Below are 230,686 nucleotides of genomic sequence, written 5' to 3' on the forward strand. Positions count from 1 at the left end.
ATACGCCGAAATCTGTTCGCGCAGTCCATATTCGACCGTATGGGCGATTTCTAACGCGGGCGGATGATCACTTCGTGCACCTGCGCGTCCGGGGGAGTGGCGACCACATCGGCCACCACCTGGCCCACCGTTTCCGGGCGCAGGAACCTCGTCGCGTCATACTCACCGCCTTCATAGGCGACCAGTTCGCGCTGCATCTCGGTGTCGACCCGGCCGGGATGGATCGAGGTCACTGACAGTGTCGGTTCGTCGGTGCGCAACGAGTCGGCGAAGGCGCGCAGGGCGAACTTGCTGGCCGAGTAGGACGCCATGCCGGGCGACACGTTGCGGCCCGAGCCGGAGTTGATGAATACCACGTGGCCCCGTGCCTGCCGCAGCGCCGGCAACAACGTCAACGTAAGCGCGACCGCGCCAAAGACATTCACGCTGAAGGTGGCGCGCCACTCGTCGAGTTGCGACTCGGCGACCCGACCAGGGATACAGACACCGGCGTTGTGCACCAACACGTCGAGTTCGTCGATCACTTCGCAACTGGCGTCGATGGAGTCCGTGTCGGCCAGGTCCAGCGGGAAGGTGGTGGCGCCCAATCGGTTCGCCACGGTGTCCAGCCGCGCAGAGGGCCGGCCGGCCAGCAGCAGGGTGTGGGTGGGCGCCAACGCGGTGGCAATTGCGGTGCCGATACCACCGCTGGCGCCGGTGATCAAAGCGGTGGGCATAACTTCATCCGTTGCCGCTTATGTTGTGTATCACACGCTTTCACGCCTATGGAGGGTGGGACTACCCTCGGCGTTGCCCGCGGCCTCGCCGGCGGCCAGCCGGTCCAGCGGTGCCAGCGCCTGCTTCAAGACCTCGAGGTCGGCGTCCGGCAGTTGACTGAGCATCGCCGCGAGCGAGGCGCGCCGATTCGCCAGCGACTCGGCGTGCACAGCCCGCCCTTGCGGCGTGATGTCCACGAGCACCGCGCGCAGGTCCGAGGGGTCCCGTGAACGCTTCACTAGCCCGATTTTCTCCAGGCGGCGGATCGCCACCGTGGTGGTGGGGGTCCGCACCCGTTCGTGGGCGGCCAGATCCGTCATCCGGATCGGTCCCCGGTCGAGCAGGGTGATCAGGATCGACAGCTGTGCCAGCGTCAGTTCACCGGTTACCGCGCCGCCGGTGGGGTCCCCGCGGCGCAGGATCGTGAACAGCTTGGACAGCGACCGATGCAGACCCTCCGCGAGCTCCGTCAGCGGCGGAGCTGTGGGTTCGCTGTCCGACATAAACCGGGAGTCTAACCCCAGTCCGGTGCGCTTGATCACACTATGCAATCCGGCGTGCCTGCCCTGTTCACAGCACCTGGGAGAGGAATCGCTGCAGCCGCTCGGTTTCGGCAGCTTCGAAGATCTGTCCAGGCGGACCGAATTCCACTACTTTGCCGTGATCCATGAACACCACAGCGTCCGACGCCGAACGCGCGAAGCCCATTTCGTGAGTGACCACCACCATCGTCATGCCGTCAGCGCCGAGATCGGCGATCAGCGCCAAGATCCCTTTGACCAGCTCAGGATCAAGGGCCGAGGTCGCCTCGTCGAAGAACATCACCTGCGGGGCCATGGCCAAGGCGCGGGCAATCGCGACGCGTTGCTGCTGGCCACCCGACAGTGCGGTGGGCCGAGCGCCGGCCTTGCCTTTAAGGCCGACCCGGTCGAGGTGGTGCAGCGCCAGCTCTCGGGCCGCCTCGGTCGATATCCGGCGCAGCTTGCGCGGTGCTAGCGCCACGTTGTCCAGCACGGTGCGATGCGGGAAGAGGTTGAAATGCTGGAACACCATCCCGATGCGTTGGCGCAGCCGGTCGGGGTCGTCGCGCAGCACCGATTTGCCGTCCAGCAGGATGTCGCCGCTATTGGGTTCGTGCAGCCGGTTTAGTGTGCGAAGCAATGTCGACTTGCCCGAGCCGGACGGCCCGATGACCGCGGCCGTGGTGCCGGCCGGCACCTGGAATGTGACACCGCGCAATACCGGGTTGCCGCCAAGGACCTGGTGAATATCCTTGGCCCCCAGTGAAACCGGTGCGTTGACCGGTCCGGTTCGGTCGCCACATGCCATTACGTCATCTCCCGGCCAATGGTCGACGTGACGACTTCGGCCGGATCAGCCGGCTCGAGCTTGGCGCGGCCGCGCCGAAGCCGAGTGTCGATGAAGTTCACCAGATGGGTCAGCGGGACGGTCAGGGCCAGGTAGAAAATCCCGGCTGCCACCAGCGGGGACAGGTTGCCGGTCTGCGCGTTGAGGTCGCGGCCGACCTGGAACAGCTCGCGCTGGTTGGCGACCAGTCCCAGGAAGTAGACCAGGGCGGAGGCTTTCAACAACGCGATGAACTGGTTGACCAGTGCCGGCAACACCCGTCGTATCCCTTGCGGGACCACCACCAAGCGCATCGCGGTGGAGTAGCTGAAGCCCAGTGCGCGAGCGGCCTCCAGCTGGCCGCTGTCGACGCTTTGAATCCCCGATCGCAGGATCTCCCCGACGTATGCACCGGTCATCAACCCGAGCGCGGCGATACCCAACGGGTAGGGGTTGTTGTTGGTCAACCCGCCCACCACCGGTCCCACGCCCAGGCCGATGATCAGGATGATCACCACCTCGGGCAGGCCGCGGAAGATGTCGGTGTACACCCGCGCAGGCCAGCGCAGCCAGCGGCGCCCTGAGATCCCCGCGATCGCCAGCCCCATTCCGATCGCCAGTCCGATGACACTGGCGCTGCCGGTCAGGATCAGCGTGTTGGGCAGCCCGGTGCGGAACAGCGTCGGGATCACTTGCCGGTAGATGTCCCAGTCCAGGAAGGATTCGCGCAGCTGCGTCAGTGTCGACTTGGGGGCTGCCGGATTCACCGGTTTGCGATGATGTTGGGCCGCAATGGAGGCGAAGTCGGGCAGCTTCGGCGTCGCGGCGGCTTTCGATCCCGGTTTCCATCCCGGCGGCAGCGTGCGCGGCACCCACTTGCTGTACAGCTCGGCCCAGGTCCCGTCGGCGATAACGGCGTCCAGGCCCGAGTTCAGGGCGTCGACAAGTGGCTGATTATCCCGGGCGACGGCGTACGCGACGAAATCGTCGGTACCGAAGGTATCGGCGACGATCACAGCTGGATCGGTGGAGCGGATCGCGCTCGTCGCCTGATTGGCCGGCGCCACCCATGCGTCAAGCTGATGGGTTTTCAGGCTGGCGTAGACGGTGGCGAAGTCAGGGTATTTCACCGGCTGCAGGTGCAGCGTCTCGACGACGTAGTACTCCTCGACGGTGCCCTGAACGACACCGATCCGCTGGCCGGCGGCCAAGTCGCCGAAGTCCTTGATGGGCGAACCCGGGGGCACCACCAACGAATAGAAGCCGAAGTCGTAACCGTTGGTGAAGGCGACCGTATGCCGGCGGGCGTCGGTGGCCTTGACTGACGAGGAGCCGACGTCGAAGCGCCGCGAGGCTACTTGCGCGAGAAGGCCAGAAAAGTCTGTGCCGACGAATTGCACGTGCAGGCTCAGCTTGGCGGCGATTGCCCGCAGCAGCTCGTTGTCGAAGCCGGTGAAACGGCCGGTGGCATTGATGCAAGTGCTGGGCGGCGCATCCGATAGTGTGCCGACCACCAGGGTGCCCGGCGTGCCCAGGCCAAGTTCGGCGGGGTTGATTGCGTTGAGTGGCACCACGCCGGGGGTGGTCTCAGTGTCCGGGTCGGCGGCACCGCCGCGCGAAGAAACAAGATCGTCGGGCAGCACGGTCGCGCTTTCCAAGCCCGGTGGTGCGCATTGATTGCGGTCGGCTGCGGCCGGGGGTGCGCCCGCCAGGCCAGCCACGATCAGGATCGTCGCGACTATCCCGAACAGCTTTACGCCGCGGTGGACGGGAGCGTCGACGTTCGAACTCATTACCGCCACCGTAGCGAGCGGCTGCGGGCAGGGGTTCAGAGCGCCAGCGAAGTCCGTTCGGAGTCCAGTTCACCTTCTGCGGCGATCGGTTCGGCGGCGATGTAGTCGCGGTGAAGACTGAAGACGCCACGCCGGCGTAGCTCGGCGACCATCCGTTCGGCCGTCAGTGCGGATCGACCCACACATGCCGCCCGAGCGGCTTTGGGATCCCGGCGGTGCATCGCCGCGTTTTCTTCTTCATAGAACGGCAGCATGTCCTCGCGGGTATCTTGGTAGGTCGCGAAAAACACGCGGGGGATCAGGTTCTGCGAGGCGCGGATGGTGGCGTGCAGTCGGGGTCCCGCGTATTCGTCGTTGACCGTCCGGCGGTATTCCCAGGCGATCTCGGCGAAGTTGCGGGGTTCTCGGGCGGCCCGCAGCGAGCGCAGCAGCGCGTCGAGCTCGGTGAGGATGCGCGGAGTAGGGTTGGCCGCCGCCCGCGCGGAGGCGACGCCGTTGAGCAGGCCGTCGAGCTCGTGGTGCTCCAGCACGGTCGCTTCGTCGAACCGCTCGACGAAGGCGCCGCGGTGGTAGCGGGTGGAAACGATGCCGTCATGTTCGAGTTGGACCAGCGCCTCCTGGATGGGCACCCGGCTGACGCCCAATCCGTGCGCGATTTCGTTGCGGTCCACGCGATCACCGCTGCGAAGTCTCCCGGTCAATATCAGGCACAATATGTGCTTGACTACCTGGTCTTTTTCTTTGACTCCATACTTTTTCGGCATCAGGTTTCGAATATCTCTTTCGCCCCCCGGAGGGCCAGTTCCGCGGTCAGTTTCTCATGACTTTGGTCGTGAATCGAAATGTTTTGTCCGGTAAACGACAAGTTAATTGACGTTCGCGTCGCGCCACCTGCAGAGCGCTTGCGCGCCGGTCAAGTCGTAGTCGGGACCGCCGCAGCCGACGGTCAGCAGCGTGACGCCGAGACGGGTGAGGGCTTCGGCGTTTGAGACGACGTCCGGGCCGCCGCCGGCCGACGCGGAACGTTCGATGGTCCGCGGGTCTCGACCGACAGTCTCGCAGTGTCGGCTGAGCACTTCGGCCTTTGCGGGAAACTCGTCCACGGAAGCGAAGCTGTGCCATAAGTCCGCGTACTCGGCGACCAGGCGCAGGGTCTTGCGTTCGCCGCCGCCGCCGATCAGCACGGGGATGTCGCGGGTCGGCGCCGGGTTCAGCTTCGCCAACCGTGACTTGATTCGAGGCATCGCCATGGCGAGGTCGTCGAGCCGGCTGCCGGCAGTACCGAACTCGTAGCCGTACTCGTCGTAGTCCTTCTGCTTCCAGCCCGAGCCGATGCCCAGGATCAATCGCCCGTCCGAGATGTGATCGACGGTTCGGGCCATGTCGGCGAGCAGTTCAGGGTTGCGGTACGAATTGCAGGTCACCAGCGCGCCGATCTGGATACGCGATGTCTGCTCGGCCCAGGCACCGAGCATGGTCCAGCACTCGAAGTGCGCGCCGTCGGGGTCGCCATAAAGCGGGAAGAAATGATCCCAGTTGAAGGCGATGTCCACGCCCATGTCCTCGCAGCGCCGGACGGCGTCGCGGATCTGGCTGTACTGCGGGGCATGCTGAGGTTGCAGCTGTACGCCGATGCGGATCGGAAAGTCGGGAAGCACAGGGGAGGCCATAGTGACCACCGTAGGCGTCAGGCCCCGTCGATCACCTGGCGCACGAGGTCGATCAACGCGCGGGGTTGGTCGCTCTGCACCGAGTGGCCCGAGTTCTCGACGACGTGCGCACCGCGGAAACGTTGTGCGCGTCGTCCTAGTTCGGCAACATCGTCGTCGTTGACGAAGCCGGAGGTTCCGCCGCGCACCAGCGTCACCGGCGCAGACAGGGTGTCGACGTCTGCCCACAGGCTGTCGAAGTCGGGGAACTTGCGAATGGTGTCGTAACGCCAGGTCCAGTTGCCGTTGTCCAGGCGACGTGAGTTGTGGAATACGCCGCGACGCAACGCTTTTACCTCACGGTGCGGCGCCGCGGCGACCGTCAGGTCCAGCATCGCCTGGAAGCTGGGGAACTCTCGTTCACCTGCCATCAATTCCACCGTGCCGCGCTGCTCCTTGGTCATCTCGGAGTGGCGTGCCAGCGCTGACGGGGTGACGTCGATTAGCACCAGCTCATTGACCAGCTCGGGCGCCAGCGCGCCGAGCCGGATGGCGGTCAGCCCACCCAGCGACATCCCGACCACGAACTCGGCGTTGGGGGCCAGCTCTCGTAGTACCGGCACCAGGGTGTCGGCGTTGTTCTGTGGCGAGTAGTCGCCGTCCTTGCGCCACGCCGAATGACCGTGCCCGGGCAGGTCGACCGCCAGGGCGGGTTCGCTCAGCCCGACGATCACGGTGTCCCAGGTGTGCGCGTTCTGTCCGCCGCCGTGCAGGAAGATCACTCGCGGGTCTGAGCTGCCCCAACGCAGCGCGCTGATCGGCCCCGCGTCCACCCGCTCGACCGCGGGTAGCGGAGCAGACGTGCCGGCTTGCTCGGCGTTCTCGGCGAGTAGGTCGAACTCGTTCAGGCCGTCGAGTTCGTCGGGCGGGGCGTCGGTCACCCCTGTGACTCTACGAGCCGCGGAACTGTCGCCGAACGTCGCGCCGGGGCGACGTTGAGGGCGACGGGCGTCAGCCCTCGATGATGAACTCCTCGAGCTGCGTGCGCGCGACGTCGTCCGGCAGCTGCTCGGGTGGGCTCTTCATCAGGTACGCCGACGCCGGGAGAACCGGCCCGCCGATGCCACGGTCCTTGGCGATTTTGGCTGCCCGGACCGCGTCGATGATGATGCCGGCCGAGTTCGGTGAGTCCCACACCTCGAGCTTGTACTCCAGGTTCAGCGGCACGTCGCCGAAGGCGCGGCCCTCCAGTCGGACGTAGGCCCACTTGCGGTCGTCGAGCCAGGCGACGTGGTCGGACGGCCCGATGTGCACGTTCTTGTCCTCGACCTTCCCGGCGAGCGAGCCGGTGAGGTTGGAGGTCACGGCCTGGGTCTTGGAGACCTTCTTGGATTCCAGCCGCTCACGCTCGAGCATGTTCTTGAAATCCATATTGCCGCCGACGTTCAGCTGGTAGGTGCGGTCCAGCGTGACGCCGCGGTCCTCGAACAGCTTGGCCATCACCCGGTGGGTGATGGTCGCGCCGACCTGGCTCTTGATGTCATCACCGATGATCGGCACGCCGGCGTCGGAGAACTTCTTGGCCCACACCGGGTCGGAGGCGATGAACACCGGGAGCGCGTTGACGAATGCCACACCGGCGTCGATGGCGCACTGGGCGTAGAACTTGTCGGCTTCCTCGGAGCCCACCGGCAGGTAGGACACCAGCACGTCGACCTTGTTGTCCTTGAGCACCTTGACCACGTCGACGGGCTCTTCATCGGAGAGCTCGATGGTGTCGGCGTAGTACTTGCCGATACCGTCCAGCGTCGGGCCGCGCTGCACGACCACATTGGTCGGCGGCACGTCGGCGATCTTGATGGTGTTGTTCTCCGAGGCGTAAATCGCGTCGGACAGGTCGAAGCCCACCTTCTTGGCGTCCACGTCGAAGGCGGCCACGAACTTGACGTCGCGGACGTGGTACGGACCGAACCGGACGTGCATCAGGCCGGGGACCGAGGACTTGTCGTCGGCGTTGTAGTAGTACTCGACGCCCTGAACCAGCGAGGACGCGCAGTTGCCGACGCCGACGATGGCGACTCGTACCTCAGACGCCTGGGGCGCGTTCTGCTCACTCATTTGGGCGTTCTCCTAACCTTTCGAACTCTGGGTTCTTGGATATGCATTTTTCGTATAGCGGACGTGCATTTTTCGTGCAGTGGATGTGCATTGTGGTGCGGAAATTTATGTTTGTTCGACGGGATTGGGCGCTGCCCGTTCCGCAGCGATGAGCTCGTTGAGCCACTTGACCTCACGCTCGCTGGATTCGAGCCCGAGTTGATGCAGTTGGCGGGTGTAGCGGTCGAACGAGCTACTGGCCCGCGCCACAGCTTCGCGCAGGCCCTCCCGGCGTTCCTCGACCTGACGGCGCCGACCTTCCAGGATGCGCATCCGCGCCTCGGCCGGAGTGCGGTTGAAAAACGCCAGATGCACTCCGAAGCCGTCGTCTGTGTAGTTATGCGGGCCGGTGTCGGCGACCAGTTCGTTGAACCGGCGGCGGCCCTCATCGGTCAGCTGGTAGACCCGGCGGGCCCGCCGTACGGGCGTCCCGGCCGGGGCGGCGTTCTCGGCGATCAGGCCGTCTGCCTGCATGCGGCGCAGCGCCGGGTACAGCGAACCGTACGAGAATGCGCGGAAGGCGCCGAGTAGGCCGGTCAGCCGCTTGCGCAGCTCGTAGCCGTGCATCGGCGACTCGATCAGCAGACCCAGAATCGCGAGTTCCAGCATCGAGTCACCTCCCTTGATGTGGCTTGACGGTGTTGGCCGATACTTCGGTCGTTACGAAGCTCCGACGCCTCGCGTCATCGTATCGCCCCGATATATTAGCCACAACTCAACCGGGTGTTCGTGCGGTGTTAGGCACACCTGGACGTGCCAGGCGGGACCGCCTCAGCTCACGTAATTGACCTGCTTGACGGTGCCGTCACTGGCCAGGGCGATGTACCCGCTGCCGTAATCGCTGGAAACGTAGATCGTGAGGGTCAGGGTGCCCGGCGCAGTCGGATCCTTGGCCGGTTCGACGATCAGATACGTGCTCTTGATATCGGACTGTTTGATGCCGACGGTCTCGGGTGCCCCGCGCAGCACGCCAACCACCGTCTTGACGTCGAACTTGCCGAGGTCGACCAGCACCGTGTCGGTGCTGCTCTTGGCCGAGTTGCTCGGATCTCCCCACCCACCGCGGTAGGTGTAGTTCAGGATCCGGCGGTCGTCGTTCGGGTCTTTGCGATCGAGCGACGCGTAGGTGGGGTAGACCACCAGGCGGTAGCCAATGGTGTCGCCGAATCGCCTACGGGTCTGTTCCATCAGGCCGGTGAGGCCGCCGAGGGAATGCAGTTGCTTGGGTGGGGTGACCACCACCGGCGCGACGCCGTCGGACTTGGCGCCGGGATCGGAAGTGAAGTCCAGGGGCGAGGTGGTGTTGCCGTATAGACCCCAGCCGATGCCAATGCCCAGCAGCACCGTGACCCCGAGCGCGGCCGCGGCCAGCCCCAGTCCGGCGCGGGGCGTGCGCGGCCTGAGTACCGGCGGTTTCACCGGTGCGGCCTGGGACTGCAGATCCGCCAGTAGCGGCTGGAGGTCGCCCAGCGTCACGGCCTGGGTAGCGGCGCTGATCCGCTCGCGGTGTTCCTCCGACGAGATCTCACCGTCGTTGAAGGCCTCGTCGAGGATCCGGCAGGCCTCTTGACGGTCGCTGTCCTTTGCTCGCGTCGATGTTGTACCCGACCATTTCGCCACTCGTCGATGGTAGAAGTCGCGTGCTGGGCTGACCGCACGCGCACGGCAACAGACTGTGTTGCATATCGGCAGCGGGGCGGGCGACGTACTCTGGTCAGCGTGCGACTGCAGCGACAGGTGGTGGATTACGCGCTTCGGCGGCGCTCACTGCTGGCCGAGGTGTACTCAGGCCGCACCGGCGTATCCGAGGTATGCGATGCGAACCCGTACTTGCTGCGCGCTGCGAAGTTTCACGGGAAACAAAGCCAGGTGATGTGCCCTATCTGCCGCAAGGAGCAGCTGACGTTGGTTTCCTGGGTTTTCGGCGAGCACCTGGGTGCGGTGTCGGGGTCTGCGCGCACCGCCGAAGAGCTTGTGCTGCTGACCACCCGCTTCTCCGAGTTTGCCGTCCACGTGGTGGAGGTGTGTCGCACCTGCAGCTGGAACCATCTGGTGAAGTCCTACGTGCTCGGTGCGCCACGCCCCGCGCAACCGCCGAGGAAATCTCGCACTGCCAGTGAATAGCGAAGGGCGCCACCACCAGTCGTCTAGTGAGACCCCGGACGAGCCGACGACTGAAGAGGGCAAGCATTCCAGCGGCCACGGGACGGGTGCGCGGCCGTTACCGCGTCGTCCAGTACCGCCCGACGACCGGCTGACCACGGTTATTCCAGCGGTGCCCGACGCGCCGGCGTCGCGGCACGCCGACCCCATCGACGAGGTCAAGGCGGCGCTGGACAATCCGCCGCCGCAGCCCGACCACCTCGACCGGGTCAAGGCCGCGCTGGAGTCGCCTTCGCCGCGGGCCGGGAGACAACGGACGGCGGGAGACCGTCGCGCACCCGGCGGGCCCCCGCCGTCGGGTCCGCCAGGTTACGCGGGCGGGCCGACCGGCCGGCCGCGGCCAAACTGGAGTGAACAGATCAACTGGCGGTGGGTCAGGCGGTCGTTGTACCTGAGCGCGGCGGTGCTGATCCTGCTGCCCATCGTCACTTTCACCATGGCGTACTTCATCGTCGAGGTGCCCCGCCCTGGAGACATCCGCACCAACCAGGTGTCCACGATCCTGGCCAGCGACGGCAGCGAGATCGCCAAAATCGTTCCGCCCGAAGGCAACCGGGTCGATGTCAACCTCAATCAAGTTCCGGTGCACGTTCGCCAGGCGGTGATCGCTGCCGAGGATCGCGGCTTCTACTCCAACCCCGGGTTCTCCTTCAGCGGATTCGCCCGGGCGGCGCGCAACAACCTGTTCGGCGGCGACCTGCAGGGCGGTTCGACGATCACCCAGCAGTACGTCAAGAACGCTCTGGTCGGATCGGCGCAACACGGGCTGAGCGGGATGATGCGTAAGGCCAAGGAACTTGTCATCGCGACCAAGATGGCGGGGGAGTGGTCCAAAGACGATGTCCTGCAGGCCTACCTGAACATCATCTATTTCGGGCGCGGCGCTTACGGCATCTCCGCGGCGTCCAAGGCTTACTTCGACAAACCGGTCGAACAGCTCACGGTCTCCGAAGGCGCACTGCTGGCAGCCTTGATCCGGCGGCCGTCCACGCTCGACCCGGCCGTCGACCCCGAAGGCGCACTGGCGCGGTGGAACTGGGTGCTTGACGGCATGGTGGAAACCAAGGCGCTGTCGGCCGAGGACCGCGCCAAGCAGGTGTTCCCCAACACGGTCTCTCCGGAGCTGGCGCGTGCGGCCAACCAGCCGACCGGCCCCAACGGATTGATCGAACGGCAGGTCACCCGCGAATTGATGGACCTGTTCAACATCGACGAACAGACACTCAACACCCAGGGTCTGCAGGTCACCACCACGATCGAACCGCAGGCCCAACAGGCTGCGGAGAAGGCCGTCGCCAAGTACCTGGAAGGCCAGGACCCGGAGATGCGGGCGGCGGTGGTGTCGATCGACCCGCACAACGGGGCGGTCAAGGCGTACTACGGCGGGTCCAACGCCCAGGGTTTCGACTTCGCCCAGGCGGGTTTGCAGACCGGGTCGTCGTTCAAGGTGTTCGCCTTGGTCGCCGCGCTGGAGCAGGGCATCGGGCTGGGCTACCAGGTGGACAGCTCGCCGTTGACCGTCGACGGCATCAAGATCACCAACGTCGAGGGCGAGAGCTGCGGCACCTGCAATCTGGCGCAAGCGCTGAAGATGTCGCTGAACACGTCGTACTACCGGCTGATGCTCAAGCTCAAAGGTGGACCGCAGGCGGTGGCCGATGCCGCGCACCAGGCCGGCATCGCCAAGAGCTTCCCCGGTGTGTCGCACACCCTGTCCGAGGACGGCAACGGCGGTCCACCTAACAATGGAATCGTGTTGGGCCAGTACCAGACTCGGGTGATTGACATGGCCACGGCGTACGCGACGCTGGCCGCGTCGGGCACCTACCACCGGCCACACTTCGTGCAGAAGGTGGTCAATGCCGAGGGGCAGGTCCTCTTCGACGCCAGCACCTCCGACAACGGTGGCGAAGAACGTATCCCCAAAGCGGTGGCCGACAACGTGACCGCCGCGATGCAGCCGATCGCCGGGTATTCCCGGGGCCACAATCTGGCCGGTGGGCGGGCGTCGGCGGCCAAGACCGGGACCACGCAGTTAGGGGATACCACCTCGAACAAGGACGCGTGGATGGTCGGGTACACGCCGTCGCTGGCCACCGCAGTGTGGGTGGGCACCGTCAAAGGCGACCAGCCGCTGGTGACTGCGTCAGGTGGCGCGGTTTACGGCTCGGGTCTGCCGTCGGATATCTGGAAGTCGACGATGGACGGTGCGCTGAAGGGCACCCAGAACGAGACCTTCCCCAAGCCAACCGAGATCGGCGGCTATGCGGGTGTGCCCGCGCCTCCGCCGCCTCCGCCGGCCCCGCCGTCGGAGACCGTGATTCAACCCACCGTGGAGGTGGCGCCCGGGATCACCGTCCCCGTCGGGCCGCCCACCACCATCACGCTCGCGCCACCGGCGCCCGGAGGCCCGCCGGCGCCCGGCGGCCCGCCCGCACCAGGCGGGCCCGGTGGGCCAGGTGCGCCGGGCGTTGGTCCGCCCGCCGACGTGCCTAACCCCCCGTGACCCCACCCGAACCCCCCGTGACCTCGCCCGAGGCCACGGTAGCGACGCAGCGTGCCGAGATTTCGCCGCAGCCGCTGGCCGCCGACCGGCGCAGTGCCGACAGTCGCGATTGCCCGAGCCGCAATGACGTGCTGGGCGGCGCGCTGGCCGGCCTCATCGGTGGTCCGGTGGGTAGTCACGCGATGATCGGACGCACCCGGTTCATGACGCCACTGCGGGTGATGATCGCAATTGCCTTGGTGTTCCTGGCGTTGGGATGGTCGACGAAGGCGGCGTGCCTGCAGAGCACCGGCAAGGGGACCGGGGATCAGCGGGTAGCGAATTGGGATAATCAGCGTGCGTATTACGAGTTGTGCTACTCCGACACGGTTCCGTTGTACGGAGCTGAATTGTTGAGCCAGGGCAAGTTCCCGTACAAATCCAGTTGGACCGAAACTGACGGTAGCGGTGCCCCGCAGATTCGCTACGACGGCAAGGTCGCAGTGCGCTACATGGAGTACCCGGTCGTGACGGGGGTGTATCAGTACCTCTCGATGGCGTTGGCCAAGACCTACACGGCGTTGAGTAAGGTTGCGCCGCTGCCGGTTGTCGCCGAGGTCGTAATGTTCTTCAACTTTTCCGCACTCGGTCTGGCGCTGGCCTGGCTGGCCACGGTGTGGGCGACGTCGGGATTGGCGGGCCGCCGGATCTGGGACGCCGCACTGGTTTCCGCCTCGCCCCTGGTGATTTTCCAGATCTTCACGAATTTCGATGCGCTGGCAACGGCTTTCGCGATGGGAGGGTTGCTGGCCTGGGCGCGACGAAAGCCTTGGCTCGCCGGTGTGCTGATCGGGCTGGGTGCGGCAGCCAAGTTGTATCCACTGCTGTTCCTAGGGCCGCTGCTGTTGCTGGGGATCAGGTCCGGGCGCCTCGGCGGCGTGGCTCGCACCGCAGGTGCCGCCGCTGCGACCTGGTTGGCGGTGAACCTACCGGTGATGGTGCTCTACCCGCGTGGCTGGTCCGAGTTCTTCCGCCTCAACACCCGTCGCGGCGACGACATGGATTCGCTGTTCAATGTGGTGAAGTCGTTCACCGGTTGGCGGGGCTTCGATTCCTCGCTGGGTTTCTGGGAGCCGCCGACAGTGCTGAACGCCGTAGTCACGACGCTATTCTTCTTGTCTTGCGCGGCAATCGCTTACATCGCTTTCGCGGCGCCGCAGCGGCCGCGGTTGGCGCAGCTCGCCTTCCTGGTGGTGGCGGCGTTCTTATTGACCAACAAGGTGTGGAGTCCCCAGTTCTCGTTGTGGTTGGTGCCGCTGGCGGTTTTGGCGGTGCCGCACCGCCGAGTCCTATTGGCGTGGATGACGATTGATGCGGTGGTCTGGGTGCCTCGCATGTACTACTTGTACGGAAACGCCAGCCGGTCGCTGCCCGAGCAGTGGTTCACCGCAACCGTGCTGTTGCGTGACATCGCGGTGATGGCACTGTGCGCCTTGGTCATTCGGCAGATTTACCGGCCCAACGAAGATCTGGTGCGCTGGCACGGCCGAATCGACGACCCCGCGGGAGGGATCTATGATCGGGCGCCCGATGCGATGCCCTGGTGGCTGCGCAAAGATCCGGCGGCACCGGCCCCCACTGCTGTCGCGACGGGCAGCTGATGCGCGTCGCCATCCCGCTGTTCCCGCGCTTCACGGCGCTGGACGCGGTCGGGCCTTACGACGTGCTGCAACGTGTTCCGGGTGTGGAAGTGGTTTTTGTTGGACACGGGCGCGGGGAGGTCCGCACCGAGAACGGCATGTTCGGCGTCAGCTGCGACGCCACCTTCGACGAGGTCAGCGCACCGGACGTGGTGGTGGTTCCCGGTGGTATTGGTACCCGTGTGCTCGTCGGTGACGAAACCTTGTGTCGCTGGCTGCAATCGGTGTACCCGGGAACACGGTTCACCACCTCGGTGTGCACCGGGGCGCTGCTGCTGGCCAGTGCGGGGTTGCTCGATAGACTCACCGCGGCAACGCATTGGGGGGCGGCCGAGGAGCTGAACGCACTCGGCGCGCGATACGTGCCCGAGCGCGTTGTGGAGCATCTGCCGCAACGCATCATTACTTCGGCTGGGGTATCGAGCGGCATCGACATGGCGCTGCGGCTGGTGGAGCTGCTGTTCGACCGGCAGGCCGCCGAGGCCGTCCAGCTGCTGATCGAGTATGACCCGCAGCCCCCGTTCGATGCCGGCGCGTGGGGTAAAGCCGACGCGGCGACGAAGGCCAGGGCGGCAGAGTTCGCCCGCTCGCGACACTGAATTTCCAGCTCAGCCCGACGTCCGGTAGCCTAGGGCGGTTGCCGACGCAGGCGACCCTCCTGCCACGGAACGTCCGTGGCCGCCCAGACCAGAGGAGGTGATGAGGTCCCTATGCGTCCATACGAAATCATGGTCATCCTTGACCCCACGCTTGACGAGCGCACCGTTGCCCCGTCGCTGGAGACGTTCCTGAACGTCGTCCGCAAAGACGGTGGATCGGTCGACAAGGTCGATATCTGGGGCCGACGGCGGCTGGCGTACGAGATCGCCAAGCACGCCGAAGGTATCTACGTGGTGATCGACCTTAAGGCCGCTCCCGCGACGGTCTCCGAACTCGACCGCCAGCTGAGCCTGAACGAGTCGGTGTTGCGCACCAAGGTGATGCGCACCGACAAGCACTAGCCGGTCTGTCGGGGCTGTTGCCTACGCTCGTTCCCAAAACCACCCACCAGGCGGACCAAGGAGGCAATCATGGCTGGTGACACGACCATTACCGTCGTCGGAAACCTCACCGCCGACCCCGAACTGCGGTTCACCCCCTCGGGTGCGGCCGTCGCGAACTTCACCGTGGCGTCCACGCCGCGGATCTACGACCGGCAGAGCGGGGAGTGGAAGGACGGCGAGGCGCTGTTCTTACGGTGCAATATCTGGCGTGAGGCCGCCGAAAACGTGGCCGAAAGCCTGACCCGTGGGGCGCGTGTGATCGTCACCGGACGGCTCAAGCAGCGGTCCTTCGAAACCCGTGAAGGTGAAAAGCGCACCGTGGTCGAGGTCGAGGTCGACGAGATCGGACCTTCGCTGAAGTACGCAACGGCCAAGGTCAACAAGGCCAGCCGCAGCGGCGGTGGCGGCGGTGGCGGCTTCGGTGGCGGTGGCGGCGGGTCGCGGCAGTCCGCACCGGCGCAGTCCGGCGGATCCGGCGACGACCCGTGGGGCAGCGCCCCGGCATCGGGTTCGTTCGCCGGCGGCGACGACGAACCACCTTTCTGACTTAGAGAACTTCAGAGCACGAGAACGGAAGAAAAACACTCATGGCCAAGTCCACCAAGCGGCGCCCGGCTCCGGAGAAGCCGGTCAAGGCACGCAAATGCGTCTTCTGCGCCAAGAAGGACCAGAACATCGACTACAAGGACACCGCGCTGCTGCGGACCTACATCAGTGAGCGCGGGAAGATCCGGGCTCGCAGGGTTACCGGTAACTGCGTGCAGCATCAGCGTGACATCGCCATCGCGGTGAAGAACGCTCGTGAGGTCGCGCTGCTGCCCTTCACCTCCTCGACGCGGTAAACACCGCGCGCACAACGAAAGAACGCAAACGATGAAGCTGATTCTGACGGCTGACGTCGACCACCTCGGTTCCCTGGGCGACACGGTCGAAGTCAAGGACGGGTACGGCCGCAACTTCTTGCTACCGCGTGGTCTGGCGATCGTCGCCTCGCGCGGAGCGCAGCGGCAGGCCGATGACATTCGCCGGGCCCGCGAGACGAAGACGGTCCGCGACCGCGAGCACGCGAACGAGATCAAGACCGCCATCGAGGCGCTGGGCCCGGTGTCCTTGCCGGTGAAGACGGCGGCCGACAGTGGCAAGTTGTTCGGTTCGGTCACCGCTGGTGACATCGTCACCGCGATCAAGAAGGCAGGCGGTCCCAACCTGGACAAGCGCATCGTCCGGCTGCCGAAGGCACACATCAAGTCGGTCGGCACGCACCCGGTGGTCGTACACCTTCACCCGGAGATCGATGTTGAGGTCTCCGTTGAAGTGGTCGCGCATAGCTAACTCCAAAGCTAACCCGGACCACCTTCGCACTTGCCCGGCGTGACCAAGATCGGACACGCCGGGCTTCGTGCTGCTCTGAGTTGCCTATGAACGCGGCGGGAGCTGGCTCCACGCTGGCGGGACGCTGGCGAACAAATCTGGCTGTGTTTGCGCGCATCCGGCGTAACCCCCTCGTTACCCACCGAAAATCTGGCTGAAAACCAACACGCCCGGCGCGATAACCTGGCCCGACACGCCGGTGAGATTGTTGTCCACACCGACGGCACGGCGTGGTATGGCTGGTAGCAGCACTGATACCGTCGCAACCCGCAATGATCCACAAGTTCTCCACAGTCCGCTCAACACCGTCATCGACGGCTATGCACACACGGTGCACAGCGTCATCAACAGGCCCCCTTTGATGGGGCGTCAGCAACGTTTACTTTCGTGCAGGCGCATTGGCGACGAGGGTGACGGGGGTTGGTGTCGGTGCCTTGGCTTACGCTCTGAATAGTGCCTTTCGAATGTATGTTCGGTACTGATATCGGAGGAGGTGAGGCGCATGGCGGTGGTCGACGACCTGCCGCATTCGGGGATGGACTCAGCGCCGCCCAGTGAGGATTACGGGCGCCAGCCTCCCCAGGATCTCGCCGCGGAGCAGTCGGTGCTCGGCGGGATGCTGTTGAGCAAGGACGCCGTCGCCGACGTCCTAGAGCGGTTGCGGCCGGGCGACTTCTACCGTCCGGCCCATCAGAACGTCTACGACGCCATCCTGGACTTGTACGGGCGTGGGGAGCCGGCGGACCCGGTGACCGTGGCCGCCGAATTAGACCGCCGCGGTCTGCTGCGCCGTATCGGTGGGGCGCCTTATCTGCACACTCTGATTTCGACGGTGCCGACAGCCGCGAACGCTGGTTACTACGCGGGCATCGTCGCCGAGAAGGCGCTGTTGCGCCGGCTGGTCGAAGCGGGCACCCGGGTGGTGCAGTACGGCTACGCCGGCGCCGACGGCGCGGACGTGGCCGAGATCGTCGACCGAGCTCAGGCCGAGATCTACGAGGTCGCCGATCGGCGAACCTCGGAAGACTTTGTGCCGCTTGAGGATCTGCTGCAGCCGACCATGGACGAGATCGACGCCATCGCCTCCAACGGAGGCATTTCTCGCGGCGTGCCGACCGGCTTCACCGAACTCGATGAGGTGACCAATGGGCTGCACCCGGGGCAGATGATCATCGTCGCGGCGCGCCCGGGCGTGGGTAAGTCCACCCTCGGTCTGGATTTCATGCGATCGTGCTCGATCAAGCACCGCATGGCCAGTGTCATCTTCTCGCTGGAGATGAGCAAGTCCGAAATCGTGATGCGGCTGTTGTCGGCTGAGGCGAAAATCAAACTCGCCGACATGCGTTCGGGCCGGATGACCGACGACGACTGGACCCGACTGGCACGGCGGATGAGTGAAATCAGCGAGGCGCCACTGTATATCGACGACTCACCCAACTTGACGATGATGGAGATCCGCGCCAAGGCCCGCCGGCTCCGGCAGAAGGCCAACCTCAAACTCGTCGTCGTCGACTACTTGCAGCTGATGACCTCGGGCAAGAAGCACGAGTCGCGGCAGGTCGAAGTATCGGAATTCTCAAGGCATCTCAAGCTTTTGGCCAAGGAACTCGAAGTGCCGGTGGTTGCGATCAGCCAGCTCAACCGTGGCCCCGAGCAGCGCACCGATAAGAAGCCGATGCTCTCTGACCTTCGCGAGTCGGGGTCGCTGGAGCAAGACGCGGATATGGTGATCCTTTTGAACAGGCCGGATGCATTTGAAAGAGATGACCCCCGCGGTGGAGAAGCGGATTTCATTCTGGCCAAACATCGTAACGGCCCGACGAAGACGGTGACCGTCGCGCATCAGCTGCATTTGTCGCGGTTCGCCAACATGGCCAGATGATTGTAGGTCTCTTGTCAGAGTAGCTGCTCGAAATGAGAGTCGCGCGCCGCTGCCTCCGCTTCAGGTGCAACCACTTGAGGGTGAATCGATCGATTCATAGTTGGAGGCTAGTGCGCGGGCAATTGGTGGCACCGTCGGAGCTCTTGCGGCAGCTGCGAAGCTTCCGGCTACCGCGAGGTCGCCTTGGTTGACGTGGCTGCCGCCGGCGCACGCGCAGTTGCTCGCGGCGGCCACCGGTGTACCGGCGGAGTCGTTCGAAGCGATGACGCTGAGCCAGTACGACGGGATCGCCTTGCATATTGATTTGATGCGGACACTCAGCATCTCAATCCAAACGAGCTCTGTTAAGGGTTCTGCCTTGTATGCCTAGGCAAAGCGGGCGGCCGGTGGCACAGTTGCGCGCTGAGCGATACCCGACTCACACCGGATCACGCTGGTGTGGCTGTTGTTTCACCCACCGTGATGCTGCCGGGCTCTCAGTCAAGGTCGAAACCAGCCGCCCTGCGCGGTTTGCGATGCCGATCGATGAGACTCGGACTATCGGGCGCCCCCTGCTGTTGGGGGCCCACGGGGTTCAGGGCGTATCGCTCGGCTCGGGTGTCATTGGGAGGCCATGAGTCGTGCGATTTGGCGCATGACGGTGCGGGTGGCTTGGTGTTTGATGTTGCCGATCGGGGAGCGGGCTGGCGGTGTCGGCGGCGCGGCGCCCAGGCGTGGAAAGAGTGCGAGGGCGTTGGCGGATTCGATCTCGGCGCGGGTGGCGGTGTCGAGGGGGTAGTTGTCGAGGTCGGCGGCGAAAAGCTGCGATGCGGGTAGGGGAGCGAAGGGCCAGTCGGACCCGAAGGTGATGTGCCCGGGTGCAGCGAAGGCGAGCAGGGTGGGCAGCGCGGCCGGGCTTGAGGACAGGGCGGTGTCGAAGTAGAAGCTGCGGAAGTCGTCGAGGGTGTCGGTGGGGCTGGCGCCGGTGTCGCCGGTGATGGCCACGGCCATGCGATGGCTGGCGTAGGGGACGAAGCCGCCGGCGTGGCTGAGGATGAATTTGATGTTGGGATAGGTGCGGCGGATTCCGTTGCGCACCAGCAGGTATGCCGCGCGTGTGGTGTCGAGGAGGAAGTCGGCGGCGAACGGCGCGACGTCGGGGACGGTGGGTCCGGGGAGGTCGGCGGGGTGGATGAACACGACCGCCGAGCGGGCGTCGAGGGCGGCGAACAGTTCGTCTTGTCCGGTTTGGCCGAGGTAGATGCCGGCGTTGTTGGCCAGCAGCACGACTCCGTCAGCGTTCAGGGTGTCCAGAGCGCGGACGGTTTCGCTGACGGCGGCGTCGATGTGCGGCAGGGGGATGGTTGCGAAAAACCCGAAGCGCTGGGGGTTTTCGGCCACCAGTGCTGCAGTGTAGTCGTTAAGGTCGCGGGCCAGAGCGCTGGCGTCGGCGGCCTGAGGCAGAAATGTGGTGCCTGGGGTTGAAACGGACAGGATCGCGGTGCTGACATCGAGGGCGTCCATGGTCTTCAGGGATGCCTGCGGGCTCCATTGCGGCAGTGCGCGGCCACCGGCCTCATCAATACCGGCTTTTTCCAGCGCGGCGCGGTAGAAGTCGGGGATGGCGTGGTGGTGGGTGTCGATGCGGGCCATAGGTTTTGTCCTTTCTCAGTTGTCGGCGATGCCGGGTCCCGACAGTGCGGGCACGGTGTCTTCGCGGTGCAGCCGGGAGGTTGCGCCGAGCCGGAATTGGTGCAGTTCGTCGATGTTGGTCTGGCCTTCGGGGGTGTGTCCCCAGATGCTGATGCCTTGGTGTGTGCTGGGTTGCCAGGTGGTCTCGTCGATGACGGTTGGGTTCCACCCCAGTTCCCATTCGAATCTTGTGGGTGTCGTGGCGTAGAAGGACAGGTCGTTGTCGTTGGTGTGTTGCCCCACGCACAGGGTTATGTCGAAGCTGAGTCGTTTGGCCCGGCGGTAGGCGCTGCTCATGTCGTCGAGGTCAGCGACTTGGATGTTGAGGTGTTGGATGCGGCTGCGAATCAACTTGAGTGGCAAGCGTTTAACTGTCGTCGCGGCGATACTGGCGGTGTGTTCGGTCAGGGCGACGGTGGTCATGCAGATACTCCGTTTCGGTGTTCGTTTTTGCGTGCCGGTGGGCACGGCGTGCGAAGGCCAGCCGGCGGCGGGGGCAGCGTGGCGGTGAGATCGGCTGCGGCGTAGATGAATCCGTCGGGGCGGATGACGACGGCTGCGGCCTTCTTTGAGCGCAGCCAGCTGCTCAGCGTGCCGGTGTGGTCGGCGATGTCGCTGCCGATCCGCAAGATGGGTACACCCAAATCGGCCCAGGCTCGGCGGCCCGCGGGCGCGGTGCTCAGGTGGAGCAGCGCCCACTGACCGCCCAGGACGTCATCGAGGCGCGCGACGGCGCCGGTGGCGTCGGTGACCCAGGGCTGCGGGATCTGCCAGCCGACGGCCTGGCTTTTGCCGCGGCCGGGCAGGGTGCGGGCGCCGGCGGCGAAAAACCCTGCGGCGTAAAAGGCGTCGGGGATCCAGAACAGTCTCTGCGAACCGGAGATCACGCCGGGCACTTTGGTGATGGTGCGGATCAGCAGGTTGCGTGCGCCGGCGAGCAGTTTGTTGCGTTCGGTGATGATGCGGCCGACCCTCACCGCGCGGCAGGTGACCTCGGTGACGTGTGGTTTGCGTTCGGCCTCATAGGAATCCAGAATTTCCTGCGGGGCCTGCCCAGCCAGCACAGCGGCCAGTTTCCAGCACAGGTTGGCCGCGTCGCGCACGCCGGCCGACATGCCTTGCCCGATCCAGGGTGGCATCGCGTGGGCGGCATCGCCGGCCAGAAAGACCCGGCCAACTCGCCAGCGGTCGGCGACGCGGACGTGGTGGCTGTAGATGACCGCGCGCAGAATCTTGACGTGCTCTTCGGTGATGCCCTGGTCGTGCAGCACTTGCCAGACGGCGGCGTCGCTGGTCAAGATGGCGTCGTCTTCGTCGGCGCGGGCGGGAAATTCCCAGCGGTGATGGCCCAGCGGGGTGGGGCAGTCGACGGTGGGCCGGTCGGGATTGCAGTGAAACCTCAACCGGTCGTGGGCATCCCACTCTTTGAGGACCTTGGTGTCGATGACCACCCACCGCTCACTGTAGGTGCGTCCGCTGTAGCCTATGCCTAGCAGGCCACGCGTCGGTGAGGAGCCGCCGTCGGCGGCGATCACATAAGAGGCCCGCACCGTGCGCAGGGTCTCGGTGCGCGCATCGAGCACCAGGAGTTCGGCGTGGTCGGCGTGGTTGCGGGTGCGCAGCACTTCGTGCTCAAGCAGCACCTCGACGTTGAGGAACCGGGCCACGCCCTCGCGCAGGACCGCGTCGACGGCGGGTTGGTAGAGGAACTGCTGGGGCGGGTGCCCGCTGCCGCGGGCGGCGATGGTCGATTCGATGAACGGAACACCGTCGGCATCGACAAAGGCGGTGGGCCGGTCGGGCAGCATGTCGCGCTGCAGCCGTTCGGCCAGCCCGACCGACTGCCAGATCCGCATCACCTCTTCATCGGTCGAGATCGCACGTGCCCGGCTGTACACATCGGAGTCGCGTTCGATGACCACGACGTTCAATCCGGCCTGGCCCAAAATGTTGGCGGCGGTGGCCCCGGTGGGTCCGTAGCCGATGATCGCCACGTCGTAGGTCGTCTCGCTCACTGGTGGTGTCCGTTCGTTCGGCGCCGCTGCCGGCCGCACTTGTCCTGTAGTGATCACTACGCTAATGTGGCGAGTGCTACAGAGTCAAGATGTGGAAGGTGAATACGGTGATGACCAGCAACGACCAGTCCTCCACCGCCCTAGAGGATGGCGCCCGGAGTCCCCGAGAGGCCCGCGCGACCGTGTCCCAGGAGGCTATTGCCCAGGCCGCCGCCGATCTGTGGGCCGCCCGCCGTGAGTGCTCCCCGATCCCGCCACTGACCCAGAGTTTCCCCGGCCTGGACGTCGCCGGGGCCTACGCGGTGCAGGAAGTGAACATGCGCCGCCGGCTGGCCGCCGGCGCGACGTTGGTGGGCCGCAAGATCGGTTTGACTTCGGCGCCGATGCAGCAACTGCTGGGTGTCGACGAACCCGACTATGGCTTCATCGTCGACGACATGGTCATCACCGGCGAGGCCGTGGCTGCAGAACGGTTCTGCGCACCCCGGATCGAACCTGAGGTCGCCTTCTTGTTGGGCAGTACCCTGCGCGGACCCGGTGTCACCGTGGCCGAGGTGCGGGCCGCGACCACGGCGGTGGCGGTCGCGCTGGAAATCGTCGACAGCCGCATCGCGGACTGGAAGCTGACGCTGCCCGACACCGTGGCCGACAACGCCTGCTCCGCGGCGGTCGTGCTCGGCGACTGGATCCCGTTCACCGGCGACATCGACCTGCCCCGCTGCGAGGCCACCTTGCACCTCAACGGTGCCCACATCGACTCGGGGACCGGGGATGCGGTGATGGGCGACCCGGCTGCCGCAGTCGCCTGGCTGGCCAACGCGCTGGCCGAGTACGACGTGGAACTGCCCGCGGGGCAGTTCGTCATATCCGGTTCGTTCACCTCGGCTGCGTTCGTGCACCCCGGTGACACGGCCGCTGCCACGATCAGCGGCCTGGGCTCGGTGTCGCTGAGCTTCAGCTAGAAGTAAAACCATGACTGCACAACATGATTGCCCGACTGTCAGCTGCTTCTCGGGGACGGAGACACCCGAAAGCGGGAGAGTCACGTACGCATAGTGCAGTTCCTTTAGCGCAAGCTCGACGAGACCCGCCCGTTCGAAGTAAAGCGCTTGGCAGGCGACAATGAGCCCCTTGTCCAATGCCCGCTCGGATTCCTCAAGCCGTGTATCGCTGCGGACGAAATATCTTATGGGCTAAGGAATTGACGTGGCTATAGGTCATTCGCTGCCACTGCTGGCCGCCTGATTTTGAACTACCGCCGCACCGAAGCTCTCGTCATCCACGTCTATGAGTAGAGGCGGGTGCGGCGAAGGCGGCTGCGCTTGCAGCAACGCCTGGGTGGTCTCAGCGCGGATCCTTCGTCGTGACTCTTGAGAATGTCGTGCCAATGCGCATACCCCAGCGGCCGGTCGCGACTCCCTCTCGAACGAGAACGTCGCCTTCACGGAAAGCAATCTTGTCTTTCCCGTTGTCGTCGACGTAATGCCCGGTCGCGGTCTTTCGTCTTGGATAAGTCGACCGAGGATCTGAACTCGGGGTGGGTGCGCGGAGTGACTCACCTATCAGTACGAATGCTTGTCCCATAACGATCACTACACTAGTGTAGTGATCGTTACATTAAATGGGTCGACGTACGGAATGTCTCATGACCCTACCTGCGGTGTCGCCGCCTCACCGGCATCGCTCTGACTCCGACGGGAACACACCACCATGTCTAAACTCCTGCTAGACCGCCCCGACACCGAACTCCTCGACGCCGCGCTGCTCGAGGCTCTTGACGAGGACCTGCGTCTGCCCGATGGCGAGCCGCCCGCGGAGCCCGAGGCGGCGAACGCGGCTGGGATGGTGCTGCGCCGCGTGTGTATCGAGTTCGTCCGCCGCTACCACCGGCTCGAGGTGCAGGTTGAGCCCGGTGTGCTGGATCGTCCGGTGCTGTTTGTGGCCAACCACGGATTCGGGGGCCTGTTTGATCTCAACGTGTTCGCCGTCGGCGCGGCCATCGAGCAGATGGGTGTCACACGGCCGGTGACCGCACTGGCCCACCAGTTCTCCTGGACGGTGGGGCTGGGCGCGCTGGCCGAAGGGCTGGGTTGTCGACCGGCGAGCCGCGACAGTGCCCGTGAGGCGTTCGCCGCGGGTCACCACTTGCTGGTGCTGCCCGGCGGCGATCTGGACGCCTTCAAGTCGTACAAGGACCGCAACCGCATCGTGTTCGGCGGGCGCAGCGGCTTCGCGAGGCTGGCCATGGAGCACGACTTACAGATCGTGCCGATCGTCACCGCCGGAGCCGGCGAATCGCTGCTGGCCCTGTCCAGCGGCCAGCGCCTGGCGCGGGCCTTGAAGCTGGATAAGACGCTGCGCCTCAAGGCGTTACCGATCAGCGTCTCGGTGCCGTGGGGTTTGAACATCGGTGCGGTCGGACTGCTGCCCTACGTGCCGCTGCCGACCAAACTGAGCACCCGCGTGCTGGCGCCGATGGTGCCCGCCGAGGGCGAAACCTCCGATGCGTTCGCCGAGCGGGTCCAGTCGGCGATGCAGAAGTCGCTGACCGACATGACCAAAAACCGGCGCCCCTTCCTGGGGTGAGCCCCATTGACCGGACCAAACCCTTCAGTTAGTGTAATGATCACTACAGGCATCCTAGGTCGGGTTGCGGCCTTGTCACTCTGCGTACCCGTGGACCGGCTCGCCGCGCGCGCAGCCCGTGCCCAGGGCTGAGGTGCCGGCGTCCGCGACGCGCGCTCGATAAGTGAGGCGAAACCGTATGTCTTCCTTCCTGTATTGGCTCGGTAGTCTGTTGACCCGACGCCGGGGCTGGGTGTTGGCGGCGTGGCTGTTGGTGCTGGCGGTGGCCGGCGGCGGCGCGGCGTTCAACACCGGGACCAACGACACCTTCGCCGTGCCGGGCACCCAGTCCCAAGACACCCTGGACTACCTGGGCCGGGTGTTCCCGCAGGTGTCGGGCAGCTCAGCGCAACTGGTGATCGTCGTCCCGCCCGGCAGTAACGTCACTGCACTGGCCGCACCGGCGACCGCCGTGGCGGTCACCCGACTCGCTGCCCTTGATCAGGTCGCTGCGGTGATCAACCCCTTCGACCCCGCGGCGGGGACCCATACACCCGCTGGAAGTCCCACACCGCGGATCCAGGCCCCGATCTCCACCGATCACCGGGCCGCTATCATCACCGCCCAGCTGCGTGTCGCGCTGACCGACGTGCACCCTGCCACCCGTACCCAGCTCACCACGATCGGCCATGACCTGGCCGCCGCGATCGGTCACGGCGCCACCGTCCACGTCGGCGGGCCAGCGTTTTCCAACCCGGTACCTAAGCTGAGCCCCACCGAAGGCATTGGCCTGCTGATCGCATTCGGGGTACTGCTGGCCGTGTTTGGATCGCTGATCGCAGCCGGGATGCCGCTGATGACCGCGATCCTGGGAGTGGCGATCTCGGTGGCGCTGATCTACACCGCCACCGTGGTGACCCCGGTGTCGTCGACCGCGCCGATGCTCGCGGTGATGCTGGGACTCGCGGTCGGGATCGACTACGCCCTATTTCTGCTGTCACGGCACCGCGACCAACTCGCCGAAGGCCTCGAGGTCGACGAGTCCATCGCCCGAGCCACCGCCACCGCCGGCTCGGCGGTGGTCTTCGCAGGTCTGACCGTCATCATCGCCCTGGTCGGTCTGGTCGTCGGACGCATCCCGTTTTTGACCACCATGGGCCTGTCCGCGGCTACCGCGGTGGCGATCGCGGTCGCGGTCGCGGTGACCTTGATCCCGGCCCTGATGAGCTTCGCCGGCGAACGCCTGCGCCCGGCGCCGCGGCGCACCACGTCTGGCGGCGGCGGGTGGGCGCGACGCTGGGTGCGCGCCGTCACCAAAATTCCCGCGCTCACCGTGGCGATCGTGATCGCCGCACTCACGGTGTGCACACTACCGACGACCCAGCTGCGTCTTGCGTTGCCCGACAACGGATCCGAAGAAGCCGGGAGTGCCGCACGCGACACATACGACACCGTCAGCCAGTTTTTCGGCCCCGGCTACAACGGCCCGCTCGTGGTGACCGCCGACATCATCGCCAGCACCGACCCGATCGGGGTGGTCAACACGATCGCCGAGCAGATCGCCCGGATGCCCGGGGTGGCGGCCGTCCCGCTGGCCAGCCCGGACCCCAAGGCCGACACCGGCGTCATCCAGGTCGTGCCCGCCGCCGCCCCGGACTCTGCGGCCACCGAGGATCTGGTCAACTCGTTGCGCGCCCAGCGCATCCACTTCCGGCAGGCCTACGGCATCGACACCGCTGTCACCGGGATCACCGCGGTCGGCGTCGATGTGTCCGCGCGCCTGGGCGCGGCCCTGCTGCCCTTCGGTGTGCTGGTCGTCGGGCTCTCACTGGTGTTGCTGGCCATGGTGTTCCGATCGATTTGGGTGCCCGTCAAAGCCGCCGCCGGCTACCTGCTGTCGGTCGGGGCGGCGTTCGGGGCCACCTCGTTCGTGTTCGGCCAAGGCCACCTGGCGGCGGCGCTGGGTGTTGAGCACACCGGTGCGGTGGTCAGCTTCTTACCGATCATCTTGATGGGTGTGCTGTTCGGGCTGGCCATGGACTACGAAGTGTTCCTAGTCTCCCGGATCCGGGAAAGCTATGTCCGGCACGGTGATCCGGGACAGGCCATCCAGGACGGATTCATCTCGGCCTCCCGCGTCGTGGTGGCGGCCGCGGTGATCATGTTCGCGGTGTTCGCCGCATTCGTGCCCGAAGGCAGCGCGATCATCAAACCGATCGCGTTCAGCTTGGCCGTCGGAGTGTTCATCGACGCGTTCGTGGTCCGCATGACCCTGGTTCCGGCGGTACTGGCGCTGCTGGGCCGCCACGCCTGGTGGCTACCGGGGGCCATCGACCGCCGGCTGCCGATCTTCGACGCCGAAGGCGATGGACTGATGCACGAACTGCGCCTGGCCGACTGGCCGACCCCCGACAGCGACGACGCGATCAACGCTGCCGGCCTGACCCGCACCGACGACCGCGGCCACGACGTCTACCGCGACATCAACCTCACCCTGGCCCGCGGGCACATCCTGGTCATTACCGGCGCCGGCCCGGCCGGCAAAACGGCGTTGCTCTATACCCTGGCCGCCCGCGTCGGACGCATCGACGGCGACCTCAAAGTTTTGGGATATGTTGTGCCCCAACACCTGCGCACCGTGCGCCGCCACGTCGCAGTGATTGACTGCCGCACCACCACCGACCCCGACACCGACGTCAACGCCGCACTGGGCGCCGACATCGCGCTGATCCTGCTCGACGACGTCGACCTGATCCTGCGCCCAGCCACCCGCGAGCACCTGCGCGCCGCACTGGCCGCGCGCACCACCGCCTCAGGACAGCCCGCCACATTCGTGCTGACCTGTCAGGACCCCGCCCGCATCGCCGACCTGCTGCCGGCCGACACCGGCGTCACCGACACCCTCGACCTGACCCTCGCCACGGTGGGAGCGCCGTCATGAACAGCACCGACCTTCGCGTGCGGCCCACCCCGCCCGACGCGGCGACCTGGCGAACCTGGGCGAGTCTGATCGTGCTGCCCGTGCTGGTGCTCACGCTGTTCTTGTGGGCCTTCTGGTCACCGCAGACCAACCACGGCGCCGCCACCGCGGCCGTGGTCAACGACGATCACCCGGTCACCATCGACGGCCAAACCCTGCCGCTGGGCCGCCAACTTGCCGCCAACCTCATCACCGCCCACGCCGCCTACAGCTGGGTCCTCACCGACGCCGCCGACGCCCGCAACGGGCTGGCCCGCGGCCGCTACGGCGCGGTGGTGTACATCCCATCAGACTTCTCGGCCAAGGCGACGTCCTCGGCCAGCCCGAACCCGCTAGCTGCCGGTCAGGCCCAGATACGAGTGCAGACCTCCAACGCCACCGGTGTGGCCGACCCCCTGGTCAGCACCCAGATCGCCGAAGTCATCCTGCACACCCTCAACCAGCAGATCGTCAAGACTTACCTCGACAAGGTCTACCTGTCGTTCTCGACCATTCACGACCAGCTCGACCACGCCGCCAGCGGCGCAACACAATTGGCCGACGGCGCCGACCAACTCAGCACCGGAGCCACTCAGCTGTCGACGGGAACCGCGCAACTGGCCGGCGGACTCAACGACGCCGAGGCCAAGCTCAACGATGCCCGCGCCGCGGTCAACGGCCTGCAACACCAGCTGCAAGTCCCGCCGCCACCATCGGGCGGGCCCCTGTCCCAAATCGAGCGCCTCGCCGCCGGCCTGGACAGTGCCGCCGTCGGCGCCACCAAGGTCAACGACGGCGCACACCAACTCGACAGCGGACTGCGCCAGTTATCCAGCGGCGCGCACCAATTGGCCGAGCAACTCGCCCGCGGCCGCGACCAGGTGCCCTCCTACGATCAAGCCCAACGCGAGCGCCTCACCAACGTCGCCGCCACCCCGGCCGTCGCGCTCACCGACACCACCGATCTAGGCGCCGCCGTGGCCGCCGTCGGCGTCACGCTGGCGTTGTGGAGCGCCGCGCTGGCCACCTACATCATCACCCGCGCCCTGCCCGCCGCCGTGCTGACCTCAAGAGAATCCACCCGCGCCATCGTGGCCCGCGCTGCCGCCCCGGGGGTCGCGGTCGCGCTGACCGCCGCCGCCGTCGTCACCGCAATCCTGCTGTCGGTCCTGCACCTCAGCCCCACCCGCTGGTGTGCCCTGCTGGGAGTGACCGCCTTGGCCGCGCTCACCTTCACCGCCCTCAACCAAGCCGCCACTGCGATACTGCGACGCCCCGGCCGCTTCCTTTGCATCACCGTGCTGGTGCTGGCCATCGTCACCAATCTGACCTCCACGATCCCGGCCACCCTGCACACCCTCGGCAGCTACCTGCCCACCCACGCCGCCGTGCTGGCGTTGCGCGGCGTCATCACCGGCTCCGACAGCGTCGGCGGCGGTATCGGGCAACTGATGGCCTGGCTGATCGGCGCCGCCGCCGCGACACTGCTGATCACCGAACACCGCCGTGCCCTGAGTAGCGCACAACTCCAGCTCGGACGGAACACGCCGCCGCTCGCTTGACCCCCGGCAGCCAGCTGGTGGCGTACTGCAGGCCGATCCCGTCGATGGCGCCGTTGATCGCGATCGTCGACACCGGTTGTGTCACAGAAAATCTCGCAGCAGGTCGGCGAAACGGTCGGGGTGTTCGAACTGCAGCCAGTGCCCGGCGCTCTTGACGATCTCCAGTCGCGCGTTGGGCAGCATCGCGGCATACCAGCGGCTGGCCTGCGGGTCGATGATGCGGTCGCTGTCGCCGTGTACCAGCAACACCGGGTGGGTGATGGTGGCCATGGTCTCAGCGGTGATCGGCAAGGGCCCGCCGGTAGGTGCGAACGTGGCACGGTGGGAGCGTTCCACCTCCGGGCGCGTCGCGCGCAGCATCCGCTCGGCGGCGATGCCCATAAGTTGGTCCCCGAAAACCCCGGAGTCGCTGACGAACTGGGTCAACAGCCGGCTCATCGCCTCCACAGACGGGTCGTCGTAGAACAGGATCAGCGAGACCAACCCGCGGGTTGGGGGCAGCGGCGCTCCGCCGGCGCCCATCAGTACCAGACGGCGCACCCGCTGCGGGTGTGCCAGCGTCAAGCACATGCCAACGATGGCGCCCATCGAGTTGCCGACGATGTCGACCTGATCGATCCCCAACTGGTCGAGTAGCGCGATCAGGGTGGCGACCCGCAAATCGGTGAACGCGGCGATACCCTGCGGCGGCGGATCGGGGTGGGTGGAGTCGCCAAACCCGATCACATCGGGAGCCAGGTTGTAGAAGTCACCGGCCAGGGCGGCCAGCAGGTTCTCCCAGTTGGTCAGGGCCGTGACACCGGGTCCAGATCCATGCAGCCACAGCACCGGTCGGCTAGCGGGGTCTCCTGAGGTGGACAGATGGAACCGGACATCGCCGACGGCCACATCCTGAGTGGTGATCGTCGATGTCGTCACAAGGCCGCCCCTACCGCGGCGTGCACGATGCCCGGCACCGGCGCATCGTCGGGGCGATAATGACCTGAGCTGCTCATCGCGTCGTAGTGCCCGGGCGGCCACGGTGAGCTGGTGTCGATCGTTTTTCCGCCCGAGCCGTACTCGATCTCAAAACCCGACGGCCCCCGCACATAGAACGAGTACATCTCGTCATTGGTGTGGCGGCCCAGCGTCATCGCGACGGGTAATCCACAGTTCTGCACCAGCTTCCACGCGGACTCGACAGTCTGCGGGTCCGCTACTTCCAGCATCAGGTGGTGAAAGCCACGCAGACCGGGCACCGCGGTGAACGCCAGGCTGTGATGGCGGGCATTGCAGTGCAGGAACCGCACCGTGATGCCGTCCTCGATGTCATCGGATATCCGAAAACCCAGTACATCGACGAAAAACTCGGTGGCCGCCTCGAAGTCGGGCACGATCAACACGCCATGGCCCAGACCCTGATCGCCGGTGACGAACGACACCCCAGCCCGACCGGGCACGAAAGCCTCAGCAGCGGCGGGGATTCCGTGCACGAGTTCGTGGCGGAAGCCGAACGGGTCGATAAACCATGCAGCCCCGTCGACGCCTCGGGCTTGGGCCAATGCGTCGTCGACATGGACTACGACACCCCGCGCGGATAGCCGCGCGGCGATTGCGGCCAGGTTCTCGGGGCCAGCGACCGACCAGCCAAGGTAAGCGACGTCGTTGGTGTCACCGGGATGGATCGCGATGCGCCACGGGGCGTCATCGCTGCGCAACCGCAGCGCGCCGTCACCATCTGGCTCGGCAACTTGCAGACCGAGAACGTCGGGGCCGAAGGTGGCCCACTGCTGATAGTCCGGTGAGGTGAACCCGATGTAGGACAGTGCCTGGATCACAGCACCATCTCCGGGGTCTTGGTGCCCATCAGCGAGCCGCCGACGGATTTGGCCAGCGGGTCGGCAACTAGATAAGCATGCCCCATGGCGGCTTGGATGTCCTGGAATCGGCGCTGCAGTGGGTGATTGAGGAACACCGAGCGGCCCGACGCGGCGCGCATCAGATCTCCAATCGCCGCCGCCACGAGTTCACAGCTGCGGTTGAGGTTCCAGCGGAATCGGCCTCGCTGCTCCATTGTCGCGATAACGCCGTCGAGAGCCATCTGCCACAGCGTGTCGACGTCGGTGTGCAGCATCGCCAGCGCGGCATCCAGCGTCCAGGTCGCCTCGGCCAGCCGGCGCTGGGTCAACGGATCATCGGCCTGCGCCAGGCCTGGCGGGATAACCCGGGTGGACGACTCCTGGGTCCAGCGCTGCACGAAACCGGTGGCTGAACCCAGCACGCTGGCGGCCAGTGCGATGTTGAAAACCACCGACCACGGCAGCAGATATAGCGGTCCGGGATTGACCTGCTGGCCGGGCAGGGGCTTTCCGAACGCGTAATCTAAATGTGATTGCGAACGGTGTTCGGGGACAAAGGTTTCTGCGACCACGATGTCTTTGCTGCCGGTGCCGCGCAGTCCTGCGACATGCCAGTTGTCCTCGATGCGGTACTGGTCGGCGTGCAGCAGAAACGACCGGTACTCGGACCCCTCCGGTCCGCGCAGGATCGCCCCGACGTTGACCCCCTCGCAGTGGTCACACCCCGAGGAGAAGGACCAGCGGCCCGATACCTGATACCCGCCGTTGACGCGCTGGGCCGTCCCGGTCGGGTTGTAGGACGACGAATGCATCCGTGCTGGCTCGTCGCCCCACATCTCCTGCTGGGCCTGATCCGGGAACAACGCCAGCTGCCACGGGTGCACCCCGATGACACCGGTCACCCAGCCCGCCGACGGCGAGGCCTTCGATACCTCGATGACGCAGTCGACGAACTCCCGCAGGGAGACTTCGCCGCCGCCGAACCGCGCTGGCTGCAAGGCCCGCAGAAACCCGATGTCCTGCAACTGTTTCCACACATTGTCCGGTAACTGGCGTAATTCGGCGGCCTCGTCCTCGGCGGCGGCCAGTTCCGGAGCGATCCGCTGCGCCTCATCGATTAGCGACATAGCCCACTTCCTCCTGTAGTGAGCGATACAATAAGGAAGGTTTGACGGTAAAGTCAAGAGCAGGAAAAACAGGAGGCCACCATGACCACCACCCCGGATAAACCCCGCCAGCGCCGCGTCAACGGCGAAGCGTCGAGGTTGAAGATCCTGCAAGCAGCAACCGAGATCGCCGCCGAGCGGGGCTACGAGGGCACCTCAATCGGGCTGGTCAGTGAGCGCTCAGGCCTGCCCGCAAGTTCGATCTACTGGCACTTCAAGGACAAAGACGCGCTCATCGCCGCCGTCATCGACCACAGCTTTGAGACCTGGCTTTCCAACGCCGGCATCGGACCAGAGCTTCCCGAAGGACCAATCGATGACCAACTCAAAGCGATGATGCAGGGCACAGCTAAAGCACTGCGGGAATCCTCGGACTTCCTGCGCCTCGGTCTGATGCTTACCCTGGAGCGACGCCCCGAAGAACCCACTGCCCGGCGCCGATTCCTGGCTGTGCGTGACGCGACCCTGACACGCACCATCGCAACGTTCGCCCGGCTGTTCCCCGACCTCGACGAGTCCGCGCTACGGACCCTCGCCACTTTCACTATGGCCACCGCCGACGGACTGTTCATCGTCAGCGAAATCGACGGCGACGGCGCCGACATCACCGCAGAATTCGACATGCTCGCCTCCGCCATCCATGGCGCTGTCACCCACCTGCGCAATCGTTGAACCGAAGCCGTTCAACGCCACTCGCCGCATCTGCACGACCAGCAGTGGCAGCACCCGACTCTCCCCTGTGCCCGCTGCACCCACTCCGTCTGGAACCCCCCGCGAGCGTGAGTAATCGAGCAGCTAGAAATCGCTTGGAAGTAACTGCGCATGTGATGTCAAATTTGAAGTGGTAGTGAGACAAGCCGATGTGCGTGCTGGGAGATTGGGCCTAGTGTAGGTTCTCGCGGCGCGCTTCAAGATCTCACGTTTAACTGTCGATGAACTTCAAAACTGAAGCGCCAGTGAGACTCAGAGATGCGGGTGCGGCTGAGAGGTGTGGGTTGCCCACTCCGCCGCTCTCGTCTAAACACCTCTTGGCGACTCCAAAGGCATGCGGTGCATGGGAAGCTCACTCGACGGTCTGGTGTTGTGTCGCAACCGATTCCATATCCTCACGACCAGTTTCATCTCGGCACTAGAATCCCAAAGGCGACGCCCGCTACTGCAGCCAGACTTGAGAACCGACAGACGGCACCGGGTCGAATCGAGAAACTTCTACCGCAGAACCGCCCTGCCGAACCAATGGCACAGCAGCAGGGCCACTTCGACATCGAGACGATCGTCGGCAATCGGTCGGCCCCGACGTTCGACTGCGCGGTTCACGCGATACTTGACGGAATTCGAATGTAGGTGCAATTCCTCAGCGGCAGCCTTATGGCTGGATCCGGTGCGCAGGAAAGTCCGCAACGTGTCACGCAACCGCTCGTCGGACTCGGTGTCGGAAGCGAGCGGACCGAGTACCTCCGTGATCCATGCGGAAGCCGCTTCGATGTCGTCGCCTAGCAGCGCGGCCATTTCCAGCCCAGGATCGCGGGGGGTGATGATCCGGTCGGTGACGATACCCGAAATGAGCGCTACTGAGCGGCCATGTTCCGCCTGCTGATGTGAACGGCGAAATCCGGCGATGTCGGGCAGTGGGTTACCGGCAGAGATCGACGGTGCGCTCGGTGTTGATTTGACGAACCGCCGGATCCTTTCCAACACATCCGGTTTCGATGCGCTAGGCATCGGGATCCAAGCCCATGCGGTCACTCGGTCCACTGAGATGAACAGCGGAGCCTCCTGGGAGCCCAGCGCTTTCGAGAGCTTGTGCACACATGCTTCCATCGCATCTAGCTCGCCGCCGTCGTCGGACTCGGCGCACCACACGACAATCCCGACGTGGATTCGGCGAAGCGGGTAGCGGATCGCAATGGCCGCCGCGTCGACGTCGACATCGCCACCGGCGAGCAACTCACGAACATGTAACGTGCGCAGGGTATTTCGGTTTCCTAACCAACGTTCACGTTCTTCCTGATAGGTGGCGAGCATCAGCTGCGAGATCAGGTCGATATAAGCGAAGGACACCCCCTCCATTTGCTCGTAGACCGCCAGGCGCAACGTGGGGTCGCTGACGTAGCTCCTGATCTCGTCGAGTACGAAGGCCAGCGCCGCGCGGTGGCCGAGGCGGTAGGCACGCACCAACGCGTCGGCGGACACTTCGCGCTGAGCTAGTCGACGGGCGTACTCGAGCGCGGCGGTCGGCGGTTCGATGTGTTCGACGGGGATGCCGTTGCGAATTGCCGAGAAGAACGTGTCGACGTTGGACGCGACAGTGTCACGCATCAACTGAATCAGCTGCGCATCGCCGTCCAGGTCAGTGATCTCGCTGACCAGCAGCTGCTGTATTGCCTGCGTAGCAGCCTCCAACTGGCTGTCCAGTCGGGCGGCGACCTCCGCAGCGGTCTTCACGATGATCGTCCGGTCGGTTCGACTTCCGTCGGCCCCCATGCTTCGACGGTAGTTGGACTTGTCCCCGGAAGACAATGGTGCGCTGATCGTTGTCCCCAGACGACGTCGACGCAGCGACGTGAGGTGAGTAGCTTTTTGGACAAGCGCGGCTGCCGTCATCACATGACCAGCGGACCCGAATCCAGCACCGCGCGTTCGGAATTGATTCTTGACCCATTGGCCCGCGTGCACGGCGGAAGGAGACCACATGCCCACCACTCGGCACACTCCCTCAGCCGCGTGCGCACGATGAGGTCGGCCATGATCGCGCGACCGGCCAAATCCCACACAGATGACAGGGCGGGGAAGGCGCTCTTCGAGTCGATGATCGAGGAACACCAGGAGCTCGCCGAGCGCATCCGCATGGCCATCATGGCCGGACTTCCCGTGTACCGGGCGATTCCGCACGAGACGCTCACGGCCGAGGTGGCCCTGCAGGTTCACCGCATCTTGTTGTCCGCCAGAGACACCCATGCGGACGTGACTGGCGACGAGCTAGCCGAGCTTGAAGCCATCGGTGAAGCACGCGCGCGCCAGGGCATACCGGTCGAGGACATGTTGCGCGCGTGGCGGATCGGAATTGGAGTCGTTCTCGGTTACGCACACGAGGTCGTCCAACGATTCACCATCGCGGACGTTCACATCCTGGAGTTCGTTGAGTCGGTGCTGCAGTGGTGCGATGTCGCCATGGTCGCCACGGCCAGGGCTCACCGCCGGGCCGAGCTGACACAGGCGATCGCCGAGGACGCCCGACGCACGGCATTTGTCCGGTCCGTGCTGCTGGGTACGGTCGCGGTCACCGAACTCGCGGTTCACGCCGAGGTCTTCGGGATCGACCCGGTCGGCGAGTATGTCGCGGTCCGGGCCCGGCTGGAGGACACGGCAGACCAGCATCGACTCGAACGGGAGTTGGGGTTTGACGACCCCGCTCAGCGGCGCCGCGGCCTGTGTGCGGTACTCGATGGTGACATCGCGGGCTTTTTGAGTGAACCGCCGCCGCACTCCATTGATGGGGTGGTCGGTTACGGCCCACCTGAATCGTTGAAGGGCCTCGCCGAGTCGTATCGCCTCGCGGCGCGAGCGCTGGTCACAGTCCAGGCATGCAACTTGCGGGGTGCTTATGACGTCGCGTCTCTGGGGCTGCGCGCGGCGGTGGCCATGGATGCCGACGTCGGTGAGTCGCTACGCCGCCGATATCTGGAACCCCTGGACGCGGGCGCCTCGGGCACGGAATTGACGGCGACGTTACGGGCGTACCTGGCCTGCGGCATGCACGTGGAGCGAGCTGCCAAGCGCTTGTTCGTTCATCAAAACACCGTGCGCTATCGACTTACCCGGTTCGAGGAGTTGACCGGCGAGAGTCTGCACGAGCCAGAGGTTCTACTCGGGCTTTGGTGGGCACTCGAGCGGTCGGGGATGCGCTTGTAATGGCCGCCAAAGTGGGACATGAAATCTCGGAGTTGGCTCCGAAGACGTCCATCCATAACCGACGGACACTCGACCGTATGTCCCTGCTGGCCTGCGGCGTGTTGACCGAAACCATTGAATCAACGAGTGGGAAGCGATGACTAGGACAACCCGGCCGCGTACCGGCCACCTGACGAACACGAGCGATTTGGCGCGCGAGGGGCAAGCTCCGGCGCTACGCGGCCCCAACGAGCGTTTCATGCGTTACGTGCAAAATCCCATCTGGAACTTCTTGTGCGACCACTACTTTCGTCTCGAAATCGACGGCTGGCACCGGATCCCGGATGAGACTTCGCTGCTGATCGGCATCCATTCCGGTGGTGCGCTGACCATGGACGCCTGGACCCTGGTGCACTCTTGGTATCGGCGATTCGAAGGACGCCGCATTTTGCACGGCACCGCTCACGACGTGCTGATGGCCGCCCCCCTGCTGGGCGACTACTTCAGGGCGGTCGGTGTGATCCCGGCGTCGCGCAGGGGAGTCACCGACGCCCTGGCTGCCGGCCAAGACGTCATTGTGTGGCCCGGTGGTGAGCAGGATGCCATGCGCAGCTGGCGTCATCGAGACAAGGCGATGCTGTTCGGCCGCAAAGGCTTTGTCCGACAAGCCATTCGCTCAGGTGTTCCGATCGTTCCGGTAGCGACGATAGGAGGTCACGACACCGTCTTCGTGCTTTCCGAAGGTAGATTCATCGCCCGCTGGACCGGTCTTGGCAAGCGGCTGCGTGGTGCGACGGCTCCGATCATCGCGGGTGTGCCATTTCCGCTCGCCATCGAGATCATGCCGGCACACCTGCCGCTACCGGCGAAGATCCGCAGCGAGTTCCTCGACCCCATCCACGTCGACACCGACCCCGAGCGTGCCGACGACAGTGCATACGTCGACGCCGTCTACGACCAGGTCCAAGGTGCGATCCAGGACGGCGTGAACCGCCTTGCCAAACGCCGCAGCTTCCCGGTGCTGGGGTGACCGGCAATGCCTGGGCACAAAGCCACCGAGGAGGCAATGCCATGACCAGTCTGGCCCTGAACCTGACAACGGCCGCACAGCGGTACCCCGACAGGGTGGCGCTGCGCCTCGACGAAATCGAAATCCCCTATGCCGGACTCGACGCGGCCAGCGCCTGCCTGGCCGGCTTGCTGGTTGCGCGTGGTGTGCGACCGGGTGACCGCGTCGGCGTCATGTTGCCCAACGTGCCTTATTTCGCCGTCGCCTACTACGGTGTCCTGCGGGCTGGCGCGGTCGTGGTGCCGATGAATGTGCTCCTCAAGGAGCGCGAGACCACCTTCTACCTCTCCGATCCGTCGGCCAAGGCTGTCATCGCCTGGCATGAGTTCGCCGCTGCCGCTCAGGCGGGTGCCGACGCCGCAGGTGCCGAATGCATCGTGGTCACTCCCGGTGAATTCGAAGAACTGATCTGTGCGTTCGACCCGATCGCCGATCCGGTCCCGCGCGACGACACCGATACCGCGGTGATCCTTTACACGTCGGGCACCACCGGCAAGCCCAAGGGCGCCGAACTGACCCACGCCAACCTGCGACACAACGTCGCGACAGTGGCCCGGATGGTCAACCTCACGGCCGACGACATAATCCTTGGTGCCCTACCGCTGTTTCACGCGTTCGGACAGACTGCCGGGCTGAACGCGGCGGTGGCCGCCGGAAGTTGTCTCACGTTGATACCACGCTTCACTGCGGAGCGGGCACTCGAAATCATCGCGCGTGACCGGGTGACCGTATTCGAAGGCGTCCCAACGATGTTCGCCGCAATGCTGCATAGTGCCGCACGCCCGGACACTAGTTCGCTGCGGCTGTGCATATCCGGCGGGGCGGCGATGCCGGCTGAGGTGATGCGTAGCGTCGAAAGCGCTCTTGATGCCATGGTGCTCGAAGGTTACGGACTGAGCGAGACATCGCCGGTGGCTTCGTTCAACCATCCCGATCGCGAGCGCAAGCCGGGCTCCATTGGCACGCCAATCGCCGACGTCGAGATGAGGCTGGTTGATCCGAACGAAGACGGTGTCGGCGAAATCGCCGTCCGTGGACCCAATGTCATGAAGGGCTACTGGAACCGGCCCCAAGCCACGGCCGCGGCCATCGACGGTGACGGCTGGTTCCGCACCGGCGACCTGGCACGTGTCGATGAAGACGGCTACTTCTTCATCGTCGACCGCTTCAAAGACATGATCATCCGCGGCGGTTACAACGTTTACCCGCGCGAGATCGAAGAGGTCTTGCACGAGCATCCCGCGGTTCGTGAGGCGGCGGTGATCGGCTTGGCGGACGAACTACTCGGTGAAGAGGTAGGTGCGGCCGTCGTACTGCTGCCCGATGCCGAGGTCGACGCAGCGGCGATCCGTGACTTCGTCAAGGACCGTGTCGCAGCCTACAAGTACCCCCGGCGGGTCTGGTTTGTCGACGAACTGCCCAAGGGCCCGACCGGCAAGATTGTCAAACGCGCTATCGCTATCCCGGACGCACTGGCAAGCAAATGATCAAATCAATTGTGACACATATATTTTGGTTGCGATCACCCCCACGTCCACGTGACCCGACGCGGCCGCTGCCTTTTCCCCTGCTCGCGACAATCATTGCGCTCAAACCATTTACCGTCAAGGCGCATCGGCGCACACTGAAAATTATCAGCCCCTTCGACGGCCAGCCCGCCGCCGTAAACGAATTGCGACGCACGAATTGCCGAATCGCGGCGTAATTCAACGCAAGTAAAAGGAGTAACGATGACAACCCTGGACCAGCGGGACCTCGATACTGTGGACCTGGCCGACCCGTCCGTTTGGGACGACGGGCCGCCTTACGACCTCTTCGAGAGGATGCAGCGCGAGGCGCCGGTGCACTTCAGCCCGCAACGCAACATGCCGGACGAGGGCGGCTTCTGGTCCATCACCCGCTTCGACGATGTCCGCGCAGTGAGCCGGGATCACCGCACCTTTTCCTCCGAGCGGCGGGGCATCTTCCACATGGACGATATGGGCGTTTCGCTGGATATCCAGAGGTTGCAACTGATTTCGATGGACCCGCCCCGCCACGATCGGCTCAAGGCGCTGGTCATCAAGGAATTCACCCCGGAAGCAATCGGTGGACATGAGGGCGCGGTCAGCCAGATCATCAGCCGTGTGCTCGACAGTGTCGCTGACCGGGAGCGATTCGATCTGGTGGCGGACGTAGCGCGTCCGATCCCGTCCCGGGTGATCGGCTCGCTGCTGGGCACGCCGCCCGAGGACGACGCCAAACTGGTGCACTGGACCAACGTTTTCACCGCCTTCGAAGATCCGGCGATCCGGGAGCAATGGAAAGACACCATGGGGATCGTCAGCGAGATCATCGAATACACCCAAGCCAGGATCGCGCAGCGCGACGACTCCATTGGCGGCAACTTGCTCACCGCCATGGTCGATGCCGAGGTCGAGGGCGACAAGCTCAACGAGATGGAAATCGCAACCTTCTTCGTCCTGCTGATGTCTGCCGGCAACGACTCGACTCGGGCCACGTACAGCGCGACGATGCTCGAGCTGCTGCGTAATCCCGAGTTGCTCAAGCAAGTACGCGAGAACCACGAGCTAATCCCGGCTGTGGTGGAGGAGGGGCTGCGCTGCTACCCGGCCTTCTCGTTCATGGCGCGCGCGGCGACCAAGGACACCGAGCTGCACGGCCAGCAGATCAAGGAAGGTGACCGCCTGCTGCTGTGGTACATCGCGTCCAACCGTGACGAGAGTGCATTCCCCAACCCGCACAAGTTCGACATCACCCGCGAGGGGCTTGCTGACAAGCACCAGGCCTTCGGCGGACGCGGCAAGCACTTCTGTTTGGGTGCCAACCTCGCCCGCCTCGAGCTGAGGTTGTGGATCCAGCAGACTCTGGAACGCTTCCCCGACCTGGAACTCGACGGCGACCCGACCCGAGTGCGCGCACTGTTCCTCAACCAGTACAACTCGATCCCGGTGCGGAGAACATCGTGACCACTCGCGTCGACGACGATCCAGATCGAAGCGATGAGGAGGAGTGGCGCAGGTGACTATCGAACAGCAAACGCGAGCCAGGCCCGCTTACCGCGAAGTCGAGGTCGACGTCGAAGTGCGGCGCCGCGAGATCGTGTCCGAAGGCGTCGTCACGTTGACCCTTGCCGACCCGTCTGGCGCAGACTTGCCGGAGTGGGCACCGGGCGCGCACATCGACCTGCTGATGACGCCATCGCTCGTACGCCAGTATTCGTTGTGCGGTGACACCGCGGACCGGGCTCAGTGGCAGGTCGGCGTGCTGCGGGATCCCCATAGCCGCGGCGGTTCGCAATTCGTGCACGACAAACTCCACGAAGGCGCCACGGTACGGGTCCGCGGTCCGCGCAACCACTTCGCGCTGGTCGGTTCGCCGCGGTACCTGTTCGTTGCGGGCGGGATCGGCATTACTCCGATGATGCCGATGATCGCTGCGGCCGAGGCGGCGGGCGCGGACTGGCGGCTAATCTACGGCGGGAGGAGCCTCGCCTCGATGGCTTTCGCCGACGACTTGCGCCGCCACACTGACCGCGTCACCATCTGTGCACGAGATGCCGCGGACGACAACGACTTCCGTGGTTGCCTCGGATCCACGCTGGCCACCCCGTCGGAGAACACCCTGGTGTATTGCTGCGGACCGGAGGGCCTGCTGACCGCGGTGGAAGACGGGTGCAAGTCCTGGCCGGACGGCAGTTTGCACATCGAGAGGTTCTCGGCCAAAGCGCTCGATGAGCCGTCGCCGGACGCATTGGCGACCTTCGAGGTGGATTGCCAACGTTCTGGCATTACTTTGACTGTGCCACAGGATAAATCAATTTACGAAGCTTGTGAGGACGCCGGTGTCGACGTGCTCGGATCGTGCATGGAAGGGGTTTGCGGAACGTGCGAATGCGACATCATCGAGGGCGAGGGTGACCACCGCGACTCCGTGCTCAACGATGCCGAGAAGGCGCAAAACACCACGATCATGATCTGCGTTTCGCGCTCCAGGTCCGAAAGGTTGGTGCTCGACCTATGAGATCGAACTATCCGTTCAACTGCTGGTATGTCGCCGCTGCCGGTAACGAGATCGGCCAGGGTCTGCTCGGGCGCCGCCTGCTCGGCAAACATGTTCTGTTGTATCGGCGCAAATCCGGAGACATAGTGGCCATGGAGGACCGCTGCCTGCACCGGGCCTATCCGCTGTCCGCTGGCCGCCGCGAAGGCGACCGGGTGATCTGTGGAGCCGACGGTTTCGTCTACGAGCATGACGGTCGCCTCATCGACGTGCCGTCGCAGGAGAACGTGCCGCCCGGCGCACGGGTGCGCACCTATCCCGTAATCGAGAGGGGACCGTTCGTCTGGATCTGGCTGGGGGACCCCGGTGTCGCCGCACTGCGGCCGCCCCCACGCATTCCGTGGTACTGCGACGGCACCCGGTGGGCAAGCACCACCGAGGTGCTGCGTGTCGAGGCGAATTACCTACTGCTACATGAGCACTACCTCGACCTCACCGATGTTTTCGTATTGCATCCCGAGGCAGTGCCGCCCAACATCGAAGTGCTGCCCCAACTCGACGAGGTCGAGGTCTCCGAAAGATCGGTCTCCTACTCCCGGGAGATTCCGGCGAGCGGGCTCGCGCCGTGGGAAGCCGAAATCACCGGCCTTCCGGCCGACACACCAGGAAACCGGATCGAGGAAGGCACGTTCGTCTCACCGGCACTGCATGTGCAACGTTATGTGATCGCCACCGGAGATCGATCCGGGGACGGGAAAGGCCGCGCGCTGTTGCGGATTCAGGGATTCACTCCCGAAACCCCGGAAACGACCCACGTCTTCCTGCAAATGGCGCGGAATTTCGCCGCCGACAACGTCGACGTCAGCGAGTTCCTGCGCAACATGTTCCATGACTGGGCACTGCGCGATGCTGTTGTGCTGGAAACGATCCAGCGTCGTCTCGACGAGGAGACCGTGCCCCGGCGCGATCTCAACGTCAAGGCCGACCGGGCCGCGGTGCGGGCGCGCCGCATCGCCCTCGAGATGGTCGACGAGGAGACCGGGCGGCTCATGCTGAACCGGATACTGACCGTGCCCTAGGGACGCACGCAACGAAGTCACCAACAGCGGCGCGCACCAGTCCAATGATCGCCACGTCGTCAGGAGTTTAAATGAGCACGGCCCTAATCGAAATCAGCTCCGTCACGCCTGCGCTGGAAGCCCTTGCACGGCTTGTGCAAACCAGCAATGACGACCGCATCATCGTCACCAACGCGATGACGGGAGCGCCGCTCGGACAGGTGCCGTCCTGCACTCCCGCGGACGTGGCGGCGGCAGCACAGCGCGCCAGGAGCGTGCAGCCGGCTTGGGCGGCGCTGCCCGTCCGGGACCGCGCAGCGGTGCTGCTGCGCTTTCACGACCTGGTGCTTGCCCGTCAGGACGAGGTCCTCGACCTCATTCAGCTGGAGAACGGGAAGGCACGTCGGCACGCCTTCGAGGAAGTTATCGACGTCTGTCTGACCGCGCGATACTACGCGCATACGGCGGCGAATTACCTTCGCCCTCAACGCCGCCAGGGCGCCCAGCTGGTACTCACCCAGGTGAGGGAACTCCATCACCCCAAGGGATTGATCGGCATCATCTCGCCTTGGAACTATCCGCTGACCCTGGGGGTCAGCGATGCGTTGCCTGCGGTCGTGGCCGGCAACGCGGTTCTTACCAAACCCGACAGTCAAACTCCGTTTTCTGCGCTGTGGGCCGTGCAGCTCCTCGAAGAGGCCGGCATGCCCAGCGGTTTGATACAAGTCGTCACCGGTTCGGGCTCACAGCTGGGCGCACCTATCGTCGAGCATTCCGACTTTCTGATGTTCACCGGTTCGACCACCGTGGGTCGCAGCGTTGCCGCGCTAGCCGGGGAGCGCTTGATCGAGTGCTCGATGGAACTCGGTGGCAAGAACGCACTGCTAGTGCTGGACGACGCCGATATCGGCAAGGCGGTGGATGGTGCGGTACGTGCGTCATTCTCCAATACCGGGCAGTTGTGCATTTCGGTGGAGCGCATCTATGTCCCGGCACAGCTCTGGGATGAATTCACCAGTCGTTTCGCCGCTGCCGCAAACCAGTTGAAACTCTCACCGGCACTTGACTATTCAGCAGATATGGGATCGTTGACCTCCGAGAAGCAACTGCGTACGGTGAGCCGCCATGTCGATGATGCGGTGCAGCACGGTGCGAGGGTGCTCGCGGGTGGCCGAGCGCGGCCCGACATCGGTCCGTTCTTCTACGAGCCGACCGTCTTGTCCGGGGTACGGGACGGTATGGCCGCATTCGCCGACGAGACCTTCGGGCCCGTGGTCTCCCTCTACCGCGTCGATAGCGAGGAGGAGGCCATCGCCAAAGCCAACGACAGCAGCTACGGTCTCAATTTCAGTGTGTGGACCTCCGACCCGAACCGCGGGCGGCGGGTGGCCGCCCGGTTGCAGGCCGGCACCGTCAACGTCAACGAGGCCTATGCCGCCGCCTGGGCATCGGTCGACGCACCGATGGGCGGTATGAAAGCCTCTGGTATCGGTCGCCGTCACGGTGCGCACGGAATCCTGAAATACACAGAATCCCAGACGATTGCGGTTGAAAGACTGCTTCCCGTCGGCACGCCGCGATGGCTGCCAGCTGACCGATATGCGCGGATCATGACGACCGGCCTGCGGGCGCTGCGCCGACTGCCCGGCGTGAAATAGGAGGAAGCGATGGCCCAGCAATTTGATTACGACGTCGTGGTGATCGGGTCCGGGTTCGGCGGATCGGTCGCCGCGTTACGCCTGACCGAAAAGGGCTATTCGGTAGGGGTTCTGGAAGCTGGACGCCGCTTCGCCGATGACGAGTTACCCAAGACCAACTGGCAGGTACGCAAGTTCTTCTGGGCACCCAGGCTGGGCTGCACAGGGATTCAGCGCATCCATATGCTCCCCGATGTTCTGGTGCTGGCCGGCGCCGGCGTGGGTGGAGGATCGCTGGTGTACGCCAACACACTTTACGAACCGAAATCCGATGCGTTCTATCGTGATCCGCACTGGGCGCACATCAGTGACTGGAAGGCCGAACTTGCGCCCTTCTACAACCAGGCGAAGCGGATGCTGGGAGTGGTGACCAACCCGACCATGACTCGCTCAGACAAGGTGCTGCTCGACGTTGCCCAGCAGATGGGCGTCGCGGACACGTTCGGCATGACCCCGGTCGGCGTGTTCTTCGGCCCGGACAACACCAAAGCCCCCGGCGTGGAGGTCGACGATCCGTTCTTCGGTGGTGCGGGTCCGCGCCGACGGGGGTGTCTGGAAGTCGGTGAGTGCATGACGGGGTGCCGGCACAACGCGAAGAACACGCTGGTGAAGAACTATCTGTATCTGGCCGAGCGAGCCGGCGCGGAAATCCATCCATTGACAACGGTGGTCAATGTACGGCCCCAAGACGGCGGATACGCGGTGGACACGGTGCGCACTGGTGCATGGCGCCGTAGCAAGCACACGAAATCCTTTACAGCCGAACAGGTTGTCTTTGCTGCCGGCACCTGGGGAACCCAGCAATTGCTACACCGGATGAAGGCAACCGGCACCTTGCCGCAGGTGTCGGACCGCCTCGGTGAGCTGACCCGAACGAATTCCGAGGCGCTGTGCACCGCGAGCGTCAAACTGCGCGACCGCAAAGGTGCGGACTTCACCCAGGGCGTCGCGATTACATCGTCAATTCATCCCGATGACAAGACGCACATCGAACCCGTCCGCTACGGCAAGGGTTCCAATTCCATGGCACTGCTGACCACCGTGATGACCGACGGTGGCGGCAGGATCCCCCGCTGGGTCAAGTGGCTCGGTCAGGTGGTGCGCCACCCGGGCCAGGCCGCATCGCTGTACGTCGGATTGCGAGACTGGTCGCAGCGCACCGTGATTGCGCTGGTGATGCAGACAGAAGACAACTCGTTGACCCTGTTTCCCAAACGCACCCGGCTCGGCCGGTTCAAGCTGTCCTCGCGTCAAGGTCACGGAGTGCCGAATCCGACGTGGATTCCGTCTGCCAACGAGACGGTACGCAGACTCGCTCGCGAGATCGACGGGGCGCCCTACAGCAGCGTCGGTGAGATCCTCGACATCCCGATGACCGCGCACTTCCTGGGTGGCTGTGTCATCGGTGACTCACCGGAGCGCGGGGTCATCGACCCGTATCACCGCATGTTCGGCCACCCCGGGCTGCATGTATTCGACGGGTCGGCGATCTCGGCCAACCTCGGCGTCAACCCGTCACTGACTATTACCGCACAAGCCGAACGGGCCACCGCCTTCTGGCCGAATCGAGGCGACGTCGACACTCGTCCCGCCATCGGGGATGCGTACCGGCGAATCCGTCCGGTAGAACCGCTCAAGCCCGTTGTGCCGTCCGGCGCGCCGGCGGCACTTCGGTTGGGATGATTACCGGGCGGATTGCGGCTACCGGGGTGACGGAGCCGGTCTGCCGCAGGAACAGATCGACCCGGATGCGCCTGGTGAGGTGCATCCGGGTCGGATGGCGTGGCAGCGACCGCTAGTCCGCGCTACGCGGCCCTTGGCGCTGTGAGGGTGTGCACCAGCGTGATCACCGCGGGCAGAAGTACCGGGAACAGAATGAGAAGCAGCATCGCTGCGATGGTCAGGTACGGCGTGATCAACATGGCTAGGTCGCCTTTCTCCGCGTCGGCGGAAGTTTGGATTAGGTTGTCGCAGTGGATCTTTAGTTATCAGCGGCGCCGCGATACCAAGTAATTTAACCGCGCATCCGTTACCAGTCGACGTCGTTGGCGGACAAACTCTGGCGGCTCCTTTGGCGCGTGAAGACAAAGGATCCGCGCTACGCCCGCTGGCTAGTCCGCCCAGAAGTCCTCGAGCAGTCGCGCGACCTGCTGAGGCTTTCCGCGATTGTCGGCTGCGACGTGCCCAATCTTCTTGAGTTCGACGCGCTTGGCATCGGGTAGGCGCCGCATCAGCGCGTCGAGTCCGAGATGGAGCGCCTGAGCGCTCTTCTCCCCGCCGAGCAGTAACACCCGCGCGCGCAGTTCGTCGATGCGTGGGTTCACCAGCGTCACGGACTGCAGCGTGGCGATCCCGTCCAGGCGCATGGTGGGGACTAGGTCGCGAAGGGTAATATCTTGTGGGCCAGTTGTTTTCGCGTCAACCGCAAGAGCGATCCGGGCCAGGCCAGTCAGCAACCAGGCCGGTAAGCCCTGCAGCAGCGAGCGATCACCGGTCCCCTTGAGCACCGCAGTGACCGCGGCCGCGGGACCCGAACCGGCCAGAGCCTCCTCAAACTGAGGCAGCCACGCCGCGGGCTCGGCGCCGTCGATGGTCAGCGGCGGCTCGTAGAGCGCGAGCCTGTCGATGGCGCCGTACTGAATGGCCGTGTAGAGCGCTATGACCGCGCCCGAACTCAAGCCGAAGAGGCGGCGTGCCCCCGATAGGCGTAGCAGCGCGTCGAGATCCTCTCCCTCCCGCGCGAGCCCGTAGTCCGCACCCGCCGGCACGCCCGGCCGGCGGCCGCGGCGGTCGGGGACGTACACCGTGAAGCGGGAACTCAGCATCTCGGCGAGCCGCTGAAAGTTCTGTGCTGCTTGGATTCCGCCGTGCACGAGAACCACCGGTGCACCGCCTTCGCCGACGATGCGGTGCGAGACCGTCGTTCCGTCAGCTGATTGCACCGTGCCGGTACTGAAACTCATAACACCTCGTCCCGTCAGATCCGTAGTAGCGCTTCGACGTTGCCGTGTGCGATTGCGTGCTGCTGGTGCTCGGAAAGACCCGAATCAGTCAGGAATTCGGTGACATTGTCGCGTTTGACGTAGGGGAAGTCCTCGGAGTAGACGATCCGTTCGGCGCCCAGTTCGGCTACCACGTGGTGGAGCTGATGCTGGTTGAACATTCCCGACGGGGTCACCCAGATTTGCTGTCGGTAGTAGTCGCTGACGTCGCGGTCGTGGCCCGCGCGAACGAGCGCGAAAGTCTCATCGAGTCGCTCGAGCCAAAATGCCATTACCTCACCCCAGTGCCCGCTCAGTAGTTTCAGACCGGAGTGACGGTCCAACGCCCCGGACAGAATTAGCCGGATGACGTGGATGCCCGCCTCCGCGTGCCACCCGAACGCAGGCCCGGAGAACACCACGCCGACGGCCGCCGACCAGTCGCCAAAGTAGTAGGGGCGCGAGACCTGTGGGTGCGGCAGCCCAGGGTGCACGTAGATCGGCAGGTCTACCGCCTCGGCTGCGGCAAGGATCGGGTCGAAGCGGGAGTCGTCGAGGAAGAGACCCTGGAACGTTCCCGCGATCAAAGCGCCGACAAACCCGAGGTCGCCGACGCAACGGCGCAGCTCTTCGGCTGCCGCGGCGGGATCGTAGAGGGGGAGGGTGGCAAAGCCGCGGAAACGGTCGGGATGCTCAGAAATCTGCTGTGCGAGATCATCGTTCACCTGACGGCACAGAGCTACCGATTCGGGCGCGGCGAGCGCACTCGGGCTTCCGTTGCCGTGCGAGACGACTTGGACGTCGACACCTACGGCATCCATGTGCGCTAACCGGTGCCCGTCCAGCCGGGTCGCGGCGTCGCGGTCGTCGTTGAAGATCGAACCGAACTTGTCGAGTACCTCGGCCGGGAGCCCGCTAGGCGGGCCGTCGAGCTCCAGCACCCGACGGCTCACCTCCGGATGCTCGAAGTGTTCTTCGACGGTGACGATTCGCATTCGGTTAGCTCCTCACGACGCGCGCGGGTACAACCCAACGTAGGTGGCTTCAACCGATCAGCGGAAGCGGGCCGTTCGTCGTCATCAGCTGAAGCGGACGTGCATGGTCGCTAGGCCGAAAATCTTCCTGCCGCCGGACTTGGCGCCGAGGATGATGACTCCCTCGCGGGTCGCCGGATCCAGCGATTTGACCCGCCCGCTGAACTCGATGTCGCAGCCTTCGGCGGCCGATACGATCGCGGGCTGCGACAGCCGCACCGCGTACCGGGTGACCGCGCCCGGGTCCCCCGACCATGCGGAGTGGAATCCAGCGCCCAAACCCATGGTCAGCATGCCGTGCGCGATGACGTCGGGCAGCCCCGCGAGCTTGGCCAGCTGTTCGTCCCAGTGAATCGGGTTGGCGTCACCGGCGACGCCGGCGTAGTTCACTAGGTCGCCACGCGAAAGTCGGGTGTGGTGCGTCGGCAGCTCGTCGCCGACTTTGACGTCGTCGAAGTTCCGGGTGCCGGGCCTGCGCGCGCTGTCCACGGCAATTGGGACCTCGTCCTCCGGACGCACCGTCTTGACGTAGGCGGCATTGGATTCGGCAATGTCGAGGATGTTGAAGTCGTGCATCATCGCGTTCTGCACGGCCTCCTTGGTGGTCGCCCCGATGTCCTCGGCCGTGACGCCGACGACGGTGGTGTGCAGCGTGTGTACCCGCTCGCCGGCGGCGTCGGTGAAAGTGTTGGTCACGGTGATCAGGTCTCTGCCCGCGACCCGGCGAACCGACGTCAGTTCGACGTCGACGTGCAGTTCGTCGCCCGCCACGATCGGGCGGTGCTGCTCGAAAACCTCTTCGGTCTGCACGTATGTGTCGTAACCGATGACCACCGATTCGAACATGCGGCGATTGCAGGCCATGCCCGGTGCCGAAGTGAACGTGATCGGCGCCACCAGACCCGAATAGCCCAGCTCAGCGGCGGCGTCAACATCCCAGTGCGCGGGGTGGTAGTCCTGCACTGCACGGGCATACTCGCGCACCTTCTCGCGACCTACCAGGTAGGTGCCGTCCATCTGGTAGTGGTGGCCGACCCGCTCTTCGAGTGCCGATGCTTCTGATGCTGCGGTCATGAAATGCCCAACTTTTCTACCGGCCTGTTCGGTGACGCCGACCAGAGCACACTAACGTGTGGAAAGCGGTGCGCTCATTCCAGCCGAGGCTGTCCGCGTGGCGGCGTTCGAAACCGACGGCACGATGTTGGTGCAGAAGGCGGCCCGTGCCCAGCTGGAGTTCCTGGTGCGCCCAGTTGGCCGAGCGGCTGCTGCTGCCTGGCTGACCGAGAGGCAGCATTAATTGGGCCCGCGGCCGTGGATGACCGCGTGCTTCGGCGACGCCATCGCCTAGCAGGACCGGAGTATGCGGTCGGGGTTACGGGGGCCGGTTACTACGCCGACGTACAGGTTGCCGCGGAGTGGGTGATCGTGGCTACGCCAAAATCATCGCAGACCCAGCGACCGACTTACGATCTCTCGCTGAATCTCGTTGGTGCCAGCATAGATCGGCAACACGAGCGAGTGGCGCACGTGGCTTTCCATGTCGTATTCACACGCATACCCGTACCCGCCCATCATCTGCATTCCCTCCAGCGCAATTTGTTTGGCAATCTCGGAGCTTTTGATCTTGGCCATCGAGGTCATCCGGGTAGTTGCGGGTCCGGGGTCGCGCTCCAAACGTCCGGCCACCTCATAGGTGAGAAGCCTGGCGCACTCAAGTTCGGTCGCAAGGTCGGCGATTCGGTGTCGTAACGCTTGAAATGTTCCGATGGACTTGCCGAACTGTTTGCGCTCCTTAACGTAGGCGATGGTGTCGTCCAGCGCCCGCTGGCCAAGCCCGATGGCGACCGCAGCACCCACCAGGCGTTCGCCGTCGAGTCCTGCCATGATCTGAGGGAAACCCCGCCCCACTTCACCGACGACATTTTCGGTCGGCACGAAGCAATCAGTGAAGAAGATATCGTTGACCTCGCGACCCCCGAGGGTGGCGATGCGGCGCGTCTCCACTCCCTCGGAATCACTCGACACCTCGAATATGGTCAACCCAGCGTGCGCGTTTTCGTCGCGGCTTGTCCGTCCGACCAGGAGGATGCGGCCCGCGCGATGCGCGTATGAGCACCAAGTCTTTTGCCCGTTGAGGACCCAGCCCCCGCTGACCGGCTTGGCGGAGCAAGCGATCGCAGCGACATCAGAACCCGCCCCCGGCTCAGAGATCGAAATCGACATAATCTCACCGGCGGCAATCGCGGCGAGGGCGTGATGCTTTTGCTCCTCGGAGCCAAAGCGCTTATAACAACCCGCAACTGTGGTGGTGGGCCCCAGGGCCTTCACCGGCGCCATGCCACGCCAGAGTTCCTCGAAAAGGATAGTTTGCTCAACGTAGGTGCCCCCGGAGCCGCCATATGTTTCGGGGATGGCGACCCCGAGCCATCCCAGCTCAGCGAGTCGACCGTACAGAACGGAGGACTGATCCTCCTCCTCGGGATCCAGCAGTGCCTCGCGCTGTTCGCGCGTCGCGCAGTCGCGGGCGCAGAATTCGCGGATGGCGTTCTGGAAATCCAGCTGTTCGGTGGTCAGACTCATAAGCGGCGAAACCTCCAGTAAGGGAACAGTCCGGCAGACACGGCGTCGCGCGGAACGGGGTCTCAGTCCCACGGTTGGGGCTCGCTGCGCTCGCAGCTATCCCCGATGAAAGCGTTCGAGCTGAGGCGAATCCGCTGGGACTGCGCAGCGGTGTCGCCTGATTCGGTACCGGTCCTGCAATGGACGCTCCTAAGGTTTTGGCCGCCCGGCGGTTCTGCATGCCACCCAACATCGATAACGAGAACCCAAGTAAAACAACAGTTTCTTCGGGTTCACAACGGTATGAGGATCAGTCACCCGTCCCCGAGCTTGTCGACTCCTTGTCAATTAAGGACCATAGTATCTCAAAAATAGTTGCAGCGGAAACTGGCAGACGAGCCGTAGCGGTGGTGATAGCGACCACTGCAGAGTGCGAAGTGGTTACTCTTGACGTGGATGGCGATCATGGTTCACCAGAGTTGCGAGCTCGGTGCGGTCCATCATCAAGCGTGGCGGCCACTGCGTGATCCATGGTGAGCCGCGTAACTTCATTGTCACTAAGCGGTTTTCGCAAGTCCTTCAACGTTACTGTGACACCCCGTCGGGAGGTGCAGTTGGGAGGCGTACTAACTCTCGCAACAAATTCGAACGCAGCCGTGGCCGTCATTTTCAACGCGCTACCGAAGGCCGTTCGGCGTGCAGGATGCCAAGAAACTTGCGTACCTGAAGAGGATGAGTGCGGTAGCGACCGCTGCGAACACACCCCAAGCGCGTGCGTTCCGAACCGCTGAAAGGTTCGCGGACAAAGGAATCCCCCTCCGAGCAGGGGTCTTTCAGCGTACTTGGCAACCGCGAAACGGAGCGCTGACGGCGCGCCGGCAGAGTTGCAGGCGCCACATACGCGAAAAGTGGATCGAACGGTACGACGGGCGGCTGTTACGTCGGTCACTTGCGGTTTCAAATGTAACCACGCGGACAGCAGACCTCGGCTGTCCACCCCTAATTTGAAACCCTGCAAGGAGAGAGCAATCGATGCGCCTCGGAGTTAGCTTGCCCAGCCTGGACCATTCGTTTGGCGAGATCGCCGAGTTTGCTTGGGCCGCGGAGCAAGCCGGATTAGATGCGGTGTGGAACTACGAAGTGTTCAAGAACCCATTCATAATGCATGCCTTGACTGCACAGCGGACGAGATCGATCGACCTGTGCATAGGCATCACGTCGTTCCTTCTCCGTACCCCGTTCGCAATGGCCAACGCTGCCGTTGATGTCGCGAAAATTTCGGGGGGTCGGCTGAAAGTCGGTATCGGCCCTGGTACCCCGGGCCTTATGGACGTCTACGCCGGTGTCGACGTTGATCGACCGGTCGCGCGCACCCGTGAGTACTTGGAGGTGCTGAAGCTGGCGCTCAATCATCTTGCCACGGGTACGGAGGCCGCTTATGAAGGACGATTTCAGCGGTTCGGGGCGCCAGCCACGATCTGGGGCGCTCGGATAGACGGCGACACACCTGTGCCGATCTACCTCGGTGCGGTCCGGCCGAAAATGCTGCAATTGGCGGGCGAGGTAGCCGACGGGATAATCGGCTACCTTCTCGACCCGGACTATATCGCGGCGGTCGTCCGTCCGAGCCTGGCTGCAGGTGCTGAACGCGCCGGCCGTAACCCGAAAGACATTGACGTGGTCTCGTATACGATCTGCTGCTGCAATCGAGACCGTGATGTAGCGCTGCGCTGGGCTAGGGTGCAAGTCGGCATCTACGTCGCGCACCCAAACAATCGGATGAGCGCAGAGGCGGCGGGCCTTTACAAGGAGACCGCCGAGGTGCTAGCGACCCTTGAGAAGCACGGCCCCGCAGCCCTCGCCGAAGTCACCGACGACAAGCTCGTGCGGATGTTCAGCATTTCCGGAACGCCTGAAGAGTGCCGCCAGCAAGCAACCGCGTATGAGGGATCGGTCGATGAGATCTGTCTGCACACCCCATACGTCCCGCCGTTCACCGTTGAGGAGACCACTGCGGCTTTCGAGGGCATCATTGCGGCGTTCGGAGGTGGCATCAGCGAGCCAGAGGCGTTAGTGGTGTCGGTACCCAACCGCGGCAGCGGTGCATGATGGACAACCAGATTGCCTCGCCGGCTGTCCTAGCGCTATTGGGTTGCAAGTCAAATATGTTAGGAACCAATCGCTTTCAGGACCTCGACGCCCGTGGCGGCGGGGCTACCTTCGGCTCCGTCACGCGATCTCACCTTGACTCCGGCCTGGCTGTGAGCACCACCCGGAACGCAATGTTTCACCACGTATCGATTGGCAACCTGCGTGCCATCATCGGCCAGCGAACCTGATGAAGCATTTCTCTTCAGGGTTGTCCGGTTCGGGGATTTGGACGGGCCGAAGTTCTTGGTCGCGACAACCTCATCGAGAAGGATCCGAGCATGAGCGGTGATGCAAGCGAGACCGGGGAAGACGGCGACGCGCGCACCGCGACGGTTGCATTGCGGTCAGAAGCTGACGGGGACGACCTTAGCGTGCAGTCATCCGCGGCCGGAGAAGCGAAGCGTAGGTCGCCATTTGACAGTCGAGTCTGGGCGGCACTCGGAGAGCTCTCCCATAGTGGCGCTGCCAAACCAGTACGTGCACTTGGCGATTTCTTCGCGACAGCTCTGGACACCCTGGCCGCGATGCCCCGAAGGCCATTCGCATGGCGCGAATTCTTGCTCCAATGTTGGTTCGTGGCCCGAGTCTCCCTTGTGCCCACGATGCTGCTGGCAATTCCCTTCGACGTACTTCTCATTTTCACATTTAACATTCTCATTATCGAGTTCGGCGCTGCAGACTATTCCGGCACCGGCGCCGCATGGGGAACAGTCACTCAAGTTGGTCCCGTCGTGACCGTACTCGTGGTCTCCGGTGCTGGCGCGACAGCCATGTGTGCTGACCTGGGCGCACGTACGATTCGTGAAGAACTTGACGCACTACGTGTTATGGGAATCAACCCCATTCAGGCGCTGGTGGTGCCTCGGGTGATGGCGTTGACGGTGGTGGCAGTACTCCTATCCTCCGTAGTGATAGTCGTGGGTTTGGTTGGTTGCTATGTCTTCTCGGTCTATGTCCAGCACGTTACTCCGGGATCCTTTAATGCCAGCCTGACGACCATCACTCACGGAGCCGACTTGATAATCGCTTGGATCAAGGCTGCCGTTTTCGGTCTGGCGGCAGGCTTGATCGCTTGCTACAAGGGAATTTCCGTTGGTGGAGGTCCCGCTGGAGTCGGTAACGCGGTTAATGAGACCGTGGTGTTCACATTCGTGGCGTTGTTTGCGATAAATATTGTGGCTACGGCCGCCGGGGTAAAGGTGACCATATGAGTCAATCAGCCGCTCCCAGCACACTCCGTCCCGTGCTTCGCCGCATTGCCAAAGGGCAAGTCGACGGGCTGGTGCGTATCGGCACACAAGCCAGGTTCTACGGCGAGACACTCGCTTCGATCAAAGACTCATTCGTTCACTACCGGATCGAGCTGGTCCGATTGATTGCCCAGATGAGCATGAGCACAGGAGCTTTAGCCCTTATCGGCGGCACGGTCGCGGTAGTCGGGTTCTTGACGCTATCGATCGGCTCCCTGGTAGGAATCCAGGGCTACAACCAATTTTCGAGCTTCGGCACAGAAGCGCTGACCGGGTTCGTATCCGCCTACTTTGTCACCCGCCTACTCGTCCCGGTGGTGGCTGGCATCGCGTTGTCGGCGACCATCGGTGCTGGCGCGACCGCACAGCTGGGCGCGATGCGGATCAACGAAGAGATCGATGCTCTGGAGGTAATGGGCGTACGTGCAGTCGCTTACCTGGCGTCGAACCGCGTGGTCGCGGGCGTGATCGTCGTGATCCCCTTGTACTGCGTGGCAGTGGTATCTGCCTACCTGGCCGCGCGGTTCAGCACGACCTTCGTCTACGGACAATCAACGGGCGTGTACGACCACTACTTCAACACATTTCTGAACCCCGGCGACCTAATCTGGTCATTCTTTCAAGCCATTTCGATGGCGATAGTGATCATGCTGGTGCATACGTATTACGGATTCGCCGCGAGTGGCGGGCCTGCTGGAGTCGGTGAGGCCGTGGGGCGATCGGTTCGGGCATCGCTAATCGCAGCTGTCTTTATCGTCCTGTTCCTTTCGCTTGCCATCTATGGCAAGTCTGGCAACTTCCATCTGTCGGGGTGACGAATGAGCATGGAGCGACGAGAGCGGCGTAGCCACTTATTATGTTGGGCAGCAGGGCTTTTCGGTATCGTAACTACCATCGCCCTGGTGTGCTCGGCACTGTTTGAAGAAACCTTCAAGTCATTCGTCCCGGTCAAATTGGTTTCCGATCGTGGCGGGCTTGTCATGGAGTCAGGGGCGAGAGTCAAATTCCGTGGAGTCGAGGTTGGACGGGTCGCCAACATCTCGGGTGGCACCCAGCCGCTCAGCCTTACGCTAGAAATGTTCCCAGACCAGATGCGTTACATACCAGCCAATGTGCAAGCAGAAATCAAAGCCAACACGGTATTTGGTGCAAAGTTCGTCGATCTGATCGACCCCGAGCAGCCGAGCAGACAGCGCCTCACTGCCGGAGCGGTACTGCGGTCGAAGAACGTCAGCACCGAGGTGAACACCTTGTTCGAGAATATCGTCGACTTGCTCAAGCAGATCGACGTCGACAAGCTGCATTCGGTGCTAACCGCTTTGGCCGAAGGTGTTCGGGGACAGGGCGAGCGAATGGGTCAGGCCATCACGGGTGCAAATAATGTTCTCCTGGCAGTTAACCCGCGGATGGACACTATCACCCAGAACTGGCGTTCTTTCAAAGGATTCAGCGACGCCTACAGCGCGGCAGCTAAGGACATCTTGGCCACGCTGGATGCAGCGAGCGCTACGAGCTCGACTATCGTCCAGCACTCGAAGGATCTAGATTCACTCTTGCTCAGTACGATCGGCTTCTCTAGGAGAGGCATAGACCTCCTTGGTCCAAATATGGACAATTTCATCAACGGCATCAACGTTCTCGAGCCGACGACGAACCTGCTATTGAGGTACAGCCCGACTTATACGTGTCTGCTCGTTGGTTCCAAGTACTACTTGGACAACGGCGGGTACGCGGCTTACGGCGGTAACGGGCGGACGTACCTTATCGACGCGGGCCTGTTGTTCGGGGACGATCCATATCGCTACCCGGACAATTTGCCGATCGTCGCGGCAAAAGGGGGCCCCGGGGGTCGGCCGGGGTGTGGTTCATTGCCCGATGTCTCTAAGAACTTTCCGGTGCGCTACGAGGTGACGAACACCGGATGGGGTACCGGCCTGGACATGCGACCGAACCCGGGCATCGGTCATCCCTGGTGGATCAACCTGCTCCCCGTTACCCGAGCAACGCCAGAACCCCCGAGTGTTCATGGCGCGAGGCCGCCTGCAATCGGACCCGTCCCGTATCCCGGTGCGCCGCCGTACGGTGCGCCCCTGTATGCGCCTGACGGCACGCCACTATATCCCGGAGTTCCGCCCGCATCTCCTCCGCCAGCTGCACCGACTCCGCTGCCGCCGGGGCAGCCTTCAACGGAGCCTGCTAGGTGATCGTGGGCCAGCCGACAACCAACTATCTGAGGGAGGGACCGACGTGACGACCGGACTGCGCCGCGCCGCAATGGCTCTCGTGGTATTTGTCGTGGTGTGCGCCATGTGTGCATTCGGGTTGCTTGCAGTCTTCGCGCAATTGAGATTCGACGATGTTCAGGCATACCGGGCGGTCTTCTCGGATGTTAGTGGCCTCAAGGAAGGCGACTTTGTCCGCATTGCGGGCGTGGAGGTTGGCAAGGTCAAGAAGATCTCGATTACCAAGGAGGGGACCGCCCTCGTCGAGTTCTCTGCCAACGCAACCGTGGCCTTGACGAACAGCACTGCCGCGGCAATCCGCTGGGCTGACCCCATCGGCACCCGTTACCTTGCGTTGCTGGAAGGAGCCGATGGAGCGCGCAAGCTCAACCCCGGCGACATAATTCCGATCGATAGAACCGAGCCAGCGCTGGATCTCGACACACTTCTCGGTGGCTTTCGACCGCTGTTCCGTGCACTCGAACCAGACCAGGTAAACGCCCTGAGTGGCCAGCTAATTCAAGCCTTTCAAGGCGAAGGCGCAACGATTGGCTCGTTCCTGACCGAAGCGGCTGCCGTCACCACCAAGCTCGCGGATCGTGACCACTTAATCGGGGAGGTGATCAACCACCTCAACGCCGTTCTGCAATCACTGGGTGACCAAAGCAATCAGTTCGCCAAGGCGGTGGATTCACTGTCATCACTGGTTAGAGGACTAGCCGAGAAGAGGTCGGACATAACGAACGCCGTGGCGTACACCAATGCGTCTTCGGCAACGATCACCGACCTCTTACAGCGGATAAGACCATCCTGGAAGGCCAACACGGTCCAGTCGGATCGCGTGACCTCGATTGTTCTCGCCGACCACGACTACTTCGACAACCTTCTCAATACGTTGCCGGATTCGTACCGGAAACTCAGCCGTCTCGGCCTCTACGGCGACTTCTTCACTTACTACCTGTGCGATGTGTTCTTGAAGGTTAACGGCAAAGGGGGCCAACCGGTGTACATCAAGCTGGTTGGCCAAGATTCGGGGCGGTGTTCGCCGAAATGAGACCCTTCGCGGATCGAAGTCCGTTCATCATCGGGCTTGTCGGCATGTTGCTATGCGTGGTGATAGCGGGGGCCACGCTGAACTACGACAAGCTGCCTTTCGTCACGACGGACAAGCAGTACTCGGCGTTCTTCGCCGAGGCGGGTGGATTGAAGGTCGGCGCGCCGGTGGAGGTCGCTGGCTACCGGATCGGATCGGTGAAATCCATCAGCTTGGATGGCGCCCGCGTGTTGGTGAAATTCGCCATAGACAAGGACGTACACCTGGGAAGCCGCAGCGAAGCGAACATTAGAACTAAGACCCTGCTGGGGGCCAAGCTACTTCAAATCACCACATTGGGCGACGGTGAGCTGACGGCGCCCATCCCGATCGAACGGACAAAGGCGCCGTACCAGTTGCCGGATGCGCTGGGTGACTTGACGAGGACGATCAGTGGCATCGACACCGGGACAATGACTAACGCGTTAGCGACCCTCTCAGAGACATTTCGAGACACCCCGCCCGAGTTGAAGGAAGCGGTCGACGGCGTGGCGCGCTTCGCGCAGACGCTGGATGCGCGCGATGCGCAGCTGCGAAGTCTATTGGCGAATGCGAGTAAAGCTACGCACGTGCTATCCGAGCGTACTGACCAACTCGTGGGATTGGTCGGCAGTACCAACGCACTCTTGATCGAACTGCGGTCCCAAAGCGTTGCGGTAGATAATATCTCGGCAAACCTGTCGGCGTTCGCTCGACAACTCAAGGCCTTCATAAACGAGAACCAAACAAGTCTGCGCCCGGCACTCGACAAACTGAATGGTGTTCTCACGCTCGTTGACAACCGAAAGGACCGGATCCAGCAGGCGGTCAAGTATCTCAACCAGTACGCTTTGTCGCTCGGCGAGGTCGTAGGGTCCGGGCCCTTTTTCAAGGCATACATCGTCAACCTGCTTCCGGGGCAGTTTATCCAACCGTTCATCGACGCGGCCTTTTCAGATTTGGGCTTGGATCCCAACGTGTTGCTGCCCTCCCATCGGACGGACCCGCAGACTGGGCAGCCAGCTACCCCACCGCTACCGGTGCCATACCCTCGAACAGGCCAGGGCGGCGCGCCTCGCCTCACGCTGCCGGACGCCATTACCGGCAACCCTGGCGATCCAAGGTACCCATATCGGGAGCCGCTGCCTGCGCCGGCGCCGGGCGGTCCGCCGCCGGGTCCGCCCGCACCGGCCGCACCAGGACCGGGGTCTACTCCGGAGCCCACTCCGTCTCCGGTGTATCACCCCGCCCCGAACGAGGTGCCGCCCCCAGGCGCCCCGCCGGTACCCGGACCCACAGGAGGAGGACAGTGAACGCATCGCGCAGAGCCAAAATTGCGCTTTCAGTGGCCCTCGGCATGATGCTCGTCGGCGGAATCGCTGTTGTGGCAATCGGTCTCGGCGCAGAGCGCAAGACCCGCATCACCGCATACTTCGACAACACCAACGGACTGTTCTCAGGTGACGAAGTGCGCATCCTTGGTGTGGCCGTCGGCAAGGTCGACACAATCGTCCCCCAGCCGGATCGGGCGAAGGTCACGATGTATGTCGACTCCAAGTACAAGATTCCGGCCAATGCGATGGCTGCGATCCTCTCGCCGCAACTAGTCACCGCTCGCGCCGTGCAATTGACTCCTGCTTACACCGGCGGACCAGTCATGAGCGATGGCGCGGTGATTCCTTTGGACCGCACCGCTGTTCCGGTGGAATGGGACGACCTACGTCAAGAACTCCAAAAGCTAACTGACGCCTTGCAACCCACCAAGGACGGCGGGCTCAGCAAGCTTGGCGAACTCGTCAGTACGGCCGCCAACAACCTGCGTGGCCGTGGTGTTGACATCCGCCAGGCTGTGGTAAAGATGGCGCAAGCCCTGTCTATATTAGGCGACCACAGCGACGACATATTTCTGACGATCAAGAACCTCGCCACCGTAGTGTCTGCGCTTCAGGACAGCACCGACGCGATGCAGGCGATGAACCGCAATTTGGCTGCGGTCACCTCGCTGCTCGCCGACGATCCCGACGAAGTCGGGCACGCAATCGCAGACCTTAATGCGGTCGTTGGTGACGCAAACCACTTCATTGCAGACAATCGCGAAGCGCTGGGGACCACTGCGGACAAGCTTGCGTCAATCACTACTGTCGTCCACGACAGCGTCGATGACATCAAACAGGCGCTACACGTCTTTCCAAACGTATTGCAGAACGTGACCAACATCTTCCAGCCTGCACAGGCATCCCTCACGGGCGCTCTGGCCATGACCAACTTCAACAATCCAATCTCATTCTTGTGCGGCGCAATTGAGGCAGCGTCGCGGCTCGGGAATGAGCGGTCGGCGAAGCTTTGCGTCCAATACCTTGCACCAATTATCAAGAACCGCCAGTGGAACGCACTTCCTATTGGGTTAAATCCGTTTGTCGGTGCGGCAGCGCGACCGAACGAGATCACATATACAGAAGACTGGATGCGTCCGGACTTTGTGCCTGCACCACCTCCGGTGTCGCCGCCGCTTGCGCCAGCCCCGACGGATGTGCAGGCATCGGCGGCGCCAGGCGGCCCGGCTTCGGCGGAACAAGGAGCTACGGCTAGCGCAGGCGACGCAATTCCTACGAACCCGGCGCAAGGACTACCCGGCATGATGGTTCCGCCCGGAGGTGGCTCGTGACTAAGGCCGCGCAAAACATCAAATTGGGTCTAGCCTTGGTCGTTACGCTTCTGGTCGTCTCGTGCGTGCCTGGTTGCCAATGGCAGGGACTGAATTCGATAGCGATGCCAGGCACAGCGGGCCGCGGTGATCACGCTTTCGAAGTGCGCGCCCAAATGCGCGACGTCGGTTACCTCGAGGAAAACTCGCGCGTTCGGGTGGGCGACGCGAACGTTGGGACGGTAACCAAGATCGAGCGCGAGGGGTGGCACGCATTAATCACCATGAGGCTCAACGGCGATGTCCATCTTCCGGCCAACGCCACGGCGACCCTTGGCCAAACCAGCCTACTAGGCTCGCTGCACGTCGAACTCGCGGCGCCGACGGTAGGCCCACCCGTAGGTCGACTGACAAATGGGGCATTAATCCCACTGCGCAGCTCGGCGGCGTTCCCGCGAACCGATCAGACGCTGGCTGTCATATCCCTGCTGCTCAACGGTGGCGGTGTGGGCGAGGTCCAAGACATAGTGCGGGCGTTCTCGACCGCGCTTAGTGGCCGGGGGAAGGACCTCAAGAGCCTCATCCGTCAAATCAACGAGTTCGTTGGTCGGCTCCATGGGCAGACAGATGACATCATCGCTGCCACCGAGAGCTTTAACCGGCTTGTTAAACAGTTGGCAGATCAGAAGCCTGTATTGGACAACGCATTGCGTACAGTGCCCAATGCACTTGAGGTCCTGAACGCCCGGCGTGATCACCTCACCGAGGCATTCAAAGCGTTCGGGCAGTTCAGCGCACTCGCCACCAAAGCGGTTAATTCCACGAAGCAAAACTTGGACCAGGAACTGCGTGACTTCGGCCCGATTCTGCAGTCGCTGGCCGACGCTGGACCGTCGTTGACTAGAGGTTTGAGCCTGCTCGCTACCTTCCCATGGGCGGACGAAACGTTAGGCAACATGGTTCGCGGCGATTACGTCAACGTGGGCCTGACTGTCGACCTGACCCTCAGTCGAATCGACAGAAGCCTCTTCACCGGCACCCGTTGGGAAGGTAACTTGACTGAACTCGAAATGCAGTGGGGTCGCACCATCGGGCAGTTACCAAGCCCTTACACGGCAGGCAATCCGCTTGTGGCTCCCTATAATTGGAATCAGGGACCGTGACATGCGCCTTACCAGATTAGTGCGAGGGCAGCTCGTGGTATTCACGATCATAACCGTGATCGCCGGCGCTGTAATCCTCTTCGGATACATCAAGGTCCCGGCGATGATGGGTATCGGTCGCTACGTAGTCACCGTGCAGCTGCCGCACGCTGCTGGCCTATATACCGGCGGAAATGTGACATACCGCGGCACCGAGGTCGGGCGGGTAAAGCGCGTGCATCTCACCAATAATGGTGTAGTAGCGGAGCTATCACTACGGTCGGACATCGCAATTCCAGCTGATACGGACGCACAGGTGCACAGCGCATCGAGCATTGGTGAGCAGTACGTCGCGTTGTCACCCCGCACCGGCAACGGCCCTACACTCCACGACGGTTACGTGATTCCGCTGAATCGCGTAACCGTGCCGCCCGACATCAATGAGCTAGTCAACGCCGCCAACCGTGGTCTGAAGGCGATTCCGCGCGACGACGTGCGAACGGTGATCGACGAGTCTTACGCTGCCGTCGGTGGCCTAGGTCCGGAACTCTCCCGGATCGTCGCCGGGTCGACCAAGCTGGCCATCGACGCTGATAAGAACTTGGGCACGCTTACGGATGTGATCGATCGGATCAAGCCCGTGCTGGATTCACAAGCATCGACGTCCGACGAGATCCAATCCTGGGCCGCCCATATCGCCACAGTTACTAGGCAAGTTCGAGACAACGATTCTTCATTCGCGGGTCTGCTCCAGAATGGTCCTGCCGCGGTTGACGAAGCACGACAGCTCGTGGAGCGGCTCCGGCCAACGCTACCGGTACTGCTCGCGAACCTGGTGAGCGTCGGCCAGGTGGCCGTAGCTTACCAGCCGGCGATCGAGCAGCTGTTGGTGTTACTGCCCGAGGGAGTTGCCGCAATGCAGGCACACGCGCTTGCGAATAAGGACAGCAAGCACCCCGGAGGGTATCTGGACTTCAATCTCAACCTGAATCTGCCGCCGCCGTGTACCACCGGGTATTTACCTGCCCAGCAGCAACGTACTGCGAACTTCGAGGATTCACCCGAGCGTCCAGCGGCTGATTTATATTGCCGGATACCGCAAGACGCGCCCAATGACGTTCGCGGGGCACGCAATTATCCGTGCCTTACCCGGCCAGGGAAGCGTGCGCCTACGGTCAAGATGTGTGAGAGCGACGAACAGTACGTGCCGCTCAACGACGGCAACAACTGGAAGGGCGACCCAAACGCCACGTTGTCGGGACAAGACATCCCGCAACTTGCACCCCCGACGCCGCCAGTCCAGATACTGCCGCCAATTGGCATCGCAAACTACGACCCCGCGACAGGCACGTATGTCGGTCCAGATGGACACGTCTACACCCAAGGTGATCTAGCTCAGAGTCCGGGGGGAAGGACGTGGCAATCAATGTTGACGCCTCCGACACGCTAAGGCGTGCCTTTGAGGCTGATGTTGACGGCGCGGCGAATCGCGTCAAGAGTAAGTACCGGAACCGACGCGGATAGGCTCCGTGCCAAGGATATTCGATCAGTGCTGATAACTGCATTGGTGGCCAGCTGTGTTGGTCGTCAAGGGAATATCGGCCGCACTACCGCTACCACGGGCCGAAAGTCGCTTCAGCGCGTATGCCTTGTGCGTGAGGGCAATCCGTAATCAGCGCCTTCGCGCACGGGTCTTGACTTCGATCAGTGAGTTCGAGTCGATAAGTCTCCCAAGAGATATCGCAAATAGCGTCCTGACGAGCACCGCCCCAAGTCACCGATCACACCCTGTCTCCAATTTGCTTTGACCAACTGGTCGACGTGAGCGAGAAGTGGATTAAACACCGCGATCGGCGACTACCGCGCACACACGATAACCAGATCTACTGAATTGGCCGCGAAGAAAGTCAGAACGATTGAAAGTCCACTGGACTATCGCGCGAATCCATGACAGTACGGCGTTGTAATCGATTGGAGCACTGCAGGTGTACATCGCGTCAGCCCCTCGAGAACCAGAACCGTATCCCTGCAGCGCATTGCGCGTGGCCCGTCACGAGCAAAGGGAACAGATCAAGTGACCGGCACTACCGTCGAAGGGCTGGTATTGCCCGGCAGACTCGGTAACCCCGATCTCACATTCGGTGAAGACCCTCGAGCCGACCCGAGGCTTGTGGCGGCCCTGGCGCGTTTCGGGCTCGACGGCCACTCCGACCTGCCGCCGGTCACGCCGAACTCGCCGTCGTCCGACATCCTTAACTTCGCGAACGGACTCGAGCGGCAGTTTCAGGGCTTGTTCGACGCGCTGTTCGCCGATGTTGCGCCGGCAGTTGGCGTAAATCGTGACGAGGTAACTATTTCCGCTCCCGACGGCCATCAGATTCGGTTGTACATACATGCGCCAGCGGATCGCGGTAGCGGGCGAATCCCGTGCATCGTTCACTTCCACGGTGGTGGGATGAGCATTATCACCGCGGCTGACCGCCCATACGTCGTATTTCGGGATGCGTTGGCGGAGTGCGGATCTCTTGTCATCGGTGTCGAGTTTCGCAACGCCGCAGGATGTCTGGGCCACCATCCGTTCCCGGCGGGGCTCGACGACTGCGAATCGGCGTTGCGGTGGGTGTTCAACCAGCGCGCCGCGCTAGGGGTTGGAGCGATCACCCTCGTGGGTGAATCCGGAGGCGGGAACCTCGCACTATCGCTTGCCTTGCGCGCTGTTCGCGACGGCTGGGCTCAGCAGATCGGCGGTGTGTACGCCCAGTGCCCCTTCATCTCCAACCAGTGGTCCCAGCGCCCGCTCGCATTCCCCTCAATGCGCGAGAACGACGCCTACGTGGTGTCGTGCGCGCTGCTAGCCATCCTCGGCGCCACCTATGACCCGACCGCAAGCCATTCGTCGGACCCAACGTGCTGGCCGCTAATGGCGCGCGACGATGAGCTGACCGGTCTACCGCCCCATGTCATTTCGCTCAATGAACTAGATCCCCTCCGCGACGAAGGCCTCGCATACATGCGGCGGCTGCGCACCGCGGGCGTCAGCGTCGTCGGTCGCACGGTACATGGCACTTGCCACGCGGCCGACATCATGTTCGGCCCGGTCATCCCCGACATCTTCGCTGCGTCGGTCGGCGATGTGAGCAGGTTCGCGCATTTCCAGTCAACGCTAGGAGAGATAAATTGACGGATTCGGTTCGGGAATCAGGTCTCGTTGCCGGCAAGGTGGCCGTTGTCACCGGGGCTGCGAGCGGGCTTGGTCGCGCGATCGCGCTGGCACTTGATCGCGAGGGTGCAAAAGCTGTCGTTGTGGCAGACCTGCACCGTGAGCCGCGTGAAGGTGGTCCCGCCACAGATGTGGTCTTGCGATGTCCATCAAAGTACGTGGAGTGCGATGTCACTAACCCGGACGATGTCGAGCGGGCTGTTTCAGCGGCCGATGAGTTCGGTGGAGTGGACATCATGGTGAATAACGCCGGAATCGTCGTCATTAAGCCGTTCTTAGAGTTCACAGAAGACGAGTACGACCGCCAGATGGCTGTCAATGCCAAAGGGGTGTTCTTCGGAACGCAAGCGGCGGGGCGGCGGATGGCCCAAAGAGGTGCAGGTGTGATCGTCAACATGTCCAGCGTCGCCGCACTGGCTGGCTCGGCGGACTGGAGTGGGTATTCGGCATCGAAAGCTGCGGCAAAGCTGATCAGTTCGTCAGCTGCGCAAGCCCTCGCACCTAGTGGCGTACGGGTCAATTCGCTGCATCCGGGGTTAGTCACCACGGAGATGGCGCGCAGCGACCTCGGCGTCGCCGATGGGGACGTGGCGAAAGCCTTTGCCATACCGTTTGGTCGGGCGGCGTGCCCGGATGAGATAGCCGACGTGGCGGTAGTGATGTGCAGCGATCTGTCCCGCTACATGACGGGCTCCGCCGTGGTTGTCGATGGCGGCATGATCAACACCCTCTGATAGCCGAGCGTGTGTTGCCAAACGACGAAGGATTAGGTCAATGATTGCCATTATTGGTGCCGGCTTTGGCGGGATCGCTACCGCGGTGCAACTTACCCGCCGGGGCATTGAGGACTTCGTGGTCTTCGAGCAATTCGACGGGCCGGGCGGTGTGTGGATGGCCAACACCTATCCCGGATGCGAAGTTGACATCAATTCGCTGATTTACTCGTTTTCATTCATGCCGTACGACTGGACACGAACCCACCCCTCGCGCGACGAGCTGCAGCGTTACGCAGAGGACACGATCGACCACTACAAGATACGTGACCACTTCCGGTTCGGATGTGCAGTCGAGAGTGTCGAATGGGACGACCCCACCTCGAGCTACCGCCTGACTCTGGCCGACGGTACGACATACCGGGCGGAAGTGGTGGTCGCCGCGTCCGGATTCTTAAGCCGGCCAAAGTATCCGGAGTTGCCGGGCCTCAATACGTTCCAGGGCCCGGTGTTCCACACCGCGCGCTGGGAGCATGAGCACGACCTCACTGGCAAACGTGTCGCTTTGGTAGGCACCGGGTCGTCTGGCATCCAGGCAACGTCGCAACTTTCGAGGTATGTTGACCAGCTGTTCGTCTTTCAGCGCGAACCCGGCTGGATAGTGCCGAAACGGGCGAAGCCATACGCTCCCCGGACACGCGCGCGGCGACGTCGCTGGCCCTGGACGCAGAGGCTGGAACGCGCCGGGCAATGGCTGTATCTCGATATTGCCGTACGGAATGCCTGGAAGGTCGGCTCAATACAGAACCGGCTATTTGAACGATACTGTCGGCGCTACATCGATAAGAGTATTCGCGACCCGAAGTTGCGGGCACTCGTCACACCCAATTACCCATTCGCGTGCAAACGCCCAATTTTCGACGATAATTACTTCCATGCACTCCAACGACCGAATGTGACGCTCGTCCCGCTGGCCGTCAAACATCTCACCAAAGACGGCATCGTCGCGACAGATGATAGTGAACGAAAGATTGATGCGGTAATACTGGCCACCGGGTTTCGTGCCCAGGAGTACCTTTCGAGCCTGCGGGTCCGCGGCCGTGGTGGGCGCGACCTCCACGAGATGTGGGCGGACGCTCCGACCGCATTCCTGGGAATCACGGTTCCAGACTTTCCCAACTTCTTCATTGTCTATGGGCCAAACACCAACGGGGGCAACTCAATTGTCTTCCAGATTGAACGCCAGGTTAACGCCATCACGCGGATGATAACGCGGCTCGGCGGTACGAACGGCGTAATCGACACTAAGCAAGCGGCTTTCGATCGCTTCGTCACCTGGGTCGACGCCCAGAATCGAAAACGAACCGATGCCACGAACTTCTGCCACAACTACTATCATTCCGCTAGCGGACGCAACGTGACGCAGTGGCCACTGGGGAGCGTTGACTATTGGGTGCTAACCAAATTGCTGCCGTACTTCGCCATGAAGGTCGACAGGTCGGGTCATGTGACCGCCAACATGTGCATAGACGGACCGGCGCTGAAGGAAAGTGGCGATCCGGCGGCGGGCGCATCCAAATCGACCGCGCTGACGGCTCACATCGACACGATCGACAGAGGTTCGCAGCGCTAAAGCCGTTGAATCTCCTTGCTATTCACGGCCGCGTCGGCCCATCAATGCCTCGGCGCTCACGTACGAAGACTGCGAGCGTGGCAACGCCTCGGTCGCAATTAGCCTAGGAAGACCGGCGATGACCGCGTCCGGAGGCGCGAGTGCTCTTGCGTGGGCCCCTGGGTAGATTTAGTAATGAGATAGTCGTTTCGGCAATCTGCTCGGCCGTCACCTTGTCGGCTGGTCGGTACCAGCGGCATACCCAGATCAGCATGCCAAGCATCAGACGGGTGGCGATCACAGGGTCGCTCTTCTCCAAGTATCCCGCATCCATGCAGTCGCTGACGACGCGGGCCCAACGCCTCTCAAACTGTCTGGTCCATTTCCGCCAGCGACGGTATACATCGGTCGGGAGGCCTCCCCCGCCGAAAAACACCGGTAGATAATGGCGCATCTGGATGACACCCTCCGCCTGCAACCTGATCATCGCCGGGAGCTGCGCACCTGGGTCCGTTTCTTCGGCGAGCACTCGCTCAATCCCAACGGTCAACTCGCGTGCGCTGCGCTCGAACAGTATTCCCAAGAGATCTGCCTTAGTTGGGACTGTGCGATAGAGAGTCGCCCTGGAGACCGATAACCTGTCCGCGGTCCGCGCGATCGATACCGCCTCGATACCGCCCTCAGCAAACAACGCGGCTACGGCGTCTGCAACCGCGTCACGATCGATCTGCCGGCGCGGACGGCCACGAGGACGTCGCGTATCGTCGTCGTCACCTGTCGAATTGTTGACCGCCACTCACGCCTCCATCCGTAGCGCCCGCCGAACGAGAACATTACGCGAGGAAGCGACCACACCCACCTCGAGCCAGAGTGTTTTGCTTGCAGGCCTGGGTGTCTAGGAGGTACGAAATCCGAGATCGATCTCGTGGATCCGTCGCGCCAAGTTGAGCGGACTGCTACTCGTGTAGGGCCCGCCACCGGCGAGCGTCGTCCGTGGGGTGTCTGCTTAACTCGCGGTTAGCGGTCTGTAGTCAACGGGGGAACGACACGACAGTTGAACGCATTCGGTCTCGACTTTCGCCACGGGAACGATCGATGCGTTCGTCACGCCGGGCTCGTGGTACTAAAGCCAAGTATTAGCGAATTGCGCTGGCGACGTCGCCGGCCATCGCGCTTAGCTGTGCTGCCCACGTGCCCCAGCCATGATCGCCGCTCGTTGGAAAGTCGAAGTGACCGTTGGTGCCACCGATAGTGCGGTATTGGGTGTAGAAGGATCGGTTGCTACCTTGAGCTTGATCGGCATACCCGATCATGCTCGCCGGATCGCTTGCGGTGAGTGTCTGAGGGGAGAAAACCCACAGCCTCGTGCCGTTGTCGATTAGCAATTGACAATGGACGTAGGGGTCGTGCCACTTCCACCTGCCGAGCTGGGCGGCACCCCACATCAGATTCGTATCCGCGTCGCCGTACCGCATCATGCCGTCATGCAGGGCGCCGTTGATCGCAGTACTCGACGGGTACAAGAATCCCGACATCGAGCCGGCGTAACGAAAGCGGTCCGGGTGAAACTCAGCAAGTGTGATCGCTGCCGTGCCGCCCTGTGAAGCGCCGACGACGGCGTGTCCCCCAGCCGCGACACCCTTGTTGGCTGCAAGCCAGTCTGGCAACTCACTGGAAAGAAACGTCTCCCACTGTTTACTGCCGTCTTGCTCCCAGTCGGTGAAGAGGCTGTAGGCGCCACCCGCTGGGGCTACGACAGATACCCCCTTACCGGCGAAGGCGTTCATCCCATTGCCCACCGTTACCCAGTTGCTAATGTCCGGCGCCGCGTTGAAGGCATCGAGCAGGAACACCGCATGCGGTCCTCCCGCCCGGAAAGCGACCGGGATATCACGACCCATCGCCGCCGACGGAACCACCAGATACTCAACGGGGTCGGCCTTTGCGCGCGCCGCGTGCCACATGCACAGCGTTAGAGCCAGCGCCAGTACCATCCTTAGGATGCCGACCGCCCTTCTTGTGGCTAGAACCCTGCACCGGTTCAATGGTGACATATCTGAATTCGCCTCTCAAACAGCTGATTTCGGGGATGCCGAATTGCGGCCGGCCCGGATTCGACTTGCTTCAGCGAACCCAGCACGCATTTTGTGTCGTGCTGCTCATATGTCTCTCGCCACGGCATCGACGGATGATGTTGTAGGCAATCAATTTTGCGGATTGCCGAACTCCGGGGCATGATCCACAGAGGGCGGCGGCTGTCCCGTCGCGGGCCTAAAGCGAGCGGAAGGTGGAGCGGCGGCTATAGCGGGTTGGCCGCTAGCCCCGCTGCCTGACTTGACCTGGCGTGCACAGTGGTTGGCTGCGGCGTAGCCCGCCACCATTGCTGATCCGATCGTCGCGCCAGGACCGGGATAGGTATCGCCCATAACTCCGGCGGATGAATTTCCAGCCGCATACAAGCCTTCGACTACCGAGCCATCCGGCCGGAGAACGCGGGAGTGCTCGTCGATGTCCAGGCCCCCCTTCGTACTAAGGTCACCAGGGCACATCCGTATCGCGTAAAACGGCGGCTTGTCGACTGGGCCAAGGTTGTCACGCAACTGCGTGGGATCGCCGTAAAATCGATCGTAGAAACTCTCGCCGCGGTGGAACAAGTGATCACGGCCAGCGTTCGCGTCGCGGTTAAATCGCTCAATCGTGGCGGCTAGCGACTCAGCGGAAACGTCAATCGCAGAGGCGAGAGCTTCCCAACTCTTGGCCCGTCTCATATAGCCCTTCTCGTACCAGGAGCGGGGGAAGGGCTGGTGCGGCATGATGCCGAAAAAGATGTAACGATTCTTCGCGCGCTGATCGAAAATCAACCAGGACGGAGACGTACGTGGACCGTCCGGCCCCTCGTCTTGGTCGTACATCTCGGCCCAGAAGTCGTCGTAGGAGACGGCTTCATTGCCATAACGCTCGCCTTGGTTGTTGACGATTAACGTACCCGGTAGTCCGCGTTCGCTCAGGACGATAAGCGGACGAGCTTCGTGTCCGGCCAACGGAACAACGACAGTCGGCATGCCCCACGCACGGTCCATCCGCGCTACTGCCGCGCCAACGGTTATTCCGGCGAGAATTCCAGATCCATCCTGACCGTCGTCCGGCGCTAGGCTCCAGTCGGCCCGGGTTGGTTGCCTCATATATTTGTCGCGCATCTCCTGGTTCTTGCTGAAGCCTCCGGCCGCGATGACTACGCCACATCGCGCGAGAATGAGCTTGCGCTTACCGGCGATACGAACCTGGGCACCCACAACCCGGCCGTCCTCGACGAAGAGTTCCTCTAGGGGCGTGGAGTAGGCAATCAGAACGCCTTCATCGCGCAGGGCGAGGCGCAACCGCGCGGCGAGGGCTTGTCCAATACTGAGCAGTTGCTGCCCGCGAGCGCGAGCAACGAGCGACCGCCAAAACACCTGGGCCGCTTTGACTCTACCGGCATTGGTCCGCATCATCATGTTGAGCGCTACATAATCCTCGAGGGTCACCGTCAATCCTTTGACCTCCATGGTCGGTGAGGGCGGCCGTAAGCGGCTGAGTTCAGGGCCCAGCAGGTTGCCATCGATCATGCGAGCCTCGATAGACCGACCCTCCGGCCTACCTCCAGGTTCCTCGGGCCGGTAGTCCGGGATTGAAACTGGGCTCCACCGAATCCATTTCGTGGCCTCGTCGAATTCGCTGACCATCGCCAAGCCATCACGAATGTATGCGTCACGACGTAGGTCGCTGACTGTGTCGCCAACCGTCGCCGCGAGGTAGGCACGCCCGGCCTCGAACGTGTCTATGTCGCCCGTTGCTGCACAGTACTTGTTACCCGGAATCCAAATCGCTCCACCGGAGATCGCGGTCGCGCCGCCAAAGTACTCCGTCGCTTCAACCACCACGGTGGACAGGCCTCGAAGCGCGGAAGTCAGCGCGGCGGTCATCCCTGCCGCACCCGAGCCCACAACGATTACGTCATAGGCGTCCTGCAGAGGGATAGCCATGATCGGGACCTCCTTAACTCGTGCTCGGCTGGCAGATCTGCACAGAAGAGCTAGATTGGATCGAATTGGGCGATGAGCCAGCGACCTTGAACTTTGTCGAGGGTGACCCGCACGCTCGAGGCGGTGTTGGTCGGCGGGTCTTCGCCGATCACGACGGTCTGGTTTACGAAGACCAAGACCTGTGCATGGTCGGCAGACGCGGCCAGGGGAGATGCCGCAGACACCTGGGCGGTTGCCGATATCTTCTTTTGACGCGAGCCGGGAATCACTACGTCGTGAACGAGGGACGTGTAGGCGTCCTTGAACTTCGACGTTAGTAGATCCCGAGCTGCGTTTAGATCACTCTCAACGGTCTCCGCCTTGTAGGACAACAACTTAACGGTGCTAGTGCTGGCGACACGCGTCGCTTCGGCCGCTCCCAGTTGCCCCGAGCGGAATGAACTATCCTGCCATTTGAGATATCCGGCGCCGATTGTCAGGATCATCACCAGGCCTGGAAGTAGTCCATACGCAACGACCCGATTCCACGAGGTCCGACCGAAGGGGCGAAGCGCTGACTTAGCGTGTCCGGAATCTGCACACTCTGGGTTCGGTACATCCGGTTCGTCGAAATCGATTGGAGCTTCGACGGTCTCGGTGTCCCTATCTTCAGCACTCGATTGCGGGTCAGCCTGTGATGATGCCGAGTCGGTGACACATTCAGTCGTCAGCGGCATAGTAAAATCCAATCGGGGATAGTTATATACGGCGTTGAATCGTGTTACGGCACGAACTGCACGTCGGAGACCTTAAAGTCGCCGCCTTGCCTCACCACATCGAGGCGCATGCGCCACCTGCGTGGTTCGGGTTCGGGTGTTCCGTTCAATGACGTCTTGACTGACACCGCTACGAGGACTCGTGCCAGGTCGCCAGATTGCGATTCCAATCCGGCGGCTTCGATCGTCCCCTGAGATGTTGACTGGGCCTGCTTCACTACCTCAGCAAATGGCTTCGATCGGTTCTGGAAATCGTCGTGAAAGCTGCCCGTGGAGGATTCCAAGATTCGTTGCAGGTTGGAATCGATTTCGGTGTAGCTGATTGTGGTCAGGGCCTGCGCGACTTTTCGGCCAGCCGCGATGAAATGGTTGCGCTGGTCGTCGGCACGGTGTGCGTTATAGCTGCGGTACCCTAACCAACCTGTCAGGCTGCCCACGGCGATCACTCCGATGACTCCTGCGATCATTGCCGTTCGCGCGCCTGTGTACCGATGATCCGGATCGCGGTTGCAGACGTCAAGATCGGCTTCGCAGTTGTCATCGGCTGCGCAGTTGTCTTTGCCCGACTCCGCTTCAACCGTGTCATCCATCGCTTCATCGCTAGTGGTCGGAACGCCAGGGTCTAACTGCGAAATTTCGTCTAGCTGGTGTCCAACGCCGTCAGCCTGAGCTTCCACACTTTCCTCCCAAATCCCGAGCCAGATTCGCATGCGCATGGGGTGCTTCCATCAAGGTCGATGTTTGCTCCGCGCATCTGCTGTTACCTAGTGGCAGCCAACCAGTGATGCGGCCCGGATCGCATCGAATCTTCCGAATCCGCTCTAGACAGGCTTAAGATTGCTAGCCGCCTGTCGATAACCATTTCACCCCGTACGTAGAACGATTAACGTCCCTGTTCTTGATGCAAACTCGGCAAGTTCAATGAATGGATCATCCAGGCTTAGCTGTCCAACCCCGACGCGCACCAATTCCTTTCTCGGTATACGAATATTCAGCGGTTTTGAATGCAGGTGTCTGAGTGCCCAATATTGCAGCGAGCGTGACGGACATGACAGCCGCCGGTCGTATCGTTCGGTCCACTTTTCGCAGTTGCGCAGCTAGGGGAGTCTCGGCACGGCAACCCGACGCCCTATCGCGGATTGGGGCTACCCACCAACTTTGGTACTCCCTTGGACTTCGGCCGGGGCCAGGCGGATGGGGTTCGTGGCCGTCGGTACGCGCCTCGGCCACGTTTCGTAGAGTTTGATCCACTTTTCGCGGCGTCATTTATCGAACGCCCTTGTCCGCCACGTTGCGCGCTACATTCATACTTGTTTCCAATAGCTACTAACGCAATCGGAAGGAGAACCTCTTGTCTGCTCCTAAAACTGACGCCTATGCGGTCATTGAGACTGCCTATAAGGCGGTGGACACCGCATTGAGTTCTGGAGACGCGGCGCCGTTCGCGGCGCTACTCGCCGATGATGTCGTCTTGGTTGAACCAGCTAGCCATCCTTTCCCCGGCGGCCGCTGGCAGGGTAAAGATGTAGTGGTGGAAGCAGTTGGCGGCATCCTATCCTCCATTGGTCTCACGCATGTGGACCTGCAGAACATTATCGATGATGGCGAAACCGTATGCGCGATCATCGAGATCACGAGTACGAACTCTGCCGGGCAGACCTTTCGTATGCCGATGATCGAAAAGTGGAATGTCAAGGACGGCAAGATTATTCATATCGAGCCGTATTATCACGACATTCCAGCCCTTAAGAGCCATATGTCTGCAACAAGCTGAGACCCAGGTCTGAATCAACTCATTTTCCTCGGCGATCGAATACCGCATCAGATTGGTGGGGCCCCGAGACGCGGCCGTGTCCGTGGCCACTGGATCCTGTTGTGGCGGAGATCAGAACGGCGCAAGCATCGTTGCCAGCGGCCAGCGGCCAGCGGCCAGCGCTCGGAGCTCTTGCAGCGCAAACCATCCGCAGCAGACCCTCTCGGGCGCCCTCGCCGGTTCCGTAAGGAGTTTTGCTCAGCACGCGCTGCCGTCGGTGAATTGATTCAGGGGTGCACACGGGAGGGCGAGGACAATGGAGATTGGTCGCGTTATCATATTCGGTGCCAGTGGATTCCAGGGCCTGCCGCAGGTCCAGCTCGCTGCAGCCTCGGGCTACCAGACGCGTGCAGTCAGTCGCAACACTCAGCGGTTCGCGGCTGCCGAGTATTCGGGAGTCGAGACGGTGGTGGCGGACTATGAAGACTCCGGATCGTTGCGGGAAGCATTTGCGGACGTAGATGCCATGTTCTTCCAGGCGCCTGCATTGGGTGACACCGATCGGCTTGCACGCCAGCTGGATAATCTAATTGCCGCCGCAACAGATGCGGGTCTGAAGTTGGCGATCATCAACTCGAGCATGTGGGCACCCGACGACCCGCCCTGCGGCGAACCGGTGTACGACGGTGTGGCCGCCATGGAGCAGCGGTTTGTGTCTTCAGGAATACCCTATGTGATATTCCGGCCCACACTATTTATGAATAATCTGCAAGGCCACTGGGTCAAGGAACAGATCATTGACGGGGTATATCCCTACTGCCACCGCGCGGACATGAAGGCCGACTGGATCTGCTTAGAGGACGTCGCCAAGTTCATGGTCGCGGCGCTCGAACGCCCGGATCTTCTCGGTCGCAAGATTCGGATCGGCGGGCCGCAGCGTCTCACGACTCTGCAGATGCTCGAGATATTGAGCGAGGCGGTCGGCAGAACTATTGAGCACCAGTGGATTACACCACGCGAATTTGGGGAGAGTTTCTGGCGCACCTTCGGGCACACGACTGGACTGGAGCGCGAGGCTTTCGTCAACGACGTCGACAGCTTCTACACTTTCAACAACTTCGCGCCCCAGAAACCGTTCGAGTGCAACTCTATCGCCGCGGTCGAACTTATCCCGGTCGAACTCACCAGCATGCGAACCTGGGCGGAAGCACAAGATTGGACCCGCCCAAACTGACGACTTCACATCCGGCGACCGCAGGTATCTGAATCCTTCGACAAGGCAATCAACAGATCTTGAGCGGCCCAGCCGGGTCGATGGCGGACGTGCCGCCAACTGCGGAGCCTGGCGTTAAGAGCTGCGGCCATGCAGCACGTGAATCCTCGCTTCGCGTGACGTGCCGCGCTTCTACCGCGCTACGAGCGCCGCGGTGGCTCGTGCGAGACGAGAAGTGAACTATTCCATGCGACAACCGGATATCGGGCGTGCTGGACCGGGTTTAGTGTCTTGACACGAAAACCATTGTGGCGCAGATGCCTCGAGCGCGCGGGAACAGACGCCGAAACGGAAGGGACAAGCGGATGCCGGACTTTGACGTCGTCGTGATCGGTTCTGGGGCAGCCGGGTTGTGTGCTGCGTTGGAGGCCAATCGTGCCGGTGCTCGTGTGCTAGTCGCTGAATCCGAGGCAGTGATCGGCGGTTCTAGTCGCCTATCGGGCGGGATCATCATGGCCGCAGGAACGCGGCTTCAGCAAGCACACGGTATCGAGGATAGCGTCGAGGACCTCTTCTACGAGTACATGACCTTCAACCAATGGAAGCTCGAGCCCGCCGTAGTGCACCGGTTGGTGGACAACGCCCGCTCAGCTGTGGAGTGGTTGGAAGATATGGGGGTCGAGTTCGTACCGGAACTGTATCCGGCGGGCAAAGAACGAGTGCGGCGGTCACATATGCCGGCTGGGGCGGGTCAGGCGGTGGTCAATGTTCTTCATGCGCAATGCAAACGGGCAGGTGTTGAATTTGCGATGGGGCGCCGCATTGACCGTCTGGTGGTCAGCGACGGACGCGTGAGGGGTGTGGCCGCCGGCGACGACGAGCTGAGCGCGAACAGCGTGGTCATCGCGACCGGAGGATTTGCCGCCTCGAAGGAGATGCTCCAAGAGTATTGGCCAGAGGGGCTGCAAGGCGGCGACTGGACCTGGTATATCGGCGAGGACGGGCATGGTTCTCGCGGGGACGCATTTGCTCTTGGCGCGCAGGTCGATGCGCAGATCGCGGGCCGCGGACGCGGAGTGATGCTACTGGAGCCCAACTTTGGGCATAACATCAACATTTACAACCCCGGCTGGCTCATCATGGTTAACGGCGAAGGGCGCCGATTCTTCGACGAAACCTATCCCTACTCCACCACACAACCAGCCGCCTTTGGCGAGCCAAAGCCGATTTACGCCATCTGGGACCATGGTGCCAAGTGTGCATCGAATGAGGTCCCCGACCTCAAAGATCTCTACATGCCGACCGAAGTCGCGACTTCCCATTGGCAGGAGCCGATTCTCGACGAGATGGCGGCGCGTGGTGTAGTCGTTCAAGCCGAGAGCATTGAGAAACTTGCCGCCGAGATTGGCATTTCACCGGAGAATCTCGCCGGCACCGTCGCTACCTATAATCGCGACGTAAGAAACGGCAAGGATAGCGCCTACTTCAAGCGTCCTGATTTGATGCGGTCCATCGATACGCCGCCGTACTACGCTACCGAGCTGCGCTTCTGCACGATCGGCCTGACCACGACCGGGCTGCGAATCAACGCCGATGCCGAGGTGATCGATGGGCGCTCCCAGGTCATTCCGGGCCTTTACGCAGCCGGTGAGTGCACCGGCGGGATCATCGGCGATGTCTACATGGGCACCGGCAACTCGTATGCAAATGCTGTTGTATTCGGCCGTGTTGCAGGGCAATCGGCCGCTGCGTCCGCACTCAGTCGAGCCGACCACGATGGTTCGGTCTGATATATGTGATGATGGTCGGGCCAGATTATTGGTGCGGTGCATCTCAATTAACTGGTAGCGCGGCGGTAGGGCCAAACATCGTAGGTCCATCAGGAGGAACGATTGCCACCTGCAGAACCGTGGGCGGGCTACCTCGCCCGAACCGTATACACACCACAGCAGGAGTGCTTCCGCCACAAAGTGCGCGAGTTCTTGTGTGGCGAAGTTGTATTGGAGTATCCGCAATGGCTGATCGACGGTAAGCCGTCGCGTCGATTCTGGGAGAGGGCAGCCCGCCTCGGTATGCTCGGTGTCGGCGTACCTGAGGAATACGGCGGCCTCGCCGGTTCAGATTATCGTCACAGCGCCGTCGTGACCGAGGAGATCCAGTCGCTGGGAATGGCGATCGGGGGCTTGCGAGTTCAGACGGACATCTGCGTGCCCTATCTGCTGAACCACGGCTCGGAGGACCAGCGGTGTTATTGGCTACCGCGACTGACCGCAGGGACGGCGGTCGCTGCGTTGGGCTTGTCCGAACCTGGCGCAGGCTCCGACCTGAAGGCGATGTCTACCCGCGCGCGCCGCGAGGGCGATTGCTACGTTGTCAATGGAGCGAAGACCTTCATATCTAATGGGGCCGTAGCGGACCTGCTCATACTGGCGGTGAAGACTGATCCAAGCGCTGGTCGCCGAGGAATCAGCTTGCTGCTCGTCGACACTACAACCACCGGTTTCCAGCACGGGCGCAAGCTGGAGAAGCTTGGTCTTCAGGCTCAGGATCTCGCGGAGATCTCCTTCACTGAGATGGTGGTGCCGGCTTCGTGCCTGCTTGGGGAGGAGAACGCCGGATTTGGCTACCTGACGTCCAACCTGGCTCAAGAACGCCTATCAATCGCGGTGAATTCACAGGCCGCTGCGGCGGCGGCGGTGGCGTGGACCACGGATATGTTGCGAGGTGAAAGTGCTGGCCAGGATGCGAAGTTCACCCTTGCTCAATGTGCCGCGGAGGTTGCTGCAGGTCAGTCAATGGTCGATCAGGCGCTGTCGTTGCACGTGGCGGATCGTCTAACGGGCGCGGACGCCGCGGCAGCGAAGTTGTACTGCACCGAGTTGCAGGGCCGCACGTTAGACCGCTGCCTGCGCCTATGGAACCCGGCCCATGTGATGTCCCCGGATTCTCGGATCGGAAACGCGTATCTCGACGGGCGGGTAAGTCGAATCTACGGTGGCTCTAGCGAGATAATGAAGGTCATCATTGCCCAGAGCCTGGGTCTATGAGCGTTCTATTGGGCTGTCTTGCTGGTGATCGAGCACCAGACATATTGTCTCCCTTGGTGAGAACGACGGCCACGATAGGCATGATGACCATGGACTCGTAACGGTCTACGCCGCAAGCGGTCACCGCGGAAGGCGCTGGCGAGGCATTCAGCCGCCGGTACGAAGTGTCTCTGCAGGAGTTCGACCAAACTTGGCGCGGTATTCAGAGACGAACCGGCCGTAGTGATTAAACCCCCAGTGGTGCGCGATTGCGGTCGCGGTCGTGCTGTCAGGATCACTTCGTTTCAACATGTCGTGTGCGCACGCTAGTCGGACATCGCGGAGATACCTCATCGGAGAGATTCCAAGGTGCGATCGAAATCCATCTTCAAGCGAGCGAACGCTTACGTTGGCGCGACGAGCTAGGTCTGTGACCGACGCGACGCTCATCGGGTCCGAATCGATTACCTGCACAGCGCTACGCACTGAACGAGGCCCGGTGAATCCGGTTGGGCGGGAAAGCTCTTCGGAATAGCTATGAGGGTGATCAAGTAGCAGTCCCGCCATCAGCAGGCGAACGAAGTACCCCGACATTTTCGGCTGATCGGCGATCACCGATGGCCCGGACAGTTCTTGGCCTAGAACCGTCAGCGCACGGTCGAATGGTCTCACGTCGCGCGGTCGATCGGGCATGTCATAGAAGCGGATTGGCGAAGCCACGGGGCGCCCCAGTAGTGCGGAAAGTTCATCCTCGAGCGCCAGGGGATCGAGCGATATGGTCATCACTTCGTTGCTCGGAGCTAAGTAGTTGATACGCGGCGATGTGCCGGGCGCCATGATCGTTCGGTCGCGATGCGGGATCGCACGACTGGTGCCGCAGGTTGTGTAGTGGGCCCGACCCGCCAAGGTAGTGGCGACAACGTAGTAGGGGAACGGCTGCGTCACGACAGTGGAGTGGGTCATCTTCAAACCGACGAGCTTAACCTTCGAGAGATCGACATACCGCAGTTGCATGCGCAGATCCGTAGACGGCGCAGAGACATTCAAGTCGTGGTAGACCTCTCGCAACAGCACGGTGGCCTCGTCAGCGTTCGACGCCGCGCGAGTGACCGTCAGTTCGGGTTGTGTCACAGGATCCGACAGAGTCCAAGGACGAGTCAGCTCACCGTTGAGCTTTTCAAGCATGCTTCGCTGCCTCCTATTGGGCGCCGCGTCGCGCCCAGCATGCACCCCGGGGGGACAACAACCCGCTTGCATTATATGTGCTCGCTATACGTGCACGGTATCTCTTCCGCTCAAACTCTACGCCTCAATCGAGTGGTGATGAACCTTTGCAAGTCAGCCTCACGGTCGAACTTTCCATCCCGAAATCCAGACCAAGCCGGGCAACGCGGACCCGCACCGCAGTATTGCGTTTTCGTTCCGTATCGTTCGAGTATCACGAGATGCGCGATCAACTCACCAACCCGGACGAGGCAGGGTCTAACGCAGAGTGCGCGGTACTCGGATCGGCGTCCTCTTTTCTGCAAAGGCGGCGGTGGACTCCTTGAAATCCGGTTGTTCTTGCAACCATGCTTGCGTTGTGGCCTCGTAATGCAGTTGGTCGGAGAAGCTGCACTCAAGTGCCCGTTGAATCGCGCGTTTCGCCGCGGAAACACTCGACGATTGACCTGCGATGACACGGGCCATCACGGTCGCTCTGTCGAGAGTGGTGCCGTCCTCACATAGTTCGTTAACCAAACCCCACTGCAAAGCCTCCGCGGCACGCAGGTCACGAGCGAGCAGTGAAAGTTCGTTCGCGCGACCAAGTCCGACCGTACGCGGCAACAACCACGTGAGGCCGGCATCGGGGAGTAGCCCAATTTTTGTAAAGGAGAGTTGGAATCTCGCCGAAGCCGCTGCAACTCGTAGATCGCAGGCCAGGGCGAGGGATACACCAGCACCAGCTGCCACACCGTTCACTGCGGCCACGATCGGCACATCGAGATTTCGCATCGTGGTAATCAGGGGGTTCCAGATATCGCGAAGCACCACGCCAGCGTCGCCCACTTCGCCGGAAATATCTGCGCCAGCGCAGAACCCGCGTCCAGCGCCGGTTAGCACGATGGCGCGCACCTCGGGTTCGGCTTCCAGACCGCGCAGAGCGTCATTGATGCGAGAACCCGTCTCCGGTGCGACCGCATTAAGTCGCTGCGGCCGATTGATGGTGATGATACCGACAGGGCCATCGCGGCTTATCAGAATATCCGTCATTGTGGTTGTCATTGTTGGAATCTCGATTCGTTAACGGCAAGCCCGGTGACTCGCCGACGACCCTTGTTTGCACCTGATCGGTGCGCGTGTTGAGCGGCGACAGAAAATGCATTCTCACTCACGTTTGCCGGAATTTCCTATTGGGGAACAACCCAGCTGCGACACCGTTTCGCAGCACTGCAGGTGCGCCGCCGGCTACGACATTGGTGACGCAGTCGCGATGGATCCGCTGGACGGAGAAGTCGGTCGTCGCGCCGTAGCCGCCGTGCAGTTCCATTGCCTTCAAGGTGATTTGTGGTCCAACCGTCGCGCCGAATAACTTGGCTTGAGTGACTTCGGCGAGCTGAGGAAAACGACCCTCGATAGCTGACGCGGCGGCCCTGTATGCAAGCAATCGCAACGCCTCGATCTGTACCCACATGTCGGCCAGTGCGTGATATACGGATTGAAAGTCGATGATGGGCTTGCCGAAGGCCTCGCGCTGTTGCACATAGCGTGCGGCTTCGTCGTACGCGGCTTGGCTGTAGCCTAGCCAGAAGCCGCAGTTATGCAGTCGTTCAAGGTTGAACGCCGTCATCAGCCGTGCGAACTGACCGGGCCCGACGATGATGTTCTCCTTGGGCACCCGCACATCGGTCAGGATCATTTCGCCGTGGTGAATACCTCGATCACCGACGAAGGTAGGGCCGCGCCGGACCTCGACCCCAGGCATCGAGTCCTCTACGACGACTGCGCCAATCCCCTTCGCGCCCGCGACATCCGCGAAACGCACGAACGTCGCGTTGAGCTCGTTCACATTGGATCCGGTAAGGAAATTCTTGTGGCCGTTAAGAATTAAACTATCGTGATCGGCTGCGGCCGTCGTCTTAAGATGCGTCAGCGCGGACCCTGCATCGGGTTCGGTAAGCGCAATGTTGCATCCGCGGCGCCCGGCGACGATGTCGTGCAGGTATTTCTCTCGTACCGCCTCGTCGCCCAGGAGGAACATCGAGGGTCCGGGGCCGCTGGTGCAAAACACCGGCTCGGGCGGGAGCCAGGATTGTGCGTATCGGAATAGCGCCTCGACTACGAGCAGGTACTCGACTGCACCACCGCCCTTTCCGCCGTACTTTTTGGGCATCGCCACACCCAATAGATCCGCGGCGCCTACTCGCTCGAAAATCTCGCGGTAAGGGGCTTGATCTAATTCGTCCCATTGGCGTACCTCATCGGCGAAGGACCGGCCCACCTTCTCGGCGCGCGCTTGTAGGTCTTGTTGACTGGCGGTGAGGGCGAAATCCATTCGCAGGCTCCTCTTCCGGGACGACATTCAACGATGTTGAATCAGTTATGAATTCGACTTGTACTGGTGTGCCGGCCGCTGGCCCGATTGGTTCGAGACGGCCTTCAAAGCGTGTTTCAGGACTTTGCCACTGGCATTGCGCGGCAGCGTGTCGACTACTTCCACGGCCTTCGGCCGTTTGTAGCGCGCGAGCCGACCGTCCAGCCAATTGTTGAGCGACTCTAGGTCAAGGGTCGAACCCGCGCGGGAACGCGGTACCACGACAGCAACCGGTACCTCGCCCCATCGTTGGTCGGGCCGTCCGATCACCGCCACCTCGCCGATGTCCGGGTGTCCGGACAGCGCGCTCTCCACCTCCGCCGTGTAGATGTTCTCTCCACCCGAGATGATCATGTCCTTCTTGCGATCGACCACATAGATAAAGCCCTCTGCATCGATGAAAGCTAGGTCGCCAGAATGGAACCAACCGCCGTCGAACGCCTCCGCGGTTGCGTCGGGCCGACCCCAGTAGCCCAGTAGCAGACCTGGACCGCGGTAAACGAGTTCACCGATCTCGCCCAAAGGAACGTCGTTCAATTCCTCGTCCACCACGCGAACTGAGATCGTGTCAACCGGCCTACCAACTGAGCCGAGTTTGCGCCTGGCATCCCGACCACTCAAAAAGGACACGGGGGTCATCTCGGTCTGACCGAACACCGCCACCACGGATGCTGCCGGGAAAAGAGTGCTCAACTGCTCTAGTACGGTCGTGCTCATCGGTGCTCCGCCCCAGGCCAGTACCCGCAGAACGAGCTCGCGGGAGCCGACTCCGCTCTCAACAATCGCTTGCCACTGAGTGGGAACCATGAACACGCTCGACACACGCTCGCGCTCAAGGACGCCCAGCGTCTCAACCGCGTCGAAGGCACCGCTGGGCTGAATCACCATTGTTCCTCCGACGAGGAGGAACGCTGTCCCGATGGTGAACCCGCCGACGTGAAACATTGGCAGGCACAGCAGCGTTATAGGTGCGTCGTCTTCGAACAGTTGCCATCCTCGGATGAGCGCCAAGCCCTGAGCTTGCAGATTTAGATGCGAGAGTACAGCGCCTTTCGGCCGACCCGTTGTGCCGGAGGTGTAGATGATCACCGCCGGATCATCGGTCGAGTACTCGGGAGCGTCGAGGTTCGCGCTCATAGCTGGACAGACGGGCTCCCGGTCAACCACTAGCTGCACTGAGGGGCTGTCGACACCGGAGAGCAGGCTTACCAGACCGCTCTCGGTGATAATCGCAGTTGGCGACGCGTCGCCAACGATGAACTCAACCTCGGCCGTGCTGAGTCGAAAGTTCACCGGAACAGCGATCGCACCAACCCGGTTGGCGGCCACTACGCCCTCAATGAACTCTGGTCGGTTCGCCAACAGGAGCACCACGCGATCACCAGCGACCACGCCTTGCTCGGCTAGCCAGCCACCCATACGCGAGCACCGGTCGTCGAGCTCCTTCCACGTAATCGATTGGCCACCAAAACGAACCGCGACCTCCGCGGGTTTTGCAGCGGCATGCCGACGAATCAAACTCGACCAGTCCATTCGGCGAGAGGCATGGGGTTGTCGACGTACGTCGACCGCCGAGGACGGCGTCATGAGGCGAACGGCGCGGGGCAGTGCACCTCGCTGATCACCGCGGCGCCCAAAGGCATAGCAGCAGTTAGGAATCCTGCGGGTGGGCGCGGCGGCGTGGCGATCTCGTCGAAATCGGATACCGCAAGCGTGTCGAGTTTCCGACGATTGAAATGCGGGTTGTGGCAAAGCGAACGACTGTGAACGTCCGGTCCAGTCGCCGGCAGGACAAACTCACCAACTGCTGCCGTTGGTTCCTTGGTCACGGCACTCCTCTGAACTACGCCGGAATTGGCGGTCGTACCGAGGCTAAGGGCCACCGGGCTTCGCCGATAGCCAGATCTCGCGCCCTGCAGGTCGATTCTGGATACCAATTCCGACAGATGGAACACCGCTATTTGGATCGTCTGGCGCGGATTTCGGCTGGGCGAGCGCAGTTTCAATTCCGTAGCGTGAGGACCTCACGTGTGCAGTGCCGATCGCTCGCACAGCGGCCAATGAAGGGTGCCCATGTCCGATGCCGCGGTATGTACTGCTGCTGGTGCTGATCTGCGGGTCGAGCAGCTCTTTGTGGCGCCACCGCGCCGCGGCGAGGTGAAGGTCCGAATCGGCGCCACGGGCCTGTGTGGCTCGGATCGTTCGGCGGCCATCGGCGCGATGCCGTGCCCGATGCCAATGGTTCTTGGCCATCAGGGGGCAGGAATTGTGACCGCGGTCGGTGACGGCGTCGATTCTGTCAGACTGGGCGACCGCGTCGTGATCATAGCCATTACTCAATGCCACCAATGCTACGAATGTGCGCGGTCCCGGCCCCACCTGTGCAGGGTCGGTTTGGCAGGGCTGACAACCGGCCTCCCGCCCGCCGGCACCTCGCCGCTGCGCGATGCAAAGGGAAACGCGGTTCGGCAATTCATGGCAGCCGGTACGTTCGCGGACGAAATCGTAGTTCCTGCCACGTCGGCCATTCCCATCCCCTTCGATATGCCTTTCGTACCAGCGGCTCTCATTGGCTGCTCTGGCCTCACTGGATTTGGTGCGGCGGTCAACACCGCCTCCATCGAACCCGGATACAGCGTTGCCGTGATCGGCTGCGGCGCAGTCGGCCTGTTTGCGATTCAAGGAGCTCGGTTGGTTGGCGCCGGTGAGATCGTCGCGATCGATGTAGCCAAGTCGAAGTTGGAACTCGCGAAGTCGTTGGGTGCGGATGACGTGATCGACGGCAGCACATACGATTCGGTCGCCTGCGTCCGGCAACTGACTGCCAACCGTGGCGCCGACGTTGTCATCGAGGCCGTTGGTAGCCAGGTCACCGTGGATCAAGCGATCCGTATGACCGCGCGGGGTGGCCACGCGGTCTTCGTAGGCGCGGGAAGCCCCGACACAATGGTTGCGGTCAGGCAGTACAGCGGACTAATTGCGCCGGGTGTAACGCTTCGCGGATGCTTCCTGGGGTCAGCCGATGCCCGCCGGGACGTCCCCAGACTGGTGCGGCATTACCTGGCAGGAGACCTCCAGATTGATCCGCTGGTGTCGCAGCGCATTACTCTTGGCGAGGTAAATCAAGGCCTAGCTAGCCTTGGTGGCCCAAACACCGTCACTTCGGTCATTGACTTTCAGCAGGAGCCGTCGGCTACGGAATCCTTACGCTCAGCGGTCATACCGCGTCCGTACCATTCTGACCTGACGAACACTGTTGCTCCGGTGGACATCTGATCATTTCCGTGCGAAATCCGGCTTCCCCAATTTGAATCCGCCGACTTAGCGTGCATTTAGTCACACCGATGAGGAGGTTGCTCATGACCGATGAAAGAGCTCAGGATAGCGAATCGGCCATCGATTTCGATGCCATCGAGGTCAGGTACCAGGAAGAGCGTGCGAAGCGAGTACGGGCGGATGGGGCGGGTCAGTACCAGGCGATTGATATCGGGTCCGAGCTGGAGGCAGATCCATTCAATCCAGCCTTGACACCGCGCGAAGCGGTGACAAGCACCGCCGAAGTGGTTTTGATCGGTGGGGGATTCTCCAGCCTGATAACTGCTGTCGAGTTGCTCAAAGAGGGACTGGACGATGTTCTCATCGTCGAGAAGGGGGCCGATTTGGGCGGCACCTGGTATTGGAATCGCTATCCTGGTCTGTGCTGCGACGTCGAGGCATATATATACCTTCCCTACCTCGAGGAACTGGGATACGTACCAACCGAAAAGTATGCCAGTGGGGCGGAGATCCGTGAATATGCACGCCGGATCGGGCAACATTGGAACTTATACGAGAAGACCCTCTTCCAAACGCGTGTCACCGAGATGTGCTGGACGGACGAGCAGGATCGCTGGCTGATTCGCACGAATCGTGGAGACGTGGTTCGGGCCCGCCACGTGGTGCTGGCTACCGGGGGCTTGCTGCACCGTCCGAAGCTGCCTGGAATTCAGGGACTGGAGTCGTTCGAAGGTAAGACGTTTCACACCAGTCGATGGGACTACGAATACACAGGTGGGGATATTACTGGTGGCCTAACCAAACTGAGCGACAAACGGGTCGCCCTGATTGGAACGGGAGCGACTGCGCTGCAGGTCGTTCCACATCTCGGCGCCGACGCGAAGGAACTCTATGTCTTCCAGCGAACCCCAACCGCCGTCGACATCCGCAACAATTGCCCAACTGACAACGACTGGTTCGCCAGCCTCAAGCCCGGTTGGCAACGGCGTCGCATGATCAACTTCGACGGATTGCTGGCGGGTATTCCGCATGACGAAGATCTCGTCGGAGATCAGTGGACCCAGGGAATCTGGAGCCTTCCGCGGCTCCAGATCCCAGCTGATGGATCACCACCCGATATGGAGGCATACCAGAAGGCGGTGCGCGAGAATGAGCACATCCAAATGGAGCGCATCCGTGCCCGTGTGGATGAGATAGTCGACGATCCGGCCACCGCGGAGGCGCTTAAGCCATGGTTTAGCTCCCACTGCAAACGGCCGGGATTCCACGATGGATATCTGCAGACCTTTAACCGCCCGAACGTCACGCTCGTGGATACCAAGGGCCGAGGTCCAGATCTCGTTACTGCCAACGCGATTCACTTCGACGGCACCGCGTATGAGGTCGACTGCATCATCTACGCCACCGGGTTCGAAGCAGCGGTTTCGCCCGGCCGTGCCGGCGGCTTTCCGATATATGGCCGCGGCGGTGGATCGCTGGAGGAGCGCTGGCAGGAGGAGTTCAGAACCCTGCACGGCATCATGACGGCGGGATTCCCCAATATGTATGTCGTCGGAGGAATCCGGCATGCCGCAGTGTCGATCAATGTCTTGTTCGTCAACGCTATCCAAGCCCGCCACGTTGCCAGCCTTATCCAGGACCTGAAGGACGGCGGGCATGCCACGATCGAGATCTCAGAAGTGGCTGAAAAATACTGGGCACATACAATTGCCGAGAACTCGGTATATGACCCTGCAGCCACCCGCATGTGCACGCCCGGTTACTACAACGCGGAGGGAGCACTTGAGGGAAAGGGCACCACGGCGCCCCTTTGGGAGCACGCGTTCGGCGGCGAGCACTCGCTCTACGAGCAGTTGCTGGCTGATTGGCGCCGCGAACGTATCGATGAACAAGCGATCCTTGATCGGTCGATGCCGGTAAGAACAAGCAACGGTGAACTGAAAGGAAACCATGACGAATCGCGCGCCAATCTCGGCTGAGCACAACGTGGAAACTGTGCACAGAATCTACGCTGCGGTGCGCGCCGCAGACGTGCAGACGTTCTTCTCATACTGCCACCCCGATGTCATCCTGGAAGAGGCCTCGTCGCTACCCGTGGGCGGTATCTACCGGGGACGAGAGGAGTTCGGCCGCGCACTAGGCACTTTGGCCGCCGCGTACGACCTGTCGACGCTCGAAATCAAGCACGTTGTGGCAAGCGGCGACGTGGTGGTGGTGAACTTCGTAGTCCGTTCCCCCAAGCCGCGTGCCTTCGAGATCGAAGTGGCCGAGTGGTGGCACTTCAGGGATGGCAAAGTGGCCTTGGTGCGGCCATTCTATTGGGACACAGCTGAACTAATCCAGAAGCTGAGCGAAGCCTGATACATGCTGCAGCTGCATGCACGGCGGCCGTGACGGGGGCACCCGCGGGCTCGTCGTGGGTGCATCTCGCCGAAATATGGCTAAGCAAATCAGATTACAGCTCCTGCCCGACGAACCTAGGTTTGGTAGTCGAGCGCCGGTCTGGATCATGGTGCTCGTCGAACCCGGACTGGTCAGCTTCTCTTGCCGTAAACTGCAACAACTACCGATCGATCTAGGCTATTCAACGACCAGACCCCTATCGCCGTGTTGTTGCAATCGCGCATTGTGGCAAGCGATTCTGGGTCTTCATACCACTGCTGCATGATGTCTAGCCCACTGATAGCAAGTGCTGGGCTGATTGCGACCGTTTCAGTGGCCGTGCCGGTGAAACCGGCAGCGTTGGCCCGCTGTTGCGGCGACGAACCGTCAGACCCGCTGTTGCCGGTGAGATAACGGTTGTTCAAGAGGTCCTCCGCATGCCATTGCGCGGCCAAGCGGAGCCGTGGATCAACCTTCAGATCTGTGGTGCAGCCTGCCTGATGTTGGACTGTGTACACGTTAGCCACCACGCTATCATTCAGCCTCTTGTTGTCCGCCTCCGCGGGTGCGACAGAAAACGTGATCGTAGGAGCTGCGAGGGCGACCACGGCAACCAACCAACGCTGAATACTTTTGCAGGTGACCCACATTCACTGGACTATACAAGCCAAGTCCTATTTGAGCACCATCGTCGCAAATATCTGCAACTGCTCCGGCGCATTTGGCGTTGACGCAGCTGGCCACGTAGCCGTAGTATTTGAGACGCACAATCTCACAGAGATCGGGACCAGGCGGAAGGCTTCGCTCGCCAGAGCAGCGAATTCGCTGGGGTTTGTCTGGCCTGCTGTGCAAACGAGATCCGTTCTGCATGCTTAACGTAAGGAGCCGAACATTCATGGATCCCAACCCAGACTACGACGCTAGCGATGAACTCGAACACTTCTTCAGCTGGTTACCGTGGGCGCTCAGGGGCGTGAGTCCGGCGCCAGCCTATCCGCCGGTATAGTTGTGGGGGGTGCGGCGTGGTTGGAAGCTATGTGCCGCAATCGAACTCCTGGATTCCGCACGGTACGTGTATAGGTATCCAACGACCCGTCATTTCAGGCTTCGAGGATAGCCGTTGGCGAGCTGGAGCCGGCCACTGCAGCGTGTCGGCTGTAGCCTCCCAGTGATCTTCTAGCACCGTCGTCGCTGTCAGCCGACATCTCACGTTGTACCGGGCCGCAGCGCGTAGCTTGGTTTCAAGCGTCGGTGTGACTTGTGGTGTCTGAACTCAATATTGAACCGGACCCGCGTCCTGCTCGACCGAAAGGACCGCTTGTGAATGTGTATCCGGTGCTGCACGGGTCGATGAACCTCGACGACATCGCGGGCTCCCCACTGGGCGAGCCTTCAGGCAGGCCTAGGCTAGCAAGGTGGCGGCACCTGCTGATTCCCTTGCTGATTGCGGTGGCTGGCGTCGGCGCCAACCTTCAGTTACTACTACCCCGTGCACATGCCGTTCCGGCTCCTGAGGTCGAGTACTTATATAACGTTGTGGCGCGGCGACATTACGCATTTCCGGAAAGTGATGCGCTCAGCTACGGTCGAGGCATCTGCGAAAAGGTCAACCAGGGTGAAAGCTACGCTCGAGTGATTGAGGATGTGAAAAGTGACGTACTGCCCAACGACGAGTACGCGGCTAACTACCTGATTTCGTATTCGGTGGGGATACTATGCCCCGCCGAGATCTGGCAGCTGCGAAACTCAGCTGCGCACTATCGATCCCCGGCGGGATAGCAACACGCGGTGGTCGTACCGCTGCCGCAGCCTACCGAATAGCAGGTTGCGAGTGTTGCTTTGTTTCAATTCGTTAGTTGCTCCCAGAGCATGTCCTCGTCGAGGGTGCGTGCTACCGCTCCCAGGCGCGAGTTCCAGTCTTGTTCGGACCTGTCGGCATCACGGTGTGCCCAGAGCGACCGGGTAAAGCGGTGCAGTCGGTATTCGCGGGTAATGCCGACAGCGCCGTGAAGTTGATGAGATGTCCTGGCCACCAACGTCGCCATGTGTGCGGCAGCGATGCGCGCGCTGGCTGCTGCACCGAAGCGCTGCAGTGGGGAACTGTCCACAGAGACAGCCAATTCAACCGCTCGGTCCAGCGCCGACTGGGCAGCGCGGATGCCTATGGCCATATGGGCTAAGCCGGTCCTGACGGGCATGAGCTTCATCAGAGGTGCACCGAACTGTTTGCGTTCGACAACATAGCTGCGGGTTAGTTCATATGCCGCCCAGGCGCTTCCGACAAGCGCGGCCGACCTCGTGAGCGTGAGGCGTTCGAGGACGTCGTTAGGGCTGATCTGGGGATGTATCGCACAGGGTGCGTGGTTGACCCTTACGTGTCCTGCTGGTAGACCCGCGATGTCGACCAGTGGGTCGACTGTAGCGTCGGCGAGCGCAAGACTGGCCACCTCGGCCGCGCCCACGATGGCTACCCGGCGTGCCATCGGCGCGAATGTAATTAACCCAAGGTCCGCCGACAGTATGGGAGCCAGGTGCGCCAGATGGCTGATGACGACCGTGTCGAAAGCGCCTTTCGGTGCGGCACCGACTGCGTACGCGGCTACGGAGGCTTCCACGATGGGCGTGTTCAGACCCGCTCGAGCGAGTTCGCGGATGACCAGAATCAGGTCGGCGAGGCTTCCTCCGGATCCCCCCGCATTCTCGGCGATTGCTATACCGGTCAAACCCAGTTCCTGTAATTGTTCCCACCGCCGCTGGGCCACCGCGCCGCCGGATGTCGTGTCTGCATCTTTCGACATATCTCGGACGAGGTCGGTTAGTTCACGCGCAAACTCGCTCATGCTGTGGCCTTCTTAGTTGCCTCGCTGTTCGCGACGATGGAGAGCAACACATCCGATGAGCCGCCGCGAATGCTGAAGCCCGGTGCTGCCAGCAGTGCCCGCGCAATAGCGTCGTGATTCGCCGAGCCGCACGCGGCGCGACGAGCGAATTCGATAACGTCGATTTCGAAGCTGGTTCCCTGCTGCTTGACCATGGCGGCCTCAGTCACGGGCGCCCGGCCCGCGTCGAGAGCCTCGGCGATCTCCCAGCATTGCCGGCGCAAGGTCGACAGCCGCGCGACGAGCTTGCCAAGCTCAGTATCAAATCGAGTGTCGTGGGTATGCCGCAGGTGTGTAATCACCTCGCGTAGTAGTGGATACGTACTCAATACACGCTCGGGTCCACCTCGCTCAAAGGACAATTGCTCGACCACCTGACGCCAGCCCCGTCCTGCTGTGCCGATGAGTCGGTGCTCCGGGACAAAGACCTCGGTGAACGTCACTTCGTTGAAATGGTGCTCGTCAGACATGTCCCAGATCGGTTGTACCTCAACACCGTCAGCCGCCATATCTACGATGAATTCCGTAAGCCCATCGTGCTTTCTGCCCGCTGCATCGGTCCGCGCCAAGACATAGCTGTGTGTAGCGTGGTGAGCGTGACTCGTCCAGGTCTTACGTCCATTGATCCGCCAACCGCCGACTACCTTGCGTGCTGCAGTGCGCACCGCGGCTAGGTCAGAACCGGCCTCTGGTTCACTCATACCCAGGCAGAACACAATTTCAGCCTTGACGATGCCCGGCAGTATTTCACACTGGAGATCACGGTTGCCGTATCGCAGTATCGTAGGTCCGATTTGACGATCCCCAATCCAGTGCGCGGCGACTGGCGCTCCGGCCCGCAGCAACTCCTCGGTGACGACGAGGCGAGATCGTGCATCCTGACCACCGCCGCCGAACTCGGCCGGAAGGGTCAACCCAATGAGTCTGCGGTCAGCTAGTTCTCGGGAGAATTGCAGATTGAACGAACGTAGCCAGCAGTCGCTACGGGGGGTGTAGCGGCCTTCGGCGAGCCACTGATCGGTGAGGTCGCGCACAGCTGTACGCAACTGTGCGATGGTTCGTGGGGAGCCGGTATCGGTGGTGCTCATCGGCCGATAAATGTGGGTGTGCGGCGATCCGCCGAGGCACGTACTCCTTCGGCGAAATCGTTCGTCGCCCGCAGCCATGCCTGCTCGGCCCGCTCGTGATCGGTAGCGGTTGCCACCGCTTCGGCCAACCCGCGGCGGAGGGTCTTTCGTATGCTGCGCAACGCAAGTGGTGCGGTCGTGGCCAGTTCGGTAGCCAGTAGGATTGCTGAGTCCCGAATGGCGTCATCATCGACGAGTCGGTCCACCAACCCGACGCGAAACGCCTCGGCCCCGTCTATGTTCCGCCCGGTCAGCAGCAGGTCCGTCGCGTACTGCGTGCCCACAATGCGGGGCATTGTTACGGTCATGCCGAAGCCGTGATGCAACCCGATTCGGGAGAAATTCGCGGCGAATCGAGACCGCGGGCCGGCGACCCGGAAATCAGCGGCGAGTGCCAGTCCCATTCCGCCGCCCACCGCCGCTCCCTGCACGGCTGCCACGAGGGGCAGCTCTGACGCGAACAGTCGCGCGGCGGCCGAATACAACTCGCGAGCGCCCTCGTCGGCAGATATCTGAGCTGCACCGCTGACGCTGTTGAAATCGGCCCCGGCGCAGAAGTTTTTGCCTTGTGAGGCCACGACAATCGCACGAGTGTCATTGTCCGAGGCAAGCGTGTGAGCGATGTCGGCGATCAAGCTGATAAGCGCGGCGTCGAAGAAGTTGTTGGGTGGCCGCCGGATCTCAATGACAGCCACTCCGCGGACTGGCACTTTAACGTCGATGTCAACGGAGCCCGGGACGGGTTTGTGCACAGGCACATCCGTGGTCATCTCAAACCCTTCTGTTTGTGAGACACAATGTCGCATAATAATAGGGTGCTGACAGCTGTACCGTCAACGCCGTGAGCCGCCCGACCATAACGGTTCAAGTGAACTCCGAAGCGAAAACACTGCAGCTACTTAACGCGCGATGGCATGGTTGCAGTACTAGCGGTATCCGGCAACGTTCCCCTGAACAGTCAGCACGGTTCCGCTACGCGGCCCGCCCGGTGAGCGGTCAAGCATCCCGCCAAACTGGTGGACGTTTCTCGATGAATGCGCGAGCACCTTCAGCGGCGTCGGCAGACTCGCGTACCGGATCAGTAAAGCGGCGCTGCAGAGTGAACGCGTCCGCCTCGGGCCATCCGGAAGAACGACTAGCAACAGCCTTGGCGGCGCGCACGGCTATGGGAGCGTTTCGCGCGATCACTCCGGCTATCTCACGCGCCGCCGCGAGGGTGGTGCCTGGGGGAACAACATGATTTACCAGGCCGATTTCGTAGGCGCGCTTAGCGGAGATCGGTGCGCCGGTCATGATCATCTCAAGGGCCAGTGCCCGCGGGATGCGGGTCGGCAACCGGATGGCGCCGCCTGCGGTGGCGACCAGCCCCCGCGATACCTCGGGCAGCCCGAATTTTGCGTCCTGCGCGGCAACTATGATGTCTGCGGTTAGGGCAATCTCGAGTCCTCCGCCGAGGGCTGCGCCCTCGACCGCCGCGATGAGGGGTTTGATAGGTGGCTTTTCGACAATCCCGAATGCACCCCGGTCGTCGCTAATGGGCCGCTCGTTGGTCGCGGCCAGCGCCTTAAGATCCATTCCGGCACTGAAGAACCCTCCACTGCCAGTGATGACGATCGTACGTACAACCTTGTTGCGGTCGAAGTCGTCTAGGGCGGCGGCAATTTGCTGTGCCGTCGCGAGATCGATTGCATTGCGTACTGATGGGCGATTGATGGTGAGCACAGCGGTGTTCACCGTTATTTCGACGTCTATGCGGCTACTCATCGCGGTGCCATCCGGATAGCGCCATCCAACCTGATTGTCTCGCCGTTGAGCATGCCGTTGTCGATGATTGCCACGGCTAGGCGAGCGAATTCGTCAGGATTCCCGAGGCGGCTGGGATGGGGGACGGAGGCGGACAGTGACTGTCGTACGTCCTCGGGCAATCGCGCCAACAACGGGGTGTCGAAGGTGCCCGGTGCAATGGTGTTGACTCGGATCTTCCTACTCGCGAGATCACGCGCGGCAACAATGGTCATTCCGACAATTCCGGCCTTTGAGGACGCGTACGGGATCTGACCAATCTGTCCTTCAAAAGCTGCCACCGATGCCGTCAGGACGATGACGCCGCGGTCGCCATCGATTGGCTCATTGTTGGCCATCCGGGCAGCCGCCAGCCGCAGTACGTTGAAGGAGCCGATGAGGTTGGTGGTGACAATCTCGGTATAGAGTTCCAACGACCCGGGGTTTCCCCGCTTGTCAACCACTCGAACTGGTCCGCCCCGGCCTGCGCAGTGTACGACCACGCGCAATGAGCCGACTTCTTCCGCACTATCAAGGGCCGCACTCACGTCAGTGGCGCTTCGCACATCCGCTGGAACGAATTTTGCCCGTGGGCCGAGGTTGGCAGCCACATCCGCGCCTGCCGAAGACTGCAGGTCGGCGATGATCACCTGCGATCCTTGGTCAAGGAGCCGTCGGACGGTGGCCAGGCCTAGACCCGAGGCGCCTCCAGTCACTACCGCCGATGTTCCATCGATGTTCATCGTTGCCTTTCATTCGATCGCCAGGTGGCAAAACCATGCGCAGGACCCCCATCGTCCTGTGGCCGGGCCGTTCATTTTAAGTCAGTATGTCTCAATAATCGCCTTCACGAAAGAGACTGTCAACGATGACATCTCGCAGTTGGCAGGGACGGGTGCTCACATCGCCTTTGATATGCGACTCGACCGTGGCAGCGGTTCCATCCCGGTCCGCCGGCGGGCCGACGGCCGCTGTCGGCGCACCCGAAGCGTTCTTGACTGGGCTGGCCCGGGCGCGCTCAACGGCAAGATTGCTCACGTCTTCGGCTAGTTCCACGGCTCTCAACTGTGCACCAGCCGTTGCCACTACATTACTGAGACGGTATGGTTCTAAAATCGTCCCGACGGATCGTCCCTGAGATACCAGATGTCCACCACGCCAGCGGGAGTCATCGCAGGGCTCGACAGCGGATCGGCACCGCTGATGGACGGGTTCGCCAGATGCCCGGGTTTCACCTGGGCTTCGGCCCGTTCGCCGCGCGGCAGCGACGCTAACGCGGCGACAATAATCGAAAAATAGGAGAATCATGTCACGTGCGGCCGTCATTATCGATGCAGTTCGCTCCCCGATGGGAAAGGGCAAGCCGCCCAGAGACGGTCGGCCGGGCGGGGCGCTGAGTGGCATGCATCCGGCTGAGCTATTGGGTCAGGTGATCGCGGAGCTGATGAACCGCACCGGGATCGATCCAGCACGCGTGGACGACGTCATCGCGGGCTGCGTCAGCCAAGTCGGCGAACAGGCCGGGCCTGTTGGCAGATGGGCGTGGCTCGCGGCCGGACTGCCCGAAAGTGTTCCGTCTGTGGCCGTTCACCGTGCGTGTGGGTCTAGCCAGCAATCGGCAGACTTCGCAGCGCAGGCCATCATGGCCGGTGCGTGCGACATTGTGGTAGCGGCCGGGGTGGAGTCGATGAGCCGGATACCGATGTTCACCGCTCGGATTGGACAGGATCCCTACGGCCCTTCGGTCGCGAAGAGGTACTCACCTGGCCTCGTCCCACAAGGTGTTTCAGCTGAGCTGATCGCAGCGAGATGGAAGTTAGATCGCGACGCGATCGATGAGTTCTCCGCTTCCTCGCACCGCAAAGCAGCTGCCACGGACTTCAGCTCCGAGATAGTGCCGATAGTGACTCCTGACGGCACAGTGCGCACCGACGAAACCATCCGACCGACCACTACACAAGAGGGCTTAGCCATGCTCAAGTCGTCGTTCTACTCCGAAGAGATGGCCGAGCGGTTTCCAGAGATCACCGACTGGACCATCACGGCGGGCAACTCATCGCAGCTTGCCGATGGTGCAGCCGCGCTGTTGATCATGGCTGACACTACCGCTGCCGAGTTGGGCTTGACCCCGCGGGCGCGGTTTCATTCGTTCGGCTTGGCAGGCGACGACCCTCTGACCATGCTGACAGGTCCAATTCCCGCTACCGAGAAGGTGTTACGGCGCTCACAGCTGACGATCGACGACGTCGACCACTTCGAGATCAACGAAGCGTTCGCACCCGTACCCATGGCGTGGGCACACCACTTCGGCGCCAATCCAGATAAGTTGAATCCATGCGGTGGGGCTATCGCACTGGGCCATCCACTCGGAGCCTCAGGTGCTCGCCTACTTACCACCATGCTGAATGCGCTGGAGGCAAGTGGCGGCCGCTTCGGCCTGCAGTCGATGTGCGAGGCAGGCGGGATGGCGAATGCCACCCTGATCGAACGCCTCTAGCCGCCGGGCCGCAGCAGTGTCACCGATTCGATCGATCTACAGCGATGACCACGAAGTATTCCGCGACAGCGCTGCTCGCTTCATCAATGCCGAAGTCGCTCCCTGGCTAACCGATTGGCACCGCGACAATTCCCTCCAGCGAACCGTCTTTGCTGCTGCGGGAGCTCACGGATTTCTAGGGGTTGCGGTCCCAGAACGATTCGGTGGTGGAGACGCCGAGGACTACGGATTTCTCGCCGTGTTGCTCGAGGAAACGGTCAATGCCGGCGCTACCGGCCTGGCGCTGCTGTGGGCACTGCACTCAGGCGTGGTTATACCTTTCCTTCTTGAGCACACCCCCGCGACCGATCAACGCCGGTGGGCTCCGGGTCTGGCGTCCGGTGAGGTGATCGGTATCCCCACTGCCGGCTTCCGCACGGCGAGTCTGCCCGGTGGGCAACTGGCTGACTTGCTGGTGCTTTCGACCAACGACGTAGTGACCCTCGTGCCTGCCAGCTACCCCGGGGTGCGCATCGCCCCCTTCGGGCCGACCGTGATGGGCAAGGACGCGAGCGCCGCCAATGTGGACATGGAGCTGGCCGACCTGACCGGATGCAGCCGCATTACTGCAGCAGCGGACGCACTGCATCGCGACATCGACCTTTGGCTCGCGGTCATCGCGCTAGCAAGCGCACGTCGGGCCTTGGAACTCGCACTCGACTACGTCGGAAGTCGCCGGATTTTCGGAAGACCGCTGGCCGAGTTTGAGAACACGCAGTTCCGACTGGCCGAGTTGACGGCGGAACAAATTACGGCTGCAAGCTATGTCGATCATTGTCTGATCGCCCGCGCTGCGAGGACGCTCACACCGCAGGAAGCTGCAACGGCTCGTCATGTCGCCGTAGAGGTATCCGACCGTACCGCCGACCAAAGCCTTCAGCTACACGGCGGCTACGGGTACATGCGGGAGTACCCGATCTCCCAGACGTTCGCGGATGCGCGGTTCATCCGGGTAGTTGGCCAGCTGTACTCCGACCCACGCCGCGTCTTAGCGGCAGAGCTCTTCGGCAATACTGACGAGCCTCGGACCGCTTCATGACGTGCTTGCCCTACCTCGTCCAGATGCCCCTGCCAAGACGCCATCGACTAGATGAGGAAGACGGAGACCCCGGTAATGCCCATGATTAACGTGGAAGATCAAGTGCGCCTTCATATCCAGGATCTCGGCACAGGTCCAGCCGTCGTGTTTGTTTCGGGTTTCGGACTTGACCACGAACTTTGGGACAGACAGGTCAGAGTCTTTGCCGCAGCCGGGTATCGAACAATATGTGTAACTCAACGCGGACACGGCAGCTCCGACCATCCCCTGCACGGGTACGAGATCGATCGCCTACGCGACGACTTGGTGGCGGTGCTCGAGACACTGCGAGTGCGTGATGTGGTTTTGGTCGGTCACTCATTTGGTGGCCAGGTGGCTTTTCACACCGCAGTTGTGGCTCCATACTTGGTCTCGAAACTGGTGCTCGTCGGCTCGAATGCAGTGCGTGCCAGCCGAAGCGACGAGTTTCCGTTTGGGGGACCTCCGGAGACACTTGTGGCCCACATGGTCCAAGACGAGATACAAGACCGGATCGCGGCCAGGCATCGGCTGATCCGGTCTTGCTTCGCAAGCGAACAGCACCCAGGTGTCATCGAATGGCTGTTGCGTACCTGGCTGCGGATGCCGAGCTGGTCGGCGGTCGCCTGCTACCAGACAATGCTCCGGAGTGACCTGGTACATGAGTTACCAGAAGTAAGGCAACCGGTCTTACAGATCACGGGCAAGGCGGACCCAGTGCATTCCGGAGGTGGTGCTCGGTGGCTACAACAGCACCTAGTAGACGCGACCCTAACCGAACTTGGCTGCGGGCACTTCCCGATGCTGGAAGCGGCAGAGGAGTTCGACCGGATCCTGGCCGGATTTCTTTAACATCCACTCTCACGTTGCGTGCCAGCGAGTTTAGTGGCGAGACCGATCCCTGTGCCTAGTCCACGTCGGGTAGAACACTTGCTGAAGGACAGACCGGCGGCCCAGGAAGAGAACGGTACCCAATCAGCTAGCGCATTCCTGCAGTATCACGGACATCTACCTGGTGGTAGTCGTTCGGGTCGAAAGGCAGCAGGCGCCGCCAGTAGTCCACGTACTTCCATGGGCTGCTGACCACGACGCGGCCGAACTCGTTGCGATAGTAGGTCGTCATTCCCGGATGTGACCAAATGCAGTGGGAAAGCGCTTCGTCCAACTCGGCGTTGTAACGAAGGAATTTGTCGCGGTTGACATCAATAGCACCCTGGCCGGTTGCGAGGAGACTGCGGATAGCCTCCATCACGTAGCGGACCTGAAACTCAGTGGAATGGATTGCACTGCCGCCGTGGCCGGCATTAGTGTTGGGGCCGTTGAGGATAAAGAAATTGGGAAAGTCAGGAACAGTTATCCCGAGGTAGGCCCGAGCATCATGCGCACCCCACTGATCGCGCAACGGCGTGCCAGATAATCCGATGATGTCCATCGGCCAGAGGAATTGAAGAACTTTGAAACCCGTTGCCATAGCAATCATGTCAGCTTCGAATCCCGCGCCAGATACCGTGACCACCCGACAACCGTCGATATGAGCGACAGCCTCAGTGACCAGCGAGACATCCTCACGAACGATCGTCTGATACCAGTTGTTGTCTATCAGTGGTCGTTTGCCGTACGGCGGATAGTCGGGAAGGCAAGCGTCAATTAGCTCGGTATGATCCCTCAGTTGTTCCTTGATGTACTTAGTCAGAAATGCTCGATGGCGGTCGTTGGTTGCATTCACGGACCGTTCAGGGTTTGGCCAGTCTGGATCGATTTGCAGAGCGGAATGTAAACGGTCACTAAAGTTCCAGAAGGCCCGTAGGCGGTACCACTGCAAGTAGAACGGTACCTCTCGCATCAGTAGTTGTACCGAGGTCTTGACCTCTCTCTGGTAGTTGGGATGCGGAATCGCCCACTGCTTGGAACGCTGAAACACTGTGATTTGCTTAGCGTCATCAACGATCGACGGCACGAGCTGCATGGCGCTGGCTCCGGTCCCGATTACTGCAACGCGCTTATTGGTCAGCTCGACCGCGGGATCCCAGGCGGCAGTGTGCAGCACGGGACCCGGAAATTCGTCCAGGCCAGGCAGATCCGGAATCAGCGGCCGGTTCACCATGCCGACTGCGCTGATCAGCACGTTGGCCACGATGTTTTCGGAGCGACCCCTTGAGCGCACCTCAACATGCCAGCGGCGTTCGTGGGCTTCATAGCGTGCCTGGCTGACTTCTGTTTCGAACCGAATATGCTGCCTGAGTTCGAACTTCGATGCAATGCGCTGCAGGTAGGCTTGCACTTCGCCACGCCGAGCAAAGTATCGCGTGATGTCGGGATTAGGCGCGAACGAGAATGAGTACAGATGGCCTGGCGTGTCCACGCCGCAACCGGGATAGACGTTCTCCAACCAGGTGCCACCGAGGTCACAATCCTTTTCCAGGATGGTGAAATCAACCCCCGCCGCTGCGAGCTTGACGCCCATACACAGGCCAGACAGGCCCGCCCCGATGATGACAACATGGAAGTCCGGCGGCACGAGTTCGCTGGGCATATCGATATCGCGCGAAATGAAACCCATCTCCTCGGAGAGCAATTCGCCGTACTCGGCCGAGACTTCATCCACCATGGCACAGCCAAGCATCTCCGTGACTTCGATCGGGGACGGTGTAACGGGTTGCAGATGCCCCTCGCGGTAGGCGACAACAGCGTCCAGGGCGGCCGACCGGACCTCGGCCTGTAGCTCTGGGGGTAGCTGCGCCGAATCATTGTCATCCAAAGGCTTGCCGTGACCTGGTCGATATGGGTCAGTGGTCCATCGCCGGTCACCGGTGAGATGCCTCAGGACCATCAACAGCGTCGGGACGTTCGCATCGACCAATGCGTCGCGCAGGGATTCGACCCAGTCAGTGGGTGCTGCTGAGGGGATCGAATACGACTCAGACGCCAACCCGTCTTTTGACGCTGAACTGGATGAATTTTGATTCATGGTGTCTCAATATAATCTCGCCGCTTTCGGAATGCAATGCGGCGCCAGGTCCGTGGATCGCTGGGCGGTTCAATGTCCCACGCAGGTTGGACGTTCTGAGGTCTTGCGACGGGTCCCCGGGCCGAGGTTGTCGGCAGTCAGTACCAAAGCGCGTCGGTGTCCGACAACGGTCGCTCGCGGTTAAATAGTTTGGAAAGAAGGCGTTTGAATGAGCGAGCACTGCAATGCATCTCGTTCACGGCTTTCGTGATCTTCGGTGTCACCGAACGAACCAGATGGCGCCTTGTCTTGTTGCCGTCGGTGGGTACGGGCCGCTAATCAGCACTTAACCGCTGTGCAGTGCCGGCCCAGCCTTAGCAAGTGTGGTCGGGTCTCGCCGTCATAGACTTATGCCCGCGAAGATGATCCGCCACGACGACTACCCGCGGCAATAACGCCTCGGCTACTGGGGCGGGCGAATGCTCCTGCAAATCGGATACGTACACCGTTGCTTTGAACGAGCTTCTCGAAGATCCGATCTCAGTCGAATTCCCCGGCCAGGTAGGCGGACCGACAGGCCTTCCGAGCGATTTTTCCGCTGGTGGTGCGTGGTATCGCTCCGGCCGGGACAAGTCGGAGGTCGGCCACGCGCAGCCGGTGCAGCCGGGCTACCGCAGCACGGACGGCATCGCCGGCGGTGTCGACGTCACGTGCCCGCACCGCGCGCTCGGCAATCACGATTAATTGTTCACCCGATTCGGCTGAAGGCACGGTGAAAGCGGCAACATATCCGGAGCGGATCGCCGGGGAGGCTTCACTGGCGGTCGTCTCGATGTCATGCGGATAGTGGTTGACGCCGTCGACGATGACAAGGTCCTTCAAGCGGCCGGTGATGTAGAGCTGGCCGTCGACGTAGACGCCGAGATCGCCGGTTGCCAGCCATTGCCCGTTGTCCGGCACATTCTCGGCGTGGCTACCGTACTCGAGTCGAATCTGCAGCTTGTTACCGAAGGTGCGTTCCGATTCGTCCTCTCGACCCCAGTAGCCGCGGCCGATGTTGTTGCCGTGCAACCAGATCTCGCCGACCATGCCGTCGGGTTGTTCGGCCCCGCGATCGGTGTCCACGATCGTTGCCCATTGGTCGGGAACGGGAGTGCCGCAGGACACGTAGCTCACGGCGTCCGGATGATCCGCGGATACGGTCACCGCGCGGCCCGCGGCGAGTTCGGCGCGGTTGAAATGCAACGCGGTGGCCCGCTCGCCGGGGGCGATACTGGCCACCGACAAGGTTGCCTCTGCCATCCCGTAGGACGGCTTGACCGTCGTCTCGTGCAGTCCAAACGGGGCGAACGCGGCATTGAATTGTTCGATGGCCCTGAGCGACACCGGCTCGGAGCCGTTAAGCAGTCCGACGACGTTGCTCAGGTCGATGTCCTCACCGGTGGGCGGCAGGCCACGTTCGGCGGCTAGCGTGTAGGCGAAATTCGGTGCGGCCGCGAAAGTTCGACCGTATTGGGCCTCGTTCGCCAGCTGTTTGATCCACCGGAAGGGGCGGCGGACAAACGCCATGGGGTCCATCAGGGTGATGTGGCCTCCGCACAGCATGGGAAACATGATCATCACCAGGCCCATGTCGTGATACAGCGGCAGCCAGCTGACACTACGGATGCTTGGGTCCAGGCCGCCAGCCAGAATCATCTGCACGACGTTGGTGCAAACAGCGCGGTGGGTGATTTCGACCCCGGCCGGAATTCTGGTTGAACCGGACGTGTACTGCAAGTAGGCGATGTCGTCCGCGTTGCGCCTGGGCTCACTGAAATACGCGGCCAGAGAAGCAGGTACCGCGTCGACAGCGATCAGGCGCGGCCGTTGCGGACGGGGCAGCGTCTGAATGAAGCGTCGCACCGCCTCAGCTGCATCGGTCGTCGTGAGGACCACGGCAGGCCGAGCATCTGTCACCACAGCCTCGAGTCGTTCGGCGTGGCCGGCCAGCGTAGGCGCGAACAAAGGCACGGCAATCGTTCCCGCGTGCACCGCGGCGAAGAACCCGGTGACGTAATGCAAGCCCTGCGGGGCGAGAATGGCGACCCGGTCGCCGGGATCGGTGACATGTTGCAGCCGAGCCGCGATCGCCCGCACCGCTGTTGCGAAATCGGGCCAGTTAAGCTCCACCGCGACACCGTCGCTATTGCGGTGGTAGTCAATGAAGCGGTATGCGGGTCGGTCCTCGTGTGCAACGGCGTTGCGATCGAGGAACGAGGTCAGCGTGACATCGTCGGGGACGGTTATACCGTCCGGACTCAGATACGGCGCCAATGGCGACATGCTATTGGAAATGTTGTTGCACAATAGGTCCCGACCCATCTGTGCGACTTTAGTAGTTACACTAAGTAGGCGTCTTGGTGACGAGCTATGGCAATTATCACGGTCGAGGCTCGGGTGTTGCCGCGGTCACTCGCGCGTCGCCAAGATTGCCCGGACCAGCGGGGGTCTTCGGTGATGTTGTTCACAACGAGCTCGACGAGCTCGACGGGCTCACCCGGCGATGCCGCGATCGGGCGCGCTCATGTCACCGGTGCCAGGCACACCGTCGGCGCGGGCGTAACGCAAATACACCGAACCCGTCGGACTGCCGACCGGCGCTTCAAGGAGCGTCAGGTTTGTGGGCACCGCGCCCCCGTCGAACACCTTCTTTCCGACGCCGAGCACGATCGGGTGCACCCAGAGGTCAATCCGGTCGAAGAGCTTCTCGTGCAGCAGGGTCTGCACCAGATCGACGCTCCCGACTACCTTCACGCTGTTGTGCCGGTCCCGGACTTCGCGCACCGCGCTGGGCAGATCGGGTCCCAATTGGGTTGATCCCGCCCACGAGAGATCGGGGGCGCCGCGCGAGGCCACGTACTTGGGGACGCTGTTGAATAGCGTCGCGATCTCGGCGTCCGCACCGTCCTGCCGATGCGGCCAGAACGCGGCAAAGATGTCGTAGGTCCGCCGCCCGAGCAGCAGTGCGTCGGTGCCTTCGTAGGCGGCGCCGATCTGCGCCCCGCCCACTTCGTCGAGGAGCGGTGCCTGCCAGCCACCCCACGGGAAACCCGCGGGATCCTCCTCGGGACCACCCGGCGCCTGCGCGACCAGGTCGAGGGTGGCGAACAGCAGGATGTGGATCAGGCCCATGACTTGCTCCCGGCGTCGTAGTCGTTTCGGGAAGTAAGACCGTTCAGTGCCGGCAATCTCATCGCAGTACGGCGAATGTGGGCAGTTGGTGGGGTAGAACTTGTAGGCACCGTCATCAATGAGGATGTCCAGAGGGAGCGGCACCATGCAGTCTGTCAGCGGGCTCAATGTCCTGGTCACCGGCGCCGCCATGGGCTTGGGCAAGCTGTTTGCCACCAACGCCGTCAAGGAGGGCGCCGCGTCGGTGGTGCTGTGGGACGCCAATGAAGCCGCGCTGAAGGACACCGCCGCGGAGTTGGAAGCGGCCGGGGGAACGGTCCACTACGAGGTCGTCGATGTCACGTCGCAGGAGCGGGTGGCCGAGGCGGCCGAGCAGGCGCGCAAGACCGTCGGCACGGTGCAGGTGCTGTTCAACAACGCCGGCATCGTTCGGGGCAACGGCTACTTCTGGGAGAACCGGACGCGCGACTTCACGCTCACAATGGAGGTCAATTCCATCGGCCCGATGCTGGTAGCTCGCGAGTTCCTGCCGGCGATGATCGAATCCGGTACCGACTGCCGACTCGTGAACATCGCCTCCTCGGCGGGACTCAACGCCATCCCGCGCATGGCGGCGTACGCCGCCTCCAAGTGGGCGGCGATCGGCTTCTCCGACTCGGTTCGACTGGAACTCGAACAAGCGGGCCATGACCGGGTCAAGGTCACCACCGTGTGCCCGACCTACATCAACACTGGCATGTTCGACGGCGCCAAGGGCATCCTGTTCACGCCGATGCTCGAGCAAAACGACGTGGTCGATCAGACGTGGGCGGCGATGCTGAAGGGGGATCCGTTCGTCGTCATTCCGTGGACGTCGAAGATGAACAAGGTGCTCAGCGCGGTGCTGCCGGTGCGGTTGCGCGACGCCTACCTGCGCCGTGTCGGCGTGTACAACTCCATGGACGAGTTCCACGGACACTAGAGCGTCTCTCCGCCGAACGGCGATTACGCCATTCCGTTACCATTTTTTGATCTTCGGCACTATTTTTCTTTCGTGATGTTCTCAGCTGCCGGTGCACTCGTACGTACGATCTTCCCTTTCCTGGCTGTCGCGGTACTTGCCGTGGGCGTTGGGTCGGTGCACAGCGCGCCGGCGATGCGTCTGGTCGATTCGGGCAACCCGCTGGCCGGTCAACCGTTCTACGTCGACCCCGCGTCGGCGGCCATGGCCGCACACAACGCCAATCCGGGCAATGCCCAGCTGACCGCGATCGCCAGCACCCCGCAGGCGTACTGGCTTGATCAGGCGTTTCCGGCCGGTTCGGTCGGCGGCCGGGTCGCGAGCTACGCTGGCGCGGCCCAGGCCGCTGGCAGCATGCCGATCTTCGCTCTCTACGCCTTGCCGCATCGCGACTGTGGTAGCTACGCGGCGGGCGGCTTCTCTTCGGGCGCGGACTACCGCGCCTGGATCGACGGCATCTCGTCCGGCCTCGGCGGCTCACCCGCCGCGCTCATCGTCGAACCGGACGCGCTTGACATGGCCGACTGCCTGTCGGCCGACCAACGGCAGGAGCGTTTCGATCTGATTCGCTACGCGGTCGACACGCTGACCCGCGATCCGGCCGCAGCGGTGTACGTCGACGGCGGGCACTCGCGCTGGCTGAGCGCCGAGGAGATCGCCAACCGACTCAACCAGGTCGATGTAGGTCGCGCGCGCGGATTCAGCCTCAACGTCTCGAACTTCTTCACCACCGACGAGGAGATCGGATACGGGGAGGCGATCTCGGGCATGACGAACGGGGCGCACTACGTCATCGACACCGGGCGCAACGGGGCCGGAGCCGCGGGCGACTCCGCCGCCAACTGGTGCAACCCCAGTGGCCGGGCTTTGGGTGCCGCACCTACCACGGCGACCGGCGGCGCCCACGCCGATGCCTACCTGTGGATCAAGCGTCCCGGTGAATCCGACGGGTCCTGCAACGGCGGCCCCTCGGCAGGCCACTTCGTGAGCCAGTACGCCATCGAGCTAGGCCAGAACGCGGGGCAGTAGGCGGCAGCCACCGGGTCATGACCGCGCCGCCGGATATCGATCTCACCGACGGACACTTTTACGCCGACGGCGGGGCTCGCCGTGCCTACCGCTGGATGCGCGAGCACCGCCCTGTATTTCGGGACCGCAACGGCTTGGCCGCCGCGGCAAGCTACCGCGCGGTGATCGAGGCCGAACGAGACCCGGGGCTGTTCTCCAACTCCGGCGGCATCCGGCCGCATACCCCGCCGCTGCTGCACATGATCGACATGGACGACCCGGCTCATCTGCTGCACCGCAAGCTGGTCAACCATGGCTTCACCCGTAAACGTGTTGGTGCACAAGCTGATTCGATCCAGTCCATGTGCGATGCGCTGGTTGACGCGGTCTGCGAGCGCGGCGCATGCGACTTCGTGGCCGACATCGCCGCGCCCCTGCCGATGGCGGTGATCGGCGATATGCTCGGCGTGGCGCCCGCCGAGCGCGACATGTTCCTTGCCTGGTCCGACGACATGGTGGTTGCGCTGAGTTCGACGGCGTCACCGGAACTGCTGGCACGCTCGGTGGCCTCGCTGACCGCCTACAACGAACACATGCACACGCTGATCGGACAGCGCCGCAGCAACCCCGGCGACGACCTGGTGAGCGTTCTGGTGGCGGCCGAGTTCGACGGACGCCGCCTGTCCGACGACGAGATCGCGGCCGAAACCTTGCTGATTCTCATCGGCGGTGATGAGACCACCCGCCACACCCTGTCCGGCGGGGTCGCCGCGCTGCTGCAGCGGCCCGGGCAGTGGGACGCCCTGCGCGCCGACCCGGGTCTGCTCAGCGGCGCGATCGAAGAGATGCTGCGCTGGACGTCGCCGGTGAAGAACATGTGCCGAATTTTGACTGCCGACAGCGACTTCCACGGCACGCGGTTGTACGCCGGGGAGAAGATCATGCTGCTGTTTGAATCGGCCAACTTCGACGACGCGGTCTTCGCCGATCCCGACGAGTTCGACATCCGCCGAAACCCGAACAATCACTTGGCATTTGGTTTCGGCACCCACTTCTGTCTGGGCAACCAGCTGGCGCGGGTGGAGCTGACCACCATGGTCGGCACCGTTCTGCGCCGACTGCCGGACCTGGCCCTTGCGGACGGCGCCGAACTCCCCCTGCGACAGGCAAACTTCGTCAGCGGGCTGGAATCGATGCCGGTCACCTTCGCGTCGACGCCGGTTAGTTGACCCGCTATTGCGGCCGAGTTCGGGAGGCCGGTGGTTAGGCTGAGCCTCGATGAGCGGGAATAGCGCACGCCGAAGCAGCGCGCAACGGCTCGGCGGCGTGCTCGAAAGGCTTACCCGCCAGAGTGGCCATCTGGCCCCCACGCCGGACTACGGGTCCTGGATTCTGGGCCGGGTCTCGGACAGCCCGCGACGGCGCCGGATTCGCATCCAGGTGGTACTAACCGGGTTCGTGGTGGTTGCCAACCTAATCGGCGTGGGTGTGGCGCTGCTCGTCGTGACGGTGACATTTCCGGTCCCAAGCGTCTTCGACGACCGGGTCGCCTGGATAACGTTCCTGTTGGCGCCGACCTATATCGCCGCGGCGCTCTCGGTCGGGGTCGTCTGGGGCACCAACCGCGTGATGAACGACGTCCGGTGGTCCATCGAGGACCGCGAGCCCACACTGGACGATCAGCGCAACACTTTCTTCGCGCCGGGGCGGCTGACTCGGGTGCTGCTGATCCTGTGGTTTGGCGGTGCCGTCCTACTGACGGTGCTCTACGGACTGGCGAATACCGGGTACATCCCGAAGGTCCTGCTAGGGGTCAGCTTCAGCGGGATCGTGGTGTCCGGCAGCTGCTACCTCTTCACCGAGTTCGCCCTGCGTCCCGTGGCGGCGCGGGCGTTGGAAGTCGGGCCGCCGCCGCGGCGGTTCGCGCCCGGGATCATGGGCCGCACATTGCTGGTGTGGGCGGTGGGCTCGGGTGTGCCGGTGCTCGGGATCCTACTCGCAGGTGTCCTGACTCTCACGCTGCGCAATCTCACGCCGACGCAGTTCGCCGTCGCGGTGGTGGTCCTGGCTGTCTTCGCGCTGGTGTTCGGCTTCATCCTGATGTGGCTGTTGTCCTGGTTCACCGCCACCCCGGTCCGGGTGGTGCGCGCCGCGCTGCACCGGGTGGAGCGGGGGGAACTCGACACCGACGTGGTGGTCTTCGACGGCACCGAACTGGGTCAGTTGCAGCGCGGCTTCAACCGGATGGTGCACGGCTTGCGGGAGCGCGAACGGGTGCGGGATCTGTTCGGCCGGCACGTGGGCCGCGAAGTGGCGGCTCTGGCCGAGCGGGAGCAGCCCGAGCTCGGCGGCGAAGAACGGCACGCGGCAGTTATCTTCGTCGACATCATCGGTTCCACCAAGATGGCGAACTCCCGGCCGCCGAAAGAGATCGTCGCGATCCTCAACCGCTTCTTCGAGGTCGTCGTCGACGAGGTCGAAAAGCACCACGGCATGGTCAACAAGTTCGAGGGCGATGCGGTGCTAGCCGTGTTCGGAGCACCTTTCGCACTGGAAAACCCTGACCAGGAAGCGCTTTCGGCGGCACGCGCGATGTCCGCGCGCCTCCGCGACGAAGTTACCGAGTGTGAAGCGGGCATCGGAGTGTCCTCGGGTGTGGTGGTGGCCGGCAACGTCGGCGCCAAGGAGCGCTTTGAATACACCGTCATCGGCGGGCCGGTCAATGCGGCGGCGCGGCTGTGTGAACTGGCCAAGGTAGTGCCCGGCCGGCTGATCGCCACTGCAGACACCGTCGAAAGAGCCGGCGAACCCGAAAGCGGCCATTGGGAATTCGGCGACACCGTAACCTTGCGCGGCTACGACGAACCGACCCAGCTCGCCGTGCCGAGGTCGTAGTTCCGCCGTCGGGTGGTCCGCCGCGGCTAGCGTCGGTAGAAAACATCTCCCTCGACGGTGATGGTCGACTGGTTCACCCAGACGACGTTGAAGTACACCGGCGCCGGCGTACGTGTCTGGCTGCTCATGATGGTCAAGATGCCGCCGCGGGAGGACGGGTTCCAGGAACACGGTCCTGACGTGGTCGGTATCCCCGCGGCGTTGGCCAGTGAGCAACCACTCTGGCTCACCAATAGCTGTTCAGCACCATCGCCGGTACTCCAGAACCCCACCGGTGCAGCAGCTCCGGACGCATGGGCGATGCCGGTGGAGACCGTTACCAGACCGACAGCCAATGCAGCGGCCGCGGTGTACTTCTTGACCTTCATCGTGTCGCTCCCTACGAGGCGGATGTGGGTGGAACACGAAAAGCGTCCCGAGCGCTACTGGGCGGATCCTTGGTCAATTCTTGGTGCACGACAGCCCTTGTCAGGACGTCAGGTCGCCGTCGACATAGAGCCAGCGATCCTTTTCCTTGGTGAATCTGCTGCGTTCCTGCATGATGTGGCGTTTGCCGTGCCGCACGTACTGAGCGCGAAACTCGACGACACCGCTGCTGTCGTCTCGCGCACCGCCCTCGGTGTCGACGATCTGAAGGCGCCGCCAGGCGACATCGCGATCCAGATCGACGCCTCGCGGACGTGTCCGGGGATGCCAGGTCGAGAGCAGGTAGCTTTCGTCGCCGAGCGCGAACGCGGTGAATCGCGAACGCATCAGTGCCAGCGCGGTTTCGGCGGCGCGTTCGCCAAGGTGCAGTGGGCCGCAGCACTCGAGGTATCCGGTACCCGATCCGCACAGGCACGGTTCGCCCTCGGGTGCCGTAGCGTTCATCGGGGCATTGTCTCAGAGAGAACGTGGAAACCGGTCGGACTAAGAGGTGGACATGACATCGTCGACATCGATGCAGGGCAAAATCGCGCTAGTCACCGGTGCCTCCTCGGGGCTGGGCGCCGAGACGGCGCGTCTGTTATCCCGAAGAGGCGCAACGGTTTTCGGGATTGCGCGGGACACCGAGAAACTGGCCTCGGTGTTTACCGACATACAATTGGGCGTATACGCGCCGGTGGACGTGAGTTCGCCGAATGCCTGCCGCAGCGCCGTGGCACAGTGTGTTGACCGGTTCGCCGGGATCGACGTGCTGATCAACGTCGCCGGCCACCACCAGATGCGCCGCACCGAGTCGATGACCGACGATGACTGGGAGCATGACCTCGCCGTCAACCTGAACGGACCGTTCTACCTGTGCCGCGCCGCGCTCCCGCACCTGCTCGCGCGCGGCGGCAACATCGTCAACGTGGCCTCCATCGCCGGTGTCGAGGGCCAGGCGTATTCGGCCGGCTACTGCTCGGCCAAGCACGGGTTGATCGGTCTGACCCGCGCCCTGGCAGTGGAGTACACCTCCGACCGGTTGCGGGTCAACGCGGTGTGCCCGGGCGGCATGCTGACCCCGCAGATCGAACAATTCAGCGCACCGGAGAACCCCGACTACAACCTGATCCTGCGGTCGGCCGCGCCGCGCGGCATGATGCAGCCCAGCGATGTCGCCGCGGTGATCGCGTTCCTGGCCAGCGACGACGCGGCCGCCGTACACGGCGCCGTCTACCGGGTCGACAACGGCAAAGGGGCCGGCTGAGGCTAGACTCGCGCCGACGATTCACTGCTACGACGCTAGGCCGATAACTCATGGATCTGCAGTGGTCACAAGACGAGCTGGACTTCCAGGCCGAGGTCCGGGACTTCCTCGCCGAAAAGCTGACTCCCGACCTTCGGCGCGCGGGTCGACTGATGACCAGCGTCTACGCCGACCATGAGGCGAGCATGGCGTGGCAGGCGATTTTGCACGAACGCGGATGGGCGGCGCCGGCGTGGCCGGTCGAATTCGGCGGCTGTGGCTGGACCTTGACGCAGCATTACATCTTCAGTAGGGAGTCGACGCTGGCGGGTGCGCCGTCGCTGTCGCCGATGGGAATTCGGATGGTCGCGCACGCGATTATCCGGTTCGGAACAGATGCGCAAAGGGAGCATTTTCTGCCCCGAATCCTGACTGGCGAGGTGTTCTTCTGCCAGGGCTACTCCGAACCGGAGGCAGGTTCGGACCTGGCCGCACTGTCGATGGCCGCGGTGTCCGACGGCGACGACCTAGTGTGTACCGGCAGCAAGATCTGGACAACCCATGCAAGGGAAGCGAATTGGATGTTCGCGTTAGTGCGCACATCCCGTACCGGTAAGAAGCAGCAGGGCATCACCTTCGTTCTCATCGACATGACCTCGCCCGGTATCGAGATTCGCCCACTGGTGATGACATCGGGCGAAGAAGTGCAAAATCAGGTGTTCTTCGACGAAGTCCGGGTGCCCAAGGCCAACGTGATCGGTGAGATTGATGACGGCTGGAGCGTGGCCAAGTATCTGCTGGAATTCGAGCGCGGCGGCGGCGCGGTTTCGCCGGGTCTGCAGGTGATGGCCGAGGAGATCGGTACGGTGGCCGCCGATCAGCCCGGCCCCGGCGGCGGGAGCCTGGCCGATGATCCGGCCTTTGCGCGCAAGCTCGCCGACGCGCGAATCCGCGCCGAAGTGTTGGAGATCCTGGAATACCGGGTGCTCGCCGCGGTGGCGCAGGGGCGCAACCCCGGAGCACCGTCGTCGATGCTCAAGATCCTGGGCACCGAACTCAGCCAGACGCTCACCGAACTCTTGCTCGCGGCGGCCGGACCGTGCGGCCGCGCGTACCAGCCGCATGTCACTGCGCCCGGTGGCCCCGTCACCGAGTTCGAACCGCCCGCCGATGGTTACGCCTCGGGTCAACCGTGGCAGGCGGTGGCGCCGCTGCGCTACTTCAACGACCGCGCCGGGTCAATCTATGCCGGCAGCAACGAGATTCAACGAAATATTCTCGCCAGAGCGGCACTGGGGTTGTAGATGGATTTCAATCTGAGTCAGGAGCAGCAACTGCTGCGCGACGGGCTGGTGAAGTTTCTCTCGGTACGTTACGACCTCGAGAAGAGCCGTGCGGCCGCCAAGACCGGCCTAGGCTGGCAGCCTGAAATCTGGCGCGGCTTGGCCGCAGAGCTGGGCATTCTGGGGGCCACCCTCTCGGAGGAGGTCGGTGGAATCGGCGGCGGTCCAATAGAACTCATGCTCATCACCGAGGCCCTGGGGCATGCGCTGGTGATCGAACCGTACGTCGACACCGTCGTCGTCTGCGGCGGGTTGTTGCATCGTGCCGGTAACTCGGCGGCTAATGAACTGCTAGCTAAGGTAATCGACGGCACGGCGATCGTTGCACTGGCGGCAGCCGAACCGGCGTCAGGCGACCGCTGGCAGGACGTGTCGACCCGAGCGGAGTCCGACGGCGACGGCTGGGTGCTCAGCGGCAGCAAGCTGATGGTCGTCGGGGCTCCACTGGCCACCCACCTGCTGGTCACCGCACGCGCCCCGGGCGACGATGGAATCTCGTTGTTCCTCATCGAGAATGGTACGGCGGCCACCGAAGTCCATGCGTATCGAACAATCGATGACCGACGCGCCGCCGATATCACGTTCGACAACGTGCGGCTGCCGGCCGCGGCGCTGCTCGGCGAACCTGGCGGGGCGTGGCAGTCGTTGAGCCGCGCGCGGGACGAAGGCGCGGCGGCGGTCTGCTCCGAAGCGGTCGGATGTATGCGAAAAGTGTTGGCGGACACCGTCGAATACTGCAAGCAACGCCAGCAGTTCGGGCAGCCCATCGGAAGCTTCCAGGTGCTTCAGCACCGCATGGTGGACATGTACATGGAACTCGAGCAGGCGATCGCCGCGGTCTACCTCGCGGTGCTAAGGCTCGACGCCGACGAGGCGACGCGCGCCCGTGCGGTCTCGGCTGCGAAGGTGACCGTCGGCCGCGCGGCCCGGTGCATCGGCCAGCAAGCCGTGCAATTGCACGGCGGCATGGGGATGACCGAGGAGCTGGCCATCGGCCACTACTTCAAGCGGCTCACCGCGATGCAGTACGAGTTCGGCAGCACCGACCAGCACATCGCGCGATACGCCGAGCTGACCCGGGCATAGGGCGTAACCCATGTCAGAACCCGCTCGCCCGCAACGGGTCTCGCTGCTGGGCAGACAACTGACCGTGCTCGTCTCGACGTTCTACCGGCTGCTACCCGGCCGGTTGTCGGACGCGGCGGCGGCCGTTACGGCCCGGCTGCTCTATTGGAAAGGGCACGCTCTGCATTCGCAGGTGCTGCAGGATTTCCGCGACAACGTCGACCCCACAGCGCAGTTCTCATCCCGTACCTGGCACCCGGTCCGGGCAATGTATCGCGCGGTAGTCCGCAACGCCGCTGACGGCATCTGGTTCGTCACCGCAAAGCATGCGGCGGTGCTGCGGCGCTTTCGACTGGCCGACACTGGTCCTATCGCCAATGCCCTGGAGGTGGGAAGGCAGTCTGGCGTCGGCGTGATCGTCGCCTTCCCTCATCTCGGCTCCTACGCGGCGCTGCCGGTGGTGCTTGCGATCAACGGCGTGCCGACGACCGTCGTCGCGAACCGGCAGCCCGGGTTGATGCAGTGGGTGATCGACCGCGGGGCACGCAAGGCCGGACTGGAATTGGTTGCCGTCGACCGCGAGAAGGGCGCGAGCATCACCGCAGAACTGGAGGCCGCGATCCGGCGGGGCCGCGTCGTGGTGATCGCCGGTGACTACTTCCGTCCCCGGGACGAGGCCAGTACGGGCGTCGAGGTGAATTTGGGCGGCACCCGCCGCACCGTTGGCGCCGGACCCGCGCTGCTCGCGCTGCGAACCGGCGCGCCGATTGTGCCCGGCACGGTGCTGCAGGACGGATCGCACCGCGAACCGGTGCTGGGGCAGCCGATCTACGCCGGCGGTCCGCTCGGACGCGATGACCCTCTGCTGGGGGAACTGGTCCAAGTGACCTCGCAACGTATCGCCGACGCGATGGGGCAGTTCATCAAGCGGGCTCCGGATCAGTGGGTGATGCCCGGCGGGCTGGTGTCGAATTCCATGGGGCGGCGAGCGCGACACCATGCTGCCTGAGGGGGCTCACCTCGCCGCGACAGACCCCAAAATGCCGGCTGCGAGGGGGTTTAACCGCACATTTGGGGACGCTCGTGCAAAAGAGTTAGCGTCAGCGCCTCAGCTCACGCAAAAACTAATGAGTCAGCGGGTGCTTTCGTCCGCGATCTGGTCGTGCGATTGCTCAGACCCAGGCGCGGCGGGGTCATCGCCCTGGTGCTCCAACAACTCTTCCTGCCTACGCTGCTCGTCGGTCGCCTCCCTGGCATCCTTGGGCACCGGTGCCTGGTTGCGATCTGACTGCTGATCCACGCGAGACCTCCTCGGGGCACTGAAATCGGTCCGCAACGAAATGCCCGAATCCCAGGATGCGAAACCGGAGGTGGAGCGGCGCGGCACTACGGTCTAGAGATGGACTTCGCCGAGTATCGCCAGTACGACGCCACCGGTCTGGCCAAGCTCGTCGCCGACAAGCAGGTGACTGCGGCCGAGCTGCTGAACCTGGCCCGGGAGCGCGCCGAGTCGGTCAACCCGAGGATTAATGCGATCGTGCGCGACATCGCAGTCGACCCCAGCGCCGAGCGCGAAGGACCGTTCGCGGGTGTGCCCTTCCTGATCAAGGACATCGCGCAGGACTACGCCGGGCTACCAACGTCGCAGGGGTCGCGTGCCCTCAAGTCGACGCCCGTGGCCGAGCATGCGACCGTGGTCCGCCGCTGGATCGACGCCGGATTGGTCATCTTCGGCAAGACCAACCTGCCGGAGTTCGGTGCCAAGGCGATCACCGAACCCGCGGCGTGGGGACCGGCGCGCAACCCGTGGGACCTCAACCGCACCCCCGGCGGGTCATCGGGTGGCTCGGCCGCTGCCGTCGCCGCGGGCATCGTGCCATGTGCGGGCGCCAACGACGGGGGCGGGTCCATCCGCATCCCGGCGGCCTGCTGCGGATTGGTGGGACTCAAACCGGGCCGGGGCCTGACCCCGCTCGGCCCGTCGACCGGCGAGATGATGCACGGCGCAGCCGTGCAGGGCGTCGTATCGAGAACGGTGCGGGACACCGCGTCGATGCTCGACCTCATCTGCGGCGGCGAGCCGTCGGGGCCGTACCTGCCCGCTCTTCCCGCCGCACCGTTCGCGTCGTATGTGGGCGAACCTCCCGGCAGGCTGCGAATCGGCGTTCGGGTGCCCTCGGCCATCAACCCAAAGCCGCATCCGGAAGCGTTTTCGGCCGTCGAGGCGACCATGCGGACTCTGGCCGAACTTGGCCACACCGTCGACGAGCTACCGCAGGCGCCCTACGACGACGCCGCGCTGGCCCGCGATTTCCTGCTCACCTGGTTCGTGTACCTGGCCTGGGACGTCGAGCAGGCCAAACGTCTGACCGGCGCCGGCGACGAATCATTCGAGCGTGACACCCTGATCATGGCCGCACTGGGCCGCGCCACCAGCGGCGTCGAGTACGTCGACGCCGTCGAGCGCCGCCACGAGCACACCCGCCGGCTCACCGATTTCTTCGAGTCCTACGACCTGCTTTTGACACCGACATTGGCGACGCTGCCGCCGACGATCGGCGAGTTCGACATGCCGATCGCCCTGCAGCGCGCCGCCGACGCCCTGATCAAGACCCGCACCGCCCGGCTGCTGCGATACACCAAGATCGTCGACGACATGGTCGACCAGCACCTCGGCTGGGTCCCCTACACCCAGTTGGCGAATCTCACTGGGCGCCCTGCGGTCTCGCTTCCACTGCACTGGACCGCCGACTCGCTTCCGCTCGGCGTGCAATTCGTGGCCCCGTTAGGCGGCGAGTCGTTGCTGATCCGGCTGGCTGCTCAGCTCGAACAGGCGGTCCCGTGGGCCGACCGGCTGGCCCCGATCTAAGTTCGGTTGCGCGGCCGTGGCCGATGCGATATCGGTCCCAAGTTCATATTTGCCCCCGACGGGGTATGTCTCGGTTATGAGTTCGTTGCTGGAGCCGCTTGTGGGTGAGGTGTGCGAGATGAGTCGTGTCGGGGCCGCCGACGCCACGACCGTGGGCGAGCTGCGTCGAGATCTGCAGCGCTGGCTGCAGGACGTGGTCGACGATACGGCCGAACTCGGCGACATCGTGCTGAGCGTCAACGAAGCGTTGGCCAACTGCGTTGAGCATGCCTACCGCGCGCACCAACGGGCGGGACAGATGAGGATGCGGGCCAGGTACGACCGGGTGCTGCGACACTTACACATTTGCGTGAGCGACCGTGGCACCTGGCGTAAGCCTGTGACGCGGCCCTGCAGCGACGCCGGGGCGTCGCGCGGCATCACGCTGATGCACGCCGTCGCCGATCGTTGCACTATCAAGGTGCGTCCGGATGGGACGACGGTGTGCATGGAATACGCGCCGCGGCCTGGAACGGAGACCCTGGACTGGTAGCGGGCTGCTCGCAAGCGGCGCAGCACCTTTCGCGGTACTGGCCACGCAACGGCCGCTACGCAGACCACTACAGTCCGGTCTCGGCGGGCCTGGCACGGATGGTATTTGCGCGTATGGGCCAAACCGGCGTGCAGACCGGCTAGCCTGCTGTTCAGTGTCAGGGAGGCGTCGGCAGCAGTCGCGACGTACGGGACAAGGTCTCGAGCTCGGTATCGGTGGTAGCGATTAAGCGTCAGCAGTGACTTCGGTTTTCAGCCGGTGGCGGCGGGGCGACCAGTTCGACTGGCTATCCGGCTATCTGGCCACGCGGGGACTCAGCGGTGCCACGCGGGCTGTGATGGCGCTCATCGCCTCGTCGATGGTGTTGTGCCTGATCGCGCTGCTACTCGGTTCGGACGGGCCGCGCGGACAGGTGCCGGTCACGATGACGTGGATCGCCGTGAGCGGCGGAATAGCGGCGACGCTGCTGTGGGTCGGCCGCTGGCCCAATCGCACGCAGTCGATCGTCTTCGCCGTCACCTGCAACACCGCTGTCGCGTTGGCGTGCCTGGCCCATCCGAATCCGCTGGCTGCGCTGATCGGTTGTATCGCCTTCGCCACGTTCGGCGCCTACATCGCGTTCTTTCACACCACGGCGTTCGTGCTGTACAACTTCGCAGTGGCCGCCGCCGTCGGTGTCTATGAGGCATGGCGGCTGGCGCGGTCCGGGCACTTGGCGCTGGCCGGGGTCGATCTGTGGCTAGTGCTCGAAGTCAACATCGCACTGCCGCTGGCGATCGGCATCCTGGTTCGCGCGCTGGCGGGTGACCTGCTGCGCGCGGACCGCGATCCGCTGACCGGCCTGTTGAATCGGCGGGCGTTTCAGCACCACGCCCTGGGCATGATGCTGGCGCATCGTGGCCTAGATGGCCACCTGGTGGTGTTGGTGATCGACCTAGACAACTTCAAGGTCCTCAACGACAAGCGCGGCCACGCCGCCGGCGACGACGCCCTGGTCCAGGTCGCTCGGGCGTTGCTGGGCGCCGCCGACGGTCAGGCCGTTGTGGCGCGTAGCGGAGGCGAGGAGTTCCTGGTGGCCGGCACGTCGCCGGTGTGCAACGCCGACGCCCTGGCGGACCGGATTTGCAGGGCTATCGAAGCCTCTGCCGCAGGCGTGACCGCCAGCATCGGAACCGCCTGCACCGTCCTCGACCACACTCCGCCCAACGAGCAGCAGGCTCTGCTCGATGCGCTGGTCAGCGCCTCGGACGCCGCCATGTATCAAGCGAAGCGCCGTGGCGGTAACCAGTTTCAACACCACAAAGTGTGTTGAGCGGCAGGCCCCACTGCCCGATGCCGGATGGTGCTGTGAGGCCGCAGCATCCGGATATGCGACGATCGCATGGTGGCTGACACCGTCGTCGAGATGATGAATGCAGGACTGGAATCGACCATTCCGATCGCTGCCCGAATGGGGGTTCGGGTGATCGAGGCGCGGCGCGGTTTCGCCGCAACCAGCGTTCCGGCCGAGGGCAACGGAAACCACTTCGGTGTGGTTTATGCCGGTGTCCAATTCACCGTCGCTGAAATCCTGGGCGGGATAATCGCTTTGACGTCGTTCGATGCGAGCAAGTACTACCCGCTGGTGAAGAACGTCGACATCAAGTTCGTCGGGATGGCCACCACCGAGTTGCGCGCCGAGGCGACCATGGACGACGAGACGATCGCACGCGTGGAGGCCGAGGCGGCGAATCAGGGCAAGGCCGACTACACCCTGGATGCGGTGGTGACCGACGCTGCGGGCAACGTCGTCGCCACTACCCACGGCCTGTATCAGTTGCGCGCACAACGCAATTGAACTGACCTTCAGTTGAACTGACCTTCAGTGCGGGTCTCCGAGGTGATCGTCGAGGCAGCGGATGAAGGCCTGGCATGCCACCGAACGCAGCTGGGGTCGCGTCGTCACCAGATGCACTTGGCGGTGCATGTCCGCGCCGGCTACCGGGCGCAGCGCGAGGGTTGGATCGGCTTCGGCACGCGTCCGCGCCACGGATTCGGGAAGCAAAGCGACACCGAGGTTCTTGCGTACGAAGTGGATGACTTCGTCGACACGAGTGACTTCGAAGGCTACCCGGCGCGACACTCCGGCAAAGCCACGGTCGGTCTCGTGACGAAGCCCGTACCCGGGTGGAAAGTCGATGAACGGCAGTTCGGCTAACTCGGCCACCGATACCGACGAAAACCGGGTCAGTGGATGACCGTCGGGCAGGACCGCGATCAGGGACTCGCTGAATAGGTGCCTGAAGGTCAGCTGGTCACTGGCCCGAGACACGTTGGCGCCCACGACGGCTACGTCGACTTTGCGTTCGGCGGCAGCTCTGACCAAGGTGTCGCTGCCGCCGCTGCGCAGAGTCACGCTGACGTCGGGGAAGCGAAGGTGAAAGGTCGACATCAACGCGGCCACGTCCAGGCTTTCCGACGGGATCTCCATCATCCCGACAGTGAGCCGTCCGGCAACAGTTCCGCGCAGGGCTTGAGCGTCGAACTCGAGTCGATCGACGCCGGCCACCACCTGATGCACCAGCGGTAGCAGTGATTCGCCGGCCGGCGTGAGTGACACGTTGCGCGTGGTGCGTTCGAACAGCCGCACGCCGAGTTCCTCTTCGAGGCGGCGCACCTGCTGGCTCAGCGCAGATTGAACGACGAACATCGCCTCTGCTGCCCTGGTGAAGCTGCGCGCGTCGGCCAATGCCACCACGTAGCGCAGTTGCTGGAGATTCACGACAAATGATCACTTTTCATGATGAATAGCATCATATCTATCCGCTGGACTCCTAGGTGAGCGCCGAGCAGGATGGGCTCATGTCAGACCGCGCCGCAACAGCCGAAGTAGCGTTGCGTCCCCAACCGCGGCTGGCCGCAAACGACTGCGCAGTGACCGCGGTTCGCGATGCCATCACCGCTGAGTTTCAGACGCTGCCGTTCCTTGGTGAATTGAGGTGCTCGCACGACCGAGTGACGGCCGGATCGCTGGCTGAGGTGGTCTTCACCTACACCGTCGGCAGCTCCGGCATCGCTGACAGCGGGTGGCTAAAGCTGTGCTTCCGCTACTACTCGGACTGGGATCTGCAGACGTCGGCGCCCGACGCGCGGGACTACGCCTCGGCTCGGCTGATCAAACGGTCGCTGATCGGTGGCGCATCCGAGGACGGCGTGGCTACGGTCCAGCAGCTGCTCACCCGCTACGACGTCAAAGGTGGCGAGCGGCCGTTCCAGAAATCACTGTTGATCCACCTCGTGGACGGCTACCTACGTCCGGGGGACGTGATCGAGATCCGGTTGGGCGACCGACGATTCGGCGGTGCCGGCACCCGAGTGCAGACCTTCGTCGAGGACGAGTTCGAAGTGCATTTGTTCGTCGATCCGCTGGGCACCTCACGGATGGCGCACGCCGCTGTCAGCCGCATCGCCATCGTGCCCGGCGAACCCCACCAGGTTGTCGTACACGGTCCCCGGCTGGTGCGTGACGACGCGGTGTCAGTTGGCCTGCGTGCCCACCTGCAAGACCGGTGGGGCAACACCTGCACCGAAATTGCGGCCACCCTGCACGCCTACCGTGACGGTGCACCGGTGGCCAGTGCCGGCACCCCGGAAACCGGATGGGCTTCCGCTCGGCTGGAGGTCCCGGCCACCCCCGGCCGCGTCGACGTGATCGCTCAGACCCGCACCGCAGTCCTGGGCCCTGGCACGACGATAATCGATGTGCTGCATCACTTTCCGTCTCCGCGCGCAATATTCTGCGACCTGCACGTGCATTCCAACGACACGGTCGGTACGCAGAGCACCGACTGGAATCTGCGCTACGCCCGCGACATCGGGGCTCTCGACGTCTTGGGCTACACGGCCAACGACTTTCAGATCACTGATGAGGCGTGGCTCGACGTTGTGGCGGCGTGTCGAGGAGCGGCCCAAGACGGTGCTTTTGTGTGCTTCCCCGGCGTCGAGTGGTGCGGAACGGCGGGCGCCGGAGGCGACCACAACGTCATCTTCCTCGGCGAGGACACCACTTTGGCCCGCTCTCTGGAATGGCGACAGGGCATGTCCAGCAACTCGCCCACGCCGCAGACCTGGCCGGTGACTCAGTTGTACGCCGCCTACGAGAAGGATCCCGAGTCCTACCTGCTGATCCCACACGTCGGTGGGCGACGCGCGGTCTTGGATTGGCATCATCGTGATTTGGAACGCCTTATCGAGGTCCATTCGACGTGGGGTAGCAGTCCCTGGTTTCTCCAGGACGCTCTGGCAAAAGGGCTCCGACTGGGTGCCAGCGCGTCCAGCGACGAGCACCGAGGCAGGCCCGGCGGGGGAGCCCCGGGAGCGAACATCTTCGGTGGCTTCGGTGGCCTGACCGGAGTGTTGGCTCCCGCGCTCACCGCAACTGAGGTGGGACGCGGATTGCGGGCGCGACGCACCTGGGCCACTACCGGTGTTCGGTCCGTCGCATTGTTGCGCAGCGGCGATCATTGGATGGGCGATGAATTTTCCTGCGAGACTTCTGAGTTGGATGCCTGCTACGCGTTGTACGGGACGACGGGCTGGGAAGAGGTCGCGGTATACGACAGCGGCGGCCAGGTGTGGCGTCGTGACCTGCACGCCGAAACGGGGCTCTCGGACGACTTGGTCAGGATTCGCTGGGGCGGCGCACGGCACCGCGACCGCTATCGGTGGGCCACTTGGACGGGCCGGGTCTCGATCGCGGGCAGTGCAGCGCACGATATAACACCCTGGGCGGCAACGCATCCCGAACAGTACTTCGACATTGCTGCGAATGAGGTGCGTTGGCGAACGACCACGTATGGTGCCGGCATCGGTATTTTGGTCAGACTCGCCGACCTTAGCCGAGCGCGAATCGAACTCGAGACTACGGTGCAAGAGGACAACCTGACCACCCACGTCGCCCTGCGCGGCGCCGATCTCGTTGCCGACGGCAGCCGGGATGTCTCCGTAGGCGGACTCAATCTCAAGATTCGGGTGGAGCGCATTGCCGAACCCACGGCGCTGCCCGAAACCGTCGTCGGAAACCTGAACTTGCAGTTACCATCCGGTGATAGCGCAGCCTACCTGCGTGCCATGCAGTTCGACGGCCACCAAGTGTGGACCAGCCCACTGTTCGTCACCCGGCCCAAAGGACCGGGACGATGACTCAACGGCGACTGACCCGCCGCCTGCACATCGACTTGCAGCGAGTCGCGCGCGCGACGTGTCCGTAGTCGGCCTTGCTCGGCTGACTTGCCCACATCGCCCCGATGCCACGTCGCACTGCCTAAGGAAACCCATGCCGCATCAACGACTTATCCGCAGAACTCTCGCTGTCTTCCTGGCGATGGCTGCCACCGCCGCCGTGGTCGGATGTTCACACCCATCCAGCTCGTCGTCCTCGTCGAGGGTGTCGCTGCGGCTGGGCTACCTGACTCGTATCACCCACGCCCCGGCGCTCGTCGGCATCACCGACGGGCTGTTCACCCGGCAACTCGGTCCGAAGGTCAATCTCGCCACGCAGCCGTTCAGCCAGGGCACCGAGGAGGTGACCGCGCTGCTGTCGGGACAGCTCGACGCGGCATACATTGGGCCGAACCCGGTGTTTAACGCCTGGCAGCGATCGGGCGGCAAGGCGATCAAGATCGTCTCAGGTGCCGCAAGTGGCGGTACCTCGATGGTGGTCAAACCCGGCATCAACTCCGCCCAGGATCTCCGAGGCAAGACGGTGGCCGATCCCGCCTTAGGCGGGACGCAGGACGTCAGCCTGCGCGACTGGCTGGCCAAGAACGGGCTGAACACCAATACCCAAGGTGGTGGCGATGTCTCGATAAAGCCGACCACTCCCGAGTCGGCGATTGTGCAACAGTTTGTGTCGAACCAGATCGACGGTGCCATCGACTCGGCCCCCTTCGACGTGCAGCTGATCAAAGCCGGCGGTGTGCGGTTATGGTCGGATCCGAACACCATCACCGTGTTGGTGGTGCGCCAGGAATTCCAAGCGGCGCACCCGGACGTGGTGGCGGCGCTGCTCCGCGCCCAGGTCGAGGCCAACGACAAGATCGTCCGCGACCCGGCAGGTGCGGCGCAATCGGCCAATACCGCGCTGAGCCACGCCCTTGGCAAAGGCCTGGAGCCAGACGTGCTCACCGCGTCGTTCCAGGAGACCACTTTCACCAACGACCCTGGGATGGCGTCGCTGCGAGATCAGGTGGCCAAAGCGGTAGCGATTGGACTGTTGAAACCGCTTGATATCAACGGTCTTTTCGATCAGATACCGCTCAATGCGGTGCTCGTCGCATCAGGTCAACCGCAGGTCGCCGCGTGACCCGAGTTGCGTTTCCAGCCGGCATTGCGGTGCCCGAGGCCATCCCTTCCGCAGCGATCCGCCTCGACGGCGTCACCAGACAATTCGGAGCTGGCCGGGATGGCACGCTGGCCGTCGACGGAATCACGCTCGCGGTGCGGCGCGGTGAATTCGTCTGCATCGTAGGAACTTCGGGCTGCGGCAAAAGCACACTGTTGTCGATCATCGCTGGCCTGGACCACCCGTCGACCGGGCGCGTTGACACCCGCGACCATCGGGTGGCGCTGATGTTCCAGGAGCCAGCGTTGTTCCCCTGGCTCACCGCCGCGGCCAATATCGACCTCGCCCTTCGGGCCCGCAATGTGCCACGTACCCAGCGCAGTGCCCGCGTTGCGCAGCTGTTGGCGACGGTGGGACTGAGTGAGTTCGCAAGCAAACGACCGCACCAACTTTCGGGCGGCATGCGCCAACGAGTTGCGTTGGCACGCGCGCTCGCCCAGGACGCCGACGTGCTGCTGATGGACGAGCCATTCGGCGCGCTGGACGCACTGACCCGTGATCGGCTGCACGAGGAACTCGAACGCATTGTCGAGGAGCGGGGATTAACAGTCGTTTTCGTGACGCACAACGTTCGCGAGGCGGTGCGGCTTGCCGATCGGGTGATCGTACTGAGCCCGCGACCCGGCCGTATCGTCGAGGAGTTCGGTGTTGCGGTCTCGCGTCCCCGTGAGATCAACACCGCTGAGGTTGCCGAACTCGCGGCGCGCATCACCGAGCGACTGCACCGCGAAGGGACCGGCACCGATGGTTAGTGCTGCGGTGAGAGGCAACGTGGCCAGCCAGACTTACCGCGTGCGGGTTACGCCGGCGGTGCGCGGTGCGTGGATTCGTGCGGGTTTAGTGTCGCTGCGGGCGAAACTCTTTGCCGTCGCGGTGATTGTCGCGATCTGGCAGATTGTGTACCTGAGCGGTTGGAAATCAACGGTAGTACTGCCTGGTCCGGCCACCGTGGCGGCGGCGCTGTGGCAGCAGGCGCGCGAGCCGATGCTATGGGAGGCGACTTGGACGACACTGAACCGGGCGCTGATCGGTTTCGCACTCGCCCTGCTCATCGGTGCCCTCGCCGGAGCGTTGACATCACGAAACAGACTGCTGCGTAACGCTTTCGGACCAATTATTACCGGATTGCAGACCATGCCGGCCATTGCATGGTTCCCGTTCGCCATCATCTTCTTCGGCCTGCATACCTCGGCGATCCTGTTTGTGATCGTCATCGGCGCTGCCCCTTCGATTGCAATCGGTGTGATCGCGGGCGCCGACCATATCCCTCCACTGTTGCTACGGGCTGCGAAAACGTTGAACTTGACCGGTCTTTCGCTATATTGCCACGTGATCTTGCCGGCATCGCTGCCGATGTTCGTCAGCGGTCTACGCCAAGGCTGGGCGTTCGCCTGGCGCAGCTTGATGGCCGGTGAACTGGTGGTTCTGGTGACCAACACCGCCTCGATCGGGGTGTTGCTGGAAAATGCCCAGAACATGACGGACATGCCGTCGGCGATGGCGATCATGATCGTGATCCTGGCGATCGGAATTGTGATGGACGCAGCCTTCGCCGCGGTCGACCGGCAGATCCGTCGTCGCTGGGGATTGCTCGAGACCGAGCATGGCTGAACCGCTGCGTATCTGGGCGTTCGGTGATGCCCACGTCGGCACAGACAAAGCACACGGTAGAGCCAGTCTGGCCGAGGCGATCTCGCAGTCGGAGTTCGGTGGTAGCGAGGGCGGGCCGGCGTTCGAGTGGGACATCGGCATCGACGTTGGCGATATGTCCGGGGCACATCACCACCTGCCCGACGACTCCGAAGGCCGAGAACTGCGGCGCCAGTTCGCAGTCCTGCGACGGCACCGTCGCGAGGATATCTACAGCGTGTGCGGCAATCACGACCGCAGCGGTCTCGGCGAGCCTGAGGCGTGGTGGTGGCGCAAATGGGTGGACCCCCTGGGTCAGAACACCCGGTTCTCGGGTGTAGACCCGGCGGCACGGCCCCACCGGGTGCACGGGACGTGGGAGCATTATGCGTTCCGGGTGGGTAACCTGCTGTTCTTGATGCTCAGTGACCGCAACGAACCCACCCAGACCGTCGGCCGCGGAACACTGGGTGGCAACCCCGGTGGCGTAGTGAGTGGTTCGACATTTCGGTGGTGGAAGCACATGGTGCTGAGCAACCCCGACACGCTCGTCGTTACCGTCCACCATTACGTCCTGAAGAACACCACTGTCGCGTCCGGCGACTGGGAGGGGGTACGCAAAGGCCCGGACGGACTCTGGCACGAGCACTACCACCGCCCCTTCGAGCAGGGCACTCCGCAAGGGGCGTCGTATCTCTATTGGGTTGACAGCCAACCTGATTCCGGTGCGTTCGAACAATTCCTGGCCCAACACCCGGGCCGAGTTGCGTTATGGATAGCTGGGCACACCCATACCCATCCCGATGACAACTTCGGCGGTAAGACCCACATTGAACAGCGTTGGGGCACGTGGTTTCTCAACGTCGCATCGCTAAGCCGCCACCACATGCCGATCACCACGTTACCGATCAGCAGGTTGTTGACGTTCACGCCCGGCAGCGCCGAGGTGCGGGTTCAGTGCTACCTGCATACCAGCCAGTATGCTGCGCAGGGTTGGTATTCGCCGGCCGAGCGGACCATCACGCTCGGTGGTGCATTTGCGCGGCCCGCCGAGAAGGCGGTCGGCAGCGCGCTGTAAGTGATGATGTATGCGTGACTGTGCAGAAACGCAACGATGTCCTGCGAATCGGTGATTTCGAGCGGACGTTTCACGATGAACTGGTCGCCCGCTACGACCTGCGTGAGCTCCCGGACGGGCCGCGCCGAGCCGGCTGTCTGGCCGAGTATGGGGCGAACATCCGGGTCGTGGTGACATCGGGTCCGCCCGGGGTTCCTGCGGACTTGATGAGGTCACTGCCCAATCTCGAGGTCATCGTCAACAACGGCGCCGGCGTCGACTCGATTGACCTGGAGGCGGCGAAGCGCTGGGGGATCGGCGTGAGCAACACACCGGACGTGTTGTCCGACACGGTCGCCGACACCGCACTGGGGCTGATTCTGATGACGCTGCGTCGCTTTGGCGCTGCGGACCGATATGTGCGCGCCGGCCGATGGGCGGCCGAGGGCTCATTCCCTTACGCTCGCGACGTCAGCGGCCTGCAGATCGGGATCCTCGGACTGGGCCGCATCGGTTCGGCGATCGCGACGAGACTACTCGGATTTGACTGTGTCATCGCCTATCACAACCGCCGCGAGATTGAGGGCTCGCCTTTCCGGTATGAGAACTCGGCTGTCCAGCTGGCCGAATCGGTGGACGTAATGGTCGTCGCTACGACGGGCGGCCGCACCACCCACCACCTGGTGGACCGCGCTGTTCTCACGGCACTGGGGCCGCTGGGTTACCTGATCAACATCGCCCGGGGTAGCGTGGTCGACCAGGACGCGCTGGTGGAGCTGCTGACCGGCGGCGGACTGGCCGGTGCGGGTCTCGACGTCTTCGCTGATGAACCGTATGTGCCGTCCGAGTTGCTTGAGCTGGACAACGTGGTGCTCTTTCCGCACATCGGCAGCGCAACTGCGCGGACCCGGAAAGCGATGGCATTGCTGGCAATCCGCAACCTGGACTCCTATCTTGAAACCGGCGAGCTAGTGACGCCTGTCCTGCCGCCGCGCAGATGACTGTGCTTGCCTGAGCCCAACTCTGGGTACCCGCCCGGCGAAGCGGATTCGTGAATCAGAATAAGCCGGATTTTCCGATGACGTTGATGGGGTCCCTGCTCCTCGAGGATGGTTCGCTGACCGGCGAACTGCTGATGCTGCGCAGTTCGTGAATCACAGCCTGCCGAGCAGTTCGGCCTTTTTCGCGGCGAACTCCTCTTCGGACAGGATTCCCCGCTGGTGCAGTCCAGCAAGGGACTCGATCGCCGCGACAATGGCCGCGGGATCGTTCTCCGACCGGGCGGCAGGGCGTTGCTGAGACTGCTGCGGCGTCGCGGGTTCGGGGGCGGGTGCGGCGGTCGGCGTCTCGGCCACCTGCTGTGCCCCGAGCTCGCGCAGGCTCGATACGTCGAAGGTGCCGAATTGGCTGGTGAACTGCACCGTGCCGGTTCCACCGCCCTGCTGCTGTTGTTGTACGCCGGTTATCTGATGTTCATCGGTGTCGAAAACCCGTACCGCACCGTTGATTTGGATGGCAAGGCGTCGAGTGTTGGGAAACACCGCGTAACGTGCGTCGTTCTGCCCGCCGGCCGAACTGGGCAGACCGAGGTCCGCGGGCCACCAGTTGGACGAGGTGAACCCGGCCTGTTTTTCCGTAGCCGAGGCGCGAAACACCGTGGTGGTGGAAATCAGCTGGGACAGCTCGTGACATAGTGCGTCGACACGCGCCTTGAGCGAGTTGTCGAACATGTTGCCCACCATCGTCATCCCGCCCCGCATCCACTGCCCGGAGCCACCGAGTTCGGGGATGGAAAACTGGGCCATGGTGCCGCCGCCGGTGTGGATGGCGAACAGCATGGCCAGCACCGCCTCGCGGGACAGTCCGTGGCGCTGGGCGATTTCGGTGAGGGCGCTCTCGGCCTCCGGCGTCACCGTTGCCTGCATAGTCTGCAAATCTTTCTCTCGGCGTCGCAACGAATGGCGTCGTGACGAAGAATGTGCGTCGTTACCGTGCCTGGATACCCGTTTCGGCGACCGCACACGCTGAGATCAGACGGCCGACTTCTCCAGGACGTGGACGCCGCAGGCCGAGCCGAGACCGATCACGTGAGCCAGCCCGACCTTGGCGTTCTCGATCTGACGGTCGCCGGCCTCGCCGCGCAGGTGGTGGCAGACCTCCCAGATGTTGGCGATGCCGGTGGCCGCGATCGGGTGTCCCTTGGACTGCAGGCCACCGGAGACGTTCACCGGCGTCGAGCCGTCCCGCCAGGTGGCGCCGGACTCGAAAAACGCTGCGGCGCCGCCCTCTTCGCACAGCATCAGGTTGTCATAGTGCACCAGCTCGGCGGTGGCGAAGCAGTCGTGCAGCTCCACCAAGTCCAGGTCGTCGGGGCCGATACCGGCATGCTCGTAGGCGATCGAGGCGGCGTTGCGAGTCAGCGTGTTGACGTTGGGCAGCACCTGGCAGCCCGGTTCGTAGGGGTCGGTGGTCAGCACCGAAGCGGACACCTTCACCGCGCGGCGACGTTGTTCGAGCGACAGGGACTTCAGCGTCTCTCCGCTGCACACGATCGCGGCCGCGGCGCCGTCGCAGTTGGCCGAGCACATCGCCCGGGTGTTTGGGTAGGCGATCATCACGTCGTTCATGATCTGCTCGAGGGTGAACCGTTTCTGGTATGCCGCCAGCGGATTCAGTGTTGAGTGGGCGTGGTTCTTCTCGCTTATCCGGGCGAATAGTTCGAAGCTGGTGCCGCCGTACTTGTGGCCGTACTCGGTGCCGATCTGGGCGAACACCCCCGGCATCGCCTCGGTGCCGATCCGCCCGTCCACGGGAGCCACGGCGCCGTAACGCCCCTTGGGTGCCCAGACGTCTGAGTCGCCCTTCTTCGATCCGCCCGCGCCCAGCAAACCGGCGCCGGACAGCTTCTCCACTCCGACGGCCATGCCGTAGGTGACCTCACCGGCCTTGACGGCCATGATCGCGGTCCGCAGCGCGGTGGCCCCGGTCGCGCATGCGTTGGCCACGTTGTACACCGGGATCCCGGTCTGCCCGATCTGTTTCTGCAGCTGTTGGCCGATGCCGGCGTTGGCCGCCATCAGGTTGCCGGCCGCCAGCACGCCGATGTCGGCCATCGTGAGGCCGGCGTCGGCGAGTGCGCCGGTGGCGGCCTCGGCCGCCAGGTCGACGGTGTCCAGATCCGGGTGCTTGCCGAACTTGGTCATCCTGATTCCGAGGATCCAGATATCGTCGCTGGCACCCATCGTCGCTCCTTCGTCAGATGCTGAGGTCTATGCGGGCTCGAACCCGAAGCCGATCGCCTCGGTTCCCTCGGAGTCGGTGCCGACGGGATAGGTGGTCAGGCGCACCTTCATCCCGTCGCGGATATGTTGGGGATCGGGTTCGACATTGACGAGGTTGGCGCGGACCTGGGTCCCGTCGCAGTCCACGACGGATGCGACGAACGGTGTGGGGATCCCCGGCGCGGCGAAGGTCACGATAGTGAACGTCCGTACCGTGCCTTCGGCTGCGACCGGAACGGTCTTGAACTCGGTTTTGAAGCAGCCGGCGCATGCGTTGCGGCGATCAAAGAACCGGGCGCCGCAATGGGCGCATTCCTGTGCGACCAGATGAGGTTCGCCCTCATCGAGCACCAGATAATCGACCAACGGGATCTGTCCAGCCATGAAAACCTCCGTCAACGGCCCGGGTCGACGACGGCTGTGACCGAGCCGGCCCCGGCTGTGCGCATGTCGTTCGCCCGAATGCAGCGTACAAATCGCTGCCAGCCGTTCGATACTGGGATCGCCGGAGCCCGTAACGACGGGGACTTGACGAATTAATCGAAGCGTCTAGTCATACTGTAGAATCAGCGGACATCGCGTGTGTGACGCCTAACCAGTCTCGACTATCTGAGAGTGGATCCGGACGCGCACCGAAGCGCGAGAGGTTGGGTATGGACGACAACGTGGCGCGGGCCGGCGTATTCCGCGGTATCGACCGTGATGTCCTAGTCGAATTGGCGAAATCGCTTCCGTGGGTGACTTTCGCGCGCCGGCAGACGATCTTTGTCGAAGGTCAGGCCGGGGATTGTCTGTACATCATCGCCGAGGGCAAGGTGAAGATCGGGTGCAAAGGCCGCGACGGCCGTCAGACCCTCATCACCCTGCTTGGTCCGTCGGACATGCTGGGCGAACTGTCGATCTTCGATCCGGCGCCGCGGTCGTCCACAGCGGTTGCACTGACCCGAGTCCGCGCGGTCGTTATGGAGGGAGACACGCTGCGTGCCTGGGTCGGCGAGCGTCCGGAGATTGCCGACCAACTGCTTCGCCTGCTGGCCCGCCGGATACGGCGAACCAATGACATCGTCTCGGACCTCGTCTTCAACGACGTGCCGGGGCGGGTGGCACAGCAATTGCTGTTGCTGACAAAGCGATTTGGTGTTCGTGTCGGAACTTCCTGGCGGGTGGACCACGGCCTCTCCCAGGAGGAGATCGCCCAATTGGCCGGGACCTCACGCGAGACGGCGAACAAGGCATTGACGGATTTCGCCGAGGCGGACTGGATCACGATCGAGAGCAAGTCAGTCCTGATCCATGACTTCGAGCAGCTGGCGGCTCGTGCGAGCAGCGCCGTATCGCCGGTACGCAGAGCCTGACCATCGGACTAGGTCTTGATCGCCATCAGGTATCCCGATGCCTCGCCGAATGATGCGAGTTCATCGTCGGGAACCGTGAATCCGTGTGCGGCATAGGCTTGTTCGGTGGTTGTGACGTTGACCCGCCAGCCGTGCCCGCGGAGGTAATCGGCGGCCGTATTGCGTTCACCGGTGTAGAACAGCGACGCCAGATCGATATTGGAGCCGATTCGCCGCGAGCGTTCGGTGAGCTGTTGCGCCCAGTCCGACGTGATGCTGCCGAAGTCCATATGCTCGGTCGCGATCCGGCTGCCACGCGCCGACAACGCGGAAACATTGTCGAACAGGCGATCTTGTGCTTCGGCGGGCAGGTAGACGAGCAGGCCCTCGGCAATCCATGCTGTCGCGTGGCTGGGGTCGAATCCCGCCTCCCGCAAGGCGGTCGGCCAGTCCTCGCGCAGGTCGATCGCCACCGTGCGCCGATGCGCGGCCGGCTCCGCGCCGAGGTCGGCCAGCGTCCGCGTCTTGAATTCGATGACTTCGGGCTGGTCGATCTCGTAAAGGGCCGTACCGACCGGCCGCGGCAGCCGGTAGGCCCGCGTGTCCAGACCTGAGGCCAAGATGACCACCTGTCGAACTCCCGCATCGATCGCCTCCATGAAATAGTCGTCGAAAAATCGAGTGCGGACGGTGATCTGTTCGGTCATCGCCTGACGGTTCAGCAGTGGGTCATCCGTACTTTCGATCTCTCCGTCGACAAGCTTGACGAAGGTGTCCACGCCCACCGCCCGGACCAGTGGAGCGGCCCACGGATCATCCAGCAGGGGCTGTGGGCCCTGCGAGGCGATGGCGCGCGAGGCGGCGACCGCCGTGGCGGTGGCTCCCACGCTGGATGCCAGATCCCACGTGTCGTTGTCAGTTCGGGCCATGGCCGATTCCTCCCCGCGGACGGTACCGCTTAGTTAGCTTATTTAAGTTCTCAGTCCACCCTACGCTGCACGCCGGTGTGTGCCGTATGGCCGGTTAGTGCCAGGGTGGTCAGGGAGACAAGGCGAACACCCAGAGGAGCATCCCGTGGCGTCCAATCTGCTGGCCCGGCGCGATCTTGAATTTCTGCTGTTCGAGTGGCTGCGAGTGGAGGAACTGACAAAGCGCGATCGTTTCGCCGAGCATTCCCGCGAGACGTTCGACGCCCTGCTGGACTTGTGCGAAGACCTCGCGACCCGCTACTTCGCGCCGCACAACAAGAAGAACGACGCTCAGGAACCAACGTTCGACGGCGAGCGGGTGACCGTGATACCCGAGGTGAAAACGGCATTGGACGCCTTCGCGAAGGCCGATCTGCCGGCCATGAGCATGGACCACGAGCTGGGCGGCTGGCAGTTGCCGACGACGGTCGGTGGCGCGGGGCTGGCATGGTTTCATGCCGCGAACGTGGCCACCGCCGGCTATGTGTTGCTGAGCCTGGCCAACGCGAGTCTGTTGGCGCACTACGGCACCGCCGAGCAGATCGAGCGGTTCGTCAAGCCGACGCTGGCCGGTCGCTTCACCGGCACCATGTGTCTGTCCGAGCCGCAGGCCGGTTCGTCCCTGGCCGACATCACCACCCGCGCCGAACCTCAGGACGACGGCAGCTACCGGCTGTTCGGCTCGAAGATGTGGATCTCCGGCGGAGATCACGAACTCTCGGAGAACATCGTGCACCTAGTGCTGGCCAAGATTGCCGGTGCACCACCAGGGACCAAGGGCATTTCGTTGTTCATCGTTCCGAAGATCCTTGTGGACGACGGGGGTTCGCTCGGCGAACGCAACGATGTGGTACTCGCCGGACTCAACCACAAAATGGGCTTTCGCGGAATCACCAACACCGCGCTGAACTTCGGCGAGGGCCGCCATCAACCTGGCGGCCGGCCCGGTGCCGTTGGTTACCTTGTCGGGCAACCGCATCGAGGCCTGACGTACATGTTCCACATGATGAACGAGGCGCGGCTCGGCGTGGGCCTCGGCGCGATTGCGCTGGGGTACACCGGCTATCTGAAAGCACTGCAGTACGCGCGAGAGCGGCCGCAAGGCCGGCCGGTGACCAGTAAGGACCCCGGTTTGCCGCAGGTGCCAATCATCACGCATCCCGATGTTAAGCGAATGCTGTTGGCGCAGAAGTCCTATGTGGAAGGCGCACTCGCTTTGGCGCTCTACTGCGCCCGCCTGGTGGACATCCAGGCCAGCCCGGAATCGACCGCCGAGGCGGAATCCGCGGGGCTGCTGCTGGACATCCTTACCCCGGTGGCCAAGAGCTGGCCTTCTCAGTGGTGCCTGGAAGCCAACAACCTGGCGATCCAGGTGCACGGCGGCTACGGCTACACCCGAGAGTACGACGTCGAACAGCACTACCGTGACAACCGGCTCAACCCGATCCACGAAGGCACCCATGGAATTCAGAGTCTGGACCTGCTGGGCCGCAAGGTAACTCAGCACGGTGGCGCCAGCCTCGTGGAGCTCACGAAGATCGTTTCCGCGACGGTGGCGGCGGCGGTTGCGCGGGGCGGCGAGACCGCCGGCCTCGGGGCGCAGCTCGACCGGCGTGGCAGCGCTTGGTGGACGTCACCGCGTCGATGTTCGCGCCGGGCGATGTGGAGACGGCATTGGCCAACAGTGCCGTGTACCTCGAAGCCTTCGGCCACCTCGTCATCGCCTGGGCCTGGCTCGAACAACTGATTGCTGCCGATGGCCGCGACGGTGACTTCTACGAAGGCAAGCGGCAGGCGGCCCGTTATTTCTATCGCTACGAATTGCCCAGAACCGGACCACAATTGGACCTGCTGGCCAGTTTGGACCGCACCACCCTGGAGATGCGGGACGGCTGGTTCTGACGGCAGGATGAGCAACGTGTCGAGTGGTTTCGACGTACGTGGTCGCGAGCTGCGGGCCGGTGAGCTCGCGGCTTGGCTGTCCGAACACAGTCTGGGCAATCGGTTCGGCCTGGATGTCCTCGGCAGCAGTCCGACCTATTACTCCGACACCGTCGCCTTGGCCATCGTCGCCGCGGACGGCGAGGGCCGCTACATTGACGTCGCCGCGCTGACCCCCGACGACGAGGCAGCTTTGTCGTCATGGCTGGCCGATCCGGGGCCGCCGAAGGCGGTGCATGATGTCAAGGCCGCGCTGCACGCGTTGGCCGGCCGCGGGTGGACTCTACGTGGTGTCACCTCCGACACGATGCTGGCAGCGCATCTGCTGCGTCCAGAGCGCCGGGGGCTGGCCCTCAACGACTTGCTAATGCGCCACATGCGCTGTGCGCTGCCCGACGCGGCGGCCAACCCGGGCCACGTCGACCGGCCCGGCGCCTCCGAGGCGTTGATCCTGCGGACCTGCGCGGTCCTGGACTTGGCCGACGTACTGGACGAGGAGCTGGCGCGCATCGACTCGTCGTCGCTGCTAGGCCGCGTGGCACTGCCGGTGCAGCGCATCCTGGCCGGCATGGAGCGTACCGGTATAGCCGTCAACCGGCTGGCCCGAGCCGCGGCAGAGATCCCACCGAATTCGATTGCGGCCGACGGACGCATCCACGCCACGTTGCACCAGACCGGTAGGGTCACCGGCGCTGTCACGTCGACGAACCCCGACCTGCATGCTGCCATTGAGGTGCGCGAGGCGTTGGTGCCGGGACACGGGTATGTCGAATTGATGACCGCCGGCTACCGCGACCTCGAGAGCCGAATCGTCGCCCACGTGTCCGGCGGCGCGGATTTGGGCGCGTTGGCAGAGCAGGCCCGCGAAGCGGGTTACGCCGCTACGCTACTGGGCCGCCGCCGCTATCTGCCCGACCTGAGCAGCCAGGATCCCACGGCACGGCAGAGCGCCGAACAAGAAGCGCTGGCGATGCTCATTCAGGGAAGCGCGGCCGACATCATCAACTCCGCGATGGTGGAGATCGATCGGGCGATCTCGGGCTTGAGTTCACGCATGTTGCTGCAGGTGGACCGGACACTAGTCTTCGAGGTCGCGGACGGCGAGCGCGACATACTGACCCGGCGCGTCCTCGAATACCTGGCAGCCGCGTACACATTTGATGTGCCACTTGATGTTTCGATCGGATATGGATCGAACTGGGCCGACGCAGGCGAGCTGCCGAAATAATCCCCTCACTTTCAACCTATACCCCAGATGGGGCTTGCGGCAAGACCGGGGTGATGCCGCAAAATGCGCTGGTATAAGCCAGAACTCAGGAATTGGGGGGTTGAGGAATGCGGGTGGACGAGCAGGTGGGTGGGGAATGCGACCATGCGGTGATCATCGCCGGAGCGGGCCCGACGGGTCTGATGCTGGCCGGCGAACTGGCACTGGGCGGTGTCGATGTTGCCGTCGTCGAAAGACGCACCTCCCAGGAGTTGATCGAATCGCGCGCGGGAGGGCTGCACAGCCGGACCTTGGAGATCCTCGATCAGCGCGGCATCGCCGACCGCTTTATCAGCGCTGGCCAGGTGTCCCAGCTGGCCGGTTACGCGCAGATTCGTCTCGACATCAGCGATTTTCCAACTCCGCACCCATATGGACTTGCTCTGTGGCAGCAAGAGATTGAGCGCCTTCTCGCTGAATGGGTGGCTGAGCTCGCGGTACCGATCCAGCGTGACCGCGAGGTTACTGGCGCCGTCCAGGACGAGACCGGTGTCTACGTCGAACTGTGCGATGGACCAGCCCTGCGGGCGCGGTACGTCGTGGGGTGCGACGGAAGTCGCAGTGTGATCCGCCGTGCCGCCGGAATCGAGTTTTCGGGTTGGGATCCGACGACGAGCTACCTACTCGCCGAGGCCGAGCTAGCCTGCGGCGAGCAACCTCCGTGGGGCATTCGCCGCGACGCCCTGGGCGTCCACGCGATGAGCCGCACCGGGGATACCGGGCCCGCGCGGATCATGGTGACGGAGCGCCAGATCGGGCCGGCTTCCGAGCCAGCTCTCATCGACCTGCGCAACGCAATGACCCAGGCGTACGGAACAGACTATGGAATCTGCAATCCCCGTTGGATTTCCAGATTCACCGATGCGGCCCGCCAGGCTGGCGCCTACCGCGACCGGCGGATTCTGTTGGCCGGCGATGCCGCCCATGTTCATCACCCGATCGGTGGACAAGGTCTGAACACGGGTTTGCAGGACGCGGCGAACCTCGGCTGGAAACTGGCTCAGGTAGTTCGCGGCATTTCGCCGGATGGGCTGCTCGATACTTATAACGCCGAACGGCATCCGGTGGCTGCTCGAGTGCTACGCAACGCCCTAGCGCAGATGGCGCTGTTGCGCCAAGACGACCGCACCCGGGCCTTGCATGACATCGTGTCCGAGCTGCTCGCAATGGACCAGGCGCGCAAGCAATTTGGGGCGATGATGTCGGGACTCGATATCCGCTACCAGCTCGGTGACGGCCACCCGCTGCTGGGACGGCGCGTGCCAGACCTGGAATTGCGTTCTGCGGACGGCCCACTGCGACTCTTCAACCTGCTACACCTAGCGCGGCCGATTCTGCTCAACTTGGGTGACCCGGTCGATATCGGTCCGTGGTCGGAGCACGTACGGTTGGTAGAGGCGAAATACGATGGGGATTGGGAACTTCCGGTGATCGGCCGGGTTGCCGCACCCAGCGCCGCGCTGATCCGGCCGGACGGACATGTCGCTTGGGTGGGGCAGGGGTCCGATTGCGGGCTGCGCGATGCACTCACCGCGTGGTTCGGACCGCGTCGGTGAATTGATTTTCGGCCGGTGGTGATGGGTCCAGCGCACCGGCCGCCAGCGCGGCTCCGTTGATCTTGACCAGAACCTCACGCAAGTGCTCGAGTTCGGAGAGTTCGACGCCCAAGCGTTCGACCACTGCCGGAGGAACCTTCAGCGCCTGCCGACGCAGATCGTGGCCCTGCCGAGTCAACTCCACGTGAGTGGCTCTTTCGTCCGTGGTGCTGCGGGTGCGGGTTATCAAGCCCTGCGCCTGTAGTCGTTTGAGCATCGGTGACAGCGTGGCCGAGTCCATCTGCAGTAGCGCGGCGATGTCCTTGACGGACAAAGCGTTTGCCCCTGATTCGGCCGTTGCTTGGGATTTGGCGTGATCCCACAGTGCAAGCATCACCAAATACTGCGGATGGGTCAGACCGAGCGGCTCCAGCAAGGGCCGGTATACCGCCAGGACCGCGCGATTGGTGACTGCCAACGCGAAGCAGACCTGGTGCTCGAGGGACAAGGGGTCGATGTCGGCAACGTTCGGAGCCATAATGGGCGGCTTCCCCGTGGTTAGAACGGGCTGCTATTCGCCTGCCACTCGGCGGACTCGGGCCGGGGACCGTACCGGCGGGCGTAATCCTCGTGAATGTGCGCGTCTTTCTGGCGTTTGAGCACGTCGACCAGATTGGGATCGAGTCCGTGCTGGGCCAGTCGGTGTCGCCGCCAAACCTTGTTCAGCGCGAACGCGATCAACAGCGCCCAAACGTAGATCGGGACGGTCATCTCCGTGTGCACATACAGCGACGCAGGCAACAGCCAGAATGGCGCGAGCACGAATACCGGTGGAATGGCCATCCGGATCATGTGACGGCGGATGGCACCTTTACCGGCCAGGTCTTTGGCCACCCAGTCCCGCATAGAGTCGGGCAGCACGCGCCCATAGGAATAGCCGATGTACTGCCAGAGGTTAGGACGGGCGGAGGCCATGATCGCTCCTGCGAATCGGTGAAGGTAGATGCCGCCATGGTACTCCATTAGTTAGGGCACTAACTATATTGGCCGTGTCACATCCTTAGTAGACGTCGCGTAGGTAGCGGTGGTCCCTGATCAACTGGTTGACGTAGGCATGCGCCGCGTCGGGGTCGAGGTTGCCGGACTGGGCGACGATGCCGTGGATCGCGGCGTCGACGTCCTTGGCCATCCGCTCGGCGTCGCCGCACACGTAAATGTGCGCGCCGTCCTGCATCCAGCCGAAGAACTCGTCGGCGTTATCCCACATACGGTGTTGCACATAGGGTTTCGACTCATCAGCTGCGCCGTCGCGGGAGAACGCCAGGTCCAGGCGGGTCAGCGTACCCGAGTCGCGGAAACCTTCTATCTCGTCTCCATAAAGAAAACTGGTGGCGCGCCGACGGTCTCCGAAGAACAGCCACGACCTTCCCTTCGCACCGCACGCTTGGCGCTCCTGCAGAAACGCGCGGAATGGCGCGATGCCGGTGCCCGGACCGATCATGATGATCGGTACGTCACCGGCTGGAAGCCGGAACGTGTGGTTGGGAAGCAGGTGTACCTGCACCTCGCCGGAGCGGTCGGCCAGGAACGTCGACGCCACCCCGCCGTAGCGGCGGTCGGCAATGTCATACCGCACGGTGGCCACGGTCAGGTGGATGTGATCGGGATGAACTAAGGGGCTTGACGCGATGGAATAGTCGCGGAACTGCAGCGGCCGCAGGGTGTCGAGGACGTCTTCCACCGTGAGGCTGCCGAGCCGGATCAGGTCCAGCACATCCTTGCCGTACCACCACGATCCCGGCGCGGGGACGGTGTCGGCGCCGAGTGGGACGGCCGCCTCGGCGTTAGGTACGCGCGCGGCCACCAGTGCCCGTAATGCCCGCGACGGTGTTCTGATCTCCAGCTGCCCGCTGAGCAGTGCGCCGAGCGGCTCGTCGCCGTCGTGCACGGTGTAGTCGGGGCCGACGCCCAGTGCGCCAAGGATCGCGTCGACGAGCGCGGGATCGTTGGTGGCATGCACCGCCAGCGAATCTCCTGCGGTATAAGCGATCCCACTGGCAGCCAGGTCCAGCTCGTAGTGGCGGACTTCCTTGTCGGACTCTGGCGCGGTCAGTACTCGGTTGACGAGCACTCGGACGCCGACGGGTCGATGGCTGCGGTCGCGCTGGGTCGGCTCGACAGCCTCCGCGGGAGGCGGGTTTGATTCGGTCGGAACCGTGCCGGCGCGCTCGGCGGCCAATACCTTGACCAGGTCGGCAATCCACGCGGCGGCGGGCTGCTCGTAGGGTCCGTCGATGTCCACACGGTCGGCGAGCCGCATTGCACCCAACGTTTCGAGACGCTCGTCGAGCAGGCGGCCCGCGTTGCAGAACAAGTCGTAGCCGCTATCGCCCAACGCGAGCACCGCGAACTTCAGGTGCTCGACCCGGTCGGCGTCGTCGGCGCTGATCGCCTCCCAGAACAGTGTTGCGTTGTCGGGGAATTCGCCGTCGCCAAATGTCGAGGTGACCACCACCAGATGGGTGACCGATTGCAGATCGGCGGGGTCGACCTGGTTGAGTTCTATCGCGGTGACGCCGGTGCTGACGGCTTCGTCGAGGGCCTCGGCGAACGACAGCGCGGCGTCTTCGGCGTTACCCATGTCGCTGCCGTATGCGATGACGATCGCGAACTCTGCGGCCATGGGCGGTAGCCTATCTTAGGGTAGGCTAACCATACTAGGGCCTATTAAACCAAGTCGGCGGCTACCTGCTCCAGGGCGGACAGGTGGGCGTCGACCCCCATTAGGCCCGCCCCCATGGTGTTCACCGAGACGTGCGTGGCCCCCGCGGCCTTCCACGCGGCCAGGTCGGCCACCGCCTTGTCCCGGTCGCCGGACCAGCTGACCCGGCCCTCCATCCCCAGTTCGACAGCTGTGCGGCCGGCTGCCTCCGCGGCGCGTTCCACCCGTTCGCGCGCCTGGTCGAGCCCGGGTCCAGGCTCCATCATGGGGAACCAACCGTCGGCGAGCCGCCCGGCCCGCTCGTAGGCGCGATCGGTTGCCGCACCAAACCACACCGGGATCGGTTGCTGCCTGGGCCGCGGGGTCAGGCCCGCCCCGATCACCGTGTGGTACTTGCCTTCGAAGCTGACCGATCGTTGCGTCCAGAGCTTGCGCATCAGCTCGACCTGCTCTTCGGAGCGCCTGCCGCGGTTGTTGAAGCGCTCGCCGAGCGCCTCGTATTCGACGGCGTTCCAGCCCAATCCGACGCCCAGCCGGAACCGGCCACCGGTGAGCAGGTCCACCTCGGCGGCCTGCTTAGCCACCAGCACCGTTTGCCGCTGCGGCAGGATGATGACACCGGTGACGAGTTCCAGGGAAGTGATCGCGGCCAGATACCCGAAGACGACGAACGGCTCGTGAAACGTCGAGTCGATGTCGTACGGGCCCTGCCAACCCTGGTGCACCGCGGGGTCGGCGCCCAACACGTGGTCATAGGCGAGGATGTGGGTGAACCCCAGTTCCTCGACACGTTGACCGTAAGCGCCCACAGCGCCCCGATCTCCGCCGAGCTCGGTTTGCGGTAAGACGACTCCTATGCGCATTACGCGTTCAACCCCGTCATACGGTGATAACTTCCCGCACGGCCATACTCCGAATCAATCGGGTGGCCGGCGCGCGAACTGTGGCGCGCGTTCCGGGCGCAGGCCGACTCCGACCGCGTACGCGGGTACTGCTGACAGCGCCGGAAGCCGGCTCAATACCGTGCCGACCGCGCGCTCGGCGCGCGGAGACAGCTCGGGTAGTTCGCCGTCGAGGACGACGTCACTGAGACCCCGGTGCAGAAGTAGCTGGACCGACTGGGTGACGACCGCCGGCAGTTTTCTCCGCCGCTGCACGGCGGCCAGGTCCGATTCGCCGAGTCGGTGCGTGGCCAGCGGGGTGGCCAGGATGCCGGCCGCGGCTACCGCATCGGCCACGGCGAGGTTGATGCCAACCCCACCGACCGGTGACATCGCATGGGCGGCATCTCCAATGCACAGCAGCCCGGGCCGGTGCCATCGGTGCAGCCGGTTGACGCGGACGTCGAGGATCTTGACGTCGTCCCAGGACGTCAGGGAGTCCACCGAGGCTTCGGGGACGAGCTCGGCGACCTCGGAACGGAACCTGTCCAGCCCGCGGGCGTGCAGTTGCTGTTCCCCTCCCTTGGGCAGGAAGCAGCCCACCTGAAAATAGCCTTCGCGGGGGATAAGGATTAATGCTCGCCCTGGTGAAATACGCGGCGTCAGTTGATAATTGATCTCAGCGACGGCGTCGAGCCGAAACCAACCCACATCGAAAGGCACGGCGAATTCCCGAGGGACCAGCCGGGCTGCCCGGCGCACATCCGAAGTACGCCCGTCGCACGCGACCGTGAGATCGGCGCGAAGTTCGCTGTCGCCCTCGGGACCCCGGTAACGCACGCCGGTGATGTTGTCACCCTCGCGGAGCAGGCCAGTGACTTCGCTACGCATGCGCAGTGTGAACGTCGGCTCGGCGCCGCCGGCGTCGGCCAGCAAGTTGAGCAGGTCCCACTGCGGCACCAGCGCAATGTAGGGATGCGGCTGATGCAGGCGACCGAAGTCGACGACCGTGACGTTGCGGCCGCCGAGATCGAAGGACGCCTTCTCTAGCTTGCTCTGACGCAGCGCCTGAAAGCGGGGGAACAGGCCGAGGTCGTCGAGCAGACGCAGGGTGACGGGATGAACCGTGTCGCCGCGGAAGTCGCGCAGAAAGTCGGCGTGCTTCTCGAAAACGGTGACTTCGATGCCGGCCCGGGCCAAAAGCAGGCCCAGCACCGTACCGGCCGGTCCGCCGCCCGCGATCGCGCAGGTCGTCGTCTCGTTGGACGTCATGATTTGCTCCGTTTCTCTCGTGTCGCGACTGCGCGGACGAACGTGTCGGCGAAGACCTCGCACACGACATCAAGGTCGGGAAGCGTGACAAGGTCGGTGCGCTCGGCCAGTGGCCGCATCAAGAGGTGAATCATCATCGGGGCCATGAGTTGCTGAATGAGCAGCGGCATCGGCAGCTCGCGCACGCGGCCCGCTGCGACTTCGGCGGACAGCCACCCCCCGACCAGCCCCAGCATGCGAGGAAAAGCGTGCTCGATCAGGACTGTGACGGACGGGCTGGACGGGCGCGCGAAGACTTCGGCGAACATGGCCGGGACCACGCGCGGCGGCCGGGCCAGCTCGCGGGCCAGCACAGAGTAGAAGCCAAGTACCGTCTTCCGCAGATCACGTTCGTGTGGTCGGGCGAAGAATTCCTCGAGGTCCAAGACGGGACTGTGCCGCTCGAAGACCGCACGGAGCAGCCCGTCGCGGGTGCCGAAATTCGCGTACAGACTGGGCACCGAGCATTCCGCGCGTACTGCGATGGCTTCCAACGTCGCCGCCGCCAAACCATTTTCCTCGATTAGAATCGCCGCGGCATCCGTTGCGCGGATGCGTACCGGCGCACCACCGGGATCCACTCCGCGTCCCCGGACGGCGTGGTCGAGCGCGGTGCGTGAGCCGCCGAGCCGGCGCAACAAGGTGCTCCGCGACATGCCCGCTTGCCGAGCGATCACGCCGACCGGGATATCGGCGACGTCCTTGCCAAGTTCCTCGGATGCACGCAGCGCTGCCTCGATCGCCTCCGCGGGCACTGGCGTAGCCGGTTCGGTCTTGCCGTACACCGCGCCCACCTCACCGTTGAAACGCTAATATACCTAACATACATTACGGTATCAGAGTATCTAGCAGGCGTCGGGGCCTATGGTCGAACGGTGACCCTCAGTTACGACGACGAGCTGCGCGAGCAGATCCGGGTGCGGTTGGCCCAGCACGACCGGCGCGTGGTGACCGATCCCACCAAGCGGCACGCAGCCGTGGCCGTCGTACTCGTCGACTCCGAGCTGGGCGAGGACCGGGTGGATCCGGCGCCGGTGGACGCCTGGATCGCCGACCGGCCGATGCCCGGCGGCCTAGACGGTCACATGGTCGACGTAGCAGGCGGTGCTGCTTTTCTGTTGTGCCGCAGAACGTCCCGCCTGTCTTCGCACGCCGCGCAGTGGGCACTGCCCGGTGGCCAGCTCGATCCCGGCGAAACCATCATCGATGCGGCGTTGCGCGAATTGGATGAGGAGCTCGGGGTCAGGCTGACAGAGTCGTCGGTGCTGGGGCTGCTTGACGACTATCCGACGCGGTCGGGTTACGTGATAACTCCCGTCGTGCTGTGGGGTGGCGGCCGGATCGAACTGCGTCCCGCGCCCGACGAGGTGGTCGCGGCCTACCGGGTGGGTCTGCACCAGTTGCTGCGTGAGGATTCACCGCGTTTCATTACGATTCCGGAGAGCCCGCGGCCCGTGGTGCAGATTCCGCTGGGCAACGACCTGATCCACGCCCCTACGGGAGCGGTGTTGCTGCAGCTACGGTGGTTGGGTCTGGAGGGTTGCCACGACCCGGTCGCTCAGTTCGAGCAGCCGTTATTTGCATGGAAATAGGCTTTGCTAGCCGGGCACCAGGTGGTGCCGTGGCGTTCGACGACCAGATCGCCGCTGAACCGTAGGACTTCGCTGACCAGGTCGCGATCTTGGTTGCAGTACGCGATGACGATGGCGTCCAAGCCGGCCCGCGACGGCAAAGCTGCGGGTGTGCTGTAGAAAAACGTTGTGCAAGCCAACCCTTCCGACGGCGCCGCGGACACAGCGTCACCGTACTTCGTCCGTGACGGAAAAAGTTATGTGCCAACGGCAATCGCACGTGGCGGCTGGGGCCCCTCGCTCAGTGGCCACGTCATCGGCGGGCTGCTCGGCTGGGCGGCCGAACGCGCCGTCGACGACCCGCAGTTCCACCCCGCCCGGCTCACCGTGGACCTGCCCCGCCCAACCGTGTTCCAGCCGATCGACGTGCGCACCCGGGTGCTGCAGGACCGCCGCCGACTGCGACTCGTCGAGGCGGTGCTCATGCAGGACGGCAACACCGTGGCGCAGGCGAGTGCGCTGTTCCTCAAGCGTGGCCCGCAGCCGGATGGCACCGTGTGGTCGATGCCGGTGCAGATGCCGGCGTTGCCCCGCGACAGCGCGGACGCCCAGTCATTGTTCATCCGCACCTATGGCTGGGGCAGCGGAGTCCAGAATCCCGATCCGGACTGGACCGACGATTCGGGCCCGAAATACACCTGGCTGCAGGAAACCCGCCCGCTGCTCGATACCGAGCCGATGACCGCCTTCACGCGTGCGGCGATGGCCGGCGACATCACCGCGTCGATCGCCAACTGGGGAAGCAAGGGCCTGGAGTTCATCAATGTCGACTACACCCTCACGTTGAGTCGGCTGCCCAAAGGATCCGAGATCGGGCTGGCCTCCCTCACGCACTACAGCGACGATGGAGTCGCTACCGGTTCGACGGTGCTTGTCGACCGCGACGGCCCAATCGGCAACGGAGTTTCGATCGCTATCGCCCAGTCCGGATTTCGTCCGAGCTCCGGACCGACCGGAGACTGACGGGCAACTCCAGCCGGTGCAATCTAAATCAGCTCTGGCGGTGTTGGTTTCGCCGCAGACGCACGAATCGACTGGCTGCGGCGGCCGCCGCCAGCACCGCAAGTACGGTGAGCAGAGCCGCCGAAGCCGACAGCACGATCTCGGTGAGCAGCAGTGGCAATCCGAAGCCAAACGTAGGTCACCGCGTAGAAAGCACCCGTCACCGCACCTCGGTTGTGCTGTGGCGCTGCGGCTTCCAAGTCGATGAGGCCTTCGCGCAGGCACAGTCCCGATGCGCAGCCGAGCAGCACCAGCAGTGACAGGCCCAGAGCCACGGGAATATCCGGCGGAGTCGCTGCCAGGGTGAGGTAGCCGAGAGCAGCGAGTAACGCGCCGACTGTCCCGGCCCGCCCGCCGCGCCGACGGCAACATCGCCAGGCAGACAAAACCAGCACCGCCAGCGCTTGCGAAGCGAAACGGTAGCCGAGGCGACGGCTGATCGGCTCTATGGCGGCGGCCCCGCCACCCTGGCGGCATTGTCGGCGGTGAGGGCCAGCGCCACAACGGCGCGGCCTATTCAGCTACCCGGCTCCACGTGAATATTCCTGGCGCCCTTAGCATTCCGCAGCCCCGAACAATTCACGCATCCGACACATCCAACACAGTCGGTGCAGCGCACGCACGCGACACACCCGACGCACCGGGTGCACGCGATGCATGCCAGGCACGCCACGCATTCGCGGACGGCCAGGCACATCACGGTCAGCAGACTAGTGATCACCCCGACGCTTCCCGCGGTGGCCGCCGATCCCGCGACTGCGATGCTGCCGGCGGTCGCGGCCGAGCCGGCGACCGCGATCGAGCCCGCCGCCGTTATGGATCCGGCCACCGCGACGCTTCCCCCAACGGCGGCGGACCCGGCGACCGCCGCGCTGTCCTGCACGGCGATCGAGCCCACGATCGAATCATTGTCGCCGGCGACCGCCGCATTCCAGGGGAGTGCCATAGAGGTCATCATGGCAGTCCGGCCATCCAAGGTGAAGGCCGCACCGGCGTGCAGGCCCCGAACCAGGCTCAGCGGATAGCCAACCCGGTGATTGCCCGCGAAATGACCAGACGCTGAATCTCACTGGTGCCTTCGAAGATCGTGAAGATTTTGGCGTCGCGGTGCATCCGCTCCACGGGGTAGTCGCGCGTGTAGCCGTTGCCGCCGAGAATCTGGATGGCTTCGTCGGTGACGTAGACCGCGGTCTCGCTGGCCACCAGTTTGGCCATCGAGCCCTCGGCGGATTCGAAGTTCTGGTTGTTGCGCGCCATCCAGCCCGCCCGCCACACCAGCAGACGAGCCGCGTCGACGCGACTCTTCATGTCGGCCAGCTTGAACGCCACGGCCTGAAACTCGCCGATCTTGCGGCCGAATTGCTCACGCTGGCAGGCATAGTCGAGTGCGTACTCGTAGGCGGCGCGGGCCACGCCGACGGCCATGGCGCCGACGGTGGGCCGGGTGCGTTCGAAGGTCTTCATCGCCGCATGGCCGCGCGCCGAGGTACCGGACTTCACCCGGGCGATCCGCTTTTCGAACTTCTCGCGTCCGCCGAGGATCGCATCCTCGGGTAGCCGGACGTTGTCGAGCACAACCTCGGCGGTGTGGGACGCGCGGATGCCATGCTTCTTGAACTTCTGACCCTGGGCCAGGCCCTTGGTGTTCGGGCCGATGACGAAGCTGGCTTGGCCGCGGGTGCCCAGCTCGGGATAGACCGAAGCGACCACGATGTGCACGTTGGCGATTCCACCGTTGGTGGCCCAGGTCTTGGTGCCGTTGAGCACCCACTCGTTGCTGGCCTCGTCGAAGCGGGCCCGGGTGCGGATGCCGCCGACGTCGGAGCCCGCGTCGGGCTCTGAGGAGCAGAAAGCACCGAGCTTGGGTTCGGCTGCGGTACCGAACATCTCGGGTAGCCACTGCCCGAGCTGTTCTGGGGTCCCGTTGCCCGCCAATGCCGCGGCCGCCAACCCGGTGCCCATGATGGACAGCGCAATGCCCGCGTCGCCCCAGAACATCTCTTCGAATGCGGTGAGCATGCCCAGGCCGGTCTCCTCGGCGGCCTGCTGCGCGAAGAAGTCCGGGGAATACAGTCCCACCTTGGCGGCCTCCTGGATGACCGGCCACGGAGTTTCCTCGCGTTCGTCCCATTCGGCCGCTGCCGGGCGGATGATGTCGGCGGCGAACTTGTGCACCCAGTCGCGCACCTCGATCACATCGTCGGTGAGCTGCATCGAGAATGTCATGCGTTTTCTCCTGAATTTGTTTGGTGTGAAGCGGTTTTCGCATTGCGATGCTGTGCGAGTACGCTGAGCGTCTGGTTAACCCAGGCTTCGAAGTAGCGGTCCTCGTCGATGTTGCCGGGCAGACGCCCAGTGAGCGCCTGCAGCGTCGACGCGTAAGACAGTGACCCGATCGCGGCGGCCGCCGCCGCTTCGGGGTCGGGGATGCAGGTGCGACCGGAACGGTTGGAGGCTGCAAGTTCGTCGGCGAACCGCTGATAGGCGTTGTCGGTGATCACCTGCCAGGTCTTTTCATCGAGATCGCCGAGCTCCTCGGGTTCTCGCAGCATGACCTTGAGCAGGTCTTCGCTCTGCTTGAGGTTGCTCCAGATCAGCTCGCCCGCGGTGCGCACCGCCTGTTCGACGCTTTCGGGTTCTCCTGCGTCGTACTGCTCGCGTGCGGCTACAACGCTGCCGATTCGGTGCTCGACGGCAGCTTCGAGTAATTCGCGCTTAGAGCCGAAGTGCTTGTAAAGCGCGCCCGAACCGGGCGCCAAGCCGGAAGCGCGTTGAATGTCGGCCACCGAGGTGGCTGCGTAACCCTTGGCGGCGAACAATTTCAGCGCCTCGGCCAACAATCGATCGCGTCCGCGGGTGCCTTCGGCTGGCATGGTGAGAGAGTAATCACTCACCGTACTGCTAGGCAACTTTGAAGACTGTGTTCTGGCACACGCCGGGTCAGTTACCCGGTTACACCTATTGCAGGTTCCCCAAGTCGCTGGGCGGTTCGTCGTTCAACAGCGACTGAGCGAGTAGCTCGCCCAGCAGTGGGCCGAATTTCATCAGGTTGCTGCCGACAAACGCGATCACCGCGCCACGGCGCGCGAGGGTCCAACCGTCGCCCCCGGCGTCGAGCCATGATGCGCGCGCGGTCACGCAGTCCACCGAACCCAGCGGAGTCAACGATGGGAACAATCTTCGCACCGCCGCCGGATCCGGTGCCTGCTGACCGAAAGCCCAACGACCGGTACTGCCGATCGGTAGACCGTAACCCGATGGCGACGAAAGGCAGCTGGCTTCAACGGCATTGACACCGGTGTAGGTGAATCGGGTATGCGGCGCGAACGTGACGTCGAGCGGACCGAACAGCGTCGGCGTCCGCACCCCGGCGCAGATCAGCACCCGATCGGCACGCAGAACACCACCGCCGGACAATGTTGTCGAGCCGTCGTCGGCGACCGACACCACCTCGGCACGCCTTATGGTCACCCGCCGCGCCAACGTCACCAGGGCACGCCGGATCCGCAGACTGCCACCGAGCGGGTCGAAAACCGCCGTCTCCCAAGGCGCATCCAGGAACGGAATCCGGTCGGCGATACCCTTCCGGTCGAGCCAGCAGAACGTGGCCCCGGCGTCCGCCATCGCGGTCGCGGTGTCGTCGCAGTCGCCAGCGGCCACGAATCCCTCCGTGCCCAACAGGCGGCCGACGCCGAACTCAGACTCCCAGCGCTGCCAACCGGCGCGGGCGTCGAGAGCCAGCCGGCACAACGCCGGGCGCCGGTGGGCGATCCGGAATATCCGAGCCAGCCCCACAGACTGCTCGGCGAACGGCTCGCCGCGCTCGCACACTATCGCGTCGACGCCCTGGCGGGACAACGCATACGCCGTTGCAAGGCCGCATATTCCGGCACCGACGATGACGATCATCGTCAGAAGAAGAATCCGGCATGTGGCGCCCGGGGCACCGCGAACAGCCGATCGGCCTCCTCCAGCGCCGCAGTGTCGTCTCCGGTGACCAGCCCGGCGGCCGCAAGACTTTGCCAGGGCGTTCCGCCGAGCAGCACGGCAGCGAGGCCGGCCACGTCGACGCGCAGCTGGGGAGGCCGGTCGGTTGGTTCGGCGCCGTCGGGTGTGACAGCGTATGTTGCCGAATTCTTCTGTAACAGAGTGTCATTGACCGCAATAGCGACGCAGTCTCCGTCGGCGTAACGGCGGGCGCCCAGTGCGGCGCGAACGTCGACGACGCGAAGCCAGGTTTCGTCGTATACGGCGGTCACCTTCGCAGCCCGACGGTCGAGGAGTAGCAGGGGCAGCGGATCATCGAGGGGCAGCATCCAGAACACCACGCGGTCGATGAGATCCAGCCCGAGCAAGAACCGCAGCAGCCCGAGGTAAGCATCGGCGGTGGGCGCAAAGAAGTCCTCGACCACGATGGTGCGCTGGTCGCTGATGAACCACCGCTCGGTGTCGATTGGACGGTACCGGGCGAACCCGGACTCTGATCCCGGGTCACCGTGCACTGCCGCATAGGCAGGCCCCGGTGTTGCCTGCTGGCGCAGGCGTAGGCTGCGCCACCATGCCGGCGATCGGTCGACAGTGCCGGGTCTCGTCGGCCGATTCTGAGAATAGATGCGCGGCAACACTTCCCAAGTCTCGCTGGGCTCCAGCAACCGCACCGGTCCACCTGTTGCGACACCGGCACGCAGCTCCGCCCGTGCCGTCACTACTTCCACGCTTTGTGTCGAACTCGCCACGCCGTAGCCGTATCGCTCGTAGATCGTGGCCTCCGAGGCCCGCAGTGACGCGACGGCCTCCCCGCGGGCGGCAAAGTCCCGTAGTTGATGGTTCACCAACTCGGTGGCGATGCCCCTGCGGGTGAACGACGGGAGCACTCCGATGTGAGTCACCGCGGCGTGGTCCACAACCGCGCCTCCGGGCAGGGTCAGCCCGCTGGTCGCGGCGTCGGCGGTGCCGACGAGTCGCCCGTCGACGAAGGCGCCGATGGTGCGGCCGGGTTCCAGCAGGGTGGTGATCTGGCCAGGCTTCAGTTGGGACAGGGGCGGGACGGCGATCATGGCGGTGCGAAATACGTTCGACGCGGCGATCAGATCTTCCTCGGCGTCCAGCACGCGGATATCGGTGGTCACCCCGCCATCATTGCGTGCGCTTGCGCAGCAACTCCAATGCCGGCGGCGAAACTGCCTCGCGGCGCAGGACGACAGTGGCGCCGTGGCGGGGACCCCGATGCTGGCCAATCCAGGTGGGACTTACCGTGGGAAAGTGGTCGACGGAGTTGATGCGCTCGAGGATTCGGTGCTGGCGGGCCGCAGTGGGCGCCCCGCTCCGCTGATCGCCGCCATGAGCCTGGTGGTGCTCACGGTCGCGGTGCTGCAGACGGCGGTGGTTCCGGTGCTCGGCGTGATCGCTAGCCAACTACACGCCACGCCGACGGGTGTGAGCTGGGTCGTCACCGCAAACCTGCTCAGTGCCGCCGGGGCCACGCCGCTGATAGGGAGACTGGCGGATCGCTACAGCAAGAAGGCGGTGCTGTTGGCGGTCCTCGTCGTAGTCCTGGCCGGGTCGCTGATCGCGGCGGCAACCACGTCCCTTGCCCTACTCATCGTCGGCCGGGTGTTACAGGGTGCATCCTTTGGCCTCTATCCGGTAGGGGTGGCAATTCTGCGGGCGGAATTCCCCGAGCCGGTGGTGGTGCGGGCGCTCGCCGTGCTCTCAGCGACGCTCGGGTTCGGCGGCGGAATCGGACTGGTGGTAACGGGCCTGCTGATGTCGGGGCAGGCCGGGTACCACCGGGTGTTCTGGCTGGCAACGGTTTTCGTCGTCCTAGTGATTGCCGCAGTGATCGCCCTGGTACCGGACCGCGCGGGCGCAGGTCACGGCTCCATCGACTGGCTGGGCGCGGTGGGACTGGCTGCCGGGCTCACCGGTCTAATCCTGGTGGTGACACAAGGCAGTCACTGGGGATGGCTCGCGGCGCGGACGATCATGGTGGCTGTGGCGGGGCTTGCGACGTTGGTGGCGTGGTGGCGATGGGAAGGCGGCCGCCCGCACCCGCTGGTGTCCACCTCGATGCTCACCCGACGGACGATGCTGATGACGAATCTGTCAACCATCCTGGTCGGAGTCGGCCTGTACGTCTCATTCCTGGGCCTGACTCAATTCGTTCAGACGTCGCGCACGGCGGCGGGCTACGGGTTCTCCTCGACGGTGCTGTATTCCAGCGTCGTGTTCCTATTGCCCGGCGCGCTGGTCGGAATGGTCATGGCCACCGCCAGCGGTCGTTTCATCGACCGCTTCGGTGCACAGGCGGTGCTGGTCGTAGGCGCGGCGATCGGTGCGGTCGGGTTCACGCTGCTGGCCGTGGCGCACGACGCCAGGTGGCAGGTGATCGTGGCGGGGGTGTGCATGAACATCTACGTCAGCCTGGCCTACGGAGCGTTGCCTGCCGTGGTCGTCGGAGAGGCCGGACCCGACGAGACCGGGATCGCTACCGGCATCAACGCGATCGCCCGCACGATCGGCAGCTCGATTGCGGCGGCGCTGGTCGCCGGTGTACTTACGGCGTCGCACGGACGGCAGGGCCTGCCCGCCGAGGCGGCGTTCGTGGCGCTGTTCGTCCTCGGCGCGGTGACGGCTGCGGCGGTGGCCGTGTTGATCGCGGTGTCCGGTGTGCGAAACCGTGTGAGTGAGCCTTCGACCGGTCGTGTCGACGCACAGGCGCTGAATCACGAGTGGGGCTGACCGGGCTTTCGTGGAGCTGCCACGCCGGTGCCTACCCCGGCATCCGGGTGGCTAGCGGCCGCTCGCGCCAATCCGGTCCACCGGGAGAGCGCGGCCGTCCACGCCGCCCGATCCCGTGAATCACCGGCCCATGCAATGTATCCATCGGGCCGAACCAGCACCGCGGGCCCGTCGTCCGCGCGCTCGATCTGCCGCACATCGGTGGTGACCTGATCGGCGCCGCGTTCCCTGATGAAAATGAAGCCAGGTGTCCGCTGCAGTTCGGTGAGTCGGCCTTGCGCCAATGGAATCTGCGTAGCGCGGGTGCCCACCATAGGGTTCTCGTCGCGTCCGTGAGCGTAGCGCAAGGTTGTCCCGGCGAAGCTGCCGGCTACGGCGTCGCGGAATCGCGGTAGCCTAAGTAGCTTGGGCACCAGTAAGTTTCGCAGTGCGCGAGCGATGCGCGGATGCAGCGTCACGCCGCGCGCAATTAGGCCGGATTGCCACAGCACGCGTTTGCCGATCGGATGACGTTCGTTGTGGTAGGTATCGAGCAACGTGCCGTCGGCACCGGCGAGCACCGCATCGAGCTTCCAGGCTAGGTTCACCGCATCCTGGATGCCGGTGTTCATGCCCTGCCCGCCCATCGGCGAATGCACGTGGGCGGCGTCGCCGGCCAGGAACACGCGGCCGTGTCGATACTTCGTGACTTGCCTTTCGTCGCAATGGAATCGGGACTTCCATTCGATTTCGAGCACTTCGAGCTCAGCGCCCATCGTCTTCTTCAGGATGCCGATGATCTCCTCGTCCCGCACCGGTGCGCTGTCGGGTACCTGGTGGTTGCGGTCCCACGCCATTGCCCGGAACCAGGCGCCCTCGGCATCGCTGCGTAGGTAGGGAGCGAAGAACGCGAACGTGTTTCGCGTGCTGCCGACCCGCAAACTCTCGCCCGACCGCCGGTGCGCCAGTTTGATGTCGGCTAGCACAATCGACGATAGGAGCATCTTGCCGGGAAAGTCCGCGCCCACCAATTCGCGCACCGTGCTATGCGCACCGTCGGCGCCGATCACATACTGGGCCCGCCAACGTGATCCGTCGCTGCTCGTGACCGTCACGCCGTCGGCATCCTGTTTGATTCCGGATACCTCGACACCACGCCGGATGTCGGCGCCCTGCGCCGCGGCGTAATCGTGCAGTGCCCGATCGACATTGATCTGCGGGGTGATCATGACGAATCGGTACGGCGAGTCCAGATGTGTCAGGTCGATCCGCGCGCCACCGAAAATCGTCACGCCCGACGCTTTGTTTGCTTCGGCCAGCAGGTCATCCGCGAGTCCGCGCGCATCGAGAACCTCGAGGGTGCGGGCCATTGTCGCGAATGCGCGGCTGGATGGGCTGACCGTTGGCCAGCGGTCCAGCACGATCACCGACCGACCGGCCCGCGCAAGATCACCAGCCGCGGTGAGTCCGGTCGGCCCGGCGCCGACGACGACGACATCCGTCTGATTGGCGTTCATCGCGGCACCGGGTACCAGCGGCGGATGTCGTCCGGCGTTGCGGTGGCCGCGTAGTTGAAGACGAAGCGGCAGCCCGGCTGGGTAACGTGCGCGGCGTTGACGATCGATTCGAACAGCAGCGTGTTCGCGGCGACCAGTCGGACGCCGGCACCGATGAGTACGGCGTCGTAGCGCTTGGCTGCCAGCCATTCTCGGGCCTTGGCGGCGCCCTTGTCGCCGAAGTCAATTAAGCAGCTATCCACCCGGTAGCCGGCAGCGCGCATCGCCGCGACGTTGTCGTCATTGGCGGCACGCAGATTTGCTGGGGAAAGGCCAGGAAAGGGGGCGAAGTCGGGCGACGAGTAGTCGATTACGTCCGGATCGAGCCCGATCTGGATGGCGGTGACGGGCATGGCCACGACCTCCTGCCGGAAGTTCAACATCTGTTGAAGTCAAGCTAGCCTCGGCCGCTAGTAATGTCAACAGTTGTTGAATACAATGCCCAGATGGCCCCGAAGCCTCGCGATGGCGAGACGACCCGATCGACGATTCTGGCGACCGCGCGATCCCAATTCGGCACCCACGGCTTCGAGCGCACCACCATCCGATCGGTGGCCGCGGTTGCCGGTGTAGACCCGGCACTGGTCATGCACTACTTCGGTAGTAAAGCCGAATTATTTGCTGCCGCTTCGCGATTCGACATCACTTTTCCCGACTTATCGGGCGTCCCGCCGAATCACCTCGCCGACGTGCTAGTTCCGATGTTCGTGTCGGTCTGGGGATCCGAAGGCCCGTTCCTGCCGCTGCTGCGCGCGGCCGCGACCAACCCCGTGGCAGCCGACGCGATGCTGGAGGTTTTCGTCGACCGGGTCGCGCCTGCTCTGGCCGCGGTGGTGCCGGACCGCGCTGCCGAGCGCGCCGCGCTGGTAGGGGCGCAAGTGCTCGGCCTGGCGACCGCACGCTACGTGCTGCGCCTGCCGGCGCTGGTTGAGATGGACGATGCGATCCTGACCGAGTGGTTGCGCCCGGTGCTGGCGCATTACCTGACCGGCAGCGTCTAGCGGACTAGGAAGTGTCCGAGTTCGGGCTCGGCAAGCATGGCAGTCAGTGTCTTGCGGTTGTACGGCCACAGGTCGACGGTGTTGTTCTCGGTGAGGTACCACGAATTGCAGCCGGTGTTCCAGACGGTCGGTATCATCGCTTCTGCCACACCGGCATTGAAGTCATCGGTGGCGTCCTCGGTTACTTCGATCGAGGTAGCCTCGCCGTCGCGCAGCATCTCCAAAAACCGCACGATGTAGTGGGCAGTTCGTTCCGCCGAATACTGCAGCGAGATCGATCCGGTGGGGGAGTTCGGCCCCAGAACCGTGAACAGGTTGGGGAAACCCGGAATCGCAGTCATCCGATAGGCTCGCGGACCGCCGGACCAGGCCTTGTCGATGGTCAGGTCGTCGCGGCCGGTGATCTGGATCGGCCGCATGTAGTTATGCGCCTGGAAACCGGTAGCCAGCACGATGACGTCGGTTTGCCGGTGGCGGCCGTCGGCGGTACGGATCCCGGTGGGTGTCACCTCGGCGATACGGTCGGTCACCAACTCCGCATTGTTGGATTGAATTGCGCGGTAGTAAGTTCCGGACACCACCTGCCGTTTGCACAGCGGCTGGTAGTCGGGGGTGAGCTTGGCCCGCAGCGCCGGGTTGCGGACCTGTAACCGCAGGGAGAGCCGGGCGTAGGCCTGAACCGCACGACGCCGCCAGGACGGACGGGTGGTGACGTCGGCGAGGATCCCCGAAGCCCACAGCAGCGCTTGATGCATCCGGTCGTGGGCAGCCGGGTAATGTAGGAGCGCGGCGGTCAGTAATGCACTCTGCCGCAACGTCATCGGCGCCCAGAGAATCCATTGCGGCGACCTGACGTAGTGTGCGACCGACCGCGCACCCGGTTGCAGCGCGGACACGATCTGTACACCGGTGGACCCGGTTCCGATGACGGCGATGCGCTTACCGCCGGTATCGACGTCGGGGTCCCACCGCGCCGTGTGCACAACCGGCCCAGCGAATTCGTCTAGACCCGGGATGTCCGGCATGGCGGGATGGTGCAGCACACCTGTCGCACACACCACCACGTCGGCGTCGATCCGCTCACCGCCGGCAGTGCTCAAAGTCCACTGGGTTGTGTTCTCATCCCATTGGGCGGCAACGACTTCGGTGTTCAGCCGGATCCGGTCACCCAGCCCGAGCGTGTCCACCACGTCGCGGTGGTAGCGCTGGATGTCGGCGCCGTCCGCCCAGATGTGAGACCAGTCCGGTTTTGGAGCGAAGCCGAATTGATAGATCTGGGAGGGCACGTCGCAGGTGAGGCCCGGGTAGCGGTTCCAGTGCCAGACGCCACCTACATCAGAGGCCTTCTCCAGCACGGTGACGTCGTTGAAGCCGCGTTGGTTGAAAACGTGCAATGCGGTGATGCCGGCGAGGCCTGCGCCGATAATCACCACCCGCGGCATCTGGGCCATGCATCTCCTCCTCGCCGCCGGGGGGTTTGTGTGCGTCCACGGGTACCGGCAAAGACGTCATTGTTGCAGTGTTGACAACCGTCTTTCCAGGATAGTCAGCGCACGCTCTGCCCAGCGCACATTTTCCTGCTCGAAGGATATTCCGCGCATCAGCGTCAGGTATGGGCCGATACGCGCGGCCTGCACCTGGTGCTCCTCTTCGGTGCGGCCGGCCAGGATGAGGGTGCGCAACCGCTCGTAGCGCTCGAGCTTGGCAGTAGACCACGCCAGCCGTTCGGCGATGAAGTCGCGCACGGCCGCGGTGTTGCCAGCGTCGGCGGCCTGAACCTTGACCAGCAGCTCGTCGCGCAGCACCAAAGCTTTGGGCGGCCGCGCAGTGAAATCGTGGATCGCTTGGTAACCCGCCTCGGTCAGGGAGTACATCCGCTTGTTCGGCCGGCGCTCCTGCAGGACGACCCGTGCCTGGATCAAACCCTGCTCGGCCAGCCGATCGAGTTCGCGGTATAGCTGCTGCGGAGTCGCCATCCAGAAGTTGGCTACCGACGCGCCGAAGTCCTTGGCCAGGTCGTACCCCGAAGATTCACCTTCCAGGAGTGCGGCCAGCACGGCATCGCGCAACGACATCCGGGGATGATACAACGAAACACCTAATCAAAAAAGTGACTAAGAACGTATGGACATAGCCGAGGCCTGGCCTCTAGCGTCAACGCTGTTACTCAACAAATTGACTATGCGAGGTTTCTTGTGACTTCTGAGCACCCCTTCCGCAAGGCGGCTGAGTCCGGCGACTCCGCGGCCATCGAGGCATTGCTGGCCGACGAGGTCGTGTTCACCAGCCCCGTCGCCTTCAAGCCGTATGTTGGCAAACCGATCACCGCGGCGATCCTGCGCGGCGTGCTGCGAGTATTCGAGGACTTGCGCTACGTGCGCGAAATCGGAGATAGCAACGGCAACGACCACGCCTTGATCTTTGAGACTGGGTTGGTTGGGGTGCCGGGCGTTCGCATCACCGGGTGCGACTTCGTGCACTTCAACGCCGATGGTTTGATCGACGATCTGATGGTGATGGTCCGCCCACTATCGGGGGCGAAGGCGCTTTCCGAAGCGATGGGCGCCCAGTTCGCGCGAATCCAGCAGGAGGCACTGCAGTCCGCGACCGCGCAGGACGGCTGAGCATGCGTATCGGACTGGGCATCAACTACGCGGGCGGCTTCAAAGAGGTGGCTGCCGAAGTGGCAGACCTCGAAAGCGCCGGCCTGGACATCGTCTTCGTCCCGGAGGCCTATTCGTTCGACGCGGTGAGTGCCCTCGGCTACCTCGCGGCCAGCACCGAGCGGGTCGGTCTGGCCTCAGGCATCCTGCAGCTCTACACCCGCACACCCACGCTTACCGCAATGACCGCTGCCGGCATCGACTATGTCTCGGGCGGCCGATTCACGTTGGGGCTGGGCGCTTCCGGCCCACAGGTCATCGAGGGCTTCCACGGTGTGCCCTACGACGCGCCGATCGCCCGAACTCGCGAGGTCGTCGAGATCTGCCGTCAGGTCTGGCGGCGCGACACCGTCCAGTATCAGGGCGATCACTACACGATCCCGCTGCCTGCCGAACAGGGCACTGGGCTCGCGAAGGCGCTCAAGCTGATCAATCACCCTGTCCGCGAACGTATTCCGGTGTTGATTGCCGCGTTGGGCCCCAAGAACGTCGAGCTTGCCGCCGAGATCGCCGAGGGGTGGCAACCAATCTTCTACCTGCCAGAGCGAGCGCATGACGTGTGGGGCGAGGCGATCGCGGCTGGTCGATCCAAGCGCGACCCCGCGCTTGGCGAGCTTGAGGTCTATGCCGGGCCGGCGCTGGCGATCGGCGAAAACGTCGAGTCGCTGCGCGAATTCGTCAAGCCGCACCTGGCGCTGTACATCGGGGGCATGGGCGCCAAGGGCAAGAATTTCTACCACACCCTGGCCACCAGGTACGGGTATGGGCCGCAGGCTGACCGGATCCAGGAGCTTTACCTGGCCGGCGACAAGGAGAACGCCGCAAAGGCAGTCCCTGACGAACTGGTCCGCGACGTGAACCTGATCGGCAGCAAGGGGTTCGTCAAGGAACGCCTTGCCGCCTACCGTGAGGCGGGCGTGACGACTTTGAACGTGGTCCCGATCGCGGGGACGTCGCGTGAGCGGGTGCAGCTTATCGAGACGTTGCGTGACCTAGTGGACTGAAAATTGCGTTACTGCGAGGACTTCACTGGCTAAAGGCGGCGGTCACAGTGGCGAGGTCAAAGTAGTCGCGCCACGCCGCGATCTTGCCGCCGCGGACCTCGAAGACACCCATCACGGGCAATGGCACGTCGTCGGCGTCCTTGCGGCGCAGTACGTCGGTGCGTTCGTTCATCACGACGCCGTCCTGACTGAGCTGGCGGTGGATGACGAAGTCGACGCCGTCGAAGCTGGCCAGGAATCCGGCGATAAAGTCACGGATTTCAGCGCGACCCGTCAAAACAGGCATCGGAATGTTGTGGTAGATGGCATCTTCGGTGAATGACTCGACGATGGCGTCGATGTCGCCGGTCAGCCACAGCTTGCAGAACTCCCTGACGACGGTATCGGGTTCGGTGTCGATCGCGCTTTCAGTCATGCCCCCAATCCTTTACTCGTCTCTGCATCAGGACAAGCATGGTGAGCAACCCGGCGCTACCCGGTCCCGTCGTATGAGTTCCCGAGATAGCGCTCTAGCATGGCGCGTTCGTCGTCGGAGTTCTTGAGCGGCCAATACCACAGCGAGATGAAGACGCGGATGAGCCATTGGGTAGCCAGTGGGTCCACCTTGTCTTGGCCGAGCATCTCGGCGGCGAATGCGGTGATCACCGGTGATGTGGTGATCCATTCACTGCCGGCCGGCGGCTGGTTGGTGGGCAGCTGAACCAGCGGATAGGACCTCAGTCGTTGCAGGGCGACAATGGTGGCGGTCACGATCCGGTCCCGGCCGGTGCGGCCCTTGATGGCCTCGCGCACCGTCTCGAGAACGCGGTTGGCTTGAATGGTGATGACGGCTTCGCGGATCGCCGCCTTGCCCCCGGTTCTCCGGTAAATCGTGGCCGGTGAGCAATGGACCTTGGCGGCCAGTGCCTCGATGGTGAACGCTTCGTAGCCCACCCGACCGATGAGGTCGGCGGCCGCGGCGACTATTCGATCGGCGGCCGCGTCGTGCCTGTGCCGGCCCAGCAGCCAATCTTCACCCGCCATCGCGCACATCCCTTACGTCATGCGTCTGCGAGAAAATTCGATGAATTTCTCTCACGGTGCGAATTCTAGGTGACTTATTCTCACATCAATCTGCTGCACACAGTGCCGCCGTGATAAGCGGGATGCCGGCGGATCGCAACGTCGATTATCAACTTTGCGCCCCCATATTGCTGAGGGTGCTAGGCGCATCCAACCTGTACTGATGGCGGTATTAGCTGATCCGAAGGCACTTTTCGATACTGAGGCCTTGCAGAATCCGTACCCGCTCTACGAGCGGATGCGCGCCGAAGCCGCGGTGCACCGCATCGGCGAGTCCGACTTCTACGTGGTTTGCGGCTGGGATGCCCTGATCGACGCGGTGAATCGGGTGGAGGACTTTTCGTCCAATCTCTCAGCCACCATGGTCTTCCGCGAGGACGGCACGGTGACCGCGTTTCCCATGATCGAGGCGGGAAGTCCGAATCACGCACTGGCAACCGCCGACGATCCGGCTCATGCGGCGCACCGGAAGATCCTGCTGCCGCACCTGTCCGCCAAACGCGTTCGCGTCATCGAGGAATTCACCGGCCAGGTTGCCGAGCGGTTGTGGGAACAGAACTTTCGCCACGGTCGGATCGAGTGGATGAGCGCGATGGCGAACCGCCTTCCGATGATGGTGGTTGCCCGACTGCTCGGCCTGCCCGACGCCGACGTCGACAATCTCATTCGCCTGGGCTTCGCCACCACCACACTCCTGGATGGCGTCGTGTCACAGGAGCAGTTGGCGGAGGCCGGAGCTGCCGCGTTCGAGCTCTCCGGCTATGTGATGGAGCACTTTGAGACGGCAAGCGGCAGGGACCAACCCGGATTGATCCCCGACCTGGCGGCACGCTACGCCGCCGGCGAGTTGGACCAGACGGTAGCGATGGGCATCATGCTCACGCTGTTCAGCGCGGCCGGTGAGTCCACCGCGTCGCTCCTCGGCAGCGCGGTGTGGGTTCTCGCCGAACGTCCCGAGATCCAGGGAGAGGTTCGCCGACGCCCAGAGCTGTTGGGCGCCTTCATCGAGGAGGTGTTGCGTTACGAACCACCGTTCCGCGGCCACTACCGGCACGTGTGGCGCGACACGACGCTTGGCGGGGTTGCGGTGCCGGCCAATTCGCACCTGCTCTTGATGTGGGGCGCGGCCAACCGGGACCCCACACAGTTCGACGCGCCGGATGAATTCCGGCTGGACCGCAGTAGCGCCAAGGGCCATGTGGCGTTCGGTCGAGGCGCGCACTTCTGTGTCGGGGCGGCCCTGGCTAGGTTGGAGGCTCAGGTTGTGCTGCGAATGTTGTTGAACCGCACCGACTCCTTCGAGGCCGCGGATATCGGGCAGTGGTTACCGAGCATCCTGGTGCGCCGTTTGGACCGGCTGGAGTTGACCGTCCGATGAGCGCCTGGTGCCGGCCAGGGTGGAGTAGGACGGACCAGCAGGCCGGAAGCGGAGAAGCATTTTCTCAGACCGGCGTCGACGAACTTGAGGGCGGCAGCGATGATCGCTACCGAGGGACCTCAGGCACGGATCGCCTCGATGGTCCAGTCGGGTAACAGCGGCGCGCGAGCTAGGAAGTGGTCGCCCCGCCCGGTCGCTCGCAGTAGCACTTGGATGCGCAGCGTGCAGCAACCGAGGCGGACCGAAGCGAAATGCTCATACCACTCGAGACGGCGCAGTCGTCGTCCGATCATGTCCTCATAGCGGCCGATGACACGCTCGCGTGAATCGAACCCAGGCAGCTCTGGGTCGGACTGGATTCCAAAGACGGAGCGCATTTGTCGCCGCGCAGCCAGCCACCAGCCGAAGTCGGCTTCGGCTGCGCACAGGCAGGCCTGCTCCCAGTCCAGCGCGCCCACGATGTTGCCGGAGTCGTCGAATATCGCGTTGGACATTCTGGCGTCGCCCCAGCTGACGCCCGGCTCGGCGGGGTCTGCAGGCAGGTTTCGCCACAGCCAGTCAAACGCCGCGAGCATGAGGTCTGGAACGTGATTGTCAGTGCCCCATTTCACGAACTCGCGCCACCAGGCCAGTTCGGCTTCGTTGCCGACGCCGGTCGGTCGGCGCAACCAGGGTGCTTCGCTCGACGAAATGCATTGCAAATAAGCAAGTGTCGTCAGGAAAGAGTCTTGGGCGCAGCGCTGAATGTTCGGCGGCGCGTCGTGGAGCCAGCCCTTGCGGGCGTAGCTCATATCGCCCGGAATATGACCCGCGATTCGCGACATCAGCAGGAATTTGGAGCCGATCCAGGCGGGGTCTGGCTCATAGATCAGAGGGCTAGGCGTGGCGACCCCATGGCTGCGTAACAACTCCTGGGTACGAGTCTGTGCTTCGAGGTCGTAGTCGGGGAAGATACCACCGCCCGCGGGTGGAATGCGCACCACATAATCCCGCGGACGGCCCGCGTCGACGACGGATGCAAGCAGACTCTCGCTAGAGAACCCGCCGGCCTTATTTGCCACACTCAAATCAGTCAACGAGACTGCCGAGCCGAACTTGGCGGCAAACCATCGGCTCAATTGCTCCTGAGCCGCGGCGAGGTCGCGCTGCACGAGACTCAGGCCAGCCATGGCAGAACATTTACATATCGGCGCACAGATGTACAGCGTGACGATAAGTGCCGGCGTGCCTTGGTGGGGTGTTGGCATACACTCGGCTGGGGGTGACATTTGACACGTCAGATGTCAACGAATACGGGCGGAGGCTCAGCGCGGTGTCGATCGATCCCGACCGGTCAGTTCGGATTCGGATTCTGGACGCGACATTCGTCGTTCTCGGGCGTTGTGGTCGGCGTCGACTCCAGCTGTCGGAGGTTGCCGCGCAGGCTGACGTTTCACGGCCCACCATCTACCGCTACTTCGGCTCCAAAGAGGGGCTGCTTGAGGCTTTTGGGCTCTACGAGCAAGACAACTTCGATGCAGGTATCGCCAAGGCGATGGCGGGTCTCAGCGGCGCCGACCGCCTTGACGCCGCTCTCGTGTTCATCGTCGAATTCCAAACGTCGTATTCACTGCATTCGCTGGCTGAGGTCGAGCCCGAACACGTCCTGCACCAGATGCGACGCACCATGCCCATGCTGCAACGGTCCATTGCCAAGATCATTCCCGGGGAACACAGCGATATTGCAGCGAGCGCAGTCGTCCGCATTGCGATGAGCCATTACGTTCTAGGCGCGGGAGATCCAGAGCGGTTCCTCGCCGAGTTGCGTCACGCGGCAGGACTGGAGCCGGGCCGCCGCCCGCTTCCGCGTCCCAGACCGACCCAAGCTAGTTAGACGACACCATTCATTGACATCACACGTGTGCCACGTAATCGCACATGTCCACCGCCCGCTGCGGGCCAGCACCACGCAGGTTGCCGCGAGGAGTCGGCGCAGCGTTGAGGGCGCGGCGCGTCACGCGACCGGGCGCGTGCCCAAGCTTTACATGAGCATGCACAAATGTCACACTGGCCCTACCCGATGGCCCAGAATCTCGGGCGGTGGCCGCTGTCGTCGCAGCACGTACAGGTGCACGTGATCAAGTGAAGGGTGACGCCTTGCTGTCCGCAAACTATGGAAGTCTGGTGCCTGAGGATGAATTTCTCACCCACCAGATCGTCGACACTTTCGCTTCGGTCAGCCAATCGGATCCCTCGTGGACAGAGAAGATCTGGACGACTGCGCACGCCCGCGACAATTCTCTGCAGATCGTGCTGGGGATAGGCAAATACACCAACCGTGGTGTGTTCGACGGTGCGGCGGGCGTGTGCCGCGGCACCGAGCAGTGGACGGTGCGCGCCGGGCGTCGGCTTGCGTCGGACTCCGCCGGTACGACGGTCGGGCCGATCCGCTACAGCGTTGTCGAGCCGCTGCGCGCCATCCGAGTGCAACTGGACGAAAACGAGCACCAGCCAATCGCATTCGACGTGGAGATGCGCGGTTCCTTCGACGCCGCGCTGGAAGACCCGTGGCCGGACCGCAGCCCCGACGGCTACCGGGTGACGCATAATGTGTTGCGGTACCACCAGATCGGTGTCGCTTCGGGTTGGGTCGCGCTGCACGGTGAACGGATCGAGGTCAAACCCGACGAGTGGATTTCCATCCGAGACCACTCGTGGGGCCTGCGGCCCGGGGTGGGCAAGCCGATTCCCGGCTTACCCCGCGGCGGCGGCAAGATCAGGCAGATGTTTATGACCTGGCTGCCGATGACGATGACCCGCGATGACGGATCGAAGTACTCGTTGTTCGTGTTCCTCCAGCACGAGAAGGGCCAGGGCTTCGAATCCATTCGCTCGCAGGCCGAACAACAAGAGCAGGACGGTGGTTCGCGCCGGTTCGCCGCAGTCGAACAAGATCTGCGTTTCCGGGACGACAACCGTCGTTTCACCGAAGGCACGATCAGTCTCATTGAGTCGGACGGCACCAAACGGCCGCTGCATATTTCGGCCGTTGGGGACGGCGGATTTCACCTCGGAACTGCCGGTTACTACGGCTGGAACGATTGGGTGTACGGCGAGTGGGTCGGGGAGCTACGGGTCGAAGGCAATCACGTCACCGATTGCGACAAACCGGAGACCGCGCGCAAGGTGCACCAACTGCGTGACCTCCTGGTAAAAGTCGACGATCCGGTGGGCGGCGGTAGCGGCGTCGGCAACCTCGAAACCTTTGCACTCGGCGCGTTCCCCGAAATCGGCCTAACTCAAGAGAATTCATTCCTTTGAGGCAGTTCCCCTGCCACTCCGAACTGTGCTGGGTGGTGCCTAGTCGTCGAAGCGTGGCGTCCAACCCGTCCGCGCACCGTCGGGAACCACACGGCGGCAGCCGGTAGCCACGATGGAGATCGACCCGGTAGACCAGTCACTGCGGGCCAGACTCAACACCGGTCGAGAATCAGGGCTGTGGCGGCCTGGGCGTTCAGAAACGACTCGGTGGCGTCCCACGACCAACGCAGATCGTAAACAAGCAGGTGCCAGGATTGGCGCCCGAAGAAATACCACAAAATATCGGTGGCGCGCTTCTCGCCGATCCCCTTGTGCAGTCCCCGAAGGCTTTTCATGCGCCTGGCGCCCTGGCTCAGTACCCCTCGATACCATTCGTCGGATCGCTGGAGAATTTCGGCGGCCGCGTCGTCGACAGCGGCCGCGGTGACCATTACCTGTGAAATATCATGAAAGCGTTGGTTATTCACGCGGGTACCGCTTGCGATCGCGGCGACGACTTCTTCGGATGTGTGGCTCTTGCGGATGACCTCGAGCGTGGACTCGACGACAGGATCGCCATACTGGCGTTCGCCGATCAGCGTCGAGAGGATCGCCGCTTTGCCGCCCGTGCTGGCATAGACCGTGGGCGTGGCGAGGCCCGCTTGCTGGGCAATGTCATTGATGGTGACCTTGCCGTAACCGCGTTCGAGGAAGAGCCGCATCGCGGCATCCAAGATCGTCGTTCGCGTTTGGCTTGCGGCCTGGGCGCGCAGTTCCGACCTGTAGGGCCGCGTGCGCTTGCTGGTCGGGTTAGGTGCGTGCTCCCGCGTTGCCATGCCGCCTATCCATCGCTTCTAGGAGGGACACTATATTTAATAGCAATAGCTTAAGCGACTGAAGATGGGTCACCGGGTCATTGCGGAGAGCGCCGTTAATGACGCCCGGCCGGACCGCTGGTCGGCCGACGTCGACATCGTGACGATGGTGACGGTGGGAGTAAGGGTTCGCTCGGTGCGGGACTACCAACAAATGCCGCCAGATAGAGGATTGCGTTTCATCCGCAACGTGGCTGCAACGTCGGGGTACCTCGGTAATCGAGGCGGTGGAGGAGAGGCGTGACTGACGGACTGCCGCTTAGGGCGAAAGCTGACGAAGCCGTCAGTGCGCATCGGAAGCGAGTTTTGCCGACTGGCACGGGTGTCAACGCAGCATTGGGGAACTAGTCTTCCTATATGGCTCCCAAGAACCGCGTCTCGCGTCTATTTCTGGAATGGCCCGTCGTCCGGCAGTTTCGTTCGGGAGATGTGTTCGGTCGCGGCCCGGCAGTTACCTCCAAGCACACCCAGTCCATTACCCCGCGCACCAGCACCGCCGACCGGGTGGTGCAAAGCGTTTGCCCGTACTGCGCTGTCGGCTGCGGGCAGCGGGTGTACGTCAAGGACGAGCGGGTGGTGCAAATCGAAGGTGACCTCGATTCGCCCATCTCGCGGGGTCGGCTGTGCCCGAAAGGTTCGGCCAGCGAGCAGTTGGTCAACTCACCGGGCCGGCAGATCAAGATGCTCTACCGGGCGCCTCGGGCCACCGAATGGCAGTCGCTGGATGTCGACACCGCTATTGATATGGTCGCCGACCGCTTCGTCGAAGCTCGCCGCCACGCGTGGCAGGACATCGACAAGAAGGGGCATCCGCTGCGGCGGACCATGAAGATCGCCGCTCTAGGCGGTGCGACGCTGGATAACGAAGAGAACTACGTCATCAAGAAACTCTTCACCGCCGCGGGCGCCATTCAGATCGAGAACCAAGCGCGTATTTGACACTCCGCCACGGTTCCCGGTCTGGGAACCTCCTTCGGGCGCGGCGGCGCCACCCAGTCACTGCAAGACATGGCCAACGCGGACTGCATCGTCATCCAGGGCTCCAACATGGCCGAGTGTCATCCCGTCGGCTTCCAATGGGTCGAGGAGGCAAAGGCCCGCGGCGCGTTGCTGATTCACGTTGATCCCCGATTCACTCGCACATCGGCGGTGTCCGACAAGCACATTCCCATCCGCGCCGGCTCCGACGTGGTACTGCTGGGGGCGCTGATCAACCACATCCTCACCAACGACCTGTGGTTCAAGGAATACGTGGTCGCCTACACCAACGCGGCGACCTTGATTAATGAAAACTATCGAGACACCGAGGATTTGGGCGGACTGTTCTCCGGCTTCGACCCCGAGACGGGACAGTACGACCCGTCGTCCTGGGCCTACGCCGAACAGGAAGACGCCGAGCACGAACACGGGGCCAGCGCCTCGGAGCGTGCCGCGGGCGACGCATACGGCATGGGCGGCCCGCCGCTGCCGCACGCCCGGGTGTTGCGCGACGAGACCCTGCAGCACCCGCGGACTGTGTTCCAGATCCTCAAGCGGCACTACGCCCGATACACCCCCGAGATGGTGCGTGATGTCTGCGGAATCAGTATCGAGGACTTCAACTACCTCGCCCGCGCCATCACCGAGAACTCGGGCCGCGAACGCACCACCTGCTTCGCCTATGCGGTGGGCTGGACCCAGCATTCGCTGGGGGCCCAATTCATCCGTACCTCAACGATTTTGCAGCTGCTGCTGGGCAATGTCGGACGCCCGGGCAGCGGCATCATGGCGCTGCGTGGCCACGCCACCATCCAGGGGTCCACCGATATCCCGACGCTGTTCAACTTGCTGCCCGGCTACCTGCCCATGCCAAAAGCCGGTATCCACAACACGTTGCGGGACTACATCGAGGCGGCCGGACCGAAGACACAGAAGGGCTACTGGGCCAACGCCGACACCTATATCGTCAGCCTGCTCAAGGCGTGGTGGGGAGACGCCGCGACCGCGGAGAACGACTTCGCCTACTCCTACCTGCCCCGAATCGACGGGCCCCACGGCACCTACCAGACCGTCATGTCGATGCTCGAGGACGAGGTCGACGGCTACTTCATCCTGGGCCAGAACCCCGCCGTCGGCTCCGCGCACGGGCGCATGCAGCGCCTGGGTATGGCGCACCTGAAATGGCTTGTGGTGCGCGACCTGAACCTCATCGAGTCGGCCACCTGGTGGAAAGACGGCCCGGAGATCGCGACGGGTGAGCTCAAGACCGAGGACATCGAGACCGAGGTGTTCTTCTTCCCCGCCGCCACCCACGTCGAGAAGGCCGGGACATTCACGCAGACCCAGCGGCTGGTGCAATGGCGACACCAGGCCGTCCAACCGCCCGGCGACTGCCAGAGCGAGCTCCAGTTCTTCGTCGAACTGGGCAACCGGATCCGGCAACGGCTGGCCGGCTCTACCGATGAACGCGACCGCCCGCTGCTGGATCTGACCTGGGACTACCCCCTCGACGAGCACGGCGAGCCGAGCGGCGAAGCCGTGCTGGCCGAGATCAACGGCTACCACCTGGATGGGCCGCTGAGGGGCCATCCAGTCGAGGGGTTCACCGACCTGCGCGCCGACGGTTCCACATCCTGCGGCTGCTGGATCTATTCCGGTGTGTTCGCCGACGGTGTCAACAAAGCCGCCCGGCGGGTACCGCACGGCGGCCCGACACCCAACCAATCCGAGTGGGGTTGGGCCTGGCCCGCCGACCGGCGCATCCTCTTCAACCGCGCCTCGGCCGATCCAAACGGCAAGCCGTGGAGCGAACGCAAGAAGCTGGTCTGGTGGGACGAGCAGCAGGGCCGCTGGGTCGGGGATGACGTGCCTGACTTCCCGATCGACCGCGCTCCCTCGGCCCGCCCGGATCCCGATATCGGCGGTCCCGACGGGCTGGCCGGCGACGACCCGTTCGTCATGCAGGCCGACGGCAAGGGCTGGTTGTTTGCGCCAAAGGGCCTGGTAGACGGACCACTGCCCACCCACTACGAGCCGCAAGAGTCGCCGGTTGCCAACGCGCTCTACCCTCAGCAGCAGAACCCGTCGCGAATCATGTTCCCGCGCAAGGACAATCTGTGGGCACCCAGTGCCGGCGAACCAGGTTCCGACGTCTACCCGTATGTGTTCACCACCTACCGTCTCACCGAACACCACACCGCCGGCGGCATGAGCCGCTGGTTGCCCTACCTGGCCGAGCTGCAACCCGAGATGTTCTGCGAGGTATCACCGGAGCTGGCCGCCGAACGCGGTCTGGAACCCTACGGCTGGGCCACCATCATCTCGCCGCGCGCCGCAATCGAGGCTAAAGTGCTTGTCACAGAAAGGATGACACCGCTGCTGATCGGTGGTCATACGATCCACCAGATCGGCCTGCCATATCACTGGGGAGTGGGCAGCGACGCCGTCGTGAGTGGCGACGCGGCCAACGACCTACTGGGCGTGACACTGGATCCCAACGTGCAGATCCAGGAATCCAAGGCCGGCTCCTGCGACATCCGCCCGGGTCGGAAACCGCAGGGCGAAGAACTGCTCTGGCTCATCGAGGAGTACCAGTCGCGTGCGGGAGTTACCGTCGAGACAGACAACGTTCGACTCACCGAACGGAACCGGGAGGTCTGATGGGGCAACTGGCCGGACCGACCGACCCCACCGGCGATGCCCGGTGGCCAGATCCCAAACCGCGCAAGGGATTTTTCACCGACACCTCGATCTGCATCGGCTGCAAGGCGTGCGAGGTGGCGTGCAAGGAGTGGAACCGTAACCCCCTCGACGGCGACCTAGAACTGCTGGGCTCGTCCTACGACAACACCGGCCAACTGGGCGCGAGCACCTGGCGGCATGTGGCCTTCATCGAGCAGGGACGCGAACAGATCGAGCAAGCGCGTGAAACCGGGGCGGCACTGGTGAGTTTGGGGATGCCAGCCATGCCGGGCGGTGCGGGAAACCCGCCCGAACCGTTGCACACCACACCCCCGAACACCCCGGAATTCCGTTGGCTGATGGCTTCGGATGTGTGCAAACACTGCACCCACGCCGGTTGCCTGGATGTGTGCCCGACAGGTGCGTTGTTCCGCACCGAGTTCGGCACGGTCGTCGTCCAGCAGGATGTCTGCAACGGGTGCGGAACCTGCGTGGCGGGGTGCCCCTTCGGTGTCGTCGAGCGCCGCAGCGACGGCACCTACACCACGCCGGCTAAGCGGTCCGAGCGTCCGGCACATGAATTCGTTACTGGTGTCGCGCAGAAATGCACGCTCTGCTACGACCGGTTGCTCGAGGACGAGATACCGGCTTGCGCCAAGACTTGTCCGACGACGTCGATTAAGTTCGGCGACCACGATGACCTGGTAGTGCAGGCGCGCGAGCGTGTCGCTGAGTTGCACGCGCGGGGGCTGACCGAAGCCCGGCTGTACGGCGCCAACGAGCTCGACGGGGTCGGCGGGACCGGCTCGATCTTCCTGCTGCTCGACGAGCCCGAGGTCTACGGCCTACCGCCCGACCCCAGGGTGTGTACTGCGGACCTGATGCAGATGTTCAAACGGGCGGGCCTGGCCGCGGCGGGGATGGTTGCCGCGGCCGGGCTCGCATTCTTGCGGGGGAGGTGAGGCGGGTTGAGCACGTCGGAGTACGACAGCCTGCGACCGCCGGAACCCGCCGGGGGGCGACGGCGCCGACGCGGCAGGGGTGGGCGGCGGCGCCGCGACGAGACGCTGATGGTGCCCGAGGCGGAGTTCACCAGCTACTACGGGCGGCCCGTCGTCAAACCGGCGCCGTGGGAACACGAGGTTGCTGCGTACCTGTTCCTCGGTGGTGTGGCCGGTGGATCCGGTCTGCTGGCGGCCGGCGCCCAATTGACCGGGCGGCCGACCCTACGGCGCAACGCGCGGCTATCCGCACTGGCCGCCGCCGGGATCGGCGCCCTCGCATTGGTCAAGGACTTGGGCCGGCCGGAGCGGTTTGGGAACATGATGCGCACCGTCAAGCTGACGTCGCCGATGAGTTTGGGCTCGTGGATTCTCAGCGCGTTCAGCGCGGGCATTGGTGTCGCGGCGGTGGCCGAGGTGGATCGGATGAGCGGGGACCGCTTGCCGCTGGGGCCGCTGCGGCCGGTGCTGCGGGCGGTGGAGGGCCCGGCGGGTTTGGAGGCTGCGGTGTTCGCGCCGCCACTTGCGGTGTACACGGCGGTGCTGCTCGCCGACACCGCGACACCTACCTGGAACGCCATGCACAAGGATCTGCCGTTCGTGTTCGTGAGCTCGGCCAGCCTGGCTGCATCTGGTCTGGCGATGATCACCACCCCGGTCGCCGAGACCGGCCCGGCACGCAGGCTGGCCGTGCTCGGAGTGATCGGCGACGTGGTGGCGATGAAGCTGATGGAACGACGGATGGACCCGGTGTTGGTCGAGCCGCTGCACCACGGTCACCCCGGCGAAATGCTTCGGTGGAGCGAACGACTGGCGGTCGCGGGCGGAGTGGGGACGCTGCTCGGCGGTCGGAATCGCGCCGCGGCCGCCCTCAGCGGGCTGGCGTTGCTGACGGCATCGGCCCTCACCCGATTTGGTGTCTTTGAGGCGGGCAAGGAGTCGGCCCGCGATCCGCGGTACGTCATCGAGCCGCAGAAGCGGCGGCTGGCGGCGCGGCGGGCCGCGGGAATCACTGACGACTCGATCACGACCGCGGGCTGACTCCTTCAGTCCTGTTCGGTGCGCGGTCGATCAGCGGATTTCGATACCGGGTCCCGCGGTGGTGTGGCCGATGACCGGATGACCGGGTAATTCTCCAACGACCAGCAGTCCACCCGAGGTTTGCGCGTCGGCCAAGAGCAGCAGGTCGTCCTCGGTGACGTCAGCCCCGGGTCTCAGGTGCGGGCGCACCCAGTCGAGGTTGCGTCGCGTCCCTCCGGAGACGAAGCCATCCCGCAGTGCCTCGCGTGCCGCGGCGATAACCGGGATGGCGTCGCGGTGGACGAGGGCTCCGACCTTCGAGGCGCGGCACATCTTGTGCAGGTGCCCGAGCAGCCCGAAACCGGTGACATCGGTGGCCGCTTTCAGGCCCGCCGCGGTGGCTGCCGCGGCGGCGTCACGATTGAGCCGGGTCATGGTATCGATCGCTTCCTGGCAGATCTCGCCGGTCTGCTTGTGGCGGTTGTTGAGCAGGCCGACGCCGATCGGTTTGGTGAGCGTGAGCGGCAGGCCAGGCTCGGCGGCGTCATTGCGCAACAGCTTGTCTGGATCGGCGACGCCCGTTACGGCCATGCCGTATTTGGGTTCCGGGTCGTCGATGGAGTGGCCGCCGATCACCGGACAGTGGGCTTCGGTGGAGATGGCCTGTCCACCGCGCAGCACTTCGGTCATCAGTTCCAGTGGCAGCACGTCGCGGGGCCAGCCGATCAGGTTGATCGCCACCACCGGTCGTCCGCCCATCGCGTAGATGTCGGACAGGGCGTTGGCCGCGGCGATGCGGCCCCAGTCGTAGGCGTTGTCGACGACCGGGGTGAAGAAGTCGGCCGTGGACAGAATGGCGAGATCGCCGACGCGGACGGCGGCCGCGTCGTCCCCGGCGTCGAGACCGACTAGCACATTGGGGCCGGTTTGCCCCAGGAGACCGCGCACCGCTTCTTCGAGCTCGCCGGGCGGAATTTTGCAGGCACAGCCGCCACCGTGCGCGTACTCGGTGAGCCGCGATGGGTCCATGATTCAGAGCCTACGAGATAGCTCGTCTGGCGGCGTGACTCCTCAGCGGTCCTCTCGCGCGGACCGCATCGTCGTCACGCGGGGTCTGGCGGCGTGACTCCTCAGCGGTCCTCTCGCGCGGACCGCATCGTCGTCACGCGGGGTCTGATGGCGTGACTCCTCAGCGGTCCTCTCGCGCGGACCGCATCGTCGTCACGCTAGGTTTAACGGTGGAGGCGTTTGGGTTCCTGGTGGTCCCCCCGGTCTTCAAAACCGGTGAGGTCGAGTATCTCGGTCTGGCGAGTTCGATTCTCGTCCGCCTCCGCCAAGCCGAGGAGGCCGAGAAAGCAAGTGACACAGCTCGACCCGCGCCGGCTGATCCCACGCACCGATCAGCTGATGGCACTCCCGCAACTGCAAGTGGCCCGAAATAGATTGGGCGACAACATAGTACGGTCACTCGTGCGCGATGTTCAAGATCGGGTCCGCCGCGGTGACCTAGCGCCCGACCAGGTGCAGGACGTCGTCGTCGAATCCGTGACCAGCCGCACCACGACATCGCTGACCCCGGTCCTCAACGCCACCGGCGTCGTCGTGCACACCAACCTGGGCCGAGCCCCGCTCTCCCCCAGCGCCGTCGAAGCACTCGTGGCGGCCAGCGCCTACGTCGACGTCGAACTTGACCTCGCCACCGGCGCCCGGTCCAAACGCGGCACCTCGACCCGGCAGGCGCTGCTCGACGCCTGTCCCGCCGCCGAAGAAGCGCTCGTTGTCAACAATGGCGCCGCCGCGCTGGTCCTGGCGACCACCGCCCTGGCTGCCGGCAAAGAGGTGGTGGTCAGCCGCGGCGAGCTGATCGAGATCGGCGCTGGCTTTCGGCTGCCCGACCTGATCGCCTCGACCGGAGCCCGCTTGCGCGAAGTCGGCACCACCAACCGCACACATCTGCAGGACTACGCGGACGCCATCGGGCCACAGACCGGCTGCGTGCTGAAGGTGCACCAGAGCAACTTCCGGGTCGAGGGCTTCACCGCCGCCGTCTCCCTCGCCGAACTGCGCGAGGTGACCACCGCCAACCAAATCCCGCTGATCAGCGATCTGGGCAGCGGTCTGTTGGCCCCCGACCCCGTTCTGCCTGACGAGCCTGACGCCGCCACCTCGCTCTCGCAGGGTGCCGACGTCGTCACCGCTAGCGGCGACAAATTACTCGGCGGCCCGCAAGCCGGAGTCGTACTGGGTCGCGCGGACGTGGTGACCCGGCTGGCACGACACCCACTGGCCCGTGCCGTCCGCGCTGACAAACTCACCCTGGCGGCCCTGGAAGCCACGGTCCGCTCGGGCACCTCGCCGGTGGCCCAGGCCCTGCACGCCGATCCGGCCGCGCTGCGCGCCCGCGCCCAACGGCTTGCCGACGCGGTCGGCGCCTCCGTCATCGCGCATGACGGTCGGGTCGGTGGCGGCGGCGCTCCCGGAGTGCCCCTACCGGGTTGGGCCGTCCGCCTGCCGGAAAAGGTGGCAGCGGCCTTGCGTACCGGCGTGCCGGCAGTGCTGCCGCGCGTCCACGACGGCGCGTGCCTGCTGGATCTGCGCTGCATACCCGAGTCCGACGACGATCGGTTGCTGGCGGCCGTGCGCGCGGCGTTAGGCGCAGACCACTGAGCACTCATGTCGTCGCAACGGCCGGACACGTAGACCACGGCAAGAGCACCCTGATCCGCGCATTGACCGGCATGGAGCCCGACCGATGGGAAGAGGAAAAGCGTCGTGGGCTGACCATCGACCTCGGCTTCGCCTGGACTACCCTGCCGTCCCGCCGGCAGGTGGCATTTGTCGACGTCCCCGGCCACCAGCGATTCCTGGCCAACACGCTGGCCGGACTCGGTGCTGCTCCGGTGGTCTGCTTCGTCGTCGCCGCCGACGAGGGCTGGCGAGCGCAGTCCAGCGATCACCGCGATGCGATTGCCGCGCTAAATATCCGGCACGGTCTCATCGTGGTCACTCGCGCCGACCGAGCACCCGAACGCGCCGACGATGTCCTAGCGCAGACCCGTGCGGAGCTCGCCGAGACCGGCCTGCGCGACGTGCCGGGTGTCGTCGTGTCGGCAGTGCAAGGTACCGGGTTGCCCGAGTTGCGCGCCACTCTGGATACCGTGTTGGCCGAGGTGCCCCAACCCGATGCTGCCGCACGGGTGCGACTCTGGGTGGATCGATCATTCACCATCACCGGGGCGGGCACCGTCGTGACCGGGACACTCTCGGCGGGCTCGCTGGCAGTCGGGGAGAGCTTGGAACTACTTGGTGCACAACGCAAAAGAGATGTGGCGATTCGCGGTCTGCAATCCCGCGGCGAGCCGTACCCCGCGCTGGCTCCGGTCGTGCGGGCGGCGCTGAACCTGCGTGGCGTCGCGCGGGAGAAGGTCCGCCGCGGCGACGCGCTGGTCACCCCGAACGCCTGGCCGGCCACCCGCGTTCTGGATGTGCGGCGAACCACCGGCGGCTCGTGGACCGAAACCACGTCGCATCTTGTCGTGCATGTGGGTACGGCGGCGGTGCCGGCTCGGTTGCGACCGTTCGGCGACGACCACGGGCGACTCACTCTCGATCGTCGGCTGCCGTTGGTGCTCGGCGACAGGTTGGTGTTGCGTGACCCCGGCACCCATCGGGTGCTCGGCGGTGCCCAGGTGCTCGACGCCGACCCGCCCTCGTTGCGCCGCCGCGGGGACAGCGCCCGCCGGGCGGCGGCCCTAGTCACGATGACGCCCGAAGGCGAACCCGCACTGGAGGTGGCACGGCGTGGCGCGGTGCGGGCACGTCATCTGAGCGGGCTGGGGCTGCCAACCGATGCGGTGCCGGACGGGGTGAGGGTGTTCGACGAGTGGTGGGTGCATGCTGCAACGTACGACGCGTGGCAGTCCCGACTGAAGGCTGCTGTCGATGAGCTGCACACGCGGGATCCGTTGGCGGACGGCCTATCTCGAGGTGCCGCGCGCGACCTGCTTGGTCTTCCGGACGAGGTGCTGCTCGACGCGGTGGTGGGCGACGCGGGACTAGAGCAACGCGGCGGCCACATCCGCGCACCCGGCACCGGACGCGACCTCGGTAGCGCCGAGGCAGCCGTCTGCCAGGTGGAGGCGCAGCTTCGAGCCGCCCCGTTCCGGGCGCCGGAAGCCTACGAGCTGCAGGCGTTGCGGCTCGGCGCGCGTGAGTTGGCCGCCGCCGAACGCGCCGGGCGGGTGCTGCGGCTGCGCGACGGCGTGGTGCTGTTGCCGACGGCGCCCGCGCTGGCGATGCGGCAGCTCGCTCGGCTCGACCAGCCCTTCACCACCAGCGAGGCGCGTCAGGCCCTGGACACCACCCGGCGGGTCGCGATACCGCTGCTGGAACACCTGGACGCGCGGGGCTGGACGCGGCGGTTGGACGCCGGACATCGAGAGATTGTGCGCTGAGGACGGGGCCAGCCCGTCGTCGGATCGATATGGGAGGGGATACTGGGCGGATGTGTTATGCAGTGCGATGCCGGGTGTGCGGGAAGACGACCTGGGATGGCTGCGGCGATCATGTGGCGGAGGTACGTCGCACCGTGCCCGCTGACCAATGGTGTGAAGGCCACGCCACTGCCGAACCAGGTCGCGCCAATGCCGTGGTGCCGCGCAGTTAACCGTTGACCAGCGCATCGCGCACCGCCGAGACGGTGTGCCGTTGCCAGATCGCCTGCACGGGCATCATCAGCGGCGGTTCGAGTTCGATCACTTTGACCCGGCCGTCCATCGCCGGGCCCGGTTGGGCGGTGACCAGCGCGATCGCCCCGGTGGTCAGCGGCGCGGCCACCATCGCTGCGCCCTGGACTCGGCTCACCACGTACTCGGGTTCGAACCCGGCGCGCCGGCACGCGCCCATCAGGAAGTCGCTGAAATACGACGCGCCGGGCGGTGACCAGAGCGCCAATGGCTCGTCTTCGAGATCAGTGATTGCGACGTGGTCGGCGCCGGCTAGGCGATGCCCGATCGCGACGGCGACACGGACCCGGTGGTAGCCGATCACCGCCGCGGCGAGCTCGCCGGCCGGGACTACTCCGCGGCGCAGCCCGAACTGAACGGAGCCGTCGGAGACGGCGCTGATCAGCTGGTCGGGGTAAAGCTGGCGAAGCGTGAACGACGTGTTGGGGAATGCGCTGATCGCCGGCTCGAGCAGGGTGTAGACCTCGGCACTGTCGAGCGCCGGGCCGTGGCCGACCACCCAGGCCGCTTCCGTGGTGGCCGCCGACCGAACGTGCTCGGTGAGGGTGCGCGCGGCCGCCAACAACGGACGCGCCTCGCGCAGCATCGTTCGTCCCGCGGGGGTCAGGGAGATACTGCGTCCCTCGCGGTGAAAGAGGGCGGCGCCGACCTCGGATTCGAGTAGCCGCACCGAACTGCTGACCGCCTGCTGGCTTAGGTGCAGCCGTACGGCGGCCGCGGTGAAGCTGCCGGCTTCGGCGACGGCCACGAATTGACGCACCTTGCGCAGGTCGGACACCATGCACAAACAATACTTGTGAATTACTCGCCTAATTGTGTTTTTAATTTGTGGATGGTCTGGATAGCCTCCAACGTATGGGGAATCTAGAAGGTAAGTCCGCAGTCGTCGCCGCCGGAGCCAAGAACCTCGGGGGCCTGATCAGCACTTCACTTGGAGAGCGCGGCGTCAATGTCGCGGTTCACTACAACAGCGACGCCACCGGACCCGACGCCGACAAGACCGTTGCTGCGGTCGAGGCTGCTGGCGCCAGGGCGATCAAGGTGCAAGGCGATCTAACCAAACCCGCGAATGTGACGGCGTTGTTCGAAGCGGCCAACCAAGCTTTCGGGGGCATCGACATCGCGGTCAACACCGTCGGCAAGGTACTGCGCAAGCCGATCGTGGAAACCACTGAGGCCGAATATGATTCGATGTTCGACATCAACGCCAAGGCCGCGTACTTCTTCCTGCAGGAAGCCGGTAAACGGCTCAACGACAATGGGTCGATCATCACCATCGTCACTTCGTTGTTATCCGCTTTCACCGACGGGTACTCGACCTATGCCGGCGCCAAGAGTCCGGTCGAACATTTCACCCGTGCTGCGGCCAAAGAATTTGTGGCACGCGGGATTAACGTCAACAACGTCGCGCCGGGGCCGATGGACACGCCGTTCTTCTACGGCGAGGAGACACCCGAGCGGGTCCAGTTCCATAAGTCGCAGGCGATGGGCAATCGGCTGACGCTGATCGAGGACATCGCCCCGCTGGTGGTGTTCCTGGCCGACGAGGGCCGCTGGATCAACGGCCAAACCATCCTGGCGAACGGTGGTTACACGACGCGCTGATCGCCACCGTGGCGCGACATAGGCCACCGCGTTCGCCGGCCGATCGTCTTCCGCGAACCGCTCACCTATGCACGCCTTTTCTGTTCCAACCCCGCCTCGTCGGCGATGTCGACCGCCATCCGCACGATGGCATCGATCCGGGTAGTGGTGGGCGTCCCGGCAGCGGCCTTGTTCTTGGGTTCGTCGATGGCCCTGCGCATTACGCCTTCGGCGATGATGGCCAGTTTCCACAACCCGAGGACGTGCCAGTACTGCACCGCGGCCGGATCGCGTCCGGTTTCGTCGATGTAGAGGCGGGTCATTTCGGCGCGATCGGGAAAGCCCGACAGTGTGGTGGGCTCGTAGTCAGCGCTCGTCGTCTCCCCGGATTCCAGCCAGTAGGTGAGCAGACTGCCCATGTCGGCGACCGGATCGCCCAATGTGGACAGCTCCCAGTCCAGGGTGGCCACGATCTCACCGGTCTGTGGCGAGGTGATCAGGTTACGCAGATGAAAGTCCCCGTGTACCAGGCTGGTCTCGCGTTGCTCGGGGATGCACGCCTGCAGGCGCCGAGTGAGCTCATCCAGCTCGGGAAGCTCCCGAGTTTTAGACAGTTCCCACTGTCCTGCCCAGCGCTTGAGCTGCCGCTGGGCATACGGCTTGTGACTGGCCAGGTCTTCGAGTCCGACCTCGGCAAGGTCGACAGCGTGAATCTTGGCCAGGGTGCGTGGCAACGACAAGGCAATCCGACGGCGATGCTCCCCGGTGAGCTCTTCGGCGATCTCCTGGGTGTCAACGACTAACCCGTCGACAAACTCCATCAACACCAACGGCGCATCGGTGAACTCCGAATCCGCAGTTACACCAAGAATTCTCGGCACCGGCACATCGGTATCGGCGAGGGCGGCGATGATGCGCGCCTCGCGCACCACGTCGTGGGCCGAAGCCAGCAGATGACCCAGTGGCGGACGGCGCAACACCCAGGCCTGGCCATCGTCGTCGGTGACGCGGTAGGTCAGGTTCGACTGGCCCAGTCCGATGCGCTGCAACCGCAGCGGGCCGGCGGCGTCGATCCCCAGCACGGCTAGCCACCGGGACAGCGCCTCGGCATCGACGCCAGGAACGTGCTCAGGCATGTGGCTTGCTCTCGCGGTACTTACGCAGTTCCTGGCTGGCGATGGCCCGCTTATGCACCTCGTCGGGGCCGTCGGCCAGTCGCAGTGTGCGCAGGTGTGCCCATGCCATCGCCAGGGGGAAGTCGTCGGTGACGCCGCCGCCTCCGTGCACCTGGATGGCGCGGTCGACGATCTTCAGCGCGATATTGGGTGCCGCGACCTTGATCGCCGCGATCTCGGTGCGGGCCTCCTTATTGCCGACCGTGTCCATTAAGTAAGCGGCCTTGAGGGTGAGCAGTCGGATCATCTCGATGTCGATGCGGGACTCGGCAATCCAGTCGCGGATGTTGGCGTTCGCACTGATCGGCTTGCCGAAGGTGATCCGCGACTCGGCGCGTCGGCACATCAGCTCCAGTGCGCGTTCGGCCATACCGATTGCGCGCATGCAGTGATGGATGCGCCCAGGACCCAACCGCGCCTGGCTGATCGCGAAACCCTCACCCTCGCCCTTCAGCACGTCCTTCAACGGCACTCGTACGTCGTGGAAGTCGATCTCGGCGTGCCCCTCGCGGTCCTGGTAGCCAAAGACCGACAGGTTGCGTCGTACCGTGACGCCGGGTGCGTCGATCGGCACAACCAGCATTGACTGCTGACGATGCGGGGCGGCCTCGGGGTCGGTCTTGCCCATCACGATCAGCACTCTGCAATTACGGTGCATTCCGTTGGACGCAAACCACTTTCGTCCGTTTAGCACGTACTCGCCACCGTCGCGAACCATGGACATCTCGACGTTGGTGGCGTCCGAACTCGCCACCGCAGGTTCGGTCATCGCAAACGCCGACCGGATGGTGCCCTCCAGCAGGGGCTTGAGGTACTTCTCCTTGTGCTCGTCGCTGCCGAAGAGAGTGAACACCTCCATGTTGCCGGTGTCCGGTGCGCTGCAGTTGCACGCCTCCGATGCCAGGTGGCTGCGGCCCATGATCTCCGCGAGCGGCGCGTACTCCAGGTTGGTCAGCCCCGGCCCCCACTCGACGTGCGGGTGGAATAGGTTCCACAGTCCCCGCTTCCGCGCCTCTGCCTTGAGCTCCTCCAGAATCGGCGGATGGAAGTGTGGGTCACCCGACTCGCGCATTTGCTCGTCGTAGACGGACTCGGCCGGATAGACGTGCGAATCCATGAATTCGCGCAGGTCGGACTGGTACTGTTGCGCGCGTTCGGAGATGTCGAACAGTGACATGGGAACCTCTGCCATCGATAGAAGGTGTCTGCCGCCGCCGTTGTGCGACGGTGACTGATCTCTTCCTACACCGACTCGATGGTCTAGCTGCGGGGTGTGCCGATTACTTCGAACGCTTTCGGACGGAACTGTCGAACAGCGGCGTTAGGCTGCATGCATGTCGTTGGCGCCGCGATTACTGGGCGCGCCGGGCCACGGCTGGCGCGGACGAGTGCCTGCGTGGCGTATGAGTTCTGCGAAAAGCCTTGCGCGCCGCAGACGAGTGCTCACCATGGCGACCCGTATCGGAGCGGTCGTCAGCGGCTTCTTCAGTGTGTCTTCCATCTTCATCGGCGAGGGTGGACTGTGGATCGGTATCGTTACCGCCGCGGGCACCGCGATATATCTGACGATCCCGCTGCTCTATCGGTTCGGCGAACTGGTGGCGCCACTGGCGTTCGTCGTCATCGGATATCTACTGATACTGATCTTGATCCTGCGCGTCGGGACCGGATCCGGGATGCAGTTCTATTTCCTGGTTGCCGCATCGATGATCGTGCTAGTACTCGGTGTCGATCACCTCGTGCTCGCATCGACGATGGCCGGGGTGGGGGCGGCGTTGACCATCGCGCTGGAGTTGATGATCCCGGAAAAGACTGGCGCCCAGCCGGATTGGCCCTATACGTTCAGTTTTGTCGCCGTAGTGATTTCCTCCTGGGTAATGGTCATTGCGACGATCTGGTACGCCGTTCGCCAGATCACCCGTGCGGAAAGGGAAATCGAGGCCGAATACTTAAGGTCCGAGTCGCTGCTCGCCAACATCCTGCCGGTCAAGGTTGCTCAGCGGTTGAAGGATCCCGCCCGTACGGTGATCGCGGACAAGTACGCTGATGCCTCCGTGCTGTTCGCCGACATCGCCGGGTTCACTGGACGTGCCAGCGACGTCACACCCACCGAGCTGGTCGGGTTCCTCGACCGCCTGTACACCCAATTGGACGCGCTGGTCGACCGGCACGGCTTGGAAAAAATCAAGACTAGCGGGGACTCGTACATGGTCGTCAGCGGTGTGCCCGACCCGCGACCCAATCATCTCGAGGCTTTGGCCCAGCTGGCACTGGACATGGCCGACATGGTCGCTGATCTGACGGATATGCAAGGACGGGCGGTTCCGCTGCGCATCGGTTTGGCCGCCGGCCCGGTCGTAGCCGGGGTTGTGGGTGCGCGAAAGTTCTTCTACGACGTGTGGGGTGACGCGGTCAACGTCGCGGCACGAATGGAGACCACCGACGTCGAGGGCCGAATTCAGGTGCCGCAGGATGTTTACGAGCGACTTAAGGACACATTCGTATTCGACGAGCGCGGTGACATCGAGGTCAAGGGCAAGGGTGTGTTGCACACCTGGTACCTCGTCGGACGGCGCCCTAGTGAATGATCACCCCGCGAATGTTCTTGCCCTCGCGCAGATCTTGGTAGCCCTGGTTGACCTCTTCGAGCGAGTACTTGGTGGTGACCAGTTCGTCGAGCTTGAGTTGGCCAGCGTCGTAGAGCCGCAATAACCGGACGATGTCGTACTGCGGGTTCGCAGATCCGAAAAGTGTTCCCTTGATTGTCTTTTCGGTGAGGGTCAGCATCGCTCCAGAGACGTGGATGGTCGCCTTCGCTGGGTCGGCGAGGCCGGTGACGATCACGACGCCGCCTTTGCCGACGACGTCGAAGGCTGCCGAGATGACGTCTTCGTCGACGGTGCCGACCGTGACGATAGCCTGGTCGGCTCCCTGGCCCCATGACAACTCGTTCACCTTCGCGGCTGCCGCGGCGGTATTTTCGAAGGCGTGGGTGGCGCCGAACTTCAGCGCGGTGTCGCGCTTCATGGCGACGGGGTCGATGACGATGATGTACTTGGCCCCGGCGTGTACCGCGCCCTGCACGGCGTTGATACCGATGCCGCCGATGCCATAGATGACGGTTGTGTCGCCGGGACGGACGTTGCCGGCGTAGGTCGCGCTGCCCCACCCGGTCGGGACCCCGCAACCGACCAATACCGCGGTCTCCAGGGGTAGCCAATCGTCGATCTTGACCACGGAATGTTGGGAGATCGTGGCCTTCTTGGCAAAAGTGCCCAGCATGCACATGGCGCCGAAATCCGTTCCACCACTGTGAAATCGGAAGGAGCCATCCGGTAGGCAGCCCTCTAGGATGGTGGCGCCGAGATCACACAGGCTTTGCCTGCCGGTCGAGCAGTACCGGCAGTGCCCACAGCTGGGGATGAAGCTGCACACCACATGGTCGCCGGGCTTCACTTTGGTGACGCCGGGTCCGACGTCCTCGATGATGCCGGCGCCTTCGTGCCCGCCGACGATTGGGAATCGAGGAGGCAGATCCCCGTCGGTGAGATGCAAGTCGGAGTGGCACAGTCCGGCCGCGGTGTAGCGGATCAGTACTTCACCCTCGCGGGGACCATCGAGGTCGAGTTCGATGATCTCGAAAGGCTTGCCCGTCTCGAAAAGTACTGCGGCCGTTGTCTTCACCGGAGCCTCCCAAGGCGTTCCTGGTGCGATTAAGTCGATTCAGAATCGAGTTTGATCGTAAATCGGCCGCCGGGTGGTGTCAACGGTGCGTCAATCGGTCGGCCACAACAACGCATTCAGCGGGCGACTGAGTCTATTTGGCTCGAGGAGCCTTGGCCTGCGGAGCGTAGGTCTCCAGATAGGAAGTGAGCAACCGACGCACTTCGGCCATGGTGGCGTCGTCCCCGGTCGCGGAGCGGCGGAAGGCGACGTCGAACAGTCGGTTGCCGGCTTCGAAGGCCAGCTGTACGACCAGCTGGGGAGTGTCGGGGCGGACCAGGTTCTTATCGACGAGATGGCTCCAAAACTGTTCTGCCTGGAGCTCGTCGAATTTCAAGGCCAACTCGTTCAGCGTCGGACTTCGGCCCACGAACCATAATTGGATGAAGTCCGGGTGTTCGCGGAAGTAGGCGAGGTAGGGATCGACGACAGTGTCGATCGCCTCGCGAAGGGTGCGGACCTCGGCGCTGTTCACCGATGCGGAGATCTTTGCGTCGAGTTCGCGCAGATGACGCTGGACGAGCGCGGCATCGACCTGATGCCGGTCGGGAAAGTAGTGGTACAGGGATGCGGTCGGAATGCCGGCGTGCTCACCGATCGCCTTGAGCGTGGCGGCATCGTAGCCCTGCTCGGCGAGCAGCGTCTCGGCTGCGTCGAGGATGGCCTGCACCCGTTCAACACCGCGGCGTTGCACCCCGGCGGGACGACCGGCGGCGCGATGCTGGTTATCGAACACGAATCGAGATCGTATCAAGCGTGGGCTCTATATGCGAATTCTGTTGGGCGGCAATGGGTGTTGGGCTTGTCGTGACGACGCTGTTGACAGCTTGGCCCGACTCCACTTATAGTCAAACCCGAATCGACATCGAGTTAGGTAGGAGCGAGGCCATGCTGGTAACCGAGCGGATGAAGCGCGATCTCACCGAAGACGGAGCCATTGTCGTCCGCAACCTGTTCACGCCCGAACAGCTGCAGCGAGTGCGTGAGTGCTTCGACTACGGAATCGCGAACCCAGGTCAAGCCAGCAAGGTCTACGAGGGAACCGACGACGAGCACTTCAACGAGTACGGCAATCCGGCCAACGTCGATCAGTATCTTGCGCTCATCAAGGAACTGGAAATCGCAGATTTTGTTTCCGCCCTGTGGGATTCGGAGAGGGTGTGGTTCCTTGGCGAGGAATTGTTCATCAAATCAGGGGGAAAGGCCGGGCGGTCACCTTGGCACCAGGACACGGCTTACATGCCGGCTAACGGCCCGCATCTGCTCAACATATGGATCAGCTTCGAACCAATCCCTAAGCAGAACTCGCTCGAAATCGTGCGGGGCTCGCACCGTGGAGTCGAGTACGACGGAACGTCTTACCTCGATCCGAACGATCCAACCTCACCGGTGTGGGGTGCCGAATACTTTCCTCGGTTGCCGGACATCGAGGCGCAGCGCAAGCAGGATCCCACGTCGTGGGACGTCGTTTCCTGGAATATCGAACCGGGGGATGCGCTGGTGTTCCACTCCGGAACCCTGCACGGCGGTGCGCCGGTGACACCGCAATGTCCGACTCGGCACACGTTGGTGCTGCGCTTTTTTGGAGAAGAGCTGTTCTACCGCCCGCTCCCGGACAAGAGGGCGAACTTCGGCGCCGACGCCAGCGCCCTCAACGATCCGTCGCTGACCGCGGGCGACCCATACCATCCCAGCTACTTCGCCCAAGTGAGGTGACCTCGTGCAGCAGATCATTCCGGCGTGGATGCAGCCGATTTACGACACCTACCATTTCGCCCCCGCGGTGATCGACGGTGAATACTTGCGATGCTCAGGCATGATTGGTCTTCATCCTGATCTGAGCGTTCCGCCGGATCCGACGGCACAGTTCACGCTGGCCTTCGAGAACCTGCATGCCTTGCTGGCCGAGGCGGGGCTGACGTTCGCCGACGTGATCGAGATGACCACCTACCACGTCGGGCTACGTGCCCATATGCAGGAGTTCGCCGCCGTCAAAGACGGTTTCATGCCCTCCCCGTATGCGGCGTGGACCGCGGTCGGGGTCACCGAACTAGCGTCGCCGGGGGCGTTGGTCGAGATCCAGGCCACCGCGCGGATACCACACTGACACAATAACTTTGAGGTGCGGCGACTAGTGCAACGGGTCTAGTCGCGTCGCGCGTAGGTCGCTAGGTACGTCGTCAACGCCCGTTCGCCCTCGACTAGCACCGCGTGGTCACGGCCCGGGCCTGCGCGATGCGATAGCTCGAGCACATGATCGCCAAGTTCGACGGCCATCGTCGTTACCAGCGGATCGGCGTCGGCGGGCAGTAGGCGCCATCCGATCAGAGCCTCATGCAGTGCAACCGCGAACCGGGCTCGGCGCTGCTGTGGGTCGGCGATTAGGCCGCTGGATCGACTGAGATAGAACAGCTTCGCCATCTGCGGGTGGGTGTCCAGGTACTCGCGGTGAAACTCGAACAGCGCGTGAATCACCTCACCCAGGCTGTTAGGTGACAGTGCGGCCAGCACCATCCCACCCTCGGCGTCCCGCCGATCGAGCAGGTCCGCCAGGATCTCCTGGAGCACAGCGTCGCGGTTGGGGAAGAACTGGTAGACGGTGGCGACTGGGATGTCGGCGCGTTCAGCGATCGCGCGAGTGGTCACCGCCTCTTCACCGCCGGCTTCGAGCAGCTCCAGCGCGGCCGACAGCATCCGCGCGACGCGCTTCTTGCTGCGTTCCTGCACGGGCTGGCGCCGTCGCCGAAGGACGTTGTGGGTGGCCACTTGCTCATCGTTGCACACGTCGAACATGAACATCATTCATGTTAATGTTCCATTAGGGTTGGCTAACCATTCTTGGAGGGGCAGCTAGTGATTATGCAGACGTCCGCAGCTGCCCGCCGGCAGCGCCTGACCGCCGCACTGCTCTCGGCCGGCGTCGCCGGCGGCGTCCTGGTCACTGTGACATCCTGCCTGCTGGCGGCGCTGCGGCCAGGCTTCGATGTGCGCCGACATGCCAACAGCCTTCTTGTGCTGGGCGATTGGGGATGGGTACAAGCGCTCGACTTCATCGCTTACGGGGCGCTGCTGGTGGCCTTTGGCGTCGGCATCGGGCGAGTGGTCTGGCCGCAACGGTCCGGGATGGTCGCCGCCATTGGCGTGGGCATCTACGGCTTCGGCGCCGGCATCGTCGTCGGACTCAATGCTCCCGAGCCCGCGTTCGGCTTCCCGCCGGGAAATTCGACCGGTTACCACGGCTTCGAACAGGTCAGTACTTCGACCAAGATTCACGGTATCGGCGGGATGATCGGCTTCCTCGCCATGACCGTCGCCTGCTTCGCCTTCGCCCGCTACTTCGGCAAGAACGGGCGTCCCGGTTGGTCCGGCCTGTCGACGCTAATCGGCGTTTCGGTGCTAGCTGTATGTGCGTACCTGGGCGCCAACGCCTCTGGCGATTCCGAGCGATTCAACTACGTGCCAACCTGGGTGATCAGCATCATGCTGTGGCTCTACGTGTCGGCGGTCGCCATCAGACTGCTTGCCGACGTCCGCGCGGCCCGCCGGTGACAGCGCCGGTATGGGTGGCGGCGCCGCCCGAGGTGCATTCGGCGCTGTTGTCTAACGGGCCCGGGCCGGCCGCCATGCTAGCCGCGGCGGGTGCCTGGACCGAACTGTCCAATAGCTACGCCAGTACTGCGGCCGAATTGAGCTCCGTGCTCGGCGCGGTGGTGGGGTCGGCATGGCAGGGGCCCACCACGGAAAGCTATGTCGCAGCGCACCTTCCGTACTTAGCCTGGCTGGCCGCGCAGAGTCGTAAGAGCGCCGATGCCGCCGTTCGGCACGAGGCCGCAGCGACGGCCTACACGGTGGCGCTGGCGACCATGCCGACACTAGCTGAGTTGGCCGCCAATCACATGGTCCACGGAGTGCTTGTGGCCACCAACTTCTTCGGTATCAATACCATTCCGATCGCGCTCAACGAGGCCGACTACGCAAGAATGTGGATTCAGGCCGCTACCACCATGAGTACCTACCAGGCCGTGACGGAAACCGTGCTCACGTCAGCAGCGCCCGGAACTCCCGCGCCGACAGTGATCAAGGGGGCGGCCGACGCGGACCCAGCGGGACAGGTCGGCGACGGCATTCTCGCGTGGCTGAAGTCGCTCGTCCTGAGCTTCCCCGCGGGTCAGCAAACTTGGGACTTCATCACCAACCCGGCTGGGTTCTTGCGGGCGTTCCTCGTCGATTTCGCGGCCAATCCCATTGTGGCGCTGACAACCTGGGGGCCGCTTTTCTTCCTGATCAGTTACAACTTCTGGGGCTGGCCGCTGTGGTGGACGCTGTACGGAATGATCCTGTCCGCACCGCTGCTGCTTGCCGCACCGGCCGGACTTGCCGGTCTGGCCGGCTTGGCGGCGCTCGCCACTGTCGAACCAGAATCCGTAGTGCCGGACGCGAGTGAGCCAATCGCGGCGCCAACCCGGTCCGAGGCCTACTCGCTGAGCACAATCGCCGCGGCCCCGGCTCCGGGAGCGGCGTCCAGCACTCCCGCGAGTGCGGCAAGTACCGGCGCGAGCGGAGGTCCCGCGCCGGCGACTATCGCAACGGCGACGCCCTATGCGGTTGCTGGGCTGGATCCAGAGCAGGGTGTCGGTCCGACCGTCACCGACCGCCGGTCGGCCAAGTCGCCTGCATCGGATCTGGCGGTCATCGCTTCAGCCCCGGCGGTATCGAACGCCGCACAACGACGTAAGGCCCGCCGTCATCGGGGCGCGGACGTTCAGGACCGCGGATACGTCTACGAATTCCTGGATGACGAGACCTCTGGATCGTCCGAGCCTGGGCCGACCCAGAACGCTGTCACTCCCTCTGGCAGCGGCAACACCGCCCAGTTCGGTTTCACTGGCACGCATCACGAGATCAGCGCCACCGAGGCGGCCGGTATGACCGAGTTGGCTAGAGGCGCATTCGGCCACGGTCCAACTCAACCGTTGCTGCCCGCAACTTGGGCTGACGATTCGGCTACCGGGTAGCGCCGTCAGCGCTGAGCGTAGTCCTTTCGAGTTCTTTCGAACGACATTCGCTTAGCGCCGCGGCTACGCACAGCCCCGCTATCGCAAAGCACACGACGGTGTACCGGAGGCTCCCTACAGGGTCGCCCTTGTCGGTGAATCCGTTGACCGCACCGAAATATGCGGGCAATGCCGTCACCCACAGCAGCGCCATGACCACCAGATAGCTGACCGCGTACCACATTATGATGCGCGGGTTGGTGTCCCGGTGAACGTCGTCGCGAGCGAATCGACTTCGCTGCCACTGGCTGAACAGCACGACCACTGCAAGTGCGGCGACGACCAGTAGCTCGATCGCCAGTCCTATGCCGAACACATTGGTGCTGTCGGCCAGCGCACCGGCCACGGTGGCGGGCAGCGGCAATAACACCGTGCCAACCGACGCGAGGATTCCGATCACGATTGTGCGCCAGAGGACTTGAACACCGGTGAACGACTTACCCGCATCGACATGGCGGCCGACGAAGTACTGCGTGCAGAGGGCCAGCGAGATAGGCCAGAGGGCGGCGAACACCACCACACTGGGGAACGGCACCGAGGCAAGAAACGGTTGATTCATCTTGTTATCGAGAGCCCATTCCCACCAACGCAATTGCGGACCGAGATGGTCGAAGATCTCGTAGTAGGCATGGTGGACGAATCCGACCGCTATCGCACCGACCAGGGTTCCGTACCGGCGGAAGACGCCCAGGGTCCGGACGGTCTCGAAGGCCACCGTGGCCATCATCGGATAGATGGCGACAATGTAGAGCGGGAGGCGACCCCACAGGAAATCGAGCGTAAACACGTTGTGGGCGAACATGGTGTCGACCTGGCTCTGGATGCCGAATGCGCTTGGAAAATACAGCGGCGGTTCGATGATCAGCAGGTAGGCGATCGCACCGAACCACAGCGCCAGATTGGTGGGATCGTTATGGCGACGCCAGCGGACAATGGCATAGACGAGCGCCATAACGGCACCGGTGGTCACCGTCAGTTCCAATACCGGCAGAGTCCAGTTCGCCAGCGCCAGCGGATTGCGGACCCGCACCAGACCGCCCGCCTGCGCACAGCTAAAACCGAGTCGACGTGCAAGGTCGGCGAAGGTAGACGTGCACAGGTCAACCATTTGCCGCGCTCTCCAAAGACTCTCCGGCGGTATACCACTGGGTGACGTCGTAGCCGGCGTCGAAGCGACGGAACCACTGGTCGGCGAGCACTGGAAGTCTTTCGTGCGCCGGATTGTGTCCGGGCAACTGGCTGCGCACGACGCCGGACATCGCAATCAACTGCTCCCGCAGCGGGATATGGTCAAATGCGTTGACCACTGGCCCGTTGTCGGTCGCGTGAAAGAGCGGGAGTCGTTGCAGCAGTGCTTGTTTGCGTCGATGTGTACCGAACAAGCTCAAGGCGTCCACTTTGCGGACTTCTGGCGGGACGTGCTTGTTGAAACCCTTGGCGGCGATTCGCACGACGCTGAGTACGTGCCGGAAGATCGACGGGGCCATCCTGACCCGGAACCACGGGTCGCCGATGACGCCGTTGTAGATGACCAGCGCGGAGCTGCGATGTTCGACTTCTTCGACGAAGTGCCACAGGAACAGCGAGGCCACCCGGTCGTCGCCGGGCGCGAAGAGGGTGGCGTCGTTGTCGAGCATCAGTTTGAACACCGGGGTGAACGTTGCTTCGAGATCGGCGGTGTAGGCCAAGCGATACGCCAGGGACTTGTTCGCGGTCAGGTCGTCGAACGCGGCCATCACTTCATCGAACGTCTCCTTGAGCCCGGGATGTGCCTTGATCAAACCGCGGATATGACCGCGGTGGGCCATCGAGTGTTGACCCTCCTGGCGGACAAAGGCGTCGGCTTCGGCGGCCACCGCGGGCTCGTCGATCAACGGCATGGCCTCGCTGATCATGCTGACGATCATCTTTTCGAAGGGCACGGCCAGGAACGAGACGGCGTTGGCCATCGACGAGAAGGCCGGATTGGCCTTGTTCCAAAGGAACGGCACCGGATAGTCGGCAAATTTGAAGCGCATCTTGCGTACCTGCAAGTCGGTCACTAGACGCCTCTCTAGGTCATCATACATCGTATTTGCAGAATGTATGATTACAACAATCGGCTCGCTGGGTCAATCCGGCATATCCTGCGTAGGTGTCAGGGGCAAGAGGCGCACGCTGTGGCGCGTAGGCGAGGCTGGGGTGGTAGCCCACCGGCCACGGATGAGGAGGCTCAGCAGCGGATTGTGGATACCGCCACGCGTCTGCTCTCCGAAACCGGATCGGATATCAGCATTTCAGATGTCGCGGCATCCCTCGGCGTCATCCGGCAGACGGTGTATCGCTACTTTCCCACTGCAGAGGCATTGATGCGCGCTGCCGCGATGGCATCGGTAGACGAATTCATCGACAACCTCGCCGAAGCCGTTCGCGGCATTCACGACCCTGCCGACGCAATGACCGAAGGCGTGCTGTACACGCTCGACGCGGCGATCAGAACTCCGCATATCGGAATCTTGCTGTCCGCACCCTATGTCGGGACCACTGCGGTCGGAGTTGCCTCGGCCACGTCCCAGGACATCGGGATGCGAATGATCGAGCGGTTTGACGTCGATTGGGCGGCTTACGGCTACGACGACGCGGCGCTGCGGGGACTTGTCGAGTTCACCCTGCGCACGATGCTTTCCTTCTGGGTGGCGCCTAATGATTCTGCGCGATCGCGCGAAGAGCTGCGCCAATTCATTAGGCGCTGGCTGGGTGGCGCGATTCTGGCTCAATGACGCTACTTGCCAACAGGTCCAGCGCGATATCGACCAGCATGTCCTCTTGCCCGCCGATCATGCCGCGGCGCCCGGCTTCCTCGAGAAGCGTGCGAGCATCGATTCCATAACGCGCCGAAGCGTTTTCGGCGTGCAGGAGAAAGCTGGAGTAGACGCCCGCATAGCCGAGAGTCAGCGTTTCACGGTCCACGCGGACCGGACGGTCCTGCAGAGGACGCACCAGATCGTCTGCGGCGTCCTGCAGAGCGTGCAGATCGCAGCCATGTGCCCAGCCCATCTTGCCGGCGGCGGCGACGAATACCTCAAGTGGGGCGTTGCCGGCGCCAGCACCCATCCCCGTCAGCGAGGCATCGACCCGGGTGGCGCCCTGTTCGACAGCGACGATCGAATTCGCCACTCCGAGAGACAGATTGTGGTGAGCGTGTATCCCGACCTCGGTTGCCGAATCCAGGGTTTGGCGCAGCGCATCTACGCGTTCGGCGACGTCGCGCATGGTCATCGCACCGCCCGAGTCGACGACGTAGACGCAGGTCGCCCCGTAGCTCTCCATCAACTTGGCTTGCCCGGCTAGCGCGGACGGTGTGGTCTTGTGGCTCATCATCAGAAAACCCGCGGTGTCCATGCCGAGCTCGCGGGCACCGGCGATGTGCGGGGCGGAGATGTCGGCCTCGGTGCAATGCGTGGCGATCCGGACCACGGTGGCGCCGGCACGATTGGCGTCTTGGAGGTTGCGCACTCGCCCGATCCCGGGTAATAGCAGGGTTGCGACCTTGGCGCGCCGCGCACTTGCCGCGACAGCCTCGATCCATTCCAGGTCGGTGTGCGCGCCGAAGCCGTAAACGCAGCTGGATCCTCCGAGGCCGTCGCCGTGGGCGACTTCGATGGAGGCGACGCCGGCGGCATCGAGTGCCGCCGCAATTGTTACTGCCTGCGCAACCGTGTACTGGTGGCGTACGGCGTGCATGCCGTCGCGCAATGTCACATCGCTGACGTATAGCTGAATCATTATGAAGCCCTTGATGTTTGAGTGTCGTAACCGGCAATGCGTTCGGCGGTTGCCTTGGCCGCCGAGGTCATGATGTCCAGATTGCCGGCGTAGCCGGGCAGGTACTGCCCGGCGCCGGTGACCTGGAGCAGCGCGGTCATCCGAGTACCGACGAACTTGCCGGTCTGCGGGATGTACAGCGGGTTCTCGGCGGTAAAGGTCTCGAATTGCACGCCCCGCGTGAGCCGGTATCCGGGCACGTAGCGATTGACCCGTGCCACCATGTCGATGATTGACGATTCAACCGCCCCGTGATCGACGTCCCCGTTGACCAGACAGTAGACCGTGTTGCGCATCAGCACCGGCGGGTCGGCGGGGTTGAGGATCATGACTGTTTTGGCGCGCTGTGCCCCGCCCACGGATTGCAGGGCAGCCGAGGTCGTTTCGATGAACTCATCGATGCTGGCCCGGGTGCCTGGTCCGGCGGATTTCGAGGAGATCGACGACACGATCTCTGCGTAGGACACGATGCCGTGCTGCGCGACGGCAGCGACGATCGGTATCGTCGACTGGCCGCCACATGTCACCATGTTGAGGTTGGTCGCGTCGAGGTGCTCATCAAGGTTGACCACTGGGACGCAGTAGGGACCGATGGCCGCCGGGGTGAGATCGAGCATTCGTACGCCGGCCGGTTCCAGCTTGGTCCAGTTGGTTCGGTGGGAGGCGGCGGAGGTCGCGTCGAACACCAGGCGGATGTCGCCGAAGTGCGGCATTGCAAGCAGTCCGTCGACCCCGTCGGGGGTTGCCGGCACGCCGAGCCGTCGGGCGCGGGCCAGGCCGTCGGAATCGGGGTCGATGCCGGCCACGGCCGCCATCCGTAGGGGCCCGTCGCCCTGCAGAATCTTGATCATCAGGTCGGTGCCGATATTGCCCGATCCGAGGATCGCCACCGGCCAATCATTCTGTGTCATAGAGATTTCCTGATCGCTTGGAGGTCAGAGGTAGCGAGCCAAGGCCGCTGATGGTGACGGTTCACAACGCCGCGGCGATCTCGGTGACTGCGTCCATCGTGGCCTCTTTGAGAATGACTATTGACTGCGTAACGATCGCTACACTAACGTAGTGATCACTCCAGAACAAGTTTCGACGTAGACACCCGAGGGACGAGGTTCAGCAGTGAGCGATAACGGATCGCCGAATACTCCGGCAATCGACTGTGACGTGGCGGTAGTCGGCTACGGGCCCGTCGGGGCGACCGCCGCCAACCTGCTGGGTCGGTATGGCTTGAAAGTTATTGTGATTGAGCGTGATCCCGACATCTACCAGCGGGCACGCGCCATCTCTACCGACGAGGAAGTGATGCGGATATGGCAGTCGGTGGGGCTTGCCGACCGCCTGCAACAGGACATGCTTGCCGACCGACCACTCGCATTCGTGGACTCCACGGGGGCGCCGTTCTACCAGACCACGATCACCGGACGCGGCTGCGGACACCCGCCTCAACAGTTCATTTATCAACCCGCTGTAGATGCCGTGCTGCGTGCGGGCGTGGCTCGCTTCGCGGGCGTCGAGGTGCTGCTCGAGCACGAATGCCTGCGTGTCTTGAACAAGGGCGATCACGTCGAGTTGATGTTGGCCGACCTGCGCGCCGATACCTTCAGGCGGATACGTGCCTCGTATGTGATTGCTGCCGACGGTGGCTCCTCGCCCACCCGCGGGCAGTTGGGCGTCGGCTACTCCGGTAAGACTTACAGCGAGCGCTGGGTCGTGATCGACACCAAATTGCTCAAGAAGTGGGATGCCCACGACCGCTTGCGCTTCCACTGCAACCCCGTTCGGCCGACGGTGGACTGCCCGACCCCGCTCGGACACCACCGCTGGGAATACCCCGCCCGCGCGGGCGAAGACGACAACCATCTGGTGAGCGACGCGGCCGTCTGGGAAGTACTCAACGACCAGGGCATCACCGACGAGCATGTCGAGATTCTGCGCACGGTGATCTACCGCCACCACGTTCGGGTGGCCGATCGGTGGCGGGTGGGCCGGGTGTTTCTGGCCGGCGACGCCGCACATGCCATGCCGCCCTGGATCGGCCAGGGGATGGCCGCGGGCGTTCGCGATGTGGCCAATCTGTGCTGGAAACTCACCGCGGTCCTTGCTGGGCACGCCCCTGAGTCGTTGTTGGATTCCTACGAGGCCGAGCGCAAACCACACGTTACGGAAGTGACCCGGCGGGCAGTGTTGATGGGCCGCGTCATCACCGAACGTAACAAGGTGTTGGCGACGATCCGCAACCATGTGTTGCGTGTGCTGACCAAGTCGGCGGCAATCCGCCGGCAGGGGCAAAAGCTCTACTGGATCCCCGAAGCGTACTACCCCGACGGATTTTTCGCCGGGAGCGGGCACAAGGCCGAAGGCCGGCAGATCATCCAACCCTGGGTGATCGACGACACCGGCGCCAGGAAACGCCTCGACGACGTCATGCAGGGCCGGTGGACGCTGCTGCACATCGGCGACCTGCCGCCCGAAGCGCACGCGTGGACCCAGCGTGGTGCCACGTCAATCCCGGTCCGGGATACCACGCTCACTGCGTGGCTCAGAGACAAGAAGGCGACCGCGGCCATCGTCCGGCCAGACGGATTCATCTATGCGGCGACAGATTCTGTGACACCGCTGGCGGCTCCACCGGCCGGCCTGGACTGCAACCCAACCCCGGTAACTGTCGCCGGCGCGCTGGCGCCGACCCTGAACGGAGTTCTCGCATGACCACTACCCAACGCGCCGAAGCGACGGTCACCGTTGCCGGCAAGCCGATCTTCTTCGTCGAATCCGGAACCGGCCCAGTCGTTGTGCTGCTACACGGCGGTGGTCCGGGAGCATCCGGAGTGTCGAACTACTCCCGCAACATCGACACGCTGGCGCAGCAGTTCCGGGTGATCGTGCCCGATATGCCTGGCTATGGCAGCTCGACCAAGACGCTAGACCAGAGCGACCCGTTTGGTTACCTCGCGGACATGATTCGTGGGTTGCTCGACGAAATCGGCGTCGATACAGCGCATTTGATCGGCAACTCATACGGTGGAGCGGCGGCGCTGCGGCTCGCGCTGGACACCTCAAATCGAGTCGAAAAGCTGGTCTTGATGGGTCCGGGTGGCATCGGGACTACCCGAGGCTTGCCGACCGCCGGACTCAACAGCCTGATGTCTTACTACGGCGGAGAAGGGCCGAGTCGCGAGAAGCTGGCCAACTTCATTCGCACCTACCTCGTCTACGACGGTGCTCAGGTACCCGACGAGCTGATCGACCTGCGGTATAAAGCATCCATCGACCCCGAGGTGGTGGCCAACCCGCCGCTGCGACGCCCGTCGGGGCCACTGGCACTGCGCACGCTGTGGCGTATGGATCTGACTCGCGATTCGCGGTTGAAGAAACTGAAGACACCGACGCTGGTGTTGTGGGGGCGTGACGACAAGGTCAACAAGCCATCCGGTGGGCCGATGCTGCTCAACGCCCTCCCTAACGCCGAGCTGGTGATGACCTCGCACACCGGCCACTGGATGCAGTGGGAACGCGCGGAGTTGTTTAACGAGCTGGTTTGCGGTTTCCTGCAACCGGATTCGAGGTTGGCTCGTGGCTAGCGTGTTCGGCCGGGTACACCTGGGCTACGTCGTTGTCGAGACAGAGAAGTTCGCCGACTGGCGAAGGTTCGGCAGCGACGCCATCGGCATGCATTTCGACCAGACGCTGCCCGACGTGCATCGGTTTCGGCTCGATGACCACACCTGCCGGTTCCTGCTGAAGCGTGGCCCCGCCGAAGATGTCGCAGCACTGGGTTGGGAAGTGGACGACCATAACACTTTTGACGAGATCCTGGCCCGCGTCAGAAATCACGGCGTGCCCGTCACCGACGGGACATCCGAGGAAACGGCGATTCGAGGTGTCGAGCGAATGGCCCGGTTCGCCGGTCCCAATAGACTAGCCCAGGAGATCTTCACCCGGCCGCAGGGCGGCGACATCCCGGCCTCGATCCGTGGCAGATTCGTCACGGGCGCATCCGGATTGGGACACGTCGCCCTTACCAGCAAGAAGCCGCACCAAGTGCACGGCTACTACGAGACGGTCTTCGACGCCAGGCTCACCGACTTCATCGACGAGACCATCAGCGGCCTGAAGTTCAAGATCCGGTTTCTGCGGGTCAACGAACGACACCACTCGGTGGCCATCGCGGCGGTCAATCGGTTGCCGCTCAACCCGATTCGCACCCGGGTGCAGCACTGCAACATACAGGTGGCCGACCTCGACGACATGACCGCCGCCTACCAGCGCGTTCGGCAACTCGGCTTCGACATGGCGCTAGGCATTGGCCAACACACTAACGACAGGGAACTGTCCTTTTACGCGCTAACCCCGTCCGGCTTCGAATGGGAGGTCGGCTGGAACCCAATCGTGGTCGACGAAACAACCTGGGAGCCAACAACATACCAAGGTATTAGCATCTGGGGGCACACCCCGGAGGGGCAGACCATAGTCGACAAACTGAGCCAGTTCAAGGTCGCCGCCGCGTCGCTCGTGCACCGAGAAGACACGGTCTTGACCATTCCCAGAGCCTGACTCGGCTACAACAGCGGACCGGATTCTGCGGTGCAGTTACGTTCGCGCACAACCAAGTGTGCTAATCCAGAGAGGCGGCAAGTGCTTCATTGAATGTCTCGCTCGGGCGCATCACCGCGGCGGTCTTGTCGGCGTCGGGGTAGTAGTAGCCGCCGATGTCAACCTCGTCACCTTGGGCTCCGTTGAGTTCGGCGACGATCTTCTTCTCGTTCTTTGCCAACGCTTCGGCGAGGGGACCGAAATGTTTCTTGAGCTCTTTGTCGTCGTCCTGCGCGGCCAGTTCCTGTGCCCAGTACATGGCAAGGTAGAACTGGCTGCCCCGGTTGTCCAGCTCGCCGGTCTTGCGCGACGGGCTCTTGTTCTCGTCCAGCAGCTTGCCAATAGCCGCGTCCAGCGTCGTGCCGAGGATCTTGGCCCGCTCGTTCTTGGTCTTGATGCCCACGTCCTCGAAACAGGCTCCCAGCGCTAGGAACTCGCCAAGCGAATCCCAACGCAGGTGGTTCTCCTCGACCAGCTGGTGGACGTGTTTGGGGGCCGAACCGCCGGCACCCGTCTCGTACATGCCGCCGCCGGCCATCAGCGGAACGATGGACAGCATCTTCGCGCTGGTGCCCAGCTCCAAAATGGGGAACAGGTCTGTGAGGTAGTCACGCAGGATGTTGCCCGTCACGGCGATGGTGTCCTGCCCCCGGACCACCCGCTCCATTGTGTATCGCATTGCCCACACCTGGGGCATGATCTGGATCTCGAGGCCCTCGGTGTCGTGGTCCTTGAGGTACTTCTTCACCTTCTTGCGCAACTCAGCCTCGTGTGGCCGTTCGGTGTCCAGCCAGAAGACAGCGGTCATGCCGGAGTTGCGTGCCCGCGTGACGGCCAGCTTCACCCAGTCTTGGATCGCCGCGTCGGTGACGATGGGCATCCGCCAGATGTCACCGGGCTCGACGTCCTGGCTCAGCAGGACCTCGCCGCTGTCGATGTCGACGATGTTCGCAACTCCGGCCTCCGGGATCTCGAAGGTCTTGTCGTGGCTGCCGTATTCCTCGGCCTGCTGCGCCATCAGGCCCACGTTGGGCACGGTGCCCATGGTGGTCGGGTCGAATTGGCCGTGGGTTTTGCAGAAGTTGATCATCTCCTGGTAGATCCGGGAGAACGTGGATTCGGGGTTCACCGCCTTGGTGTCCTTGGTCCGTCCGTCCGCGCCGTACATCTTGCCGCCGAGGCGGATCATGGCAGGCATCGACGCGTCGACGATCACATCGCTGGGTGAGTGGAAGTTCGAGATGCCCTTCGCCGAATCGACCATGGCCAGCTCCGGACGATGCTCATGGCAGGCGTGCAGGTCCCTAATGATCTCGTCGTGTTGCGACGCGGGCAGCGACTCGATCTTGTTGTAGAGGTCCACCAGGCCGTTGTTCACGTTGACGCCCAGCTCGTCGAACAGTGCCTGGTGTTTTTCAAAAGCGTCCCTATAAAAGACCTTTACCGCATGCCCGAAGACGATTGGGTGGCTGACCTTCATCATGGTCGCCTTGACGTGCAGGGAGAACATCACGCCGGTCTTGTGTGCATCTTCGATCTGCTCTTCGTAGAAGTCGCACAGCGCCTTCTTGCTCATGAACATGCTGTCGATGATGTCGCCGTCCTGCAGTGACACCTTCGGCTTGAGCACGACCGTCTCACCGCCCTTGGTGACCAGTTCCATTCGGACGTTACGGGCCTTGTCCAGGGTCATCGACTTTTCGCCGTGGTAGAAGTCGCCGTGCTTCATGGTGGCGACATGCGTGCGCGATGCCATCGACCACTCGCCCATGCTGTGCGGGTGCTTGCGCGCGTACTCCTTGACTGCCTTGGGCGCGCGTCGGTCCGAATTACCTTCCCGCAGCACGGGATTCACCGCACTGCCCAGGCAGTTGGCGTAGCGCTGGCGGATTTCTTTTTCCTCATCGGTCTTGGGGTTGCCGGGAAAGTCGGGGATCTTGTAGCCCTTGTCCTGCAGCTCTTTGATGGCCGCGAGTAGTTGCGGAACCGAGGCGCTGATGTTTGGCAGCTTGATGATGTTGGTGTCGGGATCCTGGGTCAGCTTGCCCAGTTCGCCGAGGTTGTCCGGGACGCGCTGGTCTTCGTCTAGATAGTCAGGGAACTGGGCCAGGATGCGGGCGGCGACCGAGATGTCGCTGGTCTTGACGTTGATGCCGGCCGGCTCGGCGAAGGCGCGCACGATCGGCAGAAAGGCGTAGGTCGCCAGCAGTGGCGCCTCGTCGGTCAGCGTGTAGATGATGGTCGGCTGCTCGGCGCTCATGCGTGTTCTCCCGGCGTCAGTGTCGGTCAAATGGTGAGGGGCTCAGTTCATCGCCAGCCACACCAGCGACCCTAACGTACGGCGCCGATCGGGGGCCGGGTCCGACGTTGTACTCATAGGTTGCCCGTGCTGCTAACCTCCGACGCCGCTGCGGCGATGACGCCGAGCGGTGATGCAACTCACGTTATCGAGATACGGTGATGTGAGGCATATCTATGTCTCCGTAACCGCTCGGACGCCACAGGCTGCGAGGTGGGCGGGCGTGAGCCGGAACGACCCTCGTGATGGTTCGACTGATCCGAGCGGCCCGACGACGCACCGACACGCCACAATGTCCCGATGCGCGTATCGCAGAAACGGCCGGGCATTCGGCGACTCGCGGTGGTGATCTTAGTGGTCACCGCCCTGCTCGCAGGGTGTGCAGGGAGCACCAGAAGCAGTCGTGAGACAACGTCGTCCCTGGCTCAGGGTGACTTCGCCGGCCCGGTTGAGATCGGCAATGGTCGGCACCTCTACCTCGAGTGTCGTGGGCAGGGCACGCCGACCGTGATCCTGGAATCTGGCTATCACAACTCCTCAGACCCGTGGAGTCAGGCCGATGCCAGCCCACCCGCGACCGGGCCGGCCGTGCTGACCGCGCTGGCCCGCGAACATCGGGTCTGCGCCTACGATCGGCCCGGCACGCTGCGCAACACCAGTCCGCCCGCCATCACCGACCGCAGTTCGGCGGTCCCGATGCCACGCACCGCGAATGATGTAGTCGGCGATTTGCATGCGCTGCTCGACGCTGCGCACGTGCCCGGCCCCTTCATTCTGGTCGGACACTCGCTAGGTGGCCTGTTCGTCCGGCTTTACGCGCAGACGCACCCCGAACAGGTGCGGGCGGTGGTTTTCGTCGACGCGTTCGGCGTAGAGATACCGAGCTTGATGGGACCCGACTGGCCGGCCTATCGGCGGGATCTGGACCAACCGCCGGCAGAACTCACGGATTCGAAGTCATTCGAGACGGTTGACATCGACGCCTGCGTCGCACAGGTTGCCGCGGCGGCTCCGTTCCCGGCCGTCGCGACAGCCGTACTTACCCGGACCGAGCCGTTCCGGGTCCCATCTGACGTCTCACCGGACAAGAGCGCGAAGCTCGAAGAGGCGTGGCGCGCCGCCGCCGCCCGCTTGGTCGAGCTCCGCCCGCAGACACCACATATCGTGGCTACCGGCAGCGACCACTTCATCCAGGTTCAACAACCCGACCTGGTAACGGTCGCCGTGGGTTTGGTGATTCAGCGCTCCGCCAGCCGCTGAGCCGCCGCATGCTTGCCGGCGCGGCGGCCGGCGAATACGCAGTCGGCCAGCGACAGTCCGCTGACGTAGGAGTTCGAGCAGATCCCGGTCGCGGTGCGTCCGGCACTGAATAGGCCGGGAATGGCCGCGCCTGATTCGTCGAGGACCGCTCCGGTTCCTTCATCGACACGGATACCGCCGAGGGTCAGCATCGGAGTGGGATTGAGCAGGTTCGGCCGGATCGAAATGTTCAGCAGCGTGTAGGGCGGTTCGCTGATGCGCCGGAGGAAGTCCGCCGGTTTCCCGACCGGGTCTGCGGCGCCGGTATCGATGGCCGTGTTATGCGCTGCGACCGTGGCCACCAGACCGTCGGCGTCGACACCCGCGCGCTCGGCAACCTCCCGCAAGGACGCGCCCTTCGTTGAGTCGAGCAGCATCAGCGCCGCGGACTGCGCACGCTGAAACCATAGTGGCTGCGTGATCATTTGACGCCGAGCCTCTTTCAGTAGCGCGGCGTCCACCAGGATCCAGCCCTTGCCCTCGTGGTGACGCACCATGGCATGTCCGACAGCTGCACCATAGCGGCTTTCGTCGATGACGCGCTCGCCGTGCTCGTCGACGATGATCGCGCTAATGAAAGCGCTTGGCGGCGTGATGAATCGCCACGCCGATACGTTGTCCATACGTTCGGTGACCGCGCCGGCGCTCTGGGCCAATGCGATGCCGCTGCCGTCGTCACCGCTGGTGCCCAGCTGCAGGCCGCCGGTGTACTGCGGTGCGAACCGCTGGATCCATTCGGAGTTGCCTATATAGCCGCCGGCACAAAGGATCACACCGCTCCGCGCTTCGATGCGGACCAGGCGCGCGTAGCGGCGCTCCAATCTGCGAAGCCGGCGCTCCATCAGGTTTCGCAATGGCGGATAGTAGATGCCGGGCTTTGTTGACACCGCCGCCAACCTTGAATACAGGCGCTGGACGTGCGGTGGGGCGTCGCGCATGGTTGTGGCCGCCACCCCTACTACCCGGCCGGATGAATTGCGTAGCAGCCCGGTCACCTTGGTGTGTGGGTGGAACCGAACCCCGAGGGCCAGTGCGGTTTTCGCCAACGGCGCATGCATCTTCTTGCCGGACGTTCCGTTGCCCTTCACCCGGTGTCCGCGCTGGACGGGTGGGGTCTGGCTGCGAAATGCACCGGCGTTCTCGCTGCCGGAATGATACAGGTAGTAGTGGTTATTCGGATACGACGTCTTGTACGGGCACAGCGTGGAGTCGAACGGTACGCCACGGTCGCTGAGCCAGCGAATCATCTCGGGGCTGCCGGCCACGAACGACTCCAGCGTCTGCGAGCTGACGGCATCGCCCACTTCGAGGCGCAGGTAGTCGAGCATCTGCGCGTAATTGTCGTTGACGCCGGCCTGTTGCTGCACCCAGGTGCCGCCGCCGGCGTAGATGATGCCACCCGAAATCGCGGTCGAACCACCGCCATTGGCGCGATCCAGCGCGAGGACGTCGGCGCCGGCCTCCCGTGCCGCAATCGCCGAGCAGGTGCCCGCGGCACCGAAACCGACGACCACCACGTCTGCTGATTCGGTGAATCGCACCGAGTCATCCATGGCTCAACCCCATTCGTTTGGTGTGCTCGAGGCTTGTTGCAGCGCGGCACTATTGGTCGTCGGCGGGGACGTCCACCACGACGGCGGTGATGTTGTCCGGGCCGCCGGCCTCGTTCGCCGCTGCGATCATCGCCGCGCACGCGTCGGCGGGATCGGAATGTGAATCCAATAGTCGTGCCAAGGTTTCATCGTCGAGGACGCCGTGCAGCCCGTCGCTGGACAGCAGGATTCGGTCGCCGGGCAACAGATCCACCGAGCTGACATCGGGCAGCGGGTGCGGAACCATCGCCACGTGCCGGGTCACGATGGCGCGGGCGGGGTGGTGCTCGGCGTCTTCGACGGAGACCTCGCCCGCATCGATGAGGTCCTGGATCACGCTGTGATCGCGCGTCAACTGCCGCACCTGTCGGTCGCGAAACAGGTAGGCGCGGCTGTCGCCGAGGTGGGCGACCGTGGCGCGTGAAAGTGTTACGAGCACGGCCACCACGGTTGTGTTGGATCCGGCGGCACGGGGATCGGCGGCGGCGAAGCGGCGAAAGTCGTCGCAGTATTCGACCAGCGCGCGGCCCAGCGACGCTTCCGGTTCGTCGGGCTTCGCGTCGGGCTCGTCGGACTTGAAATGGCGGGCCACGTAGGTCGGCAGCAATTCGACCACTAGGCGGGCCGCTAACGCCCCGTCGGTGCTGCAGGCCACCCCGTCCGCGAGCATGAACAACGCCTGGTCGGAGTCGGCGCCCCAGCAGTCCTGGTTGGTGGCGCGCAGCCGGCCGACATCGCTGAGACCGGCGAACCGGACGGATTCATTCACGCGTACATCATGACGGCGGGTGCATCACACCTGAGATGCGCCCTGCCCACCCGTCATCCGCGCCGACTTGGGCAGGTCGAGGTAGCGCTCCAGGTTGCGGTGCATGTTGATCACCCGGCGTTCCTCGTTGGACAGCACCAGGTGGGTGAGGCCGGGCTGATGCAACCCACGCTGCAGACCCGGCAGCACTTTGATGTCCTGGGTCAGCACAATCCCGGGTTCGGCCTGATCGGCTGACATTCGCATGTCGGTCGGCTTGTTGTACGGTGCGCCCGGCGCCATTCGGGTCATCAGAAACATCGTCAACTCGCCATGATCGGGATCCGCCCCGGGCCGTGAGGTCATGATCGTCAGGTGGTCGGCGTTGACGAGGAATGTCATGTTGGGGAACACGTTGTACTGGTGCAGCCGGGTGACCCGGTCGGTGTCGGCCCAACTCAGATCGACCCCGCGTGCGGCGGCGAACTCGCGAGTGCGTTCGGCGATCAGGTCGGGTACCGTCTGGCCCGGTTGCCGGTTGTCGGGAATGGGCGTGCCCTCGGCCGTGCCCATTAACATACCCTGGGTGTAAACGTAAGCGTCCCAAACCTCTTCGTCGCTCAGCGCGCCTTCGAAGCGCGGGCTTGGAACGCCGTAAGGTTGGTCGGATTTGCCTGCGTGCACCCAGATCTGTTGTGGTGCATGGATATCGTCGACACAACGCAGCAGCTCCGGGTGCAGCGTCTGAATATGGTAAGTCTCGCTGTAGCCATCGGCGATCGTTTTCCAATTCGCCTCGACGTCCACGGTCAACGTTGCGTAGCAACGAAAGTCCTCGATGTGGCACCAGGCGATGTCGTCTGGAATCGCGTCCAGGTACTCGAGCAACGGCATCGCGTCCACGTCGAGGCTTACGAAGACCATCCCCGCGAAAGTGTCGACGTTAGCCGGCAACAAAGGGAATTCAGACATATGCAGCGAGCCGAACCCCTTGCGGTTGGGCACCCTTTTCAGCGAGCCAGCCAGGTCCCAGGTCCAGCCGTGATAACCACACTTGAGTTCACGCAGTCCCGAACCCGAGCCCACGCACAGCGAGTTGCCGCGATGGCGGCAGCTGTTCTGGAAGGCACGCAGCACCCCGTCGTCCCCACGGACCACCAGTATTCCGTATGGGCCACAACGGTATTCGAAGTAGTCACCCGGTTGCGCGACATGGTCGACCATGCAAGCGATCTGCCACACCTTCGGCCACATCTGTTCGATTTCAAGGGCGGCGAACTCCGGCGAGTAGTACCGCTCGGCCGGTACCAGGGTCGGCGAGGCAGGTGGGTCGCCGATCGCGTCCTCATCGCGGGTGCGTGCCGGATTGCCGGCAGTGGTGGTCACCGGCCGAACCTAGCGTGCTCCGCGCACCAATCGGCCGGGACGTGCACCGGTGTCGACGTCCTTGCGGCGGGTGACGGTGCCGCTGACGATCGTCGCCTCATACCCGCTTGCCCCCTGCAGGATTCGCCGTCCGCCGGCCGGCAGGTCCCAGGCCATCGCCGCGGGATGCAGCGTCAGCGCGTTCATGTCGATCACATTGAGATCGGCCTTTTTGCCGACTTCGATGGTGCCACGGTCGGTGAGGCCGAACAGGTGCGCGGTGTCGCGGGCCTGCTTGCGGATCACATACTCCAACGACAACTTCTCGCCGCGGCGCCGGTCCCGCACCCAGTGTGTCAGCAGAAATGTGGGATAGGACGCGTCGCAGATCATGCCGCAGTGGGCACCGCCGTCGGACAGCCCGAGCACCCCGGCCGGGTGCAGCATCATCTCGCGGATCGCGTCGTGATTGCCATCGGCGTAGTTGAACAGCGGCAGCATCAGCATCGCCGTCGCGTCGGACTCCAGCATGAGGTCATACAGCGTCGACATCGGGTCCTCGCCCCGGGCGGCGGCGATCGAGGCGACGGTGCGGTCGGGGGTGGGCTCGTAATCCGGCGGGTTGCCCAGTGCGAAAAGCCGCCCCAACGAGTGCTGGACCATGGCGAACATGCCGTCAAACAGCACCGACGAATCGATGGGTAGGTCATCCTCGGCCAGGATGGCGGACTTCACGGCGGGGTCGGCCAGCCGCTGCGCCAGCTCTTCGCGGCTGCACTCGGCCTTGAGCCTGCGGTAGGTGGGCCGGTGGGTGAAGCCGTGGTGCCCCTGGAAGCCGATCATCATCCCGAACGGGCGCGCCGCGATCTGTGGATACAGTCGGCTGCCCTCGGCGTGTGCGGCCGCCGACACGTCCAGTTGCTCGCGCCACAGGTTCGGGTCGGCGTCGACCTGGATCAGCGCGAACGACACCGGCCGGTCGACCTCGCGGCTGAGCCGCCGCATCCACTCCAGCTCCTTCTTCGGTCCGACGATGTCCTCACCCGCCGCTCCCTGCGGTGCCAGCTCGAACACCGCCTGCCCGCCGGCAGCCATGGCGCGGCCGAGCCCGAACAGTTCCTCCTCGGCGGCGAAAGTGCCGGGCACCGGCTCGCCGTCCATTGCGGTGTGGGCGATGGTGCGCGACGTGGAGAAGCCGAGCGCCCCCGCCTCGACCGCCTCCCGGACCAGCCGGCTCATCGCCTCGATGTCGTCGGGCGTTGCTGGCTCGTTGCGGGCACCGCGCTCTCCCATGGCGTAGGCGCGGATCGCGCCGTGCGCCACCTGGCTGCCCACGTCGACGGCGTACGTCTGTTTGCCGATCGTGTCGAGGTACTCGGGGTAGGTCTCCCAGCCCCAGGTGATGCCCTCGGTCAGCGCGGTGCCGGGGATGTCTTCGACGCCCTCCATCAGCTTGATCAGCCAGTCTTCGGTGCCTGGCCGGACTGGGGCGAAGCCGACGCCGCAGTTCCCGGTAACCACGGTGGTGACGCCGTGGCCGCTGGATGGCTCCAGCAGGCTGTCCCAGCTGACCTGGCCGTCGTAGTGGGTGTGGATGTCGACGAAGCCGGGAGCCACCACGTGCCCGGTCGCGTCGATGGTCTCGGCCGCCCCACCGGCCAACTCCGCGGAGTCGGCGGAACGGCGCATGACCTCGACTATCTTGCCGTCCTTGATACCGAGATCGGCGCGGAAGCGCTCTGCTCCGGTGCCGTCGACCACGGTGCCACCGACGATTTTCAGGTCGAACATGAGCGCCTCCAGGGCAAGCAAAGCAGCGAATCAGGGCTGAGTGGTTATTACGCTACTGGTCGTAGCGTATGTATTGACGGTATGCGCCCGGCTCGGCGTAGTCAATGACGCGCTCAGACCCGCAGGTCAAAAAGCGGTGATTCGGGTCAACGTGACGTGGGTGCTGCGCGGTGCGCCGTCGGTGGCGCTTCGTTGGCGAGTGCACACGTCGAGGAGACGCCACGGCACCAGCCCGGATGCCGATCCAGCCAGTTGCAGAACTCAGCCGGCAATCGCTACGCGCTGGGGGGCCGATCAAACCGTCCGAGCAGACCCCGTACGCACCGCGTTACGCACCGGTGATCCAGTTCAACGCGCTGTCCAGGGTGCGATGCAGGGGGAGGACGCTGTCGATCCCCATCAGCTTCAACGGCCTGCTCGTGGCCGGCCCATCAGCAACCACCGCCAACTTGGTGGGCGGCTCGAGTTCGGCCTGACCGTTCACTAGGACGCTCATTCCCGCGGACGCCAGGAACTCCACCTTGGTGAGGTCTACGATGAGCGCCGCTGGCTTGCTGCTCATCGCCGCACGCATCGCCTCGGCCAGCTGGGGTGCGCTAAGCATGTCCACCTCGCCGGAGACGGCCAGCACGACGGCGCCATCCGTTTCATATTGCTCGACACCGAAAGTCGTTCGGTTGATTGGATCGCCGGGTTGATCGACCATAGCTCTATCTCAAATCCGTCCTTGCGGGACAACATAAGTTTTCAAGACAACCACGCCAAGACCGGGGCTGTTGATTCAACCCGTCGAAAACCGCCTGCATCCTGCGCCGCCAGTGGAGCGCCGCGGCAGCCAACAGATGCCAATCCTAGGCCACGCGCGGAGAACCCTGACCGGCGCCATTCCAGCAGGTAAACATTCTGCCATTAGTTGGCCGCGGTCGCCTTCCGACCAGCGCTGCCGTGCCGTCTGTAAATCGTGGGGCTTGTCGGCGTTGGTAGCGTCTACGAATGCTGTTTGCGGCCCTGCGCGATATGCAATGGCGTAAGCGTCGCCTCGTTATCGCCATCGCCAGCACCGGACTGATCTTTGGGATGACCCTCGTATTGACCGGACTTGCGAATGGTTTCCGGGTTGAGGCCCGTCACACCGTGGATTCGCTGGGGGTCGACGCATTCGTGGTCAAAGATGGCTCCGCCGGCCCGTTCTTGGGTTCGACTCCGTTTCCCGACGTCGATGTGGCCCGGATGCGGGCCGAGCCTGGCGTCTCGGCGGCGGCTCCGCTGGGCTGCGTCGGGACGATCATGAAGGAAGGGTCGTCGACGCGGAACGTGACGGCGTTCGGGGCTCCTGAACGTGGACCCGGGATGCCGCGGGTTTCGGAGGGGCGGGCACCCTCGAAGCCGGATGAGGTCGCTGCGTCGAGCACCCTGGGCAGGCATCTGGGCGACACCTTGCAGGTGGGTGCGCACACTCTGAAGATCGTCGGCATCGTGCCCAACTCGACTGCGCTGGCCAAGATCCCCAACATCTTCCTAACGACCGAGGGGCTGCAACAGGTCGCTTACAACGGTCAGAGGATGGTCACCTCGATTGGGATCAGCGGCAACCCCCGCGCGCTGCCGGACGGATACCGGACCTATGACCGCAACGGCGCCGTCAACGACTTGATCCGCCCGCTGAAGGTGGCGGTGAACTCGATCACGATCGTGGCGATCCTGCTGTGGATAGTGGCGGTGCTGATCGTCGGATCGGTGGTTTACCTGTCCGCTCTCGAGCGGGTGCGCGACTTCGCGGTGTTCAAGGCGATCGGCACGCCGACGCGGTCGATACTCGCCGGGTTGGCCTTGCAGGCGCTCATCGTGTCGCTACTCGCGGCGGGGGTAGGCGTGCTGCTCTCCAAGCTGTTGGCGCCACTCTTTCCGATGGTGGTAGCGATTCCGAGTCTTGCTTATCTGCTGCTACCTGTGGTTGCGATCGGGATCGGCCTGCTGGCCAGCCTGGCCGGACTGCGGCGGGTAGTGGCCATCGATCCCGCACTCGCATTCGGAGGTCCGTGACCGGTGGGCGATCTCAGCATCCAGAACCTGGTCGTCGAGTACTACAGCGGCGGCTACGCACTGCGCCCGATCAACGGCCTGAACCTCGATGTAACCGCCGGTTCACTAGTGATCCTGCTGGGACCCAGCGGCTGTGGGAAGACGACGTTGTTGTCCTGCCTCGGCGGCATCCTGCGGCCGAAGTCCGGGACCATCAAGTTCGACGATCTCGACATCACCACCCTTGAGGGCGCCGCCCTGGCCAAGTACCGGCGCGACAAGGTCGGCATCGTCTTCCAGGCGTTCAACCTAGTGCCCAGCCTCACTGCGCAGGAGAACGTAATGGTGCCGATGCGGGCCGCCGGGATGTCCCTGTCGGCATCCCGTAAACGGGCCGCGGAACTGCTAGAACGGGTCAACCTCGGCGAGCGGATGAAGCATCGTCCCGGCGATCTCAGCGGCGGGCAGCAGCAACGCGTGGCGGTCGCCCGCGCAATCGCGCTGGACCCACCGCTGATCCTGGCCGACGAGCCAACCGCGCACCTGGACTTCATCCAGGTCGAGGAGGTGCTGCGGCTGATTCGTGAACTCGCCGACGGTGATCGGGTGGTGGTGGTCGCCACCCACGACAGCCGGATGCTTCCCCTCGCCGATCGCGTCGTGGAACTCACACCCGATTTCGCCGAAACGGACCGGGAACCTGAAACGGTGACGCTGGACGCCGGGAAGGTGCTGTTCGAGCAGAGCACCATGGGTGAGTTGATCTACGTAGTGACCGAAGGCGAGATCGAGATCGTGCACGAATTGGCCGACGGCGGTGAGGAGCTGTTCAAGGTGGTCGGGCCCGGCGACTACTTCGGCGAGATCGGTGTGCTGTTTCACCTGCCGCGCTCCGCTACCGCCCGGGCGCGCACCAAGGCGACCGTCGTCGGTTACACGGCGCCGGTGTTTCGGGAGCGCCTTGGTGCCGGCGGATTGCGCGACCTCATCGAGCACCGCCAGCTGAACAGCGACTGACGCGGCTCCACCCACACCCCCGACGGCGCCGGCTCCGAGTTGTGCGCCGGTCAGCTCCGTGGTTTCCCCGATGATGTGCGCGCGCCCTGGCCCGCATCCTGAGCGTGATCGGCGATTCAGGAGGTTGACGATGCTCGGTGAGCACGCAATTGTTTTGGGGGCCAGCGTCGCTGGCCTGTTGGCGGCGCGAACGTTGGCTGGCTTCTATGCGGCGGTCACGATAGTCGAGCGGGATGACCTGCCCGAGGGTGCCCGGGCCCGTAAAGGGGTACCGCAGGGCCGCCATACGCACGGGCTGTTGATGCGCGGCGCGCAGGCCCTGGACGAATTGTTACCGGGACTCCTGGCCGAATTGGCTGCCGCCGGCGCGGTCGCCTTCGACGGCAGTGATTTGTCTCGGTTGTACTTCTGCATGAACGGGCACCTGGCCGTCCGCAGCGGAACTGCGCCTGGACTGCAGGTCTTGAACATGACCCGCCCGTTCTTGGAATGCCACATCCGCCGTCGGGTCAGCGCCCTGCCCAATGTCGCCTTCCTAAGCGGGCATGACGTCACCGGTCTGTGTATGTCGGACTGCGGCACCGTAGACGGTGTACGGGTGGTAAGTCGCACTGCAGGAACCGAATCCGGGATATCGGCGGATCTGGTGGTGGATGCCACGGGACGAGGCTCTCGCACCCCGTTCTGGCTGCGACAGCTTGGGTTCGACGGACCCACCGAGGATCGGGTGGACATCGATCTGGTGTACATCAGCCAGTTGCTGCGTTCGCCGCCAGATGGCATGTGGGAAACCGGTTTGATCGTCTCACCGGTGCCGGGCCGGCCGACCGGCGCCGCGATGACTCAGTGCGAGAACGGCACCGTGTTCCTCACCGGCTTCGGCATGTGTGGCCACCATCCGCCGCGGCAACTGGACGGCCTGTACCGGTTCATCGATGGAATCATGCCGCCGCACGTGATGGCCGCGTTGCGCAGTGCCGATCCCATCGGGCCTGTCGCGCAGCATCATTTCCCGTCCAGCCGGTGGCGGCGTTACGACAGGATGCGCCGATTGCCCGAGGGATTGTTGGTGGTCGGGGACGCGATCTGTAGTTTCAACCCGATATACGGACAGGGAATGACCGTCGCGGCACTGCAAGCGCTGATACTGCGCGAGTGCCTGACCCGCGGCGCAAAGAAATTGCCGCGCAGGTTCTTTCGAATGTCCGCCAAGCCGATCGGTCGGGCTTGGGAGCTTGCGGTCGGTGGCGATCTCACCCTCCCGGAAGTTCGGGGCGCACCGCCTGTCCTGGCGCGGTTGCTCAACGGTTACGTCGACCGACTGCTGCGGGTCGCGGAGGAGGATACCGAGGCGCTTGCACAATTTATCCGGGTGGCCTGGCTGGTGGATCCGTCCGTAAAGCTATTACGGCCCAACATGATTCGCCGAGTCGTCACCGCCCGCGCGCGAGGGCGAACCGTTCCTTCAGCGGTGATGCTGGGCGACGAACTGCCAGATGGTGTCGGTGGCGTCCAGCGCGGGTGACGGTATAGGAAGGCCGAACTCCCTGCGGTGGTCGCGCGGACACTGCCGGGCCATTGATGGCCGGCGTCGGCAACCGAGATCAGCTGCACCGTGCGATTGTCCGGACATTGCACTGTTTCGGTGGTCACCACTGCGAAATTGGTCGAGGACGGTGCAGAGCAGCTGTCAGCCCATGGTGACACTGAGCCGTCAGGCGGTGGCGCAGTCGATAGCCGCGCGCTCGAGCGGCATGATTATGTCACTCGGGTCGACAACCCGGACGACGCCCGCACCCGCATCATCGAACTGCGCCCGCGCGGCCGTCAGGCACTGCGCGTAATGCGTTCCAATGCAATCGAATCGGAGCGGCACTGGGAGGAGGTACTGTGCTGGCGCAGACTCGACGAACCGCGCGAGACGGTAGAAATGCTGCTGGCCGCGCCGGACTCCGAGAAGTCCGACGCGGCCGCGTCGACCTAGATTTTCTACGATCCTCAGGACGCGCGAACACCCAACGCCCGGCCCAGCGCCAGGCGCGCGCGTTGTGTGGTGGCTGGCTGCGGCAGCCGAGCCCCGGCCAGTACCCGCGCGGTCACCAGCGCGGTCAACATGACCGTCACACAGGCCAGCCCCTGGTCCTTCAAGCCCCATTTCACCGCGGCCAACACCGCTGCCCCCGCCACGCACAGCAGCGCGCCGACCACGGCGCCGCGCCGCGCCGACGTGATCGCCGGGGCGCCGTCCCACCCCGGCAGCGGTCGGTTCTCCAACGGTCGCAGTGACACGAACAGCAATGCCACCACACCGACCAGGACGAACAACTGCTCGAAGGTGACGGCCAGGAAGTCCGGCTGAGTCGGGTACCGGGGGTGTCCGAGGCTGTCGAACAGCAGGTGCACACCCAGCAGTGCCGGCATGTGCCACAGGTACAGCGTCATCGAGCCCGAGTTGCCGATCGCGGTCAGCCACCACACCCGCGGTCGCTGTGCCCACCGGTTGATTGCGGGCGCCGCGGCGATCGCCAACGCGCTGAGCACAATCGCATGCCCGGCCAGCAGCAGCGACGGGGGACTCATGTTGGCCAGCCGCTGACCTTCGATGCCGACCAGGCTCAGTTCGTACGGCCCCCATACCAGCAGCGCGATATCGACGGCCAGCAGCGCTGCTGCGATACCCAGCGCGGCGCGAACGGTGATCAGCTGCCGTCGATAGGCAACGCCGAACATACCCGGGATGAGCCAGGCCGCGAGGTTGAGATAGCCGAGCGGAGCCAGCCCGGACCAGTGCAACCGGACGATGTCGATGATCGCGACCATGGTGTAGACCGCCGCAACGGCGGCAGCCAGCCGGATGGGTGTGGTGATCAAGGAGATCACCGGTATCGCTGCCAGCACCATCACGTACACGCCGAGGAACCACAGCAGCTGGATGCTGACGCCCGCGACGATCTTGTAGACCCATAGCGGCGCCACCTGATACAGCGCCGGAAGTGCAACAGCCCAGAACGCGAGATAGTAGAAGACCGGACGAAACAGCCTGGTACAGCGCTTCAGCAGCCAGCCGCCCCAGTTCACGCCCGGCCGCCAGGATCGCGCGCAGGCCGCCGTCCCGGCGAAGAAGAACAACGGCATGATCTGGAAGATCCAGGTCAGCGCCTGGAACACGGTCGAGGTGCTGAGCAGGTTGTCCCAGACGAGTAGACCGCCACGAATCATGCTGGTCGCCATCACGGTGTGACCGAGCACCACGCCCACCAAGGCCGTGATGCGAATGACGTCGATGGCGCGGTCGCGGTCGTCCGGGGTGCGCGCTTGCAGCTCGGTGGGGCTCGGGAAACCCATCAGATTTGGCATTGGACCAGCATCGCGGGTGACACGGCGTGCCGGCGTGCGTAGTTCTACGCGTTGAGCCTGCGTATGCCTACTGCAGCTCAGGACTGGTGAGCCAGGGTGAACAGCACGTAGGCGCAACAGACCAGGAAGTTCAGCGAGACCAAGACCAATCCCGCGCAGAGCATCGCGTGCCGGCATCTGCGCTGTAGACGGGTGACCCTCGCGGTGTGTTTTTCGCGGTTGAACTGGGTCGCGATCAGTGCGAAGTTGACGTCGGTCATTTCGCGGTCGGCCGCTGGCGAGCCGGTGACCAGTTGCTGCAGCCGCGTCGGCGGTATGTCCACGCCCACCAGGGCGAAGTTCCGGCATAGTCGACGCGCCTGCCAGCGGCCGAGATGCTGACCTCGCAGATGCAGCTGCTGCGAGAGTTTCCGTCGTTCGTCACCAAAAGGGTTTGACGGCGTCGTCACAAGCGGGAAGTCTATGGCCTTCGTCACGTTTTGTGGGGCCAACACCGAATTTCGTGCTAACGCAACTGTTCGGTCGGTACCTCGTAGCGCTCCTGGTAGGCGGCGACCCGCTCGCGCACCTCCTCAGCGTTCAAACCGGTGTCCGACCAGGTGTACCGGCCCCGCCCACCATCACCGGGATGGGCGGCCAGAAACTCGCGCATCCGCCGCTCGGCTTCGGGCGCAAGTTCGCGGCCCAGCCGCTGGTAAATCCCCCCGATGGTGGTCCACGGAGCGTTGATGAAGTCCGCATAGTGGACGTCGATGATCTGGTCGGCGGGCACCCGGCCGCTGTCCCGCAGCGCCATTTCGCGCTCCAGGCCCACCGCGATCTCCTCGTAGCATTGGGCCGCGCACTCGGCGATGTCGGACTCGTCGCTCCCCATCCGGCGCAGGTGATGAGTCAGGGCAGCAATCGATGAGATGACGTTGAGCGGGTCGCGGTGCGTCTGCACGATCAACGCGTCGGGGTACTCGGTGAGCAGCGCCTCGAGTTGCCACAAATGCGCCGGCGACTTGAGTAACCACTGACCGGTTACGCCGGATTGCAGGTGCTGGAGGAAGATCCGGTGAAAGCGGTAGGCGCCGGCGTGGTCGGCTTCGTACAGCAGCCAGCGGTAGTAACTGGGCAGTCGATACTGCACCGAGAAGATCATGCTGACGAACTCGCTGGCGGTGATGCGGACACACTCCTGACCCACCAGTGCCCCCATCGGATGGAACGCCAGGAAGCCCGGGATGATCTGCTCGGACAGTTCGAGGCTGGCTTGGGTAGCCGCGATGCGCGGGTCGTCGTGGAAGGTCTCCGGCTGCGGGACCGGGCAGGGTGCGTCGACCTCCCAGGTCAGCGGGGCGCGCAGGTCGGGATCCTGGGCGAGCAGGTCGTAGAGGATGGTGGTGCCGGTGCGGGGCTGCCCGACGATGAAGATCGGCGCTTCGATTCGCTCACATGCAATGCCGGGATTCTTTTTGCGCCAATCGATCACTTCGAGTCGGTTCTTCAGGGCGCGGATCAGGTCGAGGTACGCGATCTCGACGCCGATGGGCGACAATCGTGCTTCATTCACCAGTTCGTCGGCAACTCGCTCAAGTCCACCCTGCCAACCGTCTGCGCCGAAGTCGTCACAGCCGGTCTCCTCGCAAGCGGTGGTCACGAGTCGTTCCGGACTGAATCGGTCCTGCAACGTCATGATCGCTCGGCGCAGTCGATCACCGACACGCTGACGTCCGGCGCGGTGGGATTGTCCAGCCAACGCAGTACGACGAAGCCGCGGTGTCGGCCACCGGTGTCGAGCCAGTGACCAGAACCCATGTCGCGCTCCGAGATTGCGATCCGAACCCGCCCATCCGGGCCGGGCTGGACACCGTGGTTAGTCACCGAACTGTGCCGGCGCTGGGGCTCGAGGCACTCATGCCAGATGCTTTCCAGGGCTACGTTCCAGTACCTGGTGTCCGGCGGTTGGATGTCGAGGATCAGGGCCTGGTCTGGATCGAGGCGGTACGTCCCGATCATGTACAGATTGTCCGGTGTGGTGTCGGCGGCGCCGAGGTCGGCCGCCTCGGCGGTCAACAGAGTGTTCGGATTGTCCAGCAGCTCTGGCCTGATGGTGCGGTGCAAGGTGGTGAGCTTCATCAGCGACCACGCCATCGCGGTGAACTGCTCGGCCAGCGCGTCGTCGGTCAGCGGTACCAGCGGGTCGGGATCGAGGGCCTCGATGCGTAGCGTCGCCAATTCCTCGGCGTCTCGGTCGCCGATGTACTCGCGCACAACGATCGATGACGCGTCCTCGGGGATCTGCAGCCACTGTGCGCTGTCGGCGTCGGTGGGCCGGTCGGCGGACAGCAAGACCGCGAATTCCCCTGCGGCTGAGTTTAATTCGGTATCACTGAGATAACCCGACATACGCCGGGGAGTCAGACCGGTGCCGGCCAGGATTTGGATTCCGAGGTAGGCAGTGGTGCCGCGGGTGCCGGTGATCCGGTAACGGCGATCACCGCGAATCATCGCCAGGTAGTAGTTGCCGTCTGGGTTCGGCCCGCCGATCATCCGGTTCGGGGAGCACATGTCGAAGAAAGCCGGGCGGCTCAGGTCGGCCTCGACGGCCATTTGGGAGCACAGCGACGACACCCGCGCGATCACGCGCAACCCCTCGAGGAGTTCGCGGTCGGTTTCGGCGTCTTCGGTCACGATGTCGGTGACCTTGGCGACCATTTCCTGGAAGAACTGCCACGCGGACAGGGCCTGCGGCGCCTGGACTTGAGTCATAGTCTCATAATTAGACTATGTCTCAGCCAATAGCCAGGGGTTCGCGGAAATCACTTTCCCAACGCAGGCGGACGGAGACCCGGCTGCGCATCGCCGCGGCGGCCGCCCGGCTGGTCGCCGAAGTGGGTCTGGCGGGGGCCACCGTGGAGCGCATCGCCGATGTGGCCGGCATCAGCCGGGCCACGTTCTTCCGCTACTTCAACTCCAAGGAAGACGCGGTGGCCGAAGGGGTGAACGTGCATTGGCTGGGGCGAATTACCGCCGCGCTGGCGCATCAACCCGTGCAGCTCTCCGCGATCGATGCCGTGGTGGCCGCATTCGGCGAACTCGCCGACGGCTTTGCCGAGATCGAAGACCAGGTGCGCGAACTGGCAGTCCTCACGAGGTCGTCCGAAACGTTGGACGCCTGGACGCTGCACATCTACGTCCGGTACGAAGTGGCGATCGCCGAGCTCATCGCGCCGCGGATGAGCGGGTTAACAGCGCAGGATGCGCGACCGCGACTGATCGGCGCGCTGGCCATGGCCACGGTCCGGATCGCCCTAGACGATTGGCTGGCCCACGGGGGCTCGTTGCCCGAGCGGGTTCGCCGCGGGTTGTGCGCCGTGGAAATCCACTAGCTAGGTGTTCGGATCCCCGAGGGCTTACGCCGTGAAGTGCTGGGGTGCCGTAACGTCATTCGCGCGCTGTCATGTGGAGGCCCCGCGCGATCTTCGGGTGCCGCAACCGGTTTGTGCCGCGATAGGGGGCTGATCTTTCGTTGAGTGCAGCGGTTGCCGAGTTGGTTTCAGCTGTGCTTCTGGCAATGGTATTGCTGGCGGCGGTGGTCCGGCCGTTCGGCTGGCCGGAGGCTGTGGTTGCCGTGCCTGCGGCGGCGATTGTGGTTGCCATCGGCGCGGTTTCGGTAAAGGACGCCCGCAGCGAGATACTCGGGCTGGCGCCGGTGGTCGGGTTCTTGGCTGCGGTCCTAGTGCTGTCTCAGGCATGCGCCGACGAGGGACTCTTCGCCTGGTGTGGAGCTTGGATGGCTCGTGCCGCCGGGAACCGATCTCAACAATTGCTGCTCGCAGTCTTCGCCGTGGCGTCGCTGGTGACGGTGGTGTTCAGCCTGGACGCGACCGTCATGTTGCTGACGCCGGTGGTGTCGGCCACCGCGGCCAAGCTCCGAGTGCGCGCTCGCCCGCACTTGTACGCTTGTGCGCACTTGTCCAACAGCGCCTCGTTGCTGCTTCCGGTATCAAATTTGACGAACCTATTGGCGCTGTCCGCCAGCGGCCTGAGCTTCACGCGGTTCACCGCGCTGATGGCGTTGCCGTGGATCGCGGCGATCGGCGTGGAATACGTTGTGTTCCGTCGCTTTTTCTCCAGGGATCTGATGGCCGCGGAGCCGCAACCGCGCAACGCGGACGATCTGCGCGATGCGGCTCCGAAATTCGCGATCATCACCGTTGCCGCCACACTGGCCGGATTCGTGGTCACCTCGGCCGTCGACGTCAATCCCGCCTGGGCGGCCGCCGCCGGTGCGCTGGTCCTGGCCACACGTGCTGCCGTGCGGCGCAAGGCGAGTCTTCGCGCGATCGTCCGGGCAGCCGACCCGCCGTTTTTGATCTTCGTGCTCGCTTTGGGCGTGGTGGTGCGCGCAGTTATCGACAACGGACTCGATGATGTCCTGCGCAGCTGGCTACCGCACCCCGATGGCCTGCTCAGCTTGTTGGCGATCGCCGCACTTGCCGCGGTAGCAGCCAATGTGGTGAATAACCTGCCCGCGGTGCTGATGTTGGTCCCGCTGGTTGCCCCGACCGGTCCGGCGGCGGTGATGGCCGTGCTGATCGGAGTAAACATCGGTCCGAATCTCACCTACACGGGTTCCCTTGCCACCATGCTGTGGCGGCGTGTGTTGCGCCGGAACCAGCACAGCACCAGCCTGGCCGTTTTCACGAAACTGGGTTTGCTCACCGCGCCGGCGGCCATTGCCGTGGCGGTCGCCGCGCTCTGGGCCGGACTGCAGCTCATCGGAACCGGATCACCATGACGTCGGGCGCGGTCAATCGACACAGCAGATGGAGGCTAACGATGACGTCGACCAGTGCGCTATGGATCTTTCCGCTGATTGCTGCCGGCGGAGTGCTCCAAGCAATGGGCGGACCCATGAACAATATGTTGCGGGTCTCGCTCGTCAATCCGTGGCTGGCTACTCTCGTATCATTCGGACTCATCGTGCCGGTTTTCCTGGTCATTGCCGCGGTATTCATCCGTCCGCTCCCGACTTCTGCGGCCATTGCCGGAATGCCGTGGTGGGCTCCGCTGGGCGGGATCGTCGGTTCACTTGCGGTCGTTGCGGGGCTGCTGTTCATCGGCACTGTCGGCGCGGGTACGTACGCAGCGCTGACCGTGAGTGCCAACTTGTTGACCTCGGTACTCATCGACCACTTCGGCTGGTTGGGGGTGGCCCCCCACCAGATCACGCCCGTCCGCGTGATCGGCGCGGTCCTGTTGGTGGTCGGCGTCATCTGTATCACCGTCGGATAGCGGCAGGCGCGGCGTGCGCCGAAATAGCCGAATCGACGGTTGATGGTTTAGCGGCCGTGCGCGGCGGCGGTCACCGCTGCCGCCACCAATCGCGTGGTCTGCTCGGCCCGTTTACGTGAATACCGTTGTGCGTCAGAAAGAATCGGATATACCACGCCGCCGACGATGGCGTCGGCCGCCGACTCGGCGGTGGCCTTGTCGACACCTCCGGCGATCAGGCGGTTGCGGACGCTGTCGTGCAACGGCTTGCTGAACCCATCTCGAAGCCGGGCGCCGGTGTCCTCATGCTCCATGCCGGCGACGGTCAGGGTGCGTAGCATCGCCGCGCCGCGGCTGGTGGTCAGGGTCGCGGCGAGCTTGCCCATCCACTCGACGAGGTCGGCGGCCAGATCGTCAGTGTGCTTCATCGACGCCAGGATCTTGTCCGCATCTTCGAGCACCACGTCGGCGACGAGGGCGGGGCGGCTGCGCCACCACCGGTAGATGGTCTGCTTGCCGACGCCGGCTTTGGCCGCCACCGCCTCGATCGTCAAGCCGTCGAAACCGCGCTCAAGGAGCAACTCGCGCGTAGCGGTCACGATTGCCGTACGCGACTTCTCGCTGCGCCGTCGTGACCCGAGATCGGTTGGCATCCAGTGATCCTCGTTCGTATCGTGTTCGAGCTACCGGGGTGCCCGGGGCTGGCTTTACAGATCTCGGGACGCCCCGTAATGTTCTCCTCTGCGAGACGAGACGGTTCGTCTTGTAGAATGAAAGGATAGCAGTCCGTGCGGCCGAAGCCGAGCCCCGTTTTCTTGGGCCTGACCACTAGGCCGTGCTCGTGACCCTCGGGCTGACCGCGGAGCAACAAGACCTCAGTGAGGCCGTCGCGCAGTTCGCGGCACGCCACGCCCCGGTGGCCGCCACGCGGGACAGCTTCCAGGCGCTCGCCAGCGGCGAGCTTCCGCCGTGGTGGGATGCATTGATTGCCAACGGGTTTCACGCTGTCCATTTGCCGGAGCACGTCGGCGGACAAGGTGGCCGGCTGGTGGACTGCGCCTGCGTGCTGGAGGCCGCCGCCAAGGCGCTGCTGCCCGGACCGCTACTGCCCACCGTCGCGGCAGGCGCTGTCGCGCTACTAGCCGATGCCACTCCCGCCGCCGAGTCGCTGCTCCGCGACCTCGCCGCCGGCACTCCCGCAGCGGTGGTCCTGGCGAACGGTGCCGACTTCCACGCACGCCGAGACGGTGGGGAGTGGGTAGTCACCGGCGCCTCGGACATCACCGAAGGCGTCCGCTCTGCGCGGGTGATTCTGCTGGCCGCCGGTACCCAAGACGGTGACGTGGTGTGGGTACCGGTCGAGCCCGGAACACCCTCCGCTGTAATCGAATCCGTGTCAGGCACCGACCTCGTCGTCGACGTCGGCCAGTTGCGTCTCGACGAGTACACCGCAGCAGACGTGCTCACCGGCATCGATCCCGACCGGGCCGAATGCGTCGTGGCAGGATTGGTGGCCAGTAGCACGGCCGGTATCACCCAGTGGTGCGTGGCCGCGGTCACCGCGCATCTGCGCATCCGCGAGCAATTCGGCAAAGTGATCGGTACCTTCCAGGCCTTGCAGCACAATGCGGCAATGTTGCTGATCAACAGCGAATTGGCAACGGCGGCAGCCTGGGATGCCGTGGGGGCGAGCAACGAATCGCTGGACCAGCACCGCATCGCTGCGGCCGGCGCGGTGGTGATCGCGATCTCGCCGGCGCCGGACCTGGTGCTCGACGCACTCACGCTGTTCGGCGCCATCGGTTTCACCTGGGAACACGATGTGCACCTGTACTGGCGGCGAGCGATCAGCTTGGCGGCTTCACTCGGCCCGGTGAACCGCTGGGCCCGGCGATTGGGCCGGCTGACCTGTGCCGAACAGCGCGACATGTCAGTCGATCTGGGCGACGAGGACTCCGAGTTTCGGTCGACAGTTGCCCAAACTCTGGATGCCGCGATGCAATTGCGGAATGACAAGCCCGGCCGCCAGGGTGACTACGAGTACTTCAAGACCGGTCAGCAACGCACTCTGATCGCCGAGGCGAGTCTGATTGCGCCGCACTGGCCTGCGCCGTGGGGGCTCGATGCCGGCCCGCTGCGGCAGCTCATCATCGACGACGAATTCGGCAAACGGCCGGACCTGGTCCGGCCCTCGCTGGGCATCGCCGAGTGGATTCTGCCCTCCGTGCTGGCCGGCGGGTCGAAGGAGTTGCAGCAGCGACTGATTCCGCCGACGCAGCGCGGCGAGATCGCCTGGTGTCAGCTGTTCAGTGAACCGGGAGCCGGGTCTGATCTGGCCGCACTGTCCACCCGCGCCACCAAGGTGGACGGCGGCTGGAAAGTCAACGGGCACAAGATCTGGACGTCGATGGCGCACCGGGCAGATTTCGGTGCGTTACTAGCCCGCACCGACCCAGCGGCCAGCAAGCACCGCGGCATCGGCTATTTCATCCTCGACATGAATTCACCCGGGATCGAGATCCAGCCCATCAAGACCGCGACCGGTGAAGCGCACTTTAACGAGGTGTTCCTCACCGATGTCTTCGTACCCGACGACATGCTGCTCGGCGACCCGGTTGGCGGCTGGAGCCTGGCGATCGCGACCATGGCCGAAGAGCGTTCGGCGATCAGCGGTTACGTTAAGTTCGATCGTGCCGCCGCGCTACGCCGACTGGCTTCCGAAGACGGGCCCGACCGCGAGGATGCGCTGCGCGCACTGGGTGAACTCGACGCGTACACCCACGCGATCAAGGCGCTCGGCGTGCGCGAGACCATCCGGTTGCTCGATGGACAGGCGTCCGGTCCGGCGTCGAGCATCGCCAAGGTCGCGATGAATGTGTTGCTGCGCCGCACATTCGAGGCCACGTTACAGTTGACGGGTCGCCGCGCGATGGTCACCGATGCCGAGTCCGGTTCGGAATTCAATCCCGAATCGAGCATCGTCGAGTCTTACCTGCACCTGCCCGCCGAATTGATCGGCGGCGGAACCCGGGAAATTCAGCTCAACATCATCGCCCAGATGATCCTGGGCTTACCTCGCAAATAAGGAGGCCGAATGGGATTACGCGGAGAAGCCGCTATTGTCGGATACGTCGAATTGCCACCGGTGCGGCTCAGCAAGGCGTCGCCGGCGCCGTTCGTCCTGGAACAGTGGGCCGAACTTGCCGCCGCCGCGCTCGACGACGCCGGCCTGCCGGGCGACGTCGTGAACGGCATCGTGGCATCACACCTAGCCGAGTCGCAGATCTTCGTGCCGTCCACGATCGCCGAATACCTCGGCATGCCAGCACGATTCGCCGAGCTAGTCGATCTCGGCGGTGCCAGCGCCGCCGCGATGGTGTGGCGGGCGGCCGCGGTGATCGAACTCGGCGTGTGTGACGCCGTGTTGTGCGCGCTGCCGGCCCGCTACATCACACCGTCGTCGAAGAAGAAACCCAGACCAATGGTGGACGCCATGTTCTTCGGCTCGTCGAGCAACCAATACGGTTCTCCGCAAGCCGAATTCGAGATTCCATACGGAAACCTCGGCCAGAACGGCCCATACGGTCAGGTCGCGCAGCGGTACGCTGCGGTCTACGGATACGACGAGCGTGCGATGGCCAAGCTCGTTGTCGATCAACGGGTCAACGCCAACCACACCGAGGGCGCGATCTGGAAGGACAAGACGCTCACGGTCGACGATGTCCTGGCTAGCCCGGTCATTGCGGACCCACTGCACATGCTGGAGATCGTGATGCCGTGCGTCGGGGGCGCCGCCGTCGTCGTGGCCAACGCCGATCTGGCCCGAAGGTCCAAGAACCGCCCGGTGTGGATCAAAGGATTCGGCGAGAACGTGCCGTTCAAGACACCGACCTACGCCGAGGATCTGCTCAACACGCCGATGGCAGCCGCCGCCGATACCGCGTTCGCGATGACGGATCTGGCACGCGACCAGATGGACATGGTCTCCATCTACGACTGCTACACCATCACCGTGATGCTGTCGCTGGAGGACGCCGGATTCTGCGAAAAGGGAAAGGGTTTAGAGTTCATCGCCAACCACGATCTCACCTTCCGCGGCGATTTCCCGCTCAACACTGCTGGCGGCCAACTCGGATTCGGGCAGGCCGGATTGGCCGGCGGCATGCACCACGTGTGTGACGCCACCCGCCAGATCATGGGCCGTGCCGGCGCGGCACAGGTGGCCGACTGCAACCGCGCGTTCGTGTCGGGCAACGGCGGAATCCTGTCCGAGCAGACGGCACTCGTCCTCCAAGGAGACTGACAATGAACTTCGACCGGCCGATGCCCGTCAAAACGCCTACCACTTCCCCCTTTTGGGACGCGCTGGCCCAGCACCGCATCAAGATCCAGTATTCGCCGTCGTCGCAGAGCTTTGTGTTCTACCCGCGGGTGCGAGCTCCCCGGACATTGGCGGACGACCTGGAATGGCGGGAGATCTCCGGGATGGGGACGCTGTACTCCTACACCGTCGCCCACCGTCCGGTTAGCCCGCATTTCGCCGACGCGGTGCCACAACTGCTCGCCATCGTCGAATGGGACGAGGGCCCAAGGTTTTCCACCGAGATGGTCAACATCGAACCCGACCAGCTCAGAGTAGGCATGCGGGTGCGGCCGGTGTATTGCGACTACCCCGAGCATGACGTAACCATGCTGCGGTACGAACCCGCCGACTGAGTCGGCGGGTCACCCGACTACATCTGCGCCCAGACGATCTTGGTCTGCAAGTAGGTTTCCAGGCCGGCCTTGCCGGATTCGTAACCCCAGCCGGACTGCTTGTAGCCACCAAACGGCATCGAGTGGTCGAATTGCATCTGGCAGTTCAGCCCGACCGTTCCGGCCTTGAGGCGCTTGGCGATTCGGTGCGCCCGGCCGAGGTCCTTGGTCCAGCATGTCGCCGCTAGCCCGTAGGTGCTGTCATTGGCCAGGGCGACCGCTTCGTCCTCGGTGTCGAACGGGATGACCGCCACCACCGGGCCGAAGATCTCCTCCTGGAACAGCCTGCTCGTGGTGGCGACATTGGTGAGCACGGTCGGACGGATGAAGTAGCCCTTACGGTCCACCCGCTGTCCGCCGGTGACGACCTCGACCCCGTCGGCCCGTCCTTGTTCGAGGTAACCCATGACCCGGGTGAGCTGCTTCTGGCTGATCAGCGGACCGATCAAACTGCCCTCATCCTTGGGGCCGCCCTGCGGCAGGCTGTCCGCGACCTTCGCGAGTTGCTCGACGAACTGCTCGTAGATCCCGCGCTGGACGAAGATGCGCGACCCGCACACACAGGCCTGACCGGAGTGGATGAAGGTGCCGAACGCGGCCATTGGGACGGCCTTGCTCAGGTCCGCGTCGTCGAAGACAACCACCGGTGACTTCCCGCCCAATTCCAGGGTGACCTTCTTCAGATTGCTGTCACCGGCGGCGTGCACGATCGCGCGGCCGACTTCGGTCGAGCCGGTGAAGGCGACCTTTTCCACGTCGGGGTGTGCGGTGATCGCCGCGCCCGCGGTGTGTCCGTAGCCCAGCAGCAGGTTCGCCACGCCTTCGGGTATGCCGGCCTCGTGCAGGATGTTGTCGAGGACCAGCGCCGACAACGGCGTCTCCTCGGCCGGCTTCACCACGCTGCTGCATCCCGCCGCCAGCGACGGCGCGAGCTTGGCGCAGAAATTGAAGACCGGCCCGTTCCACGGGAAGATCAGCCCCACCACGCCGTAGGGCTCCTTGAGCGTGTAGGCATGCTGATGCGAGTCGATCCCGGTGAGTCCGCCGGTGTGCACGTCGGCCGCGATGCCCTCGATCTTGGTGCACCATCCGGCGTAGTACCGGAAGAACTCCGAGCCGACGGTCACGGTGCCCTGGGCCTGCAACGGCGTCATGCCGGCGTTCAGCGATTCCAGCTCGGCCAGCAGCCCAGCGTTCTGGTCGATCAGTTCGCCGACCCGCCACAGGATCTTGGCCCGTTCGCTGGGTGGCTTGTCCCGCCAGACACCGGACTCGAAAGACTCCCTGGCTCGCGTAACGGCGGCGTCGACGGCCTCTGGGCCGCAGTCTTTGAATTCGGTGACCTGCTCTTCGGTGGCAGGGTCGACAACCGTGATGGACTCACCGGTGCCGGGGCGCTTGCTGATTTCGTCCAATACCGACTGGAGCGTCATCGGTACTCCTCCTTGAGTGACTGACCCGTCAGACGGGAGGTTATGCGCTTAACCATGTGATGTCCAGCGCCCCGGGAGTCGCCGTGCCCGATGCTGAACCGCTTAACCTTTCACAGCTAAGTCGAGGAACGGACGACAACCCGGGCGATATCGGTGATATCTGGCGACGGCGGAGCTGGGTAGCCCAGCCGCTCGTAGATTGCGGCGATCGCGGCATCGGCGACCGCGCGTGGATCGAACTGCACGCTGGTCAGCGGGGGAGTGCTGACCACGCCCATGGGGCTGGCGTCGACGCCGATCACGGCCAGATCCCGGGGGCAGCGCAGCCGCGCCTGATGGATGCCATACAGAACCAGGCAGGCGATGTCGTCGCTTTGCGCGCACACCGCCGTCACGCCGTCGCGGACCCACTCCGTCACTACTTCGGCGGCGTTCTCCACGGTGATGGTGGCCACCCGAACCGGCGGCAGGTCGCGGGTCTGCGCTGCGCGGGAGACGCCCTCGAACCAGTAGTCACCCAACGGGCGCCACCTGGCGACCCCGCCGTACGCGAAGGCAATCTGCCGGTGACCGCGCGACATCAGGTGCGCGACCCGCATCTCACCGACGGCCAGGTGGGGATCACCGAGCGCGGGCAGGCTGCCGATGTCGATGTGCGGGATTCCTGCCGTCTTGACCGCGGCCGCGGCGGCATCGCTTAGCGGAAACAGGCTCGCGATCGCGACCGGATCGAGGTTTTCGATCGCGTCGACCACGTGGTGGTCGTCCTCGGTCTCGAAGATCTGCACCTGCAGCAAACCGAGCCGGGCCAGCTCTGTCGTCATCCGACTGCCCGCCTGCATCGGCATGTCGCCGACCGCCACATACGGGACCACGTAGAGCACGACACCGCTCTTGCCGCGGGCGAGGTTACGCGCGGCAAGGTTGGGCCGGTAGCCCAATAGTTTGGCGGCGCGGTTGACGGCGTCGCGGGTCTGCGGCGAGATCCGCCGACCCTCGGCGTTGTTTAGCACATAGCTGACCGTGGCTGTCGAGACATCCGCCAAACGGGCCACGTCGGCTGTCGTGGGTCGCACGCTTCCGGGCCCGGCCATGCCTCATGGTGGCACGGGTGCCACGCGCGGCAAAGAGCAGCAGCGCGCTAGCCGGTTGGCTTGCCGTCTGTGCCAGTGAGACTAATAGTCATCTAGTGGCACTGCGATACGTCGGATGTCTACGGCTGCCCAGTCGTCGGTCTAGCGCTGTTAGCAGTCGATATTCGCGTCGCGATCGGCGATCTCACGGGTATCTCGCGGCGTTGACCTGTGACACAAATCCATGTCTACTAGTCCGTGAACCGATCGGCATGGGAGCGCGTGCAATGAACAAGGACGAGCTGATCCTGGTCAGCGTCGACGACCACATCGCCGAACCGGCCGATATGTTCGACGCGCACGTGCCGGCCAAGTACAAAGACCTCGCGCCGAGGGTGGTGGTCGAACCTGACGGGGTCCAGCAGTGGTACTACGGCGCCATCCGTGGACGCAACATGGGGCTCAACGCCGTTGCCGGCAAGCCGCGCGAGATGTACAACGTCGACGCCTCGCGTTACGACGAGATGCGGCCTGGCTGCTTCAACGTCGACGAGCGAGTGCGCGACATGAATGCGGGCGGGCAGCTGGCCGGTCTGAATTTCCCGAACTTCACCGGGTTCTCGGGGCAGGTGCTCAACCAGGGGCCCGATCGCGACGTGAACCTGGTGATGATCAAGGCCTATAACGACTGGCACATCGACGAATGGTGTGCTGCCTACCCGGGCAGATTCATTCCCTGCGGCATCCTGCCGCTCTACGACGTGGCTGAGGCGGCCAAGGAAGTAAAACGCTTGGCGGCCAAGGACTGTCACGCCGTGACGTTCTCAGAGAATCCGGAAGCGCTGCAGATGCCCAGCATCCACACCAAGTACTGGTACCCGTTGTTCGAGGCGGTCTGCGACGCCAAGACCGTGCTGTGCACTCACGTCGGATCGGCGTCGCGTTCGCCGATGGTGTCCACGGACGCACCGGCCAGTGTGATGATGACGGCGTCGTCGATGATGAGCATGTTCACCTTCACCGAGCTGATCTGGGCCGAATTCTGGTGCGACTTCCCAGAATTGAAGTTCTCGCTCACCGAGGGTGACATCGGGTGGATGCCATACTTTCTGTGGCGGGCCGAGCACGTCTACAAGCGCCACTCCGGTTGGACACTGGCCAAGTTCCCGCCCGGCTACGCCGGCCCGATCGATGTGTTCAAGCGGCACTTCTACACTTGCTTCATCAGCGACAAGGTCGGCGTGCGCAACATGGACTGGTACAACGAGGACATGGTGTGCTGGGAGTCCGACTTCCCGCATTCGGACAGCAACTGGCCGTTCGCGCCCGAGGACGTCATCGAGACTATGGGACATCTGGACGACGCCGTGATCAACAAGATCACCCACGAAAACGCTATGGCCGCATACTCGTTCGACCCCTTCCGGCACATACCCACCGACCACGCCCGGGCCGGTTACCTGCGCAGTCAAGCGACCGACGTGGACGTGGTGACGCACGTTGGCCGCGAGGCAAGTCAACGTGACCGCGACGCCTGGACCCGCATGACCACGTTCGCGCTGCAGGCACAGAGTGTCGCGGCCCCTGTGACGGTGGAAGCCGGCGGCATCGCCGGGCGCGTCACCACGCTTGGTAACTAAACGTGGCAGTCGAGGCGCCGTTTGCCGGCTGGCGGGTGCTGGAATTGTCCAATGGCATCGCCGCGGCCTACGCCGCCAAGATGTTCACCGACGCGGGCGCCGACGTGGTGAAAGTCGAATCCGCACAAGGTGATCGGCTGCGAGGATGGTCCGCCGGCGGAGGGCCGCCGGGCGCGTTGTTCGGTTATCTGGCTGCGGGCAAGCGCTCGGTGCTCGATCGCGACGAGTCGGAGGTCGCGGCGCTGCTGGCCGGGGCTGACGTGGTGTTCAGCGACCTGACCGACGGTTGGGCGCTGGACGGGCTGGCCGCGCGGACCAGCCAATCGGCGGTGGTCGTCGCTGTGACGCCGTTCGGGACAACCGGGCCCTATGTTGACGAACAACTGGTCGCCAACGAGTTCATCCTGCAGGCACTGTGCGGGTCGACGGCCGGGCGTGGGTGGCCGGATGACGCGCCGGTGCAGGCGGGCGCGCGATTGGGTGAGTGGCTGGCGGGTACCTTCGCCGCCGCCGTCGGCGCGGCAACTGCGCGCCACGCCGCCCGTGGTGGGTGCGGAGAAGTGGTCGACGTCTCGACCTACGAGGCCATGGCGATCGCGATGGGCGGACTTCCGGCCATGTCGGCCAGCGTGTTGGGTGCGGATTCGCTGTTGGGGTCCCGAAGTTTGGAACTGCCCTCGATTGTTCCTACCGCCGACGGCATGGTCGGTTTCTGCACCATCACCGCGCAGCAATTCCAGGACTTTCTGGTGCTCATCGAGCGGGACGACCTGATCGACGATCCCGAACTGGCGACGTTCGACGGACGAATCGCGCGCCGCGACGAGTTTCTCGACATGGTCACCCAGTGGACCAGCACCCGTACCACCCAACAGATCGTCGATCTGGCCGTGGCGTTTCGAATTCCAGTGGCCCCCATCGCAACCCCGGCCACCTTGCCCAGAATCGATCACTTCGTGCAGCGGGGCGTGTTCGTCGAGTCCGAGCTGGGCGTGATGCAGCCCCGGGTCCCCTACCGCGGCGAGGCCATCGCGACCAGAGTGCCTGGTAGCCCCCCCGACCTCGGCGCCGACACCGGTCGAGTGAAGTGGCCACCACGCCCCGATCGGCTCGAATCCGTTAACTCCCAATCTCTCCCGCTTTCGGGTATCCGGGTGACGGACCTGACGGCGTTCTGGGCCGGGCCGGTCGCCACCCAGTTCCTCGGCAGCCTGGGCGCCGACGTCATCAAGGTAGAGGGCGTGCGGCGACCCGATGGCATGAGGTTCTCGGCTGGTCGCCCGCCCAGCTGGGACCAATGGTGGGAATGGGGCCCGGTATTCCTGTGCAGCAATAACAACAAGCGGGGCATCAGTGTCGAACTGGGCACCGATGGCGGACGGTCCGTGGCCTTGGACCTGATATCGGCAAGTGATCTAGTGATGGAGAACTTCTCACCGCGAGTGATGGGCAACTTCGGACTGGAATGGGAAGCGGTGCGTGCCGCCAACCCGAGCGCTGTGATGGTGCGGATGCCGGCATTCGGCCTGGACGGGCCGTGGCGCGACCGGGTCGGTTTCGCGCAGACAATGGAACAGGCGACCGGCATGGCGTGGATGACCGGTCACGCGGACGGCCCGCCGCTGATTCCGCGCGGAGTGTGCGACCCCATCGCGGGGTTGCATGCTGCGTTCGCCGCCGTGGCCGGACTCGTGATCAGGGACCGCGACCACGTCGGCGTACATGTCGAGTCCACGATGGTGGAGTCCGCCCTGAACGTAGCCGCCGAAATGCTGGCGGAATACTCGCGCAACGGAATTGAGCTGCGCCGCCAGGGAAATCGCGGGCCCGGGGCAAGCCCACAGGGTGTGTACCGATGCCAGGGTGATGACGAGTGGGTCGCTCTGGCGGCCCTCGACGACGACGCCCGCACCGCGCTAAGCCGACTGGTTGGCAGACCAGACGCAGATCCCGGCGAATCCTGGTGGCGAGACCGTGCTGATGAACTCGACAAGTTGATTGAGGACTGGGCGGCGGGTCACACCGTTGCTCAGGCGGTGCGGCAACTGCGGTCTGCCGGGGTAGCCGCGGCGCCGCTGGTCGCGGCGGCCGGACTGCTCACCGACCCGCAGCTGCTGGCTCGCGGCTTCTGGGAACGGGTCGAGCATCCGGTCGCGGGGTCGTTTCTGTGCACTGGAATGCCTTTCGAGTTCGTCGGCAAGCCCAGGCGCTGGCTGCGCCGGGTGTCTCCGCTCTACGGCCAACATACGCACGAGGTGCTGGTCGGCGTATTAGGTTATGAGCAAGGTGATTTGACGCGACTGTTGGAACGCGGAATCACCGCCGCCCGGCCGGCGGGGTTGTGAAATGGCCGTCTCCCTCTGCGTACCTCCGCGGTCCGGTGAGCTGTGCGCCCCGGTGCGCTTCCTGCTGCGCCAGGACTCGTTAGTAATGGAACTAACTGCGCGTCATCGCATTATCGGTGTCGAGTGGGATGCCGCGGAGAATGCGGTGGCGATGGTCGTCGAGATCACCGACCCTCAGACCGCGCGACCGGTGGACGTGCGGATCGACGTCGTCGACGCCGGGGCGTTACCGCCCGATGCCCGGTGCACCACGATCGGCCGGATAGTGCGTGAAGGGAACGAATACGACGTCGTCGGAACCTACCTCGGCGTTGTCGCGGACGAAAACTAGGGGAAAGAGGTCGATTTGAGCGCGAACAAGCGCACCGCGGCGATAGTAGGGGTGTACAACACCGCGCAGGGTCGGCGACTCGACGGCCAAACCAGCCGAGGGCTGGCCATCGAAGCCATCCGTGGGGCGCTCGAGGACGCCGGCCTGGGCCTCGACGACGTGGACGGAATCAGCGCCAGCCCAATGTCGACCGCGCTGATCTACGACCTGCGCATCGGTCCGGCCTGGCAAGGAATGGGCTTCGGCGTCGGCATGATCACCGAGGCGGCCACCGCGATCGAACACGGCATGGCCGATGTTGTCGTGCTTGTCGCCGCGCAGGCCGGCGAATATCGCGACCACGAGGCGACCGCGCCCTGGACGCGGCCGGAGAACGAATTCGTCGCGCCCTGGGGTATGTTCACCACCGCGGAGTTCGCGCTCGTCGCCCGCCGCCACATGCACGTCTACGGCACCACGCGCGAGCAGCTGTCGATGGTGGCCGCCACCATCCGCAATAACGGGTCACGCAACCCGGAAGCCGTTTACCACCAACGTGGTCCGTTCACTGCGGACGACATCACCGCCTCCCGGCTCATCGCCGAGCCCTTCCATCTGCTCGATTGCGCTACCACTTCGGAGGGCGGTTGCGCGCTGGTGGTGGCGAACCTTGCGACGGTCGGCGAGAAGGCCACGACGACGCGTCAACCCGTCTACATCCTGGGCAGTGGCGCGGACTTTCACGGCCCGTCCTATCAGCACCCGCCGGCCTGGGACTTGTCCGGGCGTCGCCGCGATCTCGTGAACGGCGTGGTGGGTCGTCGCGCCGCCGGCCGTGCGTTCGATCACGCCGGACTGCGCCGGGAGGACGTGGACGTACTGGAGCTCTATGACCCGTTCTCGTTCGAGATCATTCGCCAGTTGGAAGCATTCGGGTTCTGCGGCGAGGGCGAGGGCGGGCCGTTCGTCGCAGACGGTCACATTGCTATCGACGGCAGTCATCCCATCACCACCGACGGAGGAACCATGTCCTTCAGCCATGCCGGGGCAAATCCGCAGATGATGCAGCGCGCGGTCCGGGCGGTGCAGCAGTTGCGGGGCGAGGCCGGCGACCTGCAAGTCCCGAATGCTCGTATTGCGTTGTGTAGCAACGGGGGAGCGGGCGCCCTGTTCACGACGGTGCTGCTCCTGGGAGACGAGCCGAGATGACTTCGGAAAGCTTGCGGCCACAGTCCGGGCCGGTACCGTACGCGAGCAGTGCGGTCAGTGGCGAGTTCTGGGCGGGCTGCCGATCCCGCGAGCTGCGCTACCAACGGTGCCCGGTGTGTGGTGTGGCCAACTTTCCGCCGACCGAATATTGTCGCGAGTGCCTCTCGGGCGAGCTGCAGTGGGCTCAAAGTGGCGGAGTCGGCGAGGTCTACAGCTGGACGGTGGTGCACCGGCCCGTCACCGCGGAGTTCGAACCACCCTACGCGCCAGCAATTGTCACCCTCGATGAGGGTTATCAGATGCTGACCAACATCATCGGCATCGCCCCGGAGCGGCTGGCGATTGGGATGCGGGTGACGGTGGACTTTCACCCCGTCGACTCCGATGTGACGCTGCCGTACTTTCGACCTTGCCCCAAGCCAGAGTGAGCCCGGCCCGCACTGCCGGCGGGCTGCCGGTCACCGCATACCTGGTGCTGGGTGTGCTCGCGGCCACCGACGAGCAGCTCACCGCCGGCGAGATAAAGATGCGCGCCGAGCTGTCTGTCGGACATTTCTATTGGTCGCCATCGGTCAGCCACGTGCGACGCGAGCTCAGCAAGTTGCTGGAAAGGTCAATGGTCAGCGAGATCGAGACCCGGCCGGGCAAGCGGACCATCACCATGTACGAAACCACCGATGTTGGGCGGGATGCGTTGCGGCGCTGGGTGCAGCACTTTCCTGGAGAAGACCAGGTAGTCATAAAACATCCCGTCATCCTGCGAACCTGGCTTGCCCGCGGCGAGGACCCGGACCGGCTGATCGACACGCTGGACCGTCATCTCGCAGCCACTCGCGCTCGGCTGGATGAGGCGTTGTGGTCGCGGCAGAGGTCCCGCGAGGTGGGCATCGTGGACGACCCCGACCAGCGCTACTCGTTCGCCGTGCTGGACTACGCGATCCGCGGGTTGTACGCGGAGATCTCCAACATCGCGCAGCTGCGCGACGAGATCGCGGTCGGCACAACGCGAGATCCGGTGCGGCGGGTTCGACGGCCCAAAGGGCGGATCCGGCGGCGCGGCGGTTCCGCGCGTTCAGGCGCCGAGCATGACCAGGCCGCCGTCGACGGCGAGTAGCTGGCCGGTGATGAACCCCGATCCAGGTCCGGATAGAAACACCAGCATCGGCCCCAGGTCGCGGGACGGGTCGCCCAGTGCACCGCCGAGCGGGATCCGGGTTTGGAGTTGCTGGTCGATGAGCGCACCGGCGTCCGGGCCGAGGAAGTCGCGCAGCCGATCGGCTCCGGGGGTTTGCACCGCCGGTGCCAGCGCGTTGACGGTGATCTTTTCCGATGCCCAGGCCTGAGCCGCCGACCGGGTCCATGCCTGCACTGCGCCCTTGGTGGCTGCGTAGACCGCCGAGATCGGGCTGCCCATAACGGCTTCGGAGGAACCGAAGTTGATGATCCGGCCGCCCTTGCCCTTCATCACCGCGTAGGCGGCCTGGTTGGTGAGGATGGTCGACTTGACGTTGGTATCCAGCAGGAATGAGATGTCCTCGGGCTCGATGTGTCCCGGAATCCCGGGCTGCCATAGACCAGCGGCGTTCACCAAAACATCCAGCCCGCCCAGGTTTTCGGCAGCTTGCTGCACCGTCGCCGTGACAGTGGCGGCGTCGCGCACATCGCACTGCAGCCACGACGCCGGCAGGTCCTGCGGCGGCGCGGTCTGATGATAGGTGGCCGCTACCTGTGCCCCGGCCTCGTTGAGTGCGGCGACCGCGGCCGCGCCGATACCGGTCGCCGCACCCGTGACCAAGATCCGCCGTCCGTGCAAAGTTGTCGTGTCTCCCACGAGGAAACGCTAACCGGAGACTTCGAGCTGCTGTGCCCCGGCTGGGGCAGTATCGATGTCCATGACGACTCTGTTCTGGGACCAGCACACTTGCCTGCCCTTGCAGACGGGTGGCGAAGTGGAACCGCTAAGCCGTTACCGACGCCGCGGGGGCGCATTCGTGTCGGTGAACGCGGGCTACTCGCCGCACAGTTTTCAAGACACGATGGCGCTGCTACGCCATTTCCGCGCAGCTGTAGCTGCCCACCCGGATCTGGAATTGGTGGTCGGTATCGACGATGTCGAGGCCATTGCGGCCCGGGACCATATCGCTGTCGTCTTCGATCTCGAGGACTCACGTCCCCTAGATGACAACCTGGACAACCTTGCCGTGCTGGCCAGGTTCGGCGTACGAACGCTGCTACCCACGTACAACCACGCAAATCGCGCTGGTAGCGGATGCCTGGATAACGAGGACGGCGGCCTGACCGCGTGGGGGCGAGCGATAGTCGCAGAGATGAACGCCGTCGGCATCGTGCCAGACGGGTCGCACTGCAGCGCCCGCACCGGGCTTGACATGTGCGAGGTGTCGAGCGGCCCGATGGTGTACAGCCACTCGTGCATGAAGGCGATTTGGGACCACCCGCGCAATATCACTGACACGCAGGCGCGCGCCTGCGCGGCCGGTGGCGGGGTCATCGGAATCACTGGTGTGGGGATTTTCCTTGGTCCCAACACGCCCACCTTGGAAGCCATGGAGCGACACCTGGACTACGCGGTCGATCTGGTCGGTATCGATCACGTCGGAATCAGCAGTGACTTCTCTTTCGACTACCAGGATTTCGTCGACGAAATCGCCCGCAATCCGCATCTGTTCGATGCGAGTTACACCCGGTGGGGGCCGATCCAATGGATGCCGCCTGAGACGCTGCTGACGCTCGGGGCTTACCTGGAGGCACGTGGGTGGGACGCGGTCGACATCGCCCTGGTCCTTGGCGGCAACTTCCACCGCGTCGCTCGACAGGCTTGGCGCACATGATGTACCGCTAGGTGCGCACGGCTACCGCGGAAAGCAGCTCGGCAAGCCGGTCCGGGCGGTCCACCATCGAGAACGTGCGGGCACCTTCGATGACTTCGAGGCGGGCGTTGGGGATGGTATCGGCCAGCCGCTGCCCGTCCTCCAGTTCGAAGAAGACGTCGTCAGCGGACCACGCGATCAGCGTGGGTTTGTCGAACTCGGGCAAGCGGGCGGCGACTGCGGTGGTGACTTCGGTGCGCAGCGACAGCGACAGCTGACGCAGATCCTCGGCGATCGCGGGATCGGACAACGCAGGTCGCACCCAGATCTCGGTCAACGCGTCAATATTGTTGTGCGCCAAACCTTCATACGCTCGTTTGCGTGCGGCCGGCAATCGGACCGTCTGGGTTGCGGCACGGAACAGGGCTTTCGACTTGGCCGCCAGGATCACCGGCTTGAGGACGGGCGGCGGAAAGTGTTCGAAAGCATCGCAACTCGTGAGGACAAGTGCGCCAAGACGTTCAGGATGATGTACCGCGACCAACTGTGTCACCACGCCGCCGGTGTCGTTGCCGACGAGAACCACGTCCTTGAGGTCAAGGGCGGCAAGCACATCGGCGACGATGCCGGCGACTCCGATGATGGTGCGATCGGCACCGGGGCGCAGCGGTTCCGGATGCGCACCGAGCGGCCAGGTTGGGGCGATGCAGTGCAGTCCGCGACTGGCAAGGCGCTCACTGACTTGTCGCCACAGTTCGCCACCCATCATGTAGCCGTGCACGAACACCACCGGCCTGCCGTCCTTGGCACCGGCTGCTTCGTAATGGATGGTCCCGGCGTTAATCTCGATCGTCGGCATGGAGAACTCCTACTAGGGGTAGATTTACAAACAGACTGTCTGTTCGTAAGTTACCAACAGGTTGTATGGAAATCAAGAGGCGCACGCAGGAAGAGCGTTCCGCGGCAACCCGCGAAGCGCTGGTTTCTGCCGCCCGCAAGCTGTGGGGACAGCGGGGCTACGCCGAGGTAGGCACACCCGAGATCGCCAGGGAAGCCGGCGTCACACGCGGCGCCATGTATCACCAATTCACCGACAAGGCAGCACTTTTCCGAGACGTTGTCGAGACGGTCGAGCAGGATGTGATGACCCGGATGGCTGGCCTGGTTGCCGCGTCGGGGGCTACGACACCCGCTGACATGATTCGTGCGTCGGTCGACGCATGGCTGGAGGTGTCCGCCGGCCCCGAGGTGCGGCAGCTGGTCCTGCTGGACGCGCCCGCTGTCCTGGGCTGGGCCGGGTTCCGCGACGTCGCGCAACGCTACAGCCTCGGTATGACTGAACAGCTGATCACCGCGGCGATCGACGCGGGCCAGCTTCCGTCGCTACCGGTCCGGCCGCTTGCCACCGTACTCATCGGCGCGCTTGACGAGGCGGCGATGGCGATCGCCACCGCCGACGACCAACGCCAGGCCCGCGAGGAGATCGGACAGGTACTGCGTTTGATGATCGATGGGATACTGGGCGGCTGACGGCCCTGGCTGTGCGCCGAATTGAAGGATCGGAGCGATCGGAATCCATGTCATCGGGCCGTCAGTTGCGGATAGCGCTCCCGCAGATCCTGTAGGTACTGCGGCGATGCCCGCACTGCGACGTCGACGAAGCTGCGCACGCTCGGCGACTGATTAGCGGTGCGCCACGCCATGGACAGCGGTCGGTGCGGCAGCGGGCCGCTTAACGGTACGAAGCGAACCCCATTGCGATTCAGGTTGATGAAAGACGTTGGTAACAAGGCTGTTCCGGCGCCCGAGGCCACCAGCGCGAGAATGGTCTGGATGCGCGGGACCTCGTCCACCACCGGCGGATCGATGTCGTGCATGCGAAACAGCTCAATCACATCGGCATAGGTGGTGGTCGCCGCGGCGCGGGTCCACAGGATCATCGACCGATGTGCGAGTTCCGCCGGCGCGATCTGATGGCGTGCGGCCAGTGAATCGTCCTCGCACACAACGGCAGCCAAGGGGTCGTCTATCAACATCTTGATGCTCAGCGAGGAGTCGTCGATCGGGCCCCGCAAGAATCCGACGTCGATGCGGTGCTCGGCCAGTTGCTCCAGCTGTTCGACACTGCCCATTTCGGCGAGATCCAGCTTGACGTCCGGATATTCCCGCCGATGCGCGCGCATGACGTAGGACAACACCCCGTCCACGGCCGCCAGCATGGCGCCGATGCTCAACTGGCCCAGCTGCCCGGCTGCCGCCCGGCGCGCGGACGTGAACGCCCGCTCGGCATGGGTAAGCGCGAGCCGGGCTTCTTCGTATAGCGCATTGCCGGCGTCGGTGAGTTCGATCGGGCGTCGGGACCGGTCTATCAGCACCGTTCCCAGCTGGCGCTCCAGCTTTTGGATCTGCTGACTCAGGGGTGGCTGCGCGATGTGTAGCCGGTCGGCGGCGCGGCCGAAGTGCCGCTCGTCGGCGACGGTCACGAAATACCGAAGCAGCCGAAGCTCCGGATCTGACATATCTATAGCATATGAAATGTGACCTAGTTTGTCTTGGACTGTGATGATGCTGCCGACTTACGGTTGCCGTATGAGCGCAACGATCACCCAGGAACGTGACCTCGTAGAGCATTACTTCGACCAGCCATGGAGTGACGGGCTGCCCGTCGTCCCACCGACACCCGAGCGTGTCGCCGCCGTACTCGACGTGTTAGGCGGGCACCCCGAGACATTGTTGGCACGCATCCCACCGCGCTGGGGCAGCCTGACTCGCGAATTGCTGGCGGTCAACATGGTGATGGCCGGTTGTAAGCCGGAGTACGCCCCCGTGGTGCGGGAGGCCATACTCGCTATGGCTGATCCACGATTCAACCTCAACGGTATCCAAGCCACCACGCACGTGGTTGCGCCGCTGATCGTGGTCAACGGGCCCATCGCAAAGCAGATCGGAATGAACTCCGGTGGAAACGTTTTCGGATCCGGTAATCGTGCCAACGCCACCATCGGCCGCGCGGTGCGGCTGATCTTGCTCAGTGTCGGCGGCGGCATCCCCGGCGAACTCGACAAGAGCACTCTGGGCCATCCTGGCAAATACACCTTCTGTATCGCCGAGAACGAAGAGGCCAGCCCCTGGGCGCCCTACCATATCGAGCACGGATACGCACCCGACGACAGCACCGTCCTGGTGATCGGCGCGGAGGCC

207 protein-coding genes, 1 tRNA gene and 4 pseudogenes (1 of these 212 running past the window's edge) are annotated in these 230,686 nt (G+C 63.8%); 116 read left to right on the plus strand and 96 right to left on the minus strand.

Annotated elements, in window-relative coordinates; genetic code table 11:
- Positions 1-50 precede the first annotated feature (50 nt).
- From H0P51_RS00275 to H0P51_RS00320, 10 genes are all read right to left on the minus strand, one after another.
- Positions 51-716, minus strand: coding sequence for an SDR family oxidoreductase (locus tag H0P51_RS00275; RefSeq protein ID WP_180916083.1), 666 nt, complete (start codon positions 714-716; stop codon positions 51-53).
- 30 nt (positions 717-746) lie between these two features.
- Entirely contained in the window at positions 747-1,259 is a 513-nt protein-coding gene (locus H0P51_RS00280) for a MarR family winged helix-turn-helix transcriptional regulator (protein WP_180916084.1), read from the minus strand.
- Between the two features lie 67 nt (positions 1,260-1,326).
- Positions 1,327-2,085, minus strand: a complete 759-nt coding sequence (locus H0P51_RS00285; protein ID WP_180916085.1) for an amino acid ABC transporter ATP-binding protein — start codon at positions 2,083-2,085, stop codon at positions 1,327-1,329.
- Entirely contained in the window at positions 2,085-3,896 is a 1,812-nt protein-coding gene (locus H0P51_RS00290; RefSeq protein ID WP_180916086.1) for an ABC transporter substrate-binding protein/permease, read from the minus strand. Before H0P51_RS00290 ends, H0P51_RS00285 begins: the two co-directional genes overlap by 1 nt.
- A 35-nt stretch (positions 3,897-3,931) precedes the next feature.
- Complete coding sequence (locus H0P51_RS00295) at positions 3,932-4,660, minus strand: GntR family transcriptional regulator (protein ID WP_180916087.1); 729 nt, start codon at positions 4,658-4,660, stop codon at positions 3,932-3,934.
- 102 nt (positions 4,661-4,762) lie between these two features.
- Positions 4,763-5,566, minus strand: coding sequence for an LLM class F420-dependent oxidoreductase (locus tag H0P51_RS00300; RefSeq protein ID WP_180916088.1), 804 nt, complete (start codon positions 5,564-5,566; stop codon positions 4,763-4,765).
- Between the two features lie 17 nt (positions 5,567-5,583).
- Positions 5,584-6,486, minus strand: a complete 903-nt coding sequence (locus tag H0P51_RS00305) for an alpha/beta fold hydrolase (protein WP_180916089.1) — start codon at positions 6,484-6,486, stop codon at positions 5,584-5,586.
- A gap of 70 nt (positions 6,487-6,556) precedes the next feature.
- Positions 6,557-7,663, minus strand: a complete 1,107-nt coding sequence (locus H0P51_RS00310) for an inositol-3-phosphate synthase (RefSeq protein ID WP_180916090.1) — start codon at positions 7,661-7,663, stop codon at positions 6,557-6,559.
- A gap of 105 nt (positions 7,664-7,768) precedes the next feature.
- Positions 7,769-8,311, minus strand: a complete 543-nt coding sequence (locus H0P51_RS00315; protein ID WP_180916091.1) for a PadR family transcriptional regulator — start codon at positions 8,309-8,311, stop codon at positions 7,769-7,771.
- Positions 8,312-8,473: 162 nt separating this feature from the next.
- Complete coding sequence (locus H0P51_RS00320; protein ID WP_180916092.1) at positions 8,474-9,322, minus strand: DUF1707 SHOCT-like domain-containing protein; 849 nt, start codon at positions 9,320-9,322, stop codon at positions 8,474-8,476.
- Between the two features lie 99 nt (positions 9,323-9,421).
- On the opposite strand from H0P51_RS00320, the gene H0P51_RS00325 reads away from it, so the two are divergent.
- The 10 genes from H0P51_RS00325 (at position 9,422) to H0P51_RS00370 (ending at position 18,716) form a co-directional block, all read left to right on the plus strand.
- On the plus strand, positions 9,422-9,826 hold the full coding sequence (locus H0P51_RS00325) for a DUF5318 family protein (RefSeq protein ID WP_180916093.1): 405 nt from the start codon (positions 9,422-9,424) through the stop codon (positions 9,824-9,826).
- Entirely contained in the window at positions 9,819-12,371 is a 2,553-nt protein-coding gene (locus tag H0P51_RS00330) for a transglycosylase domain-containing protein (RefSeq protein ID WP_180916094.1), read from the plus strand. The genes H0P51_RS00325 and H0P51_RS00330 overlap by 8 nt, the downstream gene beginning before the upstream one ends.
- Positions 12,372-12,388: 17 nt before the next feature.
- Entirely contained in the window at positions 12,389-14,011 is a 1,623-nt protein-coding gene (locus H0P51_RS00335; protein WP_180918636.1) for a glycosyltransferase family 87 protein, read from the plus strand.
- Entirely contained in the window at positions 14,011-14,649 is a 639-nt protein-coding gene (locus H0P51_RS00340) for a DJ-1/PfpI family protein (RefSeq protein WP_180916095.1), read from the plus strand. Before H0P51_RS00335 ends, H0P51_RS00340 begins: the two co-directional genes overlap by 1 nt.
- 111 nt (positions 14,650-14,760) lie before the next feature.
- Entirely contained in the window at positions 14,761-15,051 is a 291-nt protein-coding gene (gene rpsF, locus H0P51_RS00345) for a 30S ribosomal protein S6 (protein WP_085270447.1), read from the plus strand.
- Positions 15,052-15,120: 69 nt separating this feature from the next.
- Complete coding sequence (locus tag H0P51_RS00350; protein ID WP_180916096.1) at positions 15,121-15,639, plus strand: single-stranded DNA-binding protein; 519 nt, start codon at positions 15,121-15,123, stop codon at positions 15,637-15,639.
- 41 nt (positions 15,640-15,680) lie between these two features.
- Complete coding sequence (gene rpsR / locus H0P51_RS00355; RefSeq protein ID WP_180916097.1) at positions 15,681-15,935, plus strand: 30S ribosomal protein S18; 255 nt, start codon at positions 15,681-15,683, stop codon at positions 15,933-15,935.
- A 31-nt stretch (positions 15,936-15,966) separates the two neighbouring features.
- On the plus strand, positions 15,967-16,425 hold the full coding sequence (gene rplI / locus H0P51_RS00360; protein WP_180916098.1) for a 50S ribosomal protein L9: 459 nt from the start codon (positions 15,967-15,969) through the stop codon (positions 16,423-16,425).
- Positions 16,426-16,966: 541 nt separating this feature from the next.
- Positions 16,967-18,346 (plus strand): replicative DNA helicase, encoded by a 1,380-nt coding sequence (gene dnaB, locus H0P51_RS00365; RefSeq protein ID WP_180916099.1) that lies wholly within the window; start codon positions 16,967-16,969, stop codon positions 18,344-18,346.
- Between the two features lie 187 nt (positions 18,347-18,533).
- Positions 18,534-18,716 carry a hypothetical protein gene (locus tag H0P51_RS00370; protein ID WP_180916100.1) on the plus strand — a complete coding sequence of 61 codons (183 nt, stop codon included), beginning with the start codon at positions 18,534-18,536 and terminating at the stop codon, positions 18,714-18,716.
- Between the two features lie 230 nt (positions 18,717-18,946).
- On the opposite strand, the gene H0P51_RS00375 is transcribed toward H0P51_RS00370, so the two are convergent.
- The 3 genes and pseudogenes from H0P51_RS00375 to H0P51_RS00385 form a co-directional block, all read right to left on the minus strand.
- Positions 18,947-19,978 carry an amidohydrolase family protein gene (locus H0P51_RS00375; RefSeq protein WP_180916101.1) on the minus strand — a complete coding sequence of 344 codons (1,032 nt, stop codon included), beginning with the start codon at positions 19,976-19,978 and terminating at the stop codon, positions 18,947-18,949.
- A 15-nt stretch (positions 19,979-19,993) separates the two neighbouring features.
- Positions 19,994-20,425: pseudogene (locus H0P51_RS00380) on the minus strand (VOC family protein); the annotation flags it as partial.
- A gap of 11 nt (positions 20,426-20,436) precedes the next feature.
- Entirely contained in the window at positions 20,437-22,032 is a 1,596-nt protein-coding gene (locus H0P51_RS00385) for a bifunctional 3-(3-hydroxy-phenyl)propionate/3-hydroxycinnamic acid hydroxylase (RefSeq protein WP_180916103.1), read from the minus strand.
- Between the two features lie 110 nt (positions 22,033-22,142).
- Between H0P51_RS00385 and H0P51_RS00390 the strand changes: the two genes are divergently transcribed.
- The 4 genes from H0P51_RS00390 (at position 22,143) to H0P51_RS00405 (ending at position 29,118) form a co-directional block, all read left to right on the plus strand.
- A complete protein-coding gene (locus tag H0P51_RS00390) occupies positions 22,143-22,994 on the plus strand; it encodes a 2-keto-4-pentenoate hydratase (RefSeq protein WP_180916104.1) in 852 nt (283 codons plus the stop codon).
- A 748-nt stretch (positions 22,995-23,742) separates the two neighbouring features.
- The gene (locus H0P51_RS00395) at positions 23,743-24,618 is read left to right on the plus strand and encodes a 1-acyl-sn-glycerol-3-phosphate acyltransferase (protein WP_180916105.1); all 876 of its coding nucleotides are present in this window, start codon (positions 23,743-23,745) and stop codon (positions 24,616-24,618) included.
- Positions 24,619-24,796: 178 nt separating this feature from the next.
- Entirely contained in the window at positions 24,797-27,538 is a 2,742-nt protein-coding gene (locus H0P51_RS00400; RefSeq protein ID WP_180916106.1) for an MMPL family transporter, read from the plus strand.
- Positions 27,535-29,118: a YhgE/Pip family protein gene (locus H0P51_RS00405; RefSeq protein WP_180916107.1), complete on the plus strand. Its 1,584-nt coding sequence runs from the start codon at positions 27,535-27,537 to the stop codon at positions 29,116-29,118. The genes H0P51_RS00400 and H0P51_RS00405 overlap by 4 nt, the downstream gene beginning before the upstream one ends.
- Positions 29,119-29,199: 81 nt before the next feature.
- On the opposite strand, the gene H0P51_RS00410 is transcribed toward H0P51_RS00405, so the two are convergent.
- The 3 genes from H0P51_RS00410 to H0P51_RS00420 are packed head-to-tail and all read right to left on the minus strand — an operon-like array spanning position 29,200 to position 32,083.
- Positions 29,200-30,036 (minus strand): alpha/beta fold hydrolase, encoded by an 837-nt coding sequence (locus H0P51_RS00410; RefSeq protein WP_180916108.1) that lies wholly within the window; start codon positions 30,034-30,036, stop codon positions 29,200-29,202.
- The gene (locus H0P51_RS00415; RefSeq protein WP_180916109.1) at positions 30,033-30,935 is read right to left on the minus strand and encodes a VOC family protein; all 903 of its coding nucleotides are present in this window, start codon (positions 30,933-30,935) and stop codon (positions 30,033-30,035) included. Before H0P51_RS00415 ends, H0P51_RS00410 begins: the two co-directional genes overlap by 4 nt.
- Positions 30,932-32,083: an acyl-CoA dehydrogenase family protein gene (locus tag H0P51_RS00420; RefSeq protein ID WP_180916110.1), complete on the minus strand. Its 1,152-nt coding sequence runs from the start codon at positions 32,081-32,083 to the stop codon at positions 30,932-30,934. Before H0P51_RS00420 ends, H0P51_RS00415 begins: the two co-directional genes overlap by 4 nt.
- 81 nt (positions 32,084-32,164) lie before the next feature.
- Here H0P51_RS00420 and H0P51_RS00425 point away from each other — a divergent pair, with 81 nt between their 5' ends.
- Positions 32,165-32,794 carry a TetR/AcrR family transcriptional regulator gene (locus H0P51_RS00425; RefSeq protein WP_180916111.1) on the plus strand — a complete coding sequence of 210 codons (630 nt, stop codon included), beginning with the start codon at positions 32,165-32,167 and terminating at the stop codon, positions 32,792-32,794.
- A 537-nt stretch (positions 32,795-33,331) separates the two neighbouring features.
- Here the strand turns inward: H0P51_RS00425 and H0P51_RS00430 are convergent.
- Complete coding sequence (locus H0P51_RS00430) at positions 33,332-34,606, minus strand: PucR family transcriptional regulator (protein ID WP_180916112.1); 1,275 nt, start codon at positions 34,604-34,606, stop codon at positions 33,332-33,334.
- Between the two features lie 261 nt (positions 34,607-34,867).
- Here H0P51_RS00430 and H0P51_RS28810 point away from each other — a divergent pair, with 261 nt between their 5' ends.
- From H0P51_RS28810 to H0P51_RS00470, 8 genes are all read left to right on the plus strand, one after another.
- Positions 34,868-36,034, plus strand: coding sequence for a PucR family transcriptional regulator (locus H0P51_RS28810; RefSeq protein WP_281373844.1), 1,167 nt, complete (start codon positions 34,868-34,870; stop codon positions 36,032-36,034).
- A 238-nt stretch (positions 36,035-36,272) separates the two neighbouring features.
- Positions 36,273-37,043, plus strand: coding sequence for a lysophospholipid acyltransferase family protein (locus tag H0P51_RS00440; protein ID WP_343061805.1), 771 nt, complete (start codon positions 36,273-36,275; stop codon positions 37,041-37,043).
- A 41-nt stretch (positions 37,044-37,084) separates the two neighbouring features.
- Positions 37,085-38,569, plus strand: coding sequence for a long-chain-fatty-acid--CoA ligase (locus H0P51_RS00445; RefSeq protein WP_180916115.1), 1,485 nt, complete (start codon positions 37,085-37,087; stop codon positions 38,567-38,569).
- Positions 38,570-38,812: 243 nt separating this feature from the next.
- Complete coding sequence (locus H0P51_RS00450; protein ID WP_180916116.1) at positions 38,813-40,051, plus strand: cytochrome P450; 1,239 nt, start codon at positions 38,813-38,815, stop codon at positions 40,049-40,051.
- A 52-nt stretch (positions 40,052-40,103) separates the two neighbouring features.
- Positions 40,104-41,105 carry a PDR/VanB family oxidoreductase gene (locus H0P51_RS00455; RefSeq protein ID WP_246398279.1) on the plus strand — a complete coding sequence of 334 codons (1,002 nt, stop codon included), beginning with the start codon at positions 40,104-40,106 and terminating at the stop codon, positions 41,103-41,105.
- Positions 41,102-42,163 (plus strand): aromatic ring-hydroxylating oxygenase subunit alpha, encoded by a 1,062-nt coding sequence (locus H0P51_RS00460; RefSeq protein ID WP_180916117.1) that lies wholly within the window; start codon positions 41,102-41,104, stop codon positions 42,161-42,163. Before H0P51_RS00455 ends, H0P51_RS00460 begins: the two co-directional genes overlap by 4 nt.
- A gap of 71 nt (positions 42,164-42,234) precedes the next feature.
- Complete coding sequence (locus H0P51_RS00465; RefSeq protein WP_180916118.1) at positions 42,235-43,800, plus strand: succinic semialdehyde dehydrogenase; 1,566 nt, start codon at positions 42,235-42,237, stop codon at positions 43,798-43,800.
- 9 nt (positions 43,801-43,809) lie between these two features.
- Complete coding sequence (locus tag H0P51_RS00470; protein ID WP_180916119.1) at positions 43,810-45,522, plus strand: GMC oxidoreductase; 1,713 nt, start codon at positions 43,810-43,812, stop codon at positions 45,520-45,522.
- A gap of 428 nt (positions 45,523-45,950) precedes the next feature.
- Here H0P51_RS00470 and H0P51_RS00475 read toward each other — a convergent pair whose 3' ends face one another.
- The 3 genes from H0P51_RS00475 to H0P51_RS00485 all read right to left on the minus strand — a co-directional run bounded on the left by H0P51_RS00475 (position 45,951) and on the right by H0P51_RS00485 (position 48,928).
- Positions 45,951-46,802: an alpha/beta fold hydrolase gene (locus tag H0P51_RS00475; RefSeq protein WP_180916120.1), complete on the minus strand. Its 852-nt coding sequence runs from the start codon at positions 46,800-46,802 to the stop codon at positions 45,951-45,953.
- Positions 46,803-46,816: 14 nt separating this feature from the next.
- Positions 46,817-47,815, minus strand: a complete 999-nt coding sequence (locus H0P51_RS00480) for an amidohydrolase family protein (RefSeq protein ID WP_180916121.1) — start codon at positions 47,813-47,815, stop codon at positions 46,817-46,819.
- 84 nt (positions 47,816-47,899) lie between these two features.
- Positions 47,900-48,928 (minus strand): fused (3R)-hydroxyacyl-ACP dehydratase subunits HadA/HadB, encoded by a 1,029-nt coding sequence (locus H0P51_RS00485; RefSeq protein WP_180916122.1) that lies wholly within the window; start codon positions 48,926-48,928, stop codon positions 47,900-47,902.
- Positions 48,929-49,025: 97 nt separating this feature from the next.
- On the opposite strand from H0P51_RS00485, the gene H0P51_RS28815 reads away from it, so the two are divergent.
- Positions 49,026-49,151, plus strand: coding sequence for a hypothetical protein (locus H0P51_RS28815; RefSeq protein ID WP_281373845.1), 126 nt, complete (start codon positions 49,026-49,028; stop codon positions 49,149-49,151).
- Positions 49,152-49,294: 143 nt separating this feature from the next.
- On the opposite strand, the gene H0P51_RS00490 is transcribed toward H0P51_RS28815, so the two are convergent.
- Positions 49,295-50,434 carry an acyl-CoA dehydrogenase family protein gene (locus tag H0P51_RS00490; protein WP_180916123.1) on the minus strand — a complete coding sequence of 380 codons (1,140 nt, stop codon included), beginning with the start codon at positions 50,432-50,434 and terminating at the stop codon, positions 49,295-49,297.
- Between the two features lie 1,011 nt (positions 50,435-51,445).
- Here H0P51_RS00490 and H0P51_RS00495 point away from each other — a divergent pair.
- The 12 genes from H0P51_RS00495 to H0P51_RS00550 all read left to right on the plus strand — a co-directional run bounded on the left by H0P51_RS00495 (position 51,446) and on the right by H0P51_RS00550 (position 66,460).
- On the plus strand, positions 51,446-52,522 hold the full coding sequence (locus H0P51_RS00495; protein WP_180916124.1) for an LLM class flavin-dependent oxidoreductase: 1,077 nt from the start codon (positions 51,446-51,448) through the stop codon (positions 52,520-52,522).
- 320 nt (positions 52,523-52,842) lie between these two features.
- Positions 52,843-53,775, plus strand: coding sequence for an MlaE family ABC transporter permease (locus H0P51_RS00500; protein ID WP_180916125.1), 933 nt, complete (start codon positions 52,843-52,845; stop codon positions 53,773-53,775).
- Positions 53,772-54,629, plus strand: a complete 858-nt coding sequence (locus H0P51_RS00505) for an ABC transporter permease (protein ID WP_180916126.1) — start codon at positions 53,772-53,774, stop codon at positions 54,627-54,629. The genes H0P51_RS00500 and H0P51_RS00505 overlap by 4 nt, the downstream gene beginning before the upstream one ends.
- Positions 54,630-54,632: 3 nt before the next feature.
- Positions 54,633-56,018: an MCE family protein gene (locus H0P51_RS00510; protein WP_246398281.1), complete on the plus strand. Its 1,386-nt coding sequence runs from the start codon at positions 54,633-54,635 to the stop codon at positions 56,016-56,018.
- Between the two features lie 43 nt (positions 56,019-56,061).
- A complete protein-coding gene (locus tag H0P51_RS00515; protein ID WP_246398283.1) occupies positions 56,062-57,090 on the plus strand; it encodes an MCE family protein in 1,029 nt (342 codons plus the stop codon).
- Positions 57,087-58,421: an MCE family protein gene (locus tag H0P51_RS00520; protein ID WP_180916127.1), complete on the plus strand. Its 1,335-nt coding sequence runs from the start codon at positions 57,087-57,089 to the stop codon at positions 58,419-58,421. The genes H0P51_RS00515 and H0P51_RS00520 overlap by 4 nt, the downstream gene beginning before the upstream one ends.
- Before the next feature lie 44 nt (positions 58,422-58,465).
- Positions 58,466-59,773, plus strand: a complete 1,308-nt coding sequence (locus H0P51_RS00525; RefSeq protein WP_246398957.1) for a virulence factor Mce family protein — start codon at positions 58,466-58,468, stop codon at positions 59,771-59,773.
- Positions 59,770-60,915 carry an MCE family protein gene (locus H0P51_RS00530; RefSeq protein WP_281373846.1) on the plus strand — a complete coding sequence of 382 codons (1,146 nt, stop codon included), beginning with the start codon at positions 59,770-59,772 and terminating at the stop codon, positions 60,913-60,915. Before H0P51_RS00525 ends, H0P51_RS00530 begins: the two co-directional genes overlap by 4 nt.
- Before the next feature lies 1 nt (position 60,916).
- Entirely contained in the window at positions 60,917-62,344 is a 1,428-nt protein-coding gene (locus H0P51_RS00535) for an MCE family protein (protein WP_180916129.1), read from the plus strand.
- A 624-nt stretch (positions 62,345-62,968) separates the two neighbouring features.
- Positions 62,969-64,075: an alpha/beta hydrolase fold domain-containing protein gene (locus tag H0P51_RS00540; RefSeq protein ID WP_246398285.1), complete on the plus strand. Its 1,107-nt coding sequence runs from the start codon at positions 62,969-62,971 to the stop codon at positions 64,073-64,075.
- Between the two features lie 38 nt (positions 64,076-64,113).
- Complete coding sequence (locus tag H0P51_RS00545; protein WP_213016717.1) at positions 64,114-64,848, plus strand: SDR family NAD(P)-dependent oxidoreductase; 735 nt, start codon at positions 64,114-64,116, stop codon at positions 64,846-64,848.
- Positions 64,849-64,888: 40 nt separating this feature from the next.
- A complete protein-coding gene (locus H0P51_RS00550) occupies positions 64,889-66,460 on the plus strand; it encodes a flavin-containing monooxygenase (protein ID WP_180916131.1) in 1,572 nt (523 codons plus the stop codon).
- Between the two features lie 103 nt (positions 66,461-66,563).
- On the opposite strand, the gene H0P51_RS00555 is transcribed toward H0P51_RS00550, so the two are convergent.
- The 5 genes from H0P51_RS00555 to H0P51_RS00575 form a co-directional block, all read right to left on the minus strand.
- On the minus strand, positions 66,564-67,235 hold the full coding sequence (locus H0P51_RS00555; RefSeq protein ID WP_180916132.1) for a TetR/AcrR family transcriptional regulator: 672 nt from the start codon (positions 67,233-67,235) through the stop codon (positions 66,564-66,566).
- 340 nt (positions 67,236-67,575) lie between these two features.
- Positions 67,576-68,493, minus strand: coding sequence for an alpha/beta hydrolase-fold protein (locus H0P51_RS00560; RefSeq protein WP_425488943.1), 918 nt, complete (start codon positions 68,491-68,493; stop codon positions 67,576-67,578).
- A 150-nt stretch (positions 68,494-68,643) separates the two neighbouring features.
- Positions 68,644-70,401: an FAD-binding protein gene (locus H0P51_RS00565; protein WP_213016718.1), complete on the minus strand. Its 1,758-nt coding sequence runs from the start codon at positions 70,399-70,401 to the stop codon at positions 68,644-68,646.
- Between the two features lie 110 nt (positions 70,402-70,511).
- The gene (locus tag H0P51_RS00570; RefSeq protein WP_180918642.1) at positions 70,512-70,946 is read right to left on the minus strand and encodes a hypothetical protein; all 435 of its coding nucleotides are present in this window, start codon (positions 70,944-70,946) and stop codon (positions 70,512-70,514) included.
- A gap of 275 nt (positions 70,947-71,221) precedes the next feature.
- Entirely contained in the window at positions 71,222-71,806 is a 585-nt protein-coding gene (locus tag H0P51_RS00575) for a mammalian cell entry protein (RefSeq protein ID WP_180916135.1), read from the minus strand.
- 761 nt (positions 71,807-72,567) lie between these two features.
- Between H0P51_RS00575 and H0P51_RS00580 the strand changes: the two genes are divergently transcribed.
- From H0P51_RS00580 to H0P51_RS00595, 4 genes are all read left to right on the plus strand, one after another.
- The gene (locus tag H0P51_RS00580; RefSeq protein WP_180916136.1) at positions 72,568-72,990 is read left to right on the plus strand and encodes a nuclear transport factor 2 family protein; all 423 of its coding nucleotides are present in this window, start codon (positions 72,568-72,570) and stop codon (positions 72,988-72,990) included.
- Between the two features lie 295 nt (positions 72,991-73,285).
- Complete coding sequence (locus tag H0P51_RS00585) at positions 73,286-74,203, plus strand: SDR family oxidoreductase (RefSeq protein WP_180916137.1); 918 nt, start codon at positions 73,286-73,288, stop codon at positions 74,201-74,203.
- A gap of 344 nt (positions 74,204-74,547) precedes the next feature.
- A complete protein-coding gene (locus H0P51_RS00590) occupies positions 74,548-75,972 on the plus strand; it encodes an FAD-dependent oxidoreductase (RefSeq protein ID WP_180916138.1) in 1,425 nt (474 codons plus the stop codon).
- A 180-nt stretch (positions 75,973-76,152) separates the two neighbouring features.
- Positions 76,153-77,229 (plus strand): acyl-CoA dehydrogenase family protein, encoded by a 1,077-nt coding sequence (locus H0P51_RS00595; protein WP_246398287.1) that lies wholly within the window; start codon positions 76,153-76,155, stop codon positions 77,227-77,229.
- A gap of 147 nt (positions 77,230-77,376) precedes the next feature.
- Here the strand turns inward: H0P51_RS00595 and H0P51_RS00600 are convergent, their stop codons facing one another.
- From H0P51_RS00600 to H0P51_RS00620, 5 genes are all read right to left on the minus strand, one after another.
- Entirely contained in the window at positions 77,377-78,393 is a 1,017-nt protein-coding gene (locus H0P51_RS00600) for a helix-turn-helix transcriptional regulator (RefSeq protein WP_180916140.1), read from the minus strand.
- 297 nt (positions 78,394-78,690) lie between these two features.
- Entirely contained in the window at positions 78,691-79,461 is a 771-nt protein-coding gene (locus H0P51_RS00605) for an enoyl-CoA hydratase/isomerase family protein (RefSeq protein WP_180916141.1), read from the minus strand.
- A gap of 118 nt (positions 79,462-79,579) precedes the next feature.
- Positions 79,580-80,743: an acyl-CoA dehydrogenase family protein gene (locus H0P51_RS00610; RefSeq protein ID WP_180916142.1), complete on the minus strand. Its 1,164-nt coding sequence runs from the start codon at positions 80,741-80,743 to the stop codon at positions 79,580-79,582.
- 45 nt (positions 80,744-80,788) lie between these two features.
- Complete coding sequence (locus H0P51_RS00615; protein WP_180916143.1) at positions 80,789-82,369, minus strand: AMP-binding protein; 1,581 nt, start codon at positions 82,367-82,369, stop codon at positions 80,789-80,791.
- Positions 82,366-82,788 (minus strand): hypothetical protein, encoded by a 423-nt coding sequence (locus tag H0P51_RS00620; protein ID WP_180916144.1) that lies wholly within the window; start codon positions 82,786-82,788, stop codon positions 82,366-82,368. Before H0P51_RS00620 ends, H0P51_RS00615 begins: the two co-directional genes overlap by 4 nt.
- Positions 82,789-82,855: 67 nt before the next feature.
- Here H0P51_RS00620 and H0P51_RS00625 point away from each other — a divergent pair, with 67 nt between their 5' ends.
- From H0P51_RS00625 to H0P51_RS00635, 3 genes are all read left to right on the plus strand, one after another.
- Positions 82,856-84,058, plus strand: a complete 1,203-nt coding sequence (locus H0P51_RS00625) for a zinc-binding dehydrogenase (RefSeq protein ID WP_180916145.1) — start codon at positions 82,856-82,858, stop codon at positions 84,056-84,058.
- An 83-nt stretch (positions 84,059-84,141) separates the two neighbouring features.
- Positions 84,142-86,037: a flavin-containing monooxygenase gene (locus H0P51_RS00630; protein ID WP_180916146.1), complete on the plus strand. Its 1,896-nt coding sequence runs from the start codon at positions 84,142-84,144 to the stop codon at positions 86,035-86,037.
- 16 nt (positions 86,038-86,053) lie between these two features.
- Positions 86,054-86,419 carry a nuclear transport factor 2 family protein gene (locus tag H0P51_RS00635; RefSeq protein ID WP_180916147.1) on the plus strand — a complete coding sequence of 122 codons (366 nt, stop codon included), beginning with the start codon at positions 86,054-86,056 and terminating at the stop codon, positions 86,417-86,419.
- A 173-nt stretch (positions 86,420-86,592) separates the two neighbouring features.
- Here the strand turns inward: H0P51_RS00635 and H0P51_RS00640 are convergent, their stop codons facing one another.
- A complete protein-coding gene (locus H0P51_RS00640) occupies positions 86,593-87,090 on the minus strand; it encodes a CAP domain-containing protein (RefSeq protein WP_180916148.1) in 498 nt (165 codons plus the stop codon).
- 790 nt (positions 87,091-87,880) lie between these two features.
- Here H0P51_RS00640 and H0P51_RS00645 point away from each other — a divergent pair.
- On the plus strand, positions 87,881-88,219 hold the full coding sequence (locus tag H0P51_RS00645; protein WP_425489097.1) for a DUF732 domain-containing protein: 339 nt from the start codon (positions 87,881-87,883) through the stop codon (positions 88,217-88,219).
- Between the two features lie 65 nt (positions 88,220-88,284).
- On the opposite strand, the gene H0P51_RS00650 is transcribed toward H0P51_RS00645, so the two are convergent.
- From H0P51_RS00650 to H0P51_RS00670, 5 genes are all read right to left on the minus strand, one after another.
- Positions 88,285-89,280: an acyl-CoA dehydrogenase family protein gene (locus tag H0P51_RS00650; protein ID WP_180916149.1), complete on the minus strand. Its 996-nt coding sequence runs from the start codon at positions 89,278-89,280 to the stop codon at positions 88,285-88,287.
- A complete protein-coding gene (locus tag H0P51_RS00655; RefSeq protein WP_180916150.1) occupies positions 89,277-90,407 on the minus strand; it encodes an acyl-CoA dehydrogenase family protein in 1,131 nt (376 codons plus the stop codon). Before H0P51_RS00655 ends, H0P51_RS00650 begins: the two co-directional genes overlap by 4 nt.
- Positions 90,404-91,216, minus strand: coding sequence for an enoyl-CoA hydratase/isomerase family protein (locus H0P51_RS00660; protein WP_180916151.1), 813 nt, complete (start codon positions 91,214-91,216; stop codon positions 90,404-90,406). Before H0P51_RS00660 ends, H0P51_RS00655 begins: the two co-directional genes overlap by 4 nt.
- 226 nt (positions 91,217-91,442) lie before the next feature.
- Positions 91,443-92,210, minus strand: coding sequence for a crotonase/enoyl-CoA hydratase family protein (locus tag H0P51_RS00665; protein WP_180916152.1), 768 nt, complete (start codon positions 92,208-92,210; stop codon positions 91,443-91,445).
- Positions 92,207-92,971: an SDR family NAD(P)-dependent oxidoreductase gene (locus tag H0P51_RS00670; RefSeq protein WP_180916153.1), complete on the minus strand. Its 765-nt coding sequence runs from the start codon at positions 92,969-92,971 to the stop codon at positions 92,207-92,209. Before H0P51_RS00670 ends, H0P51_RS00665 begins: the two co-directional genes overlap by 4 nt.
- On the opposite strand from H0P51_RS00670, the gene H0P51_RS00675 reads away from it, so the two are divergent.
- The 4 genes from H0P51_RS00675 (at position 92,964) to H0P51_RS00690 (ending at position 96,673) form a co-directional block, all read left to right on the plus strand.
- Positions 92,964-93,278: a hypothetical protein gene (locus H0P51_RS00675; protein ID WP_180916154.1), complete on the plus strand. Its 315-nt coding sequence runs from the start codon at positions 92,964-92,966 to the stop codon at positions 93,276-93,278. The genes H0P51_RS00670 and H0P51_RS00675 overlap by 8 nt on opposite strands.
- A 256-nt stretch (positions 93,279-93,534) precedes the next feature.
- On the plus strand, positions 93,535-94,725 hold the full coding sequence (locus H0P51_RS00680) for a thiolase family protein (RefSeq protein ID WP_180916155.1): 1,191 nt from the start codon (positions 93,535-93,537) through the stop codon (positions 94,723-94,725).
- A 16-nt stretch (positions 94,726-94,741) separates the two neighbouring features.
- Positions 94,742-95,803 (plus strand): acyl-CoA dehydrogenase family protein, encoded by a 1,062-nt coding sequence (locus H0P51_RS00685; RefSeq protein WP_180916156.1) that lies wholly within the window; start codon positions 94,742-94,744, stop codon positions 95,801-95,803.
- Positions 95,804-95,884: 81 nt separating this feature from the next.
- Positions 95,885-96,673: an alpha/beta fold hydrolase gene (locus H0P51_RS00690; protein WP_246398291.1), complete on the plus strand. Its 789-nt coding sequence runs from the start codon at positions 95,885-95,887 to the stop codon at positions 96,671-96,673.
- A gap of 127 nt (positions 96,674-96,800) precedes the next feature.
- Here the strand turns inward: H0P51_RS00690 and H0P51_RS00695 are convergent, their stop codons facing one another.
- From H0P51_RS00695 to H0P51_RS00705, 3 genes are all read right to left on the minus strand, one after another.
- On the minus strand, positions 96,801-98,789 hold the full coding sequence (locus H0P51_RS00695; protein ID WP_180916158.1) for a flavin-containing monooxygenase: 1,989 nt from the start codon (positions 98,787-98,789) through the stop codon (positions 96,801-96,803).
- A 519-nt stretch (positions 98,790-99,308) separates the two neighbouring features.
- Positions 99,309-101,132 carry a fatty acyl-AMP ligase gene (locus H0P51_RS00700; RefSeq protein WP_180916159.1) on the minus strand — a complete coding sequence of 608 codons (1,824 nt, stop codon included), beginning with the start codon at positions 101,130-101,132 and terminating at the stop codon, positions 99,309-99,311.
- 171 nt (positions 101,133-101,303) lie between these two features.
- Complete coding sequence (locus H0P51_RS00705; protein ID WP_180918644.1) at positions 101,304-101,942, minus strand: dihydrofolate reductase family protein; 639 nt, start codon at positions 101,940-101,942, stop codon at positions 101,304-101,306.
- A gap of 145 nt (positions 101,943-102,087) precedes the next feature.
- Here H0P51_RS00705 and H0P51_RS00710 point away from each other — a divergent pair, with 145 nt between their 5' ends.
- The 4 genes from H0P51_RS00710 to H0P51_RS00725 all read left to right on the plus strand — a co-directional run bounded on the left by H0P51_RS00710 (position 102,088) and on the right by H0P51_RS00725 (position 106,845).
- Positions 102,088-102,903, plus strand: coding sequence for an SDR family NAD(P)-dependent oxidoreductase (locus tag H0P51_RS00710; protein ID WP_180916160.1), 816 nt, complete (start codon positions 102,088-102,090; stop codon positions 102,901-102,903).
- Between the two features lie 75 nt (positions 102,904-102,978).
- Positions 102,979-103,971, plus strand: coding sequence for a glycoside hydrolase family 6 protein (locus H0P51_RS00715; RefSeq protein ID WP_180918645.1), 993 nt, complete (start codon positions 102,979-102,981; stop codon positions 103,969-103,971).
- 17 nt (positions 103,972-103,988) lie between these two features.
- Entirely contained in the window at positions 103,989-105,179 is a 1,191-nt protein-coding gene (locus tag H0P51_RS00720) for a cytochrome P450 (RefSeq protein WP_180916161.1), read from the plus strand.
- A 49-nt stretch (positions 105,180-105,228) separates the two neighbouring features.
- The gene (locus H0P51_RS00725) at positions 105,229-106,845 is read left to right on the plus strand and encodes an adenylate/guanylate cyclase domain-containing protein (protein ID WP_180916162.1); all 1,617 of its coding nucleotides are present in this window, start codon (positions 105,229-105,231) and stop codon (positions 106,843-106,845) included.
- 26 nt (positions 106,846-106,871) lie between these two features.
- Here the strand turns inward: H0P51_RS00725 and H0P51_RS00730 are convergent, their stop codons facing one another.
- Positions 106,872-107,213 (minus strand): hypothetical protein, encoded by a 342-nt coding sequence (locus H0P51_RS00730; RefSeq protein WP_180916163.1) that lies wholly within the window; start codon positions 107,211-107,213, stop codon positions 106,872-106,874.
- A gap of 100 nt (positions 107,214-107,313) precedes the next feature.
- A complete protein-coding gene (locus H0P51_RS00735; RefSeq protein ID WP_180916164.1) occupies positions 107,314-107,715 on the minus strand; it encodes a YchJ family protein in 402 nt (133 codons plus the stop codon).
- 52 nt (positions 107,716-107,767) lie between these two features.
- On the opposite strand from H0P51_RS00735, the gene H0P51_RS00740 reads away from it, so the two are divergent.
- From H0P51_RS00740 to H0P51_RS00755, 4 genes are read left to right on the plus strand one after another with little or no spacing between them, the layout of a single operon-like run.
- Positions 107,768-108,517: an SDR family NAD(P)-dependent oxidoreductase gene (locus H0P51_RS00740; RefSeq protein ID WP_180916165.1), complete on the plus strand. Its 750-nt coding sequence runs from the start codon at positions 107,768-107,770 to the stop codon at positions 108,515-108,517.
- Positions 108,518-108,567: 50 nt separating this feature from the next.
- The gene (locus H0P51_RS00745; protein ID WP_180916166.1) at positions 108,568-109,800 is read left to right on the plus strand and encodes an acyl-CoA dehydrogenase family protein; all 1,233 of its coding nucleotides are present in this window, start codon (positions 108,568-108,570) and stop codon (positions 109,798-109,800) included.
- Complete coding sequence (locus H0P51_RS00750; RefSeq protein WP_180916167.1) at positions 109,801-110,925, plus strand: acyl-CoA dehydrogenase family protein; 1,125 nt, start codon at positions 109,801-109,803, stop codon at positions 110,923-110,925.
- 10 nt (positions 110,926-110,935) lie between these two features.
- Positions 110,936-111,913, plus strand: coding sequence for a lysophospholipid acyltransferase family protein (locus H0P51_RS00755; RefSeq protein ID WP_180916168.1), 978 nt, complete (start codon positions 110,936-110,938; stop codon positions 111,911-111,913).
- Between the two features lie 123 nt (positions 111,914-112,036).
- Here H0P51_RS00755 and H0P51_RS00760 read toward each other — a convergent pair whose 3' ends face one another.
- Entirely contained in the window at positions 112,037-112,204 is a 168-nt protein-coding gene (locus tag H0P51_RS00760) for a hypothetical protein (protein WP_180916169.1), read from the minus strand.
- Between the two features lie 99 nt (positions 112,205-112,303).
- Between H0P51_RS00760 and H0P51_RS00765 the strand changes: the two genes are divergently transcribed.
- The 4 genes from H0P51_RS00765 (at position 112,304) to H0P51_RS00780 (ending at position 116,142) form a co-directional block, all read left to right on the plus strand.
- Positions 112,304-113,773 (plus strand): amidase, encoded by a 1,470-nt coding sequence (locus H0P51_RS00765; RefSeq protein ID WP_180916170.1) that lies wholly within the window; start codon positions 112,304-112,306, stop codon positions 113,771-113,773.
- Positions 113,774-113,891: 118 nt separating this feature from the next.
- Positions 113,892-114,305, plus strand: a complete 414-nt coding sequence (locus H0P51_RS00770; protein ID WP_246398293.1) for an ATP-binding protein — start codon at positions 113,892-113,894, stop codon at positions 114,303-114,305.
- A gap of 238 nt (positions 114,306-114,543) precedes the next feature.
- Positions 114,544-115,617, plus strand: coding sequence for a GGDEF domain-containing protein (locus H0P51_RS00775; protein WP_246398295.1), 1,074 nt, complete (start codon positions 114,544-114,546; stop codon positions 115,615-115,617).
- A 69-nt stretch (positions 115,618-115,686) separates the two neighbouring features.
- Positions 115,687-116,142, plus strand: coding sequence for a YiiD C-terminal domain-containing protein (locus H0P51_RS00780; RefSeq protein WP_246398297.1), 456 nt, complete (start codon positions 115,687-115,689; stop codon positions 116,140-116,142).
- Positions 116,143-116,166: 24 nt separating this feature from the next.
- Here H0P51_RS00780 and H0P51_RS00785 read toward each other — a convergent pair whose 3' ends face one another.
- Entirely contained in the window at positions 116,167-117,066 is a 900-nt protein-coding gene (locus H0P51_RS00785; RefSeq protein WP_180916172.1) for a LysR family transcriptional regulator, read from the minus strand.
- An 80-nt stretch (positions 117,067-117,146) separates the two neighbouring features.
- Here H0P51_RS00785 and H0P51_RS00790 point away from each other — a divergent pair, with 80 nt between their 5' ends.
- The 6 genes from H0P51_RS00790 (at position 117,147) to H0P51_RS00815 (ending at position 124,374) form a co-directional block, all read left to right on the plus strand.
- A complete protein-coding gene (locus H0P51_RS00790; RefSeq protein WP_180916174.1) occupies positions 117,147-119,486 on the plus strand; it encodes a CehA/McbA family metallohydrolase domain-containing protein in 2,340 nt (779 codons plus the stop codon).
- 133 nt (positions 119,487-119,619) lie between these two features.
- On the plus strand, positions 119,620-120,648 hold the full coding sequence (locus H0P51_RS00795) for an ABC transporter substrate-binding protein (protein WP_180916175.1): 1,029 nt from the start codon (positions 119,620-119,622) through the stop codon (positions 120,646-120,648).
- Positions 120,649-120,704: 56 nt separating this feature from the next.
- On the plus strand, positions 120,705-121,439 hold the full coding sequence (locus H0P51_RS00800) for an ABC transporter ATP-binding protein (protein ID WP_180918648.1): 735 nt from the start codon (positions 120,705-120,707) through the stop codon (positions 121,437-121,439).
- Between the two features lie 19 nt (positions 121,440-121,458).
- Positions 121,459-122,298 carry an ABC transporter permease gene (locus tag H0P51_RS00805; protein WP_246398300.1) on the plus strand — a complete coding sequence of 280 codons (840 nt, stop codon included), beginning with the start codon at positions 121,459-121,461 and terminating at the stop codon, positions 122,296-122,298.
- Complete coding sequence (locus tag H0P51_RS00810; RefSeq protein ID WP_180916177.1) at positions 122,291-123,394, plus strand: hypothetical protein; 1,104 nt, start codon at positions 122,291-122,293, stop codon at positions 123,392-123,394. Before H0P51_RS00805 ends, H0P51_RS00810 begins: the two co-directional genes overlap by 8 nt.
- Positions 123,395-123,408: 14 nt before the next feature.
- Complete coding sequence (locus tag H0P51_RS00815; RefSeq protein ID WP_180916179.1) at positions 123,409-124,374, plus strand: 2-hydroxyacid dehydrogenase; 966 nt, start codon at positions 123,409-123,411, stop codon at positions 124,372-124,374.
- A 153-nt stretch (positions 124,375-124,527) separates the two neighbouring features.
- Here the strand turns inward: H0P51_RS00815 and H0P51_RS00820 are convergent, their stop codons facing one another.
- From H0P51_RS00820 to H0P51_RS00830, 3 genes are all read right to left on the minus strand, one after another.
- Positions 124,528-125,298, minus strand: coding sequence for an SHOCT domain-containing protein (locus H0P51_RS00820; RefSeq protein ID WP_180916180.1), 771 nt, complete (start codon positions 125,296-125,298; stop codon positions 124,528-124,530).
- Positions 125,299-125,403: 105 nt separating this feature from the next.
- The gene (locus H0P51_RS00825) at positions 125,404-126,615 is read right to left on the minus strand and encodes a thiolase family protein (RefSeq protein ID WP_180916181.1); all 1,212 of its coding nucleotides are present in this window, start codon (positions 126,613-126,615) and stop codon (positions 125,404-125,406) included.
- 27 nt (positions 126,616-126,642) lie between these two features.
- Positions 126,643-127,038, minus strand: coding sequence for a Zn-ribbon domain-containing OB-fold protein (locus H0P51_RS00830; RefSeq protein WP_180916186.1), 396 nt, complete (start codon positions 127,036-127,038; stop codon positions 126,643-126,645).
- A 269-nt stretch (positions 127,039-127,307) separates the two neighbouring features.
- Between H0P51_RS00830 and H0P51_RS00835 the strand changes: the two genes are divergently transcribed.
- The gene (locus tag H0P51_RS00835) at positions 127,308-128,009 is read left to right on the plus strand and encodes a Crp/Fnr family transcriptional regulator (RefSeq protein ID WP_180916188.1); all 702 of its coding nucleotides are present in this window, start codon (positions 127,308-127,310) and stop codon (positions 128,007-128,009) included.
- An 8-nt stretch (positions 128,010-128,017) separates the two neighbouring features.
- On the opposite strand, the gene H0P51_RS00840 is transcribed toward H0P51_RS00835, so the two are convergent.
- Entirely contained in the window at positions 128,018-128,917 is a 900-nt protein-coding gene (locus H0P51_RS00840) for a class I SAM-dependent methyltransferase (protein WP_180916189.1), read from the minus strand.
- A gap of 145 nt (positions 128,918-129,062) precedes the next feature.
- On the opposite strand from H0P51_RS00840, the pseudogene H0P51_RS00845 reads away from it, so the two are divergent.
- The 3 genes and pseudogenes from H0P51_RS00845 (at position 129,063) to H0P51_RS00855 (ending at position 133,720) form a co-directional block, all read left to right on the plus strand.
- Positions 129,063-130,858 (plus strand): annotated as a pseudogene (locus tag H0P51_RS00845) (acyl-CoA dehydrogenase).
- Between the two features lie 16 nt (positions 130,859-130,874).
- Positions 130,875-132,125 (plus strand): annotated as a pseudogene (locus H0P51_RS00850) (DNA polymerase); the annotation flags it as partial.
- Between the two features lie 107 nt (positions 132,126-132,232).
- Positions 132,233-133,720: an FAD-dependent monooxygenase gene (locus H0P51_RS00855; protein WP_180916191.1), complete on the plus strand. Its 1,488-nt coding sequence runs from the start codon at positions 132,233-132,235 to the stop codon at positions 133,718-133,720.
- Here H0P51_RS00855 and H0P51_RS00860 read toward each other — a convergent pair.
- The 6 genes from H0P51_RS00860 to H0P51_RS00885 form a co-directional block, all read right to left on the minus strand.
- The gene (locus H0P51_RS00860) at positions 133,692-134,237 is read right to left on the minus strand and encodes a MarR family winged helix-turn-helix transcriptional regulator (protein WP_180916193.1); all 546 of its coding nucleotides are present in this window, start codon (positions 134,235-134,237) and stop codon (positions 133,692-133,694) included. The genes H0P51_RS00855 and H0P51_RS00860 overlap by 29 nt on opposite strands.
- A gap of 20 nt (positions 134,238-134,257) precedes the next feature.
- Positions 134,258-134,674: a DUF5313 domain-containing protein gene (locus H0P51_RS00865; RefSeq protein ID WP_180916194.1), complete on the minus strand. Its 417-nt coding sequence runs from the start codon at positions 134,672-134,674 to the stop codon at positions 134,258-134,260.
- An 85-nt stretch (positions 134,675-134,759) separates the two neighbouring features.
- The gene (locus tag H0P51_RS00870) at positions 134,760-136,382 is read right to left on the minus strand and encodes a diflavin oxidoreductase (RefSeq protein WP_180916195.1); all 1,623 of its coding nucleotides are present in this window, start codon (positions 136,380-136,382) and stop codon (positions 134,760-134,762) included.
- Positions 136,383-136,426: 44 nt separating this feature from the next.
- Positions 136,427-137,284: an LLM class F420-dependent oxidoreductase gene (locus tag H0P51_RS00875; RefSeq protein ID WP_180916196.1), complete on the minus strand. Its 858-nt coding sequence runs from the start codon at positions 137,282-137,284 to the stop codon at positions 136,427-136,429.
- A gap of 54 nt (positions 137,285-137,338) precedes the next feature.
- Positions 137,339-138,574 carry an FAD-dependent oxidoreductase gene (locus tag H0P51_RS00880; protein WP_180916198.1) on the minus strand — a complete coding sequence of 412 codons (1,236 nt, stop codon included), beginning with the start codon at positions 138,572-138,574 and terminating at the stop codon, positions 137,339-137,341.
- Positions 138,571-139,368 carry a TetR/AcrR family transcriptional regulator gene (locus tag H0P51_RS00885; RefSeq protein ID WP_213016742.1) on the minus strand — a complete coding sequence of 266 codons (798 nt, stop codon included), beginning with the start codon at positions 139,366-139,368 and terminating at the stop codon, positions 138,571-138,573. The genes H0P51_RS00880 and H0P51_RS00885 overlap by 4 nt, the downstream gene beginning before the upstream one ends.
- Before the next feature lie 120 nt (positions 139,369-139,488).
- Between H0P51_RS00885 and H0P51_RS00890 the strand changes: the two genes are divergently transcribed.
- The gene (locus tag H0P51_RS00890; protein ID WP_180916200.1) at positions 139,489-140,205 is read left to right on the plus strand and encodes an NUDIX hydrolase; all 717 of its coding nucleotides are present in this window, start codon (positions 139,489-139,491) and stop codon (positions 140,203-140,205) included.
- On the opposite strand, the gene H0P51_RS00895 is transcribed toward H0P51_RS00890, so the two are convergent.
- Positions 140,172-140,408 carry a hypothetical protein gene (locus tag H0P51_RS00895; RefSeq protein WP_180919290.1) on the minus strand — a complete coding sequence of 79 codons (237 nt, stop codon included), beginning with the start codon at positions 140,406-140,408 and terminating at the stop codon, positions 140,172-140,174. The two genes, H0P51_RS00890 and H0P51_RS00895, sit on opposite strands and share 34 nt — an antisense overlap.
- On the opposite strand from H0P51_RS00895, the gene H0P51_RS00900 reads away from it, so the two are divergent.
- Complete coding sequence (locus H0P51_RS00900; RefSeq protein WP_180916202.1) at positions 140,374-141,207, plus strand: acyl-CoA thioesterase domain-containing protein; 834 nt, start codon at positions 140,374-140,376, stop codon at positions 141,205-141,207. The two genes, H0P51_RS00895 and H0P51_RS00900, sit on opposite strands and share 35 nt — an antisense overlap.
- 28 nt (positions 141,208-141,235) lie before the next feature.
- Here the strand turns inward: H0P51_RS00900 and H0P51_RS28820 are convergent, their stop codons facing one another.
- The 6 genes from H0P51_RS28820 to H0P51_RS00925 form a co-directional block, all read right to left on the minus strand.
- Complete coding sequence (locus H0P51_RS28820; protein WP_281373856.1) at positions 141,236-141,367, minus strand: hypothetical protein; 132 nt, start codon at positions 141,365-141,367, stop codon at positions 141,236-141,238.
- Positions 141,368-141,763: 396 nt separating this feature from the next.
- Positions 141,764-142,192 (minus strand): hypothetical protein, encoded by a 429-nt coding sequence (locus H0P51_RS00905; RefSeq protein ID WP_180916204.1) that lies wholly within the window; start codon positions 142,190-142,192, stop codon positions 141,764-141,766.
- 68 nt (positions 142,193-142,260) lie between these two features.
- On the minus strand, positions 142,261-143,472 hold the full coding sequence (locus H0P51_RS00910) for an acyl-CoA dehydrogenase family protein (protein WP_180916205.1): 1,212 nt from the start codon (positions 143,470-143,472) through the stop codon (positions 142,261-142,263).
- On the minus strand, positions 143,469-144,119 hold the full coding sequence (locus H0P51_RS00915) for a TetR/AcrR family transcriptional regulator (protein ID WP_180916207.1): 651 nt from the start codon (positions 144,117-144,119) through the stop codon (positions 143,469-143,471). The genes H0P51_RS00910 and H0P51_RS00915 overlap by 4 nt, the downstream gene beginning before the upstream one ends.
- A gap of 85 nt (positions 144,120-144,204) precedes the next feature.
- Positions 144,205-145,155, minus strand: a complete 951-nt coding sequence (locus tag H0P51_RS00920) for an NAD(P)/FAD-dependent oxidoreductase (RefSeq protein WP_180916209.1) — start codon at positions 145,153-145,155, stop codon at positions 144,205-144,207.
- A gap of 2 nt (positions 145,156-145,157) precedes the next feature.
- Positions 145,158-146,375, minus strand: coding sequence for a GNAT family N-acetyltransferase (locus H0P51_RS00925; protein WP_180916217.1), 1,218 nt, complete (start codon positions 146,373-146,375; stop codon positions 145,158-145,160).
- 211 nt (positions 146,376-146,586) lie between these two features.
- On the opposite strand from H0P51_RS00925, the gene H0P51_RS00930 reads away from it, so the two are divergent.
- Complete coding sequence (locus tag H0P51_RS00930) at positions 146,587-147,987, plus strand: MFS transporter (protein ID WP_246398959.1); 1,401 nt, start codon at positions 146,587-146,589, stop codon at positions 147,985-147,987.
- Here the strand turns inward: H0P51_RS00930 and H0P51_RS00935 are convergent.
- Positions 147,972-149,483, minus strand: coding sequence for an FAD-dependent oxidoreductase (locus H0P51_RS00935; RefSeq protein WP_180916219.1), 1,512 nt, complete (start codon positions 149,481-149,483; stop codon positions 147,972-147,974). The genes H0P51_RS00930 and H0P51_RS00935 overlap by 16 nt on opposite strands.
- Complete coding sequence (locus H0P51_RS00940; RefSeq protein WP_180916221.1) at positions 149,480-149,875, minus strand: hypothetical protein; 396 nt, start codon at positions 149,873-149,875, stop codon at positions 149,480-149,482. The genes H0P51_RS00935 and H0P51_RS00940 overlap by 4 nt, the downstream gene beginning before the upstream one ends.
- A gap of 93 nt (positions 149,876-149,968) precedes the next feature.
- On the opposite strand from H0P51_RS00940, the gene H0P51_RS00945 reads away from it, so the two are divergent.
- A complete protein-coding gene (locus H0P51_RS00945) occupies positions 149,969-150,523 on the plus strand; it encodes a TetR/AcrR family transcriptional regulator (protein WP_180916223.1) in 555 nt (184 codons plus the stop codon).
- Here H0P51_RS00945 and H0P51_RS00950 read toward each other — a convergent pair.
- Positions 150,520-151,974: a flavin-containing monooxygenase gene (locus tag H0P51_RS00950; protein WP_180916225.1), complete on the minus strand. Its 1,455-nt coding sequence runs from the start codon at positions 151,972-151,974 to the stop codon at positions 150,520-150,522. The two genes, H0P51_RS00945 and H0P51_RS00950, sit on opposite strands and share 4 nt — an antisense overlap.
- Before the next feature lie 57 nt (positions 151,975-152,031).
- On the minus strand, positions 152,032-152,598 hold the full coding sequence (locus H0P51_RS00955) for a PadR family transcriptional regulator (RefSeq protein WP_180916227.1): 567 nt from the start codon (positions 152,596-152,598) through the stop codon (positions 152,032-152,034).
- 120 nt (positions 152,599-152,718) lie between these two features.
- On the opposite strand from H0P51_RS00955, the gene H0P51_RS00960 reads away from it, so the two are divergent.
- On the plus strand, positions 152,719-153,147 hold the full coding sequence (locus H0P51_RS00960; RefSeq protein ID WP_180916229.1) for a nuclear transport factor 2 family protein: 429 nt from the start codon (positions 152,719-152,721) through the stop codon (positions 153,145-153,147).
- Positions 153,148-153,149: 2 nt separating this feature from the next.
- On the plus strand, positions 153,150-154,190 hold the full coding sequence (locus H0P51_RS00965; protein WP_180916230.1) for an LLM class F420-dependent oxidoreductase: 1,041 nt from the start codon (positions 153,150-153,152) through the stop codon (positions 154,188-154,190).
- 22 nt (positions 154,191-154,212) lie between these two features.
- Here H0P51_RS00965 and H0P51_RS00970 read toward each other — a convergent pair whose 3' ends face one another.
- Entirely contained in the window at positions 154,213-154,605 is a 393-nt protein-coding gene (locus tag H0P51_RS00970; RefSeq protein WP_180916232.1) for a limonene-1,2-epoxide hydrolase family protein, read from the minus strand.
- A gap of 56 nt (positions 154,606-154,661) precedes the next feature.
- A complete protein-coding gene (locus tag H0P51_RS00975) occupies positions 154,662-155,213 on the minus strand; it encodes a TetR/AcrR family transcriptional regulator (protein ID WP_180916233.1) in 552 nt (183 codons plus the stop codon).
- 202 nt (positions 155,214-155,415) lie between these two features.
- Here H0P51_RS00975 and H0P51_RS00980 point away from each other — a divergent pair, with 202 nt between their 5' ends.
- A complete protein-coding gene (locus tag H0P51_RS00980; RefSeq protein ID WP_180916234.1) occupies positions 155,416-156,630 on the plus strand; it encodes a cytochrome P450 in 1,215 nt (404 codons plus the stop codon).
- A 119-nt stretch (positions 156,631-156,749) separates the two neighbouring features.
- Here the strand turns inward: H0P51_RS00980 and H0P51_RS00985 are convergent, their stop codons facing one another.
- Positions 156,750-157,799, minus strand: coding sequence for a phosphotransferase family protein (locus H0P51_RS00985; RefSeq protein ID WP_180916235.1), 1,050 nt, complete (start codon positions 157,797-157,799; stop codon positions 156,750-156,752).
- Between the two features lie 92 nt (positions 157,800-157,891).
- On the opposite strand from H0P51_RS00985, the gene H0P51_RS00990 reads away from it, so the two are divergent.
- A complete protein-coding gene (locus H0P51_RS00990; protein ID WP_246398302.1) occupies positions 157,892-158,503 on the plus strand; it encodes a TetR/AcrR family transcriptional regulator in 612 nt (203 codons plus the stop codon).
- Between the two features lie 290 nt (positions 158,504-158,793).
- The gene (locus tag H0P51_RS00995) at positions 158,794-159,930 is read left to right on the plus strand and encodes an Rv3169 family protein (RefSeq protein WP_246398303.1); all 1,137 of its coding nucleotides are present in this window, start codon (positions 158,794-158,796) and stop codon (positions 159,928-159,930) included.
- Positions 159,931-160,082: 152 nt separating this feature from the next.
- Here H0P51_RS00995 and H0P51_RS01000 read toward each other — a convergent pair whose 3' ends face one another.
- Positions 160,083-160,745, minus strand: coding sequence for a TetR/AcrR family transcriptional regulator (locus H0P51_RS01000; protein ID WP_180916236.1), 663 nt, complete (start codon positions 160,743-160,745; stop codon positions 160,083-160,085).
- A 64-nt stretch (positions 160,746-160,809) separates the two neighbouring features.
- Between H0P51_RS01000 and H0P51_RS01005 the strand changes: the two genes are divergently transcribed.
- From H0P51_RS01005 to nrfD, 4 genes are all read left to right on the plus strand, one after another.
- The gene (locus tag H0P51_RS01005; RefSeq protein WP_180916237.1) at positions 160,810-161,028 is read left to right on the plus strand and encodes a hypothetical protein; all 219 of its coding nucleotides are present in this window, start codon (positions 160,810-160,812) and stop codon (positions 161,026-161,028) included.
- A 113-nt stretch (positions 161,029-161,141) separates the two neighbouring features.
- Positions 161,142-164,423 carry a formate dehydrogenase gene (gene fdh / locus H0P51_RS01015; protein ID WP_246398304.1) on the plus strand — a complete coding sequence of 1,094 codons (3,282 nt, stop codon included), beginning with the start codon at positions 161,142-161,144 and terminating at the stop codon, positions 164,421-164,423.
- On the plus strand, positions 164,423-165,406 hold the full coding sequence (locus H0P51_RS01020) for a 4Fe-4S dicluster domain-containing protein (RefSeq protein WP_180916240.1): 984 nt from the start codon (positions 164,423-164,425) through the stop codon (positions 165,404-165,406). The genes fdh and H0P51_RS01020 overlap by 1 nt, the downstream gene beginning before the upstream one ends.
- A 6-nt stretch (positions 165,407-165,412) precedes the next feature.
- Positions 165,413-166,486, plus strand: a complete 1,074-nt coding sequence (nrfD, locus tag H0P51_RS01025; RefSeq protein ID WP_180916241.1) for an NrfD/PsrC family molybdoenzyme membrane anchor subunit — start codon at positions 165,413-165,415, stop codon at positions 166,484-166,486.
- Between the two features lie 30 nt (positions 166,487-166,516).
- Here nrfD and selD read toward each other — a convergent pair whose 3' ends face one another.
- Complete coding sequence (gene selD / locus H0P51_RS01030; RefSeq protein WP_180916242.1) at positions 166,517-167,494, minus strand: selenide, water dikinase SelD; 978 nt, start codon at positions 167,492-167,494, stop codon at positions 166,517-166,519.
- A gap of 211 nt (positions 167,495-167,705) precedes the next feature.
- Here selD and H0P51_RS01035 point away from each other — a divergent pair.
- The 3 genes from H0P51_RS01035 to selB all read left to right on the plus strand — a co-directional run bounded on the left by H0P51_RS01035 (position 167,706) and on the right by selB (position 170,919).
- A tRNA-Sec gene (locus tag H0P51_RS01035) sits at positions 167,706-167,801 on the plus strand.
- Positions 167,802-167,824: 23 nt separating this feature from the next.
- Positions 167,825-169,132, plus strand: a complete 1,308-nt coding sequence (selA, locus tag H0P51_RS01040; RefSeq protein ID WP_180916243.1) for an L-seryl-tRNA(Sec) selenium transferase — start codon at positions 167,825-167,827, stop codon at positions 169,130-169,132.
- Positions 169,129-170,919, plus strand: a complete 1,791-nt coding sequence (gene selB / locus H0P51_RS01045) for a selenocysteine-specific translation elongation factor (RefSeq protein ID WP_180918653.1) — start codon at positions 169,129-169,131, stop codon at positions 170,917-170,919. Before selA ends, selB begins: the two co-directional genes overlap by 4 nt.
- A 208-nt stretch (positions 170,920-171,127) precedes the next feature.
- Here the strand turns inward: selB and H0P51_RS01050 are convergent, their stop codons facing one another.
- Positions 171,128-171,991 carry a LysR family transcriptional regulator gene (locus tag H0P51_RS01050; protein WP_180916244.1) on the minus strand — a complete coding sequence of 288 codons (864 nt, stop codon included), beginning with the start codon at positions 171,989-171,991 and terminating at the stop codon, positions 171,128-171,130.
- A 74-nt stretch (positions 171,992-172,065) separates the two neighbouring features.
- On the opposite strand from H0P51_RS01050, the gene H0P51_RS01055 reads away from it, so the two are divergent.
- Positions 172,066-172,815, plus strand: a complete 750-nt coding sequence (locus tag H0P51_RS01055) for an SDR family oxidoreductase (RefSeq protein WP_180916245.1) — start codon at positions 172,066-172,068, stop codon at positions 172,813-172,815.
- A gap of 65 nt (positions 172,816-172,880) precedes the next feature.
- Here the strand turns inward: H0P51_RS01055 and H0P51_RS01060 are convergent, their stop codons facing one another.
- Positions 172,881-173,930 (minus strand): phosphotransferase family protein, encoded by a 1,050-nt coding sequence (locus tag H0P51_RS01060; RefSeq protein WP_180916246.1) that lies wholly within the window; start codon positions 173,928-173,930, stop codon positions 172,881-172,883.
- Positions 173,923-175,146 carry an acyl-CoA dehydrogenase family protein gene (locus H0P51_RS01065; protein WP_180918654.1) on the minus strand — a complete coding sequence of 408 codons (1,224 nt, stop codon included), beginning with the start codon at positions 175,144-175,146 and terminating at the stop codon, positions 173,923-173,925. The genes H0P51_RS01060 and H0P51_RS01065 overlap by 8 nt, the downstream gene beginning before the upstream one ends.
- Before the next feature lie 157 nt (positions 175,147-175,303).
- On the opposite strand from H0P51_RS01065, the gene H0P51_RS01070 reads away from it, so the two are divergent.
- Entirely contained in the window at positions 175,304-176,557 is a 1,254-nt protein-coding gene (locus tag H0P51_RS01070) for an adenylate/guanylate cyclase domain-containing protein (RefSeq protein WP_180916247.1), read from the plus strand.
- Here H0P51_RS01070 and H0P51_RS01075 read toward each other — a convergent pair.
- Both H0P51_RS01075 and H0P51_RS01080 read right to left on the minus strand, forming a co-directional pair.
- On the minus strand, positions 176,547-177,653 hold the full coding sequence (locus H0P51_RS01075; RefSeq protein ID WP_180916248.1) for an NDMA-dependent alcohol dehydrogenase: 1,107 nt from the start codon (positions 177,651-177,653) through the stop codon (positions 176,547-176,549). The two genes, H0P51_RS01070 and H0P51_RS01075, sit on opposite strands and share 11 nt — an antisense overlap.
- A gap of 133 nt (positions 177,654-177,786) precedes the next feature.
- Positions 177,787-178,428 (minus strand): TetR/AcrR family transcriptional regulator, encoded by a 642-nt coding sequence (locus H0P51_RS01080; protein WP_180916249.1) that lies wholly within the window; start codon positions 178,426-178,428, stop codon positions 177,787-177,789.
- Between the two features lie 152 nt (positions 178,429-178,580).
- On the opposite strand from H0P51_RS01080, the gene H0P51_RS01085 reads away from it, so the two are divergent.
- Entirely contained in the window at positions 178,581-179,408 is an 828-nt protein-coding gene (locus H0P51_RS01085; protein WP_180916250.1) for a phytanoyl-CoA dioxygenase family protein, read from the plus strand.
- Between the two features lie 4 nt (positions 179,409-179,412).
- Positions 179,413-179,799 carry a RidA family protein gene (locus H0P51_RS01090; protein WP_246398305.1) on the plus strand — a complete coding sequence of 129 codons (387 nt, stop codon included), beginning with the start codon at positions 179,413-179,415 and terminating at the stop codon, positions 179,797-179,799.
- A gap of 38 nt (positions 179,800-179,837) precedes the next feature.
- On the opposite strand, the gene H0P51_RS01095 is transcribed toward H0P51_RS01090, so the two are convergent.
- Positions 179,838-180,494 (minus strand): TetR/AcrR family transcriptional regulator, encoded by a 657-nt coding sequence (locus tag H0P51_RS01095; RefSeq protein WP_246398306.1) that lies wholly within the window; start codon positions 180,492-180,494, stop codon positions 179,838-179,840.
- Between the two features lie 57 nt (positions 180,495-180,551).
- Between H0P51_RS01095 and H0P51_RS01100 the strand changes: the two genes are divergently transcribed.
- Positions 180,552-181,241 carry a DUF998 domain-containing protein gene (locus H0P51_RS01100; RefSeq protein WP_246398961.1) on the plus strand — a complete coding sequence of 230 codons (690 nt, stop codon included), beginning with the start codon at positions 180,552-180,554 and terminating at the stop codon, positions 181,239-181,241.
- Complete coding sequence (locus H0P51_RS01105) at positions 181,238-182,707, plus strand: PPE family protein (RefSeq protein WP_180916252.1); 1,470 nt, start codon at positions 181,238-181,240, stop codon at positions 182,705-182,707. The genes H0P51_RS01100 and H0P51_RS01105 overlap by 4 nt, the downstream gene beginning before the upstream one ends.
- On the opposite strand, the gene H0P51_RS01110 is transcribed toward H0P51_RS01105, so the two are convergent.
- Positions 182,697-183,854: a hypothetical protein gene (locus H0P51_RS01110; protein ID WP_180916253.1), complete on the minus strand. Its 1,158-nt coding sequence runs from the start codon at positions 183,852-183,854 to the stop codon at positions 182,697-182,699. The genes H0P51_RS01105 and H0P51_RS01110 overlap by 11 nt on opposite strands.
- Entirely contained in the window at positions 183,847-184,788 is a 942-nt protein-coding gene (locus H0P51_RS01115) for a metal-dependent hydrolase (RefSeq protein WP_180916254.1), read from the minus strand. The genes H0P51_RS01110 and H0P51_RS01115 overlap by 8 nt, the downstream gene beginning before the upstream one ends.
- A gap of 117 nt (positions 184,789-184,905) precedes the next feature.
- Between H0P51_RS01115 and H0P51_RS01120 the strand changes: the two genes are divergently transcribed.
- Positions 184,906-185,505, plus strand: a complete 600-nt coding sequence (locus tag H0P51_RS01120; protein WP_180916255.1) for a TetR/AcrR family transcriptional regulator — start codon at positions 184,906-184,908, stop codon at positions 185,503-185,505.
- Here the strand turns inward: H0P51_RS01120 and dmpG are convergent.
- Entirely contained in the window at positions 185,468-186,511 is a 1,044-nt protein-coding gene (dmpG, locus tag H0P51_RS01125; protein WP_425488944.1) for a 4-hydroxy-2-oxovalerate aldolase, read from the minus strand. The two genes, H0P51_RS01120 and dmpG, sit on opposite strands and share 38 nt — an antisense overlap.
- The gene (locus H0P51_RS01130; RefSeq protein ID WP_281374069.1) at positions 186,511-187,440 is read right to left on the minus strand and encodes an acetaldehyde dehydrogenase (acetylating); all 930 of its coding nucleotides are present in this window, start codon (positions 187,438-187,440) and stop codon (positions 186,511-186,513) included. The genes dmpG and H0P51_RS01130 overlap by 1 nt, the downstream gene beginning before the upstream one ends.
- Before the next feature lie 226 nt (positions 187,441-187,666).
- Here H0P51_RS01130 and H0P51_RS01135 point away from each other — a divergent pair, with 226 nt between their 5' ends.
- Genes H0P51_RS01135 through H0P51_RS01145 form a run of 3 tightly spaced genes read left to right on the plus strand, consistent with a single transcriptional unit; the run spans position 187,667 to position 191,101 of the window.
- Positions 187,667-189,256 carry a bifunctional 3-(3-hydroxy-phenyl)propionate/3-hydroxycinnamic acid hydroxylase gene (locus H0P51_RS01135; protein WP_246398307.1) on the plus strand — a complete coding sequence of 530 codons (1,590 nt, stop codon included), beginning with the start codon at positions 187,667-187,669 and terminating at the stop codon, positions 189,254-189,256.
- The gene (locus tag H0P51_RS01140) at positions 189,253-190,128 is read left to right on the plus strand and encodes an alpha/beta fold hydrolase (protein ID WP_180916257.1); all 876 of its coding nucleotides are present in this window, start codon (positions 189,253-189,255) and stop codon (positions 190,126-190,128) included. Before H0P51_RS01135 ends, H0P51_RS01140 begins: the two co-directional genes overlap by 4 nt.
- Positions 190,121-191,101 (plus strand): VOC family protein, encoded by a 981-nt coding sequence (locus H0P51_RS01145; protein ID WP_246398309.1) that lies wholly within the window; start codon positions 190,121-190,123, stop codon positions 191,099-191,101. The genes H0P51_RS01140 and H0P51_RS01145 overlap by 8 nt, the downstream gene beginning before the upstream one ends.
- Positions 191,102-191,162: 61 nt before the next feature.
- On the opposite strand, the gene H0P51_RS01150 is transcribed toward H0P51_RS01145, so the two are convergent.
- Complete coding sequence (locus H0P51_RS01150; RefSeq protein ID WP_180916258.1) at positions 191,163-193,400, minus strand: NADP-dependent isocitrate dehydrogenase; 2,238 nt, start codon at positions 193,398-193,400, stop codon at positions 191,163-191,165.
- Between the two features lie 339 nt (positions 193,401-193,739).
- Here H0P51_RS01150 and H0P51_RS01155 point away from each other — a divergent pair, with 339 nt between their 5' ends.
- Positions 193,740-194,699 carry an alpha/beta fold hydrolase gene (locus tag H0P51_RS01155; protein ID WP_180916259.1) on the plus strand — a complete coding sequence of 320 codons (960 nt, stop codon included), beginning with the start codon at positions 193,740-193,742 and terminating at the stop codon, positions 194,697-194,699.
- Here H0P51_RS01155 and H0P51_RS01160 read toward each other — a convergent pair.
- The 5 genes from H0P51_RS01160 to H0P51_RS01180 form a co-directional block, all read right to left on the minus strand.
- Complete coding sequence (locus H0P51_RS01160; RefSeq protein WP_180916260.1) at positions 194,678-196,291, minus strand: FAD-binding protein; 1,614 nt, start codon at positions 196,289-196,291, stop codon at positions 194,678-194,680. The two genes, H0P51_RS01155 and H0P51_RS01160, sit on opposite strands and share 22 nt — an antisense overlap.
- 49 nt (positions 196,292-196,340) lie before the next feature.
- Positions 196,341-197,099, minus strand: a complete 759-nt coding sequence (locus H0P51_RS01165) for a PP2C family protein-serine/threonine phosphatase (protein WP_180916261.1) — start codon at positions 197,097-197,099, stop codon at positions 196,341-196,343.
- Positions 197,100-197,123: 24 nt separating this feature from the next.
- Positions 197,124-198,464, minus strand: a complete 1,341-nt coding sequence (locus H0P51_RS01170; protein WP_180916262.1) for an aromatic ring-hydroxylating oxygenase subunit alpha — start codon at positions 198,462-198,464, stop codon at positions 197,124-197,126.
- A 9-nt stretch (positions 198,465-198,473) separates the two neighbouring features.
- Positions 198,474-200,234 (minus strand): N-acyl-D-amino-acid deacylase family protein, encoded by a 1,761-nt coding sequence (locus H0P51_RS01175; RefSeq protein ID WP_180916263.1) that lies wholly within the window; start codon positions 200,232-200,234, stop codon positions 198,474-198,476.
- Positions 200,235-200,562: 328 nt separating this feature from the next.
- Entirely contained in the window at positions 200,563-200,940 is a 378-nt protein-coding gene (locus tag H0P51_RS01180) for an STAS domain-containing protein (protein WP_180916264.1), read from the minus strand.
- Positions 200,941-201,227: 287 nt separating this feature from the next.
- Here H0P51_RS01180 and H0P51_RS01185 point away from each other — a divergent pair, with 287 nt between their 5' ends.
- The 4 genes and pseudogenes from H0P51_RS01185 to H0P51_RS01200 form a co-directional block, all read left to right on the plus strand.
- Positions 201,228-202,277 (plus strand): ABC transporter permease, encoded by a 1,050-nt coding sequence (locus H0P51_RS01185; protein WP_180916265.1) that lies wholly within the window; start codon positions 201,228-201,230, stop codon positions 202,275-202,277.
- A gap of 3 nt (positions 202,278-202,280) precedes the next feature.
- Positions 202,281-203,273: an ABC transporter ATP-binding protein gene (locus tag H0P51_RS01190; protein ID WP_180916266.1), complete on the plus strand. Its 993-nt coding sequence runs from the start codon at positions 202,281-202,283 to the stop codon at positions 203,271-203,273.
- A gap of 130 nt (positions 203,274-203,403) precedes the next feature.
- The gene (locus H0P51_RS01195) at positions 203,404-204,798 is read left to right on the plus strand and encodes an NAD(P)/FAD-dependent oxidoreductase (RefSeq protein ID WP_180916267.1); all 1,395 of its coding nucleotides are present in this window, start codon (positions 203,404-203,406) and stop codon (positions 204,796-204,798) included.
- A 181-nt stretch (positions 204,799-204,979) separates the two neighbouring features.
- Positions 204,980-205,257, plus strand: a pseudogene (locus H0P51_RS01200) (MarR family transcriptional regulator); the annotation flags it as partial.
- Positions 205,258-205,271: 14 nt separating this feature from the next.
- Here the strand turns inward: H0P51_RS01200 and H0P51_RS01205 are convergent.
- From H0P51_RS01205 to H0P51_RS01220, 4 genes are all read right to left on the minus strand, one after another.
- Positions 205,272-206,630 carry an acyltransferase family protein gene (locus tag H0P51_RS01205; protein ID WP_180916269.1) on the minus strand — a complete coding sequence of 453 codons (1,359 nt, stop codon included), beginning with the start codon at positions 206,628-206,630 and terminating at the stop codon, positions 205,272-205,274.
- 77 nt (positions 206,631-206,707) lie between these two features.
- Positions 206,708-207,079 (minus strand): hypothetical protein, encoded by a 372-nt coding sequence (locus tag H0P51_RS01210; RefSeq protein ID WP_180916270.1) that lies wholly within the window; start codon positions 207,077-207,079, stop codon positions 206,708-206,710.
- A 56-nt stretch (positions 207,080-207,135) separates the two neighbouring features.
- The gene (locus H0P51_RS01215; protein WP_180916271.1) at positions 207,136-208,308 is read right to left on the minus strand and encodes a sulfotransferase family protein; all 1,173 of its coding nucleotides are present in this window, start codon (positions 208,306-208,308) and stop codon (positions 207,136-207,138) included.
- Positions 208,305-209,384 (minus strand): DUF1214 domain-containing protein, encoded by a 1,080-nt coding sequence (locus H0P51_RS01220; RefSeq protein WP_246398311.1) that lies wholly within the window; start codon positions 209,382-209,384, stop codon positions 208,305-208,307. The genes H0P51_RS01215 and H0P51_RS01220 overlap by 4 nt, the downstream gene beginning before the upstream one ends.
- Before the next feature lie 17 nt (positions 209,385-209,401).
- On the opposite strand from H0P51_RS01220, the gene H0P51_RS01225 reads away from it, so the two are divergent.
- The 3 genes from H0P51_RS01225 to H0P51_RS01235 all read left to right on the plus strand — a co-directional run bounded on the left by H0P51_RS01225 (position 209,402) and on the right by H0P51_RS01235 (position 211,913).
- Positions 209,402-210,004 carry a TetR family transcriptional regulator gene (locus H0P51_RS01225; RefSeq protein WP_180916272.1) on the plus strand — a complete coding sequence of 201 codons (603 nt, stop codon included), beginning with the start codon at positions 209,402-209,404 and terminating at the stop codon, positions 210,002-210,004.
- 185 nt (positions 210,005-210,189) lie between these two features.
- Positions 210,190-211,416, plus strand: a complete 1,227-nt coding sequence (locus H0P51_RS01230) for an SLC13 family permease (RefSeq protein WP_180918661.1) — start codon at positions 210,190-210,192, stop codon at positions 211,414-211,416.
- 41 nt (positions 211,417-211,457) lie between these two features.
- A complete protein-coding gene (locus tag H0P51_RS01235; RefSeq protein ID WP_180916273.1) occupies positions 211,458-211,913 on the plus strand; it encodes a DMT family transporter in 456 nt (151 codons plus the stop codon).
- 47 nt (positions 211,914-211,960) lie between these two features.
- On the opposite strand, the gene H0P51_RS01240 is transcribed toward H0P51_RS01235, so the two are convergent.
- The gene (locus H0P51_RS01240) at positions 211,961-212,545 is read right to left on the minus strand and encodes a TetR/AcrR family transcriptional regulator (protein WP_180916274.1); all 585 of its coding nucleotides are present in this window, start codon (positions 212,543-212,545) and stop codon (positions 211,961-211,963) included.
- A gap of 188 nt (positions 212,546-212,733) precedes the next feature.
- Here H0P51_RS01240 and H0P51_RS01245 point away from each other — a divergent pair, with 188 nt between their 5' ends.
- Genes H0P51_RS01245 through H0P51_RS01255 form a run of 3 tightly spaced genes read left to right on the plus strand, consistent with a single transcriptional unit; the run spans position 212,734 to position 216,608 of the window.
- Entirely contained in the window at positions 212,734-214,977 is a 2,244-nt protein-coding gene (locus tag H0P51_RS01245; protein WP_180916275.1) for an acyl-CoA dehydrogenase family protein, read from the plus strand.
- 9 nt (positions 214,978-214,986) lie between these two features.
- Complete coding sequence (locus H0P51_RS01250) at positions 214,987-216,195, plus strand: thiolase family protein (protein WP_180916276.1); 1,209 nt, start codon at positions 214,987-214,989, stop codon at positions 216,193-216,195.
- Between the two features lie 2 nt (positions 216,196-216,197).
- The gene (locus H0P51_RS01255; RefSeq protein ID WP_180916277.1) at positions 216,198-216,608 is read left to right on the plus strand and encodes a Zn-ribbon domain-containing OB-fold protein; all 411 of its coding nucleotides are present in this window, start codon (positions 216,198-216,200) and stop codon (positions 216,606-216,608) included.
- Positions 216,609-216,625: 17 nt separating this feature from the next.
- Here the strand turns inward: H0P51_RS01255 and H0P51_RS01260 are convergent, their stop codons facing one another.
- On the minus strand, positions 216,626-218,080 hold the full coding sequence (locus tag H0P51_RS01260) for an aldehyde dehydrogenase family protein (protein ID WP_180916278.1): 1,455 nt from the start codon (positions 218,078-218,080) through the stop codon (positions 216,626-216,628).
- Positions 218,081-218,196: 116 nt separating this feature from the next.
- Positions 218,197-219,174, minus strand: a complete 978-nt coding sequence (locus H0P51_RS01265) for a LacI family DNA-binding transcriptional regulator (RefSeq protein ID WP_180916279.1) — start codon at positions 219,172-219,174, stop codon at positions 218,197-218,199.
- Positions 219,175-219,440: 266 nt separating this feature from the next.
- Here H0P51_RS01265 and H0P51_RS01270 point away from each other — a divergent pair, with 266 nt between their 5' ends.
- From H0P51_RS01270 to H0P51_RS01295, 6 genes are read left to right on the plus strand one after another with little or no spacing between them, the layout of a single operon-like run.
- Complete coding sequence (locus H0P51_RS01270) at positions 219,441-220,793, plus strand: amidohydrolase family protein (protein WP_180916280.1); 1,353 nt, start codon at positions 219,441-219,443, stop codon at positions 220,791-220,793.
- 2 nt (positions 220,794-220,795) lie between these two features.
- The gene (locus tag H0P51_RS01275) at positions 220,796-223,138 is read left to right on the plus strand and encodes a CaiB/BaiF CoA-transferase family protein (RefSeq protein ID WP_180916281.1); all 2,343 of its coding nucleotides are present in this window, start codon (positions 220,796-220,798) and stop codon (positions 223,136-223,138) included.
- A 1-nt stretch (position 223,139) separates the two neighbouring features.
- The gene (locus tag H0P51_RS01280) at positions 223,140-223,469 is read left to right on the plus strand and encodes a hypothetical protein (RefSeq protein WP_180916282.1); all 330 of its coding nucleotides are present in this window, start codon (positions 223,140-223,142) and stop codon (positions 223,467-223,469) included.
- A gap of 15 nt (positions 223,470-223,484) precedes the next feature.
- Positions 223,485-224,657 (plus strand): thiolase family protein, encoded by a 1,173-nt coding sequence (locus H0P51_RS01285; protein WP_180916283.1) that lies wholly within the window; start codon positions 223,485-223,487, stop codon positions 224,655-224,657.
- Positions 224,654-225,085, plus strand: a complete 432-nt coding sequence (locus tag H0P51_RS01290) for a Zn-ribbon domain-containing OB-fold protein (protein ID WP_180916284.1) — start codon at positions 224,654-224,656, stop codon at positions 225,083-225,085. The genes H0P51_RS01285 and H0P51_RS01290 overlap by 4 nt, the downstream gene beginning before the upstream one ends.
- Positions 225,082-225,771: a MarR family transcriptional regulator gene (locus H0P51_RS01295; RefSeq protein ID WP_180918662.1), complete on the plus strand. Its 690-nt coding sequence runs from the start codon at positions 225,082-225,084 to the stop codon at positions 225,769-225,771. Before H0P51_RS01290 ends, H0P51_RS01295 begins: the two co-directional genes overlap by 4 nt.
- Here the strand turns inward: H0P51_RS01295 and H0P51_RS01300 are convergent.
- Positions 225,730-226,488, minus strand: coding sequence for an SDR family NAD(P)-dependent oxidoreductase (locus H0P51_RS01300; protein ID WP_246398314.1), 759 nt, complete (start codon positions 226,486-226,488; stop codon positions 225,730-225,732). The two genes, H0P51_RS01295 and H0P51_RS01300, sit on opposite strands and share 42 nt — an antisense overlap.
- Positions 226,489-226,549: 61 nt before the next feature.
- Here H0P51_RS01300 and H0P51_RS01305 point away from each other — a divergent pair, with 61 nt between their 5' ends.
- Positions 226,550-227,506, plus strand: a complete 957-nt coding sequence (locus H0P51_RS01305) for a dipeptidase (protein WP_180916285.1) — start codon at positions 226,550-226,552, stop codon at positions 227,504-227,506.
- Between the two features lie 7 nt (positions 227,507-227,513).
- On the opposite strand, the gene H0P51_RS01310 is transcribed toward H0P51_RS01305, so the two are convergent.
- Complete coding sequence (locus H0P51_RS01310) at positions 227,514-228,344, minus strand: alpha/beta fold hydrolase (protein WP_180916286.1); 831 nt, start codon at positions 228,342-228,344, stop codon at positions 227,514-227,516.
- A gap of 65 nt (positions 228,345-228,409) precedes the next feature.
- On the opposite strand from H0P51_RS01310, the gene H0P51_RS01315 reads away from it, so the two are divergent.
- Positions 228,410-229,015 (plus strand): TetR/AcrR family transcriptional regulator, encoded by a 606-nt coding sequence (locus tag H0P51_RS01315; RefSeq protein WP_180916287.1) that lies wholly within the window; start codon positions 228,410-228,412, stop codon positions 229,013-229,015.
- 50 nt (positions 229,016-229,065) lie between these two features.
- On the opposite strand, the gene H0P51_RS01320 is transcribed toward H0P51_RS01315, so the two are convergent.
- Positions 229,066-230,004, minus strand: a complete 939-nt coding sequence (locus H0P51_RS01320; protein WP_180916288.1) for a LysR substrate-binding domain-containing protein — start codon at positions 230,002-230,004, stop codon at positions 229,066-229,068.
- 70 nt (positions 230,005-230,074) lie between these two features.
- Here H0P51_RS01320 and H0P51_RS01325 point away from each other — a divergent pair, with 70 nt between their 5' ends.
- On the plus strand, positions 230,075-230,686 hold the 5' portion of the coding sequence (locus tag H0P51_RS01325) for a hypothetical protein (RefSeq protein WP_180916289.1). It continues 501 nt past the right edge of the window; the window shows 612 of its 1,113 coding nt (coding positions 1-612); it begins with the start codon at positions 230,075-230,077; its stop codon lies beyond the right edge, outside the window.

It is taken from the genome of Mycobacterium vicinigordonae (assembly GCF_013466425.1).
Classification (GTDB): Bacteria; Actinomycetota; Actinomycetes; order Mycobacteriales; family Mycobacteriaceae; genus Mycobacterium; species Mycobacterium vicinigordonae.

Excerpts from the sequence above, each read along its gene's own strand:
- H0P51_RS00935 (WP_180916219.1), bottom strand. The coding sequence starts at position 149,483 with ATGAACGCCAATCAGACGGATGTCGTCGTCGTCGGCGCCGGGCCGACC.
- H0P51_RS00670 (WP_180916153.1), bottom strand. The coding sequence starts at position 92,971 with ATGAACATCGATGGAACATCGGCGGTAGTGACTGGAGGCGCCTCGGGT.
- H0P51_RS00870 (WP_180916195.1), bottom strand. The coding sequence starts at position 136,382 with ATGGCCGCAGAGTTCGCGATCGTCATCGCATACGGCAGCGACATGGGT.
- H0P51_RS00985 (WP_180916235.1), bottom strand. The coding sequence starts at position 157,799 with ATGGCTGGCCTGAGTCTCGTGCAGCGCGACCTCGCCGCGGCTCAGGAG.
- H0P51_RS00910 (WP_180916205.1), bottom strand. The coding sequence starts at position 143,472 with ATGACATTCTCGATGCAGCTCACCGACGATGTGATCGAGGTGCGCGAC.
- H0P51_RS00720 (WP_180916161.1), top strand. The coding sequence starts at position 103,989 with ATGACCGCGCCGCCGGATATCGATCTCACCGACGGACACTTTTACGCC.
- H0P51_RS00615 (WP_180916143.1), bottom strand. The coding sequence starts at position 82,369 with ATGACGCCGTCCTCGGCGGTCGACGTACGTCGACAACCCCATGCCTCT.
- H0P51_RS00475 (WP_180916120.1), bottom strand. The coding sequence starts at position 46,802 with ATGAGTTTCAGTACCGGCACGGTGCAATCAGCTGACGGAACGACGGTC.
- H0P51_RS00560 (WP_425488943.1), bottom strand. The coding sequence starts at position 68,493 with ATGTCACCATTGAACCGGTGCAGGGTTCTAGCCACAAGAAGGGCGGTC.
- H0P51_RS00575 (WP_180916135.1), bottom strand. The coding sequence starts at position 71,806 with ATGGATGACACGGTTGAAGCGGAGTCGGGCAAAGACAACTGCGCAGCC.
- H0P51_RS00495 (WP_180916124.1), top strand. The coding sequence starts at position 51,446 with ATGCGCCTCGGAGTTAGCTTGCCCAGCCTGGACCATTCGTTTGGCGAG.
- H0P51_RS00450 (WP_180916116.1), top strand. The coding sequence starts at position 38,813 with ATGACAACCCTGGACCAGCGGGACCTCGATACTGTGGACCTGGCCGAC.
- H0P51_RS00470 (WP_180916119.1), top strand. The coding sequence starts at position 43,810 with ATGGCCCAGCAATTTGATTACGACGTCGTGGTGATCGGGTCCGGGTTC.
- H0P51_RS00820 (WP_180916180.1), bottom strand. The coding sequence starts at position 125,298 with ATGCAGGCAACGGTGACGCCGGAGGCCGAGAGCGCCCTCACCGAAATC.
- H0P51_RS28810 (WP_281373844.1), top strand. The coding sequence starts at position 34,868 with ATGATCGCGCGACCGGCCAAATCCCACACAGATGACAGGGCGGGGAAG.
- H0P51_RS01060 (WP_180916246.1), bottom strand. The coding sequence starts at position 173,930 with ATGCCTGAGCACGTTCCTGGCGTCGATGCCGAGGCGCTGTCCCGGTGG.
- H0P51_RS00905 (WP_180916204.1), bottom strand. The coding sequence starts at position 142,192 with ATGGCACTCCCCTGGAATGCGGCGGTCGCCGGCGACAATGATTCGATC.
- H0P51_RS01085 (WP_180916250.1), top strand. The coding sequence starts at position 178,581 with ATGCTGGTAACCGAGCGGATGAAGCGCGATCTCACCGAAGACGGAGCC.
- H0P51_RS00290 (WP_180916086.1), bottom strand. The coding sequence starts at position 3,896 with ATGAGTTCGAACGTCGACGCTCCCGTCCACCGCGGCGTAAAGCTGTTC.
- H0P51_RS00840 (WP_180916189.1), bottom strand. The coding sequence starts at position 128,917 with ATGGCCCGAACTGACAACGACACGTGGGATCTGGCATCCAGCGTGGGA.
- H0P51_RS00915 (WP_180916207.1), bottom strand. The coding sequence starts at position 144,119 with ATGCCAGCCGAAGGCACCCGCGGACGCGATCGATTGTTGGCCGAGGCG.
- H0P51_RS01175 (WP_180916263.1), bottom strand. The coding sequence starts at position 200,234 with ATGTTCGACCTGAAAATCGTCGGTGGCACCGTGGTCGACGGCACCGGA.
- H0P51_RS01225 (WP_180916272.1), top strand. The coding sequence starts at position 209,402 with ATGTCTCAGCCAATAGCCAGGGGTTCGCGGAAATCACTTTCCCAACGC.
- H0P51_RS01100 (WP_246398961.1), top strand. The coding sequence starts at position 180,552 with ATGCAGACGTCCGCAGCTGCCCGCCGGCAGCGCCTGACCGCCGCACTG.
- H0P51_RS00295 (WP_180916087.1), bottom strand. The coding sequence starts at position 4,660 with ATGCCGAAAAAGTATGGAGTCAAAGAAAAAGACCAGGTAGTCAAGCAC.
- H0P51_RS00700 (WP_180916159.1), bottom strand. The coding sequence starts at position 101,132 with ATGGGTCGGGACCTATTGTGCAACAACATTTCCAATAGCATGTCGCCA.
- H0P51_RS01320 (WP_180916288.1), bottom strand. The coding sequence starts at position 230,004 with ATGTCAGATCCGGAGCTTCGGCTGCTTCGGTATTTCGTGACCGTCGCC.
- H0P51_RS01260 (WP_180916278.1), bottom strand. The coding sequence starts at position 218,080 with ATGACGCTCCAGTCGGTATTGGACGAAATCAGCAAGCGCCCCGGCACC.
- H0P51_RS00630 (WP_180916146.1), top strand. The coding sequence starts at position 84,142 with ATGACCGATGAAAGAGCTCAGGATAGCGAATCGGCCATCGATTTCGAT.
- H0P51_RS00865 (WP_180916194.1), bottom strand. The coding sequence starts at position 134,674 with ATGGCCTCCGCCCGTCCTAACCTCTGGCAGTACATCGGCTATTCCTAT.
- H0P51_RS01140 (WP_180916257.1), top strand. The coding sequence starts at position 189,253 with ATGACCACTACCCAACGCGCCGAAGCGACGGTCACCGTTGCCGGCAAG.
- rpsR (WP_180916097.1), top strand. The coding sequence starts at position 15,681 with ATGGCCAAGTCCACCAAGCGGCGCCCGGCTCCGGAGAAGCCGGTCAAG.
- H0P51_RS00275 (WP_180916083.1), bottom strand. The coding sequence starts at position 716 with ATGCCCACCGCTTTGATCACCGGCGCCAGCGGTGGTATCGGCACCGCA.
- H0P51_RS00725 (WP_180916162.1), top strand. The coding sequence starts at position 105,229 with ATGAGCGGGAATAGCGCACGCCGAAGCAGCGCGCAACGGCTCGGCGGC.
- H0P51_RS00315 (WP_180916091.1), bottom strand. The coding sequence starts at position 8,311 with ATGCTGGAACTCGCGATTCTGGGTCTGCTGATCGAGTCGCCGATGCAC.
- H0P51_RS00920 (WP_180916209.1), bottom strand. The coding sequence starts at position 145,155 with ATGATCGTCATCGTCGGTGCCGGAATATGCGGCCTTGCAACGGCGTAT.
- H0P51_RS00480 (WP_180916121.1), bottom strand. The coding sequence starts at position 47,815 with ATGCGAATCGTCACCGTCGAAGAACACTTCGAGCATCCGGAGGTGAGC.
- H0P51_RS00600 (WP_180916140.1), bottom strand. The coding sequence starts at position 78,393 with ATGCTTGAAAAGCTCAACGGTGAGCTGACTCGTCCTTGGACTCTGTCG.
- H0P51_RS01240 (WP_180916274.1), bottom strand. The coding sequence starts at position 212,545 with ATGCCAACCGATCTCGGGTCACGACGGCGCAGCGAGAAGTCGCGTACG.
- H0P51_RS01110 (WP_180916253.1), bottom strand. The coding sequence starts at position 183,854 with ATGGTTGACCTGTGCACGTCTACCTTCGCCGACCTTGCACGTCGACTC.
- H0P51_RS00770 (WP_246398293.1), top strand. The coding sequence starts at position 113,892 with ATGAGTCGTGTCGGGGCCGCCGACGCCACGACCGTGGGCGAGCTGCGT.
- H0P51_RS01095 (WP_246398306.1), bottom strand. The coding sequence starts at position 180,494 with ATGATGTTCATGTTCGACGTGTGCAACGATGAGCAAGTGGCCACCCAC.
- H0P51_RS01150 (WP_180916258.1), bottom strand. The coding sequence starts at position 193,400 with ATGAGCGCCGAGCAGCCGACCATCATCTACACGCTGACCGACGAGGCG.
- H0P51_RS00585 (WP_180916137.1), top strand. The coding sequence starts at position 73,286 with ATGGAGATTGGTCGCGTTATCATATTCGGTGCCAGTGGATTCCAGGGC.
- H0P51_RS00340 (WP_180916095.1), top strand. The coding sequence starts at position 14,011 with ATGCGCGTCGCCATCCCGCTGTTCCCGCGCTTCACGGCGCTGGACGCG.
- H0P51_RS00780 (WP_246398297.1), top strand. The coding sequence starts at position 115,687 with ATGGTGGCTGACACCGTCGTCGAGATGATGAATGCAGGACTGGAATCG.
- H0P51_RS01220 (WP_246398311.1), bottom strand. The coding sequence starts at position 209,384 with ATGACTCAAGTCCAGGCGCCGCAGGCCCTGTCCGCGTGGCAGTTCTTC.
- H0P51_RS01290 (WP_180916284.1), top strand. The coding sequence starts at position 224,654 with ATGACTTCGGAAAGCTTGCGGCCACAGTCCGGGCCGGTACCGTACGCG.
- H0P51_RS01185 (WP_180916265.1), top strand. The coding sequence starts at position 201,228 with ATGCTGTTTGCGGCCCTGCGCGATATGCAATGGCGTAAGCGTCGCCTC.
- H0P51_RS01235 (WP_180916273.1), top strand. The coding sequence starts at position 211,458 with ATGACGTCGACCAGTGCGCTATGGATCTTTCCGCTGATTGCTGCCGGC.
- H0P51_RS00300 (WP_180916088.1), bottom strand. The coding sequence starts at position 5,566 with ATGGCCTCCCCTGTGCTTCCCGACTTTCCGATCCGCATCGGCGTACAG.
- H0P51_RS00445 (WP_180916115.1), top strand. The coding sequence starts at position 37,085 with ATGACCAGTCTGGCCCTGAACCTGACAACGGCCGCACAGCGGTACCCC.
- H0P51_RS00810 (WP_180916177.1), top strand. The coding sequence starts at position 122,291 with ATGGCTGAACCGCTGCGTATCTGGGCGTTCGGTGATGCCCACGTCGGC.
- H0P51_RS00550 (WP_180916131.1), top strand. The coding sequence starts at position 64,889 with ATGATTGCCATTATTGGTGCCGGCTTTGGCGGGATCGCTACCGCGGTG.
- H0P51_RS00465 (WP_180916118.1), top strand. The coding sequence starts at position 42,235 with ATGAGCACGGCCCTAATCGAAATCAGCTCCGTCACGCCTGCGCTGGAA.
- H0P51_RS00420 (WP_180916110.1), bottom strand. The coding sequence starts at position 32,083 with ATGTCGCTAATCGATGAGGCGCAGCGGATCGCTCCGGAACTGGCCGCC.
- H0P51_RS00490 (WP_180916123.1), bottom strand. The coding sequence starts at position 50,434 with ATGAGTCTGACCACCGAACAGCTGGATTTCCAGAACGCCATCCGCGAA.
- H0P51_RS00955 (WP_180916227.1), bottom strand. The coding sequence starts at position 152,598 with ATGTCGTTGCGCGATGCCGTGCTGGCCGCACTCCTGGAAGGTGAATCT.
- H0P51_RS00680 (WP_180916155.1), top strand. The coding sequence starts at position 93,535 with ATGTCACGTGCGGCCGTCATTATCGATGCAGTTCGCTCCCCGATGGGA.
- rplI (WP_180916098.1), top strand. The coding sequence starts at position 15,967 with ATGAAGCTGATTCTGACGGCTGACGTCGACCACCTCGGTTCCCTGGGC.
- H0P51_RS00675 (WP_180916154.1), top strand. The coding sequence starts at position 92,964 with ATGTTCATCGTTGCCTTTCATTCGATCGCCAGGTGGCAAAACCATGCG.
- H0P51_RS00970 (WP_180916232.1), bottom strand. The coding sequence starts at position 154,605 with ATGACTGAAAGCGCGATCGACACCGAACCCGATACCGTCGTCAGGGAG.
- H0P51_RS01215 (WP_180916271.1), bottom strand. The coding sequence starts at position 208,308 with ATGACGTTGCAGGACCGATTCAGTCCGGAACGACTCGTGACCACCGCT.
- H0P51_RS00610 (WP_180916142.1), bottom strand. The coding sequence starts at position 80,743 with ATGGATTTCGCCCTCACCGCCAGTCAACAAGACCTACAAGCGCGCGCC.
- H0P51_RS00875 (WP_180916196.1), bottom strand. The coding sequence starts at position 137,284 with ATGCGCATAGGAGTCGTCTTACCGCAAACCGAGCTCGGCGGAGATCGG.
- H0P51_RS01000 (WP_180916236.1), bottom strand. The coding sequence starts at position 160,745 with ATGGCAACGCGGGAGCACGCACCTAACCCGACCAGCAAGCGCACGCGG.
- H0P51_RS00835 (WP_180916188.1), top strand. The coding sequence starts at position 127,308 with ATGGACGACAACGTGGCGCGGGCCGGCGTATTCCGCGGTATCGACCGT.
- H0P51_RS00625 (WP_180916145.1), top strand. The coding sequence starts at position 82,856 with ATGTCCGATGCCGCGGTATGTACTGCTGCTGGTGCTGATCTGCGGGTC.
- H0P51_RS01180 (WP_180916264.1), bottom strand. The coding sequence starts at position 200,940 with ATGGTCGATCAACCCGGCGATCCAATCAACCGAACGACTTTCGGTGTC.
- H0P51_RS01280 (WP_180916282.1), top strand. The coding sequence starts at position 223,140 with ATGGCCGTCTCCCTCTGCGTACCTCCGCGGTCCGGTGAGCTGTGCGCC.
- H0P51_RS00755 (WP_180916168.1), top strand. The coding sequence starts at position 110,936 with ATGTCAGAACCCGCTCGCCCGCAACGGGTCTCGCTGCTGGGCAGACAA.
- H0P51_RS01255 (WP_180916277.1), top strand. The coding sequence starts at position 216,198 with ATGAACTTCGACCGGCCGATGCCCGTCAAAACGCCTACCACTTCCCCC.
- H0P51_RS00710 (WP_180916160.1), top strand. The coding sequence starts at position 102,088 with ATGCAGTCTGTCAGCGGGCTCAATGTCCTGGTCACCGGCGCCGCCATG.
- H0P51_RS00965 (WP_180916230.1), top strand. The coding sequence starts at position 153,150 with ATGCGTATCGGACTGGGCATCAACTACGCGGGCGGCTTCAAAGAGGTG.
- H0P51_RS00860 (WP_180916193.1), bottom strand. The coding sequence starts at position 134,237 with ATGGCTCCGAACGTTGCCGACATCGACCCCTTGTCCCTCGAGCACCAG.
- H0P51_RS00665 (WP_180916152.1), bottom strand. The coding sequence starts at position 92,210 with ATGAGTAGCCGCATAGACGTCGAAATAACGGTGAACACCGCTGTGCTC.
- selD (WP_180916242.1), bottom strand. The coding sequence starts at position 167,494 with ATGGACCCATCGCGGCTCACCGAGTACGCGCACGGTGGCGGCTGTGCC.
- H0P51_RS00285 (WP_180916085.1), bottom strand. The coding sequence starts at position 2,085 with ATGGCATGTGGCGACCGAACCGGACCGGTCAACGCACCGGTTTCACTG.
- H0P51_RS00715 (WP_180918645.1), top strand. The coding sequence starts at position 102,979 with ATGTTCTCAGCTGCCGGTGCACTCGTACGTACGATCTTCCCTTTCCTG.
- H0P51_RS00705 (WP_180918644.1), bottom strand. The coding sequence starts at position 101,942 with ATGGGCCTGATCCACATCCTGCTGTTCGCCACCCTCGACCTGGTCGCG.
- H0P51_RS01005 (WP_180916237.1), top strand. The coding sequence starts at position 160,810 with ATGGGTCACCGGGTCATTGCGGAGAGCGCCGTTAATGACGCCCGGCCG.
- H0P51_RS00500 (WP_180916125.1), top strand. The coding sequence starts at position 52,843 with ATGAGCGGTGATGCAAGCGAGACCGGGGAAGACGGCGACGCGCGCACC.
- H0P51_RS01155 (WP_180916259.1), top strand. The coding sequence starts at position 193,740 with ATGCGCGTATCGCAGAAACGGCCGGGCATTCGGCGACTCGCGGTGGTG.
- H0P51_RS01195 (WP_180916267.1), top strand. The coding sequence starts at position 203,404 with ATGCTCGGTGAGCACGCAATTGTTTTGGGGGCCAGCGTCGCTGGCCTG.
- H0P51_RS00460 (WP_180916117.1), top strand. The coding sequence starts at position 41,102 with ATGAGATCGAACTATCCGTTCAACTGCTGGTATGTCGCCGCTGCCGGT.
- H0P51_RS00640 (WP_180916148.1), bottom strand. The coding sequence starts at position 87,090 with ATGTGGGTCACCTGCAAAAGTATTCAGCGTTGGTTGGTTGCCGTGGTC.
- H0P51_RS00975 (WP_180916233.1), bottom strand. The coding sequence starts at position 155,213 with ATGGCGGGTGAAGATTGGCTGCTGGGCCGGCACAGGCACGACGCGGCC.
- H0P51_RS00980 (WP_180916234.1), top strand. The coding sequence starts at position 155,416 with ATGGCGGTATTAGCTGATCCGAAGGCACTTTTCGATACTGAGGCCTTG.
- H0P51_RS00880 (WP_180916198.1), bottom strand. The coding sequence starts at position 138,574 with ATGACGTCCAACGAGACGACGACCTGCGCGATCGCGGGCGGCGGACCG.
- H0P51_RS00425 (WP_180916111.1), top strand. The coding sequence starts at position 32,165 with ATGACCACCACCCCGGATAAACCCCGCCAGCGCCGCGTCAACGGCGAA.
- H0P51_RS00375 (WP_180916101.1), bottom strand. The coding sequence starts at position 19,978 with ATGGCCCGCATCGACACCCACCACCACGCCATCCCCGACTTCTACCGC.
- H0P51_RS00535 (WP_180916129.1), top strand. The coding sequence starts at position 60,917 with ATGCGCCTTACCAGATTAGTGCGAGGGCAGCTCGTGGTATTCACGATC.
- H0P51_RS00650 (WP_180916149.1), bottom strand. The coding sequence starts at position 89,280 with ATGAGCGAGTTTGCGCGTGAACTAACCGACCTCGTCCGAGATATGTCG.
- H0P51_RS01305 (WP_180916285.1), top strand. The coding sequence starts at position 226,550 with ATGACGACTCTGTTCTGGGACCAGCACACTTGCCTGCCCTTGCAGACG.
- dnaB (WP_180916099.1), top strand. The coding sequence starts at position 16,967 with ATGGCGGTGGTCGACGACCTGCCGCATTCGGGGATGGACTCAGCGCCG.
- H0P51_RS00510 (WP_246398281.1), top strand. The coding sequence starts at position 54,633 with ATGAGCATGGAGCGACGAGAGCGGCGTAGCCACTTATTATGTTGGGCA.
- H0P51_RS00690 (WP_246398291.1), top strand. The coding sequence starts at position 95,885 with ATGATTAACGTGGAAGATCAAGTGCGCCTTCATATCCAGGATCTCGGC.
- H0P51_RS00735 (WP_180916164.1), bottom strand. The coding sequence starts at position 107,715 with ATGAACGCTACGGCACCCGAGGGCGAACCGTGCCTGTGCGGATCGGGT.
- H0P51_RS00430 (WP_180916112.1), bottom strand. The coding sequence starts at position 34,606 with ATGGGGGCCGACGGAAGTCGAACCGACCGGACGATCATCGTGAAGACC.
- H0P51_RS00505 (WP_180916126.1), top strand. The coding sequence starts at position 53,772 with ATGAGTCAATCAGCCGCTCCCAGCACACTCCGTCCCGTGCTTCGCCGC.
- H0P51_RS00790 (WP_180916174.1), top strand. The coding sequence starts at position 117,147 with ATGTCAGACCGCGCCGCAACAGCCGAAGTAGCGTTGCGTCCCCAACCG.
- H0P51_RS01055 (WP_180916245.1), top strand. The coding sequence starts at position 172,066 with ATGGGGAATCTAGAAGGTAAGTCCGCAGTCGTCGCCGCCGGAGCCAAG.
- H0P51_RS00660 (WP_180916151.1), bottom strand. The coding sequence starts at position 91,216 with ATGACCACGGATGTGCCTGTGCACAAACCCGTCCCGGGCTCCGTTGAC.
- H0P51_RS00605 (WP_180916141.1), bottom strand. The coding sequence starts at position 79,461 with ATGACGGATATTCTGATAAGCCGCGATGGCCCTGTCGGTATCATCACC.
- H0P51_RS00395 (WP_180916105.1), top strand. The coding sequence starts at position 23,743 with ATGTCTAAACTCCTGCTAGACCGCCCCGACACCGAACTCCTCGACGCC.
- H0P51_RS00930 (WP_246398959.1), top strand. The coding sequence starts at position 146,587 with ATGAGCCTGGTGGTGCTCACGGTCGCGGTGCTGCAGACGGCGGTGGTT.
- H0P51_RS00940 (WP_180916221.1), bottom strand. The coding sequence starts at position 149,875 with ATGCCCGTCACCGCCATCCAGATCGGGCTCGATCCGGACGTAATCGAC.
- H0P51_RS00310 (WP_180916090.1), bottom strand. The coding sequence starts at position 7,663 with ATGAGTGAGCAGAACGCGCCCCAGGCGTCTGAGGTACGAGTCGCCATC.
- H0P51_RS00855 (WP_180916191.1), top strand. The coding sequence starts at position 132,233 with ATGCGGGTGGACGAGCAGGTGGGTGGGGAATGCGACCATGCGGTGATC.
- H0P51_RS01265 (WP_180916279.1), bottom strand. The coding sequence starts at position 219,174 with ATGGCCGGGCCCGGAAGCGTGCGACCCACGACAGCCGACGTGGCCCGT.
- H0P51_RS00745 (WP_180916166.1), top strand. The coding sequence starts at position 108,568 with ATGGATCTGCAGTGGTCACAAGACGAGCTGGACTTCCAGGCCGAGGTC.
- H0P51_RS00350 (WP_180916096.1), top strand. The coding sequence starts at position 15,121 with ATGGCTGGTGACACGACCATTACCGTCGTCGGAAACCTCACCGCCGAC.
- H0P51_RS00795 (WP_180916175.1), top strand. The coding sequence starts at position 119,620 with ATGCCGCATCAACGACTTATCCGCAGAACTCTCGCTGTCTTCCTGGCG.
- H0P51_RS00765 (WP_180916170.1), top strand. The coding sequence starts at position 112,304 with ATGGACTTCGCCGAGTATCGCCAGTACGACGCCACCGGTCTGGCCAAG.
- H0P51_RS00695 (WP_180916158.1), bottom strand. The coding sequence starts at position 98,789 with ATGAATCAAAATTCATCCAGTTCAGCGTCAAAAGACGGGTTGGCGTCT.
- H0P51_RS00520 (WP_180916127.1), top strand. The coding sequence starts at position 57,087 with ATGAGACCCTTCGCGGATCGAAGTCCGTTCATCATCGGGCTTGTCGGC.
- H0P51_RS00655 (WP_180916150.1), bottom strand. The coding sequence starts at position 90,407 with ATGAGCACCACCGATACCGGCTCCCCACGAACCATCGCACAGTTGCGT.
- H0P51_RS00950 (WP_180916225.1), bottom strand. The coding sequence starts at position 151,974 with ATGGCCCAGATGCCGCGGGTGGTGATTATCGGCGCAGGCCTCGCCGGC.
- H0P51_RS00485 (WP_180916122.1), bottom strand. The coding sequence starts at position 48,928 with ATGACCGCAGCATCAGAAGCATCGGCACTCGAAGAGCGGGTCGGCCAC.
- H0P51_RS01205 (WP_180916269.1), bottom strand. The coding sequence starts at position 206,630 with ATGCCAAATCTGATGGGTTTCCCGAGCCCCACCGAGCTGCAAGCGCGC.
- dmpG (WP_425488944.1), bottom strand. The coding sequence starts at position 186,511 with ATGATTCAGCTATACGTCAGCGATGTGACATTGCGCGACGGCATGCAC.
- H0P51_RS00390 (WP_180916104.1), top strand. The coding sequence starts at position 22,143 with ATGACCAGCAACGACCAGTCCTCCACCGCCCTAGAGGATGGCGCCCGG.
- H0P51_RS00280 (WP_180916084.1), bottom strand. The coding sequence starts at position 1,259 with ATGTCGGACAGCGAACCCACAGCTCCGCCGCTGACGGAGCTCGCGGAG.
- H0P51_RS00590 (WP_180916138.1), top strand. The coding sequence starts at position 74,548 with ATGCCGGACTTTGACGTCGTCGTGATCGGTTCTGGGGCAGCCGGGTTG.
- H0P51_RS00750 (WP_180916167.1), top strand. The coding sequence starts at position 109,801 with ATGGATTTCAATCTGAGTCAGGAGCAGCAACTGCTGCGCGACGGGCTG.
- H0P51_RS01315 (WP_180916287.1), top strand. The coding sequence starts at position 228,410 with ATGGAAATCAAGAGGCGCACGCAGGAAGAGCGTTCCGCGGCAACCCGC.
- H0P51_RS01065 (WP_180918654.1), bottom strand. The coding sequence starts at position 175,146 with ATGTCACTGTTCGACATCTCCGAACGCGCGCAACAGTACCAGTCCGAC.
- H0P51_RS00565 (WP_213016718.1), bottom strand. The coding sequence starts at position 70,401 with ATGACCGCCGCGCTGACTTCCGCGCTTCGAGGCCTGTCCACCGTGGTG.
- H0P51_RS01160 (WP_180916260.1), bottom strand. The coding sequence starts at position 196,291 with ATGGATGACTCGGTGCGATTCACCGAATCAGCAGACGTGGTGGTCGTC.
- H0P51_RS00570 (WP_180918642.1), bottom strand. The coding sequence starts at position 70,946 with ATGATCCTGACAATCGGCGCCGGATATCTCAAATGGCAGGATAGTTCA.
- H0P51_RS00740 (WP_180916165.1), top strand. The coding sequence starts at position 107,768 with ATGACATCGTCGACATCGATGCAGGGCAAAATCGCGCTAGTCACCGGT.
- H0P51_RS01020 (WP_180916240.1), top strand. The coding sequence starts at position 164,423 with ATGGGGCAACTGGCCGGACCGACCGACCCCACCGGCGATGCCCGGTGG.
- H0P51_RS00830 (WP_180916186.1), bottom strand. The coding sequence starts at position 127,038 with ATGGCTGGACAGATCCCGTTGGTCGATTATCTGGTGCTCGATGAGGGC.
- H0P51_RS00440 (WP_343061805.1), top strand. The coding sequence starts at position 36,273 with ATGCGTTACGTGCAAAATCCCATCTGGAACTTCTTGTGCGACCACTAC.
- H0P51_RS01070 (WP_180916247.1), top strand. The coding sequence starts at position 175,304 with ATGTCGTTGGCGCCGCGATTACTGGGCGCGCCGGGCCACGGCTGGCGC.
- H0P51_RS00525 (WP_246398957.1), top strand. The coding sequence starts at position 58,466 with ATGATGCTCGTCGGCGGAATCGCTGTTGTGGCAATCGGTCTCGGCGCA.
- H0P51_RS00945 (WP_180916223.1), top strand. The coding sequence starts at position 149,969 with ATGGCCCCGAAGCCTCGCGATGGCGAGACGACCCGATCGACGATTCTG.
- H0P51_RS00405 (WP_180916107.1), top strand. The coding sequence starts at position 27,535 with ATGAACAGCACCGACCTTCGCGTGCGGCCCACCCCGCCCGACGCGGCG.
- H0P51_RS00730 (WP_180916163.1), bottom strand. The coding sequence starts at position 107,213 with ATGAAGGTCAAGAAGTACACCGCGGCCGCTGCATTGGCTGTCGGTCTG.
- rpsF (WP_085270447.1), top strand. The coding sequence starts at position 14,761 with ATGCGTCCATACGAAATCATGGTCATCCTTGACCCCACGCTTGACGAG.
- H0P51_RS01250 (WP_180916276.1), top strand. The coding sequence starts at position 214,987 with ATGGGATTACGCGGAGAAGCCGCTATTGTCGGATACGTCGAATTGCCA.
- H0P51_RS00400 (WP_180916106.1), top strand. The coding sequence starts at position 24,797 with ATGTCTTCCTTCCTGTATTGGCTCGGTAGTCTGTTGACCCGACGCCGG.
- H0P51_RS01230 (WP_180918661.1), top strand. The coding sequence starts at position 210,190 with ATGGTATTGCTGGCGGCGGTGGTCCGGCCGTTCGGCTGGCCGGAGGCT.
- H0P51_RS01050 (WP_180916244.1), bottom strand. The coding sequence starts at position 171,991 with ATGGTGTCCGACCTGCGCAAGGTGCGTCAATTCGTGGCCGTCGCCGAA.
- H0P51_RS01270 (WP_180916280.1), top strand. The coding sequence starts at position 219,441 with ATGAACAAGGACGAGCTGATCCTGGTCAGCGTCGACGACCACATCGCC.
- H0P51_RS00825 (WP_180916181.1), bottom strand. The coding sequence starts at position 126,615 with ATGGGTGCCAGCGACGATATCTGGATCCTCGGAATCAGGATGACCAAG.
- H0P51_RS01310 (WP_180916286.1), bottom strand. The coding sequence starts at position 228,344 with ATGCCGACGATCGAGATTAACGCCGGGACCATCCATTACGAAGCAGCC.